Raw genomic sequence first — 221663 nt, 5'->3', positions numbered from 1 at the left:
TTCGCGCAGTTCGGCGCCGCGGCCGGCGCCGCCGTTGGTGCCCAGCACCGACATGCCGTTGATCTCGACGCGGTTCAGGTCGGGCTCGACGCCGCGGATGGACACCTGCGAGCCTTCGCCGAACTCCCGGCTCAGCTGTACGCCGGTGACGCGCGACAGCGCCTCGCCGACGTTCTTGTCCGGGAACTGATCGATGTCTTCCGCGACGATGCTGTCCTGCACCGTGGATGCGTTGCGCTTGCGGTCGATGGCGCTCTGGATGGAGCGGCGGATGCCGGTGACGACCACCGTCTCCAGTTGGTTGGCCTTCTCGGCGGCCGGCCTGGCGGCGGGGGCCGATGCGGCCGCGTCCGGTACCGCCGCCTGCTGGGCCTGGGCCTGTTGGGCCGCCAGGGCGGAGATGGCCAGTGCCAGCGGGGTCCAGCGCAAAACCCGTGCGCGGCTGGAGTTTGTCTTCAGCATGTCGTGTATCTCCAGGAATCTCGTCGAGGCCGGCCATCAATACCAGCTCTTATTGCCCCCTTTGCGCCAGTCTAGGGGCCGGGATTCCCGTCGTGCGCAGCGCGCGCCAAAGACTCACGGCCCTGATTGCTTGCTCCGAACAAACCCTGATCTGGTGCATGAATCGATCAAGACCGTGCGCGTTCCCAGGCGCGATCGGGCCGCACACCAACGCCACACGCACCTGCGAGGTGCGGCGGCCGGCCTGGCGGCGCCGCATGCCGATATTCACCGAAACCAGCGGAATAACCCTTGCAGTGCTTATTCAAATCACCACGAATACCCCGACCAGGCCGCCGGCGATTTCTATTTCCTGTCCAGCCACTCCTGCGGCACCGGCACGATGCAGATATTCATCTCGCGCCCGTCGGCGGCCAGCATGGCGGACTGGATCTGGATCCGGCGGCCGTCCGGGCTGAAGGTCGGGTGGATGTGGTCGCGCGCGGTCGTCTTGTGGCCGGTGGTCAGCAGCTTCATCTCGCGCGTCCGGCGGTCGATCAGGTAGAGGCTGCGGCCGAAGTCGTCGCCCGCCGCGAAGCGGCCGTCCGGCGAGCCGTGCACATGCCACAGGCCGCTGCCCGAGGGCGTCTGGCCGACGAGGTTCACCTCGCGCGTGCGCAGGTTGACGATCGCCAGGCCCGTGGGCTTCTCGCGCGTGCCGGTGTTGCCCCAGGCGTCGTCCTGGCCCGGGTTCGCGCCCTCGACGGCGGTGCCCGCCGGGCGGCCGGGGTCGGCGACGCCGGGGATGGCGCGGTGGCCCATGATGGCCAGCGCCACCTCGTCCCGGCCGATGATGGCCTCGTGCGTGACCCACTCGTAGGGCGCCTCCGGGTAGAGCGGCCGCAGGCCGCTGCCGTCGCCGCGCACGGTCCAGGTCCGCTGCGGCGACTTGCCGCCGGTCTCCCAGCTGAACACCAGCTCGCCCGGCATCCACAGGTTGGACTGGATGTGGCCGATCTGGAAGGGCACGGACACGACATGCCGGAACTCGCCCGTCTGCACGTTCACCTTGCCGATGGCGTGCGGCCCGGCGCCCATGCCGCGCGGGCCGAAGGGCGGCTCGACCCGGGTGCCGGCCGGCAGCCTGGCGCCCGCGTAGGCCTTGCCCTGGATGCGGAAGTAGAACCACTGGCCGTCCGCGTCCAGCGCGTTGTCGCCCACGGCCTCCAGTTCGGCGGGCAGCGTGGCGAACACGCGCTGGTAGGCGGCGGCCGGCTTCATCGCGCCGGCCTGGCTGTCGGCGAACACGCGGTCCAGGTCCACCTCCACGGCCTGCATGACCTTGGGCGCGCCGCCCGGCGCCTTGCGCAGGAAGTAGAGCTTGTTGCCGCCCGACTGCGACAGGTTGAGCATGCCGTCATAGCCGCCCTCGGTGACCTGAACCAGTTCGCCCGTGGCCTCGTTGACGGCGATGGCCTCGCCCTTCACGCGGCCGGAGCGGAACACCAGCCACCGGCCGTCGGCCGTCCACTGCGGGTGGCTGGGGTAGATCTTGGCGTCGCCGCGCGGCTGCGTGGTGAGGAAGGTCAGCGGCGTGCCTGTGACCGGATCGGCGACGACGCGCTTCTCGGACGGGAAGCGCTGGCCGATCTGCGCCCAGGCGGGCGCCAGGGCCAGGCCGAGCAGGGCGGCGATGAGCAGGGAGGGCGTGGAGCGCATGGCGGGGGCGGCCGGGTGGGCGGGGTCGAGGTGCGGCGCACTCTAGGCCCGCGCCCGCCCGGGACTGTTGCCGGCCGCGAATCGCTCAAGAACTTGCGCCGTCGCGGCCGCCGGCCGCCGCGCGCCGCTCCTAGCATGCGCGCCATGATCGCCAAGACCACCCGCCGCGCCGCCGCCGCGCTGCTGTTCGCCCTGCCGCTGGCGCCCGCCCACGCCCAGGAGTTCACCGCCGCCACCGACCCCGCGCGCGCCCAGGTGCGGCTGCCGGAGCCGGCCCGGCCCGCGCTGCCGTCGCTGATCCTCATCGGCGACTCCACCGTGCGCAACGGCCACGACGACGGCCAGGGCAAGGGCGCCCAAGGCCAGTGGGGCTGGGGCAACCCGATCGCCGCCTACCTCGACCCGGCGAAGATCAACGTCGTCAACCGCGCCGTCGGCGGCCTGTCCAGCCGCACCTACCGCACCAGCGACCACTGGGCCCGCACCCAACCCTTCATCAGGAAGGGCGACTGGGTCGTCATGCAGTTCGGCCACAACGACGCCAGCCCGGTCAACGACAGCAGCCGCGCCCGCGGCGTGCTGCGCGGCACCGGCCCCGAGCAGGAAGAGATCCGCAACCTGCTGACCGGCCAGCCCGAGACCGTCTCCACCTACGGCGCCTACCTGCGCGACTACGTCGCCGAGATCCGCGCGGCCGGCGCCACGCCGGTCATCTGCTCGCCGGTGATCCGCAAGCGCTGGGAGGCCGACGGCGTCAGGGTCACGCGCGCCGGCGGCAACTTCGCGGCCTGGGCCGCCGAGGTCGCCAGGCAGGAGAGCGTCGCCTTCATCGACCTCAACGAATGGGGCGCCCGGCGCTACGAGGCGCTCGGCAAGGCGACCGTCGAGACGCTGTTCCCCGCCGACACGCCGCAGGAGACCGTGCACACCAACTGGCTCGGCGCGGCCGTCAACGCGCAGCTCGTCATCGCCGGCCTGATCCAGAACAAGGTGCTGCCCGACGACGTCTACCTGCGCCGCTTCGCGCCGGACGGCTCGGACGACCGGCCCGTCGCCGACGCCCGCAAGGTCCGGGTCGAGGCGCCGCGCGACCCCGGGCTGCCCAGCCTCGTGATGATCGGCGACTCCACCGTGCGCAGCGGCGGCCAGAACGGCGCCTACGGCTGGGGCGAGCGCATCGCCGCGTTCTTCGACACGCAGCGCCTGAACGTCGTCAACAACGCGATCGGCGGCCGCAGCAGCCGCACCTTCTACACCGAAGGCCGCTGGGCTGCGGTGCTGGCGCAGCTCAAGGCCGGCGACACGCTGCTGATCCAGTTCGGCCACAACGACGGCGCCCGCATCGGCGACCCCGCCGGCAAGAACCGCGGCTCGGTGCCCGGCGTCGGCGACGACACGCAGCAAGACACCCGCCCCGACGGCAGCCCGGAGACGGTGCACAGCTACGGCTGGTACCTGAAGCGCTACATCGCCGACGCGCATGCCCGGGGCGCCCGCGTCGTCGTGCTGTCGCCCGTGCCGCACAAGGACCGCTGGCAGCCCGGCCAGCCGCGCGACTTCGAGCAGCACGCCGCCTGGGCCGAACAGGCCGCGCGCGAGAGCGGCGCCCAGTTCATCGACCTGACGCTGCGCATCGCCGAGGCCTACCGCGCCCTCGGCGCCGACCGCGTGGACGGCTTCTTCGCCGACGCCCGCACGCACACCAACGACGCCGGCGCCACGTTCAACGCGGCCCAGGTCGTCGAGGGCCTGAAGCGCCTGCCGGGCCAGCCGCTGCAGGCCTTCCTGAAGGCTCCGGCGCACTGATTTGCCGGCCCACTTGCCAACGCCGGAAAACTTCGCTTAGAATGGTCGGCTCAGGCGCTTTAGCTCAGCCGGTTAGAGCGACGGAATCATAATCCGCAGGTCCGGGGTTCGAATCCCTGAAGCGCCACCAACACCCCGAACGGCCCGAGCATTGCTCGGGCCGTTCGTCTTTGCAGTTCCCGCAGCCACTGGACATGCCATGTACCGCTGTGTTCTCCCGCTGGCCCTGGCCGCCAGTTGCCTGGCCGCCCACGCGCAGGTGCACCGCTTCTTCCCCGCCAACGCGCTGCGCGGCGAACTCGTCATCACGCAGTTTCCCGACGCGCGGCTGAACGGCCGGCCGGCGCGCCTGGCGCCCGGCGCGCGCGTGAAGAACGACGCCAACCTGTGGGTGCCGCCCGCGGGCCTGGCCGGCCAGAAGTTCATCGTTCACTACACGGTCGAGAGCAGCGGCCTGATCATGGACGTGTGGGTGCTGAACGCCGCCGAACTGGCCAACAAGACCTGGCCCCGCACGCCCGCCGAGGCCGCGCGCCTGCAGTTCAACCCCGGCAACCAGACCTGGACCCAGCCATGACCGACGCCCCCCAGAAGAAGGTCTACATCAAGACCTTCGGCTGCCAGATGAACGAGTACGACTCGGACAAGATGGCCGACGTGCTCGGCGCCGCCCAGGGCTACGAGCCCACCGACGACCCGGAAGCCGCCGACCTCATCCTGTTCAACACCTGCTCGGTGCGCGAGAAGGCGCAGGAAAAGGTCTTCAGCGACCTGGGCCGCGTGAAGCACCTGAAGGCCAAGGGCGTGATGATCGGCGTCGGCGGCTGCGTCGCGTCGCAGGAAGGTGCGGCCATCATCGAGCGCGCGCCCTATGTGGACGTGGTGTTCGGCCCGCAGACGCTGCACCGCCTGCCCGCGATGCTGCAGGCCCGCCGCGAGCAGCGCCGCCCGCAGGTGGACATTTCCTTCCCCGAGATCGAGAAGTTTGACCACCTGCCGCCCGCCAAGGTCGAGGGCGCGTCGGCCTTCGTGTCCATCATGGAAGGCTGCTCCAAGTACTGCTCCTACTGCGTCGTGCCCTACACGCGCGGCGAGGAGGTGTCGCGGCCCTTCGACGACGTGCTGACCGAGATCGCCGGCCTCGCCGACCAGGGCGTCATGGAGATCAACCTGCTGGGCCAGAACGTCAATGCCTACCGGGGCCGGATGGGCGACACCAGCGAGCACGCCGACCTGGCGCTGCTGCTGGAGTACGCGGCCGAGATCCCCGGCATCCGCCGCCTGCGCTTCACGACCAGCCACCCCAACGAGTTCAGCCCGCGCCTGATCGAGGCCTACGGCCGCGTGCCGCAGCTCGTCAACCACCTGCACCTGCCCGTGCAGCACGGCAGCGACCGCATCCTGATGGCGATGAAGCGCGGCTACACGGCGCTGGAGTTCAAGAGCATCGTGCGCAAGCTGCGCGCGATCCGCCCGGACCTGCGCCTGGCCAGCGACTTCATCGTCGGCTTCCCCGGCGAGACGGACGAGGACCACGCGAAGCTGATGAAGCTGGTGCACGACGTCGGCTTCGACGCGAGCTTCAGCTTCATCTTCAGCCCCCGTCCCGGCACGCCGGCCGCGGCGCTGGAGGACACGACGCCCTACGAGGTGAAGGTCAAGCGCCTGCAGGAGTTGCAGGCCGCCATCGAGGCGCATGCGCTGACGATTTCGCAGGGCATGGTCGGCCGGGTCGAGAAGGTGCTCGTCACCGGCACGTCCCGCAAGGACGCCACCGAGCTGATGGGCCGCACCGAGTGCAACCGCATCGTCAACTTCCCCGGCTCGCCGCGGCTGATGGACCAGTTGGTGGACGTGCGCATCACCACCGCCTTCGCGCACTCACTGCGCGGCGAGGTGGTCACGGCGGAAGCGGTGCTCAGCGCCTGACGCAGCGGCGCCGTCAGCGCCGCACCAGCAGCCACCACTGCGGCAGCGCGACGCCCAGCACCAGCAGCGCATAGCCCGCCATGCGGCCGTCGCGGCCCAGCAGCACCAGCGCGGCGACGACGGCCAGGCTGCCGCCCGCGCTGCCCCAGCCCCACAACCGCAGCCAGCGCAGCGGCTTCGCCTCGCGCCGCCACAGCCCCTTGACCGCCACCGCCAACAGCGCCGCCAGCCCCCAGGCCGGGGCGAACAGGTTGGCGGCATGCCAGAAGGCGTCGAGCGGGCTCATGCGGGTTTGATCCGTGTCAGGGGGGCCGAAGCCGCGAATCCTACAATCCGCCCCATGTCCGTCTTCGCCCTCGGCCTGAACCACCACACCGCGCCGCTGGACCTGCGCGGCCGGTTCGCGTTCTCGCTGGAGCAGCTGGCGCCGTCGCTGTCCGGCCTGCGCCAGAAGCTGCCCGGCACGCCCGAGGCCGCCATCCTGTCCACCTGCAACCGCACCGAGCTCTACGTGGCCGCGCCGCAGGCCCAGGTGCAGCCGGCCATCGCCTGGCTGGCGCAGGCGGGCGGCGTCGAGGCCGGCGAGCTGCGCGAACACGCCTACGTGATGCAGGGCAGCGCCGCCGCGCGCCACGCCTTCCGCGTCGCCGCAGGGCTGGACTCCATGGTGCTGGGCGAGCCGCAGATCCTCGGCCAGATGAAGCAGGCCGTGCGCGAGGCCGAGAACGCCGGGGCGCTGGGCACCACGCTGCACCAGCTGTTCCAGCGCAGCTTCTCGGTCGCCAAGGAGGTGCGCAGCTCCACCGAGATCGGCGCCCACTCCATCAGCATGGCCGCCGCCGCCGTGCGCCTGGCCGGCCAGCTGTTCGAGGACCTGGCGCGCACGCGCGTGCTGTTCGTCGGCGCGGGCGAGATGATCGAGCTGACGGCCACCCACTTCGCCGCCCGCACGCCGCGCCACGTGGCCGTGGCCAACCGCACGCTGGAGCGCGGCGAGAAGCTCGCCACCCGCTTCGGCGCCGAGGCCATGCGCCTGTCCGACCTGCCCGAGCGCCTGCACGAGTTCGACATCGTCGTCTCCTGCACCGCGTCCAGCCTGCCGCTGATCGGCCTGGGCGCCGTCGAGCGCGCGCTGAAAAAACGCCGGCACCGGCCGATGTTCATGGTCGACCTGGCGGTACCGCGCGACATCGAGCCCGAGGTCGCCCAGCTCGACGACGTCTACCTCTACACCGTCGACGAGCTGGCCCAGCAGGTGCAGACCGCCGGCGAGAAGCGCCAGGCGGCCGTCGCGCAGGCCGAGGCCATCGTCGAGACCGGCGTGCAGAGCTTCATGCACTGGCTGGACCAGCGTCACACGGTGCCGCTGATCCAGGCGCTTCACCAGCAGGCCGACGATTGGCGCGCGCTGGAGATCGCCCGCGCCCGCAAGCTGCTGGCCCGGGGCGCCGACGTGGACGAGGTGCTGGACGCGCTCTCCAAAGGCATCACGCACAAGCTGCTGCACGGCACGCTGGCGGAGCTGAACGCCAGCGACGGCGAGCAGCGCCTGCACCTGGCGCAGACCGTCTCGCGGCTGTTCCTGCGCGGCCGGCAGTCCTAGCGGCGCTCGCCAGCCGCCGCCCGGCGCAGACGCTGCGCCGCCCCTGACTGCCTCTTCCGCCCGCCCGCCATGAAAGACTCCCTGCGCCAGCAGTTCGACCGCCTCGCCTTCCGCCTCGCCGAGCTGGACGCGCTGCTCGCCGACGGCAGCCTCGCCGCCGACATGAAGCGCTACCGCGCGCTGACCCGCGAGCAGTCCGAGGTCGCCGGCCTCGTCGAGCGCTACCGCCGCTACCAGGCGCACGAGGCCGACCTCGCCGCCGCGCGCGAGCTGCTCGCCGACCCCGAAATGGCCGAGATGGCCCGCGAGGAAATCGCCACCAACGAGGCCGCGCTCGCCGCGCTCGACCAGGAACTGCAACTCGCGCTGATCCCCAAAGACCCGGACGACGAGCGCAACGCCTTCCTCGAAATCCGCGCCGGCACCGGCGGCGACGAGTCCGCGCTGTTCGCGGGCGACCTGGCGCGCATGTACCTGCGCTTCGCCGAGGCCCAGGGCTGGCGCTGCGAGGTCATGAGCGAGAACGCGTCCGACCTTGGCGGCTACAAGGAGCTGGTCGTGCGCATCGAGGGCGATGGCGTCTACGGCCGGCTCAAGTTCGAAAGCGGCGGCCACCGCGTGCAGCGCGTGCCGGCGACCGAGACCCAGGGCCGCATCCACACCAGCGCCTGCACCGTGGCGGTCATGCCCGAGCCCGACGAAGCCGAGGCCGTCACGCTGAACCCGGCCGATCTGCGCATCGACACCTTCCGCGCCAGCGGCGCCGGCGGCCAGCACATCAACAAGACCGACTCCGCCGTGCGCGTGGTGCACCTGCCCACCGGCATCGTCGCCGAATGCCAGGACGGCCGCAGCCAGCACAGCAACAAGGCCAAGGCGCTGCAAGTGCTGCAGGCCCGCATCCAGGAGAAGGAGCGCAGCGAGCGCGCCGCCAGGGAGGCCGCCACGCGCAAGGGCCTGATCGGCAGCGGCGACCGCAGCGACCGCATCCGCACCTACAACTTCCCGCAGGGCCGGCTCACCGACCACCGCATCAACCTGACGCTCTACAAGCTCGGCCAGATCATGGACGGCGACCTCGCCGACGTGATCCAGGGCCTGCTCGCCGCGCAGGCGGCCGAGCAACTGGCGCAGCTGGAGGAAGGGCGCGCATGACCGTCGATGACGCGCTGGCCCTGGCCCGCCACCTCGGCGTCGAGCGCGGCGACGCGCAGGCGCTGCTGGCGCACCGGCTCGGACGGGACCGCGCCTGGCTCGTCACCCACGGCGACGCGCCCGCGCCCGGCGCCGAGGCCCTGCTGCGCCGCCTCGCCGACGGCGAGCCGCTGGCCCACCTGACCGGCTGGCAGCCCTTCCACGGCCTGCGGCTCGCCGTCACGCCGGCCACGCTGATCCCGCGGCCGGACACCGAGACGCTGGTCGATTGGGCACTGGAACTGCTCGCCGCGCTGCCGGGCCAGCCCCGCGTCGCCGACCTCGGCACCGGCAGCGGCGCGATCGCGCTGGCGGTCAAGGCCGGCTGCCCGCGCGCCCGGGTCACGGCCGTCGATGTCAGCGCCGACGCGCTGGAAGTCGCCCGCGGCAATGGCGAGCGCCTGGGCCTGGCCGCCGAATGGCGGCTGGGCAGCTGGTTCGAGCCGCTCGCGGGCCAGCGCTTCGACCTCGTCGTCAGCAACCCGCCCTACATCGCCGGCGACGACCCGCACCTGCCCGCGCTGCGCCACGAGCCACGCACCGCGCTGACGCCCGGCGGCGACGGCCTGGCCGACCTGGAAGCGCTGATCGACGCCGCGCCCCGGCACCTGGCCCCCGGCGGCTGGCTGCTGCTGGAGCATGGCTGGGACCAGGCCGACGCGGTGGCCCGCCACCTGGCCGCCCGCGGCTTTGCCGACCTGGCGCTGCGCCGCGACCTGGCCGGCCGGGCGCGCGCCAGCGGCGGCCGCTGGCCGGGCTGACCGCCGCGCACACACCGCATCCGCGTGACGTTTTGCGCCCACCCGCAGGTTCCCGGTGCGCTGCGGCGGGCGTAGTATCGAATCCCGGTGCCCCCGTCCGCACCGCGCAGGAGACGACCATGGCCCGCCTCGTGAGCGCCGCAGTTCTGAGCCTCTCTGCCCTGTTTGCCGTGCCGGCGCTCGCCGACGGCGATGCCGCGCCGCGATGGCAGGCCCGCCTGCAGCTCAGCAGCGCCAGCGCGGCCTCCGACCCCCTGCCCCTGCTGGGCGGCTCCCGCGTGCTGAGCGCCAACCTGCTGGGCGACTACTACCTCACCCGCTCCGGCTTCGCGGGCCTCAACGGCGGCCTGCGCGCCACCGGCGGCGTGCTGCTGGGGGCGCCGTCGCTGTCGCAGAGCAGCAGCGGCCTGGCGCTGGGCGCCGGCCCGGTGGCGGCGGGCCGGCGCGCCCTGGCGGCCGGCCGCATGGACGCCTACGCGCTGGAGCCCAGCGCCAGCCTGTCCTACGTCGGCATCGGCTACACCGGCCGCGTGCTGCGCAGCGGCCTGGCCTTCAGCGCCGACCTGGGCCTGATGTCCGGCACCTACGGCAGCCTGCGCCTGGGCCGCAGCGCGGCGCAGGGCTTCGAGGACGCGATGCGCGACCTGCGCTTCAAGCCCCTGCTGCAGCTGGGCCTGGCCTACAGCTACTGAGCCTAAATCCGGCAATTGACCGCTTGCCATTCATCGAAAGTCCTGGTGTTTCAACCCCTTGTCGCCCATGCGGAGATCACCACGCCGGTGGCCACCGCTGCATGCCCGCTGGTCTGGCGCTGCGGGCCGCTGGCGGCGTTGCCCCTCCTCGCGGGCATGAGCCCGCAGCGTCGTCGCGCCTTGCCAGCGACCCGCCTCGCCAGCCCCTCGGGCATGCCCAACTGCCGGATTTAGGCTGACGGCGGCCCGGGGCCGTCCGGGATAATCGCGGCTTTGCCTTTTGACGAAAGCAGCCATGAGCGACGTTCAGCAACGCATAGCCGACCTGGTCAAGTCCAACCGCGTCATGCTCTTCATGAAGGGCACGGCGCAGTTCCCGATGTGCGGCTTCTCCGGCCGCGCCATCCAGATCCTGAAGGCCGCCGGCGCCACCGACATCAAGACCTTCAACGTGCTGGAAGACGAGGAAGTGCGCCAGGGCATCAAGGACTACGCCAACTGGCCCACCATCCCGCAGCTCTACATCGACGGCGAGTTCGTCGGCGGCTCGGACATCATGATGGAGATGTACGAGTCGGGCGAGCTGCAGCAGGCACTGGCTACCGCTTGATGGCTCAGCGGCTGGTCGTCGGCCTGACCGGCGCGACCGGCGCGGCCTACGCGCTGCGCCTGCTGCGCCGCGCGCGCGAGCTGGGTGTCGAAACGCACCTGATCGCCACGCCCGCCGGCATCCTGAACGCCCACCACGAGCTGGGCCTCGACCGCTCGGCGCTGGAAGCCGAAGCGGACCGCGCCTACGCGCCCGGCGACATCGGCGCCTGCATCGCCAGCGGCAGCTTCGCGACCGCCGCGATGGTCGTCGCGCCCTGCTCGATGAAGTCGCTGGCCGCGATCGCCCACGGCCTCGGCGACAACCTGCTGACCCGCGCCGCCGACGTGACGCTGAAGGAGCGCCGCCGCCTCATCCTGATGGTGCGCGAGACGCCGCTGAACCTGGCCCACCTGCGCAACATGGTCGCGGTGACCGAGATGGGCGGCATCTGCTTTCCGCCGCTGCCGGCGTTCTATCACCACCCGACGACCATCGAGGAGATGGTCAACGAGACGGTCGAGCGGGTGCTGGAACTCGCAGGGGTCGCGCAGGCCCAGCCGACGCGCTGGTCCGGGCTGTAGTTCAGGGCTTCTGCACGACGAGCCCGCGCCGTTCCAGCAGCGGCTGGAGGTCCGGCTCGTGACCGACGAGGTGGCGGAACAGCACCATCGCGTCCTCCGCGCCGCCGCGCGACAGCAGCTTGGCGCGCAGCGCGTCGCCGTTGGCGCGCTTCAGGCCGCCGTGGGCCTTCAGCCATTCCACCGTGTCGGCGTCCAGCACCTCGCTCCAGAGGTAGGCGTAGTAGCCGGCCGCGTAGCCACCCATGATGTGGCTGAAGTACGGCAGGCGGTAGCGCGGCGGCACCGGGCCGAAGTCGACGCCCTCCTCCTTCAGCACGCGCGCCTCGAACTCGGCCACGTCCGCCGCCGGCAGCGGCTGCCCGGGCTTGAGCTGGTGCAGGCGCTGGTCGACGATGGCCGCGCTCAGGTAGGACAGCGTCGCATAGCCCTGGTTGAAGCGCTTGGCGCGCGACACCTTGTCCAGCAGCTCGCGCGGCATGGGCGCGCCGGTCTGGTGGTGCTGCGCGTAGTTCGCCAGCACGCTCGGCCAGTCGGCCCACACCTCGTTGACCTGCGACGGGTATTCGACGAAGTCGCGCGGCACGCGCGACAGGCTGGGGTACGGCACCCGGTTGAACATGCCGTGCAGCGCATGGCCGAATTCGTGGAACAGCGTGTTGACCTCGTCCCAGGTCAGCAGCGTGGGCTCGCCGGCCGGCGGCTTGGGGATGTTGAGGTGGTTGGCCACCACGGGCTGGGTGCCGTCCAGCGGGTTCTGGCCGACGTAGGCGTTCATCCACGCGCCGCCGCGCTTGCTGGGGCGGGCGTACAGGTCGGCGATGAAGAGGGCCAGCGGCTTGCCGTCGGCGTCGAACACGTCGTAGACGCGCACGTCGTCCTGGTAGACCGGCAGATCGGTGCGGCGCTTGAAGGTGATGCCGTAGAGCTGCTGCGCCGCGAAGAACACGCCGCGCTCCAGCACGCGGGTCAGCTCCAGGTAGGGCCGCAGCTGGCTCTCGTCATAGCCGTACTTGGCGGCGCGCAGCTTCTCCGCGTAGTAGCTCCAGTCCCAGGCCTGCAGCGCGAAGCTGGGCCGGCCCAGCGCGGCCTGCTCGGCGTCGATGAGCTGCTGCAGCTCGGCCGCCTCCTGCCTGGCCGCAGCCAGCGCGGCCGGCGCGAGCCGGCGCAGCAGCGCGTTGACGGTGTCGGTGTTGCCGGCCGTCTCCTGTTCCAGCACGAACGCGGCGGGCGAGGCATAGCCCAGCAGCGCGGCGCGCTCCTGGCGCAGCGCCACCACGCGGGCGATGAGGGCGCGCGTGTCGAACGCGTTGCCGCGTGCGCCGCGCGCCACCGACGCGCGGTGCAGGCGTTCGCGCAGCGCGCGGTCGTGCAGCTCGGCCTCGAAGGGCTGGATGGTGGTGTTCAGCAGCGCGATGGCGTACTTGCCGTCCCGCCCGCGCGCCCGGGCCGCATCGGCCGCGGCGGCGATCTGCGCCGGGCTCAGGCCGGCGAGTTCCTCGGCGCTGTCGACGATGACGGCCGAGTCGTTCACCTCGTCCAGCACCGCCTTGTTGAAGCGGGCGTCCAGCGTGGCCAGTTCGGCGTTGATCGCCTTCATGCGCGCCTTCTGCGCGTCGTCCAGGCGGGCCCCGGCGCGCAGCATGTCGCTGCGGTAGCGCTCGATGAGGCGCCTGGCGGCCGCGTCGGGCGCGGCGGTGTCGCGTGCGGCGTACAGCGCCTCCACGCGGGCGAACAGCCTGGCGTTCAGCAGCACGGCGTCGCGCTGCGCGGCCAGCCGGGGCGCGTAGTCGGCCTGCAGTTGCTGGCGGGCGGGGTTGGCGTCGGCGCCCAGCAGGCTGAACAGCAGCGTGGTGGCGCGGCGCAGCAGCCGGCCGCTCTTCTCCCAGGCGACGATGGTGTTGTCGAAGGTCGGCGCGGCGGGGTTGTCGGCGATGGCCTGGATCTCGGCCAGCTGCTCGGCCATGCCGCGGTCCAGCGCGGGCGCGAAATGCTCGTCGCGCAGCCGGTCGAACGGCGGGTACTGCAGCGGCAGCGGGCTGGGGGCGAGCAGCGGGTTGGCGGCCGCCTGCGCGGCGGGCGGCGGGGCGGGTTGCGCGCCGGCCAGGCCGGCGGCCAGCAGGGCGGACAGGATCAGGGGCGCGAAGCGATGGGCAGCGGGCATGGCGGGCTGGGGATGATCTCAGGGAGGGACGAAACTGCGGAGCCTACCCCGAGGCCCGCGCGCTGCCACAAGCCATGCCCGACACCCCCATCTGCCGGGTCTGCTGGGGTCACTTTTCGCCGGGCAGCAGCCACTGCCGCCGCGCGGCGAACACGGCGTTCGGGTACTCCGGCCGGCCGCGGCTGCCGTTGTAGCGGCCCAGCGCCAGGTAGAGGTCGCCCTTCTCGCGGTCCAGGTAGTGGCGCAGGATCACGCAGCCGAAGCGCAGGTTGGTCTGCATGTGGAACAGCCGCGCCGCGTCGCCATCGCCGATCAGCTTGGCCCAGAACGGCATGACCTGCATGTAGCCACGCGCGCCGGCCGTGCTGATGGCGTATTTGCGGAAGCCGCTCTCCACCTGCACCAGGCCCAGCAGCAGGCTGGGCTCCAGGCCCGCGCGCTTGGCCTCGTACCAGACCGTCTCCAGGAACTCGATGCGGATCTGCGTCTCGGTCTTGCGCCTCTTCAGCCGCTCGCTCATCGTGCCCAGCCAGGCCAGGTAGGCCATCCGGGCCTCGACCCGCTCGAACCGGGGCCGCGGCGGCGCGGCCTGGGCGATGGCGGCGCTCAGCGCCGAGCGGATCGAGTCCGCCAGCGGCTCCTCCACCTGCGCGCCGGCCCGCGCGCCGAGCGGCGCGGCGAGCAGGCCCAGTACCGCAAGGCGGCGCTTCAAAGCTTCAGCAGGCCCTTCAGGTGGCCCACGATGCCGGCGACGGCGACCTTGGTCGCGGCTTCGTCGCGGCGGCCCTGGTACTCGACCTGGCCATCCTTCAGGCCGCGGTCGCCCAGCACGACGCGGTGCGGGATGCCGATCAGCTCCCAGTCCGCGAACATCGCGCCGGGGCGCTCGCCGCGGTCGTCCAGCAGCACGTCCACGCCCAGCGCCTTCAACTCGTCGTAGAGCTTCTCGGAAGCCGCCTTCACATCGGCGCTGCGGTCGGCACCGATGGGGCAGATGACGACGGTGAACGGCGCGATCGCGTCCGGCCAGATGATGCCGCGCGCGTCATGGCCCTGCTCGATGGCGGCGCCCAGGATGCGCGTCACGCCGATGCCGTAGCAGCCCATCTCCAGCAGCGCCGGCTTGCCGGTCTCGTCCAGGAAGGTGGCGTTCATCGCCGCCGAGTACTTGGTGCCGAGGTAGAACACATGGCCCACCTCGATGCCGCGCTGGATGGCGAGCACGCCCCGGCCGTCCGGCGACGGGTCGCCCGCGACGACGTTGCGGATGTCGGCCACCACGTCGGGCTCGGGCAGATCGCGGCCCCAGTTGGCGCCGGTGTAGTGGAAGTCCGCCTCGTTGGCGCCGCAGACGAAGTCGCTCATCCGCGCCACGGTGCGGTCGGCCACGATCTTCAGCGGCCGCTTGAGGCCGATGGGGCCGAGGTAGCCGGGCTTGCAGCCGAAGTGCGCGTCGATCTCACCCACGGTGGCGAAGCGGAAGCCGCCCTTCAGGCCCTCGACCTTGCCGGCCTTCACTTCGTTCAGCTCATGGTCGCCGCGCACCAGCAGCAGCCAGACCTGGGTGCCGACGATGGCGCCGTCCTTGTCGAGTTCATCGGTGGCCAGCACCAGCGACTTGACGGTCTGCGCCAGCGGCAGGTCCAGCAGCTGCGCCACGTCCGCGCAGGTGCTCTTGCCCGGCGTGGGCGTCTTGGCCAGCGGCTGCCGCGCGTCGCCGCGGGCGGGCAGCAGCGCCACGGCCTCGGCCAGTTCCATGTTGGCCGCGTAATCGCTGGTGGGGCAGTAGACGATGGCGTCCTCGCCGGTCTCGGCGATGACCTGGAACTCGTGCGAGCGGTCGCCGCCGATGGCGCCGGTGTCCGCCGCGACGGCGCGGTACTGCAGGCCGAAGCGGTCGAAGATCCGGCCGTAGGCGCGGTACATGTTGTCGTAGCTGCGGCCGGCGGCGGCCGGGTCGCGGTCGAAGGAGTAGGCGTCCTTCATCGTGAACTCACGCCCCCGCATCAGCCCGAAGCGCGGCCGGCGCTCGTCGCGGAACTTGGTCTGGATGTGATAGAGGTTCTTCGGCAACTGGCGGTAGGACCGCAGCTCCTGGCGGGCGATGTCGGTGACGACTTCCTCGCTGGTGGGCTGCACGATGAAGTCGCGGCCATGGCGGTCCTTCACGCGCAGCAGTTCGGGGCCCATCTTGTCGAAGCGGCCGGTCTCCTGCCACAGCTCGGCGGGCTGGATGACCGGCATCAGGCACTCGACGGCGCCGGCTGCGTCCATCTCCTCGCGGATGATCTTCTCGACCTTGCGGATCACGCGCAGCCCCATCGGCATGTAGTTGTAGATGCCGGCGCCCAGGCGCTTGATCATGCCGGCGCGCATCATCAGCTTGTGGCTGACGACCTCGGCGTCGGCGGGCGCTTCCTTGAGCGTGGAGACGAAGAACTGGGAGGCTTTCATGGGCGGGACCGGCATGCGAAGGCCGGGTGAAAACCCGGCCAAGTCACGACAAAACAGAGGGGGGAATCTCCGGGTTAGCGAGGGCGCCACCGCGGTCGCGGCCCGATGCAATAATCGAACCAACTAGAGATTTGAGGTTGATTATGCTCGACCGTGAAGGCTTCCGCCCCAACGTCGGCATCATCCTGCTCAACCAGCGCAACGAGGTGTTCTGGGGCAAACGCATCCGGACGCATTCGTGGCAGTTCCCGCAAGGGGGCATCAAACACGGCGAGACGCCTGAGCAGGCGATGTTCCGAGAGCTCCACGAGGAAGTGGGGCTCACGCCAGAGCATGTGCGCATCCTTGCGAGGACGCGCGACTGGCTGCGCTACGAGGTGCCCGAGCACTTCATCCGGCGCGACGCCCGCGGCCACTACCGCGGCCAGAAGCAGATCTGGTTCCTGCTGCAGATGACCGGCCGCGACTGCGACATGAACCTGCGCGCCACCGACCACCCCGAGTTCGACGCCTGGCGCTGGAACGAGTACTGGGTGCCGCTGGAGGCCGTCATCGAGTTCAAGCGCGGCGTCTACGAGATGGCGCTGACGGAGCTGGCCCGCTACCTGCCGCGCATCAACCACCACAACCGCTACCTGCGCGCCGGCATGCGCCCGGCGCACCGCGGCGAGCGGCACAGCGGCCCGATGCCGCTGGAAGCCGCCGTGCCGCCGGACGGCGAGCAGACCTGACGGCGGCCCGGCCGGGAGGCCGGGTTGCACCTAGCGGAGCACCAGGTTGTCCCGGTGGATCAACTCGGGCTCGGCGGCGTAGCCCAGCAGCGCCTCGAACTCCGATGACGGCCGGCGCGCGATCAGCCGCGACTCGGCGCCCGAATAGTTGGCCAGCCCGCGCGCCAGCTCGGTGCCGTCCGGCCCGAGCACGGCGATGACGTCGCCGCGGTGGAAATCGCCCTGCACCTCGGTGATGCCGATGGGCAGCAGGCTCTTGCCCTCGCCGCGCAGCTTGGTGACGGCGCCGGCATCCACCTTGACCGCGCCGCGCATCTGCAGGTGGTCCACCATCCACTGCTTGCGCGCCGCCAGCTTGGGCGTGGCCGCGTGCAGCGCGGTGCCGATGGCCTCGCCGCGTGCCAGCCGCAGCAGCACGTCCGGCTCGCGGCCCCAGGCGATGACGGTGCCGGCGCCGCTGCCCGCCGCGCGCTTGGCGGCCAGGATCTTGGTCAGCATGCCGCCGCGGCCGATGCTGGAGCCGGCGCCGCCGGCCATGCGCTCCAGTTCCGGGTCGCCGGCCTGGGCGGTGTCGATGAAGCGCGCCGCCGGATCCTTGCGCGGGTCGGCCGCGTACAGGCCGCGCTGGTCCGTCAGGATGACCAGCGCGTCGGCCTCGACGAGGTTGGCCACCAGCGCGCCCAGCGTGTCGTTGTCGCCGAACTTGATCTCGTCGTTGACGACGGTGTCGTTCTCGTTGATGACCGGCAGCACGCGGTGCGCCATCAGCGTCAGCAGCGTGGAGCGCGCGTTCAGGTAGCGCTCGCGGTCGGCCAGGTCGGCGTGGGTCAGCAGCACCTGCGCACTGTGCAGGCCGTGCGCGCTGAGCTGGCTCTCGTACATCTGCGCCAGGCCCATCTGGCCGACGGCGGCGGCGGCCTGCAGCTCGTGCAGGGCCTTGGGCCGCGCCGCCCAGCCCAGGCGCTTCATGCCTTCGGCGATGGCGCCGCTGGACACCATGACCAGCTCGCGCCCCTCGCCCGCCAGCGCCGCCAGCTGGCGGCTCCAGTTGCGGATCGCCTCGGCATCGACGCCGCGGCCTTCGTTCGTGACGAGGCTGGAGCCGACCTTGACGACGATGCGGCGCGCGCCGGACAGCAGGCTCATTCGGCGACGGACTCACTGGGGTTGGGAGCATCGAACCGCACGTCGCGCTCTTCGAGCACGCGCTGCTCGGCGGCGACGTGGTCGTAGATGGCGTGGATCAGCGGCTGGCAGCCCTCGCGCGTCAGCGCCGAGATCTCGAACACCGGGCCCTTCCAGCGGTAGCGCTTCACGAAGTCCTTCACGCGCGCGGCGCGCTCGTCCTCGGGGACCATGTCCAGCTTGTTCAGCACCAGCCAGCGCGGCTTGGCGTGCAGCTCGGGGTCGTACTTCTTCAGCTCGGCGACGATGGCCTTGGCCTCCTTGACCGGATCGACTTCGGGGTCGAACGGCGCCAGGTCGACGACGTGCAGCAGCAGCCGCGTGCGCTGCAGGTGGCGCAGGAACTGGTGGCCCAGGCCGGCGCCTTCCGCGGCGCCTTCGATCAGGCCGGGGATGTCGGCGACGACGAAGCTCTTCTCCGGCCCGACGCGCACGACGCCGAGGTTGGGGTGCAGCGTCGTGAACGGGTAGTCCGCGATCTTCGGCTTGGCGTTCGACACCGCGGTGATCAGCGTGGACTTGCCCGCGTTCGGCTGGCCCAGCAGGCCCACGTCGGCCAGCACGCGCAGTTCCAGTCGCACCTTCTTGATCTCGCCCGGCCAGCCCGGCGTCTTCTGGCGCGGCGCGCGGTTGGTCGAGGTCTTGAAATGCAGATTGCCGAAACCGCCGTCGCCGCCCTTGCACAGCAGCAGGCGCTCACCGGGCTCCAGCAGTTCGCCGATGACGGTTTCGGTTTCCAGGTCCGTGATGATGGTGCCCACCGGCATGCGCAGCACGATGTCGTCCGCCGCGGCGCCGAAGCAGTCCGAGCCGCGGCCCGGCTCGCCGTTGCGGGCCTCATGGCGGCGCGCGTAGCGGTAGTCGATCAGCGTGTTGAGGTTGCGGTCGGCCTCGGCCCAGACGCTGCCGCCCTTGCCGCCATCGCCGCCGTCCGGCCCGCCGAACGGAATGAACTTCTCGCGGCGGAAGCTCGCGCAGCCCGCGCCGCCATTGCCGGCGGCGACATCGATGGTGGCTTCGTCAACGAATTTCATGATGGGGCAGCCATCGTACCGGCTGGCAAATGCTTGAATCGGGCCGGGCATGCCGTCGTGCGGCGGGCCAGGCTTCAGAAATGACAAAGCCCCGGGAGACCGGGGCTTGGAAAGCTCGGGCGATGCGCTCGCCCGGGACGGCTGCAATCAAGCGGCCAGCGGCGTGACGACGACCGTCGCGCGGTTGCTTGCACCCTTGGTGGTGAAGCTGACATGGCCATCGACCAGCGCGAACAGCGTGTGGTCCTTGCCGATGCCGACGTTCACGCCGGGGTGGAAGCGCGTGCCGCGCTGGCGCACGATGATCGAACCGGCGGAGATCAGTTCGCCGCCGTAAGCCTTGACGCCCAGCATCTTGGGCTTGGAGTCGCGGCCGTTCCGGGTGGAACCGCCGCCTTTTTTCTGTGCCATGAGTTAGCTCCTAGAAATTAGCGAAAGACGGCTGGAGTCAGCCATTGACCGCGCTGATTTCCAGCTCGGTGTAGTTCTGGCGGTGGCCCTGGCTCTTCTTGTAGTGCTTGCGACGGCGCATCTTGAAGATGCGGACCTTGTCGTGCTTGCCATGGCTGACGACCTTGGCGCTGACGGTGGCGCCAGCGACCAGCGGAGCGCCGACCGTCAGGCCGTCGCCGCTGCCCACGGCCAGCACCTGGTCCAGCGTGACCTCGGCGCCCACTTCCGCGTCGAGCAACTCGACCTTGATCTTTTCGCCGGCAGCAACCTTGTACTGCTTGCCGCCGGTCTTGATGACTGCGTACATCTTCATCCTTCCGCACCGAAAGGTGCATTCACCCGGCTCCAGCGGCCGGCGGAGCGCTCTCAAGGAGTTGGCCCGCACACCCGCCCTCGTCGGGCCTTTTTGTGAGTTTTGGCTCTCTCCACAACCCGTGTCCGCCCCGGCACCGCCAGAACGCACGAATTGCAAAGAGCCCGCGAGTATACCCGCAGATCCTCCCTGAAGGCAACCGCGCGGCCTGCCCCGGCGGAACGGCCCGAGGCGGGCCCGCGCCCGGTGTCGCCGGAGCGCGGCGGATGCCGTTTCTATAATCCGCGGATTCCTAGCCTGAGAGTCCAGAGTGCGCGTCGAGACTGCCTCGCCCCCACCCCAAGTTGCCGAGGCCCTGGCCCTGCTGGCCGCCGAAATGGCCCAGGTCGACGCCGTCATCGCCCAGCGCCTGAGCTCGGAAGTGGCGCTGATCGACCAGATCGCCCACTACATCGTGCATGCCGGCGGCAAGCGCATGCGCCCCAAGCTCGTGCTGCTGTTCGCGAATGCGCTCGGCTTCGACAGCGCGGCCCGCTTCGAGCTCGCGGCCGTCGTCGAGTTCATCCACACCGCGACGCTGCTGCACGACGACGTCGTCGACGAGTCCTCGCTGCGCCGCGGCAAGCCGACGGCGAACGCGCTGTTCGGCAACGCCGCCAGCGTGCTGGTCGGCGACTTCCTGTACTCGCGCGCCTTCCAGATGATGGTGTCGGTGGACCGCATGCGCGTGCTGGAGGTGCTGGCCGAGGCCACCAACGTCATCGCCGAGGGTGAGGTCCTGCAGCTGATGAACATGCACGACCCGGACATCAGCGTCGAGAGCTATCTGCGCGTGATCCGCTTCAAGACCGCCAAGCTCTTCGAAGCCAGTGCCCGGCTCGGCGCCGTGCTGGCCCAGGCGGCGCCCGAGGTCGAGGAAGCCTGCGCCGCCTACGGCCGCGCGCTGGGCACGGCCTTCCAGCTCATCGACGACGTGCTCGACTACGAGGGCGACGCCCACGAGCTCGGCAAGAACATCGGCGACGACCTGCGCGAAGGCAAGACGACGCTGCCGCTGCTGATCGCGATGGAGCGCGCCACGCCCGAACAGCGCGCGCTGCTGCGCCACGCCATCGAGGAAGGCGAGCAGGAGAAGCTGCAGGAGATCGTCGCCATCGTGCGCTCGACCGGCGCGCTGGAATCGACGCGCGAGGCGGCGCGCACCGAGGCAAGGCACGCCGCCGACTGCCTCAAGCTGCTGCCTCGCAACAAGTGGACGGAATCTCTGCTAGAATTCGCAATTCAGTCGGTTGAGCGCCACTCCTAGTGACGCTCGGCAGAAGACATCGGGGTGTAGCTTAGCCTGGTAGAGCGCTACGTTCGGGACGTAGAGGCCGGAGGTTCGAATCCTCTCACCCCGACCAGGATTTCCTTGTGTATCAAGAACGTACGAAGCCCCTGACGCAGGGGCTTTTGTATTTCCGGCCGGCCCTGCCTGCAGATCGCTGACCGTCGGCCGGCGTGGGCGGGCGCCTCGTTCAGGGAGCGGGCGCCGTGGTCATCTGCAGGACGACGCGGCGGTTGAAGGCGTGGCAGGCCTCGCTTTCCGCCGGACCCAGCCCCTCGCATTTCCGGGCCTGCGCGCGAGCCCCTTCCGAGTGGACGGTGAGGCGCATCGACGACCACTGCGGCGCCTCCGCGCTGAGCCACGACCGCACCGCGTCTCGCACGGCCTCTGCCCGCTCGCGGGCCAGGTCCTCGTTCGTGCCGTTTTGACGCCTGCGGGGGTCGGCGTGCCCCACGATGTGCATCCGCACCGCGGTTTCGGCGGGCTGGCCGCCGCGGGCCCTGTTGTCGCTCAGCGAGTCCTTCAGCGCGGCCAGTTGCTGCGCCAGGTCTTGCGCCGCGTCCCGGCCCAGCGAGGCCGAATTGCTGTCGAAGTGCAACCCGTTCAGTTCCAGGCAGTGGAGATGGCTCCCGGTCGTCACGACCAGCCCGCCGTTCTCGAGCGGAACGCGCACGCCGCGCCAGCCGAGCAGCTGAAAGAGCTGCTCGTAGGGCGACGTCTGGAAACGCGGCCGGCGCGAGCCCGAGTAGTGCCGCGGATCGGTCGGTTCGGACCACAGCTCCACCAGGCCCGTGTTGCCCAGCGTGTGCCACAGCACCCGGACGTTGGTCAGCGTGGCGCTGCCGTCCGCATGGCGGCAGGCCTGCAGCGGCAACCCCTGCTGCGCCGCCGCGCGCTCGAGCCGTTGCAGGTTCGCGGCCGACACGTCGATGGTGGCGCCGGGAACGTTCAACGCCACCATCTGGAAGGCCTTCGCCACGCCCGTGTCGCCGTTGAAGGCGGGCAGGAAGAGCGCGACAAGCGCCGAAACCACCAGGGCCGCCGCCATGACCATCCACCCGGCCCGCGCCCAGCCCGGCGTGACCCGCCCGCCGCGGGCGACCGCCACCAGGAAGCCCGCGGCGCAGAAGCTCCCGATCAGCCCGAACACGACGACGACCATCGCGTTGGTGAAGGCCACGAGCAACGCCGACATCAACGCTGCCGCCCACAGCATCCAGGCCGTGCCGAGGCCTCCGGCCACCCTGTCGGCGGTGGTTCGCGGCGCGCCCGCCCCCTGGCCAGGCGCCCGGCAGAGTTGCTGGATGTGATCCCAACCCCACGCCAGCGCGCCGGCGGCCAGGCCGTTCAGCGCGAGCAGGCCCCCCGCTCGCCAGCCCTGGGCCGAGAGCGCCTGCAGGTACACCCAAGGCATGCCCACGGTGTAGGCGGCGACGGCGGCCATGAAGGCAGGAACCCTCAGCTTCTGCCGGCGCGTCAGATGCGCCGTGGTGGCACCCGCCGCGGCGCTCGCCACGAGGAAATTCATCTGCGCCCCCACCAGCACCGCCCCGGCGACGACGATCAGCAGCGCCAGGAACCCCAGGGCCAGCGCCAGCGCCGCGAGCAGGAAGGCGTCGGCCAGATTGACGCCGGTGACGACATGCTGCGCCGCGCCGAGGTAGGCGGCCAGCGCGAGGAAGCCGACGAAGAGGGCGAACCGGGTGAACGCCGTCATCGCGGCCATCAGCAGGTCGAGGCCGTCCTTCACGCCGGCGGGCCGCTCCCGCGTTGCCGCCTTGCGCCGGCTGCGCAGGCGCGCGATCAGTGCGTCGTTCTTCGGCATGATGGTTCTCCGGCTGTTGGCCTGATCGGTGACGGCCCGGTGACATCGCCTGCCCGTCGGCGAGGGTCGCACCCTGGAGCGTGACATCCCGCAGCGTCGAGGCGGCGGGCCCGAACGAGAAATGCGCCACGCCGCGGCGCGGCAATCTGCCGGCTTCGCGGGCGGCCCGCGCCTTGGTCGGCTGGCACAATCGCGCGACCTCATCACGCCCGTCGCAGACACCAACCGCCGTGGAAACCCCGCTCGCCGAGCCGCTCCAGTCGTCCCTGTCGGGGGTCGCGCGCATGCTCGTGCATGCCGGCAAGCTGCAGGGCAAGGCGGCCGAGGAGCTCGTCAAGCAGGCGCGCGAGAAGAAGACCAGTTTCGTCAACGCGGTGATCGCCGGCGGCCAGGTGTCGCCGTCCGACCTGGCGCACACGCTGTCCAGCGCGCTGGCGCTGCCGCTGCTGGACCTGGCCGCGATGGACCCGCAGCGCATGCCGCGCGACATCATCGACGCGAAACTGGCCCAGCAGTACCAGGTCGTGGCGCTGTCCCGGCGCGGCAACCGGCTGTTCGTCGGCGGCGCTGACCCGACGGACCTGGAGGTCATCGAGCGCATCAAGTTCGCCACGCAGCTGCAGCCCGAGTGGGTCATCGTCGAGCACGACAAGCTGGCCCAGCTGCTCGGCAGCATCGGCACCAGCGCGGCCGAGACGCTGGAGGCCATCTCGGGCGGCGAGTTCGATTTCGACATCGCCGAGGAAGACGCGACGCCGCAGCAGGAGGCCGCCGAGCTGGCCGACGTGGAGGACGCGCCGGTCGTGCGCTTCCTGCAGAAGATGCTGGTGGACGCGATCAACCTGCGCGCGTCCGACCTGCACTTCGAGCCCTACGAGTTCCACTACCGCGTGCGCTTCCGCGTCGACGGCGAGCTGCGCGAGATCACGCAGCCGCCGATCGCGATCAAGGACAAGCTGGCCTCGCGCATCAAGGTCATTTCGCGGCTGGACATCGCCGAGCGCCGCGTGCCGCAGGACGGGCGCATGAAGCTGAAGTTCGGCGCCAAGAGCATCGACTTCCGCGTCAGCACGCTGCCGACGCTGTTCGGCGAGAAGATCGTCATCCGCATCCTGGACTCGTCCTCGGCCAAGCTCGGCATCGACGCGCTGGGCTACGAGAAGATCGAGAAGGAGCGGCTGCTCGCCGCCATCTACCGCCCCTACGGCATGGTGCTGGTGACCGGCCCGACGGGCTCGGGCAAGACGGTGTCGCTCTACACCTGCCTCAACATCCTGAACCAGCCGGGCGTCAACATCTCGACCGTGGAGGATCCGGCCGAAATCAACCTGCCGGGCATCAACCAGGTCAACGTCAACGACAAGGCGGGGCTGAACTTCTCGGCCGCGCTGAAGTCCTTCCTGCGCCAGGACCCGGACATCATCATGGTCGGCGAAATCCGCGACCTGGAGACGGCCGACATCGCCATCAAGGCCGCGCAGACCGGTCACATGGTCATGTCCACGCTGCACACCAACGACGCGCCCAAGACGCTGACGCGGTTGCTGAACATGGGCGTCGCGCCGTTCAACATCGCCTCCAGCGTGCTGCTGATCACCGCGCAGCGCCTGGTGCGCCGGCTGTGCGAGAACTGCAAGCAGCCGGCCGACTACCCGCACGACGCGCTGCTGAAGGCCGGCTTCACGGAGGAGGACTTCGACGGCAGCTGGAAGCCCTACCGCGCCGTCGGCTGCGGCAACTGCACCAACGGCTACCGCGGCCGCGTGGGCCTGTACCAGGTCATGCCGATCACGGAGGACATCCAGCGCATCATCCTGGCCGAAGGCACGGCGATGGACATCGCCGAGCAGGCGCGCAGGGAGGGCGTGCGCGACCTGCGCCAGTCCGGCCTGGTCAAGGTGCGGGCCGGGGTGACGACGCTGGAAGAAATCCTGTCCGCCACCAACGAATAGATCTGACTCGAGGAGAGCGCATGGCCACTGCCACCGCAGCAGCAAAGGGCGTCAAGGACTTCGTCTTCGAGTGGGAGGGCAAGGACCGCAACGGCAAGATCGTCAAGGGCGAGCTGCGCGCGGGCGGCGAGGCCATGGTCAGCGCGACGCTGCGCCGCCAGGGCATCCTCGTCAACAAGGTCAAGAAGCGCCGCGTCAGCGGCGGCTCGGCGATCAAGCAGAAGGACATCGCCGTCTTCACGCGCCAGCTGGCGACGATGATGCGGGCCGGCGTGCCGCTGCTGCAGTCCTTCGACATCGTCGCGCGCGGCGCCAGCAACCCGCGGCTCACCCGGCTGCTGACCGACATCCGCCAGGACGTGGAGACCGGCACCAGCCTGTCCTCGGCCTTCCGCAAGCACCCGATGTATTTCGACGCGCTGTACTGCAACCTCGTCGAGGCCGGCGAGGCCGGCGGCATCCTGGAGGCGCTGCTGGACCGCCTGGCCATCTACCAGGAAAAGACGGTCGCGCTGAAGAACAAGATCAAGTCGGCGCTGACCTACCCGATCGCCGTGATGGTCGTGGCCTTCATCGTCGTGGCGGTGATCATGATCTTCGTCGTGCCGTCGTTCGAGGACGTGTTCAAGTCCTTCGGCGCCGACCTGCCCGCGCCGACGCTGATGGTCATCGCCATGTCCAAGTTCTTCGTCAGCTACTGGTGGGCGATCTTCCTGGCCGTCGGCGGCGGCGCCTACTTCTTCATCCAGAGCTGGAAGCGCTCGGAGAAGATGCAGAAGCGCATGGACCGGCTGCTGCTGAAGATCCCGGTATTCGGCGACCTGATGTACAAGTCCGCCGTCGCGCGCTGGACGCGCACGCTGTCGACGATGTTCGCGGCCGGCGTGCCGCTGGTCGAGGCGCTGGACTCGGTCGGCGGCGCCTCGGGCAACGCGGTGTTCCAGGAGGCCACCGAGCAGATCCAGCGCGACGTGTCCACCGGCGCCGCGCTGACCACGTCCATGCAGGTCACCAACATCTTCCCGACCATGGTGCTGCAGATGGCGTCCATCGGCGAGGAGTCCGGCTCGCTGGACCACATGCTGGCCAAGGCCGCCGAGTTCTACGAGGACGAGGTGGACGAGGCCGTCAAAGGTCTGTCCGCGCTGATGGAGCCCTTCATCATCGTCATCCTCGGCGGCCTGATCGGCGGCATCGTCGTCTCGATGTACCTGCCGATCTTCAAGCTGGGCGCCGTCGTCTGACCCCTTTCGCCGCCGCAGCCGCGGCGGATGCCGCCGCTTTCCCGCCGCCACCACCATGCCCCTCGCCGCCATCGACTGGTCCCTCTGGCTGTCTCCCTGGGTGCTGGGCCTGCTGGGCCTGTGCATCGGCAGCTTCCTGAACGTCGTCGTCCACCGCCTACCGCTGATGCTGGAGCGGCAGTGGCTGCACGAGTCCGCCGCGCAGCTGACCGACGCCGCCGCGATGGCGCGCGTGGCCGGCGTGCCGGCCGCCGAGGCCGACAAGCTGGCCCGGGCCGTGGACGCCTACGGCACGAAGATCGAGGCGCTGCCGCCGCTGGGCCTGGCCACGCCGCGCTCGCGCTGCCCGCACTGCGGCCACGTGCTGCGCTGGCACGAGAACCTGCCGCTCGCCGGCTGGCTGCGCCTGGGCGGCAGGTGCGCGGCGTGCAAGGCGCCGATCTCCAGGCGCTATCCGCTGGTCGAACTCGCCACCGGCCTCGCGTTCGCGGCGCTGTCCTGGCGCTTCGGCGCGCAGCCGGCGACGCTGCTGTGGTGCGGCTTCGTGGCGGCGCTGATCGCGCTGGCGCTGATCGACTGGGACACCACGCTGCTGCCCGACGCCATCAACCAGCCGCTGCTGTGGGCCGGCCTGCTGGCCGCGCTGCTGGGCTGGACGATCCCGCTCGACCAGGCGCTCACCGGCGCGCTGGCGGGCTACCTGTCGCTGTGGTCGGTCTACTGGCTCTTCAAGCTCGCCACCGGCAAGGAGGGCATGGGCTACGGCGACTTCAAGCTGCTGGCCGCGCTGGGCGCCTGGCTGGGCTGGCAGATGATCCTGCCCATCGTGCTCGGCGCGTCGGCGATCGGCGCCGTCGCCGGCCTCGTCATGAAGATGAACGCCGGCCTGCGCGAGGGCCGCTACGTGCCCTTCGGCCCCTTCCTCGCGGGCGGCGGGCTGGTGGCGCTGTTCGCCGGCCCGCAGGCCGTGCTGGGCTGGCTGGGCTGGTGAGATGCGCATCGGCCTGACCGGCGGCATCGGCAGCGGCAAGAGCACGGTCGCCGGCTTCCTGCGCGAGGCCGGCGCCGCCATCGTCGACACCGACGCGATCTCCCGCGCGCTGACGCTGCCCGGCGGCGCGGCCATGCCGGCCATCCGCGAGCAGTTCGGCGCCGATTTCGTCACACCCGATGGCGCGCTGGACCGCGACCGCATGCGCGCCCTCGCCTTCTCGGACGCCGGCGCCAAGCGGCGGCTCGAAGCCATCCTGCACCCGCTGATCACCGCGCAGGCGTTGGCCGAGGCGGATGCCGCCGATGCCGCCCGCGCGCCGCTGGTGGTGCTGGACGTGCCGCTGCTCGTCGAGTCCGGCCGCTGGCGGGCCCGCCTGGCGCGCGTGCTCGTGGTCGACTGCGCGGCCGGCACGCAGGTCGAGCGCGTGCTGCGCCGCCCGGGCTGGACGCGCGAGCGCATCGCCGGCGTGCTGGCCGCGCAGGCCACGCGCGAGGCGCGCCGCGCCGCCGCCGACGCCGTCATCTTCAACGACGGCCTGCCGCTGGCCGCGCTCAGGAACGAGGCGCTCAGCCTGGCCGCACGCTGGGGCTGTGAAACAATGGCCATGCCCTGACTGAAGCCTGCGCCGTGGTCCTGTACGAGTACCCGTTCAACGAGAGCATCCGCACGATGCTGCGCCTCGAACACCTGTTCGACCGCCTTGGCGCGCTGATGGCGCGCGAGACCGCGCTGGACCACCATTTCGCGCTGGTCACGCTGTTCGAGATCCTCGACGTCGCGTCGCGCGCCGACCTGAAGAGCGACCTGCTGAAGGAACTGGACAAGCACAAGGCGCAGTTCAACGGCTACCGCGGCAGCCCGGGCCTGGACGAGAGCCGGCTGGACGAGGTCATCGCCCGCATCGACGGCGCCTTCCAGCGGCTCAACGCGCTCAGCGGCAAGACCGGCGCGGCGCTGACCGGCAACGACTGGCTGATGAGCATCCGCAGCCGCATCGGCATCCCGGGCGGCACCTGCGAGTTCGACCTGCCGGCCTACTACCACTGGCAGCAGCTGCTGCCGGTGCGCCGCCGCAAGGATCTGATGGGCTGGACCCAGACGCTGATGCCCATGGCCGAGGCCCTGCAGGTGCTGCTGGGGCTGCTGCGCGACACCGGTAGCCCGCACAAGGTCGCCGCCACGGCGGGCCAGTTCCAGCAGAGCCTGCCGGCCGGCCGCGTCTACCAGCTGCTGCGCATGCGCATCGACCCCAGCCTGGGCCTGATCCCGGAGATCTCCGGCCACCGGCTGCTGGTGGCCATCCGCCTGATGCGCCAGGACGAGGAAGGCCGGCTCAAGCTCGCCCCGGAAGACGCCAGCTTCGAGCTGACGCTGTGCACATGAGCGCGGGCATGAAGACCAATGCGCAGGGCGAGCGCCTGGTGCGCTGCCCGCAGTGCGGCGGCGACAGCGTGTTCGCGCCCCGCAACCAGTGGCGGCCGTTCTGCAGCGAGCGCTGCCGGCAGATCGACCTGGGCGCCTGGGCCAGCGAGAGCTTCCGCGTGCCGGCCACGCCGCCGCAGGACCCGGACGAGCAGCCCGAGCCCGGTCAGCTCATGCACTGAGCAAGCCGCGCGCCACCAGCTCCCGCCGCGCGCCCGCGGCATCGGTGAACAGCAGGGCCTGCCAGCCCAGCGCCCGGGCCGCCTCGACGTTGGCCGGGTGGTCGTCCAGGAACAGCAGCTCCTCGGGCCGCGCGCCGAACTGCCGCGCGGCCAGCTCGTAGATCGCCGCGCCGGGCTTGCTCTGCTTGACCCGGCCCGAGAACACGCCGCCGTCGAACCAGCGCTGCAGCGGGAAGCTGCGCTCCAGGTGGTCGGCATAGGGCTCGGGCATGTTGGAGAGGTAGTGCAGCCGGCGCCCGGCGGCGCGCAGCGCCTCGATCAGCGCCACCGTGTCGGTGCGCAGGGCCAGCTCGCCGGGCACCGCGTCGGCCACCTGCTGCACCTCGTGGCGCGGCCAGCCGGTGCGCGCGGCGATGCGGTCCAGCGTCTCGGCCATGCCGATCAGCCCCTGGTCGAAGGCGCCCCAGTCGCCGCCGTAGTTCTGGAAGAACTCGCGCGCCACCGCCTCGCCGGCCTGCGCATCGGGCACGCGGTGCGGCCAGACGCGCGCGAGGAAGCTGGCCGGGTGCCAGCGGAACAGCACGCCGCCGAAGTCGAAGACGACCCTCATGCCGCCAGCCGCGCCAGCAGGCCGGCGGTGGAGCCGTCCAGCCCGGCCGTGTCGCCGCGCTCCAGGCGCGGCAGCAGCTGGTTGCACAGCGCCTTGCCCAGCTCGACGCCCCACTGGTCGAAGCTGTTGATGCCCCACAGCGCGCCGGTGACGAACACGCGGTGCTCGTACAGCGCGATCAGCGCGCCCAGCGAGCGCGGCGTCAGCGCGCCCAGCAGCAGCGTCGTGCTCGGGCGGTTGCCGGGGAAGCTGCGGTGCCGGGCCAGCACCTCGCGGTCCAGCGTGGCGGACGCGGTGGGCGCCGTCTCCGCCAGCGCCTCGGCGGCCGTCTTGCCCTGCATCAGCGCCTGGCTCTGCGCCAGGCAGTTGGCGAGCAGCTTGCGGTGCTGGTCGGCCAGCTTCGCGGCCAGTTCGCCGCTGGCGCCGTGCTGGGGGCGCTTGACGGCGATGAACTCGACCGGGATCACGTCCGTGCCCTGGTGCAGCATCTGGAAATAGGCGTGCTGGCCGTTGGTGCCGGCCTCGCCCCAGACGATCGGCGAGGTGCCGAACGGCAGCGGGTTGCCGTCCAGGTCCACGCCCTTGCCGTTGCTCTCCATCTCCAGCTGCTGCAGGTAGGCCGGCAGCCGGCGCAGGCCCTGGTGGTAGGGCGCGACGCTGCGGCTGGTGAAGCCGTGGAAGTTGCGGTACCAGACGTCGATCAGGCCCAGCAGCACCGGCAGGTTCTGCGCCAGCGGCGTGGACGCGAAGTGCCGGTCCATCGCATGCGCGCCGGCCAGCAGCGCGCGGAAGTGGTCGGCGCCGATGGCGATCGCGATCGGCAGGCCGATGACCGACCACAGCGAGTAGCGGCCGCCCACCCAGTCCCAGAAGCCGAACGCGGTGTCGATGCCGAAGGCCGCGGCCGCCGCCGTGTTGCTGCTGGTGGCGACGAAGTGGCGCGCCACGTCCGTGCCGCCCGCGGCCAGGAACCAGGCCTTGGCGGCCTGTGCGTTGGCCAGCGTCTCCTGCGTCGTGAAGGTCTTGGAGGCGATGACGAACAGCGTGCTTGCCGCATCCAGGCCCGCCAGCACCGGCGCGATGTCGTGGCCATCGACGTTGGAGACGAAGTGCAGCCGCAGGTCGCGGCGGCCGAAGGCCTGCAGCGCCTGCACCACCATGGCCGGGCCCAGGTCGCTGCCGCCGATGCCGATGTGGACCACGTCGGTGATCGCGCCGCGCTCGCCCCGGCGCACGCCCTCGGCGAAGGCCAGCATCGCGTCCAGCGCGGCCTGCACCTCGGCGTTGAACGGCGCGCCGCTGCCGGCCGGCGCCCGCAGCGCGGTGTGCAGTACCGCGCGGCCCTCGGTGGTGTTGACCGGGTCGCCGCGCAGCAGCGCGTCGCGGCGGGCTTCCAGGCCGCAGTCGCGCGCCAGCGTCAGCAGCAGCGCGAGCGTGGCCGCGTCGACGCGGTTCTTGGACAGGTCGGCGAACACCTCGGGCGCCTCGAAGGACAGCGCCGCGAAGCGCCCGGCGTCGGCCGCGAAGGCCTCGCGGAGGTCGAAGCCCCGGCCGCTCGCGGCGTAGTGCGCCTGCAGCGCGGCCCAGGCGGGAGACTGGTCGCAGCGCATGCTCAGGCCTCCTGGATCAGGCGGTCGAGCTTGCCGGCGTCGACGGCGAACAACCGGATGCCCTCGGCCAGCTTCTCGGTGGCCATCGCGTCCTCGTTGAGCGCGAAGCGGAAGCCGGCCTCGTCCAGCTGCACGGCCGGCATCGCCGGCGCCTTGGCCGGGTCCAGCACGCGCTCCAGCACCGCGTCGGTGGCCTGCAGCTGCGCCAGCAGGTCGGGGCTGATGGTCAGCAGGTCGCAGCCGGCCAGCGCCTGGATCTGGCCGATGTTGCGGAAGCTCGCGCCCATCACCTCGGTCGGGATGCCGTGCTGCTTGAAGTAGCCGTAGATCTGCGTCACCGACTTCACGCCGGGGTCGTTCACGCCGGCCATCGCGGCCTCGTCCCAGGCGGGGCCGGCGGCCTTCTTGTACCAGTCGTAGATGCGGCCGACGAAGGGCGAGATCAGCCGCACCCCGGCCGCGCCGCAGGCCACCGCCTGGCAGAACGCGAACAGCAGCGTCAGGTTGCAGTGGATGCCCTCGCGCTCCAGCTCGGCGGCGGCCTGGATGCCTTCCCAGGTGGCGGCCAGCTTGATCAGCACCCGCCCGCGCGGGATGCCGGCGGCCTCGTACAGCGCGATCAGGCGGCGCGCGCGCGCCAGCGACGCGGGCTTGTCGAAGGACAGGCGCGCATCCACCTCGGTGGACACACGGCCCGGCACCACCTTCAGGATCTCCAGGCCGAAACGCACCAGCACCTGGTCCACGATCTCGTCCAGCGGCCGGCCGCGGTGGGCCGCGACGGTCTCCTTCAGCAGCGGCGCGTAGTCGGGCGACTGCACGGCCTTCAGGATCAGCGACGGGTTGGTCGTCGCGTCGCGCGGCGCGAACTGCGCGAGCTGCAGGAAGTTGCCGGTATCGGCCACCACGGTGGTCACGGCTTTGAGCTGGTCGAGTTGGTTCATGGGCGGTCCGTGTTCGGGCCAGGCGGATTGACCCGGTGAAGAAACTGCTGCATAGTATTTCACGAAACTTAGTTACACAACGGCTGCCGCTCCGCTGGGAGCGCCGGCTGGGAGACCCCGCAGATGTCCTTCGATCTCGTGTTCTTTGGCGGCACCGGCGACCTGACGTGGCGCAAGCTCATGCCCGCGCTGTTCCAGGCCTTCCGGCACGGCAAGCTGCCCGAGGGCGGCCGCATTCTCGCCGTCGCGCGCGACGACCAGTCCGACGAGCGCTACCGCGAGTGGCTGAAGGAGCGCTTCCGCGAGGTGGACGGCGCCAAGCGGCCCAGCGACGAGGAGTTCGAGCGCTTCGCGGCGCTGCTGCACTACAAGCGCATGGACCTGTCCCAGCCCGATCACTACCAGGGCCTGAAGGACTGGCTGGACGCGCGCAACGCCGACACCGTGGTGCTCTACCTGGCCACCAGCCCGCACCTGTTCACCGGCATCTGCCAGCAGCTGGGCGCCGTGGGCCTGAACCACGACAAGGTGCGCGTGGTGCTGGAGAAGCCGCTGGGCCACGACCTGGCCAGCGCGCAGGAGATCAACCGCGCGGTGCGCGCCGTGTTCGCCGAGGCCCAGGCCTTCCGCATCGACCACTACCTCGGCAAGCCCTCGGTGCAGAACCTGATGGCGCTGCGCTTCGGCAATGCGCTGTTCGAGCCGCTGTGGCGGCGCGAGAGCATCGCCAACATCCAGATCACGCTGGCCGAGCGCCTGGGCGTGGGCACGCGCGGCGCCTTCTACGACGGCACCGGCGCGCTGCGCGACATGATCCAGAACCATGCGCTGCAGCTGCTGACGATGATCGCGATGGAGCCGCCCCCGGCCAACGACGCCGACGCCATCCGCGACGAGAAGCTCAAGGTGCTGCGCTCGCTGAAGCCCTTCACGGCCGAGAGCGTGGCGCGCGACGTGGTGCGCGGCCAGTACCGCGCCGGCAGCATCGACGGCGCGGCCGTGCCGGGCTACCTGGACGAGGTGAAGGTGCCGCCCGAGAGCCGCTGCGAGACCTTCGTCGCGCTGCGCACCGAGGTCAACAACTGGCGCTGGGCCGGCGTGCCCTTCTACCTGCGCACCGGCAAGCGGCTGGCCGAGCGGGACGCGCAGATCGTCGTCAACTTCCGCCCCGTGCCGCACAAGATCTTCCCCGGCGGCGGCCAACCCAACCGGCTGGTCATCAAGCTGCAGCCCGAGGACGGCCTGGAGCTGCAGCTGCTGGCGCAGAAGGGCACCGGCCAGGGCGAGCAGCTGACGCCGGTGTCGCTGGACCTGGACTTCGACAAGGCCTTCGCCACGCAGCGCGTCGGCGCCTACGAGCGGCTGCTGCTGGACGCGATCGCCGGCCGGCTGAACCTGTTCGTGCGCAGCGACGAGCAGGAGCAGGCCTGGCGCTGGGTGGAGCCCATCCTGAACGCCTGGAGCGCCGACGCGACCGGCCCGCGGCCCTATGCCGCCGGCTCCTGGGGCCCGGCGGCTGCGAGCGCGCTGGTGGCGCGCGACGGCTTCTCCTGGGCCGAAGAGCAATGAGCATCCTGGAGCGCGTGAAGGCGGCGCTGCCCGCGCTGCCGCCGGCCGAGCAGCGCGTCGCCAAGCTGCTGCTGGCCGATGCGCGCAGCTTCGCCAGCCTGCCGGTCAGCGAGCTGGCGGACCGCTCGCACGTGTCCAAGCCGACGGTCGTGCGCTTCTGCCGCAGCGTCGGCTACGACGGCCTGGCGGACTTCAAGCTCAAGCTCGCCGGCAGCGTCAACGAAGGCGTGCCCTTCGTGCACCGCGCGGTGGACGAGGACGACAAGCCGGCCGACGTCATCGTCAAGGTCGTGGACAACGCGGTCGCCGCGCTGCTGCACTACCGCAACGACGCGGCCGGCCACGCCTTCGAGCGCGCCATCGACGCGCTGGCCGACGCGGCCCGCCACGGCCGGCGCATCGAGTTCTACGGCGTCGGCAACTCCGGCATCGTCGCGCAGGACGCGCAGCACAAGTTCTTCCGCCTGGGCGTCAACACCGTCGCCACCAGCGACGGCCATGTGCAGCTGATGAGCGCCACCATGCTGCAGCCGGGCGACTGCGCCGTCATCATCAGCAACTCCGGCCGCAGCCGCGACCTGCTGGACGCCGCCGAGATCGCGCGCAAGAAGGGCGCGACCATCATCATCATCACGGCCAGCGCCTCGCCGCTGGCGCAGCTGGCGCTGGGCCCCGCGCAGATCCTGCTGGCGGTGGACCACCCGGAAGACTACGACCGCTACAGCCCCATGGTGTCGCGGCTGCTGCACCTGATCGCGGTGGACATCCTGACCACCGGCGTGGCGCTGAAGCTGGGCCCGCACCTGCGGCCGGCGCTGCAGGAGATCAAGAAGAACCTGCGCGCCAAGCGCTACGCCGGCTGATCAGCGGATCAGGCCGCCACGGCGGGCTGCGGCGGCCACAGCAGTTCCGCGACGCCGTAGACGCGCGCCAGCTCGCGCAGCTTCTCGGGCGCGTCCAGCAGCTTGAGCGTGGCACCCTGCTCCAGGCACTGCCGCGACGCGGACAGCAGCAGGCTCAGCGCCGACGAGTCGAAATCCGTCAGCCCGGCGGCCGACAGCCGCACCTCGCGGCCGGCCGCGGCCAGCACCTGCGCGGCCTCGGCGCGCAGCGCGGGCGACATCTGCGCCCAGGCGGCGCGGGCGCCGTCCAGGCGCAGCCGCGCGGGCAGCTTCAGGCCGCTGTTCAAGGTGTCAGCCCTTGGCGGCCGGCGCGCCGGCCTTGGCGTTCTTGTCGGCCAGGCTCTTGATCAGGCCGTCGATGCCGTTGGCGCCGATCTCCTGCGCGAAGCTGTTGCGGTACTGGTCCGCCAGCCAGATGCCGAGCACGTTGACGTCGTAGATCTTCCACGCCTCGCCGGCCTTCTCGAGCCGGTAGTCGAGCTGGATGGGGTCGCCCTTGCCGCGGATCTCGGTGCGCACGACGACCTCGGTGTCGGTCGGCTGCGCGCGCAGCGGCCGCAGGCCGATGGTCTGGTCCTTCACCTGCGTCAGCGCGCCGGCATAGGTGCGCACCAGCAGGGTCTTGAACTCGGCCTGCAGCTTCTGCTGCTGCTCCGGCGTGGCCTGGCGCCAGAAGCGGCCGACGGCGGACGCCGTCATGCGCTGGAAGTTGATGTGCGGCATCACCTTGGCATCCACCAGGGCGATGATCTTGGCGATGTTGCCGGCCTGGATGTCCTTGTCGGACTTGACCGTGTTCAGGACTTCGACGGACAGCTCGCGGATCAGCTGGTCCGGGGCGGCGGCCGTGGCCGCCTGGGCGCCGTGTACGAGGCCCAGGCCGAGGGTGGTCACCGCCAGCAGGCGGCGCAGGGAGGTCAGCAGGGTCATGGTGTCGCTTTCTGAGGAACAGGGACCGGCACTCAACGCGCCAGCCCCGGTTTTGGTTCACCGCGAGGCGGCGGACGCGGGGGCGGCGGCTTGGCCGGGGGCAGCGGCAGAGGCCGGCGCGGCGGCCGGGGCCGTGCCGCCGCCGTCCAGGCCCAGCACCTCGATCTCGTCGTCATCATCGTCGAAGCTGCCGCGGCGCTGCAGGTAGGCGTCCCGGTAAAAAGTGTATTTGTCCAGCGCGATGCCTTCCAGCATCTCGCCGGCGCGCAGGAAGTTGGCGCGCGTGTTGATGGCGTTCAGCGCCGTGATGGCGACCTTCTTCTCACCGCCGTCGAAGACGACGGCCGGCGAGGCCTGCCAGTCCACCGGCAGCGCCAGCGAGTCGCGCACCGACGACGGGCCGAACACCGGCCAGACGACATAGGCGCCGGTGCCCATGCCCCACTTGCCCAGCGTCTTGCCGAAGTCCTGGCTGTTCTTCTCCAGCCCGGCCTCGGTGGCGATGTCCAGCACGCCAGCCAGGCCCAGCGTGGAGTTCACGGCGAAGCGCATGCCCTGCTCGACGCCGGCCTTGAAGCGGCCCTGCAACAGCAGGTTGGCGGCCGACCACGCGTCGCCGATGTTGCCGAAGAAGTTGTCGATGCCGGTGCGCACCGGCGACGGCACCAGCTCCGAATAGGCGGTGGCCACGGGCTTGAGCACGTTCTCGTCGAGCTTCTCGTTGAAGGCGAAGACCTTGCGGTTCCACTTCTCCCACGGGTCCAGCCGCTGGCCCTTGGAGCCCATCACCTTGTCGACCGCGCGCTCGATGCGCGTGCCGACGCCCTTGACGGTCTGGCAGCCCGCCAGGCCCGCCACCAGCGCCAGCAGCGCCAGCGCGCGCAGCACGCGGCTCAAGGCTTGCCCCCGGTGCTGCCCATGTCGGACGCCTTGCTGTTGATGAACTGGCCGATCAGGTTCTCCAGCACCACGGCGCTCTGCGTCTGGGTGATGACGTCGCCGCCGGCGAGGTTCTTCTCGTCCGCGCCCGGCTCCAGGCCGATGTACTGCTCGCCCAGCAGGCCCGCGGTCAGGATCTTGGCCGAGCTGTCCTTGGGGAACAGCGCGCCCTGCTGCAGGTTGATGACGACCTTGGCCTGGAAGGTCTTGTCGTCGAAGCTGATCGACTGCACCCGGCCGATGACGACGCCGGCGCTCTTCACCGCCGCGCTCGGCTTCAGGCCGCCGATGTTGTCGAAGCGCGCCGTCACCTGGTAGGTGGCGTCGAAATTGAGGCTGAGCAGGTTCCCGGCCTTCAGCGCGAGGAAGAGCAGCGCCGCGCCGCCCACCAGCACGAAGAGGCCCACCCAGGCGTCATGTCGAGAGGCTTGCATGTGTACTCCGGGGCTCCATCAAATCGAAAACATCATCGCCGTCAGCATGAAGTCCAGCGCCAGCACGGCGAGGGAGGACAGCACGACGGTGCGCGTGGTGGCGGCGGACACGCCCTCCGGCGTGGGCTTGCAGGCATAGCCCTGCAGCAGCGCCACGAAGGTGACCGTGACGCCGAACACCAGGCTCTTGACGACGCCGTTGCCGACGTCCGCGAACACGTCCACGCCGCCCTGCATCTGCGACCAGAACGCCCCGGCGTCGATGCCCAGCAGCGGCACCGCCACCAGCCAGCCGCCGATGATGCCGACCGCCGAAAAAACCGCGGCGAGCAGGGGCATGGCGATCAGCCCGCCCCAGAAACGCGGCGCCAGCACGCGCTGCACCGGGTCCACGGCCATCATCTCCATGGCCGTCAGCTGCTCGCCGGCCTTCATCAGGCCGATCTCGGCCGTCAGCGAGGTGCCGGCCCGGCCCGCGAACAGCAGCGCCGTGACCACCGGCCCCAGCTCGCGCGCCAGGCTCAGCGCCACCAGCAGGCCCACGGCCTCGGACGAGCCGTAGCGCTGCAGCGTGTAATAGCCCTGCAGCGCCAGCACGAAGCCGACGAACAGGCCGGACACGCCGATGATCGACAGCGAGCGGTTGCCCAGGTAGAACACCTGCTCGCGCACGAGGACGAAGCGCGTCAGCGCCCGGGGCGAGCGCGCCAGCAGGCTGAAGAACAGCCGCGCCGACGCGCCGATGTCGGCCAGCCTGTGGCGCACCCCGGCGCCGATGCGGGCGGCGAAGGCCATCATGGCGCCACCCCGAAGTCCTCGGCCACCGGCCGGGCCGGCTGGTGGAAGCGCACCGGGCCGTCCGGCTGGGCGCCGACGAACTGGCGCACCAGCGGGTCGTCGCTGTGGCGCAGCTCGTCCGGCGTGCCCTGCGCGACCACGCGGCCGTTGGCGATCATGGCCACCCGGTCGGCGATGCCGAAGGTCTCGTGCAGGTCGTGCGACACGACGACCGTGGTCAGCCCGAGCGCGTCGTTCAGGTCGCGGATCAGCCGCGCGGCGACGCCCAGCGAGATCGGGTCCAGGCCCGCGAAGGGCTCGTCGTACAGCACCAGGTCGGGGTCCAGCGCGATCGCGCGGGCCAGCGCCACGCGGCGCGCCATGCCGCCGGAGATCTCGCTGGGCAGCAGGTCGCGCGCGCCGCGCAGGCCGACGGCGTTGAGCTTCATCAGCACCAGGTCGCGGATCATGGACTCCGGCAGGTCGGTGTGCTCGCGCAGCGGGAAGGCGACGTTCTCGAACACGCTGAGGTCGGTGAACAGCGCGCCGAACTGGAACAGCATGCCCATGCGGCGGCGCACGGCGTACAGGCCGGCGCGGTCCAGCGGCGCCAGGTCCTGGCCGTCGAACAGCACCTGGCCCGAGAGCGGGCGCAGCTGCCGGCCGAGCAGGCGCAGCACGGTGGTCTTGCCGCCGCCGGAGGTGCCGACCAGCGCCAGCACCTGGCCGCGCGGCAGCGTCAGGTTGACGCCGCTCAGCACGACGCGGTCGCCGTAGCCGACGCTGACGTCGCGCAGTTCGATCAGGGGAGCGGTTGCCAAGGGAGTCACGCAGGCGGGCCGGAGGCGGCGGCGGGAGGGGTGGCCGAAAGGGCGCCATGATAGGGGAAACACCGAGACGGCCCGGCCGGGCCCGGCGCCGCGCCCGCCACCGCCGCCGGCTGGGCCGCGAACCGTGGCCGAGTTCACGCTTCGCGCGCCGGCCGCGACCAGCGTTTGCCGCACCGCGACAAGCGGCACACCCCGCCGCCGGGCCGGCTACCAAAATAGCCTTCACCCCCCCGCCGCCCGACGCCGCCATGCCCCTCCTCCTCCGCACCTCCGCCCGCGCCCGGGGCTTCACGCTGGTCGAGCTGATGATCACCGTGGCCATCATCGCCATCCTGTCGGCGATCGCCGTCCCGCAGTACCGCGACTACGTGGTGCGCAGCCGGGTGCCGGACGCGACCTCGCAGCTGGCGACCCGGCAGGTGCAGATCGAGCAGTTCTTCCAGGACAACCGCACCTACGCCGGCGCGCCCGCCTGCGCCCGCGACCAGAGCGCGAGCAAGTACTTCGACTTCTCCTGCGGCGACACCGCCACCGCCACCGCGTTCACGCTGACCGCCACCGGCAAGGACGCGATGAGCGGCTTCTCCTACACGGTCACCCAGTCCGGCGCCAAGGCGACGACGGTGCCCACCGGCTCCGGCTGGACCGGCTCCAGCAGCTGCTGGGTGACGAAGAAGGACGGCACGTGCTGACCGCTTCCGTCCAGCGCGGCATCGGCCTGGTCGAGAGCCTGGTGGTGCTGGTCATCATGGCGCTGCTGCTGGCGCTGGCGGCGCCCAGCTTCTCGACCTGGATCGCGGGCACGCGCGTGCGCGCGACGGCCGAGAGCCTGCTGGCCGGCCTGCAGTACGCGCGCAGCGAGGCGACCACGCGCAACACCCAGGTCCGCTTCCAGCTGACCACCTCGGTGGACGACGGCTGCGCCCTCAGCACCTCCGGCCTGGCCTGGGTGGTGGACATGGTGGACGCGGGCGAAGGCGACTCGGTGGCCGGCCAGTGCGGCACGGCGCCCAGCGACACCGTGGCGCCCAGCATCCTGCAGGTGCGCGCGGCGGCCGAGGCGGGCGGCCGGGTGCAGGTGGCGGCCGGCGCCAGCGAGATCGTCTTCAACGGCCTGGGCCGCCGGGCGCCCACCGGCGGCGCGGCGGCTCCCGCGGCGGTCGCCATCGACGTGGCCCCGGCCGGCGCCGAGCGCCAGTGCGTGGCCGACGGCGGCGGGGTCACCTGCCTGCGCATCCTGGTCTCGCCGGCCGGGCAGGTGCGCCTGTGCAACCCCAGCGCCCCCGAGGGCGACTCGCAGGCCTGCGCATGACCACGCCCGCCCGCCCCGGCCAGCGCGGCGTGCTGCTGCTGGAAGTGCTCGTCGCGCTGCTGATCTTCTCGCTGGGCGTGCTCGGGCTGGTCGGCCTGCAGGCCAGCGCCGCCAAGCAGTCCGGCGAGACCAAGTACCGCGCCGACGCCACGCTGCTGGCCAACGAGCTGCTCGGCCAGATGCGCCTGGCCAGCCGCAGCTTCGCCACCCTGCAGGCGCGCTTCCAGGGCGCCGGCACCGAGGAACCCGACGACCGCGACGGCGCCGACTACACCACCTGGCGCGCCCGCGTCGCGGCGCAGCTGCCCGGCGCGGCGGGCCACCCGCCCATCGTCACACTGACGCAGAACCAGCCGCTGCCGGCCATCGTCAACGGCGCGGCCACCCCGGCCACGGGCCTGAGCGCCAGCACGCTGGTCAGCATCACCGTCCGCTGGAAGGCGCCGAACGCGCCCGCCAGCGAGCCGGTGCACAACATCGTGCTCACCAACGAGATCCGATGATGGCGACGCCCTGCCCCGTTCCCCGCCGCCACCGCCGCCAGCGCGGCTTCAGCCTGGTGGAGCTGATGGTCGGCATCGTCGTCGCGATGGCTGCGGTGCTGGTGGTCACGCAGGTGTTCCGCGTCTCCGAGGGCCAGCGGCGCGCCACCACCGGCACCGACGAGGCGCAGATGACCGGCGCCATCGCGCTGAGCATGCTGCAGCGCGAGCTGCGCCAGGCCGGGCAGGGGCTGATGTCGCCGCGGCTGCTGCTGTGCCAGCTCGACCTCGGCAGCGGCGGCAGCGTGGCGGCGCTGGCGCCCGTCACCATCAACCCCGCCGGCATCCCGGCCGGCGACGCGGGCACCGACGTGCTGATGCTCGCCTACGGCGCCGGCTGGGGCTCGCCCGAGGGCGGGCTGATCGCGCAGCAGCGCGGGCCGGCCACCTATGTGGTGCCGGGCTCGCTGTCCTACCAGCCGGGCGACCGCGTCATCGCCACGCCGGCCCAGCGCGCCACCACCTGCGCGCTGACGCTGACCCGCGTCAACGCCCCGCCGACCACCACCGACGTCACCGTGGCCACCGGCCTCGCGGGCGCCGCCAACGGCGTGCTGTTCAACCTCGGCCGCCAGCCGCGCTTCCTGGTCTACGCGGTGCGCGACAGCCGGCTGACCGTCTGCGACATGATGGCGCAGAGCTGCACCAGCCTGGCCGAGGCGAACTGGACCGAGGTGGCGGCCCACGTCGTCGGCCTGCGCGCCGAGTACGCCCGCGACAGCAGCACGCCGCGCGACGGCCTGGTGGACGGCTACGCCGGCAACGCCACGCTGGCGACGGACTGCGACGTGGCGCGCGTGGTCGGCGTGCGCGTGGCGCTGGTGGCGCGCAACCCCTACCCGGAACGCGCCGACCTGCCGGCCAGTGCGCCGTCCTGGGCCGGCGCGGCCGACCTGACCCCCGCCGGCAGCGACTGGCAGCGCTACCGCTACCGCACCTATGAAACCACGGTGCCGCTGCGCAACGCGCCCGACACCCTCGACCCGGCCTTCGCCTCATGCCCGTGACGCCCTGCCCACCGCCCCGCCAGGCCCGCCAGCGCGGCCTGGTGCTGGTGCTCGCCCTCGTCGTGCTGGCCGCGCTGTCGCTGGCGGCCGTGGGCCTGATGCGCGGCGTGGTCGCCAGCAACCGGGTCGCCGGCAACCTGGCCTTCCAGCAGGGCGCCGTGCAGGCGGCCGACGCCGGCATCGAGCGCGCGGTGGCCTGGCTGGAGCAGCAGTCCGCCGCGACGCTGCCCGCGCCCTCGGCGGCCGCCGAGATCGCCGCCGGCAAGCCGGCGCCGCCGCCCGTGCCGTCCACGCGGCTGGACAACCACCTGCCGCGCGATGGCGACACGATGGACACCATGCGCTACATGGCCACGCGCGGCGACCCGAACTTCAGCCTCGGCCAGACCTGGGAGAGCTACTGGCAGAGCCTGGTGACGGACAACCGCGTCAACGACCTGCCGCGCGACGCCAACGGCAACCAGGTGTCGTTCGCCATCCAGCGCCTGTGCAGCGCCACCGGCCCGGCCCGCAGCGCCCGGTGCGAGGCCTCGCCGGCCCGGACCGGCGGCGAGGGCAACAGCAACAGCAACAGCATCGGCCTCAACACCCCCAGCGCCGTGTACTACCGCATCACCGTGCGGGTGCAGGGGCCGCGCAACGCCACCAGCTTCATCCAGGCCGTCGTCGCCATCTGACGGCCGACGCGCGCCCCCTCCCCTCCGCGAGGTTCCCATGACGACGATCCGCCTCCACCACGCGCTGGCCCTGCTGCTGGCCGGCGCGGCGCTGCCGCCGGCCGGCGCCGCCACCACCGACATCTCGCAGCAGCCGCTGATCGTCGCCAACCCGGACTCGGTGAAGGCCAATCTGCTGTTCATCATCGACGACTCGGGCTCGATGGGCTTCGACTACCTGCCCGACCACACCAACACCGCGCTGTGCCGCAGCACCGGCGCGACGCCCCAGAACAGCGGCAACTTCGGCAACCGCTGCTGCATCAACGGCAGCGACAGCGCCGCCTGCTGGCTGGGCGCCGCGCCGTTCGGCACCGCGCGCGGCCAGCCGCCCTTCCTGGCGGCCGGCTTCAACGGCCAGGCCTACGACCCCGCCGTCACCTACAAGCCGCCGGTGCGCGCCAACGGCGAGGCCTGGCCCAGCCAGACCCGCGCCGTCACCAGCGCCTGGTCCGCCGTGAAGAACGACGCCTACAACGTGCAGAACACCGGCAGCATCGACCTGCTGAAGGACTTTCCCGACACCGAGTGGTGCGTGGACGACGGCAGCCTCTCCGACTGCCTGCGCAACGACAACTACGTGCTGCCCGGCACCGTCAACGGCAAGGCCTACACCCGCTTCAACGCCACCCGGGCCCGCGGCAGCGGCTGGGTGGCCAGCGGCGCGCCGGACGCCGCCACGGTCAAGGGCGACGCGGGCGACGCCAGCAACGCCACGCCGCGCAGCTTCGGCCCGCACTACTACCGCATCCACTCGGCCGAGTACTGCTCCGGCGTCGACCTGCGCGACTGCCGCGCGTCGGCCCAGGCCGGCTACACCATCCCGGCGCCGGTGCGCTGGTGCAACTCCGACGCCAACGCCCGCGCGACGACGCCGGCCGCGGCGTCCTGCCAGGCCACGCGCAACAACAACTTCAGCCACGCGCGCTACCCGACCAAGTTCTTCAGCGCCGGCGACAACGGCTCGCCCGGGCGCGGCTCGTCGCTGACCCTGAAGCTCGCGGTCAGCGGCTGCTCGGGCAACCGCACGACGGCCATCGGCTCGCTGAAGATCGGCGGCGTGGAGATGCTCAGCGGCGCCACCGACCGCACCAACAACCCCAATGTGCTGGCCACCAAGCTGGTCGCCAAGTTCAAGACCACGGGCGGCTGGAAGGCCGTGGCCTCGGCCGCCAACGTCACCATCACCGCGCCGGTGGACAAGGGCAACATCGCCGGCACCTACGCCACGCTGTCCATTGCCGCCGGCGCCAACTGCAGCTTCACGCCCACCGCCAACGCCGGCCCGTTCGCCAACGATTACCAGTCCTACGCGGCGCCCACGCCGGGCCGCTACGCCGGCCGCTTCGAGCGGGTGGACATCGTCCCCGGCGCCACCTACCCGCGCGCCGCCACCCGCGGCGACTGCGCCGCCGCCGGCTGCAGCTACGACGAGGAGATGACCAACTTCGCCAACTGGTGGGCCTACTACCGCACGCGCATGCAGGCCATGAAGTCGTCCGCCGCGCTGGCCTTCGGCGACGTGGGCAGCAACCGCCGCGTCGGCTATATGAGCATCAACAACAACACCGGCAGCGACCTGGCCAACCTGGCCGAGTTCGCCGACACGGAGCGCAGCACCTGGTTCAGCAAGCTGTTCGCCGCCAAGCCCAACAACTCGACGCCGCTGCGCGGCGCGCTGTCCGCTGCGGGCCGCCTGTTCGCCGGCAGCTACAACGGCCAGAAGCTCAACGGCGTGACCGTGAAGGACCCGGTGCAGTACGCCTGCCAGAAGAACATCACCATCCTGTCCACCGACGGCTTCTGGAACGAGAGCGGCACGCCCAAGCGGCCGGGTGGCGCCGAGATCGGCGACGTGGACTCCGCCGCCGCCGTGCCGCGCCCGCAGCTCGACGGCCTCAAGAACAAGAACACGCTGGCCGACGTGGCCTATTACTTCGCCAACACCGACCTGCGCGACGGCTCGACCGGCCAGGGCTCATGCACCAGCGGCAGCGGCAGCAACGCCGACGTCTGCGGCACCGGCGACCCCCGGCACGAGAAGCAGACCATGACCACCTTCACGCTGGGGCTGGGCGTCTCGGGCTACATGCAGTTCGCCAGGAACTACGCCAGCGGCGGCTCGGCGGATTTCAACGCGGTCGCCAACGGCGACGCGGCGAACGCCGGCTCGGGCGTCTGCAGCTGGCAGACCGCCGGCGGCACCTGCAACTGGCCGGAGCCCGCCAACAACACGCTGACGGCGGTGGACGACCTGTGGCATGCCGCCGTCAACGGCGGCGGCACCTACTTCAGCGCCGGCGACCCGACGGCGCTGTACGAGGGGCTGAAGAACGCGCTGGGCCAGACCGACGCCAAGATCGGCGCCGCCGCCGCCGCGACGGTCAGCAACCCCAACGTCACGGCGGGCGACAACACCGCCTTCGTCTCCATGTTCATGTCCTCGTACTGGAGCGGCGACCTGCAGAGCAAGGCCATCAACCTCGACAACGGCGAGCTGGACACGGTGAACTGGTCGGCCCGCACCCAGCTGGAGGGCAACACCAGCCGCAAGGTCTACATGTTCTCCGCCGGCAGCGCCAACGGGCTGAAGAACTTCGACCACGCGCTGATGACGGCGGGCGAGCAGGCCTATTTCAGCAAGGCCTGGGTGAGCGCCACCGGCCGCGCGCTGACCCAGTTCTGCACCGGGCCGTCCTACTGCCTCGACGCCGCCACGCAGGACCTCGCGGCTGGCGCCGCGCTGGTCGACTTCCTGCGCGGCGACCGCCGCCACGAAGGCCCGCTGGAGGACGGCAGCAAGTACTACCGCGCGCGCACCCACCTGCTGGGCGACATCGTCAACTCCGCGGCGGCCTACGTGAACCGGCAGCTCGTGAAGTACAACGACGCGGGCTATGCCGAGTTCAACGCGCAGGGCCGCCAGGGCATGGTCTACGTGGGCGCGAACGACGGCATGCTGCATGCGTTCAACGCCAGCACCGGCGCCGAGGCCTGGGCCTATGTGCCCAGCGCCGTGCTGCCCAACCTCTACCGGCTGGCGGACAAGCAGTACGCCTCGCAGCACCAGGCCTTCGTCGACGGCTCGCCCTTCGTGCAGGACATGAAGATCGGCGACGAATGGCGCACCCTGCTGGTCGGCGGCCTGGGCGCCGGCGGGCGCGGCTACTACGCGCTGGACGTGACCAACCCCGCCGAGCCCAAGGCGCTGTGGGAGTTCGGCGTGGGCGTGGGCGACACCGACGCCAACTGCCCGAGCACCACGCCCCGCTGCAACATGGGCTACAGCTTCGGCAAGCCCGAGATCGGCAAGCTGGCCAGCGGCCAATGGGTGGTGGTGCTGCCGTCCGGCTACAACAACGTCAAGCCCGGCGACGGCAAGGGCCGCATCTTCGTGCTGGACGCGGCCACCGGCCAGCCCGTGACGGCGCTGCCGGCCGGGGTGAGCACCGGCGTCGGCGACACGACGACCCCGTCGGGCCTGGGCCACATCCGCGCCTGGCTGGACCACGCCGAGACCGACAACACCATCCAGCGCCTCTACGGCGGCGACACGCTGGGCAACGTCTGGCGCTTCGACGTCAACAACTCCGTCGGCGCCGCCGGCTACGAGGCCACCCGGCTCGCCGTGCTGAAGAACGGCGCCGCCAGCCCGAAGCTGCAGCCGGTGACCTCGCGGCCCGAGCTGGGCAAGGTGGGCTCGGTGCCCATGGTCTACGTCGGCACCGGCCGCTACCTGGGCCTGAGCGACCTCAGCGACGCGACGGTGCAGAGCGTCTACGGCATCCGCGACGACCTGACCGACACCGGCCACGGCGAGGTCCGGGCCGGCGGCAACTTCGTCCAGCAGACGCTGGCACCGGCCAGCTGCCCCACCGGCGCGATCTGGTGCAAGGCGGGCACGACGGTGCGCATGACCCAGGTCGAGAAGAGCGTCAACCTGGCCGAGAAGGGCGGCTGGTACGTGGACCTGCCGCTGGAGCGCGAGCGCGTCAACACCGACCCGCTGCTGGCGCTGGGCGTGCTCACCGTGGTGTCCAACGTCATCCAGCAGGGCGACGTCTGCAACCCGGTGGGCAGCAGCTGGCTGAACTACTTCGACTACAGGACCGGCGCCGTCAAGAGCGTGTCCCTGGGCGGCGTGCTGGGCTCCAGCCCGGAAGTGGTGGCCCTGCCCAACGAGAACCTGCACGTCTTCATCCGCTGCTCGGACGGCAGCGACTGCGGCGGCGTGCCGCCCTACGACCCCAAGGCCAAGCCGACCCGCCGCATCTCGTGGCGCGACCTGTTGCAGCAGTGAGGCCGCCGAGGGCCGTACTGCTGAGCGCGCTGCTGGCGCTGGCCTGCCACACCGCGCTGCTGTGGCCCGCCGCCGGCCCGGCCCGGCCCGCGGTGGCCGTCGGCGCGGCGGCCGGCCCGCTGCGGCTCAGCCTGCTCCGGCCCGCGCCTCCCCACGCGGAGCCTGCTGCGCCCGCCGCCGCGACGCCTGCGGCCAGCGTGCCGGCCCCGGGCCATGACGTCGGCGAGCTCGCGCGGCCCGACTTCGTGGGCGGGTCGCCCGAGGTCGGGTTTCCCGATGCGCTGCTGCCCGACGCGGGCGTGCAGCTGCGCGCCTATGTGCGCGTCGCGGCGGACGGGCAGGTGAGCGAGGTCCTCACGGCCACGCGGCCGGCGGATGCGCCCAGCCCGTTCCAGGGCCTGGGCGAGCGCGCGCTGGCCGGGGCCCGCTTCGCGCCCGCGCCGGCGGCGCGCGCGCACTGCCTGCAGCTCGACTTCCGACCCGGCGCCGCCGCGCCCCGCTGGGCCTGGCGGCGCGACGCGACGGCCGAGCGCTGCCTGCGCAGCGCGGCGCGCACCGCGCGGGCGCTGCCGGCGCCGGGCTGATCCGGCGCCGCCGGTTCAGCGGGGCAGCGTCGTCGCGCCCATCAGGTATTCGTCCACCGCCCGCGCCGCCTGCCGGCCTTCGCGGATGGCCCAGACCACCAGGCTCTGGCCGCGGCGCATGTCGCCAGCGGCGAACACCTTGTCGACATTGGTCCGGTAGGCGTGGGCGCCGTCGGTCGCGGCCTTGCCGTTGCCGCGCCCGTCCTTGTCGACGCCGAAGGCCTCCAGCACCGTCGCCACCGGCGACACGAAGCCCATGGCCAGGAAGGCGAGGTCGGCCTTCAGCACCTGCTCGCTGCCCTCGACCTCGGTCATCCGGCCGCCCTGCCATTGCAGGCGCACGGTCTTGACGCCGGTGAGCTTGCCCTTCTCGCCGATGAACTCCTTGGTGGCGATCGCGAACTCGCGCTCGCAGCCTTCCTCGTGGCTGGACGAGGTGCGCAGCTTGATCGGCCAGTAGGGCCAGGTCAGCGGCCGGTCCTCGACCTCAGGCGGCTGCGGCAGCAACTCGAACTGCGTGACGCTCTTGGCGCCATGGCGGTTGCTGGTGCCGACGCAGTCGCTGCCGGTGTCGCCGCCGCCGATGACGATGACGTGCTTGCCGTCCGCGCGGATCTGCTGCTTCAGCTTGTCGCCCGCGTTGACCTTGTTCTGCTGCGGCAGGAACTCCATCGCGAAGTGGACGCCGGCCAGGTCGCGGCCGGGCACGGGCAGGTCGCGCGACTGCTCGGCGCCGCCGGTCAGCAGCACCGCGTCGAACCGGGCCTTCAGGTCGTCGGCACTGACCGTTTCCTTGGCCCAGTTGGTGACCTTGCTGCCCTCGGGCAGCGCGCCGACCAGCACGCCGGTGCGGAATTCGACGCCCTCGGCCTTCATCTGCTCGACGCGGCGGTCGATGTGGGACTTCTCCATCTTGAAGTCCGGGATGCCGTAGCGCAGCAGGCCACCGACGCGGTCGTTCTTCTCGAACACGGTGACGCTGTGGCCGGCGCGCGCGAGTTGCTGCGCCGCCGCCAGGCCGGCCGGGCCGGCGCCGACGATGGCGACGGTCTTGCCGGTCTTGACCTGGGCCGGCCGGGCCGTGACCCAGCCTTCCGCCCAGGCGCGGTCGATGATGGCGTGCTCGATGGACTTGATGCCCACCGCGTCGTCGTTGACGTTCAGCGTGCAGGCCGCCTCGCAGGGCGCGGGGCAGATGCGGCCGGTGAACTCGGGGAAGTTGTTGGTGCTGTGCAGCACGTGGATGGCGTGCTTCCAGTCCTCGGTGCGGCCCTTGTAGACCAGGTCGTTGAAGTCCGGGATGACGTTGTTGACCGGGCAGCCGTTGTTGCAGAACGGCGTGCCGCAGTCCATGCAGCGCGCGCCCTGCACCTTGGCCTGCTCGACGCTCAGGCCGATGACGAACTCTTTGTAGTTCTTGACGCGCGCGGCGACGGGCTCATAGCCCTCTTCCAGGCGCTCGTATTCCATGAAGCCGGTGACTTTTCCCACGGTGGCTCTCCTCAGACTTTCGCGGCTTCAGGCGCCTTGGCCTGGGCGATGGTTTGTGCGGCTGCCCGGGCGGCGTTGATCTCGCCGAGCGCACGGCGGTACTCGTTCGGGAACACCTTGACGAACTTGGCGCGCGACTCGGCCCAGTGGTCCAGGATGTCGCGGGCCCGCTGGCTGCCGGTCCAGCGGTGGTGGTCCTCCAGCAGCTTCTTCAGGATGGCCTCGTCGGTCTGCGGCTCGCGGTCCATGCCGTCCACGGCCTTGGTGCGGTGCCAGATGGCCTTGTCGACGCCGGCCTCCTGCTCGTGCGCGGGCAGCAGCTTCTCCAGCGACACCATCGCGGTGTTGCAGCGCCTGGCGAACTGGCCGTCCTCGTCGAACACGTAGGCGATGCCGCCGCTCATGCCGGCGGCGAAGTTGCGGCCGGTCCTGCCGAGCACGGCGACGGTGCCGCCGGTCATGTATTCGCAGCCGTGGTCGCCGGTGCCTTCGACGACCGCCGTGGCGCCGGACAGCCGCACCGCGAAGCGCTCGCCGGCCACGCCGCGGAAGAAGGCCTCGCCGCGCGTCGCGCCGTACAGCGCGGTGTTGCCGACGATGATGTTCTGCGTCGCGTCGCCGCGGAACTCAATGCTGGGGCGCACGACGATGCGGCCGCCGGACAGGCCCTTGCCGGTGTAGTCGTTGGCGTCGCCGATCAGGTAGAAGCTGATGCCCTGGGCCAGGAAGGCGCCGAAGCTCTGGCCGCCGGTGCCTTCCATCTGGATGAAGATGGTGTGGTCCGGCAGGCCCTCGGGGCGGCGGCGGATCAGCTCGCCCGAGAGGCGCGCGCCGACCGAGCGGCGCACATTGCTCACCTCCTGCATGAACTGCACCTTCTCGCCCTTGTCGAAGGCGGGCAGGCACTTCTCGATCAGCTTCACGTCGAGCGCGCGGTCCAGGCCGTGGTCCTGCACGTCGTCGTGCAGGCGGGCCACGTCGGCGGGCACGTTCGGGCGGTGGAAGATGCGCGAGAAGTCCAGGCCCTTGGCCTTCCAGTGCGTGATGGCCTTCTTCGTGTCCAGCCAATCGGAGCGGCCGATCAGTTCGTCGAACTTGCGCACGCCGAGCTGCGCCATGATCTGCCGCGCCTCCTCGGCGACGAAGAAGAGGTAGTTGACGACGTGCTCGGGCCGGCCGGTGAACTTCTTGCGCAGCACCGGGTCCTGCGTGGCCACGCCTACCGGGCAGGTGTTCAGGTGGCACTTGCGCATCATGATGCAGCCCTCGGCCACCAGCGGCGCGGTCGCGAAGCCGAACTCGTCCGCGCCCAGCAACGCGCCGATGACGACGTCGCGGCCGGTCTTCATCTGGCCGTCGGCCTGCACGCGCACGCGGCCGCGCAGCCGGTTCAGCACCAGGGTCTGCTGCGCCTCGGCCAGGCCCAGTTCCCACGGCGTGCCGCAGTGCTTGATGGAACTCCACGGCGACGCGCCGGTGCCGCCGTCGTGGCCGGCGATGACGAGGTGGTCGGCCTTGCACTTGGCCACGCCGGTGGCGATGGTGCCCACGCCGACCTCGGACACCAGCTTGACCGACACGTCGGCGCGCGGGTTGACGTTCTTCAGGTCGTGGATGAGCTGGGCCAGGTCCTCGATGGAGTAGATGTCGTGGTGCGGCGGCGGGCTGATCAGGCCGACGCCGGGCACCGAGTGGCGCAGGAAGCCGATGTACTCGGACACCTTGCCGCCCGGCAGCTGGCCGCCCTCGCCGGGCTTGGCGCCCTGGGCCATCTTGATCTGGATCTGGTCGGCGCTGACCAGGTATTCGGTCGTCACGCCGAAGCGGCCCGAGGCCACCTGCTTGATCCTGGAGCGCAGCGAGTCGCCGTCCTGCAGCTCGTAGTCGGCCTCCATGATCCTGTGGCCCAGCACGTCGCCGACCTTGCTGCCGCCGGTGATCTTGATGCCCTTGAGCTCGTTGCGGTAGCGCGCCGGGTCCTCGCCGCCCTCGCCGGTGTTGCTCTTGCCGCCGATGCGGTTCATCGCGACGGCCAGCGTCGCATGCGCTTCCGTGGAGATGGAGCCCAGCGACATCGCGCCGGTCGCGAAGCGCTTGACGATCTCGGCCGCAGGCTCGACTTCCTCCAGCGGCACGGCCTTGGCCGGGTCGAACTTGAACTCGAACAGGCCGCGCAGCGTCATGTGGCGCTTGCTCTGGTCGTTGATGATCTGCGCGTATTCCTTGTAGGTCTCGAACTTGCCCGAGCGCGCGCTGTGCTGCAGCTTGGCGATGGCGTCGGGCGTCCACATGTGCTCTTCGCCGCGGCTGCGCCAGGCGTACTCGCCGCCGGTCTCCAGCATGCCGTCCAGCAGCGGGTCGTCGCCGAAGGCGCTCTCGTGCATGCGGATGGCCTCCTCGGCCACCTCGAACACGCCGATGCCGCCGACCTGCGTGGGCGTGCCGCGGAAGTACTTCTCGACGAAGTCCGCCTTCAGGCCGATGGCCTCGAAGATCTGCGCGCCGCAGTAGGACATGTAGGTCGAGATGCCCATCTTGGACATGATCTTGGACAGGCCCTTGCCCACCGCCTTGATGTAGTGGTAGCGGGCCTGCTCGGGCGTCAGCGAGGCGGGCAGCTCGTCGCGCATGGCCTCCAGCGTCTCCAGCGCGAGGTAGGGGTGGACGGCCTCGGCGCCATAGCCGGCCAGCACGGCGAAGTGGTGCACCTCGCGCGCGGTGCCGGTCTCGACGACCAGGCCGGCCGTGGTCCGCAAGCCCTCGCGCACCAGGTGGTGGTGCACGGCCGATAGCGCCAGCAGCGCGGGAATGGCGATGCGGGCGGCGCCCAGGTGGCGGTCCGTGATGATGAGGATGTTGTGGCCGGTCTTGATCGCATCGACGGCCGACGCGCACAGCGAGGCCAGCTGCGCCTCGACGCCCTCGCGGCCCCACTCGCGCGGGTAGGTGATGTCCAGCTCGCAGGGCTTGAACTTGCCGTTCGTCGGCGCCTCGATGCCGCGCAGGCGCGCCATGTCGTCGAAGTCCAGGATGGGCTGGCTGACTTCCAGCCGCATCGGGGGATTGATCGCGTTGATGTCCAGCAGGTTGGGCTTGGGGCCGATGAAGCTGTTCAGGCTCATCACGATGTTCTCGCGGATCGGGTCGATCGGCGGGTTCGTGACCTGGGCGAACAGCTGCTTGAAGTAGTTGTAGAGCGGCTTGTTCTTGCTCGACAGCACGGCCAGCGGCGAGTCGTTGCCCATCGAGCCGATGCCCTCCTCGCCGTTGGCGGCCATCGGCGCGAGCAGGAACTTGAGGTCCTCCTGCGTGGTGCCGAAGGCCTGCTGGCGGTCCAGCAGCGGGGTGGCGAAGCCGGGGCGCGCGGCGGCAGGCACGTCGATGTCGTCCAGCTTGACGCGGACGTTCTCGATCCACTGCCGGTAGGGGCGCGCGTTGGCGTACTGGTTCTTCAGCTCCTCGTCATCGACGATGCGGCCCTGCTCCAGGTCGATCAGGAACATCTTGCCGGGCTGCAGCCGCCACTTCTTGACGATGCGGCTCTCGGGGATCGGCAGCACGCCGGACTCGGACGCCATGACGACCAGGTCGTCGTCGGTGATGCAGTAGCGCGAGGGGCGCAGGCCGTTGCGGTCCAGCGCGGCGCAGACCTGGCGGCCGTCGGTGAAGGCCATCGCGGCGGGGCCGTCCCAGGGCTCCATCATCGCGGCGTGGTACTCGTAGAAGGCGCGGCGGCGCTCGTCCATGCCCTCGTGCTGCTCCCAAGCCTCGGGGATCATCATCATCGCGGCGTGGGCGAGCGGGTAGCCGGCCATCGTCAGCAGCTCGATGGCGTTGTCGAACGTGGCGGTGTCGGATTGGTGCTCGAAGCTGATCGGGTAGAGCTTCTTCAGGTCTTCGCCCAGCACGGGCGACTTCATGACGCCTTCGCGGGCGCGCATCCAGTTGAAGTTGCCCTTGACCGTGTTGATCTCGCCGTTGTGGCAGACCATGCGGTAGGGGTGGGCCAGCGGCCACTCGGGGAAGGTGTTGGTCGAGAAGCGCTGGTGGACGAGCGCGATGGCCGAGACGACGCGCGGGTCGGCCAGGTCCTGGTAGTACTTGCCGACCTGGTCGGCCAGCAGCAGGCCCTTGTAGATGACGGTGCGGCAGCTCATCGACGGCACGTAGTACTCGCGGCTGTGCGTGAGCTTCAGCGCCTGGATCGCGCTGGAGGCCGTCTTGCGGATGACGTAGAGCTTCCGCTCCAGCGCGTCGGGCACGATGATGTCCGGGCCGCGGCCGATGAAGATCTGGCGGATCACCGGCTCCTTCTCGCGCACGGTGGGCGACATGGGCATGTCGCGGTCCACCGGCACGTCGCGCCAGCCGAGCAGCACCTGGCCCTCGGCCTTGATCGCGCGGGCCAGTTCCTGCTCGCAGGCCAAGCGGGAGGCGTGCTCCTTGGGCAGGAAGATCATGCCGACGCCGTACTCGCCGGGCGGCGGCAGCGCGATGCCCTGCTTGAGCATCTCGGCGCGGTAGAACTCGTCGGGGATCTGGATCAGGATGCCGGCGCCGTCGCCCATCAGCTTGTCCGCGCCGACCGCGCCGCGGTGGTCCAGGTTCTCGAGGATCTTCAGGCCCTGCTGGACGATGTGGTGCGCCTTCTGGCCCTTGATGTGGGCGACGAAGCCCAGGCCGCAGGCGTCCTTCTCGTTGGCCGGCCGGTACAGCCCATGCTGGCTGAGGTCTTGGATTTCGGACTGGATCTGCGCGGCGTGCTGGCTCATGGCTGGCCCCTTGGAAACGACAGGGCGCGAGCGTACTGCAGCGCAGCAAATGCCACAACCGGATTAAATTGGGGTCAGAGTCGATTTTCTATCAGATCAACGACCGCCTGCAATTAAATGGGGCCATAGTCAGGTCGACGCACCACCCCCGCCGGCCACCGCCTTGCGCGGCCGGCCTCGCGGCCGCCGGACGACCACCATCTCGTGCGCCACCGCCAAGGGCTTCAAAAACCCCTCACTGCCGACCGGCCGGCCGCGCAGCACCGCATCCGTGAACCGCACCTGCTCGGCGAGGGTGACGCCCTGCGCCATCAGCTCGCGGTAGGCATGCTCGCGCTCGAAGGGCGTGTTGCCGAGCGCCCAGTACATCTCGTGCTCGGTGATTAGCAGGTTCCGGGCCAGGCCCAGGTGGTGCGCGGCGCTGGACCAGGGCCAGTGCGACGCTTCCTGGCACAGGCCGGCGCGCACCGGGTTCAGCTCGATGTAGCGCATGCAGGCCAGCAGATGCCGCTCGCCCTCGATCAGCCCGGCGCGGAAGCGCCCTTCCCAGAGCGTGCCGCTGCGCTGGTGGCGCGCGTTGAACCAGCCGACATAGCGCCGGCCCAGCGACTGCATCATGCGGCTGAGCGCGTCGGCGGTCGGCGGCGTCAGCAGCAGGTGGAGGTGGTTGTCCATCAGCACGTAGGCGTGGACGGCCACGCGGTACTGCGCCGCCGCTTCGGCCAGCGTGGCCAGCAGGTGCTCGCGGTCCAGGTCGCTGAAGAAGATCGCCTGGCGGTTGTTGCCGCGCAGGATGACGTGGTGCGGCTGGTCCGGCAGGATCAGGCGGGGAAGGCGGGCCATGGCGGGTCCTTGTCGATCAGCAAGCCGGGGGCGGCACGCCCAGGATAATCGACTCCGACCCCATTTTCAGAAGCTAGAACAAGGTCTTGCCGGTCAGCCTTTGGTGCTCGCGCAGCGCGAAGCGGTCGGTCATGCCGGCGATGTAGTCGGCGCAGGCGCGCTCGCGGTCCGGGCGGGCGGCGAAGTCGGCGGGCATCTGGCCCGCGTCCGCCGAGTAGGCGGCGAACAGGTCGCGCAGCACCTCCTCGGCCCGGGTCCGCGTGGCCTGCACCTGCGGGTGGCGGTAGAGGTTGGCGAACAGGAAGCGCTTCAGCGCCGTGCTCCTGGCGCGCATGCCGGCGCTGAAGCGCAGCAGCGGCTGCGCGCAGCCGCGCACCGCGTCGGGGTCGGCCGGCGCGGCCTCGGCGAGCGCCGCCCGGGTGGCGTCGATGATGTCGTAGACCTGCGCCGACAGCATGCGCCGTATCGTCTCGAACAGCAGCCGGCGGCCGGCCAGCGCGGGGTGCTCGTCCCGGGCCGCCTGCCAGTGCTCGCGCACCAGGTCCACCTCCAGCAACTGCTCCAGCTCGATCAGCCCGGAACGCACGCCGTCGTCCACGTCGTGCGCGTTGTAGGCCACCTCATCGGCGAGGTTGCACAGCTGCGCCTCCAGGCTGGGCTGGCCGCCGCGCAGGAAGCGCGCGGCGATGCCGCCGGGCTCGGCCGCGTCGATCAGCTCGGCATTGCGCCGCGAGCAGTGCTTGAGGATGCCCTCGCGCGTCTCGAAGCACAGGTTCAGCCCGTCGAACGCCGGGTAGCGCTGCTCCAGCTGATCCACCACGCGCAGCGACTGCAGGTTGTGCTCGAAACCGCCGTGGCCGCGCATGCAGTCGTCCAGCACGTCCTGCCCGGCGTGGCCGAACGGCGTGTGCCCCAGGTCGTGCGCCAGCGCGACGGCTTCCACCAGGTCCTCGTCCAGCCCCAGGCTGCGGGCGATCGAGCGGCCGAGCTGTGCCACCTCCAGCGAGTGCGTCAGCCGCGTGCGGAACAGGTCGCCCTCGTGGTTCAGGAACACCTGGGTCTTGTAGACCAGCCGGCGGAAGGCGGTGCTGTGGATGATGCGGTCGCGGTCGCGCTGGAACTCGCTGCGCGTCGGCGCCGGCGGCTCCGGCAGGCGCCGGCCGCGGCTGCGGGCGGGGTCGGCGGCGCAGGCCGGTCGCGCGGCCGCCATCAGGCCGCTCCGTGCGCGGCCAGCGTCTCGGCGATCAGCGCATCGGGCACCGCGTGCAGCCCGGCCCGGCCGGGCGACTCGATCAGCACGAAGCGGATCGCGCCCGACTCCGCCTTCTTGTCCACCCGCATCAGCTGCAGGTAGCGCTCGGCGCCCAGCCGGGGCGGCACCACCGGCAGGCCGGCGCGGGCGACCAACGCCCGCAGCCGCTCGACGAAGCCCTCAGGCACCAGGCCCAGGCGCCGCGACAGGTCGGCCGCCAGCACCATGCCACAGCCCACCGCCTCGCCGTGCAGCCATTCGCCGTAGCCCAGCCCCGCCTCGATGGCGTGGCCGATGGTGTGGCCGAAGTTCAGGATCGCGCGCAGGCCCTGCTCGCGCTCGTCCTGGCCGACGACGGCGGCCTTGATCTCGCAGCTGCGCCGCACCGCGTGCGCCAGCGCCGCCTTGTCGCGCGCCAGCAGCGCGTCCAGGTGGGCCTCGATCCAGTCCAGGAAGCCGGCGTCGGCGATGGGCCCGTACTTGATGACCTCGGCCAGCCCCGCGCACAGCTCGCGCTGCGGCAGCGTGTCCAGCGTGTCCAGGTCCGCGATGACGCGCACCGGCTGGTAGAACGCGCCCAGCATGTTCTTGCCCAGCGGGTGGTTGATGGCCGTCTTGCCGCCCACCGACGAATCGACCTGCGCCAGCAGCGTCGTCGGCACCTGCACGAAGGGCACGCCGCGCATGTAGATGGCGGCCGCGAAGCCGGTCATGTCGCCGATGACGCCGCCGCCCAGCGCGAACAGCACGGTCCGGCGGTCCAGCGCCTCGGCCAGCAGGTGGTCGCAGATGCGGTTCAGGCTGGCCCAGTCCTTGTGCCGCTCGCCGTCGGGCAGCACGACCAGGTCCACCCGCGGGTAGGCGGCCAGCAGGCGCTCGCGCAGGCGCTGCGCATACAGCGGCGCGACGGTCTCGTTGCTGACGACGACGGCCGCGCCCGCCCGCGGCAGGCCCTGCCAGCTGCCCGGCTCATCCAGCAGGCCGGCGCCGATGCGGATCTCGTAGTCGCGGTGGTCGGGGAGCGGGATGCGGACGGTGTCGGTGGCGGGCATGCGGCGCAGTGTAAAAGCCGCCTCCTTCGCGTGCCGTCAATGCAGCTTCGGCGGCGGCTCCGCGCCCACCGTCGCCGCCACGCGGTTCGGGTCCAGCAGGCCGGCCAGCTCCAGCTGCATCAGCGCCATGTTGACCAGCGCATGCACCGACGGCCGCGCGCTTTCGAGCACGTAGTGCGCGCAGCGCCGGTACAGCGGGTCGCGCTGGTGGTGCAGCTCGCGCAGCCGCGCCAGCGGGTCGCGCACCTGCAGCAGCGGCCGCGTGGTGTCATGGCGCAACCGGCGGAACAGGTCCTCCGGCGTCGAGCGCAGGTACAGCACCGTCGAGCGGCCGTGCAGCAGCTCGCGGTTGCGCTCGCGCAGCACGGCGCCGCCGCCGGTGGCCAGCACGCCGGTCCGGTGCTCGGCGAGCAGCTCGCCGATGACCTGGGTCTCGAGGTCGCGGAAGGCCTCCTCGCCGTGCTGCTCGAAGAACGCCTTGATGCTGCCGCCGATGCGCCGCTCGATCTCGTGGTCCGAATCGAAAAAAGGCACGCCGATCTGGCGTGCCAGCTGGCGCCCGACGGTGGACTTGCCACCGCCGGGCATGCCGACCAGCGCGATCAGCTCACTGCGCATCCGTGCAGGAACCGGCCGTGCCGTAGGGGCTCACGACGAAGGCCGGCGGCGGCGACTCCGCCGACAGCGCGCCGCCGGAAACCGGCAGCCAGGCGTAGTTGTTGAGGTAGTTGCGGACGGCGGCCTCGGAGCCGAGCGCCGCGGCGGACCGCGACGGCAGCGCCACCGGCAGGCCCATGGGGTAGTAGGCCGGCGGGCTCAGCACCCCGGCCGCGGTGACGGTGATCTTGTAGCGCACCCAGCTGCCCAGGCTCTGCGGGTACTCGAGCTGCAGCACGGCGACGCCATTCGCATCGGTGCGGGTGGCGCCCACCAGCGTGATGGCCACGTCGGACTTGCGGGGCTCGAGCTGCTTGCTGCCGTTGATGTCCTCGCCGGCGTCGATGACGCCGTTGCGGTTCAGGTCCTCGTTGGCGCAGGTGGCCGTCAGCGCGCCGTAGACGTGGCCGCCGTCGGGCGCCCGCTCCCAGCGCTCGGCCGCCGGGTTCCAGGCCCAGCCGCCCTTGCCGTAGCCGCCGAGGTCCAGCGACGGCGTGATCTGCACGTCGGGCTTGGGGTTGCCGGCCGAGTCCACCACCAGCACCACGAACTTCTTGACGTAGGTCAGGCCGGAGGGACCGTTGCTGATGGTGTTGTCCGTGCCGATCGAGATGGCCACCGGGTTGGAGACGATGGTCAGCGTCGTGGTCAGCAGCGTGCCGCCGGCGGCCGCGCAGTTGGCGGCGGTGTCGGCGGCGGCGAAGTCCGTGGTCTTCCAGCAGGCGCGCAGGGTCACGCCGTTGGTCGGGCTGCTCACCGCGCCCGGCCGGTACGAGGTGGCGGCGTTGCCCGAGGCGTCGGACAGCACGGTGTGCGCACCCGCGCCCAGCGTGCCGGTGCCGTTGTCGCCGGCGACGCCGAACAGCACCCGGACGTAGGGCACCGGGGCGTTGTTGCCGTCGCGGAAGAAGGCGTTCACGGTGACCTGGTTGCTGGTATCGGCGGTGTTGACGGCCACCACGTCGGCGGACAGGTTCAGCGTCGTCGCCACCGGCGTCGCCGCCACCGGCACCGACGAGCTGCCGCCGCCCGGGATGGCGATGAGCACCTCCGAGGTCGCCTTGCCCGCCGCTGCGCTGATGGTCAGCGTCGTGCCCGGGGCGCTGGGCGTCACGTAGTCGAAGGTGTAGCTGCCGTTCAGGTCGGTCGTGCCGGTCGTGCCGGCGATGCCGCCGGTGCCGGACACCGTGATCGCGGCGCCCGCCAGCGGGTTGCTGTTCACGTCCGTCAGCGTGTAGACCACCTTGGCCGGCGAGCCGGCAACGGGCACCGCCGGCACCGGGTTGGCCGTGGCGAACTTGGTGCCGGTGATCTGGAACGCGGCGGTGCGCGTCAGCGTGCCGCTGGTGGCCACCACGGTCACCGTACGGTCGAGGCGGTCCTGGCCGATGCTGACGACGCCGCTGACCTGACCGCTGGCGTTGGTCTGGTTGCCACCGGAGGGCGCGATGAATGCGCTGCCGTCGGTCACCGACAGCTGCACCGGGATGCCGGCCAGCGCATTGCGGTAGGCGTCGACGGCCGTCGCGGTGGCCGTGACGGTCTTGCTGCCGGAGTTGTCGATGCTGCTGGCGCTGAGCGTCAGCGTCAGGTCGTTGGCCTGCGGATTGGTCGTCGTCGAGGCCTGCACGACGGTGAAGGTGACTTCGCGCGTGACCGAGCCGGACGTGACGGTCAGCGTCACCGGCCGCGGCGTGGTGTCGGCGCCCTGCGTCACCGTCGCCGTCAGCGCGCCGGTACTGGCGGCGGTGGCCGTGCCGGACGGCGTGACCAGCGCATTGGCGTTCACCGCGAAGCTGACCGGCACGCCGCCGACCGCCACGCGGTTGGCGTCGATGGAAGTCACGGTGGCGGTGATCGAATCGGTGCCGCTGTTGTCCAGCGTGGACTTGCTCAGCACGACCACCAGGTCGGCCGCCGTCGCCGTCGCGCCGCCGCCCGTGGGACTGGACGAGCCCGAGCCCGGCCCGACGACCGGCGCGCCCGCGTTGCCGCCGCCGCCACCGCAGCCGACCAGCACCGCCGCCAGGCAGGCCGCCACCCATTTCTGCAAGGCGCTGGCCCTGCGATTCATCGACTTCATCATCTCTGCTTGCTCCCGCGCGCCGCCGGTGGCCGCGCGCACATTGCCCAGGTCCGGCCTCAACGCACCGACGTCCGCTCGCTGACGACCTTGGGCGTCAGGAAGATGAGCAGCTCCGTCTTGGAGGTGGTGCGGGTCTTGTTCTTGAACAGGTTGCCCAGCACCGGCACGTCGCCGAGCAGCGGCACCTTGTTGACGGTCTCGCCCTCGTCCTGCGTGAAGATGCCGCCGATGACGACCGTGCCGCCGTTCTCGACGAGCACCTGGGTCTGGGCGTGCTTGGTGTTGATCGCGTAGCCCTGCGGCGTCAGCGTGCCGCGGCTGTCCTTGTTGACGTCCACGTTCAGGATGACGCTGCCTTCGGGCGTGATCTGCGGCGTGACCTCCAGCTTGAGGTTGGCCTTGCGGAACGCGATGGACGTGGCGCCGCTGGCGGTGGCCACCTGGTAGGGCAGTTCCTCGCCCTGCTCGATGATGGCCTTCACCTGGTCGGCCGTGATGATGCGAGGGCTGGAGACGATCTTGCCCTTGCCGTCGGACTCCAGCGCCGACAGCTCCAGGTTCAGGAAGCGGTTGGCCGAGGCGCTGAACAGCGACAGCGCGATCTGCGCCGCCGTGCCGCCGCTGAAGCTGTCGGACGACACGTTGGCCGGCAGGTTGATGAACTGCGTGTTGTTGTAGTCCGTCGCGGCGCCCTGCAGGGTCTGCGAGCCGACGCCGTTGTAGTTGCCGCCCAGCGTCACGTAGTTACCGCCGCCGACGCTCCAGCCCGGGATGCCGCCCTGCTGGCCGCGCAGGTCGTTGGCGCCGAGCTTGATGCCCAGCGCGCGGCCGAAGCGGTCGCTGGCCTCGACGATGCGCGCCTCGATGAGCACCTGGCGCACCGGCACGTCGATCTTGGCGATCATGGCCTGGATTTCCTCGAGCTTGCTCGGGATGTCCGACACGAACAGCTGGTTGGTGCGCGACTCCGAGATGACGCTGCCGCGCGGCGACAGGATGCGCGTGCCCGAGCCCTGGCCGCTGCCGCTGCTGTTGCCGCCGTAGCCGCTGTTGCTGCCGCTGCCGCCGGACCCGGAGCCCAGGCTCTGGCCGGTCAGGCCGCGGGCGATGTCCTCAGCCTTCACGTAGTTGAGCTGGAAGGACTGCGCGCGCAGCGGCTCCAGCTGCGCGATCGCGGCCTTGGCCTCCAGGTCGAGCTTTTCCTTCGTGGCCAGCTCTTCCTTGGGCGCGATCCACAGCACGTTGCCGGACTTCTTCAGGCCCAGGCCCTTGGCCTGCATGATGATGTCCAGCGCCTGGTCCCAGGGCACGTCCTTCAGGCGCAGCGTGACGCTGCCGGTCACGGTGTCGCTGGTGACGACGTTGAAGTTCGTGAAGTCGGCAATGACCTGCAGCAGCGCGCGCACTTCGATGTTCTGGAAGTTCAGCGACAGCTTGTCGCCCGCGAAGCCCGGGCCCTGCGTCAGCTTGTTCGGGTCCACCTTCTGCGGCCGCACCTCCAGCACGAACTGGTTGTCGCTCTGGTAGGCGCTGTGCTCCCAGTTGCCGCGCGGCTCGACGACCATGCGCACCCGGTCGCCCGACTGCGTGGTGGTGACGCGCTGCACCGGCGTGCCGAAGTCGGTCACGTCGATGCGGCGGCGCAGCGCCTCGGGCAGGCTGGAGCGCAGGAACTCGACGACCAGGTTCTGGCCCTGCTGCTGGATGTCCACGCCGACCTGGTTGCTCGGCAGGTTGACGATGACGCGGCCGGCGCCGTCGGTGCCGCGGCGGAAGTCGATGTCGCGCAGCGGCTGCGGCGCCGTGTTCAGGCTCTGCGCGAAATGCACCGGCTCGCCGGCCGGCTGCGCCGCCGGCACGGACGCGCCCAGCACCAGCACCAGCGCGTTGCCTTCCAGCCGCGCGGTGTAGCTGGACGCCTGGCGCAGGCTCAGCACCAGGCGCGAGCGCTCGCCGGACTGCGCGACGGCGGCCGAGCGCAGGTTGCCCTGGTTGATGTCGATCTGGTTGCGCCCGATGGCGTTGACCACGCCCGGCAGGTCGATGGCGATGCGCGGCGGCGTCTGCACCGTGAAGCCGGTCGGCACGGCGGCCAGCGGCTCGCTCAGTTCGACGCGCACCACCTCGACGCCGGCCTGCTGGCTGGTGTTGATCGCGCGGATCTGCGTCTGCGCCCAGGCGCTCGACGCGGCCAGGCACGCCAGTGCGATTCCCAGCAACCCGCCTCGTCCCATCGGCTTGCGCTCCTGCAATGTCTCGTTCATCGTCCCTGCTCCTGTAGCTGGAGGGTACTGGTGCGTTCAATCCACTCGCCCGCAGCGTCCTGGACGACTTCCCGCAACGTGATTTCCGTCTCGCTGATCCTGGTGATGCGGCCGAAGTTGTGGCCGAGGTAGTCCCCGGCCTTGACCTGGTACAGCAGGTTGTCCACGCGCAGCAGCGCATAGCGCCGGCCGTCGCGCGTCAGGCTGCCGACCATGGACATGGTGTCCAGCGGGTAGGCCTCCAGCGGTTCCTTGCGCCGGTTGATCTCGGCAGTCAGCAGCGAATTGGGCTGCGCCGCTTCCTGCCGGATCGCCACGCTGAGCTTCTGTGCGCTGAACGGGTCCTGGCCCGCGCCCGACTCGTAGGGCTGCGGCAGGAACTTCTTCGGCGGCAGCAGCGGCGTCACGGTCGGCTTGACCTCCTTGCGCTGCTGCTCCATCCACTGGCGCAGCTCGTCCATGTCGCCGCCGCAGCCGGTCAGCAGCGCGGCGGCGGCCGCCGCGCAGGATGCCATCAGCCAGCGCTTCATTTGCGGCCTCCCGCCTTGGTGGCTGCCTTCTTCTGCTCCGCTACTTCCGCGGCGTCCAGGTAGCGGTAGGTGCGCGCGGTGGCTTCCATGCTGAGCGCGCCGCTGGCCGCATCCCGGCCGGTGGGCGCCTGCACGACCAGGTTGTGCAGCGTGACGATGCGGGACAGGTTGGACACGTCGGCCGCGAACGCGCCGATGTCGTGGTAGCGGCCCGAGACCTTCAGCGCGATCGGCAGCTCGGCGTAGTAGTCCTTGACGACCACCTGGCCCGGCCTGAACAGCTCGAACTGCAGGCCGCGGCCGACCCCGGCGCTGCTGATGTCGGACAGCAGCGAGTCGATCTCCGCCTTGCCGGGCAGCTGCTTCTCCAGCTGGGTCACGTACTCCTCGACCTGGCTCTTCTGCCGCCGCAGCTCGGGCAGGTTGACCGCCTGCGCCAGCTTCTGCGTGTAGTCCTGGCGCAGCTGCGGCTCGCGGGCGCGCTCGGCGTCCAGGCCGTCCTGCACCTCGGAGAGCAGCGCGAAGTAGCCGACGACGACCGTCACCACCATGACCGCCAGCGCCGCGGCCAGCTTGGGCGCGAGCGGCCACTGGCCGGGCTCCTTGGGGTTGAGGCCCTGGAACTGGGCGCTGAACTCGGCGAACCAGGCGTTCAGGTCGAACTTGGGCGCTGTTGCGGATGTGGTGGCCATGTCGCTCAGCCCTTCAGCGGGGCGGACGCGCCCGGCGCCGCGTCCTGCGGCGGTGTCTTGATCGAGACCTTCATGGAGAAGTCCAGCAGGCGGCGCTGCTCGCGGGTGTTCGTGCTGACGTTGGCGAGCTTGACCTCGATGAGGTCGGGCTTCTCCAGCCACTCGGAACTGCGCGAGACGTTGCGCAGGAACTCGGACACGCGCTCATTGGTCTGCGCGATGCCGCTGACGGTGACGACCTTGTTGTCCTGCCGGATCGCCGTCAGGTAGATGCCCTCGGGCGCCAGGCGCGCCAGGTCGTTGAGGAGCTGTACCGGCGTGTTGCGGTCGGCCTGCAGGTCTTCGACCGCGCGCTGGCGCGACTTCAGCGACTCGATCTCCGACTTCAGGTTGGCGATGTCCTTGATCTGCGCCTCCAGCCCGGAGATTTCGGACTGGATGTACTGGTTGCGCGACTGCTGTTCCGCGGTCAGGAACTGCAGCAGCAGGTAGGCCGCGACGACGAGGCCCGCACCGGCCACCGCGGCCAGCCCCATGCCGGCGAAGAACGCCGTCTTGCGGCGCTTGCGGCGCTCCTCGCGGTAGGGCAGCAGGTTGATCAGGATCACTGGAAGAACCTCCGCATCGCCAGACCGCAGGCGGTCAGGTACGACGGCGCCTCACGCCGCAGCCGGGACTCACGCACCGCGGAGCCCAGGCCCATGTTCTCGAAGGGATTGACCACCATGCAGGCGAAGCCGGTCAGGTCGGTCACCCGCTCCTTCAGGCCCGGCAGCGTGGCCGTGCCGCCGGCCAGCATCACGTAGTGCACCTTGTGGTGCGGCGTGCTGGTGAAGAAGTACTGCAGCGCGCGGCCGATCTCCTGCGACAGGCTGTCGACGAAGGGGTTGAGCACGCTGGCTTCGTAGTCCTCGGGCAGTTCGTTGGCGAGCTTCTTCTGCTCGGCCTCCTCGAACGAGAAGCCGTACTGGCGCGAGATCAGCTGGGTCAGCTGCGAGCCGCCGAAGGACTGGTCGCGGTCGTACAGCAGCTCGTCGTCGCGCAGCACCTTCAGGCTGGTGGTGTCGGCGCCGATCTCGAACAGCGCCACCAGCGCGTCCTTGCCCTCGTTGGGCAGCGCGGCGATCAGCCGCCCCATCGCCATGCGCGACGCGTGCGACTCGATGTCCAGCACCACCGGGCGCAGGCCGGCCGCTTCCGCCAGGCCCTGGCGGTCCTGCACGCGGTCCTTGCGCGACGCGGCGATCAGCACCTCGACGTCGCCCACCGACGTGGGGCTGGCGCCGATGATGCAGAAGTCCAGGCTCACCTCGTCCAGCGAGAACGGGATGTACTGGTTGGCCTCGGCCTCGACCTGCAGCTCCAGTTCCTCCTCGCGCAGGCCGGCGGGCAGCATGATCTTCTTGGTGATGACGGCCGACTGCGGCATGGCCAGCGCCGCGTCGCGGGTGCGCGAGCCGCTGCGCGCGACGACGCGGCGCACCGCGTCGGCGACTTCGTCGAACTTCTCGATCTGGCCGTCCGCGATCCAGCCCTTTTCGAAGGGCTCGCTGGCGAATCGCTCCACGACGAATTCGCCATTCTTGGTCTGGCTGAGTTCCACCAGCTTGACGCTGGAGGAGCTGATATCCAGGCCAATCAGGGGGGGGTGCTTGCGACCCAAAAGTGCGTCAAGTATTCCCATGCCCTTTGTCCCCGGCACGCGCGCAACGCGCCGGACTATTAATAAGTTACTTGAATGCTAGCAGCAAAGCCTTTGACACCGAATGAAAATCCGGCGGCAGACGGCCGCACCACGTTGCGAAACATACACGAAGCAACCCACCCGCAAGCCCCTGAAAAAACACCGGGATGCGGTCATTTGCACGGGATTCGGCGCGGCGCAGACCCGGCCGAGCGCAGCCGGCGCGCTTTCTATAATCCGCCGCCTCGTCCCCACGCGCCCGCAGGCGCGCCCCAGCCGGCCCATGAACGACAAGTCCCGAAACGCTGCGTCCAGCCCGTCTCCCGCAGCCAGCGCCGGTTCCGCCGCTTCCCGACTGCCCGCCCGGCTGGGCCGCGTGGCGCTGTGGGTGCTGGGCCTGGCCGCCGGCGGCGTGGCCACCGTGGCGCTGCTGCTGGCCCTGGGCCTGGCGCTGGCCTACCCGCGCCTGCCGGACATCGGCGGGCTCACCGACTACCGCCCCAAGCTGCCGATGCGCGTGCTGTCCGGCGACGGCGTGCTGCTGGGCGAGTTCGGCGAGGAGCGGCGCAACTACCTGCCGATCGACAAGATCCCGAAGGTGATGCAGGAGGCGGTGCTGGCCATCGAGGACGCGCGCTTCTACCAGCACGGCGGCGTGGACTACCTCGGCATCGTCCGCGCCGGGCTGGCCAACGTCGGCGAATCGCGCAGCCAGGGCGCGTCGACGATCACGATGCAGGTGGCGCGCAACTTCTACCTGTCCACCGAGAAGACCTTCACGCGCAAGATCTACGAGATCCTGCTGGCGCTGAAGATCGAGGCGGCGCTGCCCAAGGAGAAGATCCTCGAGATCTACATGAACCAGATCTTCCTGGGCCACCGCGCGCACGGCTTCGCGGCGGCCAGCGAGGTCTATTTCGGCAAGCCGCTGGACGGGATCAGCGTCGCCGAGGCGGCCATGCTGGCCGGGCTGCCCAAGGCGCCGTCGGCCTACAACCCGATCAACAACCCGCGCCGCGCGACCATCCGCCAGCAGTACATCATCGAGCGGATGTACGAGACGGGCTACATCACCGAGGAGCAGCGCGACGCCGCCAAGGCGGAGAAGCTGCGCATCCGCCCGGTCGTGGAGGCGGCCTCTCATGCCGAGTTCGTCGCCGAGGCCGCGCGCCAGCTCATCTACAGCCAGTACGGCGACGAGGCCTATTCCCGCGGCCTGAACGTCTACCTGACGCTCAACAGCGCCGAACAGAACGCCGCCTACCGCGCGCTGCGCCGCGGCATCCTCGACTACGAGCGGCGCCAGCTCTACCGCGGCCCCGAGGCCTACGCCGACCTGCCGGGCGACGCGCGGGCGTTGGACACGCGCGTCGCCGAGGCGCTGGCCGACCACCCGGCCAACGACGAGCTGCTGGCCGCCGTCGTGCTGGAGGCCTCGCCCAAGCAGGTCACGGCCGTGCTGCAGAGCGGCGACGTGGTCACGATCACCGGCGACGGCCTGCGGCCCGCGACCACCGGGCTGTCCGACAAGGGCAACCCCAAGACCCGCATCCGCCGCGGCGCGGTGATCCGCGTCGTCAAGGGCCCGAAGCAGAAGGCCGGCGGCGAGTGGACCATCACGCAGTTGCCCGAGGTGGAAGGCGCCTTCGTGTCGCTGGACCCGCGCAACGGCCAGGTCCGCGCGCTGGTGGGCGGCTTCGACTACGCGAAGAACAAGTTCAACCACGTGACCCAGGCCTGGCGCCAGCCGGGCTCCAGCTTCAAGCCCTTCATCTACTCGGCGGCGCTGGAGAAGGGCTTCACGCCGGCCACCATCGTCAACGACGCGCCGCTGTTCTTCGACGCCGGCACCACCGGCAGCCAGCCCTGGGAGCCCAAGAACTACGACGGCAGGTTCGAGGGCCCGATGCCGCTGCGCACGGCGCTGGCCAAGTCCAAGAACATGGTGTCGATCCGCGTGCTGCACGCCATCGGCGTGCGCTATGCGCAGGACTGGCTGACGCGCTTCGGCTTCGACGCCGACAAGCACCCGGCCTACCTGACGATGGCGCTCGGCGCCGGCTCCGTCACGCCCATGCAGATGGCGCAGGGCTATGCGGTGTTCGCCAACGGCGGCTACCGCGTCAACCCGCAGCTGATCAGCCGCATCACCGACAACAAGGGCCGGCTGCTGTACGAGGCCCAGCCCGCCGCGCCGGCCGAGGCGGCGCGCGCCATCGACGCGCGCAACGCCTTCCTGATGAGCAGCCTGCTGCAGGAGGTCACGCGCAGCGGCACCGCCGCGCGCGCGCAGGCGGCGCTGAAGCGGCCCGACATCTACGGCAAGACCGGCACCACCAACGACTCGATGGACGCCTGGTTCGCCGGCTACCAGAAGGACGTCGTGGCCATCGTCTGGATCGGCTACGACCAGCCGCGCAAGCTCGGCGACCGCGAGACAGGCGGCGGCCTGAGCCTGCCGGTGTGGATCGAGTACATGGGCTTCTCGCTGAAGAACAAGCCGGTGGACGAGGTGGCGCCGCCCGAGGGCGTCGTCAACATCGACGGCGAGTGGTTCTACGAGGAATACACCTCGGGCAGCGGCGTGCGGGAACTGGCCGCCGAGCCGGACACGCCGCCCGCGGCCACCGAGGAGGAGAAGAAGTCCATCCTGGACCTCTTCAAGCGCTGACCGCGCTCAGGCGCTGAACGTCAGCGCCTGGCCGGACTGCTCGCTGGCGCTCTCCGACAGCCGCGCGAAGAACTCCTGGCCCTCGCGGTCCACCCACCGGGCGCCGTCCCACTTGAAGTGGTAGCCGCCCGAGCGCGCGGCCAGCCAGATCTCCTGCAGCGGCGGCTGGGTGTTGATGACGATCTTGCTGCCCGCGCCGGCCCCCGGCAGGCTCAGCTCCAGCAGCCCACCGGTGCGGTGGCTGTCGATGTCGACCACGTCGTCATCCAGCCAGGCATCGATCTGCGCCTCGATGCGCGCGAGCAGCGCATGGGCCTTGGCGAGGTATTCGGCGTCGGACAGGGACATAAACTGGGCGCATGAACAAGACTGCCGCCAGTGTAGGCGGGCGACTCCTCGCCCTGTCCATCACCCTTGCCGCGCTCGCGGGTTGCGGGCAGAAGGGGCCGCTGATGCTGCCCAAGCCGGCCGGCGCGGCCTCCGTGCCCGCGTCCGCGCCCGCCCCGGCGCGCTGATCAGCCGGTCCGCCCCTCCGCCACCGCGTGGCAGGCCACGCGCACGCCGCCCGCCGCCAGCAGCGCCGGCCGCTCGGCCCGGCAGCGCGCGTTGGCCAGCGGGCAGCGCGGGTGGAAGCTGCAGCCGCTGGGCGGGTTCAGCGGGTTGGGTACCTCGCCCTGCACCGGCGTGCGGGCGCGGCCGGTCATGTGGATGTCGGGGATCGCATCCAGCAGCATGCGCGTGTACGGGTGGCGCGGCCGCGCGAACAGCTCGGCCTTGGGCGCCACCTCCACCAGCCGGCCCAGGTACATGACGCCCACGTCGTCCGCCACGTGGCGCACCACGGCCAGGTTGTGCGAGATGAACAGATAGGTCAGCTGCTGCCGGCGCTGCAGGTCCTTCATGATGTTCAGCACCTGCGCCTGCACGGACACGTCCAGCGCCGAGGTCGGCTCGTCGCAGACGAGGAACTCGGGCTGCGTGGCCAGCGCGCGGGCGATGGAAATGCGCTGGCGCTGGCCGCCGGAGAACTGGTGCGGGAACTTCCCGGCATCGGCCGGGTTCAGGCCCACGGCGCCGAGCAGCTCGCCGACCCGCTGCTTCGCCGCCGCCCCCTGCGTCACGAGGCCGTGCTCGCGCAGCGGCTCGGCGACGATGTCCAGCACCTTCCAGCGCGGGTTCAGCGACGCATAGGGATCCTGGAAGATCATCTGCATGCGCCGCCGCAGCGCCGGGGCGCCGGGGCCGGCCAGGGTCTGCGAGAGGTCCTCGCCGTCGAAATGCACCGTGCCGCGCGTCGCGCCGTACAGGCCCACCAGCAGGCGCGCGACGGTGCTCTTGCCGCAGCCGCTCTCGCCCACCAGCGCCAGCGTGCTGCCGCGCTGGATGCCGAACGACACGCCGTCCACCGCATGGACGAAGGCCCGGGGCTTGCGCGCGATGACGCGGTCCAGCCAGGGCGGCGACACGTCGAAGACCTTGGCCAGGTCTTTCACCTCGACCAGCGGCCGGCTCATCGCGGCGCCTCCCCGGCGACGGGTCGCCAGCAGGCGGCGCGGGTGGCGGCCACGCCGGCCAGCTCCGGCCGCTCGGCGCGGCAGCGGTCGACCGCGCGGCCGCAGCGCGGGTTGAAGGCGCAGCCCGGCGGGATGGCCGTCAGCCGCGGCATCGCGCCGTCGATCTGCAGCAGCCACTCGCGGTCCCCGTCCATCGCCGGGATGGCGCCCATCAGGCCCACCGTGTACGGGTGCGCGGGCCGGTGGATGACCTCGGCCACCGGCCCGATCTCGACGATGCGGCCGGCGTACATGACGGCCACGCGGTCGCAGGTCTCGGCGATGACGCCCATGTCGTGCGTGACCAGCATGACGGCCGCGCCCTGCTCCCGGCAGACCCGCTTCAGCAGCGCAATGATCTGCGCCTGGATGGACACGTCCAGCGCCGTGGTCGGCTCGTCGGCGACGATGAGCTTGGGCTCGGCCGCCAGCGCCAGCGCGATGACCACGCGCTGGCGCATGCCGCCGGAGAACTGGTGCGGGAAGTGGTCCACGCGGGCCTCGGGCGCGGGGATGCCGGTGGCCGCCAGCAGCTCGATGGCGCGGGCGCGGGCCTGGGCGGCGCTCAGGTCCAGGTGCGTCGTGATGGTCTCGACCAGTTGGCGGCCGACGGTGTAGAGCGGGTTCAGCGAGGTCAGCGGATCCTGGAACACGGCGCCGATCTCGCGGCCGCGCACGCGGCGCATCTGCTCGTCCGGCAGGTTGTCGATGCGCCGGCCCGCGAGGCGGATCTCGCCGGCGGCGATGCGGCCCGGCGGGTCCAGCAGGCCGATAATGGCCGCGCCCGTCAGCGACTTGCCGGCGCCGGACTCGCCGACCACGCCCAGGATCTCGCCCGGCGCGATCGAGAAGGAAATGTCGTCCAGCGCCAGCAGCGTGCCGCGCCGGGTCGGGAACTCCACCCGCAGGTGGCTGACGTCGAGCAAGTTCATTGGCGCCCCTCGCCCGATGGGTACATCGGCCGCTGCCCCAAGGGGATGCGGGCCGGCGGCGCTCGGCCCGCTGCCGTCAGATCGAAGACCATATTCATCGCAGGCGGGGATTGAGCGCGTCGCGCAGCCAGTCGCCCAGCAGGTTCACGCTAAGCGTGATCAGCACCAGCGTCAGGCTGGGCCAGGCGGTGATCCACCATTCGCCGGAGAACAGGTAGTCGTTGCCGTTGCGGATCAGCGTGCCCAGCGACGGGCTGGTGGCCGGCACGCCGACGCCGAGGAAGGACAGCGTCGCCTCGGTGATGATGGCCGACGCGACCTGGATGGTCGCCAGCACCAGCACCGGCCCCAGCACGTTCGGCAGCACGTGGCGGCGCATGATGCGCAGCGGCCCGACGCCGATGACGCGGGCGGCCTGCACGTACTCCTTGTTGCGCTCCACCAGCGTCGAGCCGCGCACGGTGCGCGCGTACTGCACCCAGCCGGTCAGCGCGATCGCCAACACGAGCACGACGAAGGCCAGCGTGTCGGGCGCGTCGGGAAACAGGCTGCGGCCGATGCCGCTGATCATCAGCGCCACGAGGATGGACGGGAACGACAGCATCACATCGCACAGGCGCATGATGAAGGCGTCCGTGCGCCCGCCGACGAAGCCGGCCAGCAGCCCCAGGCTGACGCCGATCAGCAGCGACAGCAGCACCGACGCGAAGCCCACCAGCAACGAGATGCGGGCGCCGTACATCAGCGCGGACAGGATGTCGCGCCCCTGGCCGTCGGTGCCCAGCAAATACTTCGCCTCGCCGCCCTCGACCCAGGCGGGCGGCTTCAGCGAATCCATCAGCTCCAGCGTCGCCAGGTCGAAGGGGTCGTGCGGCGCCACCAGCTCCGCGAACAGCGCGCAGACGAAGCAGGCCAGCGTGACGGCGGCCGCGCCCACCGCCACCGGCGACGAGCGGAACGAGTGCCAGACGTCTCCGTCGAAGAAGCGGCGCAGCGCCGACGCGGGGGCGGGACTCATGGTTCAGTGCGGCTTGCCTTCGACGCGCAGGCGCGGGTCGACAGCGACGTAGAGCAGGTCCACGCCGAGGTTGATGACGACGAAGATCAGCGAGATCAGGCACAGGTAGGCCGCCATCACCGGAATGTCGGCGAACTGCACGGCCTGGATGAAGAGCAGGCCCATGCCCGGCCACTGGAACACCTGCTCGGTGATGATGGCGAACGCGATCAGCGAACCGAGCTGCAGGCCGGTGATCGTGATGACGGGCACCAGCGTGTTCTTCAGCGCATGGCCGAAGTAGACGCTGCGGTCCGTCAGCCCGCGGGCGCGGGCGAAGCGGATGTAGTCGGTGCGCAGCACCTCCAGCATCTCGGCGCGCACCAGCCGCATGATCAGCGTCAGCTGGAAGGCCGACAGCGTGACCGCCGGCAGCACCAGGTGCAGCAGGCCGTCGCGCGTCAGCAGCCCGGAGGTCCAGGCGCCGAGCGCGACGACCTCGCCGCGGCCGAAGCTGGGCAGCCATTTCAGCTCGACGGCGAACACCCAGATCAGCACGATGCCGATGACGAAGTTGGGCAGGCTGACGCCGAACAGCGTGCCCGCCATCAGCAGTTGCGCGCCGGCCTTGCCGCGCCGCAGCGCCGCGTAGACGCCCAGCGGGATGCCCAGCCCCAGCGCGATCAGGCCCGCCACCAGCGCCAGCTCCAGCGTCGCCGGGAAGCGCTCGGCGATCAGCGCCGACACCTTGCGGCCCTGCCGCAGGCTGATGCCGAACTCGCCCTGCACCGCGTTGGCCGCGAAGCGCGCGAACTGCACCGGAAAAGGCTGGTCCAGGCCCAGGTCCTTGCGCAGCGCGATGCGCTGCTCCTCGGTCGCGTCCTGGCCCAGCAGGTTCGCGACCGGGTCGCCCACGTACTGGAACAGCATGAAGGCGATGAAGGCCACCGACAGCATCACGACGGCGGCCTGGACCAGGCGGCGGAGGACGAAGACCAGCATGCTGTGGACGTCAGGCGGCCGGAATCAAGGGCTCAGGATCGGGCGGTTGAAATGAAAAGGGCCGCTGACGCGGCCCGTGTGTACCCTGGGGATGCCCCGAGGATCAGAAGCGGTGGCGCACACCCACCATCGCACCGCCGCGCTTGGTCGCGCCGTTGGCGAAGGCGACCGCGCCCTTGTACTTGGTGATGTCCGCTTCGACGTAGGCGTCGGTGCGCTTCGAGAACGCGTAGTCGGCCACGACGGCGAAGTAGTCGGACTTGCTCTTGGTGTTGGCCAGGGCCGGCGTGTAGTGCGTCTGCGTGGCGTGCCAGTACTGGGCGCCCAGGTTCAGCTGGGTCGTCAGCTGGTAGGTCAGGCCGGCCATCACCATGTCGCGCTTCTGCACGTCGCCCGAAATGGCGTTCAGCACCGGGTTGCCGTTGTAGCCCTTGATCAGGGCGCCGGTGAACGCCGGGCCGAGGACGCTGCCGCGGTCGAACTTGTTCTGGCCCCAGGACAGGTTCACGTACAGCGGGCCGGACGTGTAGGAGCCGCCGACCGTGGTGGCCTTGACCTTCTTGCCCTGCAGGTCTTCCACCTGCAGGTAGGCGCCGCCGAAGCCGAAGGCGCCGTCGTTGTAGCGCAGCAGGCCGCCGATGGTCTTGTCAGACTGCGACGAGCCTTCACCGGCCGACACCTGGATTTCGCCGTAGACGTTGCCCACCTTGCCCAGGTACTTGACCATGTTGCTCTGGCGGGCGCCCGCCGACAGGCCGATCTCGGGCTTGTACGCCTCGATGTACGGCGAGTAGCGGAAGGAGGCGTAGGTCGAGGTGTAGAGGTCGAACAGCACGTTGTACTGGCGACCCAGGCGGATCTGGCCGAATTCGCTGGACTCGAGGCCCACCCAGGCCTGGCGCCAGAAGTCGCCGGCGGACACGGTACCGTTGTCCGAATTCAGGCGGTGTTCCATGTTGGCCAGCGCCTTCACGCCGCCACCCATGTCTTCGACGACGTTGATGCCCAGGCGGCTTTCCGACATGCCGCCGGGGATCAGCTGCTTCTGCGAACCGTTGTTGTTGGACGTGTAGCGCACGGCAGCGTCCACGATGCCGTACAGGGTGACGCTGGACTGGGCCCAGGCGGCAGAGGTGCTGGCGGCCAGAACGGCAACGGCCAAGGTTGCTTTTTTCATCAAGGTTGTCTCCTGCTAGGAAAGGTGAACCGGGCCTATTCTCAACGAACCGGCTCGCCATCCAGCGCTGGCTGTTGCTGATTGCCCACACCCGACCCGCGCTGCACCGCGGTCCCGCCCATGAAAAAAGCCGCCCGGAGGCGGCTTGGCTGACATCGCTGCGGCGCTGCGGCCGCGCGGGATCAGAAGCTGTGGCGGATGCCGACGTCGACGCCGCTGGACTTCGCGCCATTGGCCACGGACGGCGAACCGACGACGGCGAAGCGGCCCAGGCCGTTGTTCTTGATCTGCGAGGCCGTGCCGTACAGCGCGGTGCGCTTGGACAGGTTGTGGACATAGCCCACGGCCAGCAGCTTGGCATCGCCCACGCCGCTGATGGTTTCGGCGGCGGCGTTGGCCTTGGAGTCCGTGTAGGACGCCAGGATCTGGCCTTGCGAACCGACCGGCGCGGTCAGCGCGAAGGTGTAGATCGACTGCTTGGCGGCGTTGAACTTGTTTTCGCTGTAGTTCAGCGACGGACGGATGACGCCGAAGTCGTAGGCGCCGCCGATGGACGCCTGCTTGAACTTCGCACCGCCGACGCCGGTCGTCTGCTCCGCGGCCACGGCCACGTTCAGCGGGCCGTTCTGGTAGCCGAAGCGGCCGCCCATCATCTTCTTGCCGGTGGCGCCTTCGCCAGCGGCGACGTCCACGGAGCCGTAGAAGCCGCCCAGCGTGCTCGGCAGGAAGTACTGGACCAGGTTGTCCGAACGGTTCAGCGTGTCGGCGCCGCTGCCCAGCGTCGAGTAGACCTTGGACGCATCGCCCAGGCCGGTCGTCGAGTACGGATCGAAGTCGTCGATGTGCAGGCGGGTCGAGGTCTTGCCGCGGCCCAGACGGATTTCACCGAAGTCGCCCATCAGGCTGACGCTGGCGCGGCGGCCCCAGAAGCGGCTGGAGTCGGCCGTGCCGGTGTCCGGGTTCAGCGCGGCTTCGAGCCAGAAGCCGGCCTTCAGGCCGCCGCCGAGGTCTTCCGTGCCACGCACGCCCAGGCGGCTGGCGTTCAGGCCGTCGGTGCCGAGCTGCTTGAGCTTGCTGTCGCCGGACTTGGTGTAGCGCATGTTGGCGTCGACGACGCCGAACAGGGTGACCGAGGATTGCGCGACGGCAGCGCCAGTCAGACCGAAGGCGGCCAGGGCAATCAGAGCTTTCTTCATTCGATACTCCTTGGTATTCGTCCGAGCCGCCGGCCGGAAGGCCGCTGCGGCTCACCTCCTGTGAGGAAGTGGGCGTATTGCACTACAGCTGCGCCGATTGGGGAATTCACGGATATGAAATTATCAATTTCCGTTGGCGCGCCACAACGACACATCAAAGTGTCACGATTTTTTCATCACAACTTTTCCTAACTGAATGCAATCGCCAGCCAGCAGCCTTCATTCTCGCTCATCGGGCCTGGGCGACCGCTTCCTCATCGCACTCGACGCCGGCCTGCGCACGGTGTTCGCGCGCACGCATGCCGCGCGCCCGTCGCCCGCCGCCGGCCTGCCCGAGGCGGCGCTGAGCGCCCGCGAGGCCCGCGAAGCCGGCGCGCTGATGCGGGTCAACCACGTCGGCGAGATCTGCGCGCAGGCGCTGTACCAGTCGCAGGCGCTGTTCGCCCGCACCGACGCGCAGCGCCGCCAGTTCGAGCACGCGGCGCAGGAGGAGCTGGACCACCTCGCCTGGACGGCCGACCGGGTGGCCGAGCTCGGCACGCACACCAGCCGCCTGGCGCCGCTGTGGTGGGCCGGCGCCTTCGCCTGGGGCAGCGCCGCGGGCCTGGCGGGCGACCGCTGGAGCCTGGGCTTCGTCGTCGAGACGGAGCGGCAGGTCGAGGCCCATCTCGCGTCGCACCTGGACCGGCTGCCTCCCGCCGATGCCGCGTCGCGGGCCATCGTCGACCAGATGAAGCGCGAGGAGGCCGAGCACGCCGACGCGGCGCTCGCGGCCGGCGCCCTGCCGCTGCCGGCGCCGGTGCGCGGGCTGATGCGCGCGGCGGCCCGGGTCATGACGACCGTGGCGCACCGCGTCTGATCAGGCTTCGACGACCTCGAACGAGGTGCTGATGGCCGAGGTCCTGGCCAGCATGGCGGTCGCCGAGCAGTATTTCTCGTGCGACAGCGCGATGGCCCGCTCGACGGCCTCGGCCTTCAGCCCCCGGCCGCTGACGGCGAAGTGGAAATGGATGGCCGTGAAGACCTTGGGGTCGCTGCCGGCGCGCTCCGCCTTCAGCGTGACCTTGCAGCCGCGCACGTCGTGGCGGCCGCGCTTGAGGATGAGCACCACGTCGTAGGCCGTGCAGCCGCCGGTGCCGGCCAGCACGGTTTCCATCGGCCGCGGCGCGAGGTTGCGGCCGCCGCCGTCCGGCGCGCCGTCCATGGACAGCACATGGCCGCTGCCGGTTTCAGCGATGAAGCTCATGCCGCTGGGGCCCTCGGCGCCCAGCCAGTTGACGGTGCATTCCATGTTCTCTAGGGGCGCACCCCAATTCCTTCACACAATTTTTATTGCGGTGCAGCATAACTCGGCGCTACACTGCTCCCACGCGAAGACGTTTCGCACCGATTGTCTCCTCCACCGCCTCCATGGTGGATTCAACCCGAGCTTGCAAGAGCTCGGGTTTTTTTTGCCTGTCAGTTGGAGTTGGCGAACCGCTCCGCTGCGCGAAGCGGTCCGGCGCTGGCGCGCCGCTGAGCGGCGCGACGCCGGTCTTATCATGCGGCGCTGCAACAAAAACGCATGGAGACCCGATGAGCGCCCCCTCGCGCCGCCGCCCGCCCGCGTCCAAGGCGACGCCCAAAGCCTCATCCGCCGCTCCCGCGATGCTGCCGCCCGGCAGCAGCTACCTGCAGCGCATCCTGAACGCCCGGGTCTACGAGGTCGCCCGCGAGACCGACCTGGCGCATGCGGCCAAGCTGTCCCGGCGCCTGGGCAACAAGGTCTGGCTCAAGCGCGAGGACGAGCAGGACGTGTTCAGCTTCAAGCTGCGCGGCGCCTACAACAAGATGGCGCACCTGACGCCCGCGCAGCGCGCGGCCGGCGTCATCTGCGCGTCGGCGGGCAACCATGCGCAGGGCGTGGCGCTGTCGGCGAAGAAGCTGGGCTGCCGCGCCGTCATCGTGATGCCGGTGACGACGCCGCAGGTCAAGGTGGACGCCGTCAAGGCGCTGGGCGGCGAGGTCGTGCTGCACGGCGAGAGCTTCACCGACGCCTACGGCCACGCGAAGGCGCTGGAGGGCGAGCAGGGCCTGACCTTCGTCCACCCCTTCGACGACCCCGACGTCATCGCCGGCCAGGGCACCATCGCGATGGAGCTGCTGCGCCAGCACCCCGGCCCCATCGACGCGATCTTCGTCGCCATCGGCGGCGGCGGGCTGGTCTCGGGCATCGCCGCCTACGTGAAGGCGCTGCGGCCGGAGATCAGGATCATCGGCGTGCAGACGACCGACTCCGACGCCATGCTGCGCTCGGTCAAGGCCGGCAAGCGCGTGCAGCTCAACGACGTCGGCCTGTTCGCCGACGGCACGGCCGTCAAGCTCGTCGGCGAGGAGACCTTCCGCATCGCCCGCGAGCTGGTGGACGACTACATCGTCGTGGACACCGACGCCGTCTGCGCGGCGATCAAGGACGTGTTCGAGGACACCCGCTCCATCCTGGAACCCTCGGGCGCGATGAGCGTCGCGGCCGTCAAGCAGTACGTCGCCGGGACCGGCGCCAAGGGCCAGACGCTGATCGCCATCACCTGCGGCGCCAACATGAACTTCGACCGCCTGCGCTTCGTCGCCGAGCGGGCCGAGGTGGGCGAGCACCGGGAGGCGCTGTTCGCCGTGACCGTGCCGGAGGCGCGCGGCAGCTTCCGGCGCTTCTGCGAGCTGCTCGGCCCGCGCAGCATCACCGAGTTCAACTACCGCATCGCCGACGCCCAGGTGGCCCACGTCTTCGTCGGCGTGGCCACGCCCAAGCCCGGCGAGGCCACCCGGCTGGCCCGCACCTTCACGAAGGCCGGCTTCCAGACGCTGGACCTCACCAACGACGAGCTCGCCAAGCAGCATGTGCGCCACATGGTGGGCGGCCGCAGCGAGCTGGCGAAGGACGAGCGGCTGTACCGCTTCGTGTTCCCCGAGCGGCCGGGCGCGCTGATGAAGTTCCTGTCCAGCATGCACCCGGACTGGAACATCAGCCTGTTCCACTACCGCAACCAGGGCGCGGACTACGGCCGCATCCTCGTCGGCATCCAGGTGCCGCGCGGCGCCGCGGCGGCGCTGCGCGAGTTCCTCGCCGGCCTGAACTACCCGTTCGAGGACGAAAGCGCCAACCCGGCCTACCGCTTGTTCCTGGGTTGAGTTGAAATCCGGGGGCCCGACCCCGCCCGCGCCATGACCGTCGCCCAACAGTCGCTGATCTCCCCCACCGCCAACCCCGACCTGGAGAAAGCGCTGCGCGACCGCGTCGACCGCCGGTCGGCGATCGCCGGCAGCCTGGGCGAACTGGAGCCGCTGGCCGTGCGGCTGGGCCTGGTGCAGAACAGCCTGACGCCGCGCTTCCGCGACCCGGTGCTGGCGGTCTTCGCGGCGGACCACGGCATCGTCGTCGACGGCATCGGCGCGCCCTGGGGCCGCCCGACCCGGGAGCAGGTGCAGATGGCGCTGCATGCGCAGCTGCCGGTGTCCGTCTTCGCGCGGCTGCAGGGCCTGCACCTCACCGTGGTGGACTGCGGCGTCGCCGAGAACCTGCCGCCGCACGCCCGCCTGCTGGCACGCAAGGTGGCGCACGGCACCCGCAACGCGCGCACCTCCCCGGCCATGAGCCTGGAGCACGCCCATGCCGGCGTGCGCGTGGGCATGGAGATCGCCGACAACCTGCCCGGCAACGTGCTGGCCTGCGCGGCGCTGGGCCAGGGCTCGGCCGAGTGCGCGGCGCTGGTGCTGTCGCGCCTGTCCGGCCAGCCGGTGCGGGACTTCGTCGTCTCCGGCCCGGCGATGCGCCAGGACGCCCTGACCCACCTGCTCGACGTGCTGCACGCCGCGCAGGCCCGCCACCGCGACGCCAAGGAGCCGATGGACGTGCTGGCCGCGCTGGGCGGCCACGAGATCGCGGTGATGGTGGGCGCGATGCTGGTGGCCGCCAGCAAGCGCAGCCTCATCATCGTGGACGGCATCGCCGCCTGCGCGGCGCTCAAGCTCGCGTCGCTGATCTGCGCGCCCGTCACCGACTACGCGGTGTTCTGCCGCAGCCATGTGCACCGCGGCCTGGACGAGGCGCTGGCGCTGTTCCGCGCCTCGGCGCTGCTGGAGCTGGGCATGGACAGCACCGACGGCACCGGCGCCGCGCTGGCCTGGCCCATGATCCGCGCCGCCGCCGCGCTGCTGACCGACCTGCACGAAGTGGCCGAGGCCCGCCTGGCCACGCGCCCGGGCGCGGCCGAGGCCGGCCGCATCCCGACGCTGGGCGGCTGAGCCCGCGTCAGCGCCGCTGCTGCTGCGGCGGCGGGCCGGCCAGCGGCAGCCCCGGGTTGGCGGGTGCCACCCCCTCCGGCGGCACCGGCGCCGCGGCGGGCGGCGGCGCCGTGTCGGGCGGGTTGCCGCCCAGCACCACCTGGGACGGCAGCGCCGGCGGCAGCGAGCCGGTGACCGGCGCCGCCGGCGGCGCGATCTCCAGCACCTGCACCGGCGCCTGGCCGGCCAGGCCCAGGCTGGCGCTGCGGGCACCGACGCGCAGCAGGCGCAAGTCCCCGTCCACCACGGCGCCGACGCGCACGGTGCGCGGCACGCCATCCACCTCGATCAGCGCGACGCCCTCGCCGGCCTCCGCGGCCCGCGCGCTCTTCGGCGCCACCACGCCCAGCAGCCGCAGCCGCGTGGACGCCACCGCCTCGGCGGCCGGCGCGGACTGCGGCAGCGAGGTGCCGAGCAGCCGCCCCAGGTCCACCTGCGTCGCGCGCGTCTCGCCGACCGGCAGCACCGAGCCCGGCATCGCCAGCGGCCGCGCCAGCAGTTGCAGGCCCCAATAAGCCACCGAGCCGCCGAGCAGCAGCCACACCAGGAACGCCATCAATCGAGCAGCCATCGGCCCATTATGATGGCCCGTTCACTGCCTGCCCGAGCCCCTCGCCCATGCCTGCCCTGCGCCGTTCCTCCCTCGCCCGCGGCTTCACGCTGATCGAACTGCTGGTCGTGCTCGTCATCATCGGCGTGCTCGCGGCCCTGGTCGTGCCCAATGTGCTGGACCGCGCCGAGGACGCCCGCGTCACCGCCGCGCGCACCGACGTCAACAACCTGATGCAGGCGCTCAAGCTCTACAAGCTCGACAACCAGCGCTACCCCAGCGCCGAGCAGGGCCTGGACGCGCTGGTGCGCAAGCCCACGGCCGGCACGCCGCCGCCGAACTGGAAGGCCTACCTGGAGAAGCTGCCCAACGACCCCTGGGGCCACCCCTACCAGTACGCCAATCCGGGCGTGAAGGGCGAGGTCGACGTCTACAGCTTTGGCGCCGACGGCCGCGCCGGCGGCGAGGGCCGTGACGCGGACATCGGCTCCTGGCAGTGAGTTGCCGGCCCTCGCCCGCATGCGCGCAGCCGGTGCCGGCGGCCGCCCCGGCCGGCGCAACGGCTTCACCCTGATCGAGCTGCTGGTCGTCGTGGCGCTGATCGCCATCGCCAGCGCGACCGTCTCGCTGGCGCTGCGCGACCCGATGGAGCTGCAGCTGGAGCGCGAGGCGCAGCGGCTGGCCGCGCTGCTGGAGACGGCGCGCGCCGAGAGCCGCGCCTCGGGCCTGGCCGTGCGCTGGGTGCCGCAGGGCGCCAGGACCGGCGAGGACTTCCGCTTCGACGGCCTGCCGCCCACCATCCGGCTGCCCACCCGCTGGCTGGGCGACCCGGTGGCGGTCCAGGTCGAGAACGCCACCGCCGCCCAGCCCGGCGTGCAGCTCGGCCCGGAGCCGGTGATCCCGGCGCAGCGGCTGCGCCTGCAGCTCGGCGACCGGCGCCTGGTGCTGGCCACCGACGGGCTGGCCGCGTTCGACATCGCCGCCGCGACGCCATGAGGCCGGCGCGCGGCTTCACGCTGATCGAGGTGCTGGTCGCGCTGGTCATCGTCGCCATCGCGCTGGCCGCCGGCATCAAGGCCGCCGGGGCGCTGGCCGGCAACGCCGAGCGGCTGGCCGAGGTCAGCGCCGCGCAGTGGTGCGCCGAGAACCAGCTGACGGAGCTGCGCCTGACCGGCCAGTTCCCCGACATCGGCGACACCCCCTTCGCCTGCGAGCAGCTGGGCCGCAGCTACCGCGGCAAGCTCAAGGTCGGCCCCACGCCCAACCCGCTGTTCCGCCGCGTGGACGCCGAGATCGCCAACGACCAGGGCCAGCCGGTGCTGAGCCTGTCCACCATCATGGGCCGGCTGTCATGAGGCCCGGCCGCCCCAGCCGCGGCTTCACGCTGGTGGAGGTGCTGGTCGCGCTGGTCGTCATGGCGACCATGGCCGCGATGGCCTGGCGCGGCATCGACGCGCTGGTGCGCAGCCGCGAGATCGCGCAGGAGCGCCTGGCGCAGACGGCGCGGCTGCAGACCGTGCTGGCGCAGTGGGAGGTGGACCTGCGCGCGCTGCAGGACAGCCGCGGCAGCGTGCCGCCGCTGGCCTTCGACGGCGGCAACCTGGTGCTGACGCGCCAGGCGCCGGCCGGCATGCAGGTCGTCGTCTGGAGCCTGCGCGACGGCAGCCTGTGGCGCTGGGAGAGCCCGCCGCAGCGCATGCTGCAGGCGCTGGAGGACGAGCGCCAGCGCGGCCTGCAGCAGCTCACCCGGCGCAACCCGGCGCTGCGCGCCTTCCAGGGCGTGGCCGCCTGGCACTTCCACTGCTTCTGGGGCAATGCCTGGAGCAACTGCCAGTCCACCGGCGACCCGGGCGGCCCGCAGAAGCCCGGCAACGCGGTGCCGTCGGGCCTGCGCATCGCCCTGCAGTTCGCCGAGGGCAGCGGCCTGGCCGGCACGCTGACGCGCGAACTCGAGGTGACGGTGCGATGAGCGCCCGGCGCACCCAGTCCGGCGCGGCGCTGCTGACGGCGATGATCATCGTCACGCTGATCGCCAGCCTCGCCGCCGGCATGGTCTGGCAGCAGTACCGCGCCGTGCAGATCGAGGCCGCCGACCGCGCCCGCGCGCAGAGCGCCTGGATCCTGCAGGGCGCGCTGGACTGGGCCCGCCTGATCCTGCTGGAGGACGCCAAGCAGAACCGCAACAAGCCCGTCGACCACCTCGGCGAACCCTGGGCCGTGCCGCTGGCCGAGGCGCGGCTGTCCACCTTCCTGGCCGCCGACCGCAGCGCGGCCGCCGGCGACGGCCCCGAGGCCTTCCTGTCCGGCAGCATCGAGGACGCCCAGGCCCGCTACAACCTGCGCGCGCTGCTCGGCGGCCCGCAGGTGCCGCCCGCCGAGCAGCGCACGCTGGAGCGGCTGTGCAACCAGGCCAACGCCGCGCCCGGCAGCGCCGCCGTCATCATCAACGGCCTGCGCGCCGCCTTCCCGGCGCCCGCCAGCGGCGCCAGCGGCCCGGCGGACGGGGCCGACCGCCCGCTGCAGCCCGCCGGCCTGGACCAGCTCGGCTGGCTGGGGCTGGACGCCGACACCCTGCAGCGCCTGGCGCCCTACGTCGTGCTGCTGCCCAAGCCCACGCCGGTCAACCTGAACACGGCGCCGCGCGAGGTCATCGCCGCGCTGTTCGACGGCGTGGACCTGGCCTCGGCCGAGCGCGTCGTGCAGGCGCGCAAGGCCAGGCCGCTGCAGGCCGTCACGGAGGCCGCGGCGCTGCTGCCCGCCGCGGTGGAGTTCGGCACGGGCCGCGCGTCGGTGGATTCGTCGTTCTTCATCGTCACCGGCCGGCTGCGCCTGGACGAGCGGCAGCTGGAGCAGCGCTCGCTGATCGAGCGACAGGGCATGACCATGGCCGTGCTGGCGCGCGAACGCATCAACCAGCTGATCGAGCGCTGAGAAGCCCCCTCCTAGAATGCGCCGCGCCCGCCCGACCCCATGAGCACCCTGCTGCTGTTCCTGCCCCCCCGGCCCCGCCTGTGCGCGGCAGGCCGCGCCACGCCCGCCGCGGCCGAGCCGGCGCGCGCCGGCGCGGCGCGCAAGTACGACTGGGCGCTCACCGCGTCCGACGGCCGCCAGGTCGTCCGCGAAGGCCGCAGCGCCGCCGCCGCGCTGCCGGCGGCGGAGGGCGTGGTCGCCGTGGTCGCCGAGTCCGACGTCAGCTGGCGCTGCGTGGAGCTGCCGCGCGCCGGCCGGCAGATGCGCGCCGCGCTCGCCGGCAAGCTCGAAGAGCTGGCGCTGGACGACCCCGAGGCGCTGCATTTCGCGCTGGAGCCCGACGCGGCCGGCGGCGACACCGCCTGGGTGGCCATCACGTCCCGGCCCTGGCTGGCCGAGCACCTCGCCCACCTCGACGCCGCCCACGTGTTCGTCGACCGCGTCGCGCCGCTGGCCTGGCCGGCCGAGCAGCCGCGCGGGCACTTCTTCGAGTCCCACGGCATCGGCAGCGACGGCATCTCGCTGCGCTGGAGCCATGCCGACGGCGTCGCCACGCTGCCGCTGCAGGGCGGCCTGGCGCGCCAGCTGTTCCCGCCCGGCCTGGTGCACGCGGCGCAGTGGACGGCCACGCCCGGCGTCGCCACCGGCGCGCAGCGCTGGCTGGGCACCACCGTGGCGGTGCAGACGCCCGCGCAGCGCGCGCTCGCCGTCATCGACGGCGCCTGGGACCTGCGCCAGTTCGACCTGGCCCCGCGCGCCCGCGGCATCCGCGCGCTGCGCATGTTCAGCCGCACGCTGATGCGCAAGTCCTGGCAGCCGGTGCGCTGGGGCCTGACCGGGCTGCTGGTGGTGCAGCTGCTGGGCCTGAACCTGTGGGCCTGGCAGCACAAGCGCGAACTGAACGCGCGCCGCGCGGCCGTCGACGCGGCGCTGACCGGCGCCTTCCCGCAGGTGCGCGCCATCCTCGATGCGCCGGTGCAGATGCAAAAGGAGCTGGACCTGCTGCGCGCGCGCGCCGGCAGCGTCGGCGAGCAGGACCTGGAGGCGCTGCTGGCCGCCGCCGCCACCGCCTGGCCGGCGGACCGCCCGCCCGCCGAGGCGCTGGCCTTCGAGCCCGGCCGGCTCACGCTGTCGGCCCCCGGCTGGGCGCCGGCCCAGGTCGACAATTTCCGCACCCAGCTGCAAAGCGACGGTTGGCAGCTGGAGGCCGGCGACGGCCGGCTGACCGTCAGCCGCGCCAGCGCCCGAGGAGCCCGCTGATGGCCCGCCCCACCCCTCCCGCCGGCAACGGCCTGAAGGTGCAGCTCGCGCAGGCCCGCGGCCGTGCCGCCGCGCAGTGGCAGGCGCTGGGCGAGCGCGAACGCCTGGCGGTCGGCGGCGCCGGCACGCTGCTGGGCCTGCTGCTGGCCTGGGGCCTGCTGGTCAACCCGGCGCTGCGCACGCTGCGCACGGCGCCGGCCGAGCTCGAACAGGTCGAGCTGCAGCTGCAGCAGATGCAGGCCCAGGCGCAGGAGGCGCGCGCGCTGCGCGCCGCGCCGGCCGTGCCGCCGGCCCAGGCGCAGGAGGCGCTGAAGGCCTCGGTCGCGCACCTGGGCGCCGCCGCGCGGCTGAACCTGGCGGGCGAGCTCGCCACCGTCACGCTGAACGGCATCGCGCCGGTGGACCTGCAGGCCTTCCTCGGCGAGGTGCGCGCCGCCGCGCGCGCCCGGCCCGTCGAGGCGCAGCTGACGCGCGGCCCGCAGGGCTTCACCGGCAGCCTCGTGCTCAGCCTGGGAGACGCCTGATGGGCCCGCTGCGTTGGCCCAAGCGCAAGCCGCCCGCGCCGCCGCCGGTGTCGCTGCAGACCGTGCAGGACTCGGTGTTCGGCGGCAACGTCAACGGGCTGCGCAATGTGCGCCAGGACAGCTCGCGGCGCTGGGCCGCCGCCGGTGCGCTGGCCGGCCTGGCCGGCGCGCTGCTGCTGTTCGCCCCGGCCAGCTGGCTGGCGCGCGCGCTGGCGTCGGCCACCGGCGAGCACCTGCTGATCGTCGACACCCGCGGCAGCATCTGGCGCGGCTCCGGCGTGCTGGTGCTCACCGGCGGCGCCGGCAGCCGCGACGCGGCCGCGCTGCCCGGCCGTCTGCACTGGCGCATGGCCCTCAAGGGCCTGGGCCTGCAGCTGGCCGCGCGCCAGGAGTGCTGCACCAACGGCGAGCTGCTGCTGGGCCTGCAGCCCGGCCTGGGCCGCCTGGCCATCACGGTGGACAACCGCACCGACTGGCTGGTGCGCCTGCCCGCCGGGGTGCTGTCGGGCCTGGGCACGCCGTGGAACACGCTGCAGCTGGGCGGCTCGCTGCGGCTGTCGGCGCGCGAGCTGCGGCTGGAGTCCGCGCAGGGCCGCTGGCGCCAGTCCGGCGCGCTGGACCTGGACCTGCTGAACCTGTCGTCGCGCGTGTCCACCGTGGCGCCGCTGGGCAGCTACCGCTTCAGCGTCGCCGCCGACCCGGCCAGCCCCGGCCTGAGCACGCTGCGCCTGAGCACGCTGGAGGGCGCGCTGCAGCTCTCGGGCGCCGGCACGCTGAACCCCGGCGGCAAGAGCCGCTTCACCGGCGAGGCCAGCGCCGCGCCGGGCCGCGAGGAAGCGCTGAACAACCTGCTGAACATCATCGGGCGCCGGCAAGGGTCGCGCTCCGTCCTGACGATCGGATGATCATGAATCTCCACCGCACCGCCCTCGCCCTCGCCGCGCTGCTGCTGGCCGCCGGCAGCGCGTCCGCCCAAGCCGACGGCGCCGGCGTGCGCCGCGCCCGCCCGGGCCCGGCCGTGAAGGCGAGCTCGCCGGTCACGCTGAACTTCGTCAACGCCGACATCGAGGCCGTGACCCGCGCCATCGGCGTGATGCTGAACCGCCAGATCATCATCGACCCGCGCGTGAAGGGCACGATCACCGTCTACAGCGAGCAGCCGGTGGCGGTGGCCGAGGCCTACCGCAACTACCTGGCCGCGCTGCGCGGCCTGGGCTTCACGGTGGTGGAGGCCGCGGGCTTCCTGAAGGTGCTGCCCGAGCCCGACGCCAAGCTGCAGGCCGGCGCGGTGGCGGTGGAGACCAGCCACGCCCGGGGCGACCAGATCCTGACGCAGATCTTCCGCGTCCAGCACGAGAACGCGAACAACCTGGTGGCCGTGCTGCGCCCGCTGATCAGCCCCAACAACACCATCAACGCCAACCCGGGCAACAACAGCCTGATCATCACGGACTACGCGGACAACCTGAACCGCATCGCCAAGATCATCGCGGCGATGGACACGCCGGGCAGCAGCGACATCGAGATCGTGCCGCTGAAGCACGCGGTGGCGGCCGACCTGGCGCCGCTGGTGCAGCGCCTGGCCGACGGCGGCGGCCAGGCGGCCGGCGCGACCGTGCCGGGCCAGGGCAGCAGCGCCGTCAGCGTGCTGGTGGACCCGCGCAGCAACGGCCTGATCCTGCGCGCCAGCAACCCGGCGCGCCTGGCCGCCGTGCGCTCGATGGTGGACAAGCTGGACCAGCCCGGCAACGACAGCGGCAACAACATCCGCGTCGTCTACCTGAAGAACGCCGACGCGGTGAAGCTGGCGGCGGTGCTGCGCGCGGCCTTCGGCGCGGCGGCCGCGGCCACCGCCGGCAACGCCTCCGGCGGCGGGCTGACGGGCGCGGGCGGCAGCTCGCCGGCCAGCACCGCCAGCCAGACGCTGACCGGCGCGAACGGCGCCTCGGGCAACAGCGGCGGCATGAACACGTCCGCCGCGACCGCGCCGCTGAACCCGTCCGCCGGCCCGTCCACCGGCGGCTTCGTGCAGGCCGACACGGCCACCAACTCGCTGATCATCACGGCGCCCGAGCCGCTGTACCGCCAGGTGCGCACCGTCATCGAGCAGCTCGACGGCCGCCGCGCGCAGGTCTACGTCGAGTCGCTGATCGTCAAGATCGACAACAGCCAGGCGGCCCAGTTCGGCATCCAGTGGCAGAACCTGTTCGGCAACAAGGGCGACTCCAGCATCACCGGCGCCGGCACCAACTTCGGCTCCGGCCTGGCCAACATCATCAACGCCACCGGCGCGATCGCGCAGGGCACCAGCGCGGTCGTCACCGCGCAGGGCAGCACGCCGGCGCCGCAGGGCCTGAACATCGGCGTGCTGAAGAAGTTCGGCAGCTTCTACACGCTGGGCGCGGTGGCCAACTTCTTCGAGAGCCAGAGCGGCGCCAACGTGCTGTCCACGCCCAACATCGTGTCGCTGGACAACGAGGAGGCGCGCATCGTCATCGGCCAGAACGTGCCCTTCGTGACCGGCTCCTACGCGTCCACCTCGGGCACCGGCGGCACCGTCAACCCCTTCCAGACCGTGGACCGCAAGGACGTGGGCCTGACGCTGAAGATCAAGAGCCAGATCGGCGAGGGCGGCACGGTGCGCATGGTGGTCTACCAGGAGAACTCCTCGGTCGTGCCCGGCAGCACCGGCACCAACGGCCCGACGCTGGACAAGAGCGCCATCGAGACCAACGTGGTCGTCGAGGACGGCGACCTGATCGTGCTCGGCGGCCTGCTGAAGGACGAGTACACCGACGGCGGCGACGGCGTGCCGGGGCTGTCCAAGCTGCCGCTGCTGGGCAATCTGTTCAAGAGCGAGAACCGCCGCCGCGTGAAGACCAACCTGATGGTGTTCCTGCGCCCGGTCGTCATGCGCAGCGCGCAGAGCAGCAACGAGCTGACGCTGGACCGCTACCAGAGCATCCGCGCCGTGCAGGAGCTGAACCAGCCGGCGCAGAAGCTGCTGCTGCCCGACACCGGCGCGCCGGTGCTGCCCGAGCCCAAGGCGCCGGCCGGCAAGGTCGCGCCGCAGCAGTAGGCCGACGCCATGGCCGCCCTCCGCCATCCCCTGCCCTACGCCTTCGCCAAGGCGCAGGGCGTGCTGCTCGAAGACGACGGCAGCGCGCTGACGCTGTGGGCCTCGCCCGACGTGAGCTGGTCCACGCTGTCCGAGGTGCAGCGGCAGTACGCGGTGGACCGGCTGGAGTCCGAGGCCGCGCCGTCGCTGATGGAGCGCATCAGCGCGGCCTATGCGGGCAGCGAGAGCAGCGCGGCGGTGGTCGTCGGCGAGGTCGAGAGCGCGGTGGACCTGTCGCGCATGATGCAGGACCTGCCGGCGGTCGAGGACCTGCTGGAGGCCGCCAACGACGCGCCCATCATCCGCATGCTCAACGCGCTGCTGACGCAGGCCGCCAAGGACGGCGCAAGCGACATCCACATCGAGCCCTACGAGCGCAGCAGCTCGGTGCGCTTCCGCGTCGACGGCACGCTGCGCGAGGTGGTGCAGCCCAACCGCGCGCTGCACGCGGCGCTGATCTCGCGGCTGAAGATCATGGCCGAGCTGGACATCGCCGAGAAGCGTTTGCCGCAGGACGGCCGCATCTCGCTGCGCATCGGCGGCCGCGCGATCGACGTGCGCGTCTCCACGCTGCCCAGCGCGCACGGCGAGCGCGCGGTGCTGCGGCTGCTCGACAAGACCGAGTCCAAGTTCACGCTCGAAGGCCTGGGCATGGACGGCGCGGTGCTCGCCGCCTTCAAGCGCCTGGTGCAGCAGCCGCACGGCATCGTGCTCGTCACCGGCCCGACCGGCTCCGGCAAGACCACCTCGCTGTACGCCTCGCTGCAGACCGTGGACACCAGCACCACCAACGTGCTGACGGTGGAAGACCCGATCGAGTACGAGCTGCCCGGCATCGGCCAGACCCAGGTCAACGCCAAGATCGACCTGACGTTCGCGAAGGCGCTGCGCGCCATCCTGCGCCAGGACCCGGACGTCATCATGATCGGCGAGATCCGCGACTACGAGACCGCGCAGATCGCCATCCAGGCATCGCTGACCGGCCACCTGGTGCTGGCCACGCTGCACACCAACGACGCGCCCAGCGCCGTCACGCGGCTGACGGACATGGGCGTCGAGCCCTTCCTGCTGTCGTCGTCGCTGCTGGGCGTGCTGGCGCAGCGGCTGGTGCGGCGGCTGTGCCCGGCCTGCAAGCGGCAGGACGAGCAGCGCCGCTGGCACCCGGTCGGCTGCGAGGCCTGCGGCCACACCGGCTACAAGGGCCGCACCGGCGTCTACGAGCTGATGGTGGCCGACGACGCGGTGCGCAGCCTCATCCACAACCGCGCGCCCGAAAGCCAGCTGCAGGCCGCCGCCGTCGCCAACGGCCTGCGCGCCATGCGCGAGGACGGCGAGCGGCTGATCGCGTCGGGCATCACGTCGCTCGAAGAAGTGCTCCGCGTAACCCGCGAGGGCTGACATGCCCGCGTACAAATACGAAGCGCTGACCAGCTCCGGCCGCCAGAGCGGCGGCCTGATCGAGGCCGACAACCCGCGCGCCGCGCGCGCCGCCGTGCGCGCGCTGGGCCTGACGCCGCTGTCCATCGAGGTGGTGCAGCAGCACGGCGCGCAGGAAGGCAGCCGCTTCACCCGCCGCGTGTTCGGACCGACCGCGCTGGCCGTGTGGACGCGCCAGCTCGCCGGCCTGGTCGGCTCGGGCCTGCCCATCGAGCGCGCGCTGACCGCGCTGGCCGACGAGAGCGAGGAGACGCGCCAGCGCGAGCTCATCAGCCAGCTCAAGGCCGAGGTGAACGCCGGCGCCGCGTTCGCCCGCGCGCTGGCCACGGCGCCGCGCGAGTTCGACGAGGTGTACCGCGGCGTCGTCGCCGCCGGCGAGCAGAGCGGCGCGCTGGGCCAGGTGCTGGAGAAGCTGGCCGACGACCTGGAGGAGCGCCAGGACCTGAAGGCCAAGCTGGTCGGCGCCATGGCCTACCCGGCCATCGTCTCGGCCATCTCGGTGCTCATCATCATCTTCCTCGTCACCTACGTGGTGCCGCAGATCGCCACCGTGTTCACCAGCTCCAAGCGCGCGCTGCCGCTGCTGACCGTGGCCATGCTGGGCCTGAGCGACTTCGTGCGCGCCTGGGGCTGGGCGATGCTGGCCGTGCTGGCGGCCGGCGCGCTGGCGCTGCGCCAGGCGCTGAAGGCGCCGGCGCTGCGGCTGCGCTTCGATGCCGCGCTGCTGAACCTGCCGCTGCTCGGCCGGCTCGCGCGCGGCTACAACGCGGCCCGCTTCGCCGGCACGCTGGCCATGCTGGCCGGCGCGGGCGTGCCCATCCTGAAGGCGCTGCAGGCGGCGGCCGAGACGCTGTCCAACCGCGCGATGCAGGCCGACGCGCTGGACGCGCTGGTGCAGGTGCGCGAGGGCGCGCCGCTGGGCTCGGCGCTGGCGGGCAAGAAACGCTTCCCCGGCATCCTGGCGATGTTCGCGCGGCTGGGCGAGCAGACCGGCCAGCTGCCCGAGATGCTGGGCCGCGCCGCGCGCCAGCTGGGCGTCGAGGTGCAGCGCCGCGCGATGGCCGCGGCCACGCTGCTGGAGCCGCTGCTGATCGTCGCGATGGGCGCCATCGTGCTGCTGATCGTGCTGGCGGTGCTGCTGCCGATCATCCAGCTCAACACCTGGGTCAGATAGACCACCCCCTGCCGCAGCGGAGCTGCGGCCCCCTCGAGGGGGCACTCCCGGCCGACCGGCGGAGCCGGATCGGCGGGAGTCGCTGGGGAAGGCACGCTGTGCGCTTCAGGCGGGAGAATGCGGGCATGCCTGCCACGCTGAAAGACCAGCTCGTCGTCGCCATCTCCTCGCGGGCGCTGTTCGACTTCGAGGCCGAGAACCAGGTCTTCGAGGCCGGCGACGACGCGGCCTATATGGCGCTGCAGCAGCGCCTGCTCGACGTGCCGGCCCAGCCCGGCGTGGCCTTCTCGCTGGTGAAGAAGCTGCTGGCCTTCAATGCGGGCGGGCACCAGCAGGTGGAGGTGGTCGTACTGTCGCGCAACGACCCGATCTCGGGCCTGCGCGTGTTCCGCTCGGCGGCCCACTACGGCCTGGCGGTCGAGCGCGGCGTGTTCACGCGCGGCGCGGCGCCGTGGCGCTATCTGCGGCCGCTGTCGGCGCAGCTGTTCCTGTCCGCCAACGACGCCGACGTGCGCCAGGCGCTGGCGGCCGGCGTCGCCGCGGCGCGCGTCGCGCCCTTCGCCGCCCAGGCCTCGGCCGGCCACCCGGACGAGCTGCGCATCGCCTTCGACGGCGACGCGGTGCTGTTCTCCGACGAGGCCGAGCAGGTCTACCAGCGCGACGGCCTCGCCGCCTTCCAGGAGCACGAGAGCGAGCGCGCCCGCCAGCCGCTGCCGGCCGGGCCGTTCAAGCCGGTGCTGCAGGCGCTGCACCGGCTGCAGCACGCCGCCGGCATGAAGGTGCGCACCGCGCTGGTCACGGCGCGCAGCGCGCCGGCCCACGAGCGCGCGATCCGCACGCTGATGGACTGGCGCATCGAGGTGGACGAGGCCATGTTCCTCGGCGGCCTGGCCAAGGGCGGCTTCCTGCGCGAGTTCGAGCCGGACTTCTTCTTCGACGACCAGGCCGGCCACGTCGAAAGCGCCGCCGCGCACGTGCCGGCCGGCCAGGTGGCCGCCGGCATCGCCGCCCGGTAGGCGCGCGCGCCGCGCCGCCGTGACGAATCGCCGCCGCGCGCGGCGGCACCACAATGCCGCCACTTCGCAGTGGATCGCAGGAGAACCCATGCCCCGTTTCCGTCTCGCCGCGCTCGCCGCGGCCCTGTGCGTGGCCGGCGCCGGCCAGGCCGCGGCCGCCACCGGCTTCTACCGCCAGCCCGCGCTCCAGGGCGAGCAGGTCTATTTCGTCGCCGAGGGCGACCTCTGGCGCGTCGGCACGCAGGGCGGCGACGCGCAGCGCCTGACCACGCACCCCGGCCTGGAGAGCCAGCCCGCCGTGTCGCCCGACGGCCAGTGGCTGGCCTTCACCGCGCAGTACGACGGCGGCACCGAGATCTACCTGATGCCCGCGGCCGGCGGCCCGCCGCGGCGGCTGACCTGGGAGAACGGCGGCATGCGCGTGTGGGGCTTCAGCGCCGCCGGCGAGATCCTCTACACCGGGCTGGACGGCCGCCCCGGCAGCCAGCTGTTCGCGCTCGATCCGCGGACCGGCCAGCGCCGCCAGCTGCCCGTCGGCCAGGCCAGCGACGGCGCGCTCGGCGCCGACGGCAAGACGCTGTACTTCACCCGCGGCGGCCTGCGCAGCGACAACGCGCGCCAGTACCGCGGCGGCGCCATCGCCCGGCTGTGGGCGCTGGACCTCGCCGGCACGGCCGAGGCCCGCCCGCTGGTGGCCGAGGGCAACAACGACCGCCGCCCGCTGCCCTACCGCACGGCCGGCGGCGAGCGCATCGCCTTCCTGTCCGACCGCGACGGCACGGTCAACCTCTGGTCGGTCGACGCCCGCGGCGGCGACCTGCGCCAGCACACGGCGCACAAGGGCTGGGACATCCGCCACGCGTCCATCGCCGGCACGCGCGTCGTCTACGCGCTGGGCGCCGACCTCTACCTGGCCGACCTCGCCCAGGACGCCGCGCCGCGCAAGCTCGACATCGCGCTGGGCGGCGACTTCGACCAGTTGCGCGAGCGCTGGGTCAAGAAGCCGCAGGACTTCCTGACCGACACCGCCTTCGCGCCCAACGGCGAGCGCGTGCTGCTGGCCGCGCGCGGCCACCTGGCCACGCAGGGCGTGCAGCAGCTGCGCCGCGCCGAGCTGCCGCAGCCGGCCGACGGCCGCTGCCGCAAGGGCGAGTTCAGCAGCGACAGCCGGCATGTGTTCGCCACCTGCGACTTCAGCGGCGAGACCGAGGTGTGGCGCTTCTCCGCCAACGGCACCGGCCAGCCCGAGCAGATCACGCGCGGCGCGACGACGCAGCGCCGCGACCTGTTGCCCTCCCCCGACGGCCGCTGGCTGGCGCACACCGACAAGGAAGGCCGCGTCCACCTGACCGACCTGAAGACCCGGGCCACCCGCGAGATCGCCCGCGGCACGCGCGGCGATCCGCCGCAGCTGCAGGCCTGGAGCCCGGACGGCCAGGTGCTGGCCTGGGCCGTCGCGCTGCGCCACCCCGACCGCAGCCAGCTGCAGCTGTTCCGCGTCGCCGACGGCCGCACCCACACGCTGACCAGCGACCGCTACGACAGCGACGCCGCCACCTTCAGCCCCGACGGCCGGTGGCTGTACTTCGCCTCCAGCCGCCACTTCGCCGCCAGCGGCAACACCGGCCCCTGGGGCGACCGCAACACCGGCCCCTTCTTCGGCACGCGCAGCAAGCTCTACGCCGTGGCGCTGCAGCCCGGCCTGCGCCCGCCGTTCGCGCCCCGCGACGAGCTGGAGACCGCCGCCGAGAAACAGGCCGACGCGCAGCGCGCCGAGGACCGCCAGGCCGCCGAGCGCAAGCCCGACGCCAAGGAGGGCAAGGAGGGCAAGGACGCCAAGCCGTCCGACGCGAACAAGCCCAGGCCCGCCATCGTCTTCGAGGGCCTGAACGAGCGCCTCCACGAGCTGCCCGTGGCGGCCGGCGCCTACCGCGCGCTGAGCACCGACGGCAAGCGGCTGTGGTTCCTGGACCAGGACCTGGAGCGCAAGACCCGGCTCCAGTCCGTCGCCCTCGACAACCAGGGCGGCGCGGCCGAGACGCTGGCGCAGGACGTGCGCGGCTACGCGCTGAGCGCCGACGGCAAGAAGCTGATGCTGGTGCGCAACGCGGGCGCCGGCAGCGCGCCGGAGATCCTGATCGCCGACGCCGCGCCCAAGCTGCCCGCCGAGACCGCCAAGCTGCAGGTGCGTTGGAGCGACTGGCAGATCGCCACGCAGCCGCGCGCCGAGTGGCGGCAGATGTTCGCGGACGCCTGGCGCCTGCACCGCGACCACTTCTACGACGCGCAGATGCACGGCGTGGACTGGGCGGCCGTGCGCGCCAAGTACGAGCCGCTGGTGGCGCGCGTGACCGACCGCCACGAGCTCGCGGAGCTGATGGCGCAGACGGTGTCCGAGCTGGGCGCGCTGCACAGCCAGATCGCCCCCGGCGACACCCGGGCGGCGCCCGACGAGCCCGGCCTGGCCGGCCTGGGCGGGCGCTTCTCGCGCACCGCCGCCGGCTGGCGCATCGACGCGCTCTACGCCGCCGACCCCGAGCTGCCGTCCGAGGCCTCGCCGCTGGCCGCGCCGCAGCTGGGCCTGAAGGTGGGCGACGTCATCACCGCCGTGAACGGCCGCGCCACCGCCGACGCGCCGCACCTGCTGGAGCTGCTGCGCGGCCAGGCCGGGCGGCAGGTGCTGCTCGACGTGCAGCAGGCCGGCGGCAAGGCCGTGCAGCGCATCGTCACGCCGGTCAGCTTCGTGCGCGAGACGCAGCTGCGCTACAACGACTGGCGCGCCAGCCGCGCCCGCGCCGTCGAGCAGGCCGGCCAGGGCCGCATCGGCTACGTCCACCTGCGCGCGATGGGGCCCAACGACATCGCCGACTTCGTGCGCGAGTTCTACGCCGCCAGCGACCGCGACGGCCTCATCATCGACGTGCGCTACAACAACGGCGGCAACATCGACAGCTGGATCCTCGAGAAGCTGCTGCGCCGCGCCTGGGCCTTCTGGCAGCCGCGCTCGCCGGCCGGCAGCGGCACCTACGCCAACATGCAGAACGTCTACCGCGGCCACACCGTGGTGCTGATGAACGAGGACACCTACAGCGACGGCGAGACCTTCTCCGAAGGCTTCAAGCGCCTGAAGCTGGGCCCCGTCATCGGCAAGCGCAGCTCGGGCGCGGGCGTCTGGCTGTCCGACCAGAACCGCCTCATCGACAACGGCATGATGCGCGCCGCCGAGACCGGCCAGGTGGACGCCGACGGCCGCTTCCTCATCGAGGGCGTGGGCGTGGCGCCGGACATCGAGGTGGACAACCCGCCCCGCGCCACGGCGATGGGCCAGGACGCGCAGCTGGACGCGGCGCTCGCGGAGCTGCAGCGGCGCATCGCCGCCGAGCCGGTGAAGCCGGTCCGGCCCGGCCCCTACCCGCGGCCGGTCCGGCCGTGAACGCGGCCGCGCGCGCCGTTCAACCGCCGTCCGCTGGCGCGGGGCGCTCCACGCGCCCGTCCGCATGGCGGGCGAAGCGGCCCGCCTCGTCGCCGTGCACCGGCGCCGGATCGCCCCAGGGCCAGCCGCCGAACCCGGTGCGCCGGTAGTCCTCGAAGGCCTGGCGCAGCTCCGGCCCGGTGTTCATCACGAAGGGCCCGTGCTGCGCCACCGGCTCGCCGATCGGGCGGCCCTGCAGCATCAGCAGCTCGGCCACCGCCTCCTCGCCATTGGCCAGCGTGACGGCCGCGCCGGCCCGCAGCTCAATGGCGGACTGCACCGGCACGGCCCGGCCGTCCACGGCGATCCGCGTGCCGGCGAAGAAATACAGCATGCGGCGCGTGCCCGCCCCGGCCGCCGCCGGCAGCACCCAGCGCGCGCCGGGCGCCAGGCGCAGCGTCCACACGGCCACGTCCGCCTGCGCGCGCGCCGCCCAGGAATCCGGCGGCGGCGCGGGCGGCCGCAGCCGGCCGCCGCCGGGCAGCGGCAGGTCGCCCGCGATGCACACCACCTCGGTCGCGCGCCCGGCGCCATCGGTGAAGCGCTGCCGCGGGATGTCCTGCGCCCAGAACATCGTGAAGCGCGGCTCGGCCCATTTGCTGGCGGCCGGCAGGTTGAGCCAGAATCTGGAACAGCTCCAGCGGGTTGGGCCGGTCGGTGTGCAGCAGCGGGAACATCTCCGCGTGGACGATGCCCCGGCCCGCCGTCAGCCACTGCACGTCGCCGCCGCCGAAGCGCGCGCCGGCGCCCAGCGAGTCCGCATGGTCGACGCGGCCCCGGCGCACCAGGGTCAGCGTCTCGAAGCCGCGGTGCGGATGTGCCGGGAAGCCGGGCACCCGCTGGCCGTGGTACATGCTCCAGCCGTCGCGGCGCGAGAAGTCCTGGCCCGGCGGCCGGCCCGCCAGCAGCGCCGGGTCCGGCCCGTGGCGGCCGTTGCCGGGCGGGTAGGCGTCGTCATGGTGGACGCAGAACAGGAACGGGTCCAGCGTCTGCCAGGGCATGCCCAGGGGCGCGACGGCGAGGACGGCGGCGGATGGGGCGTCGGGGTTCATGGCGGGCGGTGCAGGCAGTGCAGCAGGGCCCCGACGCTAGCGCGAATCGGCGCCCCGCTCACCAGCGGTAGCCCGCCTTCACGAAGTACTGCCGGCCGTTGAAGCCGAACGGCGAGAAGGCGCTGTACGTCAGGATGCCGCCCACCGCATTGGCCGGGATGACCCGGTCCGGATAGCGGTCGTTGACGTTGTCCACGCCGGCGTCCACCCGCCACGCGCCCTGGCCCCAGCCGAGCGACACGTCGGCCAGCCAGGCGGGCGGGAAGCGCTGGTCGTTGGCCGCGCTGGCCTGGAACACGTCGTAGCGGCCGTAGCGCGTGGCGGCCACGCGCAGGCTCCACGGGCCCCAGCGGTGCTCGGCGCCCAGCAGCAGCTTGTCGTCCGGCGCGCTGACGGTGGCGCGGGCCAGCGTCACGCGGTCGATGAGCTGCAGCCCGTTGGCGCTCAGCACCGCCGGGTTGTCGGCCAGGCGGCGCACGGTATGGCGCGTGTGGCTGTAGGCCAGCGTGAAGTCGCTGCGGCCGGCCGCGCCCCAGTCCTGGCGCAGCGTGCTGACGAGGTCCACGCCGCGGGTGCGCGTGTCCAGCGCGTTCGTGAAATAGCGGCCGGCGCTGACCCGCAGCCCCTGCGCGGCGAGCTGGGCGCGCAGCGCCGCGGGCAGCGTGATGTTGCCGGACAGCAGGATGCGGTGGTCGATGTCGACCTGGTAGGCGTCCAGCGTCGTCTGCCAATCGCGCGTGGGCGTCAGCTGCACGCCCAGGCTGGCGCTGCGCGACTTCTCGGCCCGCAGCGGCGTGGCGCCCAGCGCCTGCGCGGCGGCCGACGGCACGGTGAAGGTGCCCGCCTCCACCAGCGCGCCGTCGACGAGGTTGGTGGACGTGGTGGCGAAGTACTGCTGCGCCAGCGACGGCGCGCGGAAGCCGGTGGACAGCGTGCCGCGCAGCGCCACGGCCGGCGTCGCGGCGTAGCGGCCCGAGAGCTTGGCGGCCGTCGCGCTGCCGAAGTCGCTGTAGCGCTCGGCGCGCAGCGCGGCAGTGGCGCTGAAGCGGTCGGCCAGCTGGCTTTCCAGGTTGACGTAGACGGCGACGTTGTGCCGGCCGTGGCGGCCCGCGTCGCCCGGCCGGAAGCCGGGGAAGCCCGAGGCCCCGCCGCCGTTGTAGGAACCGGGCTCGCCCGCGACGACCTCGTAGCGCTCCTGGCGCAGCTCCGCGCCCGCCGCCAGCGCGACGGGACGGAACAGCCCCCAGTCCAGCTCGCGGGACACGTCCGCGTTCAGCACGGTCTGCCGGTTGCGCAGGCCGCCGGCGGCGAAGCGCGTCGGGCTGCTCGCGCCCAGCGAGTAGTTCGCCGTGTTGGACACGTCGATGGCGAAGCGGTTCTCGCCGTGGTCCAGGCTCAGGTCCCAGTGCCAGCCGGCTGCGCCGCCGCGCAGGCCCAGCACCAGGCCGAGGTCGCGCGTGCGGCTGTCCAGCAGCGGCAGGAAGCCCTCGGGGTGGAGGGCCGCGACGCCGTTGGCCGCGGCCGTGGCCTGCGTGCGCCAGAACGCGGCGCTGAGGGTGTCGCGCTGGTTGAAGCTGGCGTGGCCGTAGGCCTGCACGCCGTCGGCCAGGTCCACCTGCCCGTTGAGCACCAGGGCGCGCTTGGTGCTGTCCGGGTCGCCCAGGCGGTTGTTGACCTGGCCCCGGCGCGGCTCGCTGGCCGCATCGCGCGTGTCCATGCCGGCGCGGTTGCTGCGCTGCTGGTGGCCGGTCTCGGCCGCCAGCCGCAGCCAGCCGCCATCGCCCAGCGCCAGGCCCAGGCTCACGCCGAGCTGCCCGCGCTGGCCGTCGCCGCGGTCGGTGCCGCCGATCTCGCCGGTGACGCCGCCGCCCTTCGCGCCCTGCTTCAGCACGATGTTGACGACGCCGGCGATCGCGTCGGAGCCGTACTGCGCCGCGGCGCCGTCGCGCAGCACCTCGACGCGGTCGATGGCCGAGATCGGCAGCGCATTGAGGTCCACCGGCGCCGAGCCCCGGCCCTGCGTGCCGTTGATGTTGACGACCGCGCCGGTGTGGCGGCGCTTGCCGTCGACGAGCACCAGCACCTGGTCCGGCGACAGGCCGCGCAGCTGCGCGGGGCGCACGGCGTCGGAGGCGTCGGTCAGCGACGGGCGGGGGAAATTCAGCGCCGGCAGCAGCTGCGCCAGCGCGGCGGCCAGGTCGGTGCTGCCGGTGCGCTGCAGGTCGGCGGCGCCGATCACGTCGACCGGCGATTCGGCCTGGGCCAGCGTGCGGTCGACGCGGCGCGTGCCGGTGACGACGACCTGCTGCAGCGTGGCCGGCTCGGCCGCTGGGGGCTGCGCGGCGGCGGGCAGCGCGGCGGCCGCGGCGGCGAGCGCCAGCAGGCGGGGCGAGAACGGCAGGGCGTGGCGGCGATGGAAGGTCATGGGCAAGAGCGCGCAGAAGCGGACGACGGCGCGAGTGTGCCGCCGGCCGGCCGATCGCCCAAAGACGCAAAAGCGCGCGGCTCATCCGGAATCCGGATATCGGCACGGCGGCCGCCGCCGGTTCGCCAGAATGCGCGGTCCGCGCGCGCAGGGGTCGCGCCGCACCACGGGTCCGGAGGAGAGGCATGAGCACACGTCGCGGGATCGTCCCGGCATCTTTCTTCAGCATCGTGCTGGGCCTGGCGGGCCTGGGCACGGGCTGGCGCGCCGCCGCGCAGCTGTGGGACCTGCCGGCCTGGCCGGGCGAGGCCGTGATGGCCGTGGCCGGCGCCGTGTGGCTGGCGCTGGCGGCGCTGTATGCGTGGAAGTGGTGGCGCCACGGCGCCGAGGCCCGGGCCGAGGCCGCCCACCCCATCCAGGGCTGCTTCGTCGCGCTGGTCCCGGTCACCGCGATGCTGGTCGGCCTGGCCGCGCTGCCGCATGCGCGGCCGCTGGCGCTGGCGCTGTGCTGCGCCGGCTCGGCCGCCGGCCTGGCCTTCGGCGCCTGGCGCCACGGCGGGCTGTGGCGCGGCGGGCGCAGCGCCCACGCGACCACGCCGGCCCTGTACCTGCCCACGGTGGCGGCCAACCTGGTGTCGGCGATGGCCGCGGGCGCCCTGGGCTGGCCGGCGCTGGCGCCGCTGTTCTTCGGCGCGGGCGTGCTGGCCTGGCTGGCGCTGGAGTCGGTCATCGTCGGCCGGCTGCTGACCGGCGAGCCCCTGCCGCCGCCGCTGCGGCCGACGCTGGGCATCCAGCCCGCGCCGCCGGCCGTGGCGCTGCTGGCCTACACGGCCGTCACGTCCGGCCCGCCCGACCTGGTCGCGCGCGGCCTGCTGGGCTATGCGCTGGTGCAGGCGCTGTCCGCGCTGCGGCTGCTGCCGTGGATACGCCAGCCCTTCACGCCGGGCTACTGGGCCTTCAGCTTCGGCGCGACCGCCCTCGCGGCGGCCACGATGCGCCTGGCCGCGCGCGGCGGCGACCCGGTGTTCACCGCGCTGGCGGCGCCGCTGTTCGTGGCGGCCAACGTGCTGGTGGCGGGCCTGTTCCTCGCCACGCTGCTGGCGGCGCTGCGCGGCCGGCTGCTGCCGGCGGCGGCCGCCGTCAGCTCAGCCTGACACGCGCGAACTTGCGCTTGCCCACCTGCAGCACGTGCTCGCCGGCGTCGAGCTTCAGGCCCTTGTCCGACAGCACCTCGCCCGAGCGGCGCACGCCGCCCTGCTCGATCATGCGCAGGCCCTCGCTGGTGGAGGGCACCAGGCCGGCCGCCTTCAGCACCTGGGCCAGCCCCATCGGCGCGCCGGCCAGCGCCACCTCGGGGATCTCGTCCGGGATGCCGCCCTTGGCGCGGTTGTGGAAGTCCTGCTCCGCCGCGTCCGCCGCCGCCGCGCTGTGGAAGCGCGCGGTGATCTCCTTGGCCAGCGCCACCTTGGCGTCCTTGGGGTTGCGCCCCTGCCGGACCTCGGCCTTCAGCGCCGCGATCTCGTCCAGCGACCGGAACGACAGCAGCTCGTACCACTTCCACATCTGCACGTCGCTGATCGACAGGATCTTGGCGAACATGGTGTTCGGGGCCTCCGTGATGCCGATGTAGTTGTTCTTGGACTTGGACATCTTCTCGACGCCGTCCAGCCCCTCCAGCAGCGGCATGGTCAGGATGCACTGCGGCTCCTGGCCGTACTCCTGCTGCAGGTGGCGGCCCATCAGCAGGTTGAACTTCTGGTCGGTGCCGCCCAGCTCCAGGTCGCTCTTCAGCGCCACCGAGTCGTAGCCCTGCATCAGCGGATACAGGAACTCGTGGACCGAGATCGGCGTCTGGCTGTGGAAGCGCTTCGTGAAGTCGTCGCGCTCCAGCATGCGCGCCACCGTGTACTTGGCCGCCAGCTGGATCATGCCGGCCGCGCCCAGCGGCTCGCTCCACTCGGAGTTGTAGCGGATCTCCGTCTTCGCCGGGTCCAGCACCAGCTTGGCCTGGGCGTAGTAGGTCTCGGCGTTGGCCTGGATCTGCTCGCGGGTCAGCGGCGGGCGGGTGGCGTTGCGGCCGGACGGGTCGCCGATCAGCGACGTGAAGTCGCCGATCAGGAAGATGACCTGATGGCCCAGGTCCTGCAACTGGCGCATCTTGTTGAGCACCACGGTGTGGCCGACGTGGATGTCCGGCGCCGTCGGGTCCAGGCCCAGCTTGATGCGCAGCGGCACGCCGGTGGCGGCCGAGCGCGCCAGCTTGCGGGTCCATTCGGCCTCCGGCAGCAGTTCGTCCACGCCGCGGCGGGTGACCGCCAGGGCCTGCAGCACGGCATCGGTGACGGGGAAAGCAGGGGCTTCGGACATGGCGCGGCGCCATCCGGCGGCAAACCGGACGAAATTGTTAAGTTGTCGAGCTATCGGAGAGAAGCGGCAGGTCGAGTAAGACATTGCCGTTAAAATTCACCCTTCGAATCGGGGGTGTTGTTTCAACACAACCGGCAGGGATTTTAAGGGCAGCCCCAGCGCTGCCCTCGCGGGGAGCCGGCAACGCCGGGACTGCTCCAGCAAGAACCGGGATGCCAAGCGTGACCGCCGTCCAGAAACGCCTTGATCAGCTTCGAGCTGCGCTGAAAAGCGCCGAAAACTTCGCCGCCCGCCACCCCCGCGCGCTGACCGCCTCGGTCGTCGGCGCGCTGAGCTGCTTCGCCGTCACCGCCTTCGGCATCGCGCCGCTGGCGCCGGACGCCGCCGAGCTGCCGCGCCGCACGCTGGTGCAGGCCCTGCCCGGCCCCGACATCGGGCAGCAGCTCGACGAGCTGGCCGCGCACGCCATCGGCCTGACCCGCGCCGAGGCCACCCGCTCCAGCGACACGCCCGACAGCCTGCTGCGGCGTGCTGGCGCGTTCGACCCGGCGGCCGCCGCCTTCCTGCGCAGCGACCCGCTGGGCCGCCGCGTGCTGCAGGGCCGCGCCGGCCGCATGGTCCACGTCACGGCCGACGCCGCGGGCCAGGTGCAGAAGATCGTCGTGCGCTTTCCGGCCGAACAGGTCGAGCAGCAGGGCAGCCACTTCACCCGCCTGACCATCGAGCGCAGCGGCGCCGGCTTCAGCGCCCGCACCGAGACCGCGCCGCTGCAGGCCCAGGTGGCGCTCGGCAGCGGCAGCGTCCGCACCTCGCTGTTCGCCGCCACCGACGACGCCGGCATCCCCGACGCCATCGCCTCGCAGATGGCCGACATGTTCTCCGGCGACATCGACTTCCACCGCGAACTCCGCAAGGGCGACCGCTTCAGCATCGTCTACGAGACGCTGACGGCCGACGGCGAGCCCGTCACCTGGGACGGCGGCGTCGGCCGGCTGCTGGCCGGCGAGTTCACGAGCAACGGCCGCACCTACTCGGCCGTCTACTTCAAGGACCGCGCCACCGGCAAGGCCAGCTTCTACGGCTTCGACGGCCAGAGCAAGCGCCGCGCCTTCCTGGCCAGCCCGATGGAGTTCTCGCGCATCACCAGCGGCTTCGCGATGCGCTTCCACCCCATCCTGAACACCTGGCGCCAGCACAACGGCGTCGACTACGGCGCGCCCACCGGCACCGCCGTGCGCTCCGTGGGCGACGGTATCGTCGAGGTGGCCGGCCGGCAGAACGGCTTCGGCAACGTCGTGCAGGTCCGCCACGGCGGCGACCGCACCACCGTCTACGCCCACCTGAGCCGCATCGACGTGAAGAAGGGCCAGCGCATCGAGCAGGGCCAGCGCCTGGGCGCCGTGGGCGCCACCGGCTGGGCCACCGGCCCGCACCTGCACTTCGAGTTCCGCGTCGGCGGCCGCCATGTGGACCCGCGCGCGATCGCCCGCGCGTCCGAGGCCATCACGCTGCCGCACTACGCCAAGGCGCAGTTCCAGCAAACGGTCGCCAGCGCGAAGACGCAGCTGGCCGTCGCGGAGACCATGGATGGCATCACCGCAGCCGACTGAGCCCCGGCTCTACATCGGGCTGATGTCGGGCACCTCGCTCGACGGCATCGACGGCGTGCTGTTCGACGCGGCGTCGCTGGCCGTCACCGGCCACGTCCACAACCCCTTCCCGCCCGCGCTGCGCGACGAGCTGCTGGCGCTGAACGGCCCCGGCGACAACGAGCTGCACCGCGCCGCGCTGGCCGCCAACGCGGTGGCCTGCGGCTGCGCCGACGTGGTCGCGCAGCTGCTGGAAGCCACCGGCACGCGGCGCGAGCAGGTGGCCGCGCTCGGCGCCCACGGCCAGACCGTGCGCCACCAGCCGGACGGCCCGAGCGGCTACACGGTCCAGCTGCTGAACGGCGCGCTGTTGGCCGAGCAGGCGGGCATCGACGTCGTCTGCGACCTGCGCAGCCGCGACGTGGCGGCCGGCGGCCAGGGCGCGCCGCTGGTGCCGGCCTTCCACCGCGCGGTGTTCGGCAGCGCCGGCCGGGACGTGGCGGCGCTCAACCTCGGCGGCATCGCCAACCTGAGCCTGCTGTTCGCCGACGGCCGCACCGGCGGCTTCGACTGCGGCCCGGCCAACTGCCTGATGGACGGCTGGATCGCCCGCCACCAGGGCCGGGCCTTCGACGCCGACGGCGCCTGGGCGGCCAGCGGCCGCGTGTCGCCCGCGCTGCTGGCCACGCTGCTGGCCGAGCCCTTCTTCATGCAGCCGCCACCCAAGAGCACCGGGCGCGACCTGTTCCACCTCGGCTGGCTGCAGAGCCGGCTCACGCCGGGCCTGGCGCCGCAGGACGTGCAGGCGACGCTGCTGGAGCTGACGGCGCGCAGCGCCGCCGAAGCGCTGCGCGCGCAGATGCCCGGCGCGGCCGCGCTGATCGCCTGCGGCGGCGGCGCGCGCAACGGCCGGCTGATGCAGCGCCTGGCCGACCTGCTGCCGGGCGTCGCGGTCTCGTCCAGCGCCGCGCACGGCCTGCCGGTCGACCAGGTCGAGGCGGCCGCGTTCGCCTGGCTGGCGATGTGCTTCGTCGAACGCCGGCCGGGCAACCTGCCCGCCGTCACCGGCGCGGCCGGCCCCCGGGTGCTGGGGGCGCTCTACCCGGCTTAGCCGGCTGTCACAGCGACCAGCCCGCCGACACCCACAGCCGCGGGCTCCTGTCCGGCGCGGTCAGCGACTTGGCCGCGTCGCGCCAGGCCAGGACGGCGCGCACGTTGAAGTCCCGCCACAGGCCGGCCAGGCCGACGCCATAGCCCTTGAGCGTCTGGCCGCTCACGCCGGTGGCATAGGGCTTGTTCTGGTAGCGCACATGGCCCTGGTCGTAGAACACGCTGGCCTGCGCCACGCCGGCGATCGCCTGACGCAGCTCGACGCTGCCCAGCCAGCCATCGTCGCCCGCGCCCTCGCCCTGGGGGTAGGCGCGCACGCCGTAGAGGCCGCCGATCACGAACTTCTCGGACGAGTCCAGGTTCTTGTTCGCGGCCTGGCCCGACAGCGCCAGGTAGGCCGAGGTCGTCGCGGTGATGGCCTGCAGCCGCGTGACGGCGCCGGTCAGCTTCATGTAGCCGCCCTGCGCCCGGGGGCCGGCCTGGTCGGCGGCGCGGGCCGCGGCGGAGCGGATGTCGAGGCGGCCCAGCACGGTGCTCAGCGTCCAGGTGCTGTAGGCGCCGCCGCCCAGCGCGTCGGCGAGGTCGCCGTACAACGTGACGGTGGCGGCGTCCAAGCCCTTCTTCGTGGTCGTGTCCGTCGCGCCGGTGCGGTCCCGCAGCCAGCGGTGCTCGGCCGCGCCGCTGACCCACACATTGGCGACGAGGCCGCGCACGAGCGGGTAGAGCGCGGTCGCGCCGACGGTGTCGGCATGGCCTTCGGCGTCGAGCGCGGCGAACTCCTTGCCCAGGTGGTACTGCGACGACGACGCGTCCACGCCCACGCGCAGGCCGTCGTCGTTGCCCGGCAGGTCGTAGGCGATGCGGCCATACAGCAGCCGCTCGCTGGTGGCGGTGGCGCGCAGGCTCAGGCGGTCGCCGATGTGCAGCGGGCTCAGCAGGTCGAGGCGGCCGTTGGCGCGGTAGGCCCCGGTGTAGCGGTTGCCGTAGTTGTCCACCGACACCTCGCCTTCGCGGTCCTTGCCGGGCTGCACCGGGATCAGCAGGTCCGAGGTGCCCACCGCCTGGCCCGGCTTGAGCAGGCCGTTGACGGGGCCGACGCCCGGCAGGTCGGCCAGCAGCAGCAGCGTGCGGTCCATCGCGGCGTTGCGGATGACCTTGCCGTTCATGTGCTGCGCGGCCACGATGTCGTCGAGCACCTGCTGCTCGACGCGCGACTGGTTCTGCACGGTGGACGAGTTCAGGCTGCCCTCGAGCACGGTGACCTTGACGACGCCGCCTTCGAGGCGCTGCGCCGGCACGAAGGCGCGCGCGACGACGAAGCCGCTGGCGCGGTAGAGGGCGGTGATGGCGCGCGCCGCGGCGCGCAGCTCGCCCAGCGAGACCTCGCGGCCGGCCAGCCCGTCCACGAGCGGCTGCAGCTGGTCGGTGGCGAGCAGGCGGTTGCCCTCGATGACGACGGCGCTCACCGGGAAGCGCTGCGCCAGGTCGGCGCCGGCATCGGCGTCGGCCGGCACCTGCAGGCCGGTGGTGCTGCCCTTGGGCACGGCGGGGATGTTGCGCTGCAGGTCGCGCAGCGTGTCGCCGGCCCCGGGCGGAACGGTCTGGGCGTAGGCCGCGCCGGCGCCCAGGGCGGCAGTGGCGGCGGCGGCGAGCAGGTGGCGCGAAGCGCGAGAGAGTCGGTTCATGGTGGTCGAGCGATGTGGGTGGGTCGTCAGGGCTGCGAGGCGTCCTTGTCGGAGCCGACGACGCCCGCGGGCAGCCGGATGCCGCCGTCGCCGATGCTGAAGGCGCGGCGCTTCAACAGGTTTTCCTTGGTGTTCGCGCTGGCGATCGCGATCGCCTTGGCCGCGTCCTGGACGGAGGCCAGGTCGTCGCCGCCGCGGCCGCCCTGCATCGGATCGACGCGCAGCAGCGTACCGAGGTCGATGCCGCTGGGCAGGTTGGGCAGGCTCACGAACGCCGACAGCAGCTGCACCGACGGCATGATCACGCCCACATTGCCGGTGATCGTGTCGTTGACGAGCAGGTAGTTCGACAGCAGCGTGTCGCCGCCGGCCAGGTAGTCCGCGTCGGTGAGGCTCACCGTCACGGCCTTGCCCGTGCCGCTGCCGGCGTTGTCGTACTGGCCCACGGCCTGGGTCACGCGCAGCACGTCGCCCTCCGCCACGTTGCCGACCGCATAGTTGTCCGGGTTCAGCGTCGCGTCCGTGGTGTCGTCCGAGTACTTGGCCACCGTGCCGGTGAGCGAGACGGTGATCTGGCGCGGCGTGATCGAGCCGGTGGTGCCGAGCGTCGGCGCATACGTGTAGTTGCCGGCGTCGGCGCCCGAGCCGGTGATGCCGGTGACGGACACGGCCTTGCCGTTGCCCACGTTCCGGTCGGCGAAGTGGCCGATGCCCGCGAAGCTCGCCGTGTCGCCGTCGAGCACGCCGCTGGCCTGCAGCGAGACCGCGCCGAGCGTCGTGCCGTCGTAGACCTTGGTGCTGCCGGTGGCGGTCAGCGTGATCGTCCGGGGCGTGATCGTCGCAAGGCTGGTGGCCGTCGTGTTGAACAGGTAGTTGGCCGCGTCGGCGCCGCTGGCGGCGACGGTGGAGGTCACCGTCTTGCCGCTGCCCGCGTGCTTGTCGGCGAACCAGGCCGTGCCGCTGAAGCCGATGTCGTCGCCATCGACCAGGCCGGCGCCGGCCAGCGTGGTCGAGGTCGCGGTGTTGCCGTCGTAGACCTTGTTGCCGCCGCTGGCCGTGACCACCACCGTGCGCGGGGCGATCGTGGCCGTCGTCGATGCCGAGCTGTTGACCAGCGTGTAGTTGGCCGCGTCGCCGCCGCTGGCGGCGATGCCGGTCACCGACACCGCCTTGGCCGTGCCGGCGTTCTTGTCCGCGAACTTGCCGCTGCCGGTGAAGCTCACCGCGTCGCCGGCCACCACGCCGGCGGACGCCAGCGCGGCGGCGACGTCGGCCGAGCCGTCGTAGACCTTGTCGGCGTCCGCCACCGACACCGTGATCGCCTTGGGCGTGATCGTCGCGGTGGCCGTCGTGCTGGTGCTGCCCAGCACGTAGTTGCTGGCGTCGTCGCCGGTCAGCGCGATGCCCGTCACGTGGACCTGCTTGGCCGTGCCGGCGTTCTTGTCGGCGAACGCGGCGCTGTTGGCGCTGCCCACGGTGTCGCCGCCGAGCACGCCCGACAGGCTCACGCTGGCGGTGGCCGAGGTGTTGCCGTCGTAGGCCTTGTCGCTGGCGGTGGCCGAGGCGCTGATCGTCCTGGCCGTGATCGACGCGGCGCCGGTGGCGCTGGTCGGCAGAACGTAGTTGCTCAGCAGCGTGCCCGGGTCGGCCGCGTAGTCGCCCGCACCCAGCGTGGCCGTGACCGAGGTCGCGCCGACCACGTTCTTGCTGTTGTAGCTGCCCACGGTCTGCGTGACCGCCGCGCCCTCACCCTGCACGAAGCCGGTCAACACATAGTTGCCGCCGTTGAGCGTGGCGCTGGTCGAGCCGTCGTAGGTCTTGCTGACGCCGGTGATCATCGCGCTCAGCAGGGCCGGCGTGATCGTCAGCGAACCGTTGTTCGTGATGACCATGTTGTAGCCGTGCTGGTCGGAGTACAGGCCGCCCAGCGTGGTGTACGTGCCGACGTTGAGGGCCGTGTAGTAGTACGGCGCGCCCAGCACGTGGCCCGGGGCCAGCGTGTCGACCCAGGTGACGTTGTTGAACGTGTTGCCGTGGATCGTGCCGTCGTACACGTGCGTGGTGGTGCCGGAGTTGACCGTCACCGCCAGCGGCGTGAGCCAGTGCGTCAGCAGCGGCGCGGCGCTGCCGTCGTAGATGCGCCAGAGCGCGTCACCCGGGTCGACGGTGCCGTCGGTGTCGACGCCGGTCCAGTCCGCGAACGTCGAGGCCTGGCGCATCTGCGCCGTGGTCTTGCCGGCGGCCACTTCGCCGTTGCTGGGGTCGCCGATGCTGTGCGCCTGGCCGGTGACCTGCACGTCGTAGAAGTTGCTCACGCTCTGCGCGCCGCCGGCGCCCACGAGGCCGCCCACTGCCGCTCCGGTGCCATTCACCGCGCCGGAGGCGTAAGTCTCCGCGATCACGCCGGCCGCTGCGTTGCCGATGAGGCCGCCCACCTGGTCGGTGCCGTTGACCGTGGCCGTGGCGTACGCGTACGCCGTGGTGCCGCCTCCTCCTCCAGCGTCGGTCTGCGAGCCCACCAGGCCGCCCACTGCGGTGGTGCCGTTGACGATGCCCGCGGCGTACGAGATGCCAACCGTGCTGTCGGTGTTCGTGCCGACGAGGCCGCCGACCGAGTTCACGCCGTTGACGGTGTTGGTGGCGTAGCTGTACAAGACCGCGCCGTTGGCCACGTTCAGGCCCACGACGCCGCCGACGGACGTGCCGTCGCTGTTGACGGTGTTGGCCGCGTGCACGAAGACCACGACGCCCTGGTTTTCGCCGACCACACCGCCGATGCCCGTGCCCCCGCCCGTGGCGTTGACGGCCAGCGTGGTGGTGAAGTACCCGATCGCGCCGCCGGCATCGTTGCGGCCCGCGATGCCGCCGATGCCGTCGCCGGTGCCGGTGACCGTGCTGGTGGTGGACACCGCGTCTTCGATGCCGTCCACCGTCGCGTTGTTGTCGCCGAACAGGCCGCCCACGTGGTTGCGCCCCGACACCGTGCCGCTGGAGCTGGAGCCCGTCACGGCATGGGTGTCGTTGATGCCGACGGGGTTGCCGTCGTCGCCCGACCGCGAGTTGCCGATCAGGCCGCCCACTTTGTCCCGGCCGGCGACGTTGCCGGTCGCCGACGACGAGATGACGGACGTGCGGCTGTGGCTGAAGTTCGTGCCCACGAGGCCGCCGACACCGTCACGCGTCGCGATCACGTTGCCGCTGGCGTACGAGCCGGTGACGACGCCGTCGTTAATCCCAAGCAGGCCGCCCACGTCGCTCCTGCCGTCCACGTTGCCGGTGGCATGCGAGTTGGTGGTGTTGCCGTACTGCCTGCCCGCGAGGCCGCCCACGTAGTTCCTGCCGCTCACGCTGCCGGTGGCGTACGAGTTCGTGATGGCGCCATAGGCTTCGCCGATCAGGCCGCCCACCCAGCTGCCGGTGCTGGCGACGTTGCCGGTGGCGTGCGAGTTGCTGACCTGGTGGTTCGCGACGCCCGCGAGGCCGCCGACGTTCCACGACGAGCCGGTGACGGCGCCCGAGGCCCACGAGTCGTCGATCTGGATGGCCGCCTTGCCGACCAGGCCGCCCACGTACTCCGAGCCCGTGACCGTGCCGGTGGCCCAGGTGTTGGAGACGAGCGCGTTGCCGCTGGTGCCGTCGATGCCGCCGGCGAGGCCGCCGACGTTGGTCCCGTTGGGCGAGCTGACGGTGCTGGTCGAATCGGAGTTCGTGAATGAGCCCAGTTCCACAAAGCCCGCGATGCCACCCACGCAGTCGCCGGTGCCGGTGACGGCGGCGGTGGCGTGGAAGCCGTCCAGGGCGTCGGTGTACAGCACGCCGAAGATGCCGCCGACGAAGTAGTCGCCGCTCACGGCACCGGTGGCGCCGCTGTTGGCCACGAAGGTGATGTTGCTGCCGTAGCGCTGGCCGTTGCCCAGCAGGCCGCCGACGTTGAAGCCGCCCGAGACGGCGCCCGAGGCGCTCGAGTCCGTGATGGACGCCGTGCCCCAGTACGTGTTGGTCTGCGCCACGAGGCCGCCGACGTTGTCGGCCGTACCGGTGACCGTGCCGGAGGCGGTGGAGCCCGCCACGCTGGCCGCGCTCAGGAAGCCCACCAGGCCGCCGACGGTGTCGGCGCCCTGCACGTTGCCGGTCGCCGAGCTGCCGGTGATCGCGCTGTACGGGTTGGACACGCCCACCAGGCCGCCGACCGCGTTGCCGCCCGAGACCGCGCCGCTGGCCTGGGCGTTGCTGATCGTTCGGTTCCAGTCGAGGGCGCCCACGAGGCCGCCCACGTTGTCGCCGGTGCTGGTGACCGCGCCCGATGCGGACGAGTTGCTCAGGCTGCCGTTCATCACGCCCACGAGGCCGCCGGCGTTGTTGCCGGCCGCAGTGACGGCGCCGCTGGCGGACGAGTTGGTGATGCTGGCTTCGGCGTAGCCCACGAGGCCGCCGACGTTCTCCGTGTTGCCGGCAACGCCGCTCCCGCCGGTGACGGTGCCGGTGGCGCTCGAGCCGGTGATGCTGCTGGTGGCGCCGCTGAGCTTGCCGAGGAGGCCGCCGACGTTCTGCACGCCCGAGCCGCTGACGTTGCCGCTGGCCGACACATTGGTGATGGCGGTGCCGAGCGCGGTGCCGACGAGACCGCCAACGTCGTCGCCGGTGCCGGTGACCTTGCCCGACGCCGTGGCGCCGCTGTGCGTGCTGGTGATCGTGGTGTCCGCGTCGGCGCGGCCGACGAGGCCGCCGACGCTCTTTTCGGCGGCGGTGTCGCCGACATGGCCCGAGGCGTACGAATCGCCGCCGATCGCGGCGCCGCCGAGCATGAGGCCCACGAGGCCGCCGACCGCCTCGACGCCATCGACGCTGCCGCTGGCGTGGCTGTCGGTGACGCTGCTGCTGGTGGCGCCGACCAGGCCGCCGACCGCGGCGCTTTCGCCGTTGCCGATGACGGCGCCCGAGGCGTATGACGTGAGCACCGCCGCGTTGGTCTCGCCGACGAGGCCGCCGGTGCTGGAGGCGCCGTTGACGATGCCGCTGGCATGGCTGCCGCTGATCACGCCGCCGCTGCTCTCGCCCACGAGGCCGCCGACGTTCTTGCCAGACGTGGTGACGGCGCCGGTGGCGAACGAGTTCGTGACGCTGCCTTGCGCGTAGCCCACGAGGCCGCCGACATTGTCTGCGCCGGCGCCGACGATGCCGAGGCCCCCGCCCGTCACGGTGCCGATGGCGCTCGACCCGGCGATGCTGCTGGTGGTGCCGCCGAGCCTGCCGACGAGGCCGCCGACGTTCTGCACGCCGGAGCCGGTGACATTGCCGCTGGCCGACACGTTGGTGATGATGGTGCCCAGCGCGGTGCCGACGAGGCCGCCGACGTCATCGCCGCTGCCGGTGACCTTGCCCGCCGCCGTGGCGCCGCTGTGCGTGCTGGTGATCGTGGTGCCTGCAGCCGCGTGGCCGACCAGGCCGCCGACGCTTTCTCCGGCGACGGTGTCGCCGACGTGGCCCGAGGCATACGAATCACCGCCGATGGTCGCGCCGCCGAGCATCGCGCCCACGAGGCCGCCGACCAGGTTGCCGCCATCGACGCTGCCGCTGGCGTGGCTGTCGGTGACGCTGCTGCTGGTGACACCGACCAGGCCGCCGGCCGAGGTGTTTTCAGGGGCGCCGGTGACGGCGCCCGAGGCGTACGACGTGGCTACCGCCGCATTGGTCTTGCCCACCAGGCCGCCGACGTTGTTGCCGCCATCGACGGCGCCGATGGCGTGGCTGCCGCTGATCGCTCCACCGCTGCTCTGGCCCACCAGGCCGCCGACGTTGCTGCCATTGCCCGTGACGACGCCGCTGGCGAACGAGTTGGCGATGCTGCCTGCGGCATAGCCCACGAGGCCGCCGACGTTCTCGATGCTGCTGGCGCCGATGATCACGCCCGTGACCGCGCCGGTGGCGCTGGAGCCGGTGATGCTGCTGGTGGTGCCGCCGAGATTGCCCACCAGGCCACCGACGTTCTTGTCGCCGGAGCCGGCCACGTTACCGCTGGCCGACACATTGGTGATGACGGTGCCCAGCGCGGTGCCGACGAGGCCGCCCACGTCGTCCCCGGTGCCGGTGACCTTGCCCGCCGCCGTGGCGCCGCTGTGCGTGCTGGTGATCGTGGTGCCTGCAGCCGCGTGGCCGACCAGGCCGCCGACGCTTTCTCCGGCGACGGTGTCGCCGACGTGGCCCGAGGCATACGAATCACCGCCGATGGTCGCGCCGCCGAGCATCGCGCCCACGAGGCCGCCGACCAGGTTGCCGCCATCGACGCTGCCGCTGGCGTGGCTGTCGGTGACGCTGCTGCTGGTGACACCGACCAGGCCGCCGGCCGAGGTGTTTTCGGGGGCGCCGGTGACGGCCCCCGAGGCGTACGACGTCGCCACCGTCGCATTGGTCTTGCCGACGAGGCCGCCAACGTTGTTGCCGCCATCGACGGCGCCGATGGCATGGCTGCCGCTGATCGCGCCGCCGCTGCTCTGACCCACCAGGCCACCGACGTTGCTGCCACTGCCCGTGACGGCACCGTTGGCGAACGAGTTGGCGATGCTGCCTACGGCATAGCCCACGAGGCCGCCGACGTTCTGCATGTTGCTGGCACCGTTGCTCGTGCCCGTGACCGTGCCGGTGGCGCTCGAGCCGGCGACGCTGCTGGTGGTGCCGCTGAGATTACCGACGAGGCCGCCGACGTTCTGCTCGCCGGAGCCGGTGACGTTACCGCTGGCCGACACATTGGTGATGACGGTGCCCAGCGCGGTGCCGACGAGACCGCCGACGTCGTCGCCCGTGCCGGTGACCTTGCCCGCCGCCGTGGCGCCGCTGTGCGTGCTGGTGATCGTGGTGCCCGCCTCGGCGCGGCCGACCAGGCCGCCAACGCTGCTGCCGGCATCGGTGTCGCCGACGTGGCCCGAGGCATACGAATCGCCGCCGATCGCCGCGCCGCCGAGCATGAGGCCCACGAGGCCGCCGACCGCCTCGCCGCCATCGACGCTGCCGCTGGCGTGGCTGTCGGTGACGCTGCCGCTGGTCGCGCCGACCAGGCCGCCGGCCGCGCCGGTTTCGGTGGCGCCGGTGACGGCGCCCGAGGCGTATGACGCGCCAACCGACGCATTGGTCATACCCACGAGGCCGCCGACGTTGGTGTTGCCGGTGACGGCGCCGCTGGCATGGCTGCCGCTGATCGCGCCGCCGCTGCTCTGACCCACGAGGCCACCGACGTTGTCGCCGGTCGTGGTGACGGCGCCCGAGGCGCTGGAGTTGGTGACGGCGCCTTCCGCATGGCCCACGAGGCCGCCGATGTTCTCGATGTTGCTGGCGCCGATGATCACACCCGTGACCGCGCCGGTAGCGCTGGAGCCGGTGATGCTGCTGGCGGCGCCGCTGAGATTGCCCACCAGGCCACCGACGTTCTTGTCGCCGGAGCCAGCCACGTTGCCACTGGCCGACACGTTGGTGAGGGTGGTGCCCAGCACGGTGCCGACGAGGCCGCCGACGTCGTCGCCGGTGCCGGTGACCGTGACCGAGGCGCTGGACTCGGTGATGGCGCCTGCCGTGTGGCCGACCAGGCCGCCGACGGCGCTGCCGCCCTCCACCTCGCCTTCGGCCGACGACTGCGTGATCGTGCCGGTGTTTTTGCCCACCAGCAGGCCGACGTGGGCCGTGCCTTCGGCCTTGCTGTGTTCGTCTTCGATGACGTGGGCGTTGAAGATCCTGCCGTGGTTTTCACCCGCGAGGCCGCCGACGGACTGCGCGCCCTGCGCGTCCACATCCTCGAGCTTGATGTTGGCCACCGAGCCCGTGGCCGTGACGGTGCCGAACAGGCCGACGGCATCGAGGGTCGGCCGGGAGATCTTGAGTGCGGCGATCTTGTGGCCCAGGCCGTCGAACTTGCCGCCGAAATTGCTGATCGGCGCGAAGCCCTCACCGGAGTTCCAGCCGGCGGTGTTGGTGGCGTCGATGTCGTCGCCCAGCACGTACAGGCCGTTCGGGCTGCCGGCGATGCCTTGCAGGTCGGTGCCGGTGGTGCTGCCGGCCGCACCCAGCTGCGTGATGACCGTGTAGTTCTGCGTGGCGCCGTCCGAGCCGGTCTTCACGGAGAAGTTCTGGCCCGCCGGCAGCCACACTTTCACGCCGTCGCCGAGCGTGTAGGTGCTGATGTTGCCGGCGGCGGCCGCGCCCTGGCCCACCTTCAGCGACAGCGCCGCGCTGCCGCTGCCCGTCAGGTCGGCGTTGATCGCGATGTCGTTGTGCGCGGTCAGCGTCAGCGTGTTGGCGCTCCAGGACACCGCGTCGTTGACGTAGATGTTGCCTTGCCCCGAGCCGACGGCCTGGGTGGCGATCTCGACGCTGCCGTTGGCCAGGTTGGACGCCAGCTGCGCGGCCGTCATGTCGCCGCCGTTGGCGGCGATGGTGAAGTCGCTCGGGTCGATCAGCCAGGTGCCCGACCGGCCGTTCGCCGCCTTCGTGGTGACGGTGTGCGCGGCGCGCAGGTCGACGTGGGCCGCCGAGGTGTCGATGTAGCCGCCGTCGCCGCCGTTGGGGGCCGACGCGTCGAGCGTGCCGGCCACGGCCACGGTGCCAACCTCCATGTCGCCACCCAGCACGATGGTGCCGCGGTCGTTGCCGACCGTCTGCGCCTCGATGAGGCCGGTGTTGTTGACCACGGCCTTCGACAGCTTGTCGAGCGCCTCGGCGGTGAGCCAGATGCGGCCGCCGCCGGCCCGGATCGTGCCGCCGTTGGCGGCCAGGCCGTCGAGCGTGCCGCGGTCGATGGAGAACGCGGCCATGCCGGCGCCGTCGATGCGCAGCGTGACCTGGTCGGCGGCGGCCAGGCGGACGTCGCCGCCGGGGGCCGTGATGCTGCCGGTGTTGACGACCTGCGCGCCGATCAGCGCGACATAGCCGCCCTGGGCAGCGGACAGCGAGCCCGCGTTGGCCACGGTGCCGGTGCCGGTGCCGCCGAAGCTGTATTTGCCGGCCATGAAGTCGGCGTTGGCCACGTCGCGCGTGGACGCGAGGATGCCGGCCGCGCTCACCTGCGCACCGGCGCCGAACAGCACGCCGTTCGGGTTGACGAGGAAGACCTGGCCATTGGCGCGCAGGCTGCCGAGGATCTGCGTCGGGTCCTGGCCCAGCACGCGGTTGAGCGCCACCGCGCTGTTCGAGGGCTGGACGAACTCGACGCTGGACTGGCGGCCGATGTCGAAGCTCTGCCAGTCGATGATCGCCCGGGCCGTGCCCTGGGCGATGGTCGTGAGGTTGCCGGCCTGCGTGATCCGGGCCTGGCCGGCGACCACGTTGCCGCCGGTGGGCTGCGCCCCCGGATCGAGCGCATGCGCCGCGGCCGAGGCCAGCAGGCCGACCATCGCCATGATCGCGCGGCCGCCGGAGCGCTTGCTGCGCGCGCGGCTGCGCTCGGGGGCGGGCACCCAGGTTTGCTGCTCCTCGTTCCAGACGAGGACATAGGCGCGGTTGCAGCTGGCGTGGTCGAACATGGGCTGGGCTTTCTTCGGCGTGTGGGGGTGTTGCGGGCAGGCGTGAGCCCTGCTCGAACGATTTTGGCGAGGCAGCCGCGCGCCGATGGGCGCAATAAGGCATGCAACCGGCCGCTTCTGTGACACCTGCACGAACGGCGCCGGCCGCGCTTCCAGAAGCCGTTCACGGTTCGTCCCTGCGCCCGTGAACAAGTTCTCGGACGGCCGGCCCGGCACCCCCGCGTATGAGCGGGCGCGGGGTCTGGCCTGCCGCGCAGCGCGCCGCTAGGCCTCCACGTCCCGCCCCTGCGGCCCGGCCGGCGGCGCGCCGTCCTGCGGCGCGAGCTGCCAGAAGATGCCGGCCGACGCGAGGGTGACGAGGGCCATGCAGCCGAAGGTCGCGCGGAAGGCGTTCAGCGCCGGCTCGCCGCCCTCGCCGCCGAAGAAGGCCGTGAACGCCGCCAGCACCGCGCCCGCCGCCGCCACGCCCAGGCCCATCGCCAGCATCTGCACCATCGACAGCAGGCTGTTGCCGCTGCTGGCCGTGTCCTCGTCGAGGTCCTTCAGCGTCAGCGTGTTCATCGCGGTGAACTGCAGCGAGTTGACGGCGCCGAAGGCCGCCAGCTGCGCGATGCGCAGCAGCAGCGGCTGCCCGGGCGCCGCGAGCGCGAAGCTGGCCATCGCCAGCCCGACCAGCGCCGTGTTGGCGACCAGCACGCGGCGGTAGCCGAAGTGGGTGATCAGCGGCGTGGTGGCCCGCTTCATCGACATGCTGGCGACGGCGACCGGCAGCATCATCATGCCGGCCTGCGCGGGCGAGTAGCCCATCGCCACCTGCAGCAGCAGCGGCACCAGGAAAGGCATGCAGGAGCTGCCCAGCCGCGAGAACAGGTTGCCCAGCAGCCCGACGCGCAGCGCGCCGATGCGGAAGAGCGCGGGCGGGAACAGCGGGTCCGGCCGGCGCAGCGCGTGCAGCCAGTAGGCCGCCAGGCTGGCCAGGCCGGAGATCATCAGCACCAGCACCGCCGCCTGGCGCAGGCCGAGGCCCGAGAGCCCGTCCAGCGCCAGCGACAGCGCGACCATGCCGAAGGCCAGCAGCAGGTAGCCGGCCAGGTCGAAGCGCCGCAGCGGCACCGGCGCCGGCGCGGGCATGAAGCGCAGCACGGCCAGCGCGCCGAGCACGCCCACCGGCACGTTGATCAGGAAGATCCAGTGCCAGGACGCGATCTCGACCAGCCAGCCGCCCAGCGTCGGGCCGACCAGCGGGCCGATCAGGCCGGGGATGGCGATGAAGCTCATCGCCGGCAGGAGGCGCTCGCGCGGGCAGCCGCGCAGCACGGCGAGGCGCCCCACCGGCAGCAGCAGCGCGCCGCCCAGTCCCTGCACGATGCGCGCCGCCACCAGCGCGCCCAGGCTGTGCGCCGCCGCGCACAGCACCGAGCCGGCGACGAAGGTGAGGATCGCGCCGACGTAGACGCGCCGCGTGCCGAAGCGGTCGGCCACCCAGCCCGAGGCCGGGATCAGCATCGCCATCGTCAGCGAGTAGGCGACGATGACGGACTGCATGCGCAGCGGGCTCTCGCCGAGGCTGGCCGCCATCGCCGGCAGCGCCGTGTTGACGATGGTCGCGTCCAGCGTCTGCATGAAGAAGCCGACGGCCACCAGCCACAGCAGGATGCGCAGTTGGCGGTCGTCGGCGTTCATGAATATCGTCCGAAAAACAAAACCGCCCGAGGGCGGTTCGTCAGGCGGGGCGCGCGGCGCTCAGACGGAGAAGCTGGAGCCGCAGCCGCAGGTGGTCGTCGCGTTCGGGTTCTTGATGACGAACTGCGCGCCCTGCAGGTCTTCCTTGTAGTCGATCTCGGCGCCCATCAGGTACTGCAGGCTCATCGAGTCGATCAGCAGCGTCACGCCGTTCTTCTGCATCTGCGTGTCGTCGTCGTTGACGGCCTCGTCGAAGGTGAAGCCGTACTGGAAGCCCGAGCAGCCGCCGCCCTGCACGAACACGCGCAGCTTCAGCTCGGGGTTGCCTTCCTCGGCCACCAGGTCGCGCACCTTGTCGGCGGCGCTGTCGGTGAAGACCAGGGGCGCGGGGATGTCGGTGGGGGTGTCAAGCACGGCGCTCATGGCGGGCTCCTGTGGGGTCTGTCCAAAACGAATGGGGGGGATTGTCGGCGCAAAAGCAAAAGGCCGCATCGTGCGGCCTTTCTTTCGGGCGGGCCGCGTGATGCGCGGCCCGGTGGCAAGTCGATCAGCGCTTGCTGAACTGCTTGCGGCGGCGGGCGCCGTGCAGGCCGACCTTCTTGCGCTCGACTTCACGCGCGTCGCGCGTGACGAAGCCGGCGCGGCTCAGTTCGGGCTTCAGCGCGGCGTCGTAGTCGATCAGCGCGCGGGTGATGCCCAGGCGCAGCGCGCCGGCCTGGCCGGACTCGCCGCCGCCGTGCACGTTGACCTTGATGTCGAACGCCTCACCGTTGTTCGTCAGCAGCAGCGGCTGCTTGGCGATCATGATGGAGGTGCCGCGGCCGAAATAGCTCTCGATGGGCTTGCCGTTGACGATGATCTGGCCCGTGCCCTTCTTGATGAAGACGCGAGCGACCGACGACTTGCGGCGGCCAGTGCCGTAATTCCAGTTTCCGATCATGGCCGTTCCTTAGATCTCGAGAGCCTTGGGCTGCTGGGCGGTGTGCGGGTGCGTGGGACCTGCGTAGACCTTCAGCTTCTTGACCATGGCGTAACCCAGCGGGCCCTTGGGCAGCATGCCCTTGACGGCCTTCTCCAGCGCGCGGCCGGGGTGCTTGGCTTGCATGTCCTTGAACTTCGTGGCGTAGATGCCGCCGGGGAAGCCGCTGTGGCGGTAGTACACCTTGTCGGTGGCCTTGTTGCCGGTGACGCGGAGCTTGTCGGCGTTGACGATGACGATGAAGTCACCGGTATCGACGTGAGGCGTGTAGATGGCCTTGTGCTTGCCGCGCAAACGGAGTGCCACTTCGCTGGCAACACGTCCGAGCACCTTGTCGGTGGCGTCAATCACAAACCACTCGTGCGTCACCTCGGCCGGCTTGGCGCTGAAGGTCTTCATGAGTTGATCTCTGGTGAGGTGGGCTGAAATGCGACCGGCCCAGGTGCTGTGTCTGTTGCACAGCCTCTGGGGCTCGGCTCTTTCCCGCAGCCTTTTGACGGAAAAGCCCGCGAGTGTAGCAGCTCGGCGCCGGGTTTGGAAAGGCCGGCGTGGGGGCGACTCAAAGCTTGAGAGCTTTTCGGCCGTGGCCGAAAGGCGCGTCAAAACGCCCCCGATCTAGGCGCAAAGCACAGCCATAGCTCGGGCCATGGCGAGCATTTGCAACGACGAGCGGGGGCGTTTTGGCGTGCAAGGCGGGCATGGATGAAAGGCTGTCAAGCTCTCAGTCGCCGCGCCGAAGCGCCAGGGCGGCGTCGTAGAGCCGGTTGCGCGGCGCGCCGCTGACCTGCGCGGCCAGCGCCACCGCCTGCTTCAGCGGCAGCTCGGCCGCCAGCAGCGCCAGCACGCGCAAGGCCTCGGCGGGCAGCGCGTCGTCGGCCACGGCCGGCGCGCTGCAGGCGTGCAGCACCAGCACGAACTCGCCGCGCTGGCGCTGCGCGTCGGCGGCCAGCCAGGCCGGCAGCGCGGCGGCGTCGGCGGTGTGGATGCTCTCGAACTGCTTGGTCAGCTCGCGGCAGACGGTGACGCGGCGCGCCGGCGCCAGTTCGGCCAGCAGCGCGAGCAGCTCGGCGATGCGGTGCGGCGCCTCGAACACGACCTGGCTCTGCCGCTCGGCCGCCAGCAGCGCCTGCAGCACCGTGCGGCGCTCGCCCGCCTTGGTGGGCAGGAAGCCGGCGAACGCGAAGCCCTGCGCCGCCGTGTCGCCGGCCACGCTGAGCGCCACCGCCGCGCTGCTCGGGCCGGGCAGCGGCAGCACGCGGCAGCCGGCCGCCACCACCTCGCGGACCAGCACCGCGCCGGGGTCGGAGATGGCCGGCGTGCCGGCGTCGGACGCATAGGCCACGCGCTCGCCGGCCGCCAGCCGCGCCAGCACGGCGGCGCTGGCCTCGCGCTCGTTGTGCTGGTGCAGCGCGATCAGCGGCTTGTGCAGCCCGAGGTGGCGCAGCAGCGCGCCGCCCTGGCGCGTGTCCTCGCAGGCCAGCGCGTCCACCAGGCCCAGCACGTGGATGGCGCGCAGCGACAGGTCCGCCAGGTTGCCGATGGGCGTGGCCACCAGGTACAGCGTGGCGGCGGGATACTGCTGGCCGCCGGCCGCCGCCTGGGCGGCCTGTCGGAGCAGGGAAGCGTCAATGTTCAACGGGAGCTTTCGATCGGGTCCGGGCACCGCAGCCCGCGGCGCGGCCGGCGAGGACGCGGCGCTGGACCACCTGCAGCGCGCGGGCCTGCGCCTGCTGGAGCGGAATTATCGAGTCGCCGCCGGCCCCAGCCGCCACGCCGGCGAGGTGGACCTGATCATGCGCGACCGCGACGGCACGCTGGTGTTCGTGGAAGTGCGCGCGCGGACCGGCGTCTCGCACGGCGGCGCGGCCGCCAGCGTCACCGCCAGCAAGCGGCAGCGCCTCGTCTACGCCGCGCAGCACTACCTGCTGCGCCACGCCAGCCCGCCACCCTGCCGCTTCGACGTGGTGGCCATCGACGGCGGCACGCTGACCTGGCTGCAGGCGGCTTTCGATGCCGGGTGAGCCGTTGCGGGCCGAACGGCTCGAGCGCGCCCGCCTTCCACTGCGGGCCGAGCGCCGGGCCGCCCCAAGCCGGCCCGCAGGCCAGCCTGGCGCGCGTCCAGCGCCGCCAGCCCGGGCGAGGGGCTTCTATGATCCGCCCCCCATGATCGAGCAACGCATCCAGCAGCAGTTCTTCGAAAGCGCCGACCTGCTCTACCAGGCCGCCGAGCAGTTGGCCCGCCCGCTGGCGATGGCCGCGCAGATGGTGGTGGACGCCATCACCGGCGGCAACCGCATCCTGTGCGCCGCGCAGGGCCTGGCCAGCATGGACGCCGACTACCTCGCCGCCCGGCTGGCCGGCCGCTTCGAGCAGGAGCGCCCCGGGCTGGCCGCCTGGAGCCTGGCCGCGCAGGCGCGCGACGCCGCCGGGCTGGACCTGGCCCGGCTGCTGCAGGCCCACGGCCACCCGGGCGACGTGCTGGTCATGATCGAGCCGCTGCGCGAGCAGCGCGACGCCTGGCAGCCCGCGCTGGCCGTGGCCCATGCGCAGGAGATGAGCATCATCGCGCTGACCGCCCAGCCGCCCGGCAGCAACGACGAATGGCGCGGCGTGCTGCAGGACACCGACATCCAGATCCGCGTCAGCCACGGCCGCGAACCGCGCGTCGTCGAGGCCCAGCGCGTGCTGCTGCATGCGCTGGCCGACGCCGTCGACCTGCAGCTGCTCGGCAGCGACGAATAACCCCGACTTCGGAGATCCCGATGAAGACCCTCACCCTCACGCTGGCCGCCGCCCTCGCCGCCGCCACCCTGGCCACCGGCTGCGCGCCGCTGCTGATCGGCGGCGCGATGGTGGGCGGCGTGGCCGTGGCCACCGACCGCCGCACCTCCGGCACGCAGATCGAAGACGAGACCATCGAGGTCAAGGCCGGCGCGCGCGTGCGCCAGCAGCTCGGCGACAAGGTCCACGTCAACGTGAACAGCTACAACCGCGTGGCCCTGATCACCGGCGAGGCGAATTCCGAGGAGGCCCGCGCGGCGCTGGACGGCATCGTCGGCGGCGTGGAGAACGTGCAGAAGGTGATGAACGAGGTCGCCGTGGGCGCGGCCAGCTCGCTGAGCAGCCGCTCCAACGACGTGCTCATCCAGGGCAAGATCAAGGCGCAACTGATCGACGCGCGCGACCTGCACAGCAACGCGTTCTACGTGGTCGTGGAGCGCGCCCAGGTGTACCTGATGGGCCGCGTGACGGAGCGCGAGGCCGCCCGCGCCACCGAGATCGCGCGCCAGGTGAACGGCGTGCGCAAGGTGGTGCGCGCGTTCGAGATCATCTCGGAAGACGAGCTGGCCCGGTTGCTGCCCAAGCAGCAGTAGTCCGCAGGCTCACAGCCGCGTGATCAGGCTGGACGTGTCCCAGCGGCGGCCGCCCTGGGCCTGCACGTCGGCGTAGAACTGGTCCACCAGCGCCGTCAGCGGCAGGCGCGAGCCGTTGCGGCGCGCCTCGTCGAGCACCAGGCCGAGGTCCTTGCGCATCCAGTCCACCGCGAAGCCGAAGTCGAACCGGCCCTCGACCATGGTCTTGCCGCGGTTGTCCATCTGCCAGCTCTGCGCGGCGCCCTTGCCGATGACGTCCAGCACCCGGGCCATGTCCAGCCCCGCGTTCTGGCCGAAGCGCACGGCTTCCGACAGGCCCTGCACGATGCCGGCGATGCAGATCTGGTTGACCATCTTGGCCAGTTGGCCCGAGCCGGGGCCGCCCAGCAGCGTCACGGCCCGGGCGAAGGCCAGCGCGACGGGCTGCATCGCGTCGAACGCGGCCGCGTCGCCGCCGCACATCACCGTCAGCGCGCCGTTCACGGCGCCGGCCTGGCCGCCGGACACCGGCGCGTCGACGAAGGCGATGCCGCGCCGCGCGCCTTCGGCATGCAGTTCGCGGGCGACCTCGGCCGAGGCGGTCGTGTGGTCCACGAACACCGCGCCCGCGGCCATGCCGGCGAAGGCGCCGCCGGCGGCCCGCTGGCCGCCGTCCAGTGCCTCGCCCAGCACCACGGCGCGCAGGTCGTCGTCGTTGCCGACGCAGCAGAACACGAACTCGGCGCCCCGCGCCGCCTCGGCCGGCGTCGCCGCGCAGGTGCCGCCGTACTCCTTGACCCAGGCCTCGGCCCTGGCCGCCGTGCGGTTGTAGACGGTGACCCGGTGCCCGGCGCGCGCCAGGTGGCCGGCCATCGGATGGCCCATGACGCCCAGGCCCAGGAAGGCGACGCGGCGGGGGGGAATGGAGTCGTAAGTGCGGTTGCTCATGGTCAGAGAATCGACAAGTGTTCGGTGCCGGCGCCGGCGGACAGGTCGCCGCTGCGGGCGCGCTCGCTGTTCAGCTTGATCTGCAGGCGCAGGTCGTTCACCGAGTCGGCGTTGCGCAGCGCGTCTTCGTAGGTGACCTTGCCGGCCTCGTAGAGGTCGAACAGCGCCTGATCGAAGGTCTGCATGCCCTGCTCGCGCGAGCGCTTCATCAGCTCCTTGATCTCGCTGATCTCGCCCTTGAAGATCAGGTCCGAGATCAGCGGCGTGTTCAGCAGGATCTCGACGGCGGCCACGCGGCCCTTGCCCTCGCGGCGCGGCAGCAGGCGCTGGCTGACGAGGGCGCGCAGGTTCAGCGACAGGTCCATCAGCAGCTGCGCGCGGCGGTCCTCGGGGAAGAAATTGATGATGCGGTCCAGCGCCTGGTTGGCGCTGTTGGCGTGCAGCGTGGCCATGCACAGGTGGCCGGTCTCGGCGAAGGCGATGGCGTGGTCCATGGTCTCGCGGTCGCGCAGCTCGCCCATCAGGATCACGTCGGGCGCCTGGCGCAGCGAGTTCTTCAGCGCCGCCTCCCAGCTGTCGGTGTCGATGCCCAGCTCGCGCTGCGTGACGATGCAGTTCTTGTGCGGATGCACGAACTCGATCGGGTCCTCGATGGTGACGATGTGGCCGTGCGTCGTCTCGTTGCGCTCGTCGATCATCGCGGCCAGCGTGGTGCTCTTGCCCGAGCCGGTGGCGCCGACGACGATCACCAGCCCGCGCTTGTGCTGCACCACCTCGCGCAGCACGGGCGGCAGGTCCAGCGACTGGATGGTCGGCAGCGTCGCGGGAATCGTCCGCAGCACCAGGCCCACCTGGCCCTGCTGGATGAAGGCGTTCACGCGGAAGCGGCCGACGCCGTGCGGCGAGATCGCGAAGTTGCACTCCTTGGTGCGCTCGAACTCGGCGGCCTGCTTGTCGTTCATGATGGCCCGCGCCAGCTGCAGCGTGTGCTGGCCGGACAGCGGCTGCGGCGACACCTTGGTCAGCTTGCCGTCCACCTTGATGGCCGGCGGGAACTCGGCGGTCAGGAACAGGTCGGAGCCCTTGCGCGACAGCATCAGCCGCAGCAGGTCGTTGATGAATTTGGAAGCTTGGTCTCTTTCCATACGCCTTAGCCTTGCTGCGATCAGCCGGGGAAGTTTTCCGGGAACTTGGCCTTGGAGCGCGCCTCGGCGGGCGAAATGATGTTGCGGCGGACCAGGTCGGTCAGGTTCTGGTCCAGCGTCTGCATGCCCTGGCTGTTGCCGGTCTGGATGGCCGAGTACATCTGCGCGACCTTGTTCTCGCGGATCAGGTTGCGGATGGCCGAGGTGCCCAGCATGATCTCGTGCGCCGCGACGCGGCCGCTGCCGTCCTTGAGCTTGCACAGGCTCTGCGAGATGACGGCCACCAGCGACTCCGACACCATCGCCCGCACCATCTCCTTCTCGGCCGCCGGGAACACGTCGACGATGCGGTCCACCGTCTTGGCGGCCGACGAGGTGTGCAGCGTGCCGAACACCAGGTGGCCCGTCTCGGCGGCGGTCAGCGCCAGGCGGATGGTCTCCAGGTCGCGCATCTCGCCGACGAGCACGCAGTCCGGGTCCTCGCGCAGCGCCGAGCGCAGCGCGTTGCTGAACGAGTGCGTGTGCGGGCCGACCTCGCGCTGGTTGATCAGGCTCTTCTTGCTCTCGTGCACGAACTCGATCGGGTCCTCGATGGTCAGGATGTGGCCGTACTCGTTCTCGTTCAGATGGTTGATCATGGCCGCCAGCGTCGTGCTCTTGCCGGAGCCGGTCGGGCCGGTCACGAGCACCATGCCGCGGGGCTTGAGCGCCAGGTCGGCGAAGACCTTGGGCGCGGCGAGTTGCTCCAGGCTCAGGATCTTGCTCGGGATGGTGCGGAACACCGCGCCCGCGCCGCGGTTCTGGTTGAAGGCGTTGACGCGGAAGCGCGCCAGGCCCTGGATCTCGAACGAGAAATCGACCTCCAGCGTCTCCTCGTACACCTTGCGCTGCGAGTCGTTCATGATGTCGTAGACCATGTCGTGGACCGCGCGGTGGTCCAGGGCCTCGACGTTGATGCGGCGCACGTCGCCATGCACGCGGATCATCGGCGGCAGGCCGGCCGAGAGGTGCAGGTCCGACGCCTTGTTCTTGACCGAAAATGCCAGCAGCTGAGTGATGTCCATGAATCTTCCGTGGAGTGCTCGGACCATTATGGCGATCCCAGACTCCCTGAAATCCGTCAAAGACCGCATCGCTGCGGCATGTGTCGCGGCCGGCCGGCCGGCCGACGCGGTGCGGCTGCTGGTGGTCAGCAAGACCTTCCCCGCCGCCGCCGTGCGCGAGGCCTTCGCGGCCGGCGCGCGCGCCTTCGGCGAGAACTACGTGCAGGAAGGCCTGGCCAAGATCGACGAACTGGCCGACCTGCGCGGCCAGCTCGAATGGCATCTGATCGGGCCGCTGCAGGCCAACAAGACCCGGCCCGTGGCCGAGCGCTTCGACTGGGTGCACGGCGTGGACCGCCTGAAGCTCGCGCAGCGCCTGTCCGACCAGCGCCCGCCGGGCCTGCCGCCGCTGAACCTGTGCCTGCAGGTCAACGTCAGCGGCGAGCCCAGCAAGAGCGGCCTGCCGCCCGGCGAGGTCGCCGCGCTGGCCCGGCAGGTGGCCGCCCTGCCCCGGCTGCGCCTGCGCGGCCTGATGGCCATCCCCGAGCCCGGCCCCGGCGCGCTCGCGCAGCACCGCGCCATGGCCGGGCTGTTCGACGCGCTGAACGGGGCGGGCCTGGCGCTGGACACCCTCTCGCTGGGCATGAGCGCCGACCTGGAGGACGCCATCGCCGCCGGCTCGACCATGGTGCGCGTGGGCACCGCCGTGTTCGGCCGCCGCTGAGCCGCGAGCAGGCAAGATGCCGCCCATGCTGCGCACGATCCTCCTGCTCCTCCCCCTGCTCCCCCTGCTCCCGCTGGCCGCGCTGCCCGCCGCCGCCCAGCCCCAGCCCGTGCCGGACACGCTCGCCCAGCGCGCGCTGGCCTGCACTGGCTGCCATGGCAAGCAGGGCCGCGCCGCGCCGGACGGCTACTACCCGCGGCTGGCCGGCAAGCCCGCCGGCTACCTGTACAACCAGCTGCTGAACTTCCGCGACGGCCGGCGCGACTACGGGCTGATGAACGAGCTGCTCGCGCCGCTGTCCGACGCCTACCTGCAGGCGCTGGCCGGCCATTTCGCGTCGCTGGACCTGCCCTACCCGTCGCCGCAGACGCCCACGCTGCCCGCGCCCGAGCTGGCCCGCGCCGAGCAGTTGATCCGCCACGGCGACCCGGCGCGCCGGCTGCCCGCCTGCACCGCCTGCCACGGCGAGCGGCTGACCGGCACCCAGCCCGGCGTGCCCGGGCTGCTGGGCCTGTCGCGCGACTACCTGAACGGCCAGCTCGGCGCCTGGCGCAGCGGCCTGCGGCGCGCGCAGGCGCCGGACTGCATGGCGCAGATCGCCCGGACGCTGACCGAGCCCGAGATCAACGCGATGACGCAGTACCTCGCCGGCCAGCCCATGCCGGCCGACCCGCACCCGGCCGCCGCGCTGGCCGCACCGGCGCCGGTGCGCTGCGGCGGGATCGCGCCATGAAGCGCGCGCTGACCGCGCTGGCGCTGCTGGCCGGCCTGCTGGCGGCCGCCGCCTTCGGGCTGCTCGCCTGGCAGCGCGGCCTGGGCGACGCGACACCGCCGTCCGCCGCGCCGGTCAGCCTGGCGCGCGGCGCCTACCTGGCCGCCGTGGGCAACTGCGCCGGCTGCCACACCGCGCGCGGCGGCGTGCCGCTGGCCGGCGGGCGGGCCATCCCGACGCCGTTCGGCACCGCGTTCTCGTCCAACCTGACGCCCCACGCCAGCGGCCTGGGCGGCTGGAGCCGCGACGACTTCTGGCGCGCGCTGCACCTGGGCCTGGGCCGCGACGGCCGCCTGCTGCTGCCCGCCCACCCGGTCACCAACACGACGCTCGTCACCCGCGAGGACGCCGACGCGCTGCATGCCTGGCTGCAGTCCCGGCCCGCCGTGGACGCGCCGCGCCGCGCGCACGAGCTGCGCGGCCTGTACGGCAGCCAGCTGGCCATCGCCGCCTGGCGGGCGCTGTACTTCCGCCCGGCCGTCTACCGGCCCGACCCGGCCCGCGACGCCGCCTGGAACCGCGGCGCCTACCTCGCCCAGGGCCTGGCCCACTGCAGCGCCTGCCACGCCGGGCGCGGCCCGCTCGGCGGCGACCAAGGCGCGGCGGACTTCCGCGGCGGGCTGCTCGCGGGCATGGGCTGGCAGGCGCCGTCGCTGCTGGACCCGGCCGAGGCCGGCGTGCAGCGCTGGGCACCCGGGACCGTGCAGCGCTGGCTGCGCGACGGCCACGCCGGCGGCCACACCGCGCAGGGCCCGATGGCCGAGGTGGTCCTGGGCAGCACGGCCGCGCTGGACGGCGCCGACCTCGCCGCGATGGCCGCCTACCTGCGCGCGCTGCCCGAGCAGCCCGCCGCGCGGCCCGCGCCGGCCCAACCCGACCCGCGCCGCCGCGAGCGGGGCGCCGGCCTCTACCGCGAACACTGCGCCGCCTGCCACGGCGAGCAGGGCGAAGGCCGGCGCGACGAGGCCGGCGCGCCCGCCTACCCGGCGCTGGCCGGCAGCCGCCTCGTCACGCAGGGCAGCGCGGCCAACCTGATCCGCGTCATCGAGCGCGGCGGCTTCGCGCCCGCCACGGCGGGCCACCCGCGGCCCTACGGCATGCCGCCGTTCGCGGGCGTGCTGGACGCCGACGACCTGGCCGCGCTGGCCAGCCACCTGCGCGAGTCCTTCGGCAACCGCGCGGGCGAGGTCGATGCCGTCGAGGTGCTGCGCCTGCGGGCGGCCGCGGCGGCACATTGACACGGCAATCCCGCGGGCGTGCGGGGTGACGTGAACGACTTCACGCGACCCTGCCGGGGCGGTGCGGCAAACGGGCGCGGTCGGGACACACTGCGGCCGCCCGGTCGCTGACTCCCATGCGACACGGCGCCGCCGCTACCCCCGGACAAGGACCACACCCGCATGAACTTCCTGACGCAACTGCGCATCGGCCACCGCCTGTACGTGAGCTTCGGCTTGCTGATCGTGCTGCTGGTGGCCATCGGCATCTACGGCGCCACCAACGCCAACCGGCTGGCCCAGGACCTGGACCGCACCGCGAACTCCAGCCTCGTGAAGATCGGCGCGGCCAACGGGCTGGAAAGCCAGGTCAACGTCATCGCCCGCGCGGTGCGCGACCTGCTGCTGCTGGACACGGCCGGCGCCATCAAGAAGCAGAAGAAGGCCATCGCCGACGCGGTGGAGGAGTCCGAGAAGCAGCTCGCCGGCCTGGAGGCCGTCGCCGCCGACGGCGAGGAGAAGGCCACCGTGTCCGCCGTGCGCGAGAGCAAGGTCAAGTTCATCAGCGCGCTGGAGAAGTTCCAGAAGATCCAGGCCGACGGCAGCCCCGACGAGGCCCGCGAGAGCCTGATCACCGACCTGCGCCCCGCCCAGAGCGCGCTGCAGGACGGCATCAAGAAGCTGGTCGACATGCAGTTCGACAGCGGCAAGCAGCTGGCCACCAATGGCGTCGGCCTGGCCCAGTCCTCGGTCGTCATCACCGGCGTGCTGGTGCTGGTGGCCGCGGTGATCGGCATCGGCGGCAGCATCGTCATCGCCCGCTCCATCGTCGGCCCGGCGCGCAAGGCGCAGGCCGCCGCCGAGACCATCGCCGCCGGCGACCTGACGCAGGACATCACGGTCGAGGGTCGCGACGAGCTGAGCCAGATGCTGCAGGCGATGAAGGACATGCAGGCCGCGCTGTCCGGCGTGGTGCGCGACGTGTCCACCGCCGCCAGCGAGGTGGCGTCCAACTCCGGCTCCATCGCCGACAGCAACTCCAACCTGGCCGAACGCACCACGCGCTCCGCCGCCAGCCTGCAGGACACCGCCGCCTCGGTGGAGCAGATCGCCTCCACGCTCAAGGGCGCCAGCGACCTGACCCGCCGCGCCGCCGGCATCGCCGTCACCGCGCGCCAGGCCGCGAGCAACGGCGGCTCGGTGGTCTCCAAGGTCGTCGAGACCATGGAGGAGATCAGCGCCAGCTCCAAGAAGATCGGCGACATCATCGGCGTCATCGACGGCATCGCCTTCCAGACCAACATCCTGGCGCTGAACGCCGCCGTCGAGGCGGCCCGGGCCGGCGAGCACGGCCGCGGCTTCGCGGTCGTGGCCTCCGAGGTGCGCGCGCTGGCGCAGCGCTCGGCCGGCGCCGCCAAGGAGATCAAGGTGCTGATCCAGGAATCGACCGTCAAGGTCGAGAACGGCACGACGCTGGTCAACGACGCCGGCGTCACCATCCGCAGCGTCGTCGACGAGGTCAACAACATGGGCCAGCTGATCGAGGAAATCTCGCACTCGGCCCAGGAGCAGGCCGCCGGCGTCGGCGTCGTCAACGGCGCGATGAACGAGCTGGACAAGGCCACGCAGCAGAACACCAGCCTGGTCGGCGAGCTCAGCCGCTCGGCCGACGCGCTGCGCGACAGCTCCACCCGCCTGATCGACGCCGTCGGCTTCTTCCGCGCCGCCTGAGCCGCGCCCCCCCCCCCGCTCCCAGCTCCCCCCGCTTCCCGAGGTCCGCCATGTCCATCCTGCGCTCCATCACCCTCGCCGCCGCCGGCCTGATGCTGGCCGCCGCGGCCGCCCACGCCGCGCCCAAGGTCGTCAAGAAAGTGCCGCCGGAGTTCCCGGCCGAGGCCGCCAAGAAGGGCATCTCCACCGGCTCCGTGAAGGCCAAGCTCATCATCGAGGCCGACGGCAAGGTCAGCGACGTCGAGATCGTCGAGGCCGAGCCCAAGCGCGTCTTCGACCGCGCCGTCAAGGCCGCGCTGATGGAGTGGAAGTTCGAGCCCGGCGAGAAGGCCTCCCACGAGGTCAAGCTGGTCTTCAAGAACGAGGACTGACCGGCCTGCCGGCGTCGCCGCGCCCCCCGCGAAGGGAGTGGCCGGCGCCGCGCCCGGGCGTGCAGTGACAATCGCGCGCTTCCCGCGCTCCCGGACACGCCCCCATGCCCATCAACTGGTTCCCCGGCCACATGCACGCCACCGCGCGTGCGATCAAGGAACGCATGGCCGCGGGGCTGGACGTGGTGGTCGAACTGCTGGACGCACGGCTGCCGGGCTCCAGCTGCAACCCGCTGCTGGCGTCGCTGACGGCCGGGCGGCCGTCGCTGAAGGTGCTGAACAAGCAGGACCTGGCCGACCCCGCGCAGACCGCCGCCTGGCTGGACTGCTACAACGCCCAGCCCGACACCCGCGCGCTGCCGCTGGACGCCGGCGAGCGCTCGCCCGCCCGCCTCATCACTCGCGCCTGCCGCGAGCTTGCCCCGTGCCGCGGCGAACTGCACAAGCCGCTGCGCGTGCTGATCTGCGGCATCCCCAACGTCGGCAAGAGCACGCTGATCAACACGCTGGCGGGCAAGCGCGCCGCCAAGACGGGCGACGAGCCCGGCATCACCAAGACCGAGCAGAAGATCGTGCTGGAGCCCGGCTTCTACCTGTTCGACACGCCCGGCATGCTGTGGCCGCGCATCGCCGTCGCGCAGAGCGGCTACCACCTCGCCGCCAGCGGCGCCATCGGCCGCAACGCCTTCGACGAGGCCGAGGTCGCGCTGGAACTGGTCGCCGTGCTCGCGCGCCGCTACCCCGAGCGGCTGCGGCAGCGCTACGGCCTGGCCGAGCTGGGCGGGCCGGGCGGCGAGGAGGCGGTGCTGGAGGCCATCGGCCTCAAGCGCGGCGCCAAGGTGCGCGGCGGCGCGGTGCAGATGCACAAGGCCGCCGAGGCGCTGCTGATGGACTTCCGCCAGGGGCTGCTCGGCCGCATCACGCTGGAGACGCCCGAGGAGATGGCCGGCTGGCGCCGCGCCGCGGCCGAGGACGAGGCCCGCCAGGCCGCCGCGCGGGAGGCCGCGCGCCAGGCCGACAAGGCCCGCCGCAGCGGCCGGCGCCGCGACGATGCGGCAGACGCCGGGGACGCCGGAACCTAGAGGCGCAGCCAGCCGCCCAGCCGCAGCTGCCAGCGGCCGCCGCGCTGTCGCTCCCAGCGGTTGGGCTCGTAGCGGTAGCCCGGGCGCGGGCGCTCGTAGTAGCCGGGCACCCACTGGTGCCGATTGCCGCGCCAGCCCCAATAGCCGCCCACCCACACCGCGCCCGGGTAGGGCACGGCGGGCCGCACTTCCGCATAGGGCGCGGGCGGCGGCACGTCGACGATGACGGCCGGCGCGCCGCCGCCGTCACCGCCGTAGTAGCCGCCCTGCCGGTGCGCCGGCACGACGATGCAGCCCGACAGCAGCAGCGCCGCCGCAGCCAGCGCCAGGCCCAGGGGGTATCGATTCATCACGTCATCTCCGGCTGCGGCACCTCGGCAGCCCGGGCGACTCAACCCCCGGCGCGGCGCGGCGGATGACCGCGCTGACAAGCGGTTACGCCGGCTTTACCTCGGCTTCACCGCGCCGCACACCCAGCAGCGCCGCCATGCCGACCGCCAGCACGGCGGCCGTCAGCCACAGCGCGGTGTCGAAGCTGCCGCTGGCCTCGACCATGCGGCCGGTCAGCGCCGGCGCGGTGATCTGCGCCGCGCCGTAGCTCAGCGTCAGCCGCGCCATCGCCTTGCCCGGGTTGGCCGGCGACCGCCGGCCCACCAGCGCCAGCGTCAGGCTGACGATGCCGATGAAGGTCGCGCCATACAGCAGCGCGCCCAGCAGCGCCGCGGCCAGCCCCTGGGCCAGCACCTGCAGCAGCACGCCGGCGATCTGCAGCCCGAAGGCGAGCAGCAGCGCGCCGACGTCGCCGGTGCGGCGGGCCACGCGGTCCCACAGGAACACCGCGGGCGTGGCCGCCAGCCCCACCAGCAGCCAGGCCCACGGCCCCTGGCCCGCCAGCAGCGGCTGCTTCTCGACGATGGCGACCGTGAAGGTGCCGTTGATGACGAAGCCCCAGCCCGCGCAGAAATAGGCCACCAGCATCAGCAGCATCCAGCGCCGGCTGGGCGCGCCGCCGGCCGCCGCCCGGGCCGCGACCGGCGGCACCGGCGGCCGCCAGGCCCAGGCCGGCAGCAGGAAGGCCAGCCCCAGCAGCGCGAAGCCCTGCCACTGCGCGGCCCAATCCAGGCCCAGGCCGCCCATGCCCATCGCGCCCAGCGCCGACACCGCCACGCCCAGTCCCAGGCCGATGAAGTAGATGCCCAGCTCCGGCCGGCGGCCGGCGCGGATCAGCCAGCCCTGCACCAGCCCCGAGCCCAGCAGCATGCCCGCCGCGCCGCACAGCCCGCCCAGGTAGCGCGACACGGCCCAGGCGCCGAACGAGGTGCTCCAGCCCATCAGCGCCGTGATGAGCAGCGCCAGCGGCAGCGCCCAGGTGTAGAGCCGGTGCCGCCAGGCCGGGCTTTCGATCCACGCGGCCAGCAGCGCGCCGCTCATGTAGCCGGCGTAGTTGATGGCCGCCAGCAGCCCGCCGTCCGCCACGCCCAGGCCCGCTTGCGCATGCATCTGCGGCAGCAGCGGCGTGTAGGCGAAGCGCGCCAGGCCGATGGTCAGCAGCAGCGCGCAGATGCCGCCCAGCAGCACCTGCCAGGCCTGGAGTCGCGCGGAAGGGGGAGAGGCGTCGGCGGCGGGCATGGGCGCGAGCCTAGCCGAGCCGGGGCACGCGGGGCTGACGCGCGGGCGCCACCCGGACCCGGGGGTTTCCTGGGCTTGCAATGCGCGGCGCCAGACCCAGTTGCGCGGCATGCCGCTGTTCATCTGCTTCGCCCTGGCCCTGCTGGCCGCCGCCGGCATCGCGCTGTGGCCGCTGTGGGTGCGGCGCCGCCGCGCGCGCATCGCGGCCCGGCCCTTCCCGCCCGCGTGGCGGCGGCTGCTGCGCCGGCACGTGCCGCTGGTGGCCCGGCTGCCGGCGCGCCAGCAGCTGCGGCTGAAGGGCCTGATGCAGGTGTTCCTGGCCGAGAAGCCCGTCATCGGCTGCCGCGGCCTGCGCGTGACGGACGAGGTGCGCGTCACCATCGCCGCGCTGGCCTGCCTGCCGCTGCTGGGCGCGGCGCGCGGCCTGTACCCGGCGCTGCGGCAGGTGCTGGTCTACCCGGGCGCCTTCGTCGTGGACCGGCCGGTGAGCGCGGCCGGCGGCGTGCTGTCGGAGCAGCGCCGCGTGCTGGCCGGCGAGAGCTGGAGCCAGGGCCAGGTGCTGCTGGCCTGGGACGAGGTGAAGCGCGGCGCCGCGACGCCGGGCGACGGGCGCAACGTCGTCATCCACGAGTTCGCGCACCAGCTGGACCAGGCCGGCGGCGCCGCCAACGGCGCGCCCGCGCTGCCCACGGCCGAGGCCTACCGGCGCTGGTCGGCGGTGATGCAGCACGAGTTCGACGCGCTGCAGAGCCGGCTCGCGCGGGACGAGCCCGGCCTCATCGACGCCTATGGCGCCACCGACCCGGCGGAGTTCTTCGCCGTCGTCAGCGAGCTGTTCTTCGAGCGGCCCGCGGACCTGGCCGCGGCGCACCCGGCGCTGTACGCCGAGCTGCGCGGCTACTACCGGCTGGACCCGGCGGGCTGGGCCTAGAAGCCCAGGCTGGCCAGCAGGTCGTCCACGTCGTCCTGCTTGAGCGCCTTGTCGGGCGTCTGCACGCCGCCGAGCTCCTCGGGCACGGCGGCCGCGGCCGGGGTGGGCAGCGACGCGATCAGGTCCTGCAGCGGCGGCTCGGCCCGCTCCAGCATCCGGCTGACCTTGTTGATGACCTGGCCGGAGAGATCCTGGAAGTCCTGCGACATCATGATCTCGGTGTGCAGCGACTTCTCGCGCGCCGCGAAGCTCGCCGCGTCGGCCGCGTAGGCGGCGCACAGCTTCATCAGCGCGCGGGCGCGCTCCTGGCTGATGTTGTTGGACAGCGCCAGGCGGTTCAGCGCGTCGGACAGCTCGCGGCCCTTCTTGCGCACCGCTTCGGCATCGTCCTGCGCGGCTTCCACGAGGTTCAGCACCTTGGTGGCGGCCTGCTCCGTCATGCTGCGCACATAGGCCAGGCGCTCGCGGGCGTCGGGCAGCTCCTCCACCACGGTGTGCAGGATCTGGGCCGCATCGGCGCGGATCAGGGTCTGGATGGACGCGTCGGACATGCGGAACTCCCTTGGACGGCGCTGGGCATCGGCGCCCGGACCGCGGCAGTTTAGGCCGCCCCTCCCCGCCCGCCGCGCCGCGCGCGGCGCCGGGCGCGGCCTATGTCACGGACGATCCCGAACGCTGCTCAGCCGCCGCTCAGCACGGCCCGCAGCGCCGCGGCCTGCGCCGCGTCCAGCCGCCCGGCGGCCTCGGCGAGCGCCAGCTGGCGCCGGCCCAGCGCGAGCAGCAGGTCGTCCGGCAGGCCGGCGGCGGCCAGCGCGCCGACGTGGCGCGCCAGCACGCCGGCATCGCCGCGCGCGATCGGGCCGGACACGGCGCCCGCCAGGCCGCGCGCGGCGGCGGTGTCCAGCGCGCCGCGCGCCAGCGGCAGCAGCGCGGCCAGGGCCTCGCCCGGCGCCAGCCCGGCGGCGGCCCACAGCGCGCCGGCCTCGGCCAGCACCGCGAGCACGCCGCTGGCGGCCAGGTTGGCGGCCGCGTGGTAGGCCGCCCGCGCCGCCGCGTCCATCGGCGACGGCAGCGCCAGCGGCACCAGGCCCAGCCGCAGCGCCAGCGCCTGCAGCGGCGGCCGGTGCGCCGCGCCGGCCTCGATGCCCACGCACGCCCCGGCCAGGCCGGCATCGCCGGCCAGCAGCTTCAGCGGATGGAAGCCCGCTGCCGCCGGGGCCGGCGCCAGCGCCGCCAGCGGCGTGGCGCCGCTGCAATGCAGCGCGAGCTGGCCGGCGCGCCACGGCAGCGCGGCGGCGGCGGCGGCGAGGTGGTCGTCGGGCACGGTCAGCCAGACCCAGTCGGCCCCGGCCGCCGCGGCGGCGGGCGTGGACTCGCCCTCGCCGGGGTGGCGCCGGCCGACGGCGACGGCCTCGCCGGCCGCGCGCAGCGCGGGCACCAGCGCCCGGGCCAGCCGGCCGTAGCCGATCACCGCATGCCGGCGCGCGTCCATCAGGGCTTGACGAACTTCAGCGTCATGCGGTCGCTCTCGCCGAGGGCCTGGTAGCGGGCGCGGTCCCGGTCCTTCAGCGCCAGCGTGGGCGGCAGCGTCCACACGCCCTCGGGGTGGTCGGCCGTGTCCCGGGGGTTGGCGTTGACCTCGCTGCGGCCGGCGAGCCGGAAGCCGGCGGCCTCGGCGAACCGGATGACCGCCGCTTCCTGCACATAGCCGCTGCCTGCCTTGGGGTCCTGCGGGCGCGAGGCCGGCAGGCGGTGTTCCTCGACGCCCAGCGTGCCGCCCGGCTTCAGCGCCTTGAAGGCGGCGTCGAACACGGCCTGCGCGCTGCCGCCGGCCATCCAGTTGTGGACGTTGCGGAAGGTCAGCACCACGTCGGCGCTGCCGGGCGGGGCGATGTCGATCAGGCCCCTGGCCGGGTCGAAGGCCGTGATCCTGACCTTGCCGTAGACGGCCAGCGAGTCCATCTTGGCCTTGAAGCGGGCGCTGCCGCCGTCGGCCGCGTAGAGCTGGCCCTGCTCGCGCAGGTAGGGCGCCAGGATCTCCGTGTACCAGCCGCCGCCGGGCGCGAGCTCGACGACGGTGTCGGTGGGCCGGACGCCGAAGAAGGCCAGCGTCTCGTAGGGGTGGCGCCACGCGTCGCGCGCGACGTTGCCAACGCTGCGGTGGCCGTCCGCGACGGCGGCGCGCAGCGGGTCGGCGGGCTGGGCCTGGGCGCCCGGCGCGGCCAGCAGCGGCAGGGCGAGGGCGAGGGCGAGCGAGGCGGTGGCGGGCCAGGTCTTCATGGCGCGGTCTCCTTGGGGCGGCGGGATGGCGGGCCAGTATCGGGCCCCAGGGCGGCCGCCAGGCGACGCGGCCGGGCTCGCGCGGCGCCGCTCGATGGCGACGCACGGCAGCCGGGCCGGGTCAGGCCGCGTCGGGCTGGGCGGCCGGGGCCGCCTTTTCGAAGGCGTCGAGTTCCAGGCAGTGGGTCTCGATGCGGGCCAGCATGGGCCAGCGGCCCAGGTCCACCTTGAAGCGGCGGGCGCTTTCGATCTGCGGGACCAGGTAGGCGTCCGCCAGCGTGGGCGCGTCGCCGAAGGAGAAGCGCCCGCCGGCGCCGTGCGCCTCGCGCAAGGCCTCGTAGGCGTCGAAGCCCGCCGCGATCCACGTGCCGCACCACGCGTTGATCGCGGCGTCGTCCGCGGCGAAACGGTGGCGGAGCGCCTCGAGGATGCGCCGGTTGTTCACCGGGTGGATGTCGCACCCGACCACCGCGGCGAGGGCCCGCACGTGCGCGCGGTCCAGGCGCCCGGGCGGCAGCAGCGCCGGGTCCGGGAACTGCTCTTCGAGCCACTCGATGATGGCCGGCGTCTGCGTCAGGATGGCGTCGCCGATGTCCAGGGCGGGCACGAGCTGCTGGGGGTTGATGGCCTTGAACTCCGGGCGGAGGTGGGCCTCCTGCCGCAGGTCGACGGCGATCTGCTCGTACCCGATCCCCTTCAGGTTCAGGGCAATGCGCAGGCGGTGCGAGGTGCCGCTGCGGAAGAAGTCGTGCAGTTTCATGGGTCAGACGCCGAGGTACTGGTGGACGAGCGTGGGCTGGGCGCGGAGGTTCGCGGAGTCGCCGCTCCAGACGATGCGCCCCTTCTCGATCATGTAGTGCCTGTCCGCGAGGTCCAGCAGGCGGCCCACGTTCTTGTCGATGACGATGAGCGCCAGGCCCTCGCCCTTGAGGCGGCGCAGCGTGCGCCAGATCTCGTCGCGGATGATGGGCGCGAGGCCCTCCGTGGCCTCGTCGAGGACGACCAGCCGCGGGTTGGTCATCAGCGCGCGGCCGATGGCGAGCATCTGCTGCTCGCCCCCGGAGAGCTGCGAGCCCAGGTTGCCGCGCCGCTCCTGCAGGCGCGGGAACAGCTCGTACACGCGCCCGAGCGACCAGCCCGTTCCCGCCGCCCGTTGCGGGCGGGCGGTGGCGACCAGGTTCTCCTCCACCGTGAGGTCGGAGAACACCTGGCGGCCTTCCGGGACGAGCGCCAGGCCCGCGCGGGCGATGCGGTGGGGCGCGCGGCGGTCCACCCGCTCGCCGGCCAGGCGGATCTCGCCGGCCGAGCAGGGCAGCATGCCGAACAGGCATTTGATGGTGGTCGACCGGCCCATGCCGTTGCGACCCAGCAGCGTGACGACCTCGCCGGGCTGGACGTCGAATGAGATGTCGAAGAGCACTTGCGCGCGGCCGTAGCCCGCTTGCAGGCCCCGGACCGACAGGTATGGACTGTTCATGATGGGTGGGCTCGAGGGGCTAGACCGGTTCTTCGCCGAGGTAGACGGCCCGAACCTCCGGGTGCTCGCGGATTGCTTCCGGACTGCCGGTGAACATCAGCCGGCCGTACACCAGCACGCTGATGCGGTCGGCCAGCGAGAACACGGCATCCATGTCGTGCTCCACCAGCAGGATGGTGTACCGGCCCTTGAGCTGCCGCAGCAGCGCCGTCACCGCCTGGGACTCCTGGGGGCTCATGCCGGCCATCGGCTCGTCGAGCAGCAGCAGCGACGGCTTGGCCGCCAGCGTCATCGCCAGCTCGAGCTGGCGGCGCTGGCCATACGCCAGTTCGCCCGCGACGACATCCTGGGCCGCCGCGAGCCCCGCGAGCGCGACGGCCTCGCGCCCGGCCTCGACGGCCGCCGGGTTGCCCAGCAGCGGGCGCCAGAACTTCCAGGGGTGGCCGGTCACCGCGAGCGCGGCCAGCGTGGCGTTCTCGAGGACCGTGAACTCTTCGAAGATGGACGTGATCTGGTACGACCGCAGCAGCCCCGCCCGGGCGCGCCGGTGCACCGGATGCGCGGTGACGTCCTGGCCGTCGAAGCTCACGCTGCCCGACTGCGGGCTCAGCTCCCCGCTGAGCTGGTTGATGAGCGTCGTCTTGCCCGCACCGTTCGGGCCGATGATGGCGTGCAGTTCCCCGAGCCTGACGTCCAGGGACACGGAATCGGTCACCAGCAAGGCGCCGTAGCGCTTCACCAGGGCGTTGGTCGTCAGCGCGGCTGCCACGATGCGTCTCCTTCCGTGGGGGTCTGGCCTGCGGCGTCGGGCGGCGGCGGGGCCGGGGGGCCGGCGACGCGGCGGTCCAGCCGTTCGAGCAGGCCCATGAGCCCGCCGCGGCCCAGCAGCGCCATCAGCACGATGAGCGGGCCCATCACGACCATCCAGTGTTCCGTGTAGCCCTTCAGCACCTCTTCGAGGCCCAGGAACAGCAAGGCCCCGAGCACCGGGCCGAACACGGTGCCCATGCCGCCGAGCACCACCATGACGATCAGGTCGCCGGAGACCGTCCAGGCCAGGGTGCTCGGCGACACGTAGGCGTTCATGTTCGCCAGCAGCATCCCGGCGACGCCGCAGACCATGCCGGAGAGCACGAAGGCGGCCAGCTTGATGCGCTGCGGCTGCAGCCCGATGGCCTGCACCCGCCGGGCGTTCTGCCTGGCGCCGCGCAGCGCCATGCCGAAGGTCGACGACCGCAGGCGCGCCATCCAGCCGATCAGCAGCACCAGGACGCCCCAGGCCACCGCGTACAAGGCGTCCGCGGAGGCCAGGTCGATGCCGAAGAAGCGGCTGGTCGCCGACACGGCCATGCCGTCGTCGCCGCCGTAGGCCTTGAGGCTGACGAACAGGAAGTACCCCATCTGGGCGAACGCCAGCGTGATCATGATGAAGGACATCCCGCTCGTCCGGAGGCTGATGGCGCCCACCAGCAGCGCCAGCGCGCCGCAGCTGCCCAGCACCAGCAGCAGGTGCAGCCAGCCGTCGGCGACGCCGTGCGCGGCCGGCAGCGCGACCGCGTAGCTGCCCACGCCGAGGAAGAGCGCATGGCCGAAGCTGACCAGCCCGCCGAAGCCCAGGGCCAGGTTGAGCGCCGAGGCGGCGATCGCGTAGATCAGGATGCGGGCGAAGAACGACAGCCAGAAGGGCTGGTCCGAGGCGCCCGCCGCCACCGGCACGGCGGCCAGCGCGGCGAGCAGCAGCACCGGGACCAGGCGCGAGGGGCGGTAAAGAAGGGAGTTCATGGCGCCACCGTTCAGCTGCGTCGGACGGGAAACAGGCCTTGCGGTCGCAACGCGAGCACCAGGGCCATCAGCAGGTAGACGCTCATGGACGCCAGCGCCGGCCCGGCGGCGTCGGCGAGCGAGCGTTCCGCGACCTGCCGAAGCCACAGCGGCAGCAGCACGCGGCCGAAGGTGTCCACGAGGCCGACGATCAGCGAGGCATACAGCGCGCCCTTGATGGAGCCGATGCCGCCGATGACGATGACGACCAGCGTGGCGATCAGCACGGACTCGCCCATGCCCGACTGGACCGACAGCACCGGCCCGGCGATCGCGCCGGCCAGGCCGGCCAGCATGGCGCCCAGGCCGAAGAGCACCGCGTTCAGCAGGCCGATGTTGACGCCCAGCGCCGAGACCATCTGCGGGTACTGCGCGCCGGCACGGATCAGCATCCCCAGGCGGGTCTTGTGGATCACCAGGTGGGCCAGAACCGCCACGGCCAGGCCGACGACGATGATGGCGAAGCGGTAGGCCGGGTAGTTGACGCCGAACAGCGTCACCGTGCCGCCGAGCGCCTCGGGCACCTGCACGAACAGCGGCTGAGGGCCCCAGACGATGCGCACCAGCTCGTTGAAGAACATCACCAGGCCGAAGGTCGCGAGCACGTGGTCCAGGTGGTCGCGCCGGTACAGGCGCGAGACGATGGCGACCTCGAGCACCATGCCGACCACGAGGGAGATCGCCACGGCGCCGAGCAGCGCGAGCGCGAACGACTCGGTCGCGCCGTAGATGAGCGCGCCGGCATAGGCGCCCACCATGTAGAGCGACCCGTGCGCCAGGTTGACGAAGCTCATGATCCCGAACACCAGCGTCAGGCCCGCGGCGAGCAGGAAGAGCAGGACGCCGTACTGGAGCCCGTTCAGCAGCTGCGCCAGAAGCAGGGTTGCGGACATGTCGGCTCCTTACGGCAGCGGGCACTGCGCGGCGTAGGCGTCGACATGGTGGGGCAGCGGCGTGCCGACCAGGCGGGTCGACACCTTGCCGGCCTCGCGCCAGGTCTCGAAGGCGTAGAAGTTCTGGACCGGCATGTTGTTATTGCCGAAGCGGAACGGCCCGCGCACCGACTTGAACGCGGCGCCCGCGGCCTTGACCGCCGCCGCGAGCTTCTTGCGGTCGCCGCCCGCGTTGCGGAGCGCCACGTCGAGCACCTGGGCGGCGTCGTAGCCGGTCGCGGCGTACAGGCTCGGCACGCGCTTGTACTTGGCCTGGAACGCGGCCACGAAGGCCTTGTTCTCGGGCGTGCCCAGCGCCGCGTCGTACATGCTCCCGCTGATGGTGCCCACCGCGGCGTCCCGCAGCGACGGCAGCGTCGTGCCGTCCACCGTGAAGACGGAATAGAGCGGCAGCCTGCCCATCAGGCCGGCCTGGCTCATCTGCTTGACGAAGTTGATGCCCATGCCGCCCGGGTAGAAGACGAACACGGCCTCGGGCGACGCCGCCTGGAGCTGGGCGATCTCGGCGGAGTAGTCCGGCTGGTTGACCTGGGTGTAGACCTCGTCGACCACCTGGCCCTTGAAGTGGCGCTTGAAGCCCGCCAGCATGTCCTTGCCGGCCTGGTAGTTCGGCGCCATCAGGTAGGCCCGCTTGATCCCCTTGTCCTGCGCGAACTTGCCCATGGCTTCCGCGGCGCCGTCGTTCTGCCAGGCCATCGAGAAGACGTTGGCCTTGCACTGCGCGCCGGCGATCGGCGACGGGCCGGCGTTGGTGGCGATGGCGACGACGTTGGCCTCCACGATGCGCGGCAGGCTGCCCATCAGCACGTTCGAGAAGGACAGGCCGACGATGGCGTCCACCTTGTCCTTGTCGATCAGCTTGCGGACCGCCTGCTGCCCGACCTCCGGCTTCAGCTGGTCGTCCTCCTTGACGAGCTTCAGCGGCTGGCCGCCCAGCTTGCCGCCGAGCTGGTCCACGGCGAGCTGGAAGCCGTCGAGCTGGTCCTGCCCGACCAGCGCCTGCGGGCCGGACAGCGGCGCGACGAAGCCGATGGTGGCGGCGCCGGCGCCCAGGCTGGCGCCGAGGAGCGCGGCGGCGCCGAGCGCGCGGCAGGCGGGGCGGCACGGCAGCGCCGTGAGAAGGGGAAGGTTCAGCGTGAATGCGGCAGTGGTCATCGTTGTCTCCGTTGTCGTTTCTGGGGTGATTGGGGGCCCGGCCGGACGCTAGTCGAGCTGGAGGAAAACGCGCGAGCCCTCGATGCGCACGGGATAGGACCGCAGCGGCACGGTGACGGGGTCGCAGGTGGGCTGGCCGTTGCGGACGTCGAACTTCCCCTGGTGCAGCGGGCACTCGATCTCGTGGCCTTCGAGGAAGCCGTCGCACAGCCGGGCCTGGCCGTGCGTGCACATGTTGTCGGTCGCGTACACCTCGTCTCCGACGGTGTACAGCGCGATGTCCCGGCCCTCGACGCTGATGCCGACGACGTCATCGCTGGGCAGCTCGTCCGTGCCCAGCGCGTCGATCCATTTGTCGTTGCTCATGGCGGTGCTCAGATGGGATAGATGATGGAGTTCGGGATCATTTCGCTGTCGTAGATGCACTGCCGCGACGCGAACTTCAGCCCGTCCGGGGTGCGCGCGACGACGTCGATGTAGCGCCCGACGTTGAACACGGTGCTCGCCTCGGACAGCTTGGTGCGGACCACGGCGTAGTTCGCCTCGCTCTCGATCCGGTCGCCGTCCACCTTGCGGACCACGGGGACGCCGACGATGTGCCGCTGGTAGTACGGGTCGTGGAAGAGCGTCTCCTTGATGCCGTAGACGCGGTCCTTCAGCATCCCCTTGCTCGTGAACGACAGCGTGGCCAGCGGGAAGCCCCGCTCGTGGTTCTCGCGCGGCTGGAGCCGGTAGGCGCAGTCGTCGACGAAGAACTCCGGCCAGAGGTCCCAGTTGCCGGAGTCCACCGCGGCCGCGTAGTCGGCGTAGAGCTGCGTCAGGCCGAACCAGTCCTCGAAATTCAGGGTTGCGGCCATCGTTCAGTCCTCCATCACTTCACGCCAGTAGCGGTACATGCCGCGGATCAGCGTCTCGGTCACCATGTGCTCGGTGTCCTCCACGCCGCGGCCGCCCAGCTCGGCCAGCGCCCGGTGGAATGGCTTGCTCTCGAAGGCCTGCTGCGAGAACTCGATGACCTCGCCGTCGTCCGCCGACACGAAGCCGGCGGGGCCGAAGAGGTTGGACTGCCGCAGGCGCCGCTGCGTCATCTCCTCGCTGTCGTCCTCGTAGCCGAAGTGCGTCCAGACGAAGTCGAAGCTGCCGTGCCCGTTGGGCTGGATGTGCCGGGTCGAGACGCTGTTGACCTGCTGCTGCAGGATGACGCTCGGGAACAGCGTCGTCATGACGGCCGTCGGGCCGTTCCACCACGGCTCCGGGACGATGTCCAGGAAGCTCGGGTCGTTCAGCTGCATCGTCTCCTTGAAGCTGGACACCTGCGTCACCTGCTCGGCCTTGCCGCCGGTGCCGCGCGTCGAGATCATGGCCGCGTGGCGATGGCGCGCGTCCATCCTGAGCTGCGACTTGTTGTCCGCGCGCCAGAGGCCGAAGGTGACGAACCAGGTGTGCAGCAGGCCCGGGTGGTAGGGGTCCTTGATGTTCTCCTGCATCAGCTTCCAGTTGCCCGGGATGCGCTGCCGGTTGTAGCCCAGCACCTTGAGCTTGCGGCCGTTGAACATGCGGTCGAAGTAGCCCAGGATCGTCGGGCCGAGGAAGTCCTCGAAGGGCTCGACGTCGTGGTCGAAGGAGGCGAACACCACGCCGCCCCGGACGGCCACCTTCAGCCGGGTCAGGCCGTGGTCCGCCGTCTTGAAGTCCGCCGGCATGCCGCCATGCACCTGCCCGTCCTGCTTGACGCCGCGCCGGAAGGGCACGCCCTGCAGGTCGCCCTTGAGCGTGTAGCTCCACTGGTGGTACGGGCAGACGAACTCCTTGCGGTTTCCATGGCGCTCGCGGCAGAAGCGCATGCCGCGGTGGGCGCAGACGTTCTCGACGACGTGGATGCCGCCCTCGGCGTCGCGCGTCAGGATGACCGAGCGCTCGCCCACCACGGTGCGCTTGAAGTCGCCCGGGTTGGGCACCTCCGCCTCCAGGCCGACGTAGCACCAGTGGTTCCTGTAGAAGAAGCGCTCGAGCTCGCGCTGGTACACCTGCTCGTCGGTGTAGGTCTGGAAGGGGATGCGCGAGGTGTCCTCGCGCTCCCACGCCGGCTTGGCGGGGAAGACCGTCGATGCGGGGTTCATGCTTGTCTCCTGTTGTTCGGCCTGGCGCGCATCACTGGCCGGTCACGCGTACCTCGATTTCGCCCAGGCCGTCGATGGCGCCGCGCATCACGTCGCCGGCGACGACGGCGTTCACGCCTTCGGGCGTCCCGGTCATCAGCAGGTCGCCGGGCTGCAGTTCGTCGAAGGCCGACAGCACCGAGATGGACTCGGCCACGGACCAGATCAGCTTGCCGATGTCCGAGGCCTGGCGGGGCTCGCCATTCACGGTGAGCCGGATCGCGGCCGCGCCGGGGTGGCCGATGTCCTCGGCGCGGAACAGCGGCCCGATGGGCGCCGACTGGGCGAACGACTTGCCGAACTCCCACGGGCGCCCCTTGTCGCGCGCCTCCAGCTGCAGGTCGCGGCGGGTCATGTCGAGGCCGACCGCGTAGCCGTAGACATGCTCGAGGGCCCGGTCGGCCGGGATGTCGCGGCCGCCCTTCTTGATGGCCACGACCAGTTCGATCTCGTGGTGGTAGTTCTTCGTGTGCGGCGGGTACGGGATGCCCACGGGCGACGCGGCGTCCACGACGGCGCTCGCCGGCTTCATGAAGAAGAACGGCGGCTCGCGGTCGGGGTCCTTGCCCATCTCGCGGGCATGGGCGGCGTAGTTGCGTCCGACGCAGTACACGCGGTTGACGGGGAAGCGCTCTTCGCGGCCGTTGACGGCGAGCGTGTTCAGCGCGGGGGCTTCGAGGGCGAGTTTCATGGTCATGTCCCGGTGGGTCGTTCAGTTGCGTTGCTCGCGCCACAGGCCCAGGGCCTGCTGGACGGGGCGGTCGGAGAAGCTGAAAAGCAGGGTGTCGCGGTCGGCGCGGAACTGGAGCTCGTGCCAGGACGGCACCACGACGATGTCGTTCTCCTGAAGGGGGAAGCTGCGCTCCCCGACGCGCGCCTCGCCGCGCCCCTCCAGGCACACGTAGACGGTGCCGTCGGTGCTGCGGTACGGCCGGGTTTCGAACCCGGCGGGCAGCCACTGGGAGAAGGCCCCGATCGTCGGCATCGGCGATGCGCCCGTGGCCGGGTTCACGTAGCGGAGCTTGTGGCCCAGATGCGGATCGGGCGCGCCCTGGGCGACCGCGACCAGCGCCTCGCGGGTGCGCTCGAACGGGTACACGAACACCCGCGTCGGGTCCGCGGGACGGGCGTGGTAGTCGACCGGGAGCATGTTGGCGCCGTAGCGGGCCAGCGCATCGCCCTCGGGGCGCTTGAGCGCCTGCGACAGCTCGTCGCCCTTCTCGGCGAAGCCGGCGTCGAGGAAGCGCACGATGGGGATGTCCAGGCCGTCGAGCCAGACCACCGGATCGCGGCCCTGGTTGCCATGGTCGTGGAAGGTCCAGGCCGGCGTGATGATGAAGTCGCCGCGGCGCATCGTGGTGCGCTCGCCGTCCACCGCGGTGTAGGCGCCCTCGCCGTCGAGCACCAGGCGCAGCGCCGATTGCGTGTGCCGGTGCGCCGGCGCGACCTCCCCGGGCAGGATCAGCTGCAGCCCCGCGTACAGCGACTGCGTGATCGACGAGTTCCCCGGCAGCGCCGGGTTCTCCAGGATCAGCACGCGGCGCTCCGCCTCCTCGGCGCTGATGAGGCGGCCTGCCTCCATGACCTGCTCGCGCAGCTCTGAGTAGCGCCAGATGGCGGCTTGCAGCGGCGAGCGCGGCTGGGGCGGCACCAGCGCCCCCAGCACCTCCCACAGCGGGGTCATGTGGTGGGTGCCGATGCGCTCGTAGAAGGCGGCGCGGGCCGCCCGCTGGTCGGGCGTCAGGACAGCTGCACGCATGTCGGGGTCTCCTCAGGTTCCTTGGGTGTAGAACGCGTCCGCGTAGATGTGCTCGGCGGCAATGCCCTTGCGCCGCGCGACGAGCGACGCGGACTCGACCATCGGCGGCGAGCCGCACAGGTAAGCGCGCCAGCCGGTGAGGTCGCCCAGGTCCGCTTCGATGGCTTCGGTGACCAGGCCGCACCGGTCGCGGCCAGGAACGCCCCCCGTGGCCACGATGATGTGGACCTTCAGGCCGGGATGCGCCCGTTCGAGTTCGAGCAGCCACTCCTGGCCGTACACGTCGCGCGGCGAACGCACGCCGAAATACAGATGGATCGGGTTGCGCATCCCGCCGGCCACGGCGCCGCGCAGGATCGAGAGCACCGGCGCCAGGCCCGTGCCGCCGGCGACGCAGAGCATCGGCCCTTCGTGCTTGCGGCGCAGGTAGGCCGTGCCCAGCGGGCCGCTGACCCGCACGGCGTCGCCGAGCTTGAGCTGGTTGAACACATGGCCGGTCACGCGCCCGTCCGGCACCGCGCGCACGTGGAACTCCAGGTCGCCGCCGGCCAGCGCGACGCCCGCCATCGAGTACGGCCGGACGTGCTCGGGCGTGAACTGGAGCTGGACGTACTGGCCGGGGGAGTGGTCGAGCGGCTTCGCGGGCTTGAGGACCAGGCGCTTGATGTCGTGGGTGAGGTCCTCGAGCCCGCACACGGTGGCCTTGATGATGCGGGCCGGGTGGACCACCACCTCGTCCGGCTCCGGGATCTCGATGGTGCAGCTCCCGGTCAGGTAGGTCTGGCAGGCCAGCACATAGCTGTCGCCGTCCAGCGGCCGCTGCTGCTCGCGCCCGTCGTCCAGCACCTCGCCGTCGATGACCTTGCACCGGCAGGTGCCGCAGCGCCCGGCCATGCACGAATACGACATCGGCACCTGAGCCGTGCGAAGCGCCTCCAGCAGGTTGGCGCCCGGCTCAACCTGGATCAGGCGGTTCAACGGTTGGATCAGGACTTCCATGCTGCCGAGGGCCCATGCGGTTGCGTCGGGAGCGCATGTTGTTCGCTCGGCAACATTCAGCCAATAGAATCACCTGAATAGGCAACATCACTGGGAGTGATGTGGAAGGCGGAGGCACGGCATGGAACTGAGCGACATCGACCTCAACCAGCTCGTCCTGTTCCACCACCTGATGGCCGAGCGCCGGGTGTCCAAGGTGGCCGACGTCATGGGGCTGACGCAGCCCGCCGTGAGCAACTCGCTCGCCCGGCTCCGCCGGCAGTTCGGGGACGACCTGTTCGTGCGCACGCCCGCGGGCATGGCGCCGACGCCCTTCGCCGAACAGCTGGCCGAACACGTGGGCTACGCGCTGTCGATGATCCACAACGGCATCAACCAGCGCGCCCGCTTCACCCCGTCCGAGGTGAAGCGCTCGATGACCATCGGCATGACGGACATCGGCGAAATCGTGTTCCTGCCCAAGCTGATCGAGCGGCTCAGCCGCGAGGCGCCGGGCATCACGCTGACGACGGTGCGCAACACCACCGTCAACCTCCGCGACGACATGGAGGCGGGCCGCGTCGACCTGGCCATCGGCCTGCTGCCCCAGCTCAAGGCCGGCTTCTTCCAGCGCCGGCTGTTCAGGCAGCGCTATGTGTGCCTGTTCCGCAAGTCCCACGCGCTCGACAAGCGCAAGCTGTCGCTGAACGACTTCAAGGCCGCCGAGCACCTGGTCATCGTCTCGGCGGGCACGGGGCACGGCAAGGTCGACGAGCTGATGCGCAAGGCCGGCGTCCAGCGGCAGGTCAAGCTCTCCATCCCGCACTTCGTCAGCGTCGGCCACATCCTGAGGAACAGCGACCTCGTCGCGACCGTCACCGAGCGGCTGGCGCATGAACTGTCGGAGCCCTTTGGGCTGACCTACCGGCCCCACCCCGTCGGCCTGCCGGACATCGCCATCAATGTCTTCTGGCACGCCCAGGCCCACCGCTCACCCGCCAACCAGTGGCTGCGCGGGGTGGTCTGCGACCTGTTCGCCGATGGCACCACGACCCGCGAGGAAACCAGCACGGGGTCCGGCGGAGCCCGGCAGTGACATGGTCCCGTTTTTGGTAGGCCGTGCAGGACTTGAACCTGCGACCAAAGGATTATGAGTCCTCTGCTCTGACCAACTGAGCTAACGGCCCCTACCCGGAGGGGCGCCAGTGTCGCATGCCCCGGCGGGCTCACGCCGGCCTCGGGCGGCCGCTTCCGGCTCAGCGCTGGCTCAGCGCCTGCCCCACCATCCGCGACGTGATGTCGACGATCTGGATCATGCGGTCATAGGCCATGCGCGTCGGGCCGATGACGCCCAGCGTGCCCACCACCTGGCCGTCCACCTCGTAGGGCGCGGACACGATGGACAGCTCTTCATACGGCACGACCTGGCTCTCGCCGCCGATGTAGATGCGCACGCCCTCGGCGCGGCTCGACGTGTCCAGCAGCCGCATCAGCTGCGTCTTCTGCTCGAACAGGTCGAACAGCCGGCGCAGGCTGCCGAGGTCGTGGCTGAAGTCCTGCACGGCCAGCAGGTTGCGCTCGCCGGAGACGACGAGCTGCTCGTCCTGCTGCGCCATCGCCTCGCTGCCGACCTGCACGGCCGCGCTCATCAGCTGCGCGATCTCGCCGCGCAGCGCGTCCACCTCGTGGCGCAGGCGCTCGCGCACGGCCTCCAGCGTCAGGCCGGCGTAGCCGGCGTTCAGGCGGTTGCTGGCCTCGGCGAGCTCGGCCTGGCTCAGGTCCTGCGCGGTGAAGATGACGCGGTTCTGCACGTCGCCGTCGGGCGACACGAGGATGACCAGCACGCGCCGCTCGCCCAGGCGCAGGAACTCGATGTGGTGGAAAACGCTGGGCTTCCTCGGCGCCGTCACGACGCCGACGAAGCTGGACAGGCTGGACAGCAACTGCGCGGCGCTGGCGATGACGCGCTGCGGCTGGTCCGGCTGCAGCGGCGCGGCGTCCACACCGACCAGGCCGGGCTGGGCCGTCAGCATCGTGTCGACGAACAGCCGGTAGCCGCGCGGCGTCGGCACGCGGCCGGCGCTGGTGTGCGGGCTGGCGATCAGGCCCAGCTCCTCCAGGTCGGCCATCACGTTGCGGATCGTGGCCGGGCTCAGCTCCAGGCCCGAGGCCTTGGACAGCGTGCGCGAACCGACCGGCTGGCCGTCGGCGATGTAGCGTTCGACCAGGGTTTTCAGCAGGGATTTGGCGCGCTCGTCCAGCATGGTTCCCATTCTAGAAACCCGCCGGATTCCCCCATGACGGGCAAAACCCCTGTGGTGTAATTTGCCGCATGGCCGAGCGCTTCAGACATGTCGCCATCGTGGGCAAGCATCAGGCGCCGGGCATCAGGCCGGTGCTGGAGGAGATTGCCCAGTTCCTGTGCAGCCAGGGGCTGGAGGTGTCGCTGGAGGCGGACACGGCGCTGAACACCGGGCTGACGGGCTATGACGCGCTGTCCAACGACGAGCTCGGCCGGCAGTGCGACCTGGCCGTCGTCGTCGGCGGCGACGGCACGATGCTCGGCTTCGCGCGCGACATGGCGCGCCACGGCCTGCCGCTGGTGGGCATCAACCAGGGGCGGCTCGGCTTCATCACCGACATCCCGTTCGAGCGCTGGCGCGAGTCGCTGGCGCCCATCCTGGCCGGCGACTACGAGGTCGAGCCGCGCACCATGCTCGAAGGCGCGGTCTGGCGCGACGGCGAGGCCATCTTCTCGGGCCAGGCGCTGAACGACGTGGTGCTCAGCCGCGGCCAGACGGCCAGCATGATCGAGCTGCGCATCCATGCCGGCGGCGAGCTGGTGGCCAGCATCCGCGCCGACGGCATCATCGTCGCCACGCCCACGGGCTCGACCGCCTACGCGCTGTCGGCCGGCGGCCCGCTGCTGCACCCCAGCATCGGCGGCTGGCTGCTGGTGCCGATCGCGTCGCACACGCTGACCAACCGGCCCATCGTGCTGCCCGACGCGGGCGAGGTGAGCCTGGAGATCGTCGCCGGCCGCGACGCCTCGGTGAACTTCGACATGCAGGGCCTGGCCAGCCTGCTGCACGGCGACCGCATCACGGTGCGGCGCAGCCAGCACTGCGTGCGCTTCCTGCACCCCAAGGGCTGGAGCTACTACGCGACGCTGCGCCGCAAGCTCCGCTGGTATGAATGACGCCCCCGTCCAGCGGGCCGCCCCGGGAGCGGCCCGCAACCCCATGAACCGCTGACATGCTCCGCCACCTGTCGCTGAAGGATTTCGTCATCGTCCCCGCGCTCGAACTCGACTTCGAGCCCGGCTTTGCCGTGCTGACCGGCGAGACCGGCGCGGGCAAGTCCATCCTCATCGACGCGCTGCAGCTCGCGCTGGGCGGCCGGGGCGATGCCGGCGTCGTGCGCGAAGGCGCCGCGCGCGCGGAGATCACCGCCGAATTCGACACCCCGGCGCACCTGCGCGGCTGGCTGGACGAGGCCGGCTTCGAGCCCGGCGACACGCTGCTGCTGCGCCGCGTCATCGACGCCGCCGGCAAGAGCCGCGCGTGGATCAGCGGCGGCGCCGCCACGCTGACGCAGCTGCGCGAGCTGGCCGACCACCTGCTGGACATCCACGGCCAGCACGCCTGGCAAGGCCTGAACCGCCCGGCCTCGGTGCGCGAGTTGCTGGACGGCTTCGCCGGCCTCGACACCGCGCCACTGGCCCGCGCCCACGCCGCCTGGAAGCAGGCCGCCGAGGCGCTGGACCGGGCCCGGGGCCTGCAGGCCGACGCGCAGCGCGAGCGCGAGCGGCTGGCCTGGCAGATCGGCGAGCTGGACGGCCTGGCCCCGGCCGAGGGCGAATGGGCCGAGCTGAACGCCGAGCACGAGCGGCTGTCGCACGGCCAGTCGCTGCTGGACGCGGCCCGCGCCGCGCTGGACGCGCTGGACGACGGCGAGCCCAGCGCGCAGTCGCTGGCCAGCGGCGCGCTGGACCGCCTGGAGCGCGTGCTGGACCACGACGCCCGCCTGCTGCCCGCCGTGCAGGCGCTGCGCGACGTGCAGGCCCAGCTCGCCGACGCCAGCCACACGCTGGCCGCCTACCTGCACAAGACCGACCTGGACCCCGACCGGCTCGCCGAGCTGGACGAGCGCGTGTCCGCCTGGCTGGCGCTGGCCCGCCGCTACCGCCGCCAGCCGCAGGAGCTGCCCGCACTGCTGGCGCAATGGCGGGTCGAGCTGGCCGCGCTGGACGCCGCCAGCGACCCGGCGCAGCTCGAGGCCGCGCTGGCCGCCGCGCGCCAGGCCTACGACGCCGAGGCCGGCCGGGCCACCCGCACCCGCCGGGCCGCCGCGCCGCAGCTGGCCGCCGCCGTCACCGCCGCGATGCAGCAGCTGGGCATGGCCGGCGGCCGGTTCGACGTCGCGCTGCAGGCCGCCGACGCGCCGCAGCCCTGGGGCGCGGAGTCCGCCGAGTTCCTCGTCGCCGGCCACGCCGGCAGCACGCCGCGGCCGCTGGCCAAGGTGGCCTCGGGCGGCGAGCTGTCGCGCATCGCGCTGGCCATCGCGGTCACCACCAGCCAGGCCGCCCAGGCCGCGCGCGGCACCGCGCCCGGCACGCTGATCTTCGACGAGATCGACGTCGGCATCGGCGGCGCGGTGGCCGAGACCGTGGGCCGGCTGATGAAGCAGCTCGGGCAGTCGGCGACCGGGCGGCGCCAGGTGCTCGCCGTCACCCACCTGCCGCAGGTCGCCGCCTGCGCGGACCGCCACCTCGTCGTCGCCAAGCGCCTGCAGGACGGCGCGACAGCCAGCCACGTCGCCCCGGTGGCCGGCGAGGCGCGCGTCGCCGAGATCGCCCGCATGCTGGGCGGCGAGCGGCTGTCCTCCACCAGCCTGGCGCATGCGCAGGAGATGCTGGACGCCTCCACCGCCGCCACCACACGCCCCACGACGCCGAGAAAGGCCCGGTCATGAAGGAAGTGCTGGCCGACCTGCAGGCCGATCTGCAAAGCGACGTGGTGCTGCTGACCGGCATGTCCGGCGGCGGCAAGTCGGTGGCCATGCATGCGCTGGAGGACGCCGGCTACTTCTGCGTCGACAACCTGCCCGCCGAGCTGCTGCTGGACTTCCTGCAGCTGGAGCAGCAGCACGGCGAGCGGCGCGTGGCCATCGCGGTGGACGTGCGCAGCGTCGGCTCGCTGCCGATGCTGCTGCCGCTGCTGAAGAGCCTGCGCGCCGCCGGCGTGCCGGTGCGTTCCTTCTTCCTGGACGCCAGCAACGACGCCCTGATGCGCCGCTTCTCCGAAACGCGCCGCCCCCACCCGCTGCGCGAGGACCGCGACACCCAGTTCGGCGACCTGGACGACGGCGGCGCCGACCAGAAACACCGCCTGCTGCTGGACGCCATCCAGCTGGAGCGCGAGCTGCTGGGCGGGCTGAAGGCCGAGTCCACCGTCATCGACACCAGCCAGCTGCGCCCGGCGCAGCTGCGCGCCTGGCTGGGCGACCTGGTCGGCCCGAACGCGGGCACCAAGCTGACGCTGGTGTTCGAGAGCTTCGCGTTCAAGCACGGCGTGCCCAGCGACGCGGACTTCGTCTTCGACGTGCGCGTGCTGCCCAACCCCTACTACGACCGCGAGCTGCGCCCCTTCACCGGCCGCGACGCGCCGGTGGCCGCCTACCTCGCGGCGCAGCCCGAGGTCGGGCTGATGCTGGGCCAGATCGCCGGCTTCCTGTCGCGCTGGCTGCCCAACTTCGCGGCCGACCAGCGCAGCTACCTGACGGTCGCCATCGGCTGCACCGGCGGCCAGCACCGCTCGGTGTACCTGGTCGAGATGCTGGCCCGCCAGTTCAGCCACCACGGCCACGTGCTCCGCCGCCACCGCGAGCTGGACGCGCGCTGAGCCGGGCGCGCCAGCTCAGCCGCCCTGCATCAGTTTTTTCAGCGGCGCGGGCAGCGCGTAGTCGCGCAGCTGCTCGCGCGCCACCCAGGTGCCGCCGGGCGGCAGCTCCGGCGCGGCGCCCGGCGCCTCGGCGCGCAGCGTGTGCAGCACCCAGTCGAAGTGCGTCAGCGCATGCTCGATGCGCGGCAGCGCCTCCAGCCGCGCGCCGGGCAGCGCCGCGTGCGCGCTGGCCTCGTCGTCGAACATCGGCAGCGTCCACAGCCCCGCCCAGACGCCGGTCGGCGGGCGCTGCTGCAGCAGCACCCGGCCCTGCCGCTCCACCCACAGCCACCAGTTCTCGCGGCGGCCGCGCTTGAGCTTCTTCGTCTTGACGGGCCAGCGCGTCGGCTCGCCCGCGCGCTGCGCGCGGCACATCGGCTGCACCGGGCAGCGCAGGCAGTCGGGCACGCGCGCGGTGCAGATGCTCGAACCCAGGTCCATCAGGCCTTGGGTGTAGCGGTCGGTGTCGCGCGCGGGCAGCAGCTCGGTCGCGTGGGCCCACAGGCGTTTCTCGGCGGCGCTGCTGGCCAGGTCGCCGTCGAACGCGAGCACGCGGCCGAGCACACGCTTGACGTTGCCGTCCAGGATCGCGACGCGCTCGCCGAAGCAGAACGCCGCGATGGCCGCGGCGGTGGAGCGGCCGATGCCCGGCAGCGCCTGCAGCCCGGCCGCCATGCGCGGGAACTCGCCGCCGTGCTGCTCGGCCACCGCGCGGGCGCAGGCGTGCAGGTTGCGCGCGCGGCTGTAGTAGCCCAGGCCCGCCCACTGCGCCAGCACCTCGTCCAGCGTCGCGGCGGCCAGGTCCACCACCCGGGGCCAGCGCGCCAGGAAGCGGTCGTAGTAGCCCAGCACCGTCGCCACCTGGGTCTGCTGCAGCATGATTTCCGACAGCCACACGCGGTAGGGGTCGCGGGTGTTCTGCCACGGCAGCGTGTGCCGGCCGTGGCGCAGCTGCCAGGCGACGACGGTGGCGCCGAAGTCCTCCAGGCCGGCGGTCAGCGCTTCTGGCATGCCGGGCAGAAAAAGGTCGAGCGCGCGCCCTGCACGATGCGCCGGACGGCCGCGCCGCAGCGCCGGCAGGGCTGGCCCTCTCGGCCGTACACCTGGGCCTGCATCTGGAAGCTGCCGGCCACGCCGTGCGCGTCGCGGAAGTCGCGCAGCGTCGTGCCGCCGGCCGCCAGCGCCTGGCCCAGCACGGCGCGCACGGCCACCGCCAGCCGGTCGGCGCGCGGGCGGCTGAGCCGGCCCGCCGGCAGGCGCGGATCGATGCCGGCCATGAACAGCGCCTCGCAGGCGTAGATGTTGCCGGCGCCGACGACGATGTCGCCCGCCAGCAGCGCCTGCTTGATGGCCACGCGCCGGCCGCGCAGGCGGGCGTGCAGGTGGGCGCCGTCGAAGCGCTCGTCGAAGGGCTCCAGGCCCAGGCCGGCCAGCAGCCCGGCGACCGGGCTGACCTCCAGCGCCGCGCCCCAGACGACGGCGCCGAAGCGGCGCGGGTCGGTCAGCCGCAGCAGGCCGCGGTCGGTGTGCAGGTCGAAATGGTCGTGCGGCCCGGCGGCCGGCGTCGCGCCCAGGAAGGCCAGCGAGCCCGACATGCCCAGGTGCATCAGCAGCCCGCCCCGGTCCTCCAGCGGCAGCCACAAATATTTACCCCGTCTTTGCACCTCGCCGACGCGGGCGCCGAGCAGCGCCTCGGGGTCCGCGCCGAGCGGCCAGCGCAGCGGTTTTCCCAGGCGCAGGCCGGTCACCCGGGCCCCCTGGATGGCGCCGGCAAGGCTGCGGCGCGTGACTTCGACTTCGGGCAACTCGGGCATGGGCTGAAATCATAATCAGCGCCTGCCGTTGGAGTCCGAATGCCCCTGCCCGCCCGCCGCCGCGCCGCCGCCATTGCCGTCCTGATGTGCCTGGGCCTGGCCGCCCATGCGCAGGAGGCCAAGCCCGAGGCACCGCCCGCCGAGTCCTTCACCAACTCGGCGATGGACGCGCCGCTGTTCTACCAGTTGCTGATCGGCGAGCTGGAGCTGGGCGGCGGCCAGCCCGGCGTGGCCTACCAGGTGCTGCTGGACGCCGCGCGCCGCACCGGCGACGAGGCGCTGTTCAAGCGCGTCATCCAGATCGCGCTGCAGGCCCGCGCGGGCGACCAGGCGCTGGCCGCGTCGCGCGCCTGGGCCGAGACCGTGCCCACCTCCACCGACGCGCTGCAGAGCAGCGTGCAGCTGCTCGCGCTGATGAACAAGCCCGCCGAGGTGCCGCAGCCGCTGGCCGCGCTGCTGCGCATCGCCCCGGCGGCGCAGCGGCCCGGCTACATCGCGACGCTGCCGCGGCTGTTCCAGCGCTCGCCCGACCCCAAGGGCGTGCTGGCCGCGCTGTCGCCGCTGCTGCGCGCGCAGGCCGGCGCGCTCAAGCCCGCCGCGCTGTTCGCCGAGGCGCGCCTGGCCGTCGCGGCCGGCGACAACGCGCGCGCACTCACGCTGACCCGCGAACTCCACCAGGCCCTGCCCGACAACGACGACGCGATGCAGCTCGCCGTGGACCTGCTGCCCGCCGAGCCGCAGGCCGAGAGCCTCATCACCGAGCGCCTGAGGCTCAAGCCCGGCCAGCACCCGCTGCGCCAGGCCTATGCCCGGGCGCTGGTGCGGGCGCAGCGCCCGGGCGACGCCGCGCGCGAGTTCCGCACGCTGACCGAGGCCACCCCGGACGACGCCGGCGCCTGGCTGGCGCTGGGCGCCGTCGAGCTGGAACTCAAGCACCTGCCGGCCGCCGAGGCCGCGTTGCGCGAGGGCCTGAAGCGGCTGGACACGCCGGCCGCCGCCGGCAGCGACGCCGAGGTCAAGGCGCGCGCCGAGGGCCGCCGCAGCGCCTGGCTGATGCTGTCGCAGATCGCCGAGCAGCGCGGCGACCTGAAGGCGGCCGAGGCCGCGCTGCGGCAGGTGGACGGCGGCGGCATCGAGGTCGCCTACCGCCGCGCCAGCCTGCTGGCCCGCCAGGGCCGGCTCGCCGAGGGCCGCAAGCTGTTGCAGCCGGCCGCCGGCGCCAGCGACGGCGACATCCGCACCGCGCTGCTGGCCGAGGCCCAGCTGCTGCGCGAGCAGCGCGACTTCCAGGGCGCCTTCACCGTGCTGGAGGCCGCCGCCGCGCGCTATCCCGACGACACCGGCTTCCTCTACGAGCAGGCCATGATGGGCGAGAAGCTCGGCCGCTTCGACGAGATGGAGGCGCTGCTGCGCAAGGTCATCGCGCTCAAGCCCGACTACCACCACGCCTACAACGCGCTCGGCTACTCGCTGGCCGATCGCAAGCTGCGCCTGCCCGAGGCGAAGGAACTGATCGAGCGCGCGCTGAAGCTGTCGCCGGGCGAGCCCGTCATCGTCGACAGCCTGGGCTGGGTCGAGTTCCGCCTGGGCAACCTGCCCGAAGCCATCCGGCTGCTGCGCCAGGCCCATGCCGGCCGGCCCGACGCCGAGATCGCCGTCCACCTCGGCGAGGCGCTGTGGGCCAGCGGCGCGCAGGACGAAGCCCGCCGCCTGTTCGCCGAAGCCGCGCAGCGCGAGCCCGGCAACGAGGTGCTGCGCGAGACGCTGGCGCGGCTGAAGGTGGCGCCTTGACGGGCGTGAAAGTCTTGAGGGCCGCCGCCCCGCTGGCGCTCGCGCTGGCGCTGGCCGGCTGCGCGCAGCTGCCCAAGGCGCCGCCCGCCGCCGTGGACCCCGCCCACCTCAGCGGCCGCCTCAGCGTCACCGTGGCCGGCGACGCCCACCGCCGCGGCAGCGGCGGTGCGGCCAGCTTCGAGCTGTTCGGCGGCCCGCTGGCCGGCCGGCTGGAGCTGACCTCGCCGCTGGGCTCGCTGGTCGCCCGCGCCAGCTGGGCGCCCGGCCTGGCCACGCTGCAGACGCCCGGCGACGAGCGCCGCTTCGATGACCTCGACGCCCTCACCCGCGAGCTGCTGGGCGAGGCCGTGCCGGTGGCCGCGCTGTTCGACTGGATGCGGGCCCGCCCCTGGCCCGCCGCGCCGCACCGCCCGACGGCCGACGGCTTCGAGCAGCTGGGCTGGCGCATCGAGCCCCGGCCGCCCAGCCTGGTCGCCACGCGGCTGGCCGAGCCGGTCGTCACGCTGCGCGCCCGGCTGGACGACGCGCCATGAAGGCGCTGCACGGCCTGGCCGCGCCGGCCAAGCTGAACCTGTTCCTGCACGTCGTCGGCAAGCGGCCGGACGGCTACCACCTGCTGCAGTCCGTGTTCGTGCTGATCGACTGGGCCGACACGCTGCACGTGGAACGGCGCGGCGACGGCCGGCTGCAGCGCCATGACGTGCTGGGCGGCGGCGACCTGCCGGCCGACGACCTGTGCCTGCGCGCGGCCCGGCTGCTGCAGCAGGAGACAGGCTGCGCGCTGGGCGCCGACATCCACCTCGAGAAGCGCCTGCCCGCCGGCGCCGGCATGGGCGGCGGCTCGTCCGATGCAGCCACCACGCTGCTGGCGCTGAACCGGCTGTGGGACTTGCGCCTGCCGCTGCCGCGGCTGATGGCGCTGGGCCTGAGGCTGGGCGCGGACCTGCCCTTCTTCCTCGGCGGCGGCCCGGCGTTCGTCGAGGGCATCGGCGAGGTGCTGCACCCGCTGGCGCTGCCGGCGCAGCGCTTCGCGGTGCTCAAGGGGCCGGCCGGGCTGGCGACCGGCGAGATTTTTTCCAGCCCGTGCTTGGCAAGGTCCGAAAACCTGGCTATAGTCGCGGGCTTTCCCGCCCTGGCAGGAACTGCAGAAAACCTGGTGAATGGCTTCGGTCGAAACGACCTGCAGCCTGCAGCGGAGGCGATCAGCAGTGACGTGCGAGACGCGGTGGCGCTGATGGCCGAGCAGTTCGGCAACGCCCGGATGACGGGCTCGGGCGCCGCGGTGTTCTCGGTGCTCGGGGCAGGAAAAGACGGCGAGGACGACCAGTCCCTGGCGACATTGCTGAAGGCACGTCCTTCAGGGTGGACCGGTCGAATCTGCCGCAGCCTGGCCCAACACCCGCTCGCGGGCTGGGCGGGTTGACAAGGTTGTAGGGCGCAGCGGCTCCGCTGTGTCCTGTGTAGGGGAGTCGCCAAGTTGGTCAAGGCATCGGATTTTGATTCCGACATGCGAGGGTTCGAGTCCTTCCTCCCCTGCCAAACATCTGCATTTCGCTGAACCGGCTCTGCTTCAGCGGGCCACTGACACACCAGAGGCTCCCAGTGCTGCTCAACACGGTTCTCTTCACCGGCAACGCGAATCCGGTCCTCTCCCAGGAAATCGCCACCCACCTCGGGCTGGAACTGGGCAAGGCCGTCGTCGGCCGCTTCTCGGACGGCGAGGTCACCGTCGAGATCCAGCAGAACGTGCGCGCCCGCGACGTGTTCGTCATCCAGCCCACCTGCGCGCCGACGAACGAGAACCTGATGGAGCTGCTGATCATGGTGGACGCGCTCAAGCGCGCCAGCGCCCGCCGCATCACCGCCGTGGTCCCGTACTACGGCTATGCCCGCCAGGACCGCCGCCCGCGCTCCACGCGCGTGCCGATCTCGGCCAAGGTCGTCGCCAACTGCCTGGAGACCGTCGGCGTCGAGCGGGTGCTGACCATGGACCTGCACGCCGACCAGATCCAGGGCTTCTTCGACATCCCGGTCGACAACATCTACGCGTCGCCGGTGCTGCTGTCGGACCTGAAGAGCCGCAACTACCAGGACCTGGTGGTCGTGTCGCCGGACGTCGGCGGCGTGGTGCGCGCCCGGGCGCTGGCCAAGCAGCTGGGCTGCGACCTGGCCATCATCGACAAGCGCCGCCCGGCCGCCAACGTCTCCGAGGTGATGCACGTCATCGGCGAGATCGACGGCCGCAACTGCGTGATCATGGACGACATGATCGACACCGCCGGCACGCTGGTGAAGGCGGCCGAGGTGCTCAAGGAGCGCGGCGCCAAGAGCGTGTTCGCCTACTGCACCCACCCCATCCTGTCAGGGCCAGCCATCGAGCGCATCTCCACCTCTCAGCTGGACGAGGTCGTCATCACCAACACCATCCCGCTGACCGACGCGGCCAAGGCCTGCCGCAAGATCCGCCAGCTGTCGGTGGCCTTTTTGTTCGCCGAGACCATCCGCCGCATCTCTGACGGCGAGTCGGTCACCAGCCTCTTCTCGGAACAGAACAACAACTTCTGACCGGGGAAATCGTGGCCGCCGCAAGGCGGCTTTTGTCAAACGGCGCCTGGTCGCGGGTGCCGTTCTCTTTTGGAGAAAACCATGAAGTTCGTCGCTTTTGAGCGCAAGCAGCAGGGGACCGGAGCGAGCCGCCGCCTGCGCGTGGCCGGCAAGGTGCCCGGCATCGTCTACGGCGCCGGTGAGCCCGCCCTGATCGAGCTCGACCACAACGCGCTCTACCACGCCATCAAGAAGGAAGCCTTCCACAGCTCGCTGCTGGACATGGAGCTGAACGGCGCGGTCACGCAGGTGCTGCTGCGCGACTTCCAGATGCACCCCTACAAGCCCCAGGTCCAGCACGTGGACTTCCAGCGCGTGGACGCCACCACCAAGATCACGAAGAAGGTGCCGCTGCACTTCATCGGCGAGGAAAGCTCCGTGGCCGTCAAGACCGACAAGTGCACGGTCAACCACGTGGTCACCGAGCTGGAGATCACCTGCCTGGCGCAGCAACTGCCCGAGTTCATCGAGATCGACCTGTCCGGCCTGACCAAGGGCCACTCGCTGCACGTCAACGACGTGAAGCTGCCGGCCGGCATCAAGGTCGTCACGCACGGCAAGCCCAACCCCGTCATCGCGACGCCGGTTGAGCCCAAGGTCGAGGAAATCGTCGTCGCCGCCGCGCCGGCCGCCGACGACAAGAAGGGCAAGAAGGGCAAGAAGTAATTCCTGCCGGCTTCACGCCCGCACCGAGGCCCCGCATGGGGCCTCTTTTTTTGACCGCTACGATCCCGAACATGATTCGCCTGCTAGTCGGCCTGGGCAACCCGGGCGCCGAATACGAAGACACCCGCCACAACGCCGGCTTCTGGTGGATCGACGGCCTGGCGCGCGGCCTGAAAGCCAGCCTGCAGCCCGACAAGGCCTACCACGGCCTGGTCGCGCGCGTGAACGGCGCGCCCGGCGCCAGCGGCCCGGTCTGGCTGCTGCAGCCCATGACCTACATGAACCTGTCCGGCAAGTCCGTCGCGGCGCTGGCGCGCTTCTTCAAGATCGCGCCGGAGGAGATCCTCGCCATCCACGACGAGCTGGACCTGCCGCCCGGCGAGATGAAGTTCAAGAAGGGCGGCGGCGACGGCGGCCACAACGGCCTGCGCGACATGCGCGCCCAACTGGGCAGCGGCGACTTCTGGCGGCTGCGGCTGGGCATCGGCCACCCGGGCCACAAGGCCGAGGTCGCCGGCTACGTGCTGCGCAAGCCGCCGCTGGCCGAACGCCAGGCGGTGGAGGACTGCATCGAGAAGAGCTACGCCGCCGTCGAGCTGATGCTGCGCGGCGAGATGGACAAGGCGCTGGCGAAAATCCACGCCAAGCCGCCGCGCCCCAAGCCCCCGAAACCGCAGCCCCCGGCGGAAACTCCGGCCCCATGATGAAAGCCCTGCCCTTCGGCCTGGCCCTGGCCTTGACCCTGGCCGCCGCGCCGCCCGCTCCCGCGCAGACCCAGGTGAAGCGCGCCCAGATCTACCGCTGCGGCGCCGACGGCCGCGACCTGCGCGACTCGCCCTGCCCCGGTGCCCAGGCCGATCCGGCCGGCCAGGGTGGCACGGTGGCCTTCGACGAACCCAGCAGCGCCGACAGCCAGGCCGCCCGCCAGCGCCAGCAGGCCGATGCCAAGCAGGCCGCGGCGCTCGCGTCCGCCCGCCGCGCCAGCGAGGCCGAGGCCCGCCAGCAGCGCGCGCTGCACCTGGGCCCGCAGCCCCAGCCGGCCGCCCAGGCCGCGCGGCCGGCCAGCAGCCCGGCCGTGACCCACCTCCAACCGCCCCGGGCCGCCAAGCCGCGCCGGCCCGCCGCCAGCAGCGCTCGATAGAATGCGTGCCGTTGGTGCTCGCGCCCGGTGCCAAGCCGGGCGCAGTTCAACGGGAATCAGGAGGGCGAGCGGCCACGCCGCGGACCTAACCTGAGCTGTCCCCGCAACGGTAAGTGGACGAGGCCCGCGCGGCCCGCCGTTCGACCGACGAGCCACTGGTGCCCCGCACCGGGAAGGCGTCGAACGGATGTCCACCAGCCCGGATACCGGCCAACGACGGGGCTGTCTGGTACAGCCGTTTTCCAGCGGTGCTGCGGGGGTCAGCGCGGCTGGTCGTCCGCTTGCGTTCCATCCCATGTCCCACGTCCTCCTCGCGGCCCGCCGGCCTGTGCGCCGCCTTTTCGCCCTGTCCGCACTGGCCCTGGCCGCGTCCGCCCACGCCCAGCCCCAGGCCAACCGGCTCGACACCGTCGTCACCACCGCCACGCGCTCGCCGCAGCGGCTATCCGAGGTGCTGGCGGACCTGACCGTCATCACCCGCGCCGACATCGAGCGCCAGGCCGCCGCCAGCCTCGCCGACCTGCTGCGCAACAACGGCTGCGGCGAGCTGGCGCGCAACGGCGGCCCGGCCGGCACCACGTCGGTGTTCCTGCGCGGCGCCGACAACCGCCACACGCTGGTGCTGATCGACGGCGTCAAGACCGACTCCCAGGCCACCGGCGGCGCCAGCTGGCAGGGCCTGCCGCTCGCGCAGATCGAGCGCGTGGAAGTGCTGAAGGGCCCGGCCAGCGCCCTCTACGGCTCCGACGCGGTCGGCGGCGTGATCCAGATCTTCACGCGCAAGGGCGGCGGCCGCAGCAGCGCCGACGTCGGCATCGCCGCCGGCAACCTCGGCACCTACAAGGCGGATGCCTACCTGGCCGGCGCCGCGGGCCTCTTCGACTACGCCGTCACCGGCGCGTTCGAAGGCACGGACGGCTTCAACGCCACCGTGGACTACCCCGGCTCGTTCAGCTACGTGCCCGACCGCGACGGCTTCCGGCGCCGCCAGGGCACCGTGCGCGTGGGCGCGCAGTTCAGCGCCGGGCAGCGCGTCGAGGCGCTGCTGATGCGCACCTACACGCGGGGCCAGTACGACGGCTCCAAGTCCCGCCCGCTGGTGGACGACATCAGCAAGCAGGACGCCGACGCCGCCCGCCTGGCCTGGACGGCGCAGTGGACGCCGGGGCTGCAGACGCAGCTGAGCTTCGGCGAATCGCGCGACCGCTACGAGACCACGCCCTCGCCCTACCTGACCGAGACCCGCGTGCGCAACCTCGCGCTGACCGGCTTCTACCAGCTGGCCGCCGGCCAGCAGCTGAACTTCACGGCCGAGCGCAGCGAGGACAAGCTGGAGAACAGCGGCCTGCGGACGGCCGGCGTCGGCAAGCGCCACCGCAACAGCGCCGGCCTGGGCTACCTGCTGTCGGCCGGCGCGTTCGACCTGCAGGCCCATGCGCGCCATGACCGCGACAGCGAGTTCGGCGACGTGAACACCGGCACGCTGCTGGCGGGCTACGAGCTGGCGCCCGGGCTGCGCATCGTGGGTTCGGTGGGCAACGCCTTCCGCGCACCGACGATCTACCAGCAGGGCACCGTCTACGGCCCCGACCTGGGCAAGCCCGGCGTGCAGCCGCTGGACGCCGAGCGCGGCCGCAACATGGAAGCCGCCGTGAAGTGGAACAGCGGCGACGTCGAACTCTCCGCCACGGCCTACCGCAACCGCATCAGCAACCTGATCGTCTTCGGCGCGGCCGGCAGTTGCAACAGCAGCTTCGGCTGCTACGAGAACGTGGCCCGCGCACGGCTGCAGGGCGTGAGCCTCGCGGGCGCGGCCCGCTTGGCCGGCGTGAACCTGCGCGCCACGGTGGACCTGCAGAAGCCCACGGATGCGGCCAACGGCCTGCTGCTGGCCCGCCGCGCCAAGCGCCTGGCCACCCTCAACGCCGACACCACGCTGGGCGTGTGGACCGTGGGCGCCGGCCTCCAGGCCGCCGGCCCGCGCTTCGACGACGCGGCCAACAAGCGCAGGCTCGGCGGCTACGCGCTGCTGAACCTGAACGCGCAGCTGCCGCTGAGCCGCGAGGTCAAGCTGCAGCTCAACCTGGACAACGTGTTCGGCCGCGACTACCAGACGGCCTACGGCTACGCCGCCTCGCCGATGACGGCGCTGGTCACGCTGCGCTGGTCGCCCGAATGGTGAGCACCTCGTCCGGCCCGGCACCCGGCCCGGCACCCGGGCCGCAGCGGACCCGCCCGTGAAGCCCCCGAAGCTGCTCGAACGATTCGCCGCCCTGTGCCTGCTGGCCGCGGCGGCGCTGCCGGCCGCCGCGGTCGACATCCGGGACGACCTCGGCCATGTCACCGCGCTGGCCGCCCCGGCGCTGCGCATCGTCAGCCTGCTGCCGTCGCTGACCGAGACCGTCTGCGCGCTGGGCGCCTGCGCCCGGCTGGTGGGCGTGGACCGCTACTCCAACTTCCCCGCGCAGGTGGACGCGCTGCCCAAGCTGGGCGGCCTGGACGACACCAACGTCGAGCTGATCGCCGCGCTCAAGCCCGACGTGGTGCTGCTGGCCCAGTCCTCGCGCGTGGCCGACCGGCTGCGCGCGCTCGGGCTGAAGGTGATCGCGCTGGAGCCGCGCAGCCACCAGGACGTGCGGCGCGTGCTGGACCTCGTCGGCCAGGTGCTGGGCGTGCCGGACGCGCAGCGCGTGTGGCGCCGCATCGAGGCCGGCATCGGCGCGGCGGCGGCCAGCGTGCCGGCGGCGGCGCGCGGCGTGCGCGTCTACGTCGAGGTCGCGCCCGGCCTGTACGCGGCCGGCCCCGCCTCCTTCATGGGCGAGACGCTGGCCCGGCTGGGCGCCGGCAACATCATCCCGGCCGCGCTCGGCCCCTTCCCCAAGATCAACCCCGAGTACGTCGTGCAGGCCGACCCGGCGCTCATCATGGTCGGCGCCCGCAGCGCCGACGGGCTGGCGCAGCGCCCGGGCTGGGCGCGCATCGCCGCCGTCCGCCAGGGCCGCATCTGCATCTTCAAGCCCGAGGAGGGCGACATGCTCGCGCGCCCCGGCCCGCGCATGGCCGAGGCCGCGCAGGTCATGGCGCGGTGCCTGTCGTCCTTCGCCGGCGCCCCAGGGGCCGCGGCCAGCGGCCCGGCCAAGCCGGTGCCGCCGCAGCCGCGCGATCGGGAACCCCGGCCGTGACGCTGCGCCCGCCGCTGCTGCTCGCGCTGCTGCTGGCGGCCGGCGCGCTGCTGGCGGCGGCGGGCGTGCTCACCGGCAGCACCGGCTGGGCCGATCTGGGCGGCGACGGCGGGGACACGATCCTGTGGCAGATCCGCCTGCCGCGCTCGCTGGGCGCGTGGTGGGCCGGCGCGCTGCTCGGCATGGCCGGCGCGATGTCGCAGGGGCTGTTCCGCAACCCGCTGGCCGACCCCTACCTGCTCGGCAGCGCGTCCGGCGCGCAGCTCGCGGTCGCGGCGGCGCTGGCGCTGACCGGCGCGTCGGCCCAGCACGGCTCCGTGCCGGCCACGCTCGGCCTGACCGGCGTGGCCTTCGTCGGCACGCTGGCCGGCGTGGCCCTGACGCTGCTGCTCGCGCGCGGCGTGGAGCAGACGCTGCGGCTGCTGCTGGCCGGCGTCGTGGTCGGCGTCGTGCTCAATGCGCTGACCCATCTGTTCACGCTGTGGGCGCCCGAGGTGCTGCGCGCGGTGCAGTTCTTCCTGCTCGGCAACACCGGCCTGCTGGGCTGGCAGAGCGTCGGCGTGATGGCCGCCTGCGGCCTGGCCGCCGGCCTGGTCGGCCTGCTGGCCAGCCCGGCGCTGGACGCGCTGACGCTGGGCGAGGCCACCGCCGCGTCGCTGGGCGTGCGGCTGGCCGCGCTGCGGCTGGCGCTGATCGCCGCGTTCGCGCTGGCCACCGGCGCGGCCGTCGCGCAGACCGGCATCGTCGCCTTCGTCGGCCTGGTGGCGCCCCACCTGGTGCGCACGCTGTGCCCGATGCTGCACGGCTGGCTGATCCTGCTGTCGGCCGCGGCCGGCGGCGCGCTGCTGCTGGCGGCCGACGTGCTGGCCCGCGCGCTGATCCGCCCGCAGGAACTGCCCGTGGGCCTGGTCACCGCGCTGCTCGGCGGCGTCTACCTGCTGGTGCTGATGCACCGCCGCGCGAAAAAATGAAACCCCTCGCCCAATCTCTCCCCGCTGAACGCGGGCGATCCCGGTCGGTCCCCAAAGGGGACGGCTTGGGGCGGCCCGGCGCTCGGCCCGAAAAGCCCCTGTTTCATGACGGTGGGCCATTGAGATGAGCGCGCTGCAGGCCCGCATCGCCCGCGTCCGCCTCGACGGCCGCGACCTGATCCACGGCATCGACCTCGCGCTGCCCGCCGGCCGCTGGACGGCCATCGTCGGCCCGAACGGCGCCGGCAAGTCCACGCTGCTGCGCGCCATCGCCGGCCTGCAGGCCTGCGACGGCGAGGTGCGGCTGGCCGGCCGGCCGCTGCGCGACTGGCCCGCGCGCGAACGCGCCCGCCGGCTCGCCTGGATGGGCCAGCAGGAAAGCGGCGTGGACGACCTGACGGCGCTGGACGTCGTGCTGCTCGGCCGCCTGCCGCACCGCCCCTGGCTCGCGCCGCCCGGCGCGACCGACCACGCCGCCGCGCAAGCCGCGATGCAGGCCACGCAAAGCTGGGCCTGGCGCGCGCGGCGGCTGGGCAGCCTGTCGGGCGGCGAGCGCCAGCGCGTGCTGCTGGCCCGCGTGCTGGCGGTGCAGGCGCCGCTGACGCTGATGGACGAGCCGCTCGCCCACCTGGACCCGCCGCACCAGGCCGAATGGATGGCGCTGGTGCGCGACCGCGTGGCGGCCGGGCACGCGGTCGCCAGCGTGCTGCACGAACTGCACGTCGCGCTGCAGGCCGACCACCTCGTGCTGATGGCCGGCGGCCGCATCGTCCACACCGGCGCACCGGCCGACGCGGCCACGCACGCGGCGCTGCGCGGGGTCTTCGGCCCGCATCTGCACATCGCGCAGATCGAGGGGCGCTGGGTGGCGCTGCCGCTGTGAGCCCGCCGGGCCGGCCGGCGACTACCATGGCCGGGCCCCGGACATGCGGGCATCCGGGCTGACGGACGGGCTTCTCAGGGGTTGGCCATGTTTCTTTCACGTGTCGCGCTTCGCAACGTGCGGTCCATCGAGTCGCTGCAGCTCGACTTCTCGTCGAGCAGCGGCGACAACAGGCGCTGGACGCTGCTGCTCGGAGAAAACGGCTGCGGGAAAAGCTCGGTGCTGCGCGCCATCGCGCTGCTGCTCGCGGGCAGCGACGCGCTCGCCGACCTGCTGAGCGAGCCGGACGCCTGGATCCGCAACGGCTGCCAGTCCTGCCGCATCGAGGCCAGCCTGACGACGGCGCGCCAAGAGGCGCGGGAGATCGCGCTGGAGCTCCACCGCGGCGACCGCATCCGCGACATCTTCGACCGCAACGAGGCCTCGCTGAACGCACTGGATGCCGCGATCCATCACGCCGACCGCAACTATTTCGTGCTGGGCTACGGCGTCTCGCGCCGCCCCGGCGGGTCGTCCAAGGGGCGGGCGTCGCTCTCGGACGAGTTCATCCGCTCCCCCCGGGCGCGAGGCGTGGCGACGATGTTCTCGGCCGACTTCTCCCTCGTCTCGCTGGAGCAGTGGGCCATGGACCTGGACTACCGCAAGGGCGGCCGGGCGCTCCAGGCGGTCCGGACCGCGCTGGACCGGCTGCTGCCCGGCATGCGCTTCGCCCACATCGACCGCGAGACGCGGCAGCTCGTGTTCGAGACCGAGGACGGGCTCGTGCCGCTGCGCCAGTTGTCCGACGGCTACCAGAACATGGCGGCCTGGTGCGGCGACCTGCTCTACCGCATCACCGAAACCTTCCCGGACCGCAAGGATCCGCTGGCCACGCGCGGCGTGCTGCTCATCGACGAACTCGATCTGCACCTGCATCCCGTGTGGCGGCGCCAGCTGGTGGAGTTCCTGTCCGCCACGCTGCCCAACTTCCAGTTCGTCGCCACCACGCATTCGGCGCTGACCGCGCAGCAAAGCGGTGAAGGCGAGTTGTACGTGATCCGCCGGGAAGGCCAGGCCAAGCGCCCGACGCTGCTGCCCTTCGTGGGCGAACCGCGCCGCATGATGCTGCACCAGCTGCTGATGAGCCCGATGTTCGGCCTCGACACGCTGGACTCCATCGAGATCGAGCAGGCGCGCAACGCGGTGCGGGATCTGAGCCTCAGGAAGACGGCGCTGAGCGCCGCCGACAAGAAGGAACTGGCCCGGCTGAAGGCCCTCCTGCGCGACGCGCCGGACTGGGATGCGGTGCCCGGCTACGCGAAAGAGCAGACCGCGCTGCTCAAGGGCATCAAGGCCTCGCTGGCGAAGGACGGCAAGCCGCCCGCCTTGTCCGTCCGCAAGCTCAAGGCCGCGGCGAAGGCGCTGGGAGCGCCCAAGTGATCCGCCTCCCCCGGACACGCGACGCCAGGCAGCTCACCGGCTTCACCGGCGCGCCGCTGCAGGCCAGGCTCGGCAGGCTGCTGGCCTACTACTACGCCGACGGCGCCACCGGCCAGGTGGACTTCAAGCCCAAGGCACGGCAGGTCTGGGGGAAGGCGAAGCCGCAGCTGAAAAAGGAGTCGTTCGGCAAATGCGCCTACTGCGAAGCGGATACCGCCGTCGTCGCCCATGGCGATGTCGAGCATTTCCGGCCGAAAAGCGCGTACTGGTGGCTGGCCTATTGCTATGACAACTACACGTTCAGCTGCCAGGTCTGCAACCAGACCTACAAGGGCGACACCTTTCATGTCGTGGGCGCCAGCCTGCCCGCGCCGCCGGTGCCGCCCTCGCCGCCCGCCACCCCCGCCCAACTGGCGGCACTCGCCGGCAGCCTGTGCCCGGACCCCGCCGCGGCCACGGACGCCAGCGTCGCCCGGCTCTTCGCGGCCGAGGATGCCGACCTGGTCGACCCCTACACCGGCGACCCCGAGAAGCTCTTCGGCTGGAAGGTGATTCCGGCCACGCAGGAGGTGCTGCTGGTTCCCAGGACCCGCGCCGCGCGCGCCAGGCGCGCCGTCAAGGCGGCCGAGGACATGCTCGGGTTGAACCGCGAAGAACTGCGGCGCCTGCGCTGGCAGGCCTACGACGAGCTGGAGACCATGGCGCTGGCGATCCAGGAAGGCCGCTTCACCGATGCCAGGAAGAAGGAACTGCTCCTCCGCCTGCAGCGCCAGGCGCAAGGCAGCCGGCCCTTCGCGGGCATGAAGCGCTTCTTCCTCCGGGCCTGGGGCCTGCTCGGCACCTGAGACGCTGGACGGCGACGGAGACCCCTTGATGACCCGCGGACGAGCCGTCATGGTGCTGGGCACGACCAGCGGCGCCGGCAAGAGCTGGCTGGCCACGGCGCTGTGCCGCTGGTATGCGCGCCAGGGCCTGCGGGTCGCGCCCTTCAAGGCGCAGAACATGAGCAACAACGCGCGCGTCGTGCCCGGGCTGCCCGGCCCCTCGCTCCGGCGTCCAGGAGCGGTCCCCCGAGGGGACGCCGCCGGGCTTGGGAGCGGCCCGGCGCCCGGCCACGGCCACATGGGCGAGATCGGCAGCGCGCAGTACTTCCAGGCCCTGGCCGCGCGCCGCGTGCCCGAGGTGCGCATGAACCCCGTGCTGCTCAAGCCCGAGGCGGACACGCACAGCCAGGTGGTCGTGCTCGGCGAGGTGGACGCCGCGCTGTCCCGCCTGCCCTGGCGCGAACGCAGCGCCCGCCTGTGGCCCCGCGCCGAGGCCGCGCTGCGCGGGCTGATGGCGGAGAACGACCTGGTCGTCATCGAGGGCGCGGGCTCGCCGGCCGAGATCAACCTCGCGGCCTGCGACTACGTGAACCTCGGCACCGCGCGCGCGTCGGGCGCCGCCTGCCTGCTCGTCACCGACATCGACCGCGGCGGCGCCTTCGCCCACCTGTACGGCACGCACCAGCTGATGCCGGCGGACGTGCGCGCGCAGCTGCGCGGCTTCGTGCTGAACCGCTTCCGGGGCGACGCGGCGCTGCTGTCGCCCGGCCCCGAGCAGTTGCAGGCACTGACCGGCGTGCCCACCGTCGCGACGCTGCCGATGTGGCGCGGCCACGGCCTGCCCGAGGAGGACGGCGTGTTCGATGACGCGCCGACCGGCAGCGGCCAGGGCCTGCACATCGCCGTCGTCGCCTACCCGCGGCTGTCCAACCTCGACGAGTTCCAGCCGCTGCGCCAGCTGCCCGGCGTGCGGCTGTCGTGGGCACGCGCGCCGCGCGACCTGCAGGGCGCCGACTGGGTCGTCCTGCCCGGCAGCAAGTCCACCGTGGCGGACCTGGCCTGGCTGCGCGCGCAGAAGCTGGACCTCGCCATCAACGCCCACCCCGGCCGCGTGCTCGGCATCTGCGGTGGCCTGCAGATGCTCGGCGAGGCGCTGATCGACACGCAGGGCGTGGACGGCAACGCGCCCGGCCTGGGCCTGCTGCCGCTGGTCACCGCCTTCGAGCGCGACAAGCTGCTGAGCACCGCGGCGCTGCGCTTCGGCGCCATCGACGGCGCATGGGCGTCACTGGCCGGCGTGCAGGCCGACGGCTACGAGATCCGCCACGGCCGCACGCAGCCGCACCCCGGCCTGCCGGCGCCGCGGGTGGCGCTGCGCAACGCGGCGGGCGAGGCCATCGGCTGGCAGGCCGGCCGCGATGGGCGGGTGCTGGGCGTCTACGCGCACGGCCTGTTCGAGCAGCCGGCCGTGCTGCACGCGCTGTTCGGCCAGCGCATCCGGCCGCTGGACGAGGTGTTCGACGGCCTGGCCGACTTCATCGACCGGCATTTCCAGCCCGGCACGCTGGCGTCGCTGATGGCATGAAAGGGGTCACACCGGGTCGGGCAGCTTCGCGACGGCCTTGATCTCGAACTGGAAGCCGTAGAGCCAGCTCACGCCGATGCCGGTCAGCGCCGGGTGCGGCGCCTCGCCCCAGTTGGCCATCACGACGGGCCACACCTGCTCGAAGTTGCGCTCCGCATCGACCAGGTACAGCGTCACGTCCACCACGTCGGCGAAGGTGCAGCCCGCGGCGGCCAGCACCGCGTTCAGGTTGTCGAAGGCCAGTTGCACCTGCCGCGCCAGTTCGGGCTCGGGCGAGCCGTCGGGCCGGCTGCCGACCTGGCCCGACACGAACAGCAGGCCCTGGGACCGGACGGCCGGCGAATAGCGGTTGCGCTCGTACAGCGCCTGGCGGCCGGCGGGGAACACGGCGTCGCGTGCGGGAGGCATGGGCATTCCTTTCGGGTGGGAAGACATGCGGCCACTCTAGGCACCCGGCGCCGCCGGATAAACCGGCCCGCTCCACAATCAGTTTTTGCCGCCGCCAAACAATCGGAGCCCGACGCCCATGGACCGTTTCGACGCGCTGCAGGCCTTCGCCCGCGTGGTGGAGACCGGCAGCTTCACCCAAGCCGCGCGGGCGCTGAACGTCAGCAACGCCACCGTGACCCAGCTGGTGCAGCAGCTGGAGGCCCGGCTGCGCGTGAAGCTGCTGCACCGCACGACCCGCCAGGTGCGCGTGACCGACGACGGCGCGGCCTACTACGAGCGCGTGGTGCGCGTGCTGGCCGACCTGGAGGACGCCGACAGCGGCCTGTCCGACGCGGCCGCCGCGCTGCACGGCCGGCTGCGCGTGGACGTGCCCAGCCCGCTGGCGCGGCTGGTGCTGGTGCCGGCGCTGCCGGACTTCCAGGCCCGCTACCCCGGCATCGAGCTGCACCTGGGCGCCAGCGACCGCATGGTGGACGTCATCGGCGACGCCATCGACTGCGTGCTGCGCGGCGGCGAGCTGGCCGACTCCACGCTGATGGCGCGCCGCGTCGGCGAGCTGGCGATGGGCGTCTACGCCGCGCCGGCCTACCTGCAGCGCGCCGGCCACCCGGCCCACCCGCGCGACCTGGCCGGCGACCCGCACCGCCTGGTGGGCTACCTGCGCTGGCGCAGCGGCCGCATCGCGCCCGTGACGCTGCACCGCCGGGACGGGGGCGAGTCCGTGCCGGTGCACGGCCGCCACGCGCTGGCGGTGGACGACGGCAACGCCTACCTCGCCGCCGGCGTGGCGGGCCTGGGCGTGCTGTGCGTGCCGCGCTACATGGCCCAGCCGCACGTGGCGCGCGGCGAGCTGGTGCCGCTGCTGGACGGCTGGCGGATGGACGCGATGCCGCTGTACCTCGCCTTCCCGCCGCACCGGCACGTCAGCGCCAAGCTGCGCACCTTCATCGACTGGGTGGTGGAGCTGCTCGCGCGCCAGCCCGGCGTCGCCCTGCCCTGAGAACCGGGAGGCCGCGCGGCGCTCAGGCCGCGGCGGTCAGGCGCTGGTACTTCTGCATCAGCGTCTCGCGCGTCTCGATGTGCGCCGGGTTGATGGGGATGCAGGCGACCGGGCACAGCATCACGCACTGCGGCTCGTCGAAGTGGCCGACGCACTCGGTGCACTTGCCCGGGTCGATCTGGTAGAACTCCTCGCCCATCGAGATGGCCTGGTTCGGGCAGGCGGGCTCGCAGACGTCGCAGTTGATGCATTCGTCCGTGATCATCAGCGCCATGTCACGCTCCGGTGCCGCAGCGCGCCCGCAGCCGCGCCAGCACGCCGGGCGGCACGAACTCGGCCACCTCGCCGCCCAGCGTGGCGATCTCGCGCACGAAGGTGCTGGAGGTGTACTGGTGGCGCTCGCCGGGCGTCAGGAAGATGGTCTCGACCTCGGGCATGAGCTTGCGGTTCATGCCGGCCATCTGGAACTCGTACTCGAAGTCGCCGCCGGTGCGCAGGCCGCGCACGACGACACGGCCCGCGTTGGCGCGCACGAAGTCGCGCAGCAGGCCGTCGAAGGCGATGACCTCGACGTTGCCCAGCGGCGCGGCCACCTCCTGGGCCATCGCCAGGCGCTCGTCCAGCGAGAACAGCGTCTTCTTGTGGTGGCCCACGGCGACGGCCAGCACCAGCCGCTCGAACATGCCGGCGGCCCGGCGCATCAGGTCTTCGTGGCCCAGCGTGATGGGATCGAAGGTGCCGGGGTAGATGGCGGTGATGGTGGTGCGCGAGGTCATGGGGCCGGATTGTCCTCGCGGCGCAGCAGCTGGTAGTACACGGCCCCGGCGCGGCCCTCGCGCCAGCGCGTGAACCCGGCCGGCGGCGCGACCTCGCGCGGCGACTCGACGTAGAGCAGCCCGCCCCCGGCCAGCAGCGGCGCGGCGGCGGCGAGCGCGCGGTCGAACAGGTCGTCGGCGAACGGCGGGTCGAGCAGGATCAGGTCGAACGCCCCGCGCGGCGCGGCGCGCATCCACGCGAGCGCGTCGGCCGCGTGGACGGTGATCGTGGCGGCCTGGAGGCGCTGCGCGCTGGCCCGCAGGCCGGCGGCGAGCTTCGCGTCGCGCTCGACGAGCACGGCCTCGGCCGCCCCGCGCGACGCGGCCTCGAAGCCCAGCGCGCCGCTGCCGGCGAAGGCGTCCAGCACGCGCCAGCCGTCCAGCGTCTGGCCCAGCCAGTTGAACAGCGTCTCGCGGATGCGGTCGGACGTGGGTCGCAGGCCGGGCGCATCGGGCACGGGCAGCCTGGAGCGCTTCCACCGGCCGCCGATGATCCTCACTTCACCCATTACTGGCGTACCGGAATACCCCGCGCGGCCATCAGTGCCTTCGCCTCGCCAACCGTGTGCTGGCCGAAGTGGAAGATGCTGGCGGCCAGCACCGCGTCGGCGCCGCCCTGCGTGATGCCGTCGGCCAGGTCGTCCAGCGAGCCGACGCCGCCCGAGGCGATGACAGGCACGGGCACGGCATCGCTGACCGCGCGGGTCAGCGCGAGGTCGAAGCCGCTCTTGGTGCCGTCGCGGTCCATGCTGGTCAGCAGGATCTCGCCGGCACCGAACTCGGCCATCTGCTTCGCCCACGCGACCGCGTCGAGGCCGACGTTCTTGCGGCCGCCGTGGGTGTAGACGTCCCAGCCCGAGCCGTCGGCGCGGCGCTTGGCGTCGATGGCGACGACGATGCACTGCGCGCCGTAGCGGTCGCTGGCCGCGCGGATCAGTTCGGGCTCGGCGACGGCGGCCGAGTTGAAGGACACCTTGTCGGCGCCCGCGTTCAGCAGCCGGCGCACGTCGGCCACCGAGCGCACGCCGCCACCGACCGTCAGCGGGATGAAGACCTGGCTGGCCACCGCCTCGATGATGGGCAGAATGAGGTCGCGGCCGTCGCTGGTGGCGGTGATGTCGAGGAAGGTCAGCTCGTCGGCGCCCTGCTCGTTGTAGCGGGCGGCGATGTCCACCGGGTCGCCCGCATCGCGCAGGCCGACGAAGTTGACGCCCTTGACGACGCGGCCCGCCGTCACGTCCAGGCAGGGAATGATGCGCTTGGCCAGCACGTCAGGCGTCCACCCGCAGCGCGTCGGCACGCGCCTGCGCGGCGGCGAAGTCGAGCGCGCCGGTGTAGATGGAGCGGCCGCAGATGACGCCCTCGACGCCCTCGCCCTCGACGGCGCACAGGCGCTCGATGTCGGCGATGTCCGAGAGCCCGCCCGACGCGATGACGGGGATGGTGAGCGCCTGCGCGAGCCTGACGGTGGCGTCGATGTTGATGCCGGTCAGCATGCCGTCGCGGCCGATGTCGGTGTAGATGACGCCTTCGACGCCGTAGTCCTCGAACTTCTTCGCCAGGTCGACGACCTCGTGGCCGGTGAGCTTGCTCCAGCCGTCGGTGGCGACCTTGCCGTCCTTGGCGTCCAGGCCGACGATGATGTGGCCACCGAAGGCGCTGCAGGCGTCCTTCAGGAAGCCGGGGCTCTTGACGGCGGCGGTGCCGATGATGACGTAGCTGAGGCCGTCGTCGAGGTAGCGCTCGATGGTGTCGAGGTCGCGGATGCCGCCGCCGAGCTGGATCGGGATCTCGTCGCCCACCTCCTTGATGATGGCCTTGATGGCCGGCTCGTTGACCGGCTTGCCCGCGAAGGCGCCGTTCAGGTCCACCAGGTGCAGCCGGCGCGCGCCGGCGTCGAGCCAGCGGCGCGCCATCGCGGCGGGGTCGTCGCCGAAGGTGGTGGAGTCGTTCATGTCGCCTTGCTTGAGGCGGACACAGCGGCCGTCTTTCAGGTCGATGGCGGGGATCAGCAGCATGGCTCGGTCAAGGCGTCCAGTGGAGGAAGTTGCGGTAGAGCTTCAGCCCGAGGGCGGCGCTTTTCTCGGGATGGAACTGGGTCGCAAAAATATTATCCCGGGCCACTGCGCAGGTGAAGCGCAGGCCGTAGTCGGCCTCGCCGACGCTGTGCTCAGGCCGGTCGGTGGCCGCGTAGAAGCTGTGCACGAAGTAGAACCAGCTCTCGTCGGGGATGCCCTGCCAGACCGGGTGCGCGCGCGCCTGGTGCACGCGGTTCCAGCCCATCTGCGGCACCTTGTAGCGGCTGCCGTCGGGCTGCACCCGGCCTTCGAGCCGGAAGCGCTGCACGCGGCCGGGGATCAGGCCCAGGCCCGGCGTGTCCTGCTCCTCGCTGTGGTCGAGCAGCATCTGCATGCCGACGCAGACGCCCAGCAGCGGCTTGTTCCGCGCCGCTTCGAGCACGGCGTCCTTGACGCCCGAGTCGGCCAGCTCGCGCATGCAGTCGCGCATCGCGCCCTGGCCGGGCAGCACGATGCGCTCGGCGGCGCGCACCACGGCGGGGTCGCTGGTGATGGCGACGTCGAAGCCCTGGCCTTCGGCGGCATGGATGACGGCCTGCGACACGGAGCGCAGATTGCCCATGCCGTAATCGACGACCGCAACGGTGCGGGTCACAGCGAGCCCTTCGTCGACGGGATCACGCCGGCCGAACGCGGGTCGGCCGTCGTCGCCATGCGCAGCGCGCGGCCGAAGGCCTTGAAGATCGTCTCGCACTGGTGATGCGCGTTGTGGCCCTTCAGGTTGTCGACGTGGACCGTCGCCAGCGCGAGGTTGGCGAAGCCCTGGAAGAACTCGAAGGCGAGCTGCGTGTCGAAGGCGCCGATGCTGCCGGCGGTGAAGTTCACGTCCATGTGCAGGCCCGGCCGGCCGGACAGGTCGATGACGACGCGCGACAGCGCCTCGTCCAGCGGCACGTAGCTGTGGCCGTAGCGGGTCAGGCCGGCCTTGTCGCCCACGGCCTGCGCGAGGGCCATGCCGAGCGTGATGCCCACGTCCTCGACCGTGTGGTGGCCGTCGATGTGCAGGTCGCCCTCGCAGTGGATGTCCAGGTCGATCAGGCCGTGGCGGGCGATCTGGTCGAGCATGTGGTCGAAGAAGCCGATGCCGGTGTGCAGCTTGGACTGGCCCGTGCCGTCCAGGTTGACGCGCACGGTGATGCGCGTCTCGCGGGTGTTGCGGGTGACTTCGGCGATGCGTTGGGGCGTGCTCATAGGCAGTGGGGCAGTTCGGCCAGCAGCCGGGTGTTGTCGTCGGGCGCGCCGACGGTGAAGCGCAGGCAGTTGGCCAGCAGCGGGTGCAGGGCCGACACGTTCTTGATGAGCACGCCGCGCGCCTTGAGCGCCGCGAAGGTGGCGGCGGCGTCGGGCACGCGGGCCAGGATCATGTTGGCCTCGCTGGGCCAGGGCCGCACGCCGGGCAGCGCCTGCAAGGCGGCGAACAGCCGCTCGCGCTCGCGGCGCAGTTCGGCGGCCTGGGCGGCGTAGACCCCGGCGTGCTCCAGCGCGAACAGCGCGGCCTCGGCGTTCAGCACGCTGATGTTGTACGGCGGGCGCAGCTTCTCGACCTGGTCCGCCACGTCGCGCGCGCCGAGCAGGTAGCCGATGCGCACGCCGGCCAGGCCGAACTTGCTCATCGTGCGCATGACGAGCACATGCGGGTGGCGGGCCATCAGCGCGAGGCTGTCGCGCGAGGCGAAGGGCTGGTAGGCCTCGTCCATCACCACCAGCCCCGGCGCGGCCTGCACGATGCGCTCGATGACGGCCGCGTCCCACAGCGTGGCGGTCGGGTTGTTCGGGTAGGCCAGGAAGACCAGCGCGGGCCGGTGCTCACGGATGGCGGCCAGCATCGCGGGCTCGTCGAGCTGGAAGTCGTCGGCGCGCAGCGGCACGCCGATGAAATCCAGCCGCTGCTGGCGCGCGTACGCCTCGTACATGACGAAGCCGGGTACCGGCGCCAGCACGGCCGCACCGGGCTGGGCGACGGCGATGCTGAGCAGGCCGATGAGTTCATCCGAGCCGTTGCCGAGCGTGACGCCGACCTCGTCGCCCACGCCGGCATGGCGCGCCAGCGCGCGCGCCAGCTCGGCGGTGCGCTCGGCCGGGTAGCGGTTCAGCGCGACGGCGGCCAGGCGCTCGCCGAGCTGCTGTCGCAGTTCGGGCGGCAGGCGGTAGGGGTTCTCCATCGCGTCCAGCTTCAGCAGGCCGTGGCTGGGCTGCACGGCGTAGGCGTGCATCGCGCGCACGTCGGGGCGGATGGTGGCCAGGGCCTGTTCAGTCGTCATGGGGTGCGTCCAGCACGTCCGGGCCGGCGAGGAAGGGGTTGAGGAGGGTCAGCTTGTCGATGCGCTGGCCGTGCTGCAGGTCTTCGGTCAGCAGGATGGCGCAGCCGAGATGCTGGGCAGCGCCCACCATCAGCGCGTCCCAGTAGTTGAGCTGGTAGCGGCTCTCCGCGGCCCAGGCTGTCTCGATGGTGGGCTGGTCGATCTGCCAGGGATGCCACGCCTGGTAGCGCCGCACTTCCGCACGCGCATCGCCCGCAGAGATGGCCGTGGCGAAGCGCTTGCGGGCGTTGGCGTAGAACTCGTTGAGCACCTGCGTGCTGACGCGGCCGCAACGGCGCGTCCAACAGGCAGCGAGCCAGTCGCGGGCGCGCTGGCGCTTGGCGAGGTCGGTGTCGTCGAAGGCATACAGCAGCACATTCGTGTCGACGAAGACAGTGCGCATGGCCGGCATCACTCGCGCGGCTTGCTGCGGTCGTACATCTCGTCGCGCTTCAGGTAGGGGCCGCTGGCCTTGCCCCAGCTACGCCACTCGAGCGCCTCGCGCATCGCGCGCTCGTAGGCGTCGTCGTGCCGCATCTTGTCGGCCAGCATCTCGCCGATCAGGCGGGACACGCTGGTGTTGCGCCGCGCGGCTTCCAGCCGTGCCCACTCGGCCACGGCATCGTCCATGGAGACGGTGACGTTCTTCATCGGCCGGAGGTTACACGAAGTTCGTGTTGCACGAACTTCGTGTTACGTGAACTCAGGGGTACGGCTGCCGGGCGTGCCGGATGCGCAGCACCTCGATGGCGGTCGCGCCGACGCGGTGGACGATGCGGCTCGGATGTGCCTTGCGTAGGGGGTGCCGCCTGACGAATGGGCGTGGTCAGGGGTGGAGACTTGAGACCCTGGTGCCGTGCCGTGCTGGTGCCGTGCGCCGTGACCCCTGTGCCGAGCCCCCGCGCGTCGCGAATGAATATTCACATGCAAGGGAAAACGCTTAGATTGAGCAGTGTCAAATCAATTGCAGGGTCGATATTATCTCTGGGCATCGCTGGAATGCGCCTTCGATGCTCGCGCGCTCTACTTGGCCGGCCACCCCAATTAACTGGGGTGGACAATTTTAATTGGTGTGCGCGGTTGTGCAATATTTAACATCGGACATGTACATGAACAAGCCGTGCGCACTGACAACAATTTCCGTCGCCCTTGCGTTGGCATCGACGCCAAGCTTGGCGATCAGGTGTGTGAATGGTATTCCCCAGGAGTCGGCGCCGTTGTCGTGCTATAATGGCTACGATGCTTGCTTGCAGGAGGCGGAGAATTCCAGAGAGACTGGAAGGCGGTTTTGCGCCATGGTTTGGTGGGCTCAGAGTTCGTGTTTTGACTACGTTAGCGAAAGCTATATTGAGAGTGTGGACGAGTGCTACGGAAATCTCGCTACATGCTGGGTGGAATCATGCGATTGATCGTCCTGATCGGCGAGTTGCCTCAGTAAAACCACCGTCCTGCCCTTCAGGCGATCCCAGCCGCAGCCCCTCTCATAGAGGCCTGCAGCCGTGACTTTATTGGCTGGCACCCGTCATGAATGATTTTCTGAGGCAGTTTGCTGATCAGCAATAAGGTTGGTTGTTGTCATCTCCTGGGGAATTGTTTGTGGCTGTGAAAATTGGTATAGTGCGGACATTCTTCGTGCTCAGTATTGCTCTGGCTGCTGCAGTATTCGCTGTGCACTATTGGGCAGAGGGCGGCGGAGCGAGGAAGCCACCTGCAGTCCGCAGGCTGAGCGCAATGGGCGCTGGAACCTCGGCAGATGGATTACCGGCAGCGGCTGAGATGGCAGCGTCTGACGCAGTTCGCCAAAGTGTGCCTCCACCACTTCCACTTAATCCGCGTCGAGCGGTCGAGGTAGCCCGGCAATCTGGTTTGCCTCAGGATGCATTCATAGCGGCTGAAGCTATTTATAGGTGTAGATCCCTTGCTGGCGCATCGCAGGCGGCCCTGGCGAAGATCCACGAGCGTGGCGTTCGAGCCGCGCCGAAGCCACTGGCTGAATATATGTCTCCGATCGAATCTGCTGAACGAATGTGTCAGGAACTCGACCATTCCATGAAAGCAGAATACGAACCGATGTTGAGGAAGGCCATGGAAGGAGGGGTGCGCGGTGCGGCTGCGCGTTGGTGGCTAACGCCCGAGGCCGAGGCGCTTGGAAGCGCGGCTGGCGAAACGGCAGCCCTTGATCTTCTAAAGCGCGATGCCACGCAGTGTGAACTGTTGTCGTTTGGAGCCTACAAGGTGGCCGCGATTCAATTTCCAAATAAGTTCGACGCAAATGAGGTTGCCGCTATCCATGCGGTAACTGCTCAGTTGCACAAGGACAAAAAATTGAAAAAAAATGGCTTGGATAAATTAATTGGCATATTCTCTCTGCCGCAGAAATTTTCAACCAACGTCGATGGAAACGTTGTTAATGATATGACTGTGAGAATCATGAATTCTTGCGCGTAGGGTGGATTCAGGAAATCTCCAGGGCGATTTCATGAACGCAGCGCTCGACATGCTGGTATAGGCTCTCCCCGGGAGCGCCGGGGTCACACAGCGCCGGGGTCAGGTCTCAAATCTACAGCCGCCATGTACGGCGCGGGGGCCCCATCCGGCAGCATGATGCTGCCGCCTGCGTGCTTCCAGCAGGCGATCGACGCGGGCCATCGCCTCGTCGTGAGGCAGGCGCGGCTTCTGGCTGTCGATGGCCTCCTGTACCTTGGTACGGAACCAGAGGTCGTGGCGGGCGGCCTGTTCGTCAGTCTCGAACTCGGAGCCGCGGGGGTCGAGAACCGTGGTCATGCGATCACTCCTGGAAGAGCCCGACTCTAGCGTTTGAGCCTCAACTCCGCCGCCCGCGCGTGCGCCTGCAGCCCCTCGCCGTGGGCGAGTTCGCTGGCGATGCGGCCCAGGCCCTGCGCGCCGGCCTCGCTGACCTCGATCAGGCTGCTGCGCTTCTGGAAGTCGTACACGCCCAGCGGCGACGAGAAGCGCGCCGTGCCGGACGTGGGCAGCACGTGGTTGGGGCCGGCGCAGTAGTCGCCCAGGCTTTCGCTGGTGAAGGCGCCCAGGAAGATCGCGCCGGCATGGCGCAGCAGCGGCTCCCAGCGCTGCGGCTGGTCGGCGCTGATCTCCAGGTGCTCCGGCGCGATGGCGTTGCTGATCTCGCAGGCCTCTTCCATCGAACGCGTCAGGATCAGCGCGCCGCGGCCCTGCAGCGACGCGCGGATGGTGGCCTCACGCGGCAAGGCGGGCAGCAGGCGCTCCATGCTGGCGCGCACGGCGTCCAGGTAGGCGGCGTCGGGGCTCAGCAGGACGCTCTGCGCCAGTTCGTCGTGCTCGGCCTGGCTGAACAGGTCCATCGCCACCCAGTCCGGCGGCGTCGTGCCGTCGGCGATGACGAGGATCTCGCTCGGGCCGGCGATCATGTCGATGCCGACCTGGCCGAACACATGTTTCTTGGCCGAGGCGACGTAGGCATTGCCGGGGCCGGTGATCTTGTCCACGCGCGGGATCGTGGCCGTGCCGTAGGCCAGCGCGGCGACGGCCTGCGCGCCGCCGACGGCGAATACGCGGTGCACGCCGGCCACGGCGGCGGCGGCCAGCACCAGCGGGTTGCGCACGCCGTCGGGCGTGGGCACGACCATGATGATGTCCTGCACGCCGGCCACGTGGGCGGGGATGACGTTCATCAGCACGCTGCTCGGGTAGGCGGCCTTGCCGCCGGGCACGTAGACGCCGACGCGGTCCAGCGGCGTGACCTTCTGGCCGAGCAGGTTGCCGTCCTCGTCGCGGTAGCTCCAGCTGCGGCCGCAGGCGTCGAGCTGGCGCTCGTGATAGCTGCGCACGCGCCGGGCGGCGGCTTGCAGTGCGTCGCGCTGCGCGGGCGTGATGGCGGCCAGCGCGGCCTGCAGTTCGGGCTGGCCGATCTCCAGCGCGGCGACGCTCGCGGCCTGCACGCGGTCGAAGCGGGCGGTGTAGTCCAGCACGGCGGCATCGCCACGCCGGCGCACGTCGGCGAGGATGTCGGCCACGCGGCCCTCGATGGCGGCGTCCGTCTCCGCCGACCAGTGGCGCAGGCGCTCGAACTCGGCGGCGAAGTCGGCGGCGGCGGTGCTGAGCTGGCGGATCATGCGACGGCGGACGCGAAGGCGTCGATGAGGGGGCGGAGCAGGTCGCGCTTGAGCTTCAGCGCGGCCTGGTTGACGACCAGGCGCGAGGAGATGTCCATGATGTGCTCCACCTCCACCAGCCGGTTCGCGCGCAGCGTGCTGCCGGTGGACACCAGGTCGACGATGGCGTCGGCCAGGCCGGTCAACGGCGCCAGCTCCATGGAGCCGTAGAGCTTGATGAGGTCCACGTGGACGCCCTTGTCGGCGAAGTGCTGGCGGGCGATCTCGGTGTACTTGGTGGCCACGCGCAGGCGCGAGCCCTGCTTGACGGCGGCGGCGTAGTCGAAGTCGGCGCGCACCGCGACGCTCATGCGGCAGCGGGCGATCCTCAGGTCCAGCGGCTGGTACAGGCCGTGCGAGCCGCCCTGGGCGAGCGCCTGCTCGTGCAGCACGTCGCGGCCGGCCACGCCGAGGTCGGCTCCGCCGTACTGCACATAGGTGGGCACGTCGCTGGCGCGCACGAGCACGACGCGCACGCCCTCGCGGCTGGTCGGCAGGATGAGCTTGCGCGAGGTCTCGGGGTCTTCCAGCACCGCGATGCCGGCGCTGCGGAGCAGCGGCAGCGTCTCCTCGAAGATGCGGCCCTTGGACAGCGCCAGCGTCAGGCCGCTCATTGCCATTCCTCCGGCGTCAGCGTCTTCATCGACAGCGCATGGATCTCCTCGCGCATGCGCTCGCCGAGCGCCGCGTAGACGCGCTGGTGGCGCTTGATGCGCGTCAGGCCCGCGAACTCGCTGGAGACGATGGTGGCGAAGAAATGGCGGCCGTCGCCCTCGACTTCCAGGTGCGCGCAGGCCAGGCCTGCGGCAATGAAATCGCGCACTTGTTGCGGGGTCGGATCAGCCATCACGGGCTCCTGCTGGAGAAACCCGTGATTCTAGGAAGGGTTCGCGCGGCCCCGCTTCGGGGCTGCGCAAAGCAGGCTTCAGGAACGGATTCTTGTAGCCCCGCTTCAGCAGCACCAGCGCCAGGCCCGCGGTCGCCGCGAAGCTGCCGGCGACGACGCCCAGGCTCAGCCACGGCGACACGTCGCTGACGCCGAAGAAGCCGCGGCGGAAGCCGTCGATCATGTAGAAGAACGGGTTCAGGTGGCTGACGCCCTGCCAGAAGCCGGGCAGCGAGTGCACCGAATAGAACACGCCCGACAGGAAGGTCATCGGCATGACGATGAAGTTCTGGAAGGCGGCGAGCTGGTCGAACTTCTCGGCCCACAGGCCGGCGATCAGGCCCAGCGTGCCCATCAGGCCGGCGCCCAGCACCGTGAAGGCCAGCACCCAGCCGAGGTTGTCCAGCCCCGGCGGCACGAACCACGCGGTGACGAGCAGCACGCCCGCGCCCACCGCCAGCCCGCGCACGACGGCCGCGCCCACGTAGGCCACGAACCAGGCCGCGGGCGACAGCGGCGCCAGCAGCAGGAACACGAGGTTGCCGGTGATCTTGCTCTGGATCAGGCTGGACGAGCTGTTGGCGAAGGCGTTCTGCAGCACGCTCATCATCACCAGGCCGGGGATCAGGAACTGCGTGTAGCCGACCGTGTCGTAGACCTTCACATGGTCTTCCAGCGTGTGGCCGAAGACGAGCAGGTACATCACCGCCGTCAGCACCGGCGCGCAGACGGTCTGGAAGGCGACCTTCCAGAAGCGCAGCACTTCCTTCTTGAAAAGGGTGGACGCGCCGTTCATGCGGCCTCTCCCTGCATGATGTCGAGGAACACGTCCTCCAGGTCGGCGCGGCCGATCTCCAGGTCCTCGACGGGCACGCCCGCCGCGCGCAGCGCCGCGAGCGTGGCCTCCACCTCCGCGGCGTCGTGCGCCGTCACCTGCACGATGCGGCCGGTCACGCGCGCATGGGCCGCGATATCGGGCGGCAGCGCGGCGTCGGTCTTGAAGCGCAGCATGGTCGACGCCGTGCCGGCCAGCAGCTGCGAGGTGCGGTCCAGCGCGACGATGCGGCCGGCCTTCAGCATCGCGATGCGCTGGCACAGCGCCTCGGCTTCTTCGAGGTAGTGCGTGGTCAGCAGCACCGTGTGGCCTTCCTTGTTGAGCCGGGCGATGAACTGCCACAGCGTCTGGCGCAGCTCCACGTCCACGCCGGCCGTGGGCTCGTCCAGCACGATGACGGGCGGCCGGTGCACCAGCGCCTGCGCGACCAGCACGCGGCGCTTCATGCCGCCGGAGAGCTGGCGCATGTTGGCGTCGGCCTTGTCGGCCAGGCCGAGGTGGTGCAGCAGCTCGTCGATCCAGTCGTCGTTGCCGGCCACGCCGAAGTAGCCGCTCTGGATGCGCAGCGCCTCGCGCACGCTGAAGAAGGGGTCGAACACCAGCTCCTGCGGCACCACGCCGAGCTGCCGGCGCGCGGCGGCGTAGTCGTCCACCACGTCGTGGCCCATCACGCGCACGCGGCCTTCGGTCGCGCGGGCCAAGCCGGCGAGCACGCTGATCAGCGTCGTCTTGCCGGCGCCGTTGGGGCCGAGCAGGCCGAAGAATTCGCCGCGCCGGATGTCGAAGCTCACGCCGTCCAGCGCCTTCAGCTGCCCGCCCCGGTAGGTTTTTCTGACGTTCTCGAAAGCGATGGCGGGCGGGGAGGCATGCGGCATGGCGCGCGATTCTAGGAGGGGCCGCCCGGGCGCGCCGATCGCTGCCAGAATGCCCCGGCCCTCGAAACGCCCCATGCCGCCGCCCAAGAAACCCCGCCGCACCGCCGAGCGCATTCTCGAAGTCACGCTCGACCTGTTCAACCGGTTCGGCGAGCCCAATGTCTCGACGACGCTGATCTCGGCCGAGCTGAAGATCAGCCCCGGCAACCTCTACTACCACTACCCGGCCAAGGACGAGCTGGTCAACGCGCTGTTCGGCCGCTACGAGGCGGAGCTCAACGAGCTGCTGGCCGCCGCCGACGGCGTGCGCCACGTCGAGGACGCCTGGCTGTTCCTGCACATGCTGTTCGAGCTGATCTGGAAGCACCGCTTCCTGTACCGCGACCTGAACGACCTGCTGTTCAAGAACCGCCGGCTGGAGACCCATTTCCAGGCCCTGCTCGCGGCCAAGGAGCAGGCCATGCGCCACCTGCTGTCGGGCCTGCACCTGGGCGGCGCGCTGAAGATGGAACTGCGCGAGGCCGCGCCGACGGCCAACGCGATGGTGGTGGTGGCGAGCTACTGGCTCAGCTACGAATACGTGCGCGACCCGCGCCATGCGCTGGAGCCCGACCGCGCCGGCAGCGCGCTGATGCGCGGCGCCTTCCACGCGCTCAGCCTGCTGCTACCCTACCTCGAACCCGCGTCCAAGGAGCACCTCTTCCAGCTCGCGGGCCACTACCAATAAGGAACCTGGAGACGACGCGATGGCCAAGTGGACCGCCTTTCCCTACGACAACAGCGCCTTCGCCTACACGCGGGCCACGCTGAAGAAGCACTGGGCGCGGCTGCATGCCGGCGACGCCGAGCCCTTCCCGAAGGACGCCGCCGTGCAGCAGGCGTGGCTCCACTTCCACGCAGGCGAGTTCCAGGCCGCCTACGACGCCGGCCTGGCCGCCGGCGGCGCCGGCACCAGCGTCGCCAACAAGGCCCAGGCCATCTACGCCAACTACCTCGAGAAGAAGGAGAAGGTGAAGCTGGAGATGTTCCTGGAGATCGCCGAACGCGCCGAGCGCCAGCAGGCCGACGAGCCCCGGAACCCCAGCGCCTACTACTGGCAGGCCTATGCGCTGGGCCGCTACGGGCAGGGCATCAGCGTCGCCAAGGCGCTGGCGCAGGGGCTGGGCGCGAAGGTGAAGCAGTCGCTGGAGACCACCATCGCACTCGCGCCCCGGCATGCCGACGCGCACATCGCGCTGGGCGCCTTCCACGCCGAGGTCATCGACAAGGTCGGCAAGCTGCTGGGCCGCACGCAGGGCGCCGACACCGCCACCGGGCAGAAGATGTTCGAGCAGGCCCTCAAGCTCAACCCGGCGAGCGCCATCGCGATGATCGAGCGCGCCAACGGCCTGGTCATGCTGGAGGGCGACAAGCGCCTGAAGGAAGCCGAGCAGCTCTACGCCGACGCGGCCGCCTGCGAGCCCATGGACGCGATGGAACTGCTCGACGTCGAGCTGGCCCGGGAAGAGCTGGAAGACTGAAGGCCGCGCGCCGCGTGACATCCGTCACGCCGGCGCGCACCCGTGCTTCCGGGGATGCACGGCGGGGCGCCGCGACGTAAGCTGCGCGGCATCCACCACCCGCCACGAGACCGCGCCATGAAGTTCCTGATCCCCGCCCTCGCCGCCGCCCTCGCCTGCTCCGCACAGGCCGGCAGCAACGCCTCGCCCGAGCAGGCCGAGTTGCGCGCCGAATGCGCCCGCAGCTACAGCAGCACCAGCAGCATCGACATGCCGGTCGCCGCGAACGAATACCAGTTCGTCTATGCCGGCGGCAAGTACAAGGGCGAGGCCCGCCCCGGCCGGCTGCTGCCCTGCACCTCGCAGCAGTACGCCGCCTACCTGGACAGCAAGGCCGACCCGGCCAAGGTGATGGCCGCCTACCCCACCGCCGCCGGCCGCCCGACGCTGAAGAAGAAGGCCGCGCAGTAAGCCCCCGCCGCCGTGGCCACAGCAGGCGCTCCACGGAGCGCCTTTCCGTTGACGCGCGCTAGGCCTCCCAGGGCATCATCAGCGACAGCAGCAGCAGCTTCTCGAACTCCGGCGCGAAGTTGGCGACGATGGCCTCGGGGTCGGGGCACAGGCCGGCATCAGTGATCAGGCCGAACTGCACGCCGCCGGCATAGGTCAGGATGGACAGGCCCAGGCCGATGTCGCCCGACTGCGGCACCCAGAACATCACCTTCTCCACCGTCGCGCCGCAGAACTTCAGCGCCTCGGCCGGGCCGGGCACGTTGGTCATCACGGCCGTGGTCTTGCGGGCGAAGACGTTCAGCATCGCGTGCTGCACCGGCTTGATCAGCAGCCCCGCCACCGACAGCAGCCCGAAGGCCATCACCGGCTGGAAGCTGCCCTTCAGCTCGCTCATGCGCGCGCGCACCGCGAACAGCCGCTCCACCGGGTTGGCGATGCCGATGGGCAGCACCAGCGGCACCAGGCCGAAGCGGTTGCCCAGCTTCCACGCCTGCTCCAGCGGCCGCAGGTTCACCGGCACCATCGCGCGGATCTCCTTGCCCGCCGGATCCTCGCCCTTGTCCGCCAGGTAGCGGCCGATGGCGCCAGCCGCACAGGCCAGCAGCACGTCGTTGACCGAGGCGCCCAGCGCGCGGCCCACGGCCTTCACGTCGGCCAGCCGCAGGCTGCCGTCCCAGGCCACGGTCTTGGCCGGGCCGGGCTTGCCCTTGAGCCGCGTCGGCGAGTCGTCCGGCATCAGCGCGAAGGCCGCCACGTCGGACACCGCCTGCGCGCCCAGGCGGGCCATCTCCAGCGAGGAGTCCACCGGCGTCACGCCGCTCATCGCCACGTCGATGCCCCGGGCCACGCCCTTGCCCGTCATGCCGATGGCCTTCACGGTCATGTTGGTCATGGGGCGCAGGAAGGCGTCCAGCAGCCAGTCGCCCTCGTCCGGCTCCGGCCGCTGCGCGCGCCGGGGCGGCGCCTTGCCGCCGTCGGTCATCGACAGCAGCACCGCGATCAGCGCGATGCCGTCGGCGATGCAGTGGTGGATGCGGCAGATCAGCGCGCTGCTGCCGTCGCCCATGTCCTCGACGAGCTGGAACTGCCACAGCGGATGCGCCGGGTCCAGCGGCCGGCTGCACAGCCCCGCCACGCGCTCGCGCAGCGCCGCCTGCATCGCCTCGGCGCCCCGGCCGCGCGTGGGCTGCAGCGCGCTGGCCACCACGTGGCGGGCGATGTCGAAGTCCGGGTCGGCCACCCACTTCGCGCCGAGCAGCGCGTCCTGCTCCACCTTCTGCCGGAAGCGCGGGTACTGCAGCAGCCGCCCGGCCACGCGCTCGCGCAGCTGGCCCAGCGTGATGCGCGGGCGGATGGACCAGACCCCGACGATCATCATCAGGTTGGCCTCGGTGTCCATGCGCAGCCAGGCGGTGTCCACCCGGGACATGCGTTCGCTGGTGGGGCCCAAATCGCTCTCCTCGTGCGTTGTTCTTCGCGGCCTAAACTGCTGGGCCTGCCGCCGATTGTCACGAGAATCGGCGCCCTGATCAGCCTGGAGAACCCCGTGAGCCTGAAAGACCAGTTCGAAACCGCCGTCGCCGACTCCAAGAACCTGCCCGAGCGGCCGGACAACATGACGCTGCTGAAAATCTACGCCCTCTACAAGCAGGGCAGCAGCGGCGACGTGGACGGCAAGCGCCCGGGCTTCACCGACATGGTCGGCCGCGCCAAGTGGGACGCGTGGAACGAGCTGAAGGGCACGAGCAGCGACGACGCGATGCAGCAGTACATCGACCTCATCGAATCGCTGAAGTGACGGTCATGCCGGCTTCTTCCGCGAAGCCGGTTTCTTCTTGGCCGCCAGCAGCGCGTCCAACTCCTGCTGGATCTCGGCCTCGATGGTCGGCTTGAAGGCGCCGAGCAGCAAGCCCAGCTGCGCGACCAGCTCGAAGCGGTCGGCCGCCACGGTCAGCTCGCCCTTGACGCCCGAGCGCGTGAATTCCACGGTGTCCTCGTCCTCGCCCTCCAGCACCGTGCATTCCATGTCGAACTTCTCCTCGACATGCTCGGCCCAGGTCCAGGCGATCTCGCGGGCCTTCTTCAGGCCCAGCGCGTGGTCTCGGTGGATGCGGATCTCGGCCATTCGGCGCTCCTTGTCTCGTCGCGCGCACTCTACCGCTCAGGCCCCAATGGCAGGCGGCCGGGGATGCAGCCGCGCCATCGCCAGCGCGTCCTCGTAGCGGCCGTTGCGCAGCGCGTAGGCCTTGTACCGGCCCTCGTGCTGGAAGCCGTGGCGCTCGTAGAGCCGGATCGCGCGCGCGTTGTCGTGGAAGACGGTCAGCTCGACGCGCAGCACCTGCGCCCAGTGGTCGGCGTAGTCCAGCAGCGCCGTCAGCAGCGCATGCCCGACGCCCTGGCCCTGGCTGGCGCGGGCGACGGTGATGCCCAGCGACATCGCGTGCCGGCGACGCACCGAGGGGCCGACCGCGTGCAGGCCGGCGAGGCCGACGAGCTCGTCGCTCAGCACGGCGGCCAGCACGAGTTCGTTGGAACCGGCCGCCGGCGGGTTCATGCCGGCGATGCGCTGGGCCCAGATCTCCTCGCTGGCGAACGGCAGCTGCAGGGTGCCGCCGTAGACCTCCGGGTCGGCGAACTGTTCGGCGATGGCGGCGGCGTCAGCGGCTTGGACGCGGCGCAGGGTCAGCTTCATGGCGGTCTCCATCCGGGCCTCGCAATGTAGCCCGGCGCACCGCGGGCGCCAGCGCGGCCAGGCGCTCGACGGCGGCGTGGAAGCGCGCCCAGTCGCGCCCCTCGCGCTCGAACAGGCGCACGAAGGCGGGCACCAGCTCGTCGTAGGCGGACAGGATCGCGAAACTCGCGTTGTTGGCGCGCTGGAACCAGCCCTCGTAGCCCGGCGCCTCGCGCGGCGCGCGCTCGCGCAGCTCGGCCATCACGGCGGCCTTGGCCGCGGCGCGCGAGGCGGCCGGTCCGGCGTAGGCCGCGGCCAGCCGCTCGCGGCCCTCGCGCGCCAGCGCCAGGAAGCGCGCGCGGCGTTCGCGGCCGGCGTCGAACGCGGCGCGCGCCGCGGGCCGGTCCGCCAGCCAGGCGCGCGCGCCGAGCAGCTCGACGGCGCTCGCATAGGCCTCGTCGAAGCCGGTGTCGTCGCCGGCGTAGACGCGCTGGTGCGCCAGCTCGTGGAAGAGCATCGCGGCCAGCTCGCCCTCGGGATAACCGATGAAGGTGTTCAGCAGCGGGTCGCCGCCGAGCCAGCGACTCCAGCCCAGCGTCGAGTAGGCGGGGATGGCCTGCACCTGCACCTCCCAGCCCTCGGCCGCCAGCGCGTCGGCCCGGGCCTGGGCGGCGGCGCGGTCGAACCAGCCCTGGTAGCCGGCGCAGCCCAGCAGCGGGTAGCACCAGGTCTTGAGCGCGAGGCCGAACGCGGGCGCGGCGACGACGTTCCAGACCACCGCGTCGCGGTGCAGGTCGGCATAGCGGCGGTAGCTGTTGTTGTCGGGCAGCGCCAGCCGCGCGCTGGCGAAGTCGCGCAGGCGCTGCGCCAGCGCGAGCCGCGCGGCCAGCCCGGGCGGCGTGGCGGGGTCGGCCAGCCAGTCGCCCACGGGCCGGGCCGCGCGCAGCACGCCGAGGTGGCCGCCGAGCGCCTGGCCCCAGTGGCCGGCGGTGCTGCAGCCGCCCAGCGCGAGGGCCAGCAGCAGCGACAGCAGGCGGGTCAAGCGGCTTCCACCTGCACCAGGCAGTCGTAGAACGCCGGCGCGTTGCCCATGTCGGTCAGGCGCTGGTGGGTGACTTCGTTGACGTTGGTGCCCTGCACGCCCAGCTTGCGCCACCACACGCCCAGGCCGTTGACGACGCCGGGCCGCGCGCGCGGGCTGACCTTGAGCCGCGCGACGTAGCGGCCGCGGTCGTTGAAGGCGGCCACCAGCGCGCCATCCGCGAGGCCGCGCGCGGCGGCGTCGTCGGCGTGCATCTCGATGACGGGCTCGCGCTCGATGTCGCGCAGGCTCTTCACGTTGACGAAGCTGCTGTTCAGGAAGTTGCGCGCGGGCGGCGAGATCATCGCCAGCGGATAGCGCGCGGCCAGCTCGGGCGCGGCCTGGGCGCTCTCGTAGTTGGGCACGTAGTCGGCGCCGGCCGCCTGCGCGCGGCCGTTGGGGGTGCGGAAGCCGCCGTCGGCGAACGGCGCCTCGGGCACGGGCAGCGGCTGCCAGCCCTGCTCGCGCAGCGCGCGCAGGTCGATGTCGGGCGTGAAGGCCTGCGCGACGAGGTCCTCGTCGCTGTCGCGGAACGCCGGGTCGTCCAGGCCCATCGCGGCGGCCAGCTCGCGGAAGATCTGCGTGTTGGACTTGGCCTCGCCGAGCGGCGCGATGGCCGGCTGGTTCATCAGCACGTCGGTGTGGCCGTAGGACGTGTGGACGTCCAGGTGCTCCAGCTGCGTGGTGGCGGGCAGCACGTAGTCGGCCAGGTCGGCCGTGTCGGTCATGAAGTGCTCCAGCACGACCGTGAACAGGTCCTCGCGCTGGAAGCCCCGGACGACCTTGGGCGACTCGGGCGCCACCGCGACCGGGTTGCTGTTGTAGACGACGATCGCCTCGATCGGCGGGTCGGCCTGCAGCAGCGCGTCGCCGATGGTGCTCATGTTGACCATGCGCGGCGTGCGCCCGGCGAGCAGGTCGGGCCGCTCCAGCGCCGGGTTCTTGTACGGCGCGGCCCAGCCCGACGCTGACAGCAGCACGCCGCCGCTGGCGTGCCGCCAGGCGCCGGTCAGGCAGGGCAGCAGCGCGACCAGCCGCACCGCGTTGCCGCCGCCGCGCACGCGCTGCAGGCCGTAGTTCATGCGGATGGCCGCGGGCCGGGTGGTGGCGTAGTCGCGCGCCAGGCCGCGCACCTCGTCGGCGCTGATGCCGCAGGTGGCGGCCACGCGCTCCGGCGGCCAGGCCAGCGCCTTCTCGCGCAACTCGTCCCAGCCGTCCAGGTGGCGGGCGATGTAGTCGTGGTCCAGCCCGTCGCTGCGGATCAGCTCGTGCATCAGGCCCAGCGCCAGCGCGCCGTCGGTGCCAGGCAGCAGCGCGATGTGCTGGTGGCATTTGTCGGCCGTCTCGGTACGGCGCGGGTCGATGCAGACGAGCTTGGCGCCGTCGCGCCGGGCCTGGTTGGCGTAGGTCCAGAAATGCAGGTTGGACGTGATGCTGTTGCTGCCCCAGATCAGGATGAGCTTGGCGCCCGCGAAGTGGCGCGTGTGCATGCCGAGCTTGTGGCCGTAGGTCATCGCCAGGCCGGCGCCGCCGGCGGAGGCGCAGATGGTGCGGTCCAGCCGCGCGGCGCCGAGCGCGTTCCAGAGCCGCCCGGCCATCGCCTCGCCCTGGACCAGGCCCATGGTGCCGGCGTAGCTGTAGGGCTGGATGGCCTGCGGGTCGCGGTCGGCGATGGCCCGCAGCCGGGCCGCGATGTCGGCCAGCGCCTCGGCCCAGCTCACCCGCACGAAAGCCGGTGCCTCGGTCTTGCGGCTGACGCGCCGCAGCGGATGCAACAGGCGCTCGGCGTGGTAGGTGCGCTCGGCGTAGCGCGAGACCTTGGTGCACAGCGCGCCATGGGTGTTGGGATGCTCGGCGCGGCCCTGCACCTTGACGACGCGCTCGTCCTCGACGGTGACCTGCAGCGCGCAGGTGTCGGGGCAGTCGTGGGGGCAGGCGCCGAAGACGGTGCGGGTGGTCATGGCAGTCGCGGTCCGGGCGGGTGGGCCGCCATTGTCGCCATTCGGCCGGGCTCAGTCGCGCCGCTGCGCCTCCTCGCGCAAACAGGCCAGCATCAGCTCCGCGCCGGGCGAGAGCTGGTGGCCGCGGCGCGTGACGATGCCGTAGACGTCCATGCGCAGACCCAGGTCGATGGGCAGCACGGCCAGCAGCCGGGCGTCGAGGTAGGGTCGCACCAGTTCCTCCGGCAGCGCGACGACCATGTCGGAGCGCGCCAGCAGGCTGGTGATGACGGGCAGCGACAGGGTCTCGACGGCCTGCTGCGGCTGGTCCAGCCCGGCGCTGAGGAAGAGCGCGGTGAGGCGGTCGCGCAGGATGCTGCCGCCGGGCGGCAGGATCCAGCTCTGGCCGGCCAGCTCCTGCAGGCTCAGGTCGCCGCGGCCGGCCAGCGGGTGGCCCGCGCGGACGATCAGCACGTGCGGCTCGTCGGTCAGCGGCTCGAAGCTGAGCTGCGCGGCCAACGCGCTGTCCAGCACGCGGCCGATGACGAGGTCCAGCTCGCCGCCCTGCAGCTGCTGGATGAGGATCTTGCTCGTCTCCACCGTGATGGCCACGTGGACGCGCGGCTGGCGCGCCTTCAGCGCGACGACCGCGCCCGGCAGCAGCGTGGCCGAGGGCGTCAGCACCGAGCCCACCGCGACGCGGCCCGACAGGCCGGACAGCAGCTCCATGACCTCCTGGTGGCCGGCGTCCAGCTCGGCCAGCGCGGCGCCGGCCCGGCGGATCATGACCTCGCCGTACCAGGTCGGCGCCACGCCGCGCGGCAGGCGCTCGAACAGCTTCACGCCCAGCGCGTGCTCCAGGTCGGCCAGCAGCTTGGACGCGGCCGGCTGCGTCAGGTGCGCGGCCTGCGCCGCATGCAGGATGGAGCCGTGCCGGCCCAGCTCCACCAGCAGCACCAGCTGGCGCGTCTTCAGGTGGGAGCGGACGAAGCGGTCGGAGCGCGGGTCGGTCATGCCTTAGTCGTGATAGAGCTGGGAGCGGCCGCCGTCGATGAGGATGTCCGCCGCGTTGATGAAGCGGGCCTCGTCGCTGGCCAGGAACAGCGCCGTGTAGGCCACCTCGTCGGGCTCGCCGAGGCGCTGGGGCGGCAGCAGCGCCACCTGGCGCCGGGCTTCCTCGGCGGGCAGGCCGTCCAGCCATTCGACCACGCGCTCGGAGCGGATGAGCCCGGGCGAGATCGAATTGACGCGCACGTTGCGCGCCGCGTACTCGATGCCCAGCGCCTTGGTCAGGCCGATCAGCGCATGCTTGGCGACCGGGTACGGGAAGGCGCCGGGGATGATGCGGTGGCCATGCACCGACGCGATGTTGACGATGCTGCCGCCGCCCGCCGCCAGCATGCCGGGCAGCACCGCGCGGCAGCCGTGCAGCGCGCCTTCCAGGTCCACGGCCAGGCAGCGCCGCCACTGCGCGGCGGTCATCGCCAGCGGCTCGGCGAACACGTTGATGCCGGCGTTGTTGACGAGCACGTCGATGGGGCCGAAGCGCTCGGCGCCCCGCGCGGCCAGCGCCTGCACGGCGGCCTCGTCGGCGACGTCGGCGGCGGCGAACATCGCGCGCGCCGCGCCCAGCTCGTCCAGCAGCGCCTGGCTCTGCGGCGTCGCGCGCAGGTCGCTGAGGACGAGCCGCGCGCCCTCGGCGGCAAACAGCCGCGCGATGGCCCGGCCGATGCCCTGGCTGGCGCCGGTCACCAGCGCCACCTTGCCCTGCAGGCGCGGGCCGGCGCTCATTGCGTGTACTGCCGCCAGATGTCCAGCACGGGCAGCGCCCGGCCCTGGAAGTCGAACAGGGTGGTGTTGGAGACGACGTTCGGGCCGGGCTCGCCGCTGCCCTCCTTCAGCGCCCAGCCGACCCGGCGGTTGGCGATCATGATCGGGTCCCAGTACAGCACGCCCAGCACGCGCGGCGCGGCGCGGCAGGCGCCCAGCAGCTCGGCCATGAAGTCGCGCTGGCCCTCGGGGCTGCTCATCGCGGCCGGGTAGGGGCCGTTGTGCGCCAGCTGGCCGGGCCAGCCGTCGTCGCGCACCGGCGCGAAGTTGAAGCCGGTTTCCATGACGAGGATGTCGCGGTCGTAGCGGCGGCTGACGGTGTCGCAGAACGCGATCAGCTGGGCGACGCTGCGGTTGGTCCAGAACGGGTAGTAGGACGGGCCGATGACGTCCCACGGCACGCCCTGCTCGCGCGCATGGTCGAACCAATCCAGGTACTTGGCCTCGTTGCCGCCGTCGTCCAGGTGCAGCACGACGCGCGAGGCCGGGCTCGCGGCCTTCACCGCGGCGTGGCCGGCCTTCAGCAGCGCGCCCAGGCGCGGCCAGTGCGCGGTGCTGCCCCAGGGGTAGAGCAGGCCCATCTCGATCTCGTTGCCCAGCGACACGAACTCGGGCGCCGTGCCCTGCGCCACCAGCGCCTGCATGACCTCGCGGGTGCGCTGGGCCAGCCGCGCCAGCAGCCGCTCGAAGCGGTCCGCGTCGTCGGGCAGCCGGGCCAGCTCGCGGCGCCAGGCGTGCGGCGGGTCCTGGGTCTTGGCATTGGTCCAGAAGTCGCTGTAGTGCAGCGTGTACTGGATCTGCATGCCCTGCGCCTTCGCGCGGCGCGCCAGGCGCAGCGTGTCGGGCAGGTCCATCGAGCCCTCGGGCCAGTACCAGCCGTCGGCGCCGGTGCCGGAGCCGGTGTGGTCGTAGAGCCGGATGCGCACGATGTTGTGGCCGTAGCGCTTCAGCAGGGCCAGGCAGTCGCCGGGGCGGCCGTCGCGGTCGCGGTAGACGGCGCCGGCGCGCTCCATCCAGCTCAGCGCGGAGATGTCGCCGCCGGCCAGCAAGGGCGTGGCCGCGCGCGCCGGCAGCGCGAGCGCGGCGGCCGAGGCGAGCAGCGCGCGGCGGTCAAGCATGGCGGCTCTTGAGCTGGTCCAGCAGCACGGCGGCCAGCAGGATCAGGCCGCGCACCAGGTACTGGTAGAAGGCGTCGACGTTGAGCAGGTTCATCACGTTCTCGACCGTGCCCATGATGAGCACGCCGATGACGACGCCGAAGATGCGCGCCTTGCCGCCCTGCAGCGACACGCCGCCGAGCACGCAGGCGGAGATGACGTCCAGCTCGAAGCCGGTGGCCGCGTTGGGCTGGCCGCTGGTGATGCGGGCCGACAGGATCAGCCCGGCCAGCGCCGCCACCGCGCCCTGCAGCAGGAAGATCCACACGCGCAGCCGCTCCACGCGCACGCCGGCCAGCCGCGCGGCCTCGGGGTTGCCGCCGATGGCCAGCGAGTTGCGGCCGAACACCGTGTGGTTGAGCAGCACGCCGAAGACGATGAAGCACACGCCCGTCATCCAGACCGGCAGCGGCAGGCCCAGCAGCACCGTGTCGCCGAAGGCGAAGAAGCGCTCGTCGGCGATGCCCACCGCCTGGCCCTGCGACGCGATGAACGCGAGGCCGCGCACCATCAGCATGGTGGCCAGCGTGGCGATCAGCGCGTTGACGCGCAGGTAGGCGATCAGCACGCCGTTGCCCGCGCCGATCAGCGCGCCCGCGAGCAGGCCGCCGCCGACGGCCAGCGCGACGCTGCCGCTGCGCTCCAGCACGATGGCGCCGAGCACGCCGGCGAAGGCGATGGTGGAGCCCACCGAGAGGTCGAAGTCGCGCGAGGCCAGGCAGAACATCATCGTACAGGCCACCATGCCGATCTGCGCGACCGACAGCAGCAGGCCGACGATGTTGGCCGACGAGAAGAAGTTCTCGACGCTGAAGGACAGCACGGCGAACAGCAGCAGGTAGCCCAGCGTCATGCTGTGTTCCTTGAGCAGCGGGCGGGCGGGAGAGGTCGTCATGGCGGGGCGGTGCGGCAGGGAGGTCGTGTTCATCGGGGATCAGTGCGGGGCGGGGGCCTGGGCGTCGGGCAGGGCCAGCGCGAGCGCGGCCGTCTCGCTGGCGTCGCCGCGCGCGAGCTCGCCGCTGATGCGGCCGTCGCGCATGACGATCAGGCGGTCGGCGATGCCCAGCACCTCGGGCAGCTCGCTGGAGATGACGATGACGCAGCAGCCCGAGGCCGCGACGTCGTGGATGATCTTGTAGATCTCGTTCTTGGCGCCCACGTCGATGCCGCGCGTCGGCTCGTCGAGGATGAGCACCTTCAGCCCCGGCTCGGCCAGCCAGCGCGCGAGGATGACCTTCTGCTGGTTGCCGCCGGACAGCAGGCGGATCTCCTGCCCGCGGCCGGGCGTCTTGATGCGCAGCCTGCGGATGAAGTCGTCGGCGCGCCGGGCCTCCTCGCCGTGGCGCAGGAAGACGCCGCCGGCCAGGCCGTGGCGGCGGCAGCTGATGTTGATGTTCTCGGCCACCGAGGCGTGCGCCAGGATGCCCTGCTCCTTGCGGTCCTCCGGGCACAGCACGATGCCGGCGGCGATCGCGTCGGCCGGCCCGCCGGCGGCCACCGCGCGGCCGTCCAGCCGCACCTCGCCGCCACGGCGCGCGTCGGCGCCGTAGAGCAGCCGCATCAGCTCGCTGCGGCCGGCGCCGACCAGGCCGAAGAAGCCCAGCACCTCGCCGCCGCGCACGCTGAAGCTCAGCGGCTCGGGCAGGCGCGCGCCGCGCAGGCCGCGCGCCTCCAGGCGCACCGGGCCGTGCGGGCGCGGGCGGTAGTCGTAGATGTCCTGCAGCTCGCGGCCGACCATGTCGGCGATCAGCCGCTCGCGCGGCACCTCGGCCATCACCGCGTGCGTGGCGATGCGGCGGCCGTCGCGGAAGATGGTGCAGGCGTCGCAGAGCTCGTACAGCTCCTCCAGGCGGTGCGAGATGTAGATCAGCGTGCGGCCTTCCGCGCGCAGGCGCTTGACGAGGCGGAACAGGATCTCGGTCTCGCGGTGCGACAGGCTGCTGGTGGGCTCGTCGAAGGCGATGACGCGGGCGTCCTGCATGACGGCCTTGCAGATCTCGACCATCTGGCGCTGCGCGATCGACAGCTGCGACAGCCGCGCGGCCGGGTCCAGGTCCACGCCGATGGCGGCGAGCTGCGCGGCGACGAGGCGGCGCGCGGCGCGGTGGTCGACCAGGCCCAGCCGCGTCGGCAGCCGGCCCAGCAGCACGTTCTCGGCCACGGTCAGCTCGGCCACGTACTGCAGTTCCTGGTGGATGATGGCCACGCCGGCCGCGATCGCGTCGCCGGCCGACGCGAAGTGGCGCTCGCGGCCGTCGATCAGCAGCCGGCCGCCGTCGGGCCGGTACTGGCCGCCGAGGATCTTCAGCAGCGTGCTCTTGCCGGCGCCGTTCTCGCCCAGCAGGCCCATGACCTGGCCGGGCCGCGCCTCGAAGCTGACCCCGTCCAGCGCCTTGACGCCGGGGAAGCGCTTGCTGATGTCGTCGAACTGCAGGACGGCCATCAGAGACCCATCTGCTTTCTGATCTCGGCCTGGTTCTTGCGCGTCATCAGCGTGCCGCTGGTCAGCGTCAGCGGCGGCGGCGCCTTGCCCTGCGTGGCCCACTCGTACACGGCCACGGCGGTCTCGTAGCCGTGGCGGCGGGGGCTGATCAGCACGGTGCCGTAGAAGGCGGTCGGCGTCGGCTTGGTGAATTCGTTGAGCGCCGTCTGGCTGCCGCCGATGCCGATGGCGAGCATCGCGTCGGCCTTGATGCCGCGCCCTTCCGCCGCGCGCACGGCGCCCAGCGCCGCTTCGTCGTTGAGGCCGAAGGCGACCCAGCGCTTGAAGCGCGCGTTCTTCGTGAACGCGATGTTGGCGGCGTTGAAGGCGCTCTCGGTGTCGGTCCTGGCCTGCGGCGCGTCGACGACGTTGGCCGCCGGCACGCCGCCCGCCTTCAGCGCGTCCACGGCGCCCATCGTGCGGTCGCGGGCGGTGGGCAGTTGGTCGAAGGCGACGCGCAGCACGCCGACCTCGCCGGGCTGCCAGCCGCGCGCCTTGATCTCGGCCAGCAGCCCCTGGCCGACCTGTTTGCCGATCTCGTAGCCCGAGATGCCCATGTGCGGGATGTCGGCGATGGGCTTGCCGGCGCCGTCGACGAGTTGGTCGTCCACCGACATGACCTTGAGCTTGTGGCGTTTGGCGGCGCGGTTCACGGCCATGCCCAGCTTCACGTCGGGCGCGCAGATCACGAAGCCGGCGGCCTTCTGCGCGGCCAGGTTGTCGATCGCGGCCATCATCTTCTCGCCGCTCGGGATGCCGATCTTGACGAGCGTGAAGCCCTTGTCCCGGGCCGCCTGTTCGGCGAAGCGCCATTCGTCCTGGAACCAGGGCTCCTCGGCCTGCTTGACCAGGAAGCCGATCTTGACGGCCTCCGCGGCCCGCGCCGCCAGGGGCGCGGCCAGCAGGGCCAGCGCGAGCGCGCCGCACAGGCGCCGTTGGGTGTTCATGGGGTCTCCTTCGAATCGTCGAACAGGGCGTCCGCCAGCCCCAGCGCGCGGGGCAGGCGCAGCCCGAACAGGCTGCCGGACAGCGGCTGCGCGGCCAGCGCGTCGCGGCCCAGCTCGGCGCGGGCGCTGGTGAGCATCAGCCGGTCCAGGCCCTCGCCGCCGAGGGCCGGGCAGGTGGTGTGGGCGGCCGGGGCGCTGAACGCGCCCATCAGCCGGCCGTCGGGGTCGTAGCGCGCCACGCGGCCGGCGCCCCACTGCGCGTTCCACAAACAGCCCTCGGCGTCGATGACCGAGCCGTCGGGCCAGGCGTCGTCGCGGTCCATCTGCGTGAACAGGCGGACGTTGCCGACCTGGGCGCTCTCGGCGTCGTAGTCGCACTGCTGGATGCGCCGCGACAGCGTGTCGCAGAAGTACATCGTGCGGCCGTCGGCGCTGAAGCAGATGCTGTTGGCGATGGCCACCGCCGGCAGCGCCAGCCGGCGCAGGCCGTGCCGCAGCGAGAACTGGTAGAAGCTGCCGATGGGGCGCTTCTCACCGGCTTCGTTCAGCGTGCCGAACACGAAGTAGCCGCGCCGGTCGGTGCGGCCGTCGTTGATGCGGGTGCGCGGCTCGGCGGCGTCCACCGGCGCCAGCGTCTGCAGCTGCGCCAGCGCCAGCTCCGGGCCCAGCACGGCGAGGGCCAGCCGCTTGGCCAGGCCCAGCAGCACGCGGCCGGAGCGGCAGTGCGCGAAGCTGCCCAGGCGGTCGGGCAGGCGGCAGCACTGCGGCTCGGCCGCGCCCGGGCGCCAGGCGTACAGCGCCGCCGACTCGATGTCGGTCCACCACCAGCGGCCGTCCCGCCACAGCAGGCCCTCGCCCAGCGTGGCGGACTGCGGCAGCACGAGTTCGAGGGCGCCCGAGGGGTTCATCACAGCTCCAGGTGCAGGCTGACGGCGTAGCGGCGGTCGTCGGCATAGCTGCCGCGGGCCAGGTCGCCGATGCCGTAGCGGCTGCGGCGCACCGTGCGCGTCAGGTTGTTGGCCTCGACGGCGAGCTTGAGCTGCGGCGTCAGCGCCCAGCTGGCGTAGGCGTCCAGCATGCCGTAGCCCTTCAGCGTGACCGGGGTCTGGGCGATGGTGCTGCCGCCATCCGGGTAGTAGTTGCTGGTGCCGGCGATGTAGGCGCTGCGGTAGTTGTAGGCCAGGCGCAGCGCGAGCGGCCCGAGGTCGTACATGCCGACGACGTTGAAGCTGTCGCGCGACAGGCCTTCCAGCGGCGCCTGCTGGCCGTCGATGGGGCCGGGCGCCGAGCTGTCGACGTAGGTGTAGTTGGCCTGCAGCCCGAGGCCGCGCAGCGCCCCCGGCAGGCCGGTGAAGAAGGCCTGGTAGCCGATCTCCAGGCCCTTGATGCTGCCGTCCTCGCCGTTGCCGGGCGTGGCGACGGTGTAGGTCGTGCCCTGGTAGACCAGCGGCCGCGTCGTCGTCTGCAGGAAGCCGTCCACGCGCTTGTGGAAGGCGGCGGCGTAGACGTGGTCGCTGCGGTCCAGGTAGTACTCGAGCGAGAGGTCGAGCTGGCGCGCGTGCAGCGCGGCGAGCAGCGGGTTGCCGAGGTAGCCGGTCTTGTCGTTGGCGTTGAGGCTGAGCGAGGGCGTGAGCTGGTCGAAGTTCGGCTGGGTGACGACCCTGGACGCGCCGACGCGGGCGACGAGCTTGTCGCTCAGGTCCAGGCGCAGGTTGGCGCTGGGCAGCCAGTCGTCGTCGCGGCGCGCCAGCGCCTCGGGCAGGCCGGCCGCCGTCGTGTAGCGGCGCGAACCCTGGGTGCGCACGTAGCGCAGGCCCAGGTTGCCGGACAGCGCCAGGCCGCCCAGCTCGTGCTCGAAGTCGGCCACGCCGTACAGCGCCTGGGTCTTCTCGCGGTAGTCGAAGGCCTGCGCCGCGTCCAGGCCCGGCACGGCCAGGCCCATCGCGGCGCGCGCGGTCGCGGGGTCGCGCAGCCAGCCGAGATCGGTGACGGACAGCCACTGGCGCGGCGTGTCGCCGGCCCCGGCGGCCTCCAGCAGGTCGCCGTGGCCGATGACGCCGATCTTGCTGGCCCATGCCGGCACGGCGCCCGCGACGGGGCCGGGGGCGGCGTCGCTCCACAGGTTGTCGAGGGTGTTGACCTCGGCGCTGGACGCCTTGCGGTCGGACAGGCGCAGGCCGGTGCGCACGCGCGACAGCAGGCCGTCGAAGCGGCGGTCGCCGTCCAGGCGCCAGGTCGTTTCCCGGCCGCGGTTCTGCTGGCGGAAATACAGCGCCTTGTCGGTCCAGTACTGCGACGGCGTCGTCAGGTCGCTGGCGCCGGCCAGCACCGGGTGGGCCGAGGGCAGCGGGGTCGTCAGGTCGAAGGCGAAGCCGGGGTTGTCCGTCCAGACGCCCAGGCGGGCTTCCTGGTAGAGGCGGCTGAAGTCGCTGCGCGTGTGGCCCAGCTCGGACTTGAGCGTCCATGCGTCCAGGCGCCACTTGCCGCTGACGGCGGCCTGCGTGGTCCGGGTGTCGTTGTCGGCGACGAAGGCCGAGGTGCTCATGCTGGCGCCCCAGAACGCGCCCCGGGCGAGCTTGCCCTGGGCGTCCGTCGTGACCACGCCGTTGGGCCATAGCGCGCCGAGGTTGGTCGCCGCGCTCCAGTTGGCCCAGAACGGCGAGGCGTAGAAGCCGTAGGTGTCGGTCTGCGTCTTCAGGCGCGTGTGGTGAACGTCCAGCGCGTACTCGGTGTCGCGGTCGGGGCGGTATTGCAGCGCGACGGTGGCGCCGGTGCGCTCGCGCGCGCCCAGCTCGTAGGCGTTCCACACGCCGGTGGGCGCGTAGGGGCCGGAGCCGTCGGCCAGCTGGGCCGGCGCGCCCAGCTCCTGCGTGTCGGCGCGGTAGGCGCGCTGCTGCCTGGCCAGGCTGACCAGCGCGCCGAACTGCCGGCCGCCGCCGAGCTCCCAGCGCTGGCTGGCGAGCACGGAGCCTTCGAGCTTGCGCCGGCCGGCCAGGTCGGCGTAGCTGCTCTTGACGGTCGCGGCGAGCTTGGCGCCGGTGAAATCGAAGGGCTTGCGGGTGCGCAGGTCGATCAGGCCGGCGATGCCGCCCTCGACCTGGTCGGCCGTGGGGGTCTTGTAGACGTCGGCGCCGGCCAGCAGCTCGGCGGGCACGTCCTGGAAGGACAGGCCGCGCTCCTTGCCGGCGGTGAAGATGGCGCGGCCGTTGAGCAGCGTCTGCGTCTGCGACAGGCCGCGCACCTGCACGCGGTCGCCCTCGCCGCGGTTGCGCGAGATCTGCACGCCGGCGATGCGCTGCAGCGCCTCGGCGACGTTGGCGTCCGGCAGCTTGCCGATGTCGTCGGCGACGATCGCGTCGACGATCTGGTCGGCGTGGCGCTTCCGGTCCTGCGCCTTGCCGAGGCTGGCCTTCATGCCGGTGACGACGACGGTGTCCAGCGACTCGGCCCCCGGCGCGGCCTGCTGGGCCAGCGCCGGCAGCGCGCCCAGCAGGCCGGCCGCGAGGGCCAGGCGATGGCGGGCGGGGTGGCGGCAAAGCGGCATGCGATCTCCTGTTGTTCTGGGGCGGGGGCCGAAAGCCCGGTCGGCTCCGGGCCGGCAAACCGTAAGTTACGGCGCTGCCTCATTCCGCACTAATCGAAAAACCGGGAGCGGCTATCCGGTTTGTATATAGATCAGGGCGCGATGCTCGCGCGCCGCACGGCCAGCAGCCGGGCCTCGCGCAGCATGGCCACCTGGGCCTGGCCGGCGGCGAAGGCGGGCCGGTGCGCGGCGTCGATGTAGACGGGCGCGTCGGCGCGCAGCGGCAGCACGGCGAGCTCCAGCCGCTGGCCGGGCGGGAGCGCGAACTGCTTCAGGCCGATCTGCCAGCGCTGGCCGTTGTAGTACCAGTCGTCCAGCATCCGGGTGCCGGCGAACAAGCGGCCGATGTCGCCGACGAAGTCCAGCTCCAGCAGCAGGTCCTCGGCATCGGGCGCGAGCGGCTCGGGCAGTTGCAGCGCCCAGGTCGCCGCGGCGGCGAAGGCCTCGGGCACGGGCTGCACGGCCGCGCCGGCCAGGCCGCCCCGGCGCACCGGGGGCGCGTCGCGGGCGGCGCGCACCGGGCGGACCTGCAGCGCCGGCCCGGCGCCCTCGCCCGCCGCCGCGATCTCCAGGCGCTGCAGCAGGCCGTCCTGGCGCACCTGCAGGCCGGCCGCGCGCGGCTGGGGCAGCGCCGGGAAGACCGACGCGCGCAGCGGCTGCGGGCCGATGCCGCGCAGCTGCAGCCGGCCGTCGGCCACCCAGGCCTGCTGCTCGCTGAAGACCAGGCGGCGCTGGCCGGCCAGCTCCAGCACGCTGAGCTGCGCGGCCTGCTCGGGCGCCAGCAGCAGCACGCTGACGGCGCGGCCCCCGCGGCTGCCGATGCGGTGCAGCGCGGCGCCGGGCGTGAGCGTGCGCACGCCGCCGTCCAGCGCGAATTCGGCGGGGATGCCCGCCGTCGCCATGAACACGTGGACCAGGCCCTGCGCGCCGGCATCGACCCGCGTGACCGGCTGCGCCGTCGCGTGGCGCAGCGCCACGCCGTCGAGGTCGGCGTTGAAGGGCCAGATGAAATAGGCGCCGGTGGGGATGTCCACCGGCCGGCTGGGCAGCGTCAGCGTGCCGCCCGGCAGCCGCAGCTCGAAGCGCACGCCGGCCTGCGCGGGCAGGGCGTGCTGGCGCACGTGGTTGTTGAAGAACAGGAAGCCGCTGTCGCCGTGGCTGCGCACGGACCAGCGCGGCGTGCGCAGGTCGGCCGACGTGGCGGGCGTGCGCTCGGGCTGGCGCACGGCCAGGGTCGCCAGCCGGGCGCCGTACTCGTTCAGGAAGTAGTGGAAGGGGCGCAGCCGCGCCAGCACCGGGCGCTGCTGGCCGTCCGGGCCGAGCGGCGCCTGGAAGTCGTAGCTGATGCGCGGCGTGTCGTTGTAGCCGCCGCTGAGCGTGCTTTCCTCCAGGCCGGCGCCGCCCGGGCCGACCGGGTTGCGGCCGCCGTGGAACATGTAGTAGCCGAACAGGTTGACGCCGGAGCCGAGCTGCACCGGCAGCATGGCGGCGATGTCGTCCGGCGAGACCAGCGTGCGGCGGCGGTACATGGCCGGCAGGCCGGGGCCGTATTCGGCGCCGAGGAAGGGCACGCGGTCCTTGTCGGTCTCGGCGGTGCCGGGCGCGTGCGCGCGCGTCTGCGCGCCGAGGTCGCCGCTGACGCGGGTGTCGAAGCGGAAGGCGTGCGTCTCCTTGGGCGGCAGCTCCTTGGTGCTGGTGGCCCAGGGCTCGTCCGGGTAGCCGCCGAAGACGGGCAGGACCTCGCCGGACGGGTAGACCGCGCCGTCCCAGCCGGTGACGGTGTACAGCGGCACGTCCAGCCCGGCCTGCAGCGCCAGCGCCTTGAGCGCGCGGATGTGCGCCTCGCCGCGGCCGGCGCCGCGCAGGTTGTACTCATTCTCCAGCTGCACGCCGATGACGGGGCCGCCGTCCTTCCACAGCAGGCCCCGGAGCTGCGCGCCGATCTCGGCGTAGAGCGCCTCGACGTGGCCCAGGTACTCGGGGTCGTTGCCGCGCGTGGGCAGCTTGTCGACCACCCAGTCCGGGAGGCCACCGTAGCGCGCCTCGCCGTGTACCCACGGCCCCAGCCGCACGACGACCTTCAGGCCGGCGGCCTGCGCCAGCTGCACGAAGCGGCGCAGGTCGCGGTTGCCGCGCCAGTCGAACGCGCCGGGCTGCGCCTGGTGGTGGTTCCAGAACACATAGCTGGCGACGACGTCCAGGCCCGATGCCTTCATCAGCCGCAGCTGCGTCTCCCACTGCGCGGCCGGCGCGCGGCTGTAGTGGTACTCGCCCATGACCGGCAGCCAGGGCCGCCCGTCCAGCAGCAGGTACTGGCTGTTGGCCGCCAGCGTGCCGCCCTGCGGCGAGCGCGCCGCGCCCAGCTGCAGGTGGCCGGTTTGCGGCGCGGGCGGCGCCGCGCGGGCGTCGAGCCGGAGGGTGTCGGCGCCTGCGGCCGTGCCGAGCACGGCCAGCAGCAGCGCCGCGCCCAGCGAGCGGATGCGGGTCATCTTGTCTCCAGGAAGTCTGGTCTTTTCTTGCGGCCCGGAGCCGCGGTTCAGTACGCGCGCCAGGCGCGCACGAAGGCGCGCGCCCGCTCGCCGACCTCGGCCGCCGACAGGCCCGGCGCATACAGCGCCGAGCCCAGCCCGAAGCCGCTGGCGCCGGCCTTCATGAACGGATCCATGCCGCCGGGCGTGATGCCGCCCACCGGCAGCAGGCGCAGCTCGCGCGGCAGCACCGCGCGCATCGCCTTCAGCACGGCGGGCGTCACGAGTTCGGCCGGAAAGAGCTTGACCGCGTCGGCCCCGGCGGCGGCGGCGGCGAAGGCCTCGGTCGGCGTCGCCGCGCCCGGCACGCAGAACAGGCCGCGCGCCTTGGCCGCGCGGATCACGTCCACGTCGGCGTGCGGCATGACGATGAGCTGGCCGCCCGCCGCGGCCACGTCGGCCACGGCCTGCGCGCTCAGCACGGTGCCGGCGCCGACGACGGTGCCGGCCGGCATGCGGCGCGCCAGGCGGGCGATGGAGTCCAGCGCGCCGGGCGAGTTCAGCGGCACCTCGATGACGCGGAAGCCCTCGGCGTGCAGCACGTCGGCGATGGCCTCCACCTCCTCGGGCTTGACGCCGCGCAGGATGGCGACGAGGGACAGGGCTTGCAGGGCGGCGTTCAGCATCGGGTCGGGTCCATCGTGTGCGCCAGCCGCCACAGGCCGGCGGGCGCGGTGTTGTCGAGCTGCAGCGGCGCGGGCCGGCCGAGGTGAGCCAGCGCCCGCGCATAGCGCGCGCACAGCGCCGGGTCGCCGACCAGCGCGATGCGCGGCGCCGCGGCCCGCAGCTCGCGGGTGATCTCGTGGCCGATCAGCAGGCCGGACAGGTAGTCGGGCAGCTGCTCGGACGCCAGCCGCTGGAACAGGCCCAGCGTGCGCACGGCAAAGAGCTGATGGCCGAGGCCGCCCTCTTCCGCCGCGGCCGCCACGCCCTGCAGGAAGGCCTCGGGCGACGCCGGCGAGCTGCCGTCGGCGGGCATCAGGCGGTTCAGCACCGAGTGCTGGCGCAGCAGCGCGAACAGCTCGCCGGTCATGTGCGTCGCGAAGCCCGTCACGCGGCCGCCCTGCACGCGCGCCCACTTGGCATGCGTGCCGGGCAGCACCAGCACCGCGTCGTCCGCGAGTTCCGGGTGCAGCGCCAGCGCGCCGACGATCTGCGTCTCCTCGCCGCGCATGACGTCGGGCCGGGCCGCGTCGTCGACGAGGCCGGGGACGATGCTGAAGCGCTCGTCCAGCGGCAGCACCCGGGCCGCCAGCGCCGCGGCGTCGGCCGGGCAGCGCACATAGGGCGCCTCGCGCCAGCCGTACTGGCTGCCGACCATGCCGCAGGCCAGCAGCTTCACGCCGGGGCGCTCGGCCCGCCAGTCGCCGACCAGCGCGGCCAGCGCGCGGGCATAGGCCTCGGCGCCGCTCAGCGTGGCCGCGCCGTCGCCGGACTGGCGCGTGGCCAGCACCTCGCCGCCGTCGCCCAGCAGAAAGGCGCGCAGCCGCGTGCTGCCCCAGTCCAGCGCGATCAGGCGGGCCGCGCCCATCACCATTCGGCGACGCTGCCGTCGGCGTGGCGCCAGACCGGGTTGCGCCAGTCGGGCGCGTTCCTGCTGGCCTCGATGACGCGCTCTTCGTCCATCTCGACGCCCAGGCCCGGCTTGCGCAGCGGGTTGATGAAGCCGCCTTCGATGCGGAAGTCGTCCGCGTTCTTGACGAAGTCCAGCAGCTCGGCGCCCTGGTTGTAGTGGATGCCCATGCTCTGCTCCTGCAGCACCGCGTTGTGCGACACGAAGTCCACCGCCAGGCAGGCGGCCAGCGCCACCGGGCCCAGCGGGCAGTGCGGCGCCAGCGCCACGTCGTGCGCCTCGGCCATGCCGGCGATCTTGAAGCACTCGGTGATGCCCCCGGCGTGCGACAGGTCGGGCTGCACGATGGCGATGCCGCCGGCCTGGAACACGCGCTTGAAGTCGAAGCGCGAGAACATGCGCTCGCCGGCCGCCAGCGGGATGGCGGTCTGCTCGGCCAGGCGCGGGTAGTACTCGGCCTGCTCGGCCAGCACCGGCTCCTCGACGAACAGCGGGCGGTAGGGCTCCAGCGCCTTCAGCAGCGGCTTGGCCATCGGCGCGGCGACGCGGCCGTGGAAGTCGATGCCGAACTCGATGTCGTGGCCGAAGGCCGCGCGGATCTCGGCGATGCGGGCCACCGCCTCGTCGATCTTGCGCGCGCTGTCGACGAGGCCGAGCTCCTCGGTGCCGTTCATCTTGAAGGTGTCGAAGCCGCCCTCGCGCAGCCGCTGGATGTCGCGGATGACGTCGGCCGGCCGGTCGCCGCCAACCCAGGAATACACCTTCATCCGGTCACGCACCAGGCCGCCCAGCAGCTCGTACACGGGCTGGCCCATGACCTTGCCCTTGATGTCCCACAGCGCCTGGTCGACGCCGGCGATGGCGCTCATCAGGATCGGGCCGCCGCGGTAGAAGCCGGCCCGGTACATGACCTGCCAGAGGTCGTTGATGCGGGACGGGTCCTGCCCCACCAGGTAGGCCGACAGCTCGTGCACGGCAGCCTCGACGGTGCGCGCCCGCCCCTCGATGACCGGCTCGCCCCAGCCGACGACGCCCTCGTCAGTCTCGATCTTCAGGAACATCCACCGGGGAGGGACGCGGTAGGTCGTCAGCTTCGTGATTCGCATGAGCGCAGGCCTGGTTCAGGAACGTCCACAGCTTAGGAGGCCGAGCCCCTCGGGAAATATTGATTCTTCCGCTTCTTCTATATGCAGTTGATATAGAGACCGGCCACTCGCGCCGAAACGCAGACGCCTCGACTTCCCGATCCCCGGGGATGCCAACAGAATGTCGTGCGGGCTAACATCCGACCCATGCGCGCACAACTCGCCGATGAGCTGATCCAGCTGAGCCCCGCTGAGAAGCGCGCGCTGGGCGAGGCCCTGATCGCCAGCGCCGAAGCCGACGCGGACGGCCCGCACCAGCTCACCGACGCCCAGCGCACCGAGTTGCGCGCGCGCCTGGCCCACCATCGGGCCAACCCCGGCGAGCCCGGCGTCACCCTGCAGGAACTGAAGACCAAGCTGCTCGGCGCCCGCGCATGAGCTTCAGCCTGGTGTTCAAGCCTCGGGCCGAGGCCGAGATCGCCGACGCCTTCGCGTGGTACGACCAGCCGACCATCCGCCAGGGCGACGCCTCCCTCGCTGAGCTGGAGCGCGTCGAGCAGTTCATCCGGTTGAACCCGCTGCTCTACCCCGAGGTCGATCCAGCCATCCACCGGGCCAACCTGCGCCGCTTCCCCTACTCGCTGTTCTACGTCGTGGACGGCGAGGTCATCAGCGTGCTGTCGTGCCTCCACCAGCACCGAGACCCCGTTGCGCGGCCCAGTACCGGCGGCGCATAGCACTTGCAAGACGTGCAGCCGGCGCTACCCCATGCCGGCGATGGGGTCAGGGTAGAACGTGTCGGCGCGGCCGGCTCACCTCGATCAGCCAGGCCGAGGTCGGCCCGCGCCAGGTCATCGACGACGTGTTGGCGCGCTACCGGCGCCAAGTGCTGGAACTGCACCCGCGCGCCGCTGGCCGACATGTTCGGCCCGATGCTGATCGGGCGCGACGCCGACACGGGCGCGACCTGGGCCGAAATGGAAAAACCCGCTGAGCGACTGGCACTCAACGGGTCTCCGGTATTGGTTGCGGGGGCCGGATTTGAACCGACGACCTTTGGGTTATGAGCCCAACGAGCTACCAGACTGCTCCACCCCGCGACTGAAGCTGGCAGTGTAGCACGGATTTCGGACGTTGTGCAAATCGTGCGAGCCGGCCGCCCCTTGCCGGGGCCGGAGCCCACAGTCGCGCAATGCGGATGTGACCTACACGGGCGCGCCAGGGCTTGGGCAGACACTGCGGCGATGCCCGATCTGGTCACGCGCCGGCCGCAGGGGCTCTTCTGCGAGCCCGGCGGCTTCTACATCGACCCGTGGTTGCCGGTGGACCGCGCCGTCATCACGCATGCGCACGCAGACCACTGCCGGCCCGGCCACGCCGCCTACCTCGCGCAGCGCGACGGGCTGGGCCTGATGCGCGCGCGGCTGGGCGACGGCGCGGCGCTGGAGGGCCTGGCCTACGGCGAGGCGCGCCGCATCGGCGGTGTGACGCTGAGCCTGCACCCGGCCGGCCATGTGCTGGGCTCGGCGCAGGTGCGCATCGAGCACCGCGGCGAGGTGTGGGTGGTGGCGGGCGACTACTTCGTCAGCGGCGCGGGCGACCGCAACGCCACCTGCGCGCCGTTCGAGCCGGTGCGCTGCGACGTGTTCGTCACCGAGAGCACCTTCGGCCTGCCCATCTACCGCTGGGCGCCGCAGGCCGAGGTGCTGGCCGAGATGCGCGCCTGGTGGGCCGACTGCGCCGCCCAGGGCCGGCACGCGCTGCTGATGGGCTACAGCCTGGGCAAGGCGCAGCGGCTGGTCGCGGGCCTGGCCACGGGCGACGCGCCCGGGCCGGTGCGGGTGCATGGCGCCGTCGCGCGGCTGAACGCGGCCTACCGCGCGGCCGGCGTGGCGCTGCCGGAGGTCGCCGCGGTGACGCCGGAGACGGACTTCAAGGCGCTGCGCGGCGCGCTGGTGATCGCGCCGCCGGCCGTGCAGGGCAGCCGCTGGGCGCAGGCGCTGGGTGCGCACGGCGATGCGTTCGCCAGCGGCTGGATGCGGCTGCGCGGCGCGCGCCGGCGCCGCGGCGTGGACCGCGGCTTCGTGTTCAGCGACCACGCGGACTGGCCGGGGCTGCTGGGCGCGATCCGCGCGACCGGCGCGCCGCGCGTCATCGTCACGCATGGCGACGAGGGCGCGCTGGTGCGCCACCTCACCGAGCTGGGCCTGCGGGCCGAGGCCTTCGCGACGGAGTTCGGCGACGAGGCGCACGGCGTGGAGGACGGGGCGTGAAGCGCTTCGTCGCGCTGTACCTCGCGCTGGACGCGAGCACGTCCACGCTGGCCAAGGTGGCGGCGCTGAAGCGCTACCTGGCCGACGCGCCGCCGCGCGACGCGGCCTGGGCCACCTACCTGCTGGCCGGCGGCCGCCCGCGCCGCGCGGTGCCCACGGCCGAGTTGCGCGCGCTGGCCTGCGAGGCGGCGGGGCTGCCGGCCTGGCTGTTCGAGGCGGGCTACGCGGCCACCGGCGACCTGGCCGAGGCCATCGCCTACGTGCTGCCCGACCCCGAGGACCGGCTGGACGCGCCTCTGGCCGACTGGATGACACGGCGCATCCTGCCGCTGCGCGCGCTGGACGCGGCGGCCCGCCGCGACGCGGTGCTGGCCGCGTGGCGCGGGCTGTCGGCGGACGAGCGCTTCATGTTCGTCAAGCTGGTGGGTGGCGGCTTCCGCGTCGGCGTCAGCAGGCTGCTGGTGCAGCGCGCGCTGGCCGAGTGGTCCGGCGCCGACGCGGCGGGCATCGCGCAGCGCATGATGGGCTACACCGACATCGACACGCCGCCCACCGCCGAGCGCTTCCTGGCGCTGCTGCGGGACGACGCCGGCGGCGCGCGCGGCGGCCGGCCCTACCCGTTCTTCCTCGCGCAGCCGCTGCAGGGCGAGCCGGCGGCCCTGGGCGCGCGCGGCGACTGGCTGGCGGAGTGGAAGTACGACGGCATCCGCGCGCAGGTGGTGAAGCGCGACGGCCAGGTGTGGATCTGGTCGCGCGGCGAGGAGCTGGTGACGGAGCGCTTCCCCGAGGTCGCGCGGGAGGCGGGCGCCTGGCCGGACGGCACGGTGGTCGACGGCGAGCTGCTCGCCTGGCGGCCGGGCGAGGCCGTGCCGGCGCCGTTCGCGCTGCTGCAGAAGCGCATCGGCCGCACCCGGCCGTCCCCGGCCGTCCTCAGGGACGCGCCGGTGCGGCTGCTGGCCTACGACCTGCTGGAGAGCGACGGCGTGGACCGCCGCGCGGAGCCGCTGCAGGCGCGGCGGGCCCGGCTGGAGCGGCTGGGCGTGGCGGCCTCGCCCGTGCTGGCGCACGGCGACTGGGCGGGCCTGGCCGCGGCGCGCGACGGCGCGCGGGAGCGGCGCGTGGAAGGGCTGATGCTGAAGCACCGCGAGTCGCCCTACGGCATCGGCCGCACGGGCCAGGCGTGGTGGAAGTGGAAGGTGGCGCCGCTGAGCGTGGACGCGGTGCTGGTCTACGCGCAGGCGGGGCACGGGCGGCGGGCCAATCTGTACACCGACTACAGCTTCGCGGTGTGGAGCCGCGCCCCGGTGGACGCCGCGGAGGCCGAGGCGGCGCTGGCCGCGCCGGGCGGCGAGCTGGCGCTGGTGCCGTTCGCCAAAGCCTATTCGGGCCTGACGGACGAGGAGATCCGGGCCGTGGACCGGGTGATCCGCAAGACCACGGTGGAGAAGTTCGGGCCGGTGCGGCGGGTGCGGCCGTCGCTGGTGTTCGAGCTGGGCTTCGAGGGCCTGCAGGCGAGCACGCGGCACAAGAGCGGCATCGCGGTGCGGTTCCCGCGGATGCTGCGGCTGCGCGAGGACAAGCCGCCGTGGCAGGCGGACACGCTGGCCTCGCTGCGGGCGCTGATGGCGGGGGCGGCGTGACGCGGGCCGCCGCCCCGGCCGCCCGCTGGCTGGCCGGCCGGGGCTGGCGGGCCTTCGCGTTCCAGCGCGCCGTCTGGCGGCACATCGCCGCCGGCCGCTCGGGCCTGCTGCATGCGAGCACCGGGGCCGGCAAGACCCTGGCCGTCTGGCTCGGCGCGCTGCAGGCCTGGGGCGGCCAGGACGATCCGCTGACCGTGCTCTGGGTCACGCCGATGCGTGCGCTCGGCCACGACACGCTGCTCGCGCTGCAGGACGCCGCCGCCACGCTCGCGCCCGCCTGGACGCTGGCCGCCCGCACCGGCGACACGCCGTCCACCGAGCGCGCCGCGCAGCAGCGCCGCTGGCCCACGGCCCTCGTCACCACGCCCGAGTCGCTGAGCCTGATGCTCTCCCGCGCCGACGCGCCGGACGCGCTGCGGCGCGTGCGCCTGGTCGTGGTCGACGAATGGCACGAGCTGCTGGGCAGCAAGCGCGGCGTGCAGGTGCAGCTGGCGCTGGCCCGGCTGCGCCGCTGGCACCCGGCGCTGATGACCTGGGGCCTGTCCGCGACGCTGGCCAAGCTCGACGAAGCGCGCGACACGCTGGCGCCCGATGCCGTGCTGGTGCGCGGCGCGCGAGGCAAGCCGGTCGCCATCGACACGCTGCTGCCGCCGCGCATCGAGCGCTTCGCGTGGGCCGGCCACATGGGCCTGGCGATGCTGCCGGGCGTGGTCGCGCGGATCGACGCCGCGGCCAGCACGCTGGTGTTCACGAACACCCGCGCGCAGAGCGAGCGCTGGTTCCAGGCGCTGCTGGACGCGCGGCCCGACTGGGCCGGGCTGGCCGCGCTGCACCACGGTTCCCTGGACGCGGCGCCGCGCCGCTGGGTCGAGGCGGCGATAAAGGCCGGGCGGCTCAAGGCCGTCGTCTGCACCGCCAGCCTGGACCTGGGCGTGGACTTCCTGCCGGTGGAGCAGGTGCTGCAGATCGGCTCCGCCAAGGGCGTGGCGCGGCTGCTGCAGCGCGCCGGCCGCAGCGGCCATGCGCCGGGCCGCGCATCGCGCGTGACCCTGGTGCCCACGCACAGCCTGGAGATCATCGAGGCCTCGACACTGCGCGCCGCGGTGCGGGCCGGCCATGTCGAGCCGCGCCGCCCGCCCGAGGCGCCGCTGGACGTGCTGGTGCAGCACCTCGTCACCGTGGCGCTGGGCGGCGGCGTCCGGCCCGCCGAGCTGCTGGCCGAGGTGCGCACGGCGCCGTCCTACCGCCACCTGGCCGACGACGCCTGGCAATGGGCGCTGGCCTTCGTGCGCCACGGCGGCGAGAGCCTGCGCGCCTACCCCGATTTCCAGCGCGTGGTGCCCGATGCCGAGGGCGTGTGGCGCGTGCCCGACGCGCGGCTGGCGCGGCGGCACCGCAGCAACATCGGCACCATCGTGTCGGACGCGGTGATGCAGGTGCAGTTCCTGGGCGGCGCCCGGCTGGCCACCGTGGAGGAGCGCTTCATCGCGCGGCTGAAGCCAGGCGACGTGTTCCTGCTCGGCGGCCGGGCGCTGGAGCTGGTGCGCACGGAAGGCCTGACGGCCCATGTGCGCCTGGCCCCGCCGGGCCGCGCGCTCTTGCCGCGCTGGAGCGGCGGGCAGTTCCCGCTGTCCGACACCCTGGCCGAGGCGATGCTGGCGCGCTTCGACCAGGCCGCCCACGGCCGCTACGCCGACCGGGAGATGCGCTGCGCCGCGCCGTTGCTGAGGCTGCAGGCCGCCTGGTCCGCGCTGCCCGGACCGCACGCGCTGCTGGCCGAGGTGCAGCGGTCGCCGGAGGGCTTCCACCTGTTCCTGTACCCGTTCGCCGGCCGCACGGTGCACCTGGGCCTGGCGTCGCTGCTGGCCTGGCGCGTGGCGCGCGACACGCCGGCCACGTTCACGGTGGCCGTCAACGACTACGGCCTGGAGCTGCTCAGCGCCACCGCGGTCGACTGGGCCACGCGGCTGCCGGCGCTGCTGGCCGCGGTGAGCCGCGCGGCCTTGCGCGACGAGGTGCTGGCCAGCCTGAACGCCGGCGAGCTGGCGCGGCGGCGCTTCCGGCAGATCGCACGCATCGCGGGGCTGGTCTTCCAGAGCCACCCCGGCGAGGCGCGCAGTCAGCGGCAGCTGCAGGCCTCGGCGTCGCTCTACTTCGACGTGTTCCGCCAGCACGACCCGGGCAACCGGCTGCTGCGGCAGGCGGAAGAGGAACTGCTGTCGGCCGAACTGGACGTGGACGCGCTGGCCCGCACGCTGGACCGGCTGGCGGCGCTGCCGCTGGCGTTGCGGCCGCTCGCGCGCAGCTCGCCGCTGGCCTTCCCGCTGGTGGTGGAGATGCTGCGCGAGCGGGTCAGCACCGAGTCGCTCGCGCAGCGGCTCACGCGCATGCTGGGCGAGCTGGAGGCGGCCGCCGGCGGCACGGCGCCACCGGACGTCGGCGAGCGGCTGGCGTTCGGCCAGGAGCGCGAACCGGCCGCCTCCGGCGGCACGCGGCGGCGGAGGCGGCGATGAGCCTGGGCATCACCGCCGCCGGCGAGACGCTGTGGCTGCTGCCCGAGGGCGCCGTGTGGTGGCCCGGCGCGCGCACGCTGTTCGCGGCCGACCTGCACCTGGGCAAGGGCGCCGCCTTCCGCGCCCGGGGCCAGGCCGTGCCCGCCGGCAGCAGCGCGCGCACGCTGGCCCGGCTGGAGGCGCTGGTCGCCGCGCACGGCGCCGCGCGGCTGGTGGTGCTGGGGGACTTCTGGCACGGCGCCGACGGGCTGACTCCGGCACTGCTGGCGGACGTCCGCGCGTTCGCGCGGCGCGTCAGCACGGTGCTGGTGCCGGGCAACCACGACCGGCGCCTGCAGGCACCGGAGCTGCCGCTGCAGGTGGCCGGCCCGGCCTGGCCGCTGGGCCCGCTGACGGCGGCGCACGAGCCGCCGCCGCCGGGCACGCCGGGCTTCACGCTGGCGGGGCACTGGCACCCCGCCGTGTCACTGGGCAGCCGCGCGGGCGACCGGCTGCGCCGGCCATGCTTCGTGCGCTATCCGCATGCGCTGGTGCTGCCCGCGTTCGGCGGCCTGACCGGCGCGCTCACGCTGAGGCCGGCCGACCTGGCGCGCGACGGCGCCGAGGTCGCGGTGCTGGGCGAGGGCCGGGTGCATTGGCTGCCGCTGCCGCGCAAACGTCTGCGCAGCGCTCATTGACGGGTGACGCGGCGTGGGATGCCGCAGGAAATGGGGCAGCACAGGGGCCGTCGACTGCCTGGCGATCAAGACCGTCCTTTGGGCTGGCGCCCGGTGTGCCCAGATGCGTTCGGCGCCTCGGGGCGAGGATGGCGCACCAGGATGACGTCTGCGATCAGACCAAAAATACGATCAGAACGAGGTGCGTGCGAGGGCTGCTCGCGCAACCAGGCAAGCGCGGCGATGAGGTCGAACAGTTCCGATCCATCCAGGTCGGCCCGTGCGTTGCCGTCCGCCTGGGCGCGCGCAAGGAGTGCCGCGCCTGCGGCGCGCAACGTGACGCACGAGGCATGAAGCGCGCAATCGTGATCTTCGATGGCGCTCACCATCGGCGCAATGACGCCTCGGTTTTCGTGGGTGAAGGCAACGGTTTCCCGCAGCCACAGCATCAAGGCAGCCGCCGAGTCATCCGCCGTCTGGAGCTCATCGGCCCTGGCCGCCAGCGCATTGAAGCTCGAGCGCAACAAGGCTTCGAGCAACGCTTCGCGGGTCGGGAAGTGGCGGTACAGCGTGCCCAGGCCGACCTCGGCCCTGCGCGCGATGTCGCGTAGCGACGCATCCGCACCTTGCTCGGTGAAGACCTCGCGGGCAACGGCAAGGAGGTGGTCGTAGTTTTTTCTGGCGTCAGCACGCATGAGAGATCCTTGACAAGCGGAGCGGTGATCCACATAATCGGATCACCGCTCCGCTACGGTAGCGTAGATCCAAACCCCTTCAAGGAGAAAGCCATGTCGATCAACACGATGAAGGCCGTTCAACAGCATGAGTTTGGCAGCCCGGATGTGCTGCGCTACGAAGATGCCCCGGTGCCCGAGCTCCAATCGGGACAAGTGCTGGTGCGCGTGCATGCGGCGAGCCTCAACCCGCCTGATTTTTATCTGCGTCAGGGCTACCGCACGCTGCCGAAGGAATGGTGGCCGAATCCCACGTTCCCGATCATTCTCGGTACGGACGTATCCGGCGTTGTCGAGGCCGTCGCGGATGACGTGACCGGCTTTCGCGCCGGGGACGAAGTGTTCTCGATGGTGCGCTTTCCCGAGGACCTGATGAAGGGGAGCGGTGCCTATGCTGAATATGTCTGCGTAGCCGCCTCGGAGCTGGCCCTCAAGCCGGCCGGCATCGATCACGTCCATGCGGCCGGCGCGCCCATGTCACTGCTCACGGCGTGGCAGTTCCTGATCGAGCTGGGCCACGACGCACCGAATCCATTTCAATCGTTTCCGCATGCGCCGGTGCCCCTCGAGGGCAAGACGATTCTCATCAATGGTGCTGGTGGCGGTGTGGGCCATCTGGCGGTGCAACTCGCCAAGTGGCGGGGCGCACGTGTCATCGCCGTCGCGTCTTCCAAGGATGAGAACCTGATGCGCGACCTCGGCGCAGATGAATTCATCGACTACACCAGAACCCCGGCAGAGGACGTTGCGCGCGACGTGGACCTCGTCATTGATGCAGTGGGCGGTGCCAACATGGAACGTTTCCTGCGGGTCCTGAAGCGGGGCGGCGCTCTGTTTCTGGTCAATCCGCTGGGCTTTGCCGGCCACGAGGAGGCCGGGAAGCTGGGAATCACGGTGTCGTCAACGCAGGTGCGCTCAAACGGTGCGCAACTGGCGCAAGCCGGTCGCCTGCTCGATGACGGCAGCGTGCGGGTGGTGGTCGATAGCGTGTATCCGCTGGCCGATGCCGCGCGCGCGCACGAACGCGCTGCCCGCGGCGGCACCCAGGGCAAGCTCGTCCTGAAGGCCATCTGACCTGTCACCGTTGCGGCCGCGGCTCTCGACGACCGCAACGGCACTTTCTTCAAAGGCGAATGAACATGCTCATCGTAACTGGATATATGCACATCGAGCCGGCGCACCTGGCGGCGTTCAACCGCGACCTCCAAGCGCTTGCCGTCGCCACGCGGCAGCGGGATGGCAACCTGTTCTATGGCATCGCGATTGATGATGCGGCGAGGGGCCGCCTGCTCGTTGCCGAGCGATGGCGGGATCAGGCGGCGCTGACGGCGCATCTTCATGCACCCGATACCCTGGCGTTCGTCGATCAATGGGGAAGCCTCATGCGTGGCGAAATTTTGAAGTACGACGCCGCAAACGAACGCAGCCTCATGGATGAATGAAGCCGAATTTCGAGAAATTCGCAGAAGAGCGGGTTGCGACGACGCCGTTCCGGTCCGCTATATGACCCATTCTTCTTGTCGCTCCGCTGATTCGCATCTGGAGGATTGAATGACACAAAAGCTGAAGACTCGCTTTCTTGAAATGGAGGGTGGCCGCATCGCCTATGACGACACGGGAGGCGCCGGGCCACTCGTCGTGGCGATCCCCGGCATGGGCGACTTGCGCTCAGAGTATCGGTTCCTCGCCCCGCGGCTGGTGCAGGAGGGATATCGTGTGGTGACCATGGATGTCCGCGGCTTTGGCGAAACCTCTGCTCAATGGGATGACGTTTCGGCTCATGCCGTTGGAAGCGACGCCGTCAAGCTGATCACGCATCTCAACGCCGGGCCCGCGATCATTCTGGGCAATTCATTTGCCGCAGGATCGGCGTTGTGGGCGGCATTCGAGGCACCGGAACTGGTGTGCGGGGCCGTTCTCCTTGGACCTCTGGTTCGCGATCAGGAAATCCCGGAAGAAACCAAAGCGGCATTGACACGGGGCTTTTCCGGCCCCGGCCGGGTCGCCTTTTGGACCAATTACTGGGACAGCCTGTTTACGAGCCGCAAACCGGCAGATCACCCGGAGGTGAAAGCGGAGCTCGAAAAAAACCTCCACGAACCAGGGCGCATGGAAACGCTGATGACGATGCTCCAGCTTTCCAAGTCCGATACCGCCAATCTCTTGGAAAAGATCAGGATCCCGGCATTGATTGTGATGGGAAGCCGTGATCCTGATTTCCCCGATGCAAATGCGGAAGCGTATTCACTCGGCGAAATCCTCCGTGCGGAAGTTTTCATCGTCGAGGGGGCCGGGCACTATCCACATGCTGAAATGCCTGACTTGGTGGCGCCAAAGATTTTTTCCTTCATCGATGGGCTGAAGTCCCGTGACGTCCAGGGGACCTTCCTTCGTGCGACGGGGCGGCCTGAATCCATCTCTCAGTCAGGAATTGCATCATGATCCCTCTTTCGATTCTTGAACTCGGTCGCGTCCGGGAAGGCTCGGACCGGCGCACCGCACTCGATGAGGCGCGGGCATTGGCCCAGCACGCCGAAGCTTGGGGTTACCACCGTGTCTGGGTGGCAGAGCATCACAACCTGCCCTCCGTCACCACGGCGGCGACGGCGTTGGTGATTGCCCATATCGCGTCCGGCACCCGCACCATCAGGGTTGGCGCCGGCGGCATCATGCTGCCCAACCACGCACCCTACGTGATCGCCGAGCAGTTCGGTACGCTTGAGACCTTGTTTCCCGGCCGTATCGACCTTGGGCTTGGCCGTGCGCCGGGCACCGACCAGACGACGTTGCGCGCGCTGCGCCGCGCGCCGGACAACGCCGAGAACTTCCCGCAGGATGTGCTGGAATTGCAGGCATTTCTGGCACCGGCCAGCCCCAATCAGCGCATCGAAGCGGTACCGGGCTCCGGCACCCAGGTGCCGCTGTGGATCCTCGGTTCCAGCCTGTTCGGGGCGCATCTCGCAGCGAATCTTGGCCTGCCCTATGGTTTTGCTTCGCACTTCGCACCGCAGGCCCTGCATCAGGCGCTCGCTGTTTATCGGGAGCGCTTCAAGCCCTCGGCGCAGCTCGACAGGCCCTATGTGATGATCGGCGTCAACGTCATCGCCGCCGAGAGCGACGAAGAGGCCCAGTTTCTGGCCACCTCGCAGCAGATGTCGTTCACAGACATCTTTCGCGGCGCACGCGGGCTGACGCAGCCGCCGATCGCTGATATCGAGACCTACTGGACGCCACAGGAGAAGGCGCAGGCCAGCCAGATGCTGGCGTGCAGCGTCATTGGCAGTCCGAAAACCGTACGGCGTGGGCTGGAGGATCTGGTGGCGCGGACGGGAGCAGACGAACTGATGATCGTCTCCGAGGTCTTCGATCCGTACAAACGCCTTCGTTCATTCGAGTTGCTCGCGCAAGCCATGGCAGCTCCCGCCACCACGGCCTGACGGGAATTTGATGAGCCTGGACGCGCAGGTTAACGACGATCGATCTGGCGGCGTGGCTAACGGCGCTGGAGGTACCGCACCAATTCACCGGCCGTGAGGTCTATCGCCGGGTTTGTTCTGGTTCTTGCTCTCACGCTCTTGGAAGAAGGAAAAGAACATGAAATATGACGCGATCGTGATTGGGGGCGGCTTCGCCGGTCTATCGGCTGCGCTATACCTGGCCCGTGCCCGGCGGCAAGTCTGTGTCATAGATGCCGGTTCTCCCCGAAACCGGTTCACCGATGCGTCGCACGGATTTCTCGGACAGGATGGACGCAACCCGCGCGATCTGATCGCCGACGCCCGAAGACAGGTCGAGGCGTATCCCACCGTCCGGTTCATCCAGGGCAGCGCCGATATCGCCCGTGGTTCCAAAGACGACTTCACGGTGACGTTGGACACGGGCGGCGTCTTGTCTTCGCGCAGGCTTGTTCTTGCCTTCGGCTTGACAGACCTGCTACCCGACTTGCCCGGCTTGGCCGAGCGATGGGGAAAGACCGTGCTGGCCTGTCCCTACTGCCACGGCTACGAGTTTGCGGATCGAAAGCTGGGGGTGCTGCACATGGGGCCGATGTCGGCCATGCAGGCCGCGCTGATCGCCGACTGGGGGCCCGTGACGCTTTATCTGAATGGCGACAACCGGCCCGATGACGACATGTCGGCGCTGCTGTCTTCACGTGACGTGCGCATCGAGCCAAGCCAGGTCGTCGGTCTGGACGGAACCGGCACGGACCTGTCCGCAGTCCTGCTCGCGGACGGGCGCAGGATTTCCATCGACGCTCTCTACGTCGCACCGCCGTCCCGGTTGAACACCACTATTGCGGAGCAGCTTGGCTGCGCGATTGAAACTGGTCGCTATGGACCGATCATTACTGTCAACGAATCAAAGATGACGACTGTCGAAGGGGTCTATGCGGCAGGCGACATCGCGAGGGCAAACAATGCGCTGATCCCTGCGGCCGACGGCGCGGCCGCAGGGATTGCTCTTCATGCCGGGCTGGTTTTCGGCTGAGAAAAAAGTTGGCAATCATGACCAATACACCGCTGCCGCCGCGCCGGATGTCGAAGTCCCGCTTCGTTGGGGTGAGCGGGCGGGATTTTTGGCAGGGCTGCGGCATTTGCAGCCCCAAATCAACCTGGCCTGCATTGCGGCCGAAACAACTCTGGAGAAACATATGAAGCTCTTTTACAGCCCGGGCGCATGCTCGCTCGCTGTCCGCATCGTGGCTGGTGAAGCTGGAATTACGCTCGAAACCGAAAGCGTGAACCTGGCCGACAAGCGAACAGCATCCGGAGAGGATTATCGCAAGATCAATCCCAAGGGGCAGGTGCCCGCTCTGATCCTCGACGACGGCGCCATCCTGACCGAAGGACCGGTCATCATGCAGTTTCTCGCTGACCAGAAGCCAGAGGCCAATCTCGCTCCGGCGTTCGGCACCATGGAACGCTACCGGCTTCTCGAAGTGCTCGGCTTCCTGAATGCCGAAATCCACAAAAGCTATTCCCCGATGTTTCACGAGATGACGGACGAGGCGCGTGCGGAGCGCAAGGAACTCGTCCGAAGCAAGTACCCGGTCCTCGACACGCTCCTGGAGGGCCGCGAGTGGCTCGTCGGAAACCATTTCACGGTCGCAGACGCCTACATGTTCACCCTGACGAACTGGGCTCCTTTTCTGCGCGTCGATCTCTCCGAGTTCGAAAACGTGCAGGCATTCCAGCGCCGCATGGAGAAGCGTCCGCACGTTCAGGCTGCGCTCAGGGCCGAAGGGCTTCTGAACCAATGATCCGGCACGGCGCCCGCCATCGCCAGGCAACTTGGACGGGTGCCCAGCACGGTGTACCGGGAACCAAGCGCCGAGTGCAGGCGCTTCTCCTTCTTTTTATTTCCACGCCAAGGATTTAGGCGATGACAACTCGCTATGGGTTTCAACAGGTCGGCGAAGTCGACGTTTTCTACCGCGAGGCCGGGCCACGCGATGCGCCCGTGATCCTGCTGCTGCACGGTTTTCCGACCGCCAGCCACATGTTCCGCGACCTGATCCCGCTGCTGGCCGATCGTTTCCGGCTGATTGCTCCGGATCTGCCCGGTTTCGGACAGACCAAGGCACCGCCGCGCGGCACATTCGACTACACGTTCGACCGCCTTGCCGATGTGATCGAAGGCTTCACCGCGGCCATGTCGCTCGATCGATACGCGCTCTACATCTTCGACTACGGCGCACCGGTGGGCCTGCGGCTGGCGACGCGCCATCCCGAACGGGTCACGGCGATCATCTCGCAGAACGGCAACGCCTACGTCGACGGATTCAGCAACGAATGGGGGCCGTGGGAGACCTATTGGCGCGAGCCGAGCGCAGAAAACCGGGAAGCCTGCCGGCCCTCGCTGGCGCCGGACACGATCCGGAACTGGCAGTACGGCACTGGCGCCGATCCCCGCCTCTTGTCCCCCGACGGCTACGAACTCGACATCGCCTACATGGCACGGCCGGGTGCGCAGGAGATCCAGCTCGATCTGATCCTCGACTACCGCAGCAACGTCGCGCTCTATCCGAGCTTCCAGGCCTATTTCCGCGAGCATCGTCCGCCACTGCTCGCCGTTTGGGGACGACACGATCCGGCATTCGTGCCTGCCGGTGCCGCCGCTTACCAGCGGGATCTGCCGGATGCGCAGGTTCATCTGCTCGACGCCGGACATTTCGCGCTGGAGACGCATGCCCGGGAAGTGGCCGCCTTGATCCGTACCTTCTTCGACGACAGGGTGGGCGGGGCCGGATAGCTTGCGCAGACGCCGGCATCTTCCTGAGTGGCCTGCTGCGCTCAGGAAGACTTGCCCTTCGGTGGCGTCGGCCCGAACGGCAGGGGCGCCATGGGCAGGTGGTTTTTCCACTCCCGAGGTGATTGCCCGGATTGCGCCTTGAAGGCGCGCGAGAGCGCGGCTTCGCTGCCGTACCCGACCTCCGCTGCAATCACCTTCAGAGGACGTCCGCGCCGCAGCGCCTTTTGTGCCATCCGCACGCGCCACCCCTGGAGGTACTGCCCGGGCGTGATGCCGACCGTCGCGCGGAAGGTCGTGGCGAACACGCTGCGCGACATCCCGGCAGCGGCAGCAAGCTCCTCAAGCGTCCATTCCTTCGCCGGCGCCTCGTGCATCGCTACCAGCGCATTGCGCAGGCGTGGATGCGACAGCCCCGATAGCATCCCGCCCTTCACTTCGCCGCTTTCCATCAACTGGCGAAGGATCTGGATCATCACCACCTCGAACAGCCGCTCGACCAGTGCGACGCGTCCGCAACGTTGCGCGAACGCTTCCTCGAACAGCAACGCCAGCACCGGCTCCGCGCCACTGATGTCTTCCAACGGCAAGCAGATGGCGTCCGGCAAAGCCGAGGCCATCGGGTTGGTCGCGCCACCATCGAATGACAGGTTCGCGCAGACCATGTCCGCCCCGCGCTCGGCATCGGTGACGAAGCGGTGCGTCAGCGGCCGCGGGAAGAGCAGCAGGCTGGGCCGCTCGATGAGCAGCGACGATCTGCCGTACCGGACCTCTACCGTGCCGCTGCGCACCAGGTGCAACTGGCCGTGGTCGCCATCGCTTTCCAGCGTGTTGATTCCGCACAGCGCCCCGGCGTTGAACACATTCGCCGCCACGGGGAAGTGTTCCATCAGCGCCGCCAGTCGATCGGCCATAAAGTACTCAAGATCAAGTTTTTAGGATTATACATCACCAAAAGTCCTGATTGCGGGCGCACAGTACGACTCACCGGACGACAGTCGCCCGGCCCACCCAACCCTCAGACCAGGAGCCACCGCCATGTCCATCGAAAAGGTCCTCTATACCGCCACTGCCACCGCCACGGGCGGCCGCGAAGGCCGCGCCACTTCTTCCGACAACGTGCTCGACGTGCAGTTGTCCACGCCGCGCGAGCTCGGTGGCGCCGGCGGCCCCGGCACCAATCCGGAGCAGCTGTTCGCCGCCGGCTACTCGGCCTGCTTCCTCGGGGCGCTGAAGTTCGTCGCCGGCAAGCAGAAGGTCGCGCTGCCCGCGGACACCACCGTCACCGGCGAGGTCGGCATCGGCCAGATTCCCACCGGCTTCGGCATCCAGGCCGAATTGACCATCGCCGCTCCCGGCATCGGCCGCGACACGCTGCAGTCGCTGGTCGACCAAGCCCACATCGTGTGCCCGTACTCCAACGCCACGCGCGGAAACATCGACGTGACGCTCGTCATCGCCGACTGACCGGAACCACACCGCACATCGCAACAGGACACAAATGCCATGAAAGCCTCCGCCCACATCTTCGCCGTCCCACTGCTGGCCATCGCCCTGCAAGCCGGCTTCGCAGCGCAAGCCGCTCAGCCGGCAACCCCGACGCAGGCAGCCGCCGCGGCCACCGTCGACGGCAACTACATCGTCACCCACGACAACGTCCGCCTGTACTACAAGGACTGGGGTCCGAAGGACGGCCCGGTCGTGACCTTCAGCCACGGCTGGCCGCTCAACTCGGACAGTTGGGAATCGCAGATGATCTTCCTTGCCTCGCAGGGCTATCGCGTGGTCGCCCACGATCGCCGCGGCCATGGCCGCTCCAGCCAGCCTTGGGACGGCAACGACATGGATCACTACGCCGATGACCTGGCGGCCGTGATCAACGCGCTTGATCTCAAGGACATCACCGCCGTGGGCTTTTCCACCGGTGGCGGCGAGGTGGCGCGCTACATCGGCCGTCACGGCACCTCGCGCGTGAAGAAGGTCGTGCTGGTCAGCGCCGTGCCGCCGCTGATGTTGCAAACCGCCGACAATCCCGGTGGCCTGCCGCTCGAAGTCTTCGACGGCATCCGCAAGGCATCGCTTGAGAACCGCTCGCAGCTCTACCTCGACCTCGCATCCGGCCCGTTCTACGGCTTCAACCGTCCGGGTGCCAAGGTCTCGCAGGGCCTGATCGACAGCTGGTGGGCGCAGGGCATGCAGGCCGGCCACAAGAACACCTACGACTCCATCGCCGCGTTCTCGGCCACCGATTTCCGCGAGGATCTGAAGAAGTTCGACGTGCCCACGCTGGTGATCCACGGTGACGACGACCAGATCGTGCCGCTCGACATCTCAGGCAAGGCGTCGGCCGCGCAGATCAAGGGCGCGAAGCTGATCGTCTACCCCGGTGCGCCGCACGGCCTGACCGACACGCACAAGGATCGCTTCAATCAGGATCTGCTGGAGTTCCTCAAGAGCTGATCTGCATGCCCGTCGCCGCCAAGACGCGCAGGGTCTTGCGCGTCTTGGCCGTGGAACGACGCCCAAGGCTTGACGCTCTCGGCCACCTGCTCGCGCAGCCATGCGTGGGCAGGGTCCCCATCATGGCGCCGGTGCCAGGTCGCAACGACGGGCAGCGGCGATACCGCCAGCGGCAGCGCGGCCGTCTTGAGCTTCATGGCCTGGAGCAGCGATGCGCTGACGCACGCCGGCACCACCACCAGCAAATCGGCGGCGACGGCCATGCACAAGGCGGCGGCGACGGTCGGCGCGGAAGCGGCAACGCGGCGCGACAGCCCCTGGGCGGCCAGCAGGTCGTCCACCGGATCGTGCAATCGGCCCCGGCGGGAGACGGTGAGGTGGTCGGCCGAGGCGTAGCTGCGTGCCGTCAACTTGCGTCCGGCCAACGGGTGTTGCGGCCGCATGGCGACCACGGGCCTGTCTTCGCCCAGCACGGCGTGCAGCAGATCCGCCTGCGTGGGAATGGCCGCGCCGATGTGCAGGTCAACCTGGCCCTGGCGCAGTTCCGGCGTGTCCATCGACGCCTCGGCCAGCACCCGCAGGCTGGACCGCGGCGCCGTGCGCTGCAGCCCGGCCAGCCAGACAGGGCCGAGCGCGCAGGCCAGCGCGTCATGGCACTGGATGGTGAAGCTGCGCTCCATCCCGGCGGGGTCGAAGCGGCGCTGCTGCGCCAGCAGGGCCTGCGCGCGCGTGACCACGGCTTGCACCTCCTCGCGGATGGCCAGCGCGTAGGGCGTTGGCGACATGTGGCGGCCGGCGCGCACCAGGATGGCGTCGCCCGTCATGTGCCGGATGCGGTCCAGCGTGCGGCTCATCGCGGGGGAGCTGACATGCATGCGCGCTGCGGCGCCCCCCACGCTGCCCTCGTCCAGCAGCGCGTCCAGCGCCACCAGAAGGTTCATGTCCAGTTGCATGTAGGTTAAGTGATTGGTAGCGACGTTTGATTTGATGTTAATCGAGCGGCGCAAAAAAATACGCCCATCACACACCCAGGCGGCAACGCTGCAACCCTTGAAGGCATGACATGAACTCCTCGACCCACCCCTCCATCTCGACCGCCCGGCACCTGGCCGAACACGCCGCCGCTCATGCGGACGATGACGGCGCCCTGCTCGCCGCCGTCGTGGCCGCCGTGCGCGCCGCGGGCGCCCACATGCTGGCGCGTTTCGATGCCGAGACGCGCACTCCCAACGATCTGCAAGGTGTCGTCGCCGCCATCTACGACAACGACGCCGCCTCGCTGGCGGTGGCGCGCGAACTGCTGGAGACGGCGCGTCCGCATGCCGGCTGGGTGGATGACGAACTCGAAGGCGGCGCGCTGCCCGACGGCGAGTGGTGGGTTTTCGATGCCGTGGAAGGCAACGTGAACCATGTGCATGGCCTCACGGCATGGGGCATCAGCGCAACGCTGGTGCGCGACAACGTGCCCGCGTTGACCGCCGTGTACGAACCCGTGGCCGACCGCCTGTACACCGCCGTGCGCGGCAGCGGCGCAGCGTATGTGAACGGCGTGCCGATGCGTCCGTCCACCAAGACCGAGCTCAAGGCCGCCATCGTCACCACCGGCCAGGCCAAGCCCGGCGAGACGCCCGACACCTACCGCCGCATGGGCCAGTCCGTCACGTCCATGCTGAATGCCGCGCTGGTGGTGCGCATGACGGTGCCCGCCACCTTCGAGCTCGGGATGGTGGCTGCCGGGCAGATCGAAGGCTTCTGGCAGTACACCGACGTGCGCTCGGGCCTGGCTGCCGGCGCGCTGCTGGTGTCCGAGGCGGGCGGCATCGTCACCGACACGCAAGGCCATCCCTGGACCTTGGCCAGCGAAGACTTCCTGGCCAGTGCGCCGGGCGTGCACGGCGAAGCAGTGCGCGCGCTGAGCCTCGTGGCCTGAGCGCCGCCATCGACCCCATTCATTTCAAGGAAACCATCATGAACATCAGCATCCTCGGTGCCGGCCGCGTCGGCGCCACACTCGCAGCAGCCCTGGCCGCCAAGGGCCACGCCATCACCATCGGCCACCGCGATCCGGCGGCTGGTGCAAGCCAGTGGAAAGGGCCTTCGGTGCGGCATGCCTCGCTCGCCGACGCCGTTGCGGCGTCCCCTCTGGTCATCAATGCGACGCCGGGCGACACCGCCCTGCCAATGCTGCAGGCGCTGCAGACGCCTCTCCAGGGCAAGGTGTTGCTGGACGTCTCCAACGCCACGGAACGCACGGCCAACGGCATGCCCGGTGGGCTGCTCTATCCGAACAGCAGCCTGGCCGAGCACCTGCAGGCCGCACTGCCGCAAACGCGCGTCGTGAAATCGCTGAACACCATGATCTTTACCGTCATGGCCGCGCCGCAAAGCCTGTCGAGTTCGCCCACGGTCTTCGTCAGCGGCGACGATGCAGACGCCAAAAGCCAGGTGAAGGCGCTGCTGGCCGACCTGGGATGGCCTGCCGGGCAGGTGCTGGATCTGGGCGGCATCCAGTCCGCGCGTGCGACCGAGGCGATGATCCTGATGGTTCCGTACCTGATCGCAGCCCGAGGGTTCAAACCGTTTGCTTTGACGGTGGCATAAGCAGACGAGACATGCCGGTGTTGATGAGGTTGGCCACGCGCATCAAGCACCGCGTTGCATCACGCGCCCATGAAAAAGCCCGCACGAAGCGGGCTTTTGGCAAGTCGGCGCGTGCCGGACTTATTCGGCAGCGCCTTCGGCCGCCGCTTCGGGACGGTCCACCAGTTCGACGAAGGCCATGGGCGCGTTGTCGCCGACGCGGAAGCCCATCTTCAG

The 221663-nt window shown here is 71.6% G+C and carries 208 protein-coding genes, 5 tRNA genes, 3 pseudogenes and 1 riboswitch (1 of these 217 running past the window's edge); of the genes and pseudogenes, 101 read left to right on the top strand and 115 right to left on the bottom strand.

What is annotated here, in order from left to right:
• Together QM788_RS10170 and QM788_RS10165 are read right to left on the bottom strand one after the other, a co-directional pair.
• Positions 1–462, bottom strand: the 5' portion of a protein-coding gene (locus QM788_RS10170; protein WP_415661373.1) for a TonB-dependent receptor plug domain-containing protein. 300 nt of this gene lie to the left of the window's left edge; only the first 462 of its 762 coding nucleotides appear in the window; it begins with the start codon at positions 460–462; its stop codon lies beyond the left edge, outside the window.
• Between the two features lie 345 nt (positions 463–807).
• Entirely contained in the window at positions 808–2160 is a 1353-nt protein-coding gene (locus QM788_RS10165) for a TolB family protein (protein WP_415661372.1), read from the bottom strand.
• A gap of 144 nt (positions 2161–2304) precedes the next feature.
• Here QM788_RS10165 and QM788_RS10160 point away from each other — a divergent pair, with 144 nt between their 5' ends.
• The 4 genes from QM788_RS10160 to miaB all read left to right on the top strand — a co-directional run bounded on the left by QM788_RS10160 (position 2305) and on the right by miaB (position 5895).
• On the top strand, positions 2305–3966 hold the full coding sequence (locus tag QM788_RS10160) for a rhamnogalacturonan acetylesterase (protein WP_415661371.1): 1662 nt from the start codon (positions 2305–2307) through the stop codon (positions 3964–3966).
• Positions 3967–4019: 53 nt separating this feature from the next.
• Positions 4020–4096: transfer RNA gene (locus QM788_RS10155), tRNA-Met, on the top strand.
• Between the two features lie 69 nt (positions 4097–4165).
• A complete protein-coding gene (locus QM788_RS10150) occupies positions 4166–4543 on the top strand; it encodes a hypothetical protein (RefSeq protein ID WP_415661370.1) in 378 nt (125 codons plus the stop codon).
• On the top strand, positions 4540–5895 hold the full coding sequence (gene miaB, locus QM788_RS10145; RefSeq protein WP_415661369.1) for a tRNA (N6-isopentenyl adenosine(37)-C2)-methylthiotransferase MiaB: 1356 nt from the start codon (positions 4540–4542) through the stop codon (positions 5893–5895). Before QM788_RS10150 ends, miaB begins: the two co-directional genes overlap by 4 nt.
• A gap of 13 nt (positions 5896–5908) precedes the next feature.
• On the opposite strand, the gene QM788_RS10140 is transcribed toward miaB, so the two are convergent.
• A complete protein-coding gene (locus QM788_RS10140) occupies positions 5909–6181 on the bottom strand; it encodes a hypothetical protein (RefSeq protein WP_415661368.1) in 273 nt (90 codons plus the stop codon).
• Between the two features lie 54 nt (positions 6182–6235).
• Here QM788_RS10140 and hemA point away from each other — a divergent pair, with 54 nt between their 5' ends.
• From hemA to QM788_RS10110, 6 genes are all read left to right on the top strand, one after another.
• Entirely contained in the window at positions 6236–7498 is a 1263-nt protein-coding gene (gene hemA, locus QM788_RS10135; protein WP_415661367.1) for a glutamyl-tRNA reductase, read from the top strand.
• A gap of 69 nt (positions 7499–7567) precedes the next feature.
• A complete protein-coding gene (gene prfA / locus QM788_RS10130) occupies positions 7568–8653 on the top strand; it encodes a peptide chain release factor 1 (protein WP_415661366.1) in 1086 nt (361 codons plus the stop codon).
• Positions 8650–9453 (top strand): peptide chain release factor N(5)-glutamine methyltransferase, encoded by an 804-nt coding sequence (gene prmC, locus QM788_RS10125; RefSeq protein WP_415661365.1) that lies wholly within the window; start codon positions 8650–8652, stop codon positions 9451–9453. Before prfA ends, prmC begins: the two co-directional genes overlap by 4 nt.
• A gap of 119 nt (positions 9454–9572) precedes the next feature.
• Entirely contained in the window at positions 9573–10145 is a 573-nt protein-coding gene (locus tag QM788_RS10120; protein ID WP_415661364.1) for a hypothetical protein, read from the top strand.
• Positions 10146–10440: 295 nt separating this feature from the next.
• On the top strand, positions 10441–10755 hold the full coding sequence (grxD, locus tag QM788_RS10115) for a Grx4 family monothiol glutaredoxin (RefSeq protein ID WP_415661363.1): 315 nt from the start codon (positions 10441–10443) through the stop codon (positions 10753–10755).
• Positions 10755–11318 (top strand): UbiX family flavin prenyltransferase, encoded by a 564-nt coding sequence (locus QM788_RS10110; protein ID WP_415661362.1) that lies wholly within the window; start codon positions 10755–10757, stop codon positions 11316–11318. Before grxD ends, QM788_RS10110 begins: the two co-directional genes overlap by 1 nt.
• 1 nt (position 11319) lies before the next feature.
• On the opposite strand, the gene QM788_RS10105 is transcribed toward QM788_RS10110, so the two are convergent.
• From QM788_RS10105 to QM788_RS10095, 3 genes are all read right to left on the bottom strand, one after another.
• Complete coding sequence (locus QM788_RS10105; RefSeq protein WP_415661361.1) at positions 11320–13479, bottom strand: M3 family metallopeptidase; 2160 nt, start codon at positions 13477–13479, stop codon at positions 11320–11322.
• A 109-nt stretch (positions 13480–13588) separates the two neighbouring features.
• Positions 13589–14191, bottom strand: a complete 603-nt coding sequence (locus QM788_RS10100) for a lytic transglycosylase domain-containing protein (protein ID WP_415661360.1) — start codon at positions 14189–14191, stop codon at positions 13589–13591.
• Positions 14188–15933 carry a proline--tRNA ligase gene (locus tag QM788_RS10095; protein ID WP_415661359.1) on the bottom strand — a complete coding sequence of 582 codons (1746 nt, stop codon included), beginning with the start codon at positions 15931–15933 and terminating at the stop codon, positions 14188–14190. Before QM788_RS10095 ends, QM788_RS10100 begins: the two co-directional genes overlap by 4 nt.
• Positions 15934–16076: 143 nt before the next feature.
• Here QM788_RS10095 and QM788_RS10090 point away from each other — a divergent pair, with 143 nt between their 5' ends.
• The gene (locus QM788_RS10090; RefSeq protein WP_415661358.1) at positions 16077–16664 is read left to right on the top strand and encodes an RNA pyrophosphohydrolase; all 588 of its coding nucleotides are present in this window, start codon (positions 16077–16079) and stop codon (positions 16662–16664) included.
• A 30-nt stretch (positions 16665–16694) separates the two neighbouring features.
• On the opposite strand, the gene proB is transcribed toward QM788_RS10090, so the two are convergent.
• The 4 genes from proB to rplU all read right to left on the bottom strand — a co-directional run bounded on the left by proB (position 16695) and on the right by rplU (position 19643).
• On the bottom strand, positions 16695–17810 hold the full coding sequence (proB, locus tag QM788_RS10085) for a glutamate 5-kinase (protein WP_415661357.1): 1116 nt from the start codon (positions 17808–17810) through the stop codon (positions 16695–16697).
• Complete coding sequence (gene obgE / locus QM788_RS10080; protein ID WP_415661356.1) at positions 17807–18883, bottom strand: GTPase ObgE; 1077 nt, start codon at positions 18881–18883, stop codon at positions 17807–17809. The genes proB and obgE overlap by 4 nt, the downstream gene beginning before the upstream one ends.
• A gap of 147 nt (positions 18884–19030) precedes the next feature.
• Positions 19031–19294, bottom strand: coding sequence for a 50S ribosomal protein L27 (gene rpmA, locus QM788_RS10075; RefSeq protein WP_415661355.1), 264 nt, complete (start codon positions 19292–19294; stop codon positions 19031–19033).
• Positions 19295–19331: 37 nt separating this feature from the next.
• Positions 19332–19643 (bottom strand): 50S ribosomal protein L21, encoded by a 312-nt coding sequence (rplU, locus tag QM788_RS10070; RefSeq protein WP_025564359.1) that lies wholly within the window; start codon positions 19641–19643, stop codon positions 19332–19334.
• A 382-nt stretch (positions 19644–20025) separates the two neighbouring features.
• Between rplU and QM788_RS10065 the strand changes: the two genes are divergently transcribed.
• Both QM788_RS10065 and QM788_RS10060 read left to right on the top strand, forming a co-directional pair.
• On the top strand, positions 20026–20955 hold the full coding sequence (locus QM788_RS10065; RefSeq protein WP_415662971.1) for a polyprenyl synthetase family protein: 930 nt from the start codon (positions 20026–20028) through the stop codon (positions 20953–20955).
• A 20-nt stretch (positions 20956–20975) separates the two neighbouring features.
• A tRNA-Pro gene (locus tag QM788_RS10060) sits at positions 20976–21052 on the top strand.
• 114 nt (positions 21053–21166) lie between these two features.
• On the opposite strand, the gene QM788_RS10055 is transcribed toward QM788_RS10060, so the two are convergent.
• Positions 21167–22801, bottom strand: a complete 1635-nt coding sequence (locus QM788_RS10055; protein ID WP_415661354.1) for a hypothetical protein — start codon at positions 22799–22801, stop codon at positions 21167–21169.
• A gap of 284 nt (positions 22802–23085) precedes the next feature.
• On the opposite strand from QM788_RS10055, the gene pilB reads away from it, so the two are divergent.
• From pilB to QM788_RS10025, 6 genes are read left to right on the top strand one after another with little or no spacing between them, the layout of a single operon-like run.
• Positions 23086–24753: a type IV-A pilus assembly ATPase PilB gene (pilB, locus tag QM788_RS10050; protein WP_415662970.1), complete on the top strand. Its 1668-nt coding sequence runs from the start codon at positions 23086–23088 to the stop codon at positions 24751–24753.
• A 20-nt stretch (positions 24754–24773) separates the two neighbouring features.
• A complete protein-coding gene (locus tag QM788_RS10045; protein ID WP_415661353.1) occupies positions 24774–25997 on the top strand; it encodes a type II secretion system F family protein in 1224 nt (407 codons plus the stop codon).
• A 55-nt stretch (positions 25998–26052) separates the two neighbouring features.
• Positions 26053–26988: a prepilin peptidase gene (locus QM788_RS10040; RefSeq protein ID WP_415661352.1), complete on the top strand. Its 936-nt coding sequence runs from the start codon at positions 26053–26055 to the stop codon at positions 26986–26988.
• A gap of 1 nt (position 26989) precedes the next feature.
• Positions 26990–27604 (top strand): dephospho-CoA kinase, encoded by a 615-nt coding sequence (gene coaE / locus QM788_RS10035; protein WP_415661351.1) that lies wholly within the window; start codon positions 26990–26992, stop codon positions 27602–27604.
• A 14-nt stretch (positions 27605–27618) separates the two neighbouring features.
• Positions 27619–28374 (top strand): cell division protein ZapD, encoded by a 756-nt coding sequence (zapD, locus tag QM788_RS10030; RefSeq protein WP_415661350.1) that lies wholly within the window; start codon positions 27619–27621, stop codon positions 28372–28374.
• The gene (locus tag QM788_RS10025; protein WP_415661349.1) at positions 28371–28595 is read left to right on the top strand and encodes a DNA gyrase inhibitor YacG; all 225 of its coding nucleotides are present in this window, start codon (positions 28371–28373) and stop codon (positions 28593–28595) included. The genes zapD and QM788_RS10025 overlap by 4 nt, the downstream gene beginning before the upstream one ends.
• Here the strand turns inward: QM788_RS10025 and QM788_RS10020 are convergent.
• From QM788_RS10020 to tal, 3 genes are read right to left on the bottom strand one after another with little or no spacing between them, the layout of a single operon-like run.
• Complete coding sequence (locus QM788_RS10020; RefSeq protein ID WP_415661348.1) at positions 28585–29205, bottom strand: HAD family hydrolase; 621 nt, start codon at positions 29203–29205, stop codon at positions 28585–28587. The two genes, QM788_RS10025 and QM788_RS10020, sit on opposite strands and share 11 nt — an antisense overlap.
• Complete coding sequence (gene pgi / locus QM788_RS10015; RefSeq protein WP_415661347.1) at positions 29202–30815, bottom strand: glucose-6-phosphate isomerase; 1614 nt, start codon at positions 30813–30815, stop codon at positions 29202–29204. The genes QM788_RS10020 and pgi overlap by 4 nt, the downstream gene beginning before the upstream one ends.
• 2 nt (positions 30816–30817) lie before the next feature.
• Positions 30818–31759 (bottom strand): transaldolase, encoded by a 942-nt coding sequence (gene tal / locus QM788_RS10010; RefSeq protein ID WP_415661346.1) that lies wholly within the window; start codon positions 31757–31759, stop codon positions 30818–30820.
• A gap of 123 nt (positions 31760–31882) precedes the next feature.
• Here tal and zwf point away from each other — a divergent pair, with 123 nt between their 5' ends.
• A complete protein-coding gene (zwf, locus tag QM788_RS10005) occupies positions 31883–33328 on the top strand; it encodes a glucose-6-phosphate dehydrogenase (RefSeq protein ID WP_415661345.1) in 1446 nt (481 codons plus the stop codon).
• A gap of 2 nt (positions 33329–33330) precedes the next feature.
• Positions 33331–34191 (top strand): MurR/RpiR family transcriptional regulator, encoded by an 861-nt coding sequence (locus tag QM788_RS10000; protein WP_415662969.1) that lies wholly within the window; start codon positions 33331–33333, stop codon positions 34189–34191.
• 8 nt (positions 34192–34199) lie between these two features.
• Here the strand turns inward: QM788_RS10000 and QM788_RS09995 are convergent, their stop codons facing one another.
• From QM788_RS09995 to QM788_RS09970, 6 genes are read right to left on the bottom strand one after another with little or no spacing between them, the layout of a single operon-like run.
• Positions 34200–34517: an STAS domain-containing protein gene (locus tag QM788_RS09995; RefSeq protein ID WP_415661344.1), complete on the bottom strand. Its 318-nt coding sequence runs from the start codon at positions 34515–34517 to the stop codon at positions 34200–34202.
• 4 nt (positions 34518–34521) lie between these two features.
• Complete coding sequence (locus QM788_RS09990) at positions 34522–35160, bottom strand: MlaC/ttg2D family ABC transporter substrate-binding protein (protein ID WP_415661343.1); 639 nt, start codon at positions 35158–35160, stop codon at positions 34522–34524.
• A gap of 57 nt (positions 35161–35217) precedes the next feature.
• The gene (locus QM788_RS09985; RefSeq protein ID WP_415662968.1) at positions 35218–36048 is read right to left on the bottom strand and encodes a VacJ family lipoprotein; all 831 of its coding nucleotides are present in this window, start codon (positions 36046–36048) and stop codon (positions 35218–35220) included.
• Positions 36049–36053: 5 nt separating this feature from the next.
• A complete protein-coding gene (gene mlaD / locus QM788_RS09980; RefSeq protein ID WP_415661342.1) occupies positions 36054–36533 on the bottom strand; it encodes an outer membrane lipid asymmetry maintenance protein MlaD in 480 nt (159 codons plus the stop codon).
• A gap of 18 nt (positions 36534–36551) precedes the next feature.
• Positions 36552–37331, bottom strand: a complete 780-nt coding sequence (gene mlaE, locus QM788_RS09975; protein WP_415661341.1) for a lipid asymmetry maintenance ABC transporter permease subunit MlaE — start codon at positions 37329–37331, stop codon at positions 36552–36554.
• Complete coding sequence (locus QM788_RS09970; protein WP_415661340.1) at positions 37328–38131, bottom strand: ABC transporter ATP-binding protein; 804 nt, start codon at positions 38129–38131, stop codon at positions 37328–37330. The genes mlaE and QM788_RS09970 overlap by 4 nt, the downstream gene beginning before the upstream one ends.
• Positions 38132–38388: 257 nt before the next feature.
• Between QM788_RS09970 and QM788_RS09965 the strand changes: the two genes are divergently transcribed.
• The 7 genes from QM788_RS09965 to QM788_RS09935 are packed head-to-tail and all read left to right on the top strand — an operon-like array spanning position 38389 to position 46601.
• Complete coding sequence (locus QM788_RS09965; RefSeq protein WP_415661339.1) at positions 38389–38832, top strand: type IV pilin protein; 444 nt, start codon at positions 38389–38391, stop codon at positions 38830–38832.
• A complete protein-coding gene (locus QM788_RS09960; RefSeq protein WP_415661338.1) occupies positions 38826–39452 on the top strand; it encodes a GspH/FimT family pseudopilin in 627 nt (208 codons plus the stop codon). The genes QM788_RS09965 and QM788_RS09960 overlap by 7 nt, the downstream gene beginning before the upstream one ends.
• Positions 39449–39955 (top strand): type IV pilus modification protein PilV, encoded by a 507-nt coding sequence (gene pilV / locus QM788_RS09955; protein WP_415661337.1) that lies wholly within the window; start codon positions 39449–39451, stop codon positions 39953–39955. The genes QM788_RS09960 and pilV overlap by 4 nt, the downstream gene beginning before the upstream one ends.
• Positions 39952–41001, top strand: a complete 1050-nt coding sequence (locus QM788_RS09950) for a PilW family protein (protein WP_415661336.1) — start codon at positions 39952–39954, stop codon at positions 40999–41001. Before pilV ends, QM788_RS09950 begins: the two co-directional genes overlap by 4 nt.
• Positions 40992–41678, top strand: coding sequence for a PilX N-terminal domain-containing pilus assembly protein (locus QM788_RS09945; protein ID WP_415661335.1), 687 nt, complete (start codon positions 40992–40994; stop codon positions 41676–41678). Before QM788_RS09950 ends, QM788_RS09945 begins: the two co-directional genes overlap by 10 nt.
• A gap of 37 nt (positions 41679–41715) precedes the next feature.
• A complete protein-coding gene (locus QM788_RS09940) occupies positions 41716–46017 on the top strand; it encodes a pilus assembly protein (RefSeq protein WP_415661334.1) in 4302 nt (1433 codons plus the stop codon).
• Positions 46014–46601, top strand: coding sequence for a hypothetical protein (locus QM788_RS09935; protein WP_415661333.1), 588 nt, complete (start codon positions 46014–46016; stop codon positions 46599–46601). Before QM788_RS09940 ends, QM788_RS09935 begins: the two co-directional genes overlap by 4 nt.
• 15 nt (positions 46602–46616) lie before the next feature.
• On the opposite strand, the gene QM788_RS09930 is transcribed toward QM788_RS09935, so the two are convergent.
• The 12 genes from QM788_RS09930 to QM788_RS09875 all read right to left on the bottom strand — a co-directional run bounded on the left by QM788_RS09930 (position 46617) and on the right by QM788_RS09875 (position 63924).
• Positions 46617–48092, bottom strand: coding sequence for a glutamate synthase subunit beta (locus QM788_RS09930; protein WP_415661332.1), 1476 nt, complete (start codon positions 48090–48092; stop codon positions 46617–46619).
• 11 nt (positions 48093–48103) lie between these two features.
• Positions 48104–52864 (bottom strand): glutamate synthase-related protein, encoded by a 4761-nt coding sequence (locus QM788_RS09925; protein ID WP_415661331.1) that lies wholly within the window; start codon positions 52862–52864, stop codon positions 48104–48106.
• Between the two features lie 129 nt (positions 52865–52993).
• Positions 52994–53707, bottom strand: coding sequence for an REP-associated tyrosine transposase (locus QM788_RS09920; protein ID WP_415661330.1), 714 nt, complete (start codon positions 53705–53707; stop codon positions 52994–52996).
• Positions 53708–53780: 73 nt separating this feature from the next.
• A complete protein-coding gene (locus QM788_RS09915; RefSeq protein ID WP_415661329.1) occupies positions 53781–54917 on the bottom strand; it encodes a deoxyguanosinetriphosphate triphosphohydrolase in 1137 nt (378 codons plus the stop codon).
• Positions 54917–56011, bottom strand: coding sequence for a 3-dehydroquinate synthase (gene aroB, locus QM788_RS09910; RefSeq protein ID WP_415661328.1), 1095 nt, complete (start codon positions 56009–56011; stop codon positions 54917–54919). The genes QM788_RS09915 and aroB overlap by 1 nt, the downstream gene beginning before the upstream one ends.
• A 36-nt stretch (positions 56012–56047) precedes the next feature.
• Positions 56048–56629, bottom strand: a complete 582-nt coding sequence (locus tag QM788_RS09905) for a shikimate kinase (RefSeq protein WP_415661327.1) — start codon at positions 56627–56629, stop codon at positions 56048–56050.
• Positions 56619–58742: a hypothetical protein gene (locus tag QM788_RS09900; protein WP_415661326.1), complete on the bottom strand. Its 2124-nt coding sequence runs from the start codon at positions 58740–58742 to the stop codon at positions 56619–56621. The genes QM788_RS09905 and QM788_RS09900 overlap by 11 nt, the downstream gene beginning before the upstream one ends.
• A gap of 68 nt (positions 58743–58810) precedes the next feature.
• Positions 58811–61018 (bottom strand): type IV pilus secretin PilQ, encoded by a 2208-nt coding sequence (pilQ, locus tag QM788_RS09895; protein WP_415661325.1) that lies wholly within the window; start codon positions 61016–61018, stop codon positions 58811–58813.
• Positions 61015–61548 carry a pilus assembly protein PilP gene (locus tag QM788_RS09890; protein ID WP_415661324.1) on the bottom strand — a complete coding sequence of 178 codons (534 nt, stop codon included), beginning with the start codon at positions 61546–61548 and terminating at the stop codon, positions 61015–61017. The genes pilQ and QM788_RS09890 overlap by 4 nt, the downstream gene beginning before the upstream one ends.
• Positions 61545–62240 (bottom strand): type 4a pilus biogenesis protein PilO, encoded by a 696-nt coding sequence (locus QM788_RS09885; RefSeq protein WP_415661323.1) that lies wholly within the window; start codon positions 62238–62240, stop codon positions 61545–61547. Before QM788_RS09885 ends, QM788_RS09890 begins: the two co-directional genes overlap by 4 nt.
• A gap of 5 nt (positions 62241–62245) precedes the next feature.
• Positions 62246–62848 (bottom strand): PilN domain-containing protein, encoded by a 603-nt coding sequence (locus tag QM788_RS09880; protein ID WP_415661322.1) that lies wholly within the window; start codon positions 62846–62848, stop codon positions 62246–62248.
• Positions 62845–63924, bottom strand: a complete 1080-nt coding sequence (locus tag QM788_RS09875) for a pilus assembly protein PilM (RefSeq protein ID WP_415661321.1) — start codon at positions 63922–63924, stop codon at positions 62845–62847. Before QM788_RS09875 ends, QM788_RS09880 begins: the two co-directional genes overlap by 4 nt.
• A gap of 283 nt (positions 63925–64207) precedes the next feature.
• Between QM788_RS09875 and QM788_RS09870 the strand changes: the two genes are divergently transcribed.
• Positions 64208–66595 (top strand): penicillin-binding protein 1A, encoded by a 2388-nt coding sequence (locus QM788_RS09870; protein WP_415661320.1) that lies wholly within the window; start codon positions 64208–64210, stop codon positions 66593–66595.
• 6 nt (positions 66596–66601) lie between these two features.
• Here the strand turns inward: QM788_RS09870 and cyaY are convergent, their stop codons facing one another.
• Complete coding sequence (gene cyaY, locus QM788_RS09865; RefSeq protein ID WP_415662967.1) at positions 66602–66937, bottom strand: iron donor protein CyaY; 336 nt, start codon at positions 66935–66937, stop codon at positions 66602–66604.
• Between the two features lie 17 nt (positions 66938–66954).
• On the opposite strand from cyaY, the gene lptM reads away from it, so the two are divergent.
• On the top strand, positions 66955–67110 hold the full coding sequence (gene lptM / locus QM788_RS09860) for an LPS translocon maturation chaperone LptM (protein ID WP_415661319.1): 156 nt from the start codon (positions 66955–66957) through the stop codon (positions 67108–67110).
• Here lptM and QM788_RS09855 read toward each other — a convergent pair whose 3' ends face one another.
• The 6 genes from QM788_RS09855 to QM788_RS09830 form a co-directional block, all read right to left on the bottom strand.
• Positions 67111–68109: an ABC transporter ATP-binding protein gene (locus tag QM788_RS09855; RefSeq protein WP_415661318.1), complete on the bottom strand. Its 999-nt coding sequence runs from the start codon at positions 68107–68109 to the stop codon at positions 67111–67113.
• Positions 68106–69080: an ABC transporter ATP-binding protein gene (locus tag QM788_RS09850; RefSeq protein WP_415661317.1), complete on the bottom strand. Its 975-nt coding sequence runs from the start codon at positions 69078–69080 to the stop codon at positions 68106–68108. Before QM788_RS09850 ends, QM788_RS09855 begins: the two co-directional genes overlap by 4 nt.
• Before the next feature lie 94 nt (positions 69081–69174).
• Entirely contained in the window at positions 69175–70098 is a 924-nt protein-coding gene (locus QM788_RS09845) for an ABC transporter permease (protein ID WP_415661316.1), read from the bottom strand.
• Positions 70099–70101: 3 nt separating this feature from the next.
• Positions 70102–71079, bottom strand: coding sequence for an ABC transporter permease (locus tag QM788_RS09840; protein ID WP_415661315.1), 978 nt, complete (start codon positions 71077–71079; stop codon positions 70102–70104).
• Between the two features lie 103 nt (positions 71080–71182).
• A complete protein-coding gene (locus tag QM788_RS09835) occupies positions 71183–72241 on the bottom strand; it encodes a porin (RefSeq protein WP_415661314.1) in 1059 nt (352 codons plus the stop codon).
• A 197-nt stretch (positions 72242–72438) separates the two neighbouring features.
• Complete coding sequence (locus QM788_RS09830) at positions 72439–73452, bottom strand: porin (protein ID WP_415661313.1); 1014 nt, start codon at positions 73450–73452, stop codon at positions 72439–72441.
• A 196-nt stretch (positions 73453–73648) separates the two neighbouring features.
• Here QM788_RS09830 and coq7 point away from each other — a divergent pair, with 196 nt between their 5' ends.
• Positions 73649–74311: a 2-polyprenyl-3-methyl-6-methoxy-1,4-benzoquinone monooxygenase gene (gene coq7, locus QM788_RS09825; RefSeq protein WP_415661312.1), complete on the top strand. Its 663-nt coding sequence runs from the start codon at positions 73649–73651 to the stop codon at positions 74309–74311.
• On the opposite strand, the gene QM788_RS09820 is transcribed toward coq7, so the two are convergent.
• Positions 74312–74743 carry an OsmC family protein gene (locus QM788_RS09820; RefSeq protein WP_415661311.1) on the bottom strand — a complete coding sequence of 144 codons (432 nt, stop codon included), beginning with the start codon at positions 74741–74743 and terminating at the stop codon, positions 74312–74314.
• Positions 74744–75027: 284 nt separating this feature from the next.
• Between QM788_RS09820 and ilvA the strand changes: the two genes are divergently transcribed.
• Together ilvA and QM788_RS09810 are read left to right on the top strand one after the other, a co-directional pair.
• Positions 75028–76620: a threonine ammonia-lyase, biosynthetic gene (ilvA, locus tag QM788_RS09815; protein ID WP_415661310.1), complete on the top strand. Its 1593-nt coding sequence runs from the start codon at positions 75028–75030 to the stop codon at positions 76618–76620.
• 33 nt (positions 76621–76653) lie between these two features.
• Positions 76654–77733 carry a nicotinate-nucleotide--dimethylbenzimidazole phosphoribosyltransferase gene (locus tag QM788_RS09810; RefSeq protein ID WP_415661309.1) on the top strand — a complete coding sequence of 360 codons (1080 nt, stop codon included), beginning with the start codon at positions 76654–76656 and terminating at the stop codon, positions 77731–77733.
• Positions 77734–77740: 7 nt separating this feature from the next.
• Here QM788_RS09810 and QM788_RS09805 read toward each other — a convergent pair whose 3' ends face one another.
• The gene (locus tag QM788_RS09805) at positions 77741–78343 is read right to left on the bottom strand and encodes a hypothetical protein (protein WP_415661308.1); all 603 of its coding nucleotides are present in this window, start codon (positions 78341–78343) and stop codon (positions 77741–77743) included.
• A 47-nt stretch (positions 78344–78390) separates the two neighbouring features.
• Here QM788_RS09805 and gspG point away from each other — a divergent pair, with 47 nt between their 5' ends.
• From gspG to QM788_RS09740, 13 genes are all read left to right on the top strand, one after another.
• The gene (gene gspG, locus QM788_RS09800; protein WP_415661307.1) at positions 78391–78822 is read left to right on the top strand and encodes a type II secretion system major pseudopilin GspG; all 432 of its coding nucleotides are present in this window, start codon (positions 78391–78393) and stop codon (positions 78820–78822) included.
• A 19-nt stretch (positions 78823–78841) separates the two neighbouring features.
• Entirely contained in the window at positions 78842–79318 is a 477-nt protein-coding gene (locus QM788_RS09795; protein WP_415661306.1) for a Tfp pilus assembly protein FimT/FimU, read from the top strand.
• Positions 79315–79677, top strand: coding sequence for a type II secretion system minor pseudopilin GspI (gene gspI / locus QM788_RS09790; protein ID WP_415661305.1), 363 nt, complete (start codon positions 79315–79317; stop codon positions 79675–79677). Before QM788_RS09795 ends, gspI begins: the two co-directional genes overlap by 4 nt.
• Positions 79674–80291: a type II secretion system protein J gene (locus QM788_RS09785; RefSeq protein ID WP_415661304.1), complete on the top strand. Its 618-nt coding sequence runs from the start codon at positions 79674–79676 to the stop codon at positions 80289–80291. The genes gspI and QM788_RS09785 overlap by 4 nt, the downstream gene beginning before the upstream one ends.
• Positions 80288–81253 (top strand): type II secretion system minor pseudopilin GspK, encoded by a 966-nt coding sequence (gspK, locus tag QM788_RS09780; protein ID WP_415661303.1) that lies wholly within the window; start codon positions 80288–80290, stop codon positions 81251–81253. Before QM788_RS09785 ends, gspK begins: the two co-directional genes overlap by 4 nt.
• Before the next feature lie 39 nt (positions 81254–81292).
• Positions 81293–82552 carry a type II secretion system protein GspL gene (gene gspL / locus QM788_RS09775; protein WP_415661302.1) on the top strand — a complete coding sequence of 420 codons (1260 nt, stop codon included), beginning with the start codon at positions 81293–81295 and terminating at the stop codon, positions 82550–82552.
• Positions 82552–83076: a type II secretion system protein GspM gene (gene gspM / locus QM788_RS09770; RefSeq protein ID WP_415661301.1), complete on the top strand. Its 525-nt coding sequence runs from the start codon at positions 82552–82554 to the stop codon at positions 83074–83076. Before gspL ends, gspM begins: the two co-directional genes overlap by 1 nt.
• Positions 83076–83981 carry a type II secretion system protein N gene (gspN, locus tag QM788_RS09765; protein WP_415661300.1) on the top strand — a complete coding sequence of 302 codons (906 nt, stop codon included), beginning with the start codon at positions 83076–83078 and terminating at the stop codon, positions 83979–83981. Before gspM ends, gspN begins: the two co-directional genes overlap by 1 nt.
• Positions 83982–83983: 2 nt before the next feature.
• Positions 83984–86155 carry a type II secretion system secretin GspD gene (gspD, locus tag QM788_RS09760; RefSeq protein ID WP_415661299.1) on the top strand — a complete coding sequence of 724 codons (2172 nt, stop codon included), beginning with the start codon at positions 83984–83986 and terminating at the stop codon, positions 86153–86155.
• 9 nt (positions 86156–86164) lie between these two features.
• A complete protein-coding gene (gene gspE, locus QM788_RS09755; RefSeq protein ID WP_415661298.1) occupies positions 86165–87592 on the top strand; it encodes a type II secretion system ATPase GspE in 1428 nt (475 codons plus the stop codon).
• Between the two features lies 1 nt (position 87593).
• On the top strand, positions 87594–88805 hold the full coding sequence (gene gspF / locus QM788_RS09750; RefSeq protein WP_415661297.1) for a type II secretion system inner membrane protein GspF: 1212 nt from the start codon (positions 87594–87596) through the stop codon (positions 88803–88805).
• 125 nt (positions 88806–88930) lie between these two features.
• Positions 88931–89821 carry a 5'-nucleotidase gene (locus QM788_RS09745; RefSeq protein WP_415661296.1) on the top strand — a complete coding sequence of 297 codons (891 nt, stop codon included), beginning with the start codon at positions 88931–88933 and terminating at the stop codon, positions 89819–89821.
• 88 nt (positions 89822–89909) lie between these two features.
• Entirely contained in the window at positions 89910–93254 is a 3345-nt protein-coding gene (locus QM788_RS09740; protein WP_415661295.1) for a S41 family peptidase, read from the top strand.
• A 19-nt stretch (positions 93255–93273) separates the two neighbouring features.
• Here the strand turns inward: QM788_RS09740 and QM788_RS09735 are convergent.
• Positions 93274–94345 (bottom strand): annotated as a pseudogene (locus QM788_RS09735) (pirin family protein).
• Positions 94346–94403: 58 nt separating this feature from the next.
• Entirely contained in the window at positions 94404–96770 is a 2367-nt protein-coding gene (locus tag QM788_RS09730; protein WP_415661294.1) for a TonB-dependent receptor plug domain-containing protein, read from the bottom strand.
• Positions 96771–96955: 185 nt separating this feature from the next.
• Here QM788_RS09730 and tehA point away from each other — a divergent pair, with 185 nt between their 5' ends.
• The gene (tehA, locus tag QM788_RS09725; RefSeq protein WP_415661293.1) at positions 96956–97924 is read left to right on the top strand and encodes a dicarboxylate transporter/tellurite-resistance protein TehA; all 969 of its coding nucleotides are present in this window, start codon (positions 96956–96958) and stop codon (positions 97922–97924) included.
• Here the strand turns inward: tehA and tyrS are convergent.
• Complete coding sequence (gene tyrS, locus QM788_RS09720) at positions 97911–99137, bottom strand: tyrosine--tRNA ligase (RefSeq protein WP_415661292.1); 1227 nt, start codon at positions 99135–99137, stop codon at positions 97911–97913. The genes tehA and tyrS overlap by 14 nt on opposite strands.
• Before the next feature lie 221 nt (positions 99138–99358).
• Here tyrS and QM788_RS09715 point away from each other — a divergent pair, with 221 nt between their 5' ends.
• Both QM788_RS09715 and QM788_RS09710 read left to right on the top strand, forming a co-directional pair.
• Positions 99359–100747 (top strand): peptidoglycan DD-metalloendopeptidase family protein, encoded by a 1389-nt coding sequence (locus QM788_RS09715; RefSeq protein ID WP_415661291.1) that lies wholly within the window; start codon positions 99359–99361, stop codon positions 100745–100747.
• A complete protein-coding gene (locus QM788_RS09710) occupies positions 100725–101837 on the top strand; it encodes an anhydro-N-acetylmuramic acid kinase (protein WP_415661290.1) in 1113 nt (370 codons plus the stop codon). Before QM788_RS09715 ends, QM788_RS09710 begins: the two co-directional genes overlap by 23 nt.
• Before the next feature lie 7 nt (positions 101838–101844).
• On the opposite strand, the gene QM788_RS09705 is transcribed toward QM788_RS09710, so the two are convergent.
• From QM788_RS09705 to rsmI, 7 genes are all read right to left on the bottom strand, one after another.
• Positions 101845–103521, bottom strand: coding sequence for a ShlB/FhaC/HecB family hemolysin secretion/activation protein (locus QM788_RS09705; protein WP_415661289.1), 1677 nt, complete (start codon positions 103519–103521; stop codon positions 101845–101847).
• 26 nt (positions 103522–103547) lie between these two features.
• Positions 103548–113027 (bottom strand): GLUG motif-containing protein, encoded by a 9480-nt coding sequence (locus QM788_RS09700; protein WP_415661288.1) that lies wholly within the window; start codon positions 113025–113027, stop codon positions 103548–103550.
• A gap of 264 nt (positions 113028–113291) precedes the next feature.
• Positions 113292–114710, bottom strand: coding sequence for a multidrug transporter subunit MdtD (gene mdtD, locus QM788_RS09695; RefSeq protein ID WP_415661287.1), 1419 nt, complete (start codon positions 114708–114710; stop codon positions 113292–113294).
• Between the two features lie 60 nt (positions 114711–114770).
• Positions 114771–115133, bottom strand: a complete 363-nt coding sequence (gene erpA, locus QM788_RS09690) for an iron-sulfur cluster insertion protein ErpA (protein WP_415661286.1) — start codon at positions 115131–115133, stop codon at positions 114771–114773.
• Between the two features lie 124 nt (positions 115134–115257).
• The gene (gene rpsI / locus QM788_RS09685) at positions 115258–115650 is read right to left on the bottom strand and encodes a 30S ribosomal protein S9 (RefSeq protein WP_415661285.1); all 393 of its coding nucleotides are present in this window, start codon (positions 115648–115650) and stop codon (positions 115258–115260) included.
• 9 nt (positions 115651–115659) lie between these two features.
• A complete protein-coding gene (gene rplM / locus QM788_RS09680; protein WP_088482271.1) occupies positions 115660–116088 on the bottom strand; it encodes a 50S ribosomal protein L13 in 429 nt (142 codons plus the stop codon).
• A gap of 322 nt (positions 116089–116410) precedes the next feature.
• Complete coding sequence (gene rsmI / locus QM788_RS09675) at positions 116411–117325, bottom strand: 16S rRNA (cytidine(1402)-2'-O)-methyltransferase (RefSeq protein ID WP_415661284.1); 915 nt, start codon at positions 117323–117325, stop codon at positions 116411–116413.
• On the opposite strand from rsmI, the gene QM788_RS09670 reads away from it, so the two are divergent.
• The 3 genes from QM788_RS09670 to QM788_RS09660 all read left to right on the top strand — a co-directional run bounded on the left by QM788_RS09670 (position 117318) and on the right by QM788_RS09660 (position 119063).
• Positions 117318–117710 (top strand): YraN family protein, encoded by a 393-nt coding sequence (locus QM788_RS09670; protein ID WP_415661283.1) that lies wholly within the window; start codon positions 117318–117320, stop codon positions 117708–117710. The genes rsmI and QM788_RS09670 overlap by 8 nt on opposite strands.
• A 142-nt stretch (positions 117711–117852) precedes the next feature.
• Positions 117853–118431, top strand: a complete 579-nt coding sequence (locus QM788_RS09665; RefSeq protein WP_415661282.1) for an SIS domain-containing protein — start codon at positions 117853–117855, stop codon at positions 118429–118431.
• A gap of 20 nt (positions 118432–118451) precedes the next feature.
• Positions 118452–119063, top strand: coding sequence for a BON domain-containing protein (locus QM788_RS09660; RefSeq protein ID WP_415661281.1), 612 nt, complete (start codon positions 118452–118454; stop codon positions 119061–119063).
• A gap of 9 nt (positions 119064–119072) precedes the next feature.
• Here the strand turns inward: QM788_RS09660 and QM788_RS09655 are convergent, their stop codons facing one another.
• Genes QM788_RS09655 through QM788_RS09645 form a run of 3 tightly spaced genes read right to left on the bottom strand, consistent with a single transcriptional unit; the run spans position 119073 to position 122199 of the window.
• The gene (locus QM788_RS09655) at positions 119073–119990 is read right to left on the bottom strand and encodes an NAD(P)-dependent oxidoreductase (RefSeq protein WP_415661280.1); all 918 of its coding nucleotides are present in this window, start codon (positions 119988–119990) and stop codon (positions 119073–119075) included.
• Between the two features lie 2 nt (positions 119991–119992).
• Complete coding sequence (locus tag QM788_RS09650) at positions 119993–121135, bottom strand: PilT/PilU family type 4a pilus ATPase (protein ID WP_415661279.1); 1143 nt, start codon at positions 121133–121135, stop codon at positions 119993–119995.
• 20 nt (positions 121136–121155) lie between these two features.
• Complete coding sequence (locus tag QM788_RS09645; protein ID WP_415661278.1) at positions 121156–122199, bottom strand: type IV pilus twitching motility protein PilT; 1044 nt, start codon at positions 122197–122199, stop codon at positions 121156–121158.
• A gap of 28 nt (positions 122200–122227) precedes the next feature.
• Between QM788_RS09645 and QM788_RS09640 the strand changes: the two genes are divergently transcribed.
• The 6 genes from QM788_RS09640 (at position 122228) to ylqF (ending at position 128075) form a co-directional block, all read left to right on the top strand.
• The gene (locus tag QM788_RS09640) at positions 122228–122902 is read left to right on the top strand and encodes a YggS family pyridoxal phosphate-dependent enzyme (protein WP_415661277.1); all 675 of its coding nucleotides are present in this window, start codon (positions 122228–122230) and stop codon (positions 122900–122902) included.
• Positions 122903–122927: 25 nt separating this feature from the next.
• Positions 122928–123635, top strand: a complete 708-nt coding sequence (locus tag QM788_RS09635) for a c-type cytochrome (RefSeq protein ID WP_415661276.1) — start codon at positions 122928–122930, stop codon at positions 123633–123635.
• Entirely contained in the window at positions 123632–124912 is a 1281-nt protein-coding gene (locus QM788_RS09630; protein ID WP_415661275.1) for a c-type cytochrome, read from the top strand. Before QM788_RS09635 ends, QM788_RS09630 begins: the two co-directional genes overlap by 4 nt.
• Positions 124913–125074: 162 nt before the next feature.
• On the top strand, positions 125075–126622 hold the full coding sequence (locus QM788_RS09625) for a methyl-accepting chemotaxis protein (protein ID WP_415661274.1): 1548 nt from the start codon (positions 125075–125077) through the stop codon (positions 126620–126622).
• Positions 126623–126672: 50 nt separating this feature from the next.
• Positions 126673–126993 (top strand): energy transducer TonB, encoded by a 321-nt coding sequence (locus QM788_RS09620; protein WP_415661273.1) that lies wholly within the window; start codon positions 126673–126675, stop codon positions 126991–126993.
• Positions 126994–127097: 104 nt separating this feature from the next.
• Positions 127098–128075, top strand: coding sequence for a ribosome biogenesis GTPase YlqF (gene ylqF / locus QM788_RS09615; protein ID WP_415661272.1), 978 nt, complete (start codon positions 127098–127100; stop codon positions 128073–128075).
• On the opposite strand, the gene QM788_RS09610 is transcribed toward ylqF, so the two are convergent.
• A complete protein-coding gene (locus QM788_RS09610) occupies positions 128072–128425 on the bottom strand; it encodes a hypothetical protein (RefSeq protein ID WP_415661271.1) in 354 nt (117 codons plus the stop codon). The two genes, ylqF and QM788_RS09610, sit on opposite strands and share 4 nt — an antisense overlap.
• A gap of 85 nt (positions 128426–128510) precedes the next feature.
• Positions 128511–129704, bottom strand: a complete 1194-nt coding sequence (locus QM788_RS09605; protein WP_415661270.1) for a YbfB/YjiJ family MFS transporter — start codon at positions 129702–129704, stop codon at positions 128511–128513.
• Between the two features lie 109 nt (positions 129705–129813).
• On the opposite strand from QM788_RS09605, the gene QM788_RS09600 reads away from it, so the two are divergent.
• Complete coding sequence (locus QM788_RS09600) at positions 129814–130635, top strand: zinc-dependent peptidase (RefSeq protein WP_415661269.1); 822 nt, start codon at positions 129814–129816, stop codon at positions 130633–130635.
• On the opposite strand, the gene QM788_RS09595 is transcribed toward QM788_RS09600, so the two are convergent.
• The 16 genes and pseudogenes from QM788_RS09595 to QM788_RS09520 form a co-directional block, all read right to left on the bottom strand.
• Positions 130632–131186 carry a protein phosphatase CheZ gene (locus tag QM788_RS09595; protein WP_415661268.1) on the bottom strand — a complete coding sequence of 185 codons (555 nt, stop codon included), beginning with the start codon at positions 131184–131186 and terminating at the stop codon, positions 130632–130634. The two genes, QM788_RS09600 and QM788_RS09595, sit on opposite strands and share 4 nt — an antisense overlap.
• A 128-nt stretch (positions 131187–131314) precedes the next feature.
• Entirely contained in the window at positions 131315–132127 is an 813-nt protein-coding gene (locus tag QM788_RS09590; RefSeq protein WP_415661267.1) for a DUF2520 domain-containing protein, read from the bottom strand.
• Positions 132127–132915: a class I SAM-dependent methyltransferase gene (locus tag QM788_RS09585; RefSeq protein ID WP_415661266.1), complete on the bottom strand. Its 789-nt coding sequence runs from the start codon at positions 132913–132915 to the stop codon at positions 132127–132129. Before QM788_RS09585 ends, QM788_RS09590 begins: the two co-directional genes overlap by 1 nt.
• A 121-nt stretch (positions 132916–133036) precedes the next feature.
• The gene (gene maiA / locus QM788_RS09580) at positions 133037–133675 is read right to left on the bottom strand and encodes a maleylacetoacetate isomerase (protein WP_415661265.1); all 639 of its coding nucleotides are present in this window, start codon (positions 133673–133675) and stop codon (positions 133037–133039) included.
• 3 nt (positions 133676–133678) lie between these two features.
• Positions 133679–134392: an ABC transporter ATP-binding protein gene (locus QM788_RS09575; RefSeq protein ID WP_415661264.1), complete on the bottom strand. Its 714-nt coding sequence runs from the start codon at positions 134390–134392 to the stop codon at positions 133679–133681.
• A 19-nt stretch (positions 134393–134411) separates the two neighbouring features.
• The gene (locus QM788_RS09570; RefSeq protein WP_415662966.1) at positions 134412–134489 is read right to left on the bottom strand and encodes a hypothetical protein; all 78 of its coding nucleotides are present in this window, start codon (positions 134487–134489) and stop codon (positions 134412–134414) included.
• Between the two features lie 204 nt (positions 134490–134693).
• Positions 134694–135092, bottom strand: a pseudogene (locus tag QM788_RS09565) (ATP-binding cassette domain-containing protein); the annotation flags it as partial.
• Positions 135093–135145: 53 nt separating this feature from the next.
• A complete protein-coding gene (locus QM788_RS09560) occupies positions 135146–136174 on the bottom strand; it encodes a branched-chain amino acid ABC transporter permease (RefSeq protein ID WP_415661263.1) in 1029 nt (342 codons plus the stop codon).
• Between the two features lie 11 nt (positions 136175–136185).
• Positions 136186–137106 (bottom strand): branched-chain amino acid ABC transporter permease, encoded by a 921-nt coding sequence (locus QM788_RS09555; RefSeq protein WP_415661262.1) that lies wholly within the window; start codon positions 137104–137106, stop codon positions 136186–136188.
• Between the two features lie 9 nt (positions 137107–137115).
• On the bottom strand, positions 137116–138321 hold the full coding sequence (locus QM788_RS09550; RefSeq protein WP_415661261.1) for an ABC transporter substrate-binding protein: 1206 nt from the start codon (positions 138319–138321) through the stop codon (positions 137116–137118).
• Positions 138322–138369: 48 nt separating this feature from the next.
• Positions 138370–138687, bottom strand: coding sequence for a non-heme iron oxygenase ferredoxin subunit (locus QM788_RS09545; protein WP_415661260.1), 318 nt, complete (start codon positions 138685–138687; stop codon positions 138370–138372).
• 8 nt (positions 138688–138695) lie between these two features.
• Positions 138696–139178: an aromatic-ring-hydroxylating dioxygenase subunit beta gene (locus QM788_RS09540; protein ID WP_415661259.1), complete on the bottom strand. Its 483-nt coding sequence runs from the start codon at positions 139176–139178 to the stop codon at positions 138696–138698.
• A 3-nt stretch (positions 139179–139181) separates the two neighbouring features.
• On the bottom strand, positions 139182–140441 hold the full coding sequence (locus QM788_RS09535; RefSeq protein WP_415661258.1) for an aromatic ring-hydroxylating dioxygenase subunit alpha: 1260 nt from the start codon (positions 140439–140441) through the stop codon (positions 139182–139184).
• 31 nt (positions 140442–140472) lie between these two features.
• On the bottom strand, positions 140473–141171 hold the full coding sequence (locus QM788_RS09530) for a fumarylacetoacetate hydrolase family protein (RefSeq protein ID WP_415661257.1): 699 nt from the start codon (positions 141169–141171) through the stop codon (positions 140473–140475).
• Positions 141172–141192: 21 nt separating this feature from the next.
• The gene (gene gtdA, locus QM788_RS09525; protein ID WP_415661256.1) at positions 141193–142239 is read right to left on the bottom strand and encodes a gentisate 1,2-dioxygenase; all 1047 of its coding nucleotides are present in this window, start codon (positions 142237–142239) and stop codon (positions 141193–141195) included.
• Positions 142240–142251: 12 nt separating this feature from the next.
• The gene (locus QM788_RS09520) at positions 142252–143238 is read right to left on the bottom strand and encodes a 2Fe-2S iron-sulfur cluster-binding protein (RefSeq protein ID WP_415661255.1); all 987 of its coding nucleotides are present in this window, start codon (positions 143236–143238) and stop codon (positions 142252–142254) included.
• Positions 143239–143359: 121 nt separating this feature from the next.
• Between QM788_RS09520 and QM788_RS09515 the strand changes: the two genes are divergently transcribed.
• The gene (locus tag QM788_RS09515) at positions 143360–144313 is read left to right on the top strand and encodes a LysR family transcriptional regulator (RefSeq protein ID WP_415661254.1); all 954 of its coding nucleotides are present in this window, start codon (positions 143360–143362) and stop codon (positions 144311–144313) included.
• Positions 144314–144327: 14 nt separating this feature from the next.
• Here the strand turns inward: QM788_RS09515 and QM788_RS09510 are convergent.
• Positions 144328–144404: transfer RNA gene (locus QM788_RS09510), tRNA-Ile, on the bottom strand.
• Positions 144405–144473: 69 nt separating this feature from the next.
• The gene (gene hrcA / locus QM788_RS09505; RefSeq protein WP_415661253.1) at positions 144474–145481 is read right to left on the bottom strand and encodes a heat-inducible transcriptional repressor HrcA; all 1008 of its coding nucleotides are present in this window, start codon (positions 145479–145481) and stop codon (positions 144474–144476) included.
• A gap of 68 nt (positions 145482–145549) precedes the next feature.
• Here hrcA and QM788_RS09500 point away from each other — a divergent pair, with 68 nt between their 5' ends.
• From QM788_RS09500 to rapZ, 3 genes are read left to right on the top strand one after another with little or no spacing between them, the layout of a single operon-like run.
• Positions 145550–146416, top strand: a complete 867-nt coding sequence (locus QM788_RS09500) for an NAD kinase (RefSeq protein ID WP_415661252.1) — start codon at positions 145550–145552, stop codon at positions 146414–146416.
• Positions 146417–146472: 56 nt separating this feature from the next.
• Positions 146473–148191 carry a DNA repair protein RecN gene (recN, locus tag QM788_RS09495; protein ID WP_415661251.1) on the top strand — a complete coding sequence of 573 codons (1719 nt, stop codon included), beginning with the start codon at positions 146473–146475 and terminating at the stop codon, positions 148189–148191.
• The gene (gene rapZ / locus QM788_RS09490) at positions 148188–149120 is read left to right on the top strand and encodes an RNase adapter RapZ (protein ID WP_415661250.1); all 933 of its coding nucleotides are present in this window, start codon (positions 148188–148190) and stop codon (positions 149118–149120) included. The genes recN and rapZ overlap by 4 nt, the downstream gene beginning before the upstream one ends.
• 15 nt (positions 149121–149135) lie before the next feature.
• On the opposite strand, the gene mutY is transcribed toward rapZ, so the two are convergent.
• Positions 149136–150170, bottom strand: a complete 1035-nt coding sequence (gene mutY / locus QM788_RS09485; protein ID WP_415661249.1) for an A/G-specific adenine glycosylase — start codon at positions 150168–150170, stop codon at positions 149136–149138.
• The gene (gene mutM, locus QM788_RS09480) at positions 150155–150973 is read right to left on the bottom strand and encodes a bifunctional DNA-formamidopyrimidine glycosylase/DNA-(apurinic or apyrimidinic site) lyase (RefSeq protein ID WP_415661248.1); all 819 of its coding nucleotides are present in this window, start codon (positions 150971–150973) and stop codon (positions 150155–150157) included. Before mutM ends, mutY begins: the two co-directional genes overlap by 16 nt.
• A 39-nt stretch (positions 150974–151012) precedes the next feature.
• Between mutM and QM788_RS09475 the strand changes: the two genes are divergently transcribed.
• The 15 genes from QM788_RS09475 to QM788_RS09405 all read left to right on the top strand — a co-directional run bounded on the left by QM788_RS09475 (position 151013) and on the right by QM788_RS09405 (position 166039).
• Entirely contained in the window at positions 151013–152764 is a 1752-nt protein-coding gene (locus QM788_RS09475) for a tetratricopeptide repeat protein (RefSeq protein WP_415661247.1), read from the top strand.
• A 5-nt stretch (positions 152765–152769) separates the two neighbouring features.
• Complete coding sequence (locus QM788_RS09470; RefSeq protein ID WP_415661246.1) at positions 152770–153297, top strand: outer membrane lipoprotein LolB; 528 nt, start codon at positions 152770–152772, stop codon at positions 153295–153297.
• A complete protein-coding gene (ispE, locus tag QM788_RS09465) occupies positions 153294–154187 on the top strand; it encodes a 4-(cytidine 5'-diphospho)-2-C-methyl-D-erythritol kinase (RefSeq protein WP_415661245.1) in 894 nt (297 codons plus the stop codon). The genes QM788_RS09470 and ispE overlap by 4 nt, the downstream gene beginning before the upstream one ends.
• Positions 154188–154226: 39 nt before the next feature.
• Positions 154227–154303 (top strand) — tRNA-Gln (locus QM788_RS09460).
• Between the two features lie 63 nt (positions 154304–154366).
• Positions 154367–155329: a ribose-phosphate pyrophosphokinase gene (locus QM788_RS09455; RefSeq protein WP_415661244.1), complete on the top strand. Its 963-nt coding sequence runs from the start codon at positions 154367–154369 to the stop codon at positions 155327–155329.
• Between the two features lie 81 nt (positions 155330–155410).
• Positions 155411–156034: a 50S ribosomal protein L25/general stress protein Ctc gene (locus QM788_RS09450; protein WP_415661243.1), complete on the top strand. Its 624-nt coding sequence runs from the start codon at positions 155411–155413 to the stop codon at positions 156032–156034.
• A 71-nt stretch (positions 156035–156105) separates the two neighbouring features.
• The gene (gene pth / locus QM788_RS09445; protein ID WP_415661242.1) at positions 156106–156738 is read left to right on the top strand and encodes an aminoacyl-tRNA hydrolase; all 633 of its coding nucleotides are present in this window, start codon (positions 156106–156108) and stop codon (positions 156736–156738) included.
• A complete protein-coding gene (locus QM788_RS09440) occupies positions 156735–157175 on the top strand; it encodes a hypothetical protein (RefSeq protein ID WP_415661241.1) in 441 nt (146 codons plus the stop codon). The genes pth and QM788_RS09440 overlap by 4 nt, the downstream gene beginning before the upstream one ends.
• A riboswitch (cobalamin riboswitch) is annotated at positions 157171–157405 on the top strand. Its footprint overlaps the gene before it by 5 nt.
• Positions 157406–157470: 65 nt before the next feature.
• On the top strand, positions 157471–159357 hold the full coding sequence (locus QM788_RS09435; protein WP_415661240.1) for a TonB-dependent receptor domain-containing protein: 1887 nt from the start codon (positions 157471–157473) through the stop codon (positions 159355–159357).
• Positions 159358–159412: 55 nt separating this feature from the next.
• Positions 159413–160357, top strand: coding sequence for an ABC transporter substrate-binding protein (locus QM788_RS09430; protein WP_415661239.1), 945 nt, complete (start codon positions 159413–159415; stop codon positions 160355–160357).
• Positions 160354–161328, top strand: a complete 975-nt coding sequence (locus QM788_RS09425; protein WP_415661238.1) for a FecCD family ABC transporter permease — start codon at positions 160354–160356, stop codon at positions 161326–161328. Before QM788_RS09430 ends, QM788_RS09425 begins: the two co-directional genes overlap by 4 nt.
• A gap of 124 nt (positions 161329–161452) precedes the next feature.
• Entirely contained in the window at positions 161453–162211 is a 759-nt protein-coding gene (locus tag QM788_RS09420) for an ABC transporter ATP-binding protein (RefSeq protein WP_415661237.1), read from the top strand.
• 87 nt (positions 162212–162298) lie between these two features.
• Positions 162299–163630 carry an AAA family ATPase gene (locus QM788_RS09415; RefSeq protein WP_415661236.1) on the top strand — a complete coding sequence of 444 codons (1332 nt, stop codon included), beginning with the start codon at positions 162299–162301 and terminating at the stop codon, positions 163628–163630.
• Positions 163627–164475 carry a hypothetical protein gene (locus tag QM788_RS09410; protein ID WP_415661235.1) on the top strand — a complete coding sequence of 283 codons (849 nt, stop codon included), beginning with the start codon at positions 163627–163629 and terminating at the stop codon, positions 164473–164475. The genes QM788_RS09415 and QM788_RS09410 overlap by 4 nt, the downstream gene beginning before the upstream one ends.
• A 28-nt stretch (positions 164476–164503) precedes the next feature.
• Positions 164504–166039, top strand: a complete 1536-nt coding sequence (locus tag QM788_RS09405; RefSeq protein WP_415661234.1) for a cobyric acid synthase — start codon at positions 164504–164506, stop codon at positions 166037–166039.
• A gap of 6 nt (positions 166040–166045) precedes the next feature.
• On the opposite strand, the gene QM788_RS09400 is transcribed toward QM788_RS09405, so the two are convergent.
• A complete protein-coding gene (locus QM788_RS09400) occupies positions 166046–166447 on the bottom strand; it encodes a RidA family protein (RefSeq protein WP_415661233.1) in 402 nt (133 codons plus the stop codon).
• Between the two features lie 118 nt (positions 166448–166565).
• On the opposite strand from QM788_RS09400, the gene QM788_RS09395 reads away from it, so the two are divergent.
• On the top strand, positions 166566–167489 hold the full coding sequence (locus QM788_RS09395) for a LysR substrate-binding domain-containing protein (protein WP_415661232.1): 924 nt from the start codon (positions 166566–166568) through the stop codon (positions 167487–167489).
• 22 nt (positions 167490–167511) lie between these two features.
• On the opposite strand, the gene QM788_RS09390 is transcribed toward QM788_RS09395, so the two are convergent.
• Genes QM788_RS09390 through QM788_RS09345 form a run of 10 tightly spaced genes read right to left on the bottom strand, consistent with a single transcriptional unit; the run spans position 167512 to position 173333 of the window.
• Positions 167512–167763: a YfhL family 4Fe-4S dicluster ferredoxin gene (locus QM788_RS09390; protein ID WP_415661231.1), complete on the bottom strand. Its 252-nt coding sequence runs from the start codon at positions 167761–167763 to the stop codon at positions 167512–167514.
• Between the two features lies 1 nt (position 167764).
• Positions 167765–168265, bottom strand: a complete 501-nt coding sequence (coaD, locus tag QM788_RS09385; RefSeq protein WP_415661230.1) for a pantetheine-phosphate adenylyltransferase — start codon at positions 168263–168265, stop codon at positions 167765–167767.
• Positions 168262–168813, bottom strand: coding sequence for a 16S rRNA (guanine(966)-N(2))-methyltransferase RsmD (gene rsmD, locus QM788_RS09380; RefSeq protein WP_415661229.1), 552 nt, complete (start codon positions 168811–168813; stop codon positions 168262–168264). Before rsmD ends, coaD begins: the two co-directional genes overlap by 4 nt.
• The gene (gene hisF, locus QM788_RS09375; RefSeq protein ID WP_415661228.1) at positions 168813–169574 is read right to left on the bottom strand and encodes an imidazole glycerol phosphate synthase subunit HisF; all 762 of its coding nucleotides are present in this window, start codon (positions 169572–169574) and stop codon (positions 168813–168815) included. Before hisF ends, rsmD begins: the two co-directional genes overlap by 1 nt.
• Position 169575: 1 nt before the next feature.
• Positions 169576–170322, bottom strand: a complete 747-nt coding sequence (gene hisA / locus QM788_RS09370) for a 1-(5-phosphoribosyl)-5-[(5-phosphoribosylamino)methylideneamino]imidazole-4-carboxamide isomerase (protein ID WP_415661227.1) — start codon at positions 170320–170322, stop codon at positions 169576–169578.
• A gap of 7 nt (positions 170323–170329) precedes the next feature.
• Entirely contained in the window at positions 170330–170977 is a 648-nt protein-coding gene (hisH, locus tag QM788_RS09365; RefSeq protein WP_415661226.1) for an imidazole glycerol phosphate synthase subunit HisH, read from the bottom strand.
• Positions 170974–171573 (bottom strand): imidazoleglycerol-phosphate dehydratase HisB, encoded by a 600-nt coding sequence (gene hisB / locus QM788_RS09360; protein WP_415661225.1) that lies wholly within the window; start codon positions 171571–171573, stop codon positions 170974–170976. The genes hisH and hisB overlap by 4 nt, the downstream gene beginning before the upstream one ends.
• Positions 171570–172643: a histidinol-phosphate transaminase gene (gene hisC / locus QM788_RS09355; RefSeq protein ID WP_415661224.1), complete on the bottom strand. Its 1074-nt coding sequence runs from the start codon at positions 172641–172643 to the stop codon at positions 171570–171572. The genes hisB and hisC overlap by 4 nt, the downstream gene beginning before the upstream one ends.
• A complete protein-coding gene (locus tag QM788_RS09350) occupies positions 172633–173085 on the bottom strand; it encodes a PIN domain-containing protein (RefSeq protein ID WP_415661223.1) in 453 nt (150 codons plus the stop codon). The genes hisC and QM788_RS09350 overlap by 11 nt, the downstream gene beginning before the upstream one ends.
• An 8-nt stretch (positions 173086–173093) precedes the next feature.
• Positions 173094–173333: a CopG family transcriptional regulator gene (locus QM788_RS09345; protein ID WP_415661222.1), complete on the bottom strand. Its 240-nt coding sequence runs from the start codon at positions 173331–173333 to the stop codon at positions 173094–173096.
• 1398 nt (positions 173334–174731) lie between these two features.
• Here QM788_RS09345 and QM788_RS09340 point away from each other — a divergent pair.
• Positions 174732–175130, top strand: a complete 399-nt coding sequence (locus QM788_RS09340) for a hypothetical protein (protein ID WP_415661221.1) — start codon at positions 174732–174734, stop codon at positions 175128–175130.
• Positions 175131–175229: 99 nt separating this feature from the next.
• On the opposite strand, the gene QM788_RS09335 is transcribed toward QM788_RS09340, so the two are convergent.
• From QM788_RS09335 to QM788_RS09310, 6 genes are read right to left on the bottom strand one after another with little or no spacing between them, the layout of a single operon-like run.
• Entirely contained in the window at positions 175230–175466 is a 237-nt protein-coding gene (locus QM788_RS09335) for a stability determinant (protein ID WP_415661220.1), read from the bottom strand.
• 26 nt (positions 175467–175492) lie between these two features.
• Positions 175493–176797, bottom strand: coding sequence for a histidinol dehydrogenase (gene hisD, locus QM788_RS09330; RefSeq protein ID WP_415661219.1), 1305 nt, complete (start codon positions 176795–176797; stop codon positions 175493–175495).
• A complete protein-coding gene (gene hisG, locus QM788_RS09325) occupies positions 176794–177450 on the bottom strand; it encodes an ATP phosphoribosyltransferase (protein WP_415661218.1) in 657 nt (218 codons plus the stop codon). Before hisG ends, hisD begins: the two co-directional genes overlap by 4 nt.
• Positions 177447–177683 (bottom strand): BolA family protein, encoded by a 237-nt coding sequence (locus tag QM788_RS09320; protein WP_415661217.1) that lies wholly within the window; start codon positions 177681–177683, stop codon positions 177447–177449. Before QM788_RS09320 ends, hisG begins: the two co-directional genes overlap by 4 nt.
• Positions 177676–178518, bottom strand: a complete 843-nt coding sequence (locus QM788_RS09315) for an ABC transporter permease (protein ID WP_415661216.1) — start codon at positions 178516–178518, stop codon at positions 177676–177678. The genes QM788_RS09320 and QM788_RS09315 overlap by 8 nt, the downstream gene beginning before the upstream one ends.
• On the bottom strand, positions 178515–179432 hold the full coding sequence (locus QM788_RS09310; RefSeq protein ID WP_415661215.1) for an ABC transporter ATP-binding protein: 918 nt from the start codon (positions 179430–179432) through the stop codon (positions 178515–178517). Before QM788_RS09310 ends, QM788_RS09315 begins: the two co-directional genes overlap by 4 nt.
• 73 nt (positions 179433–179505) lie before the next feature.
• Between QM788_RS09310 and QM788_RS09305 the strand changes: the two genes are divergently transcribed.
• From QM788_RS09305 to QM788_RS09295, 3 genes are all read left to right on the top strand, one after another.
• A complete protein-coding gene (locus QM788_RS09305; RefSeq protein ID WP_415661214.1) occupies positions 179506–180159 on the top strand; it encodes a TetR/AcrR family transcriptional regulator in 654 nt (217 codons plus the stop codon).
• Between the two features lie 19 nt (positions 180160–180178).
• The gene (locus tag QM788_RS09300; RefSeq protein ID WP_415661213.1) at positions 180179–180952 is read left to right on the top strand and encodes a hypothetical protein; all 774 of its coding nucleotides are present in this window, start codon (positions 180179–180181) and stop codon (positions 180950–180952) included.
• A 117-nt stretch (positions 180953–181069) separates the two neighbouring features.
• Positions 181070–181402 (top strand): hypothetical protein, encoded by a 333-nt coding sequence (locus QM788_RS09295; protein WP_415661212.1) that lies wholly within the window; start codon positions 181070–181072, stop codon positions 181400–181402.
• Positions 181403–181460: 58 nt separating this feature from the next.
• Here QM788_RS09295 and QM788_RS09290 read toward each other — a convergent pair whose 3' ends face one another.
• Positions 181461–182873: a wax ester/triacylglycerol synthase family O-acyltransferase gene (locus tag QM788_RS09290; protein ID WP_415662965.1), complete on the bottom strand. Its 1413-nt coding sequence runs from the start codon at positions 182871–182873 to the stop codon at positions 181461–181463.
• Positions 182874–182990: 117 nt separating this feature from the next.
• On the opposite strand from QM788_RS09290, the gene QM788_RS09285 reads away from it, so the two are divergent.
• Entirely contained in the window at positions 182991–183242 is a 252-nt protein-coding gene (locus QM788_RS09285) for an acyl-CoA-binding protein (protein ID WP_415661211.1), read from the top strand.
• A gap of 3 nt (positions 183243–183245) precedes the next feature.
• Here QM788_RS09285 and QM788_RS09280 read toward each other — a convergent pair whose 3' ends face one another.
• The 16 genes from QM788_RS09280 to dgoD all read right to left on the bottom strand — a co-directional run bounded on the left by QM788_RS09280 (position 183246) and on the right by dgoD (position 202342).
• Positions 183246–183569, bottom strand: a complete 324-nt coding sequence (locus tag QM788_RS09280; RefSeq protein ID WP_415661210.1) for a polyhydroxyalkanoic acid system family protein — start codon at positions 183567–183569, stop codon at positions 183246–183248.
• 36 nt (positions 183570–183605) lie between these two features.
• On the bottom strand, positions 183606–184136 hold the full coding sequence (locus QM788_RS09275; RefSeq protein WP_415661209.1) for a GNAT family N-acetyltransferase: 531 nt from the start codon (positions 184134–184136) through the stop codon (positions 183606–183608).
• The gene (locus QM788_RS09270; protein WP_415661208.1) at positions 184102–185157 is read right to left on the bottom strand and encodes an aminopeptidase; all 1056 of its coding nucleotides are present in this window, start codon (positions 185155–185157) and stop codon (positions 184102–184104) included. Before QM788_RS09270 ends, QM788_RS09275 begins: the two co-directional genes overlap by 35 nt.
• Positions 185154–187157 carry a molybdopterin-containing oxidoreductase family protein gene (locus QM788_RS09265; protein ID WP_415661207.1) on the bottom strand — a complete coding sequence of 668 codons (2004 nt, stop codon included), beginning with the start codon at positions 187155–187157 and terminating at the stop codon, positions 185154–185156. Before QM788_RS09265 ends, QM788_RS09270 begins: the two co-directional genes overlap by 4 nt.
• Before the next feature lie 51 nt (positions 187158–187208).
• Positions 187209–188150, bottom strand: coding sequence for a LysR family transcriptional regulator (locus tag QM788_RS09260; RefSeq protein WP_415661206.1), 942 nt, complete (start codon positions 188148–188150; stop codon positions 187209–187211).
• 3 nt (positions 188151–188153) lie between these two features.
• Positions 188154–188927 carry an SDR family oxidoreductase gene (locus QM788_RS09255; protein WP_415661205.1) on the bottom strand — a complete coding sequence of 258 codons (774 nt, stop codon included), beginning with the start codon at positions 188925–188927 and terminating at the stop codon, positions 188154–188156.
• Positions 188924–190084 (bottom strand): glycosyl hydrolase 53 family protein, encoded by a 1161-nt coding sequence (locus QM788_RS09250; protein ID WP_415661204.1) that lies wholly within the window; start codon positions 190082–190084, stop codon positions 188924–188926. Before QM788_RS09250 ends, QM788_RS09255 begins: the two co-directional genes overlap by 4 nt.
• The gene (gene araH / locus QM788_RS09245) at positions 190077–191018 is read right to left on the bottom strand and encodes an L-arabinose ABC transporter permease AraH (RefSeq protein ID WP_415661203.1); all 942 of its coding nucleotides are present in this window, start codon (positions 191016–191018) and stop codon (positions 190077–190079) included. The genes QM788_RS09250 and araH overlap by 8 nt, the downstream gene beginning before the upstream one ends.
• 39 nt (positions 191019–191057) lie before the next feature.
• Positions 191058–192569: an L-arabinose ABC transporter ATP-binding protein AraG gene (gene araG / locus QM788_RS09240; protein ID WP_415662964.1), complete on the bottom strand. Its 1512-nt coding sequence runs from the start codon at positions 192567–192569 to the stop codon at positions 191058–191060.
• Complete coding sequence (locus QM788_RS09235) at positions 192566–193552, bottom strand: arabinose ABC transporter substrate-binding protein (RefSeq protein WP_415661202.1); 987 nt, start codon at positions 193550–193552, stop codon at positions 192566–192568. The genes araG and QM788_RS09235 overlap by 4 nt, the downstream gene beginning before the upstream one ends.
• Positions 193549–194460 (bottom strand): SMP-30/gluconolactonase/LRE family protein, encoded by a 912-nt coding sequence (locus QM788_RS09230; RefSeq protein ID WP_415661201.1) that lies wholly within the window; start codon positions 194458–194460, stop codon positions 193549–193551. Before QM788_RS09230 ends, QM788_RS09235 begins: the two co-directional genes overlap by 4 nt.
• Positions 194460–197096, bottom strand: coding sequence for a TonB-dependent receptor (locus tag QM788_RS09225; RefSeq protein WP_415661200.1), 2637 nt, complete (start codon positions 197094–197096; stop codon positions 194460–194462). Before QM788_RS09225 ends, QM788_RS09230 begins: the two co-directional genes overlap by 1 nt.
• A 131-nt stretch (positions 197097–197227) precedes the next feature.
• Positions 197228–199624, bottom strand: coding sequence for a beta-galactosidase (locus tag QM788_RS09220; protein ID WP_415661199.1), 2397 nt, complete (start codon positions 199622–199624; stop codon positions 197228–197230).
• Between the two features lie 47 nt (positions 199625–199671).
• Positions 199672–200289: a 2-dehydro-3-deoxy-6-phosphogalactonate aldolase gene (locus QM788_RS09215; protein WP_415661198.1), complete on the bottom strand. Its 618-nt coding sequence runs from the start codon at positions 200287–200289 to the stop codon at positions 199672–199674.
• On the bottom strand, positions 200283–201194 hold the full coding sequence (locus QM788_RS09210; protein ID WP_415661197.1) for a 2-dehydro-3-deoxygalactonokinase: 912 nt from the start codon (positions 201192–201194) through the stop codon (positions 200283–200285). Before QM788_RS09210 ends, QM788_RS09215 begins: the two co-directional genes overlap by 7 nt.
• Positions 201194–202342: a galactonate dehydratase gene (dgoD, locus tag QM788_RS09205; protein WP_415661196.1), complete on the bottom strand. Its 1149-nt coding sequence runs from the start codon at positions 202340–202342 to the stop codon at positions 201194–201196. The genes QM788_RS09210 and dgoD overlap by 1 nt, the downstream gene beginning before the upstream one ends.
• Before the next feature lie 186 nt (positions 202343–202528).
• Here dgoD and QM788_RS09200 point away from each other — a divergent pair, with 186 nt between their 5' ends.
• A complete protein-coding gene (locus QM788_RS09200; RefSeq protein ID WP_415661195.1) occupies positions 202529–202759 on the top strand; it encodes an addiction module protein in 231 nt (76 codons plus the stop codon).
• Positions 202756–203058 carry a type II toxin-antitoxin system RelE/ParE family toxin gene (locus tag QM788_RS09195; RefSeq protein ID WP_415661194.1) on the top strand — a complete coding sequence of 101 codons (303 nt, stop codon included), beginning with the start codon at positions 202756–202758 and terminating at the stop codon, positions 203056–203058. The genes QM788_RS09200 and QM788_RS09195 overlap by 4 nt, the downstream gene beginning before the upstream one ends.
• 286 nt (positions 203059–203344) lie before the next feature.
• On the opposite strand, the gene QM788_RS09190 is transcribed toward QM788_RS09195, so the two are convergent.
• Positions 203345–203421 (bottom strand) — tRNA-Met (locus tag QM788_RS09190).
• A 144-nt stretch (positions 203422–203565) separates the two neighbouring features.
• Between QM788_RS09190 and QM788_RS09185 the strand changes: the two genes are divergently transcribed.
• From QM788_RS09185 to pdeM, 4 genes are read left to right on the top strand one after another with little or no spacing between them, the layout of a single operon-like run.
• Entirely contained in the window at positions 203566–204594 is a 1029-nt protein-coding gene (locus QM788_RS09185; RefSeq protein WP_415661193.1) for a ligase-associated DNA damage response exonuclease, read from the top strand.
• Positions 204591–206234, top strand: a complete 1644-nt coding sequence (locus tag QM788_RS09180) for an ATP-dependent DNA ligase (RefSeq protein ID WP_415661192.1) — start codon at positions 204591–204593, stop codon at positions 206232–206234. Before QM788_RS09185 ends, QM788_RS09180 begins: the two co-directional genes overlap by 4 nt.
• On the top strand, positions 206231–208747 hold the full coding sequence (locus tag QM788_RS09175; protein WP_415661191.1) for a ligase-associated DNA damage response DEXH box helicase: 2517 nt from the start codon (positions 206231–206233) through the stop codon (positions 208745–208747). The genes QM788_RS09180 and QM788_RS09175 overlap by 4 nt, the downstream gene beginning before the upstream one ends.
• Positions 208744–209424: a ligase-associated DNA damage response endonuclease PdeM gene (gene pdeM, locus QM788_RS09170; RefSeq protein WP_415661190.1), complete on the top strand. Its 681-nt coding sequence runs from the start codon at positions 208744–208746 to the stop codon at positions 209422–209424. The genes QM788_RS09175 and pdeM overlap by 4 nt, the downstream gene beginning before the upstream one ends.
• A gap of 65 nt (positions 209425–209489) precedes the next feature.
• Here pdeM and QM788_RS09165 read toward each other — a convergent pair whose 3' ends face one another.
• Positions 209490–210098, bottom strand: coding sequence for a TetR/AcrR family transcriptional regulator (locus tag QM788_RS09165; protein WP_415661189.1), 609 nt, complete (start codon positions 210096–210098; stop codon positions 209490–209492).
• 93 nt (positions 210099–210191) lie between these two features.
• Between QM788_RS09165 and QM788_RS09160 the strand changes: the two genes are divergently transcribed.
• From QM788_RS09160 to QM788_RS09130, 7 genes are all read left to right on the top strand, one after another.
• Positions 210192–211211: an NADP-dependent oxidoreductase gene (locus tag QM788_RS09160; protein WP_415661188.1), complete on the top strand. Its 1020-nt coding sequence runs from the start codon at positions 210192–210194 to the stop codon at positions 211209–211211.
• 59 nt (positions 211212–211270) lie between these two features.
• Complete coding sequence (locus tag QM788_RS09155) at positions 211271–211579, top strand: putative quinol monooxygenase (protein ID WP_415661187.1); 309 nt, start codon at positions 211271–211273, stop codon at positions 211577–211579.
• A gap of 109 nt (positions 211580–211688) precedes the next feature.
• Positions 211689–212579, top strand: coding sequence for an alpha/beta fold hydrolase (locus tag QM788_RS09150; protein ID WP_415661186.1), 891 nt, complete (start codon positions 211689–211691; stop codon positions 212577–212579).
• Positions 212576–213574, top strand: a complete 999-nt coding sequence (locus tag QM788_RS09145; RefSeq protein WP_415661185.1) for an LLM class flavin-dependent oxidoreductase — start codon at positions 212576–212578, stop codon at positions 213572–213574. Before QM788_RS09150 ends, QM788_RS09145 begins: the two co-directional genes overlap by 4 nt.
• 157 nt (positions 213575–213731) lie before the next feature.
• On the top strand, positions 213732–214625 hold the full coding sequence (locus QM788_RS09140; RefSeq protein ID WP_415661184.1) for an NAD(P)/FAD-dependent oxidoreductase: 894 nt from the start codon (positions 213732–213734) through the stop codon (positions 214623–214625).
• The gene (gene gstA, locus QM788_RS09135; protein WP_415661183.1) at positions 214603–215397 is read left to right on the top strand and encodes a glutathione transferase GstA; all 795 of its coding nucleotides are present in this window, start codon (positions 214603–214605) and stop codon (positions 215395–215397) included. The genes QM788_RS09140 and gstA overlap by 23 nt, the downstream gene beginning before the upstream one ends.
• A 122-nt stretch (positions 215398–215519) precedes the next feature.
• A complete protein-coding gene (locus tag QM788_RS09130) occupies positions 215520–216389 on the top strand; it encodes an alpha/beta fold hydrolase (RefSeq protein ID WP_415661182.1) in 870 nt (289 codons plus the stop codon).
• Between the two features lie 41 nt (positions 216390–216430).
• On the opposite strand, the gene QM788_RS09125 is transcribed toward QM788_RS09130, so the two are convergent.
• Positions 216431–217300, bottom strand: coding sequence for an AraC family transcriptional regulator (locus tag QM788_RS09125; protein ID WP_415661181.1), 870 nt, complete (start codon positions 217298–217300; stop codon positions 216431–216433).
• A 124-nt stretch (positions 217301–217424) separates the two neighbouring features.
• On the opposite strand from QM788_RS09125, the gene QM788_RS09120 reads away from it, so the two are divergent.
• Complete coding sequence (locus QM788_RS09120) at positions 217425–217853, top strand: organic hydroperoxide resistance protein (RefSeq protein ID WP_415661180.1); 429 nt, start codon at positions 217425–217427, stop codon at positions 217851–217853.
• Positions 217854–217892: 39 nt separating this feature from the next.
• On the top strand, positions 217893–218846 hold the full coding sequence (locus QM788_RS09115) for an alpha/beta fold hydrolase (RefSeq protein ID WP_415661179.1): 954 nt from the start codon (positions 217893–217895) through the stop codon (positions 218844–218846).
• Here the strand turns inward: QM788_RS09115 and QM788_RS09110 are convergent.
• Positions 218816–219799, bottom strand: a complete 984-nt coding sequence (locus tag QM788_RS09110; protein WP_415661178.1) for a LysR family transcriptional regulator — start codon at positions 219797–219799, stop codon at positions 218816–218818. The genes QM788_RS09115 and QM788_RS09110 overlap by 31 nt on opposite strands.
• A 110-nt stretch (positions 219800–219909) precedes the next feature.
• Here QM788_RS09110 and QM788_RS09105 point away from each other — a divergent pair, with 110 nt between their 5' ends.
• Together QM788_RS09105 and QM788_RS09100 are read left to right on the top strand one after the other, a co-directional pair.
• The gene (locus tag QM788_RS09105; RefSeq protein ID WP_415661177.1) at positions 219910–220776 is read left to right on the top strand and encodes an inositol monophosphatase family protein; all 867 of its coding nucleotides are present in this window, start codon (positions 219910–219912) and stop codon (positions 220774–220776) included.
• 38 nt (positions 220777–220814) lie between these two features.
• Positions 220815–221447 carry an NADPH-dependent F420 reductase gene (locus tag QM788_RS09100; RefSeq protein ID WP_415661176.1) on the top strand — a complete coding sequence of 211 codons (633 nt, stop codon included), beginning with the start codon at positions 220815–220817 and terminating at the stop codon, positions 221445–221447.
• A 120-nt stretch (positions 221448–221567) separates the two neighbouring features.
• Here QM788_RS09100 and QM788_RS09095 read toward each other — a convergent pair.
• A pseudogene (locus QM788_RS09095) lies at positions 221568–221663 on the bottom strand (50S ribosomal protein L17); the annotation flags it as partial.

It is taken from the genome of Roseateles sp. (assembly GCF_047654785.1).
Taxonomy (GTDB): domain Bacteria; phylum Pseudomonadota; class Gammaproteobacteria; order Burkholderiales; family Burkholderiaceae_C; genus Pelomonas.
This window is presented reverse-complemented; position numbering and strand designations above follow the sequence as displayed.

Bases quoted from the DNA above. Each gene is read 5' to 3' on its own strand.
- hisB (WP_415661225.1), bottom strand. From the start codon at position 171,573: ATGAGCACGCCCCAACGCATCGCCGAAGTCACCCGCAACACCCGCGAG.
- QM788_RS09830 (WP_415661313.1), bottom strand. From the start codon at position 73,452: ATGAAGAAAGCTCTGATTGCCCTGGCCGCCTTCGGTCTGACTGGCGCT.
- tal (WP_415661346.1), bottom strand. From the start codon at position 31,759: ATGAACCAACTCGACCAGCTCAAAGCCGTGACCACCGTGGTGGCCGAT.
- prmC (WP_415661365.1), top strand. From the start codon at position 8,650: ATGACCGTCGATGACGCGCTGGCCCTGGCCCGCCACCTCGGCGTCGAG.
- QM788_RS09435 (WP_415661240.1), top strand. From the start codon at position 157,471: ATGTCCCACGTCCTCCTCGCGGCCCGCCGGCCTGTGCGCCGCCTTTTC.
- QM788_RS09740 (WP_415661295.1), top strand. From the start codon at position 89,910: ATGCCCCGTTTCCGTCTCGCCGCGCTCGCCGCGGCCCTGTGCGTGGCC.
- QM788_RS10160 (WP_415661371.1), top strand. From the start codon at position 2,305: ATGATCGCCAAGACCACCCGCCGCGCCGCCGCCGCGCTGCTGTTCGCC.
- gspE (WP_415661298.1), top strand. From the start codon at position 86,165: ATGGCCGCCCTCCGCCATCCCCTGCCCTACGCCTTCGCCAAGGCGCAG.
- QM788_RS09520 (WP_415661255.1), bottom strand. From the start codon at position 143,238: ATGGAAGTCCTGATCCAACCGTTGAACCGCCTGATCCAGGTTGAGCCG.
- QM788_RS10025 (WP_415661349.1), top strand. From the start codon at position 28,371: ATGAGCGCGGGCATGAAGACCAATGCGCAGGGCGAGCGCCTGGTGCGC.
- ilvA (WP_415661310.1), top strand. From the start codon at position 75,028: ATGAGCGCCCCCTCGCGCCGCCGCCCGCCCGCGTCCAAGGCGACGCCC.
- QM788_RS10095 (WP_415661359.1), bottom strand. From the start codon at position 15,933: ATGAAAGCCTCCCAGTTCTTCGTCTCCACGCTCAAGGAAGCGCCCGCC.
- QM788_RS09290 (WP_415662965.1), bottom strand. From the start codon at position 182,873: ATGTCCCGGGTGGACACCGCCTGGCTGCGCATGGACACCGAGGCCAAC.
- QM788_RS09300 (WP_415661213.1), top strand. From the start codon at position 180,179: ATGGCCAAGTGGACCGCCTTTCCCTACGACAACAGCGCCTTCGCCTAC.
- QM788_RS09990 (WP_415661343.1), bottom strand. From the start codon at position 35,160: ATGACCCTGCTGACCTCCCTGCGCCGCCTGCTGGCGGTGACCACCCTC.
- QM788_RS09785 (WP_415661304.1), top strand. From the start codon at position 79,674: ATGAGGCCCGGCCGCCCCAGCCGCGGCTTCACGCTGGTGGAGGTGCTG.
- QM788_RS09100 (WP_415661176.1), top strand. From the start codon at position 220,815: ATGAACATCAGCATCCTCGGTGCCGGCCGCGTCGGCGCCACACTCGCA.
- QM788_RS09700 (WP_415661288.1), bottom strand. From the start codon at position 113,027: ATGTTCGACCACGCCAGCTGCAACCGCGCCTATGTCCTCGTCTGGAAC.
- tyrS (WP_415661292.1), bottom strand. From the start codon at position 99,137: ATGTCCGAAGCCCCTGCTTTCCCCGTCACCGATGCCGTGCTGCAGGCC.
- pth (WP_415661242.1), top strand. From the start codon at position 156,106: ATGATTCGCCTGCTAGTCGGCCTGGGCAACCCGGGCGCCGAATACGAA.
- lptM (WP_415661319.1), top strand. From the start codon at position 66,955: ATGAACAAGACTGCCGCCAGTGTAGGCGGGCGACTCCTCGCCCTGTCC.
- gstA (WP_415661183.1), top strand. From the start codon at position 214,603: ATGCCGGGCTGGTTTTCGGCTGAGAAAAAAGTTGGCAATCATGACCAA.
- QM788_RS10150 (WP_415661370.1), top strand. From the start codon at position 4,166: ATGTACCGCTGTGTTCTCCCGCTGGCCCTGGCCGCCAGTTGCCTGGCC.
- mdtD (WP_415661287.1), bottom strand. From the start codon at position 114,710: ATGAACGCCGACGACCGCCAACTGCGCATCCTGCTGTGGCTGGTGGCC.
- QM788_RS10055 (WP_415661354.1), bottom strand. From the start codon at position 22,801: ATGCCGAAGAACGACGCACTGATCGCGCGCCTGCGCAGCCGGCGCAAG.
- QM788_RS09335 (WP_415661220.1), bottom strand. From the start codon at position 175,466: ATGACCACGGTTCTCGACCCCCGCGGCTCCGAGTTCGAGACTGACGAA.
- maiA (WP_415661265.1), bottom strand. From the start codon at position 133,675: ATGAAACTGCACGACTTCTTCCGCAGCGGCACCTCGCACCGCCTGCGC.
- QM788_RS09215 (WP_415661198.1), bottom strand. From the start codon at position 200,289: ATGCTGAACGCCGCCCTGCAAGCCCTGTCCCTCGTCGCCATCCTGCGC.
- pilQ (WP_415661325.1), bottom strand. From the start codon at position 61,018: ATGAACGAGACATTGCAGGAGCGCAAGCCGATGGGACGAGGCGGGTTG.
- QM788_RS09250 (WP_415661204.1), bottom strand. From the start codon at position 190,084: ATGCTTGACCGCCGCGCGCTGCTCGCCTCGGCCGCCGCGCTCGCGCTG.
- QM788_RS09840 (WP_415661315.1), bottom strand. From the start codon at position 71,079: ATGCTGGTCTTCGTCCTCCGCCGCCTGGTCCAGGCCGCCGTCGTGATG.
- QM788_RS09810 (WP_415661309.1), top strand. From the start codon at position 76,654: ATGACCGTCGCCCAACAGTCGCTGATCTCCCCCACCGCCAACCCCGAC.
- QM788_RS09660 (WP_415661281.1), top strand. From the start codon at position 118,452: ATGAAGACCCTCACCCTCACGCTGGCCGCCGCCCTCGCCGCCGCCACC.
- QM788_RS09560 (WP_415661263.1), bottom strand. From the start codon at position 136,174: ATGAACTCCCTTCTTTACCGCCCCTCGCGCCTGGTCCCGGTGCTGCTG.
- QM788_RS09150 (WP_415661186.1), top strand. From the start codon at position 211,689: ATGACACAAAAGCTGAAGACTCGCTTTCTTGAAATGGAGGGTGGCCGC.
- QM788_RS09200 (WP_415661195.1), top strand. From the start codon at position 202,529: ATGCGCGCACAACTCGCCGATGAGCTGATCCAGCTGAGCCCCGCTGAG.
- QM788_RS09965 (WP_415661339.1), top strand. From the start codon at position 38,389: ATGCCCCTCCTCCTCCGCACCTCCGCCCGCGCCCGGGGCTTCACGCTG.
- QM788_RS09390 (WP_415661231.1), bottom strand. From the start codon at position 167,763: ATGGCGCTGATGATCACGGACGAATGCATCAACTGCGACGTCTGCGAG.
- QM788_RS09160 (WP_415661188.1), top strand. From the start codon at position 210,192: ATGTCGATCAACACGATGAAGGCCGTTCAACAGCATGAGTTTGGCAGC.
- erpA (WP_415661286.1), bottom strand. From the start codon at position 115,133: ATGAGCGCCGTGCTTGACACCCCCACCGACATCCCCGCGCCCCTGGTC.
- QM788_RS10040 (WP_415661352.1), top strand. From the start codon at position 26,053: ATGCCCCTCGCCGCCATCGACTGGTCCCTCTGGCTGTCTCCCTGGGTG.
- QM788_RS10020 (WP_415661348.1), bottom strand. From the start codon at position 29,205: ATGAGGGTCGTCTTCGACTTCGGCGGCGTGCTGTTCCGCTGGCACCCG.
- QM788_RS09475 (WP_415661247.1), top strand. From the start codon at position 151,013: ATGCCCCTGCCCGCCCGCCGCCGCGCCGCCGCCATTGCCGTCCTGATG.
- QM788_RS09540 (WP_415661259.1), bottom strand. From the start codon at position 139,178: ATGGCCGCAACCCTGAATTTCGAGGACTGGTTCGGCCTGACGCAGCTC.
- QM788_RS09645 (WP_415661278.1), bottom strand. From the start codon at position 122,199: ATGGACATCACTCAGCTGCTGGCATTTTCGGTCAAGAACAAGGCGTCG.
- rpsI (WP_415661285.1), bottom strand. From the start codon at position 115,650: ATGATCGGAAACTGGAATTACGGCACTGGCCGCCGCAAGTCGTCGGTC.
- coq7 (WP_415661312.1), top strand. From the start codon at position 73,649: ATGCAATCGCCAGCCAGCAGCCTTCATTCTCGCTCATCGGGCCTGGGC.
- QM788_RS09230 (WP_415661201.1), bottom strand. From the start codon at position 194,460: ATGAACCCCTCGGGCGCCCTCGAACTCGTGCTGCCGCAGTCCGCCACG.
- QM788_RS09315 (WP_415661216.1), bottom strand. From the start codon at position 178,518: ATGAACGGCGCGTCCACCCTTTTCAAGAAGGAAGTGCTGCGCTTCTGG.
- QM788_RS09555 (WP_415661262.1), bottom strand. From the start codon at position 137,106: ATGTCCGCAACCCTGCTTCTGGCGCAGCTGCTGAACGGGCTCCAGTAC.
- QM788_RS09500 (WP_415661252.1), top strand. From the start codon at position 145,550: ATGGCCGAGCGCTTCAGACATGTCGCCATCGTGGGCAAGCATCAGGCG.
- QM788_RS09345 (WP_415661222.1), bottom strand. From the start codon at position 173,333: ATGAAGAACGTCACCGTCTCCATGGACGATGCCGTGGCCGAGTGGGCA.
- QM788_RS09550 (WP_415661261.1), bottom strand. From the start codon at position 138,321: ATGACCACTGCCGCATTCACGCTGAACCTTCCCCTTCTCACGGCGCTG.
- obgE (WP_415661356.1), bottom strand. From the start codon at position 18,883: ATGAAATTCGTTGACGAAGCCACCATCGATGTCGCCGCCGGCAATGGC.
- QM788_RS09125 (WP_415661181.1), bottom strand. From the start codon at position 217,300: ATGGCCGATCGACTGGCGGCGCTGATGGAACACTTCCCCGTGGCGGCG.
- gspK (WP_415661303.1), top strand. From the start codon at position 80,288: ATGAGCGCCCGGCGCACCCAGTCCGGCGCGGCGCTGCTGACGGCGATG.
- QM788_RS10045 (WP_415661353.1), top strand. From the start codon at position 24,774: ATGGCCACTGCCACCGCAGCAGCAAAGGGCGTCAAGGACTTCGTCTTC.
- QM788_RS09225 (WP_415661200.1), bottom strand. From the start codon at position 197,096: ATGCCGCTTTGCCGCCACCCCGCCCGCCATCGCCTGGCCCTCGCGGCC.
- gspG (WP_415661307.1), top strand. From the start codon at position 78,391: ATGCCTGCCCTGCGCCGTTCCTCCCTCGCCCGCGGCTTCACGCTGATC.
- mlaE (WP_415661341.1), bottom strand. From the start codon at position 37,331: ATGATGGCCTTCGCCGCCCGCATCGGCGCCGGGGTGCGCCACAGGCTG.
- hisG (WP_415661218.1), bottom strand. From the start codon at position 177,450: ATGAGCGGCCTGACGCTGGCGCTGTCCAAGGGCCGCATCTTCGAGGAG.
- QM788_RS09655 (WP_415661280.1), bottom strand. From the start codon at position 119,990: ATGAGCAACCGCACTTACGACTCCATTCCCCCCCGCCGCGTCGCCTTC.
- gspD (WP_415661299.1), top strand. From the start codon at position 83,984: ATGAATCTCCACCGCACCGCCCTCGCCCTCGCCGCGCTGCTGCTGGCC.
- QM788_RS10120 (WP_415661364.1), top strand. From the start codon at position 9,573: ATGGCCCGCCTCGTGAGCGCCGCAGTTCTGAGCCTCTCTGCCCTGTTT.
- prfA (WP_415661366.1), top strand. From the start codon at position 7,568: ATGAAAGACTCCCTGCGCCAGCAGTTCGACCGCCTCGCCTTCCGCCTC.
- QM788_RS09130 (WP_415661182.1), top strand. From the start codon at position 215,520: ATGACAACTCGCTATGGGTTTCAACAGGTCGGCGAAGTCGACGTTTTC.
- hisA (WP_415661227.1), bottom strand. From the start codon at position 170,322: ATGCTGCTGATCCCCGCCATCGACCTGAAAGACGGCCGCTGTGTCCGC.
- QM788_RS09305 (WP_415661214.1), top strand. From the start codon at position 179,506: ATGCCGCCGCCCAAGAAACCCCGCCGCACCGCCGAGCGCATTCTCGAA.
- QM788_RS09805 (WP_415661308.1), bottom strand. From the start codon at position 78,343: ATGGCTGCTCGATTGATGGCGTTCCTGGTGTGGCTGCTGCTCGGCGGC.
- coaE (WP_415661351.1), top strand. From the start codon at position 26,990: ATGCGCATCGGCCTGACCGGCGGCATCGGCAGCGGCAAGAGCACGGTC.
- QM788_RS09635 (WP_415661276.1), top strand. From the start codon at position 122,928: ATGCTGCGCACGATCCTCCTGCTCCTCCCCCTGCTCCCCCTGCTCCCG.
- aroB (WP_415661328.1), bottom strand. From the start codon at position 56,011: ATGCCCGCCACCGACACCGTCCGCATCCCGCTCCCCGACCACCGCGAC.
- QM788_RS09705 (WP_415661289.1), bottom strand. From the start codon at position 103,521: ATGAACCGACTCTCTCGCGCTTCGCGCCACCTGCTCGCCGCCGCCGCC.
- QM788_RS09630 (WP_415661275.1), top strand. From the start codon at position 123,632: ATGAAGCGCGCGCTGACCGCGCTGGCGCTGCTGGCCGGCCTGCTGGCG.
- QM788_RS09855 (WP_415661318.1), bottom strand. From the start codon at position 68,109: ATGAGCCGGCCGCTGGTCGAGGTGAAAGACCTGGCCAAGGTCTTCGAC.
- QM788_RS09625 (WP_415661274.1), top strand. From the start codon at position 125,075: ATGAACTTCCTGACGCAACTGCGCATCGGCCACCGCCTGTACGTGAGC.
- QM788_RS09450 (WP_415661243.1), top strand. From the start codon at position 155,411: ATGAAGTTCGTCGCTTTTGAGCGCAAGCAGCAGGGGACCGGAGCGAGC.
- QM788_RS09710 (WP_415661290.1), top strand. From the start codon at position 100,725: ATGGCATCACCGCAGCCGACTGAGCCCCGGCTCTACATCGGGCTGATG.
- QM788_RS09795 (WP_415661306.1), top strand. From the start codon at position 78,842: ATGCGCGCAGCCGGTGCCGGCGGCCGCCCCGGCCGGCGCAACGGCTTC.
- QM788_RS09255 (WP_415661205.1), bottom strand. From the start codon at position 188,927: ATGAGCGCCGGCCCGCGCCTGCAGGGCAAGGTGGCGCTGGTGACCGGC.
- QM788_RS09105 (WP_415661177.1), top strand. From the start codon at position 219,910: ATGAACTCCTCGACCCACCCCTCCATCTCGACCGCCCGGCACCTGGCC.
- QM788_RS09265 (WP_415661207.1), bottom strand. From the start codon at position 187,157: ATGACCACCCGCACCGTCTTCGGCGCCTGCCCCCACGACTGCCCCGAC.
- QM788_RS10140 (WP_415661368.1), bottom strand. From the start codon at position 6,181: ATGAGCCCGCTCGACGCCTTCTGGCATGCCGCCAACCTGTTCGCCCCG.
- pgi (WP_415661347.1), bottom strand. From the start codon at position 30,815: ATGCGCTGCGACCAGTCTCCCGCCTGGGCCGCGCTGCAGGCGCACTAC.
- QM788_RS09610 (WP_415661271.1), bottom strand. From the start codon at position 128,425: ATGAATCGATACCCCCTGGGCCTGGCGCTGGCTGCGGCGGCGCTGCTG.
- gspI (WP_415661305.1), top strand. From the start codon at position 79,315: ATGAGGCCGGCGCGCGGCTTCACGCTGATCGAGGTGCTGGTCGCGCTG.
- QM788_RS09530 (WP_415661257.1), bottom strand. From the start codon at position 141,171: ATGAAACTCGCCCTCGAAGCCCCCGCGCTGAACACGCTCGCCGTCAAC.
- ispE (WP_415661245.1), top strand. From the start codon at position 153,294: ATGAAGGCGCTGCACGGCCTGGCCGCGCCGGCCAAGCTGAACCTGTTC.
- QM788_RS09605 (WP_415661270.1), bottom strand. From the start codon at position 129,704: ATGCCCGCCGCCGACGCCTCTCCCCCTTCCGCGCGACTCCAGGCCTGG.
- QM788_RS09140 (WP_415661184.1), top strand. From the start codon at position 213,732: ATGAAATATGACGCGATCGTGATTGGGGGCGGCTTCGCCGGTCTATCG.
- QM788_RS09320 (WP_415661217.1), bottom strand. From the start codon at position 177,683: ATGGCTGATCCGACCCCGCAACAAGTGCGCGATTTCATTGCCGCAGGC.
- QM788_RS09670 (WP_415661283.1), top strand. From the start codon at position 117,318: ATGTTCAACGGGAGCTTTCGATCGGGTCCGGGCACCGCAGCCCGCGGC.
- QM788_RS09900 (WP_415661326.1), bottom strand. From the start codon at position 58,742: ATGAATCGCAGGGCCAGCGCCTTGCAGAAATGGGTGGCGGCCTGCCTG.
- QM788_RS09945 (WP_415661335.1), top strand. From the start codon at position 40,992: ATGCCCGTGACGCCCTGCCCACCGCCCCGCCAGGCCCGCCAGCGCGGC.
- QM788_RS09210 (WP_415661197.1), bottom strand. From the start codon at position 201,194: ATGGGCGCGGCCCGCCTGATCGCGCTGGACTGGGGCAGCACGCGGCTG.
- QM788_RS09850 (WP_415661317.1), bottom strand. From the start codon at position 69,080: ATGAACTTGCTCGACGTCAGCCACCTGCGGGTGGAGTTCCCGACCCGG.
- gspM (WP_415661301.1), top strand. From the start codon at position 82,552: ATGGCCCGCCCCACCCCTCCCGCCGGCAACGGCCTGAAGGTGCAGCTC.
- QM788_RS09165 (WP_415661189.1), bottom strand. From the start codon at position 210,098: ATGCGTGCTGACGCCAGAAAAAACTACGACCACCTCCTTGCCGTTGCC.
- QM788_RS10165 (WP_415661372.1), bottom strand. From the start codon at position 2,160: ATGCGCTCCACGCCCTCCCTGCTCATCGCCGCCCTGCTCGGCCTGGCC.
- QM788_RS09440 (WP_415661241.1), top strand. From the start codon at position 156,735: ATGATGAAAGCCCTGCCCTTCGGCCTGGCCCTGGCCTTGACCCTGGCC.
- QM788_RS09650 (WP_415661279.1), bottom strand. From the start codon at position 121,135: ATGGAAAGAGACCAAGCTTCCAAATTCATCAACGACCTGCTGCGGCTG.
- QM788_RS09620 (WP_415661273.1), top strand. From the start codon at position 126,673: ATGTCCATCCTGCGCTCCATCACCCTCGCCGCCGCCGGCCTGATGCTG.
- mutM (WP_415661248.1), bottom strand. From the start codon at position 150,973: ATGCCCGAGTTGCCCGAAGTCGAAGTCACGCGCCGCAGCCTTGCCGGC.
- QM788_RS09415 (WP_415661236.1), top strand. From the start codon at position 162,299: ATGTTTCTTTCACGTGTCGCGCTTCGCAACGTGCGGTCCATCGAGTCG.
- QM788_RS09185 (WP_415661193.1), top strand. From the start codon at position 203,566: ATGCCCGATCTGGTCACGCGCCGGCCGCAGGGGCTCTTCTGCGAGCCC.
- gspF (WP_415661297.1), top strand. From the start codon at position 87,594: ATGCCCGCGTACAAATACGAAGCGCTGACCAGCTCCGGCCGCCAGAGC.
- QM788_RS09275 (WP_415661209.1), bottom strand. From the start codon at position 184,136: ATGAAGCTGACCCTGCGCCGCGTCCAAGCCGCTGACGCCGCCGCCATC.
- proB (WP_415661357.1), bottom strand. From the start codon at position 17,810: ATGAGCCTGCTGTCCGGCGCGCGCCGCATCGTCGTCAAGGTCGGCTCC.
- QM788_RS09575 (WP_415661264.1), bottom strand. From the start codon at position 134,392: ATGAACAGTCCATACCTGTCGGTCCGGGGCCTGCAAGCGGGCTACGGC.
- QM788_RS10090 (WP_415661358.1), top strand. From the start codon at position 16,077: ATGCTCGACCGTGAAGGCTTCCGCCCCAACGTCGGCATCATCCTGCTC.
- QM788_RS09195 (WP_415661194.1), top strand. From the start codon at position 202,756: ATGAGCTTCAGCCTGGTGTTCAAGCCTCGGGCCGAGGCCGAGATCGCC.
- pdeM (WP_415661190.1), top strand. From the start codon at position 208,744: ATGAGCCTGGGCATCACCGCCGCCGGCGAGACGCTGTGGCTGCTGCCC.
- QM788_RS09295 (WP_415661212.1), top strand. From the start codon at position 181,070: ATGAAGTTCCTGATCCCCGCCCTCGCCGCCGCCCTCGCCTGCTCCGCA.
- QM788_RS09260 (WP_415661206.1), bottom strand. From the start codon at position 188,150: ATGACCGACCCGCGCTCCGACCGCTTCGTCCGCTCCCACCTGAAGACG.
- QM788_RS10105 (WP_415661361.1), bottom strand. From the start codon at position 13,479: ATGCCCGCTGCCCATCGCTTCGCGCCCCTGATCCTGTCCGCCCTGCTG.
- gspL (WP_415661302.1), top strand. From the start codon at position 81,293: ATGAGCACCCTGCTGCTGTTCCTGCCCCCCCGGCCCCGCCTGTGCGCG.
- gtdA (WP_415661256.1), bottom strand. From the start codon at position 142,239: ATGCGTGCAGCTGTCCTGACGCCCGACCAGCGGGCGGCCCGCGCCGCC.
- QM788_RS09940 (WP_415661334.1), top strand. From the start codon at position 41,716: ATGACGACGATCCGCCTCCACCACGCGCTGGCCCTGCTGCTGGCCGGC.
- hisD (WP_415661219.1), bottom strand. From the start codon at position 176,797: ATGATCCGCCAGCTCAGCACCGCCGCCGCCGACTTCGCCGCCGAGTTC.
- coaD (WP_415661230.1), bottom strand. From the start codon at position 168,265: ATGACCTCGCGCACCACCATCACCGCCATCTACCCCGGCACCTTCGAT.
- QM788_RS09570 (WP_415662966.1), bottom strand. From the start codon at position 134,489: ATGTTCACCGGCAGTCCGGAAGCAATCCGCGAGCACCCGGAGGTTCGG.
- QM788_RS09235 (WP_415661202.1), bottom strand. From the start codon at position 193,552: ATGAACACCCAACGGCGCCTGTGCGGCGCGCTCGCGCTGGCCCTGCTG.
- mutY (WP_415661249.1), bottom strand. From the start codon at position 150,170: ATGCCAGAAGCGCTGACCGCCGGCCTGGAGGACTTCGGCGCCACCGTC.
- rplM (WP_088482271.1), bottom strand. From the start codon at position 116,088: ATGAAGACCTTCAGCGCCAAGCCGGCCGAGGTGACGCACGAGTGGTTT.
- QM788_RS09535 (WP_415661258.1), bottom strand. From the start codon at position 140,441: ATGAACCCCGCATCGACGGTCTTCCCCGCCAAGCCGGCGTGGGAGCGC.
- QM788_RS09280 (WP_415661210.1), bottom strand. From the start codon at position 183,569: ATGGCCGAGATCCGCATCCACCGAGACCACGCGCTGGGCCTGAAGAAG.
- QM788_RS09925 (WP_415661331.1), bottom strand. From the start codon at position 52,864: ATGAGCCAGCACGCCGCGCAGATCCAGTCCGAAATCCAAGACCTCAGC.
- tehA (WP_415661293.1), top strand. From the start codon at position 96,956: ATGAGCACACGTCGCGGGATCGTCCCGGCATCTTTCTTCAGCATCGTG.
- QM788_RS09310 (WP_415661215.1), bottom strand. From the start codon at position 179,432: ATGCCGCATGCCTCCCCGCCCGCCATCGCTTTCGAGAACGTCAGAAAA.
- QM788_RS09665 (WP_415661282.1), top strand. From the start codon at position 117,853: ATGATCGAGCAACGCATCCAGCAGCAGTTCTTCGAAAGCGCCGACCTG.
- QM788_RS09595 (WP_415661268.1), bottom strand. From the start codon at position 131,186: ATGTCCGACGCGTCCATCCAGACCCTGATCCGCGCCGATGCGGCCCAG.
- QM788_RS09145 (WP_415661185.1), top strand. From the start codon at position 212,576: ATGATCCCTCTTTCGATTCTTGAACTCGGTCGCGTCCGGGAAGGCTCG.
- rapZ (WP_415661250.1), top strand. From the start codon at position 148,188: ATGAAGGAAGTGCTGGCCGACCTGCAGGCCGATCTGCAAAGCGACGTG.
- pilV (WP_415661337.1), top strand. From the start codon at position 39,449: ATGACCACGCCCGCCCGCCCCGGCCAGCGCGGCGTGCTGCTGCTGGAA.
- mlaD (WP_415661342.1), bottom strand. From the start codon at position 36,533: ATGCAAGCCTCTCGACATGACGCCTGGGTGGGCCTCTTCGTGCTGGTG.
- QM788_RS09585 (WP_415661266.1), bottom strand. From the start codon at position 132,915: ATGAAGACCTGGCCCGCCACCGCCTCGCTCGCCCTCGCCCTCGCCCTG.
- QM788_RS09220 (WP_415661199.1), bottom strand. From the start codon at position 199,624: ATGACCCGCATCCGCTCGCTGGGCGCGGCGCTGCTGCTGGCCGTGCTC.
- rplU (WP_025564359.1), bottom strand. From the start codon at position 19,643: ATGTACGCAGTCATCAAGACCGGCGGCAAGCAGTACAAGGTTGCTGCC.
- gspN (WP_415661300.1), top strand. From the start codon at position 83,076: ATGGGCCCGCTGCGTTGGCCCAAGCGCAAGCCGCCCGCGCCGCCGCCG.
- QM788_RS09820 (WP_415661311.1), bottom strand. From the start codon at position 74,743: ATGGAATGCACCGTCAACTGGCTGGGCGCCGAGGGCCCCAGCGGCATG.
- QM788_RS09745 (WP_415661296.1), top strand. From the start codon at position 88,931: ATGCCTGCCACGCTGAAAGACCAGCTCGTCGTCGCCATCTCCTCGCGG.
- QM788_RS09590 (WP_415661267.1), bottom strand. From the start codon at position 132,127: ATGGACGCGCGCCGGCATGCGGTGATCGGCTACGGCCGGCTGGCCCGG.
- QM788_RS09420 (WP_415661237.1), top strand. From the start codon at position 161,453: ATGAGCGCGCTGCAGGCCCGCATCGCCCGCGTCCGCCTCGACGGCCGC.
- QM788_RS09395 (WP_415661232.1), top strand. From the start codon at position 166,566: ATGGACCGTTTCGACGCGCTGCAGGCCTTCGCCCGCGTGGTGGAGACC.
- QM788_RS09120 (WP_415661180.1), top strand. From the start codon at position 217,425: ATGTCCATCGAAAAGGTCCTCTATACCGCCACTGCCACCGCCACGGGC.
- recN (WP_415661251.1), top strand. From the start codon at position 146,473: ATGCTCCGCCACCTGTCGCTGAAGGATTTCGTCATCGTCCCCGCGCTC.
- QM788_RS10065 (WP_415662971.1), top strand. From the start codon at position 20,026: ATGGCCCAGGTCGACGCCGTCATCGCCCAGCGCCTGAGCTCGGAAGTG.
- QM788_RS09870 (WP_415661320.1), top strand. From the start codon at position 64,208: ATGAACGACAAGTCCCGAAACGCTGCGTCCAGCCCGTCTCCCGCAGCC.
- QM788_RS09340 (WP_415661221.1), top strand. From the start codon at position 174,732: ATGAAAGCAGAATACGAACCGATGTTGAGGAAGGCCATGGAAGGAGGG.
- hemA (WP_415661367.1), top strand. From the start codon at position 6,236: ATGTCCGTCTTCGCCCTCGGCCTGAACCACCACACCGCGCCGCTGGAC.
- hisC (WP_415661224.1), bottom strand. From the start codon at position 172,643: ATGACGACTGAACAGGCCCTGGCCACCATCCGCCCCGACGTGCGCGCG.
- QM788_RS09115 (WP_415661179.1), top strand. From the start codon at position 217,893: ATGAAAGCCTCCGCCCACATCTTCGCCGTCCCACTGCTGGCCATCGCC.
- grxD (WP_415661363.1), top strand. From the start codon at position 10,441: ATGAGCGACGTTCAGCAACGCATAGCCGACCTGGTCAAGTCCAACCGC.
- QM788_RS09905 (WP_415661327.1), bottom strand. From the start codon at position 56,629: ATGCGCAGTGAGCTGATCGCGCTGGTCGGCATGCCCGGCGGTGGCAAG.
- pilB (WP_415662970.1), top strand. From the start codon at position 23,086: ATGCTCGTGCATGCCGGCAAGCTGCAGGGCAAGGCGGCCGAGGAGCTC.
- hrcA (WP_415661253.1), bottom strand. From the start codon at position 145,481: ATGCTGGACGAGCGCGCCAAATCCCTGCTGAAAACCCTGGTCGAACGC.
- rpmA (WP_415661355.1), bottom strand. From the start codon at position 19,294: ATGGCACAGAAAAAAGGCGGCGGTTCCACCCGGAACGGCCGCGACTCC.
- QM788_RS09155 (WP_415661187.1), top strand. From the start codon at position 211,271: ATGAACATGCTCATCGTAACTGGATATATGCACATCGAGCCGGCGCAC.
- QM788_RS09600 (WP_415661269.1), top strand. From the start codon at position 129,814: ATGCCGCTGTTCATCTGCTTCGCCCTGGCCCTGCTGGCCGCCGCCGGC.
- QM788_RS09845 (WP_415661316.1), bottom strand. From the start codon at position 70,098: ATGAGTCCCGCCCCCGCGTCGGCGCTGCGCCGCTTCTTCGACGGAGAC.
- QM788_RS09405 (WP_415661234.1), top strand. From the start codon at position 164,504: ATGACCCGCGGACGAGCCGTCATGGTGCTGGGCACGACCAGCGGCGCC.
- QM788_RS09400 (WP_415661233.1), bottom strand. From the start codon at position 166,447: ATGCCTCCCGCACGCGACGCCGTGTTCCCCGCCGGCCGCCAGGCGCTG.
- QM788_RS09730 (WP_415661294.1), bottom strand. From the start codon at position 96,770: ATGACCTTCCATCGCCGCCACGCCCTGCCGTTCTCGCCCCGCCTGCTG.
- zwf (WP_415661345.1), top strand. From the start codon at position 31,883: ATGTCCTTCGATCTCGTGTTCTTTGGCGGCACCGGCGACCTGACGTGG.
- QM788_RS10110 (WP_415661362.1), top strand. From the start codon at position 10,755: ATGGCTCAGCGGCTGGTCGTCGGCCTGACCGGCGCGACCGGCGCGGCC.
- QM788_RS09885 (WP_415661323.1), bottom strand. From the start codon at position 62,240: ATGGCCACCACATCCGCAACAGCGCCCAAGTTCGACCTGAACGCCTGG.
- QM788_RS09890 (WP_415661324.1), bottom strand. From the start codon at position 61,548: ATGAAGCGCTGGCTGATGGCATCCTGCGCGGCGGCCGCCGCCGCGCTG.
- araH (WP_415661203.1), bottom strand. From the start codon at position 191,018: ATGACGACCTCTCCCGCCCGCCCGCTGCTCAAGGAACACAGCATGACG.
- QM788_RS09640 (WP_415661277.1), top strand. From the start codon at position 122,228: ATGGCGATCCCAGACTCCCTGAAATCCGTCAAAGACCGCATCGCTGCG.
- QM788_RS09950 (WP_415661336.1), top strand. From the start codon at position 39,952: ATGATGGCGACGCCCTGCCCCGTTCCCCGCCGCCACCGCCGCCAGCGC.
- miaB (WP_415661369.1), top strand. From the start codon at position 4,540: ATGACCGACGCCCCCCAGAAGAAGGTCTACATCAAGACCTTCGGCTGC.
- rsmD (WP_415661229.1), bottom strand. From the start codon at position 168,813: ATGGGTGAAGTGAGGATCATCGGCGGCCGGTGGAAGCGCTCCAGGCTG.
- QM788_RS09545 (WP_415661260.1), bottom strand. From the start codon at position 138,687: ATGAGCAACGACAAATGGATCGACGCGCTGGGCACGGACGAGCTGCCC.
- QM788_RS09920 (WP_415661330.1), bottom strand. From the start codon at position 53,707: ATGGCCCGCCTTCCCCGCCTGATCCTGCCGGACCAGCCGCACCACGTC.
- dgoD (WP_415661196.1), bottom strand. From the start codon at position 202,342: ATGCGAATCACGAAGCTGACGACCTACCGCGTCCCTCCCCGGTGGATG.
- QM788_RS09110 (WP_415661178.1), bottom strand. From the start codon at position 219,799: ATGCAACTGGACATGAACCTTCTGGTGGCGCTGGACGCGCTGCTGGAC.
- QM788_RS09915 (WP_415661329.1), bottom strand. From the start codon at position 54,917: ATGGCGGCCGCGCGACCGGCCTGCGCCGCCGACCCCGCCCGCAGCCGC.
- QM788_RS09350 (WP_415661223.1), bottom strand. From the start codon at position 173,085: ATGCGCACTGTCTTCGTCGACACGAATGTGCTGCTGTATGCCTTCGAC.
- QM788_RS09515 (WP_415661254.1), top strand. From the start codon at position 143,360: ATGGAACTGAGCGACATCGACCTCAACCAGCTCGTCCTGTTCCACCAC.
- QM788_RS09875 (WP_415661321.1), bottom strand. From the start codon at position 63,924: ATGGGAATACTTGACGCACTTTTGGGTCGCAAGCACCCCCCCCTGATT.
- ylqF (WP_415661272.1), top strand. From the start codon at position 127,098: ATGCCCATCAACTGGTTCCCCGGCCACATGCACGCCACCGCGCGTGCG.